This window comes from Ruegeria marisflavi (assembly GCF_025673445.1).
In the GTDB taxonomy this organism is placed as follows: Bacteria; Pseudomonadota; Alphaproteobacteria; order Rhodobacterales; family Rhodobacteraceae; genus Ruegeria_B; species Ruegeria_B marisflavi.
The window spans coordinates 1-214,472 of the sequence record NZ_JAOVQN010000005.1 but is presented as its reverse complement, the minus strand read 5'-3'; the positions used below and the strand labels follow the sequence as shown (position 1 = coordinate 214,472).

Genomic DNA, 214,472 nt, shown 5'->3' with positions numbered 1-214,472 from the left:
GGTTGTAGCTCAGTCGGTTAGAGTACCGGCCTGTCACGCCGGGGGTCGCGGGTTCGAGCCCCGTCAACCGCGCCACTGCCTGACCTTTCCAGGGGAACTGGACCGGCCCGGAGGGCGACATAGATGCGCGGTTGTAGCTCAGTCGGTTAGAGTACCGGCCTGTCACGCCGGGGGTCGCGGGTTCGAGCCCCGTCAACCGCGCCACTTCTCCCAAAGTTCGATGTAATTTCCGGGTGATACCCGCTCTGCGCCCAGCCGCCTCTTGCCGGTGCGGCGCGCTTTCCTGTATTCGCATGGAAAACGGGCAGGGGTATTTCAGGTGAAGGTGGATGCGAATACGGCGGTTTTGACGATCTGTCGGGACGATGCCTATTTCCTAACGCGGTTCGTGCAGTATTACGGCGGGCTTTTCGGCCGCAACAACCTGTATATCATCAGTCACGGGGACGAGCCGCTGGTGCGCGAACTGGCGCAGGGCTGCAATATCTTTCCGGTGCCCGCGATCGAGACCAGCCAGTTCACCATGCTGCACTGGCGCACCAAGAATTACCTGAAGAACGCGCTGCGCCAGTGGTACAAGCATGTGCTGATCTGCGATGTGGACGAATTTGTCGTGGTCGATCCCGCCACCGGCATGAACCTGCGCACCTGGCTGGACAAGGCGCCGGGGCGGACGGTCTATACCGCGATGGGGCTGGAGATCGTTCATCTGCGCGACCGGGAAAAGGAGGATATCGGCGGCGGTATCCTGGGGCCGCGCCTGCATGCGCAGGTGGCGCTCCATTATGCCAAGCCTTGTATCGTCTCGCGCCCCGGCAAGATCGGGCGTGGCGGGCATTATGCCGAATATGAAAAGCTGAACATGCCCGAGTTCCTGTACATGTTCCACATGAAGTATTGCGACTATGGGCTTTATGTAGAAACACTAAATCGCCGGAACGCCTTTATCGAGAAGCAGAAGGAGGTGGCCGCCGGAGGCGCCGTGCGCACCAACCCGAAATGGTTCGCCGAGGGGCGCAACGATGACGAAGTGTTTTCGGCCTTCGAGGCGCGACCGGTGGATGAGAGTTTCGATCTGGAGCATGTGCGCCAGGTGATGCACGCCACCTGGGAACAGCGCGGCGATGGCTTATGGCATTTCCATCGCCCGGAATACGAGGAGCTCTACAAGCTGCCCGACCGGTTTGACGGGGCCGACCGGGCCTGAGGCCCGGCCGGCGGTCGGTTACTTCGCCGTCAGCGCATCGAGGATGCGTGCCCAGGAGCGGATGCCCTTGTGGAAGCTCTGGACGTCGTATTTCTCGTTCGGGGAGTGGATTGCGTCGTCTTCGTTGGCGTAGCCCACCAGCATCGAATCGAGGCCCAGGATCGACTTGAAGAAGCCGACCACCGGGATCGAGCCGCCCATGCCGGTGAACACCGCCTCGCGGCCCCATTCGTCGGAGAGCGCGGCGCGGGCTGCCTCCATCTCGGGGCGGGCGATGTTCATCACCGAGGCTTTGGAGCCTTCAAGATCGTTGTCCCAGATCACCTTGGCGTCCGGGCTGAGGCGGGATTCGACGTGTTTGCGGATCGCGATACGCAGCTTGTCGGGGTCCTGATCGCCGACCAGGCGGCAGGTGATCTTGCAATGGGCCTGGCTGGGGATCACGGTCTTGGATCCGGCGCCGTTATAGCCGCCCCAGAGACCGTTGACCTCGAGCGTCGGGCGCGCCCATTGCTGTTCCAGGGTGGAATAGGCTTTTTCCCCGTGCGCCTGCGAATAGCCGACCGAGGTGAGGTAATCCTGTTCGTCAAAGCCGCAGTTCTGCCATTGGCGCAGCTGGTCGGCGGGGACCTCTTGCACGCCTTCGTAGAAGCCTTCGACCGCGACGCGGCCGGTGTCCTGGTCGTAGAACGAGGTGACGATGCGCGACAGCTCGCGTAGCGGGTTCAGGCCGGGGCCGCCGTAATGGCCGGAATGCAGGTCGATGCGGGGGCCGACGATGGTGAACTCGTCCTTGAGCATGCCGCGCAGCTGCGCCGCGATCGACGGCACGCCACGTGCCACCATCGAGGTGTCGCAGACCAGCGCGATGTCGGCCTTGAGCTCGTCAGCATGCGCCTTGAGGAAGGGCACCAGCGAGGGCGAGCCCGATTCCTCTTCACCTTCGAAGAAGAAGGTGATCCGGCAGGGCAGGGAACCATGCACCGCTTTCCAGGCGCGGCAGGCCTCGACAAAGGTCATCAACTGGCCCTTGTCATCCGACGAACCCCGGCCGCGGATCACCTTGCCGTTGGCGGTATCCTCGATCACAGGCTCGAATGGCGGGCTGGTCCACAGGTTCAGCGGATCGACCGGCTGTACGTCGTAGTGGCCGTAGAACAGCACATGCGGCGCATCCGGGCGGTCGGCCGAAATATGGCCCACCACCATCGGTCGGCCGGGGGTGACACGCTTTTCAGCGGTGATGCCGATGCTGGCCAGATCGGCGACCAGCCAGTCGGCGGCGCGGTCGCATTCAGCCGCATAGGCAGGATCGGTGGAGATCGAGGGGATGCGGATCAGCTCCATCAGCCGGTCGATGGCCGTGGGCAGGTCCGCGTCGATGCGGCCCAGAACGTCGTCGAGTGACATGGGGTTTCCTTTGCTAGGTCTTTTGCTCGCGCGAGAGCCTAGCAGCGCGCCCGGCACTGTCCAGAGGGCGCGGCGCGACGCCTATCGGAAACACCGGCATCCACCCCGCGCCGCATTGTGAAGCCGAAGCGGCGCAGGGCGGGTTGTGACAACCCGATTGCAGCGGTATATGACCCAGATCAAGGCTGCGACACTGATGCAGGATGTAGGCGGTTGAAAAAATGATGTGCCAAAGATATGCATTCAAGACCGTGAATGCGGCGCAGAACCCAGAATTGCCGGCATCGGGCCGGATGACCTATGGAGGACCCGGTGGACCATATCGCGCAACTCGACGCCGCCATCCAGAAACTGCATGACGAAGGCCGCTACCGGACCTTTATTGATATCGAGCGGGAAAAGGGCAACTTTCCCCATGCGGTCTGGACCCGCCCCGATGGCAGCAAGCGGCCGATCACGGTATGGTGCGGCAACGATTATCTGGGAATGGGTCAACACCCGGTCGTGTTGCAGGCGATGCACGAGGCCATCGACGCCACCGGCGCCGGGTCGGGCGGCACGCGCAACATCTCGGGCACAACGGTCTATCACAAGCGGCTGGAGGCGGAACTGGCCGACCTGCATGGCAAGGAAGCGGCGCTGCTGTTCACCTCGGCCTATATCGCCAATGACGCGACGCTGAGCACCCTGCCCAAGCTGTTCCCGGGGCTGATCATCTATTCGGATTCGCTCAACCACGCCTCGATGATCGAGGGTGTGCGCCGCAATGGCGGGGCCAAGCGTATCTTCCGCCACAACGACGTGGCGCATCTGCGCGAGTTGCTGGCGGCGGACGACCCGGCGGCGCCCAAGCTGATCGCGTTTGAATCGGTTTATTCGATGGATGGCGATTTCGGACCCATCGAAGAAATCTGCGACCTGGCCGACGAGTTCGGCGCGCTGACCTATATCGACGAGGTGCATGCGGTCGGCATGTACGGGCCGCGTGGCGGCGGCGTGACCGAGCGGGACCGGCTGGCGCACCGGATCGACATCATCAACGGCACCCTTGCCAAGGCCTATGGCGTGATGGGCGGATATATCGCCGCCAGCGCGAAAATGTGCGATGCGATAAGGTCTTATGCGCCGGGCTTTATCTTTACCACCTCGCTGCCGCCAGCGGTCGCGGCGGGGGCGGCGGCCTCGGTCGCGCATCTGAAGGTAGCGCAGGAGCTGCGCGACCAGCACCAGACCCAGGCGCGGATCCTGAAGCTGCGGCTCAAGGGGCTGGGCCTGCCGCTGATCGACCATGGCAGCCATATCGTGCCGGTGATCGTCGGCAATCCGGTGCATACCAAGAAGCTGAGCGACATGTTGCTGGAGGATTTCGGCATCTATGTGCAGCCCATCAACTTTCCCACCGTGCCGCGCGGCACCGAGCGGTTGCGCTTCACGCCCTCGCCGGTGCACGGGCCGGACGAGATGGACAAGCTGGTGCATGCGATGGACGCGCTCTGGGCGCATTGTGCGCTGAATCGTGCCGAATTGGCGGGCTGACTTCACGCTTCGGTGTCCAATTCCTTTGCCTCGTGTTACGGTTGAGGTAACAACAGGCGCGAGCGAATCGTTGCGGGAACGATTCCGGCGCTGCCGATAACACTCGGCAGATACGATGGGGCGACAGGCATGATCGGGCGCAGGTTTCAGCGCAAGTCGGAAGAAGCACAGGTTGAAAAACCTAAAGGCTTTGACGACTTTGAGTTGCGGCTTGGCGATACCATGCGGGGCGAGCGCGCCACCTTGGGCAAGTCGCTGCTGGACGTGCAGCGCGAACTGCGTATCAAGGCCAATTACATTGCCGCGATAGAGAATTGCGACCCCTCGGCCTTTGACACGCCGGGGTTCATCGCCGGATATGTCCGCTCGTACGCGCGCTATCTCGGCATGGATGCTGAGGAATGTTTCGCCAAGTTCTGTGCCGAAAGCGGTTTTGAAGTGGCGCATGGCATGTCGGCGCAGGCGTCGAGTGTCAAGAGGACGTCGGCGGCCGCCGCGCCGCGCCGCGCCGTTTCCAATGACCCCTTCATCACGCCGAACACACCCTTTGCCCCTGGCCGGGAATCGATGCTGTCGCAGATCGAGCCGCGTGCGATCGGGTCGGTTCTGGTGCTGGTCGCGCTGATCGGCGCCATCAGCTATGGCGGGTGGTCGGTTCTGAAGGAAGTGCAACAGGTTCAGGTGGCACCGGTCGATCAGGCGCCGCTGGTGCTGACGGATCTCGACCCGCTGAAGAGTGCCGGGCGCGAGGACGAAACACTGAGTGGCCCGACGGTGGAGGCCCTGGACCGGCTCTATCGGCCGCAGGCCCTGGATGTGCCGGTGCTGGTGGCGCGGGATGCGCCGATCGCATCGCTGGATCCAAACTCGGTCGGCTTGTTCGTGACGCCGCAATTGCCCGAGATCCAGCTGAGCGCGACTCAACGTGCGGTAGATGCACTGTTGCCGCAGGTGGTCGAGGAGCTGGAACCGACCCTGAAGATCGTCGCCGTCAGCCCGGCCTGGATGCGGGTCACCGCCGCCGATGGCAGCGTGATTTTCGAAGGCACCCTGGGCACGGTCGAGCAGGGCAGCACGTATGAAATCCCGCTGACCGAGGAGCCGCCGACCCTGCGGGTTGGCGAATCGGGCGCGGTCTACTTTGCCATGAATGGCGAACATTACGGTCCGGTAGGCGCGCGGGGCACCGTCACCAAGAATGTCCAGCTGTCGATGGATGCCGTCGGCGAGCGGTTCGAGGTAGCCGATCTGGAGGCCGAGCAGAACTTTGCGCTGCGTCAGCTTTTGGTGGCTGAGGCGCAGAACGCACAGCCGCAACAGGTCGCAAACGACTGATCCGCCATTGCCGCCGCTGGCGCAGGGGCCTATCTAGGGGCCAACGCGTCCAGATGCAGAAGGCTGGCCCCATGTCCCACAATCCCGTGCGCCCCTGGCGCAATGTCTATCGCCGCAAATCGCGCCAGATCATGGTGGGCAACGTGCCTGTGGGCGGCGATGCGCCGATCTCGGTCCAGACCATGACCAACACGCTGACCACCGATGTGGCCGCCACCGTGGCCCAGGTGCAGGCAGCGGCCGAGGCGGGGGCGGATATCGTGCGGGTCTCGGTCCCGGACGAAGCCAGCGCGCGGGCCCTGCGCGAGATCGTGCGCGAAAGCCCGGTGCCGATCGTGGCGGATATCCATTTCCACTATCGCCGGGGGATCGAGGCGGCCGAGGCGGGCGCGGCCTGTCTGCGCATCAACCCCGGCAATATCGGCAGCCCCGATCGGGTGCGCGAGGTGATCAAGGCCGCGCGCGATCACGGCTGTTCCATTCGGATCGGGGTGAATGCCGGAAGCCTGGAAAAGCACCTGCTGGAGAAATACGGCGAGCCGTGCCCCGAGGCGATGGTGGAAAGCGGGCTGGAGCATATCCGTATCCTGCAAGACAACGATTTCCACGAGTACAAGATCAGCGTGAAGGCCAGCGACGTGTTCCTGTCGGCTGCCGCCTATCAGGGCATTGCCGAGGCCACCGACGCGCCCATTCACCTCGGCATCACCGAGGCGGGCGGGCTGGTCAGCGGCACCATCAAATCGGCGATCGGGTTGGGGAACCTGCTGTGGATGGGGATCGGCGACACGATCCGCGTCAGCCTGAGCGCCGATCCGGTCGAAGAGGTGAAGGTCGGCTATGAGATCCTCAAGTCGCTGGGGCTGCGCCATCGCGGCGTCAACATCATCTCGTGCCCCAGTTGCGCGCGGCAGGGGTTTGATGTGATCCGGACGGTCGAGGCGCTGGAAAAGCGGCTGGAGCACATCAAGACACCAATGAGCCTCAGCATCATCGGTTGCGTGGTGAACGGGCCGGGCGAGGCGCTGATGACCGATGTGGGATTCACCGGCGGCGGCGCCGGATCGGGCATGGTGTACCTGGCGGGCAAGGCCAGCCACAAGATGTCGAACGAGCGCATGATCGACCATATCGTCGAGGAGGTCGAGAAAAAGGCCGCGGCGCTTGAGGCCGCCTCCGCCGCCGAGGCAGCGGAGTAACGCGACGCACCGGGCAGGGCGCCCCTGGGCGCGATCAGCCGGTGCGGGACAAGGGTTGGCGCAAGCCGCCGCGCGCCTGTACCAGGTCGCGTGTCAGATGGGCGATCCGCGCGTCCTTCATCGCCAGTTCGATATCCATGCTTTGCATCGACCGACGCAATTCCTGAATGCGCGTGGTTTGCTGGTCGAGGTGATGCAGCGACCCGCGCAGTTTGCGCGCAGTCATGTACCAGAGCAGAAAGAATCCTGCGGCGGGCGCGAGGCCCGCAAGGGGGGCAAGAGATGTCGGTTCCATGCCCTCAGAGATACAGCGAAAATGGTTAACAACTCGGTGACGAAGTCCACCGAAAGCAAGGTCATTTCGCGGCGGAAATGGGGCGCGGGATGCGCGCCCCCTTTGAGGTCAGCTGCGCTCGTCGCGCAGGGCGTCCACGACCTGTTGCATCTGTTCGGCGGGCAGGAAGCCGCGCAGCATCTCGGTTTCGAGAACGAAGGAGGGCGTGCCGGAAATGTTGAGCCGCTGCGCCAGCGCGCGTGTCTCGGCAATGCGGCGGGTGACCTCTGCGCTGTTCATCTCGGCCTTGATGGCCTCGACATCCAGCGCCAGACCCTCACCAATGCGTGCCAGTGTCACGTCGGTGATGTCTCCGGTGAATTCCATCAAGGCATCGTGGATCTGGCCATAGGCGTCGTCGCCCGCGACGATCAGGGTGGCGATGGCAAAGCGCGAGGCCAGCACGGATGCATCGCCCAGGATCGGGAATTCCTTGACGATAAAGCGGATGTTGCCGTCGTCCTGCAACAGTTTTGCAACCTCGGGGACGGCGCGGCGGCAATAGCCACAGCGGTAATCCATGAACTCGACCAGGGTGATGTCACCCTCGGGGTTGCCGCCGACCCAGGAGTAGCCGTCGTTGAAGATCTCGGCAGAATTGACCGCCACCAGTTGCACATCCTGCTGCGCCTCTGCCTGAGCCTGGCGCTGTTCGAGGATGTTGACCGCCTCGATGATCACCTCGGGGTTTTCCAGCAGGTATTCGCGGACCTGGGCGCCGAAGGCTGCGCGCTCTTCGGGCGACATGGCGCTGAGATCCAGCGCCTGGGAGGGGCCGGCAAGAAGCGTGGTGGCAAGCGCCGTTGTGGCGAGGGTGCGAAACATCATCTTTTCCTTTTTACAGATCGTTCCGAGGCCAGCAGGACATCCTGTGCCCGCTGCCAGCCGGGCGAGCCGGTGGGCAGCGCGCCGACGGCCCGCTTGGCGTGAATAAGGGCGTCTTCGGGGCGGCCCTGAAGCGCGTAGCGTTCGGCGGTTACGACCGATGCCATACCATCATTGCCGAGCTTGGAGTAGGCCACCGCCAGATCGCGCAACATGCGGATATCGCGATAGTCGCGGGCCCGGGCGCGTTCCAACGCGTCAAGCGCCGCCTTGTTCTGTCCGGCGCTGAGCAGTGCCCGGCCATAGCCGGCCAGAATCAGCGCATTGTTGGGCGCAAGGTCTACGGCCTGTTCATAGGTGGCAACAGCGGCCTGTGTCTGCCGGTGCTCCATCAGGATCTGGCCCTTGAGTTCGACGTAATAGGCATCGTCGGGCCGTTCGGCGATGGCGGCGTCAATCGCGCTGCGGGCGCGGGCCAGGTTGCGGTCACGGTGCCAGGCGATGGCCTCGCGCATCATGCGGATGTCGCGGTTCTGTTCTTCGGCGGCGCGGCCCAGGGTCCATTTCGAGCTGCGCGAAAAGGCAGAGATCTTGCCGCGCACGCGGGCGAACCAGTATTCCGCATTGGGATTGACAGGGGCCGCGTTGCCATAGGCTTCAAGAAAGGCCTCGGCGTTGCGGATGCGGTCGCGGGTCAGCGGGTGGGACTGCATATAGGGATCCTGCCGCTCGACGCTCAGCAGCTCTTGTCCGGCAAAGGTGCGGTGCAGGTCGACCAGCCCCTGAAGCGGGATGTCGGACCAGCGCAGATAGCTGGCGGCCGAGTTGTCGGCGGCCGATTCCTCGGCCCGCGTATGTTTCAGAAATCCGCGGAGGGCGGAGGTTTGGGTACCGGCGGCAATCCCCGCCGCGGCGTCGCCGCCACCGGCGGCGGCGGCCAGCAGCGACAGGGCAAAGCCCAGTTTGGACAGGGTTTGCGCGTTTTCCAGATTGCCGATGCGGCGGGCGATATGGCCGTTGGCAATGTGCGCGGCCTCATGCGCGATGACGGCCTGTAACACGTCGGCGCGCTGGACCTTTTCGATCAGGCCCGAGTGGATGAAGATCGCGTTGTGGTCGAACACGAAGGCGTTGAGCGAACTGTCATCGACAACCAGAAGCTTGACCCGGCGCGGGTTCAGCCCGGCTGCGCGCAGGATGGGAAAGGCAAGCTCCTCGAGTCCGTTTTCGATATCGGGGTCGCGCAGCAGGGTGATGGCCGAGGCGGAACTGGCCGCGAACAGATAGATCGCGGACAGCAGAAAAAGGGCCGGGATTGACGCCAGCCGGAATACGCGTTCAAAAGCCATGGCCGCACCATGGGAGAACGTCGTGAGAAACTCAAGCCGATCCGCTGTCGATCCCTTCATTGTGATGGATGTCATGGAGGCCGCCCGCAAGGCCGAGGAGGCCGGTCGCCGGATCATCCATATGGAGGTTGGTCAACCCGGTACGGGCGCACCCAAGGGTGCGATGGAAGCCCTTGAAAAGTCTCTGAAAGCGGATGCTTTGGGGTATACCGTTTCGCTTGGAATTCCAGCGCTACGGCGCCGCATCGCGCAGCTTTACGGTGACTGGTACGGGGTCGATCTGAACCCCGAGCGGGTGGTGGTGACGCCGGGGTCCTCCGGCGGATTTTTGCTTGCCTTTACCGCGCTCTTCGACAGCGGCGACCGGGTCGGGATCGGGGCGCCGGGCTATCCCTCGTACCGGCAGATCCTGCGGGCGCTTGGCCTGGTTCCGGTAGACCTGCCGACGGCACTGGAAAACCGGTTGCAACCGGTGCCCGCCGACTTTGCGGGCATGGATCTGGCCGGGTTGCTGGTCGCCTCGCCTGCAAATCCCAGCGGTACGATGCTGGACCGTGCGGCCATGGGCGCGCTGATCGACGCGGCGCAGGCACAGGGCGCGAGTTTCATCAGCGACGAGATCTATCATGGCCTGGAATACGAGGCCAAGGCGGTGACGGCGCTGGAGCTGACCGACGAATGTTATGTGATCAACTCGTTTTCGAAATACTTCTCGATGACCGGTTGGCGCGTGGGCTGGATGGTGGTGCCCGAGGATCAGGTGCGCGTGGTCGAACGCATCGCGCAGAACATGTTCATCTGCGCCCCGCATGCCAGCCAGGTCGCGGCCCTTGCGGCGTTGGAGTGTGAGCCGGAATTGCAAGCGAATCTGGAGGTTTACAAGACAAACCGAAAGTTGATGCTTGAGGGGCTGCCAAAGGCCGGGTTTACCCGGATCGCGCCGCCCGATGGGGCGTTCTATGTCTATGCCGATGTCTCGGACCTGACCGATGACAGCCGTGACTTTGCCGCCGAGATTCTGGACAAGGCAGGCGTTGCGGTGACGCCGGGCCTCGATTTCGACCCTGTGCGGGGGGGCGGCACGCTCAGGTTCTCTTATGCGCGGGCCACGGCGGATATCGAGGAAGGGCTGGCGCGGCTGGCGCAGTTCATGGCAGCGCGGGCACCGGCCGATTAGGCGTTTGCAGCGCCGGGATAGGCGGCTATTGTCAGCACCAACTCCGCAAAGACCGGGAACATGAGCAGGATCATCATTCTCATAATGGCGTTTTGGGCGCTGGCGGTTCCGTCGCTGGCCCAGGACTTCAGCGGTCTGGCCCGGCTTCGCCCGGAGGAAAGCCGTATTGCAGAGACGTCCCGGGGCGGACTGCGTCTGGACCTGGCGTTGAGCCAGGGGGTGCCGTTCCGCTTGTTCACGCTGGATGAACCCCGGCGCCTGGTGCTGGATTTTCAGGAGGTCGACTGGACCGGTCTGAGCACCGAGGCTCTTCTGGTCGAAGACCGGGTGGTCTCGGCGCAGTTCGGGACCTATGTGCCGGGATGGTCGCGGATGGTGCTGGAACTGGCGCGGCCGTATTCCGTGGCCGAGGCAGCGATGAGCGTCGATGCGGTGACGGGTGGGGCGCGGCTGGGGGTTGTTCTGAAACCCGTGGACGAGGCCACCTATGCGGCCAGTGCCGGCGCGCCATATGATCCGCGCTGGGATCTGCCGGTGCCGGAGCAACTGCCGGCGTTGCCTGAACGCGGACCGGATGCGCCGGTGAGGGTAGTGCTGGATCCCGGACATGGTGGTATCGACCCGGGCGCCGAGGTGGAGGGCGTTGTCGAGAAGGAACTGATGCTGCGCTTTGCCCGTGAGGTGCAGGATCTGCTGCTGCGCACGGGCGGGTTCGAAGTGGTTCTGACCCGGGATGCGGATGTGTTCGTCTCGTTGGAACGGCGCATCGCGTTGGCGCATGAGGCCGGGGCGGATGTGTTCATCTCGCTGCATGCCGATTCGCTGAGCGAGGGGCTGGCGCATGGGGCAACCGTGCATGTTCTGGCCGAAGAGGCATCGGATATCGCCTCGGCCAAGCTGGCCGAGCGGCATGACCGAGACGATCTTTTAGCCGGTGTCGATCTGAGCGACGCCGACGACCGGGTGACGGATGTCTTACTGGATCTCGCCCGACAGGAGACCCGGCCGCGCACCGAGGCGCTGGCCCGGGCGCTGGTCGATGGCATGACCCAGCAGGGCGGACCGATGAACCGCCGGCCGTTACGCGGGGCGTCCTTTTCCGTTCTGAAAGCGGCCGATATCCCCTCGGTCCTGGTTGAAATCGGATTTCTGTCGAGCCCGCGAGACCTCAAGAACTTGCAGGATCCGGAATGGCGTGCCGCCATGGCGGCCGGTATCCGAAACGGTTTGGTCAACTGGCGCAAGATGGATATTGAGAACCGCGCATTGGTGCGGCAGTAATCTTTGTCACCTGTGGGGGCGCGCGTGCGAATTGCCGATCCGTGGGACGGGGCCTACGTCACGTCCTGTTTTGGCTGAATTCTGCTCTCCGGTTTTGACCCTTGCCGCGCGGGTGCTTATATAGGCGTCACCGCACTACAAGGGCAGCCACGTGATCCGTTTCATCCTCTCCTTCTTCGGGGCGATTTTCAGCCTCGTTACCCTGGGCGTCTTCATGGTGGCCCTGACCATCGGGGGTGTCTTCTGGATGTATGGCCGGGATCTGCCCAGCCATGAATCGCTGGCCGAATACAAGCCGCCGACGATCAGCCGGATCTATTCGGGTGAGGGGCATCTGATCGACGAATTTGCCAAGGAACGGCGGCTGTTCACACCAGCGGACGAGATCCCGGAATTGGTTAAGCAGGCCTTTATTTCGGCTGAAGACAAGAATTTCTACACACACAAGGGGTATGATCCGCGCGGTATCGCAGTCGCAGCATTTGAGGCAGTCCGCACCAAGGGGCAGACGGTGCGCGGCGCTTCGACCATCACGCAGCAGGTGATGAAAAACTTCCTTTTGTCAGGCGACCGTCAAGCCGAGCGCAAGATCAAGGAGATCATCCTGGCAGCAAAGCTGGAGCAGACCCTGAACAAGGAGCAGATCCTCGAGCTTTACATGAACGAGATCTTCCTGGGGCAAAACTCCTATGGGGTCACCGCCGCCGCGCAGACCTATTTCAACAAGACCCTGAGCGAGCTGGCCCCGCATGAGGCGGCCACACTGGCGGCCATGCCCAAGGCGCCGTCCGACTATCACCCGGTCCGTGAAAAACAGCGTCTGCTGGACCGGCGCAACTATGTCCTGCGCGAGATGCGCGAGAACGGCTATATCGATCAGGCGACCTATGAGCACGAGCGTGATCAGCCGCTGCGATCCGTGCAGAACGGTGATTTCGAGAGTTTCCGCACAGCGTTGCCGCCGCGCGACTACTTCACCGACGAGATCCGCCGCCAGCTGAGCGAGGATTTTGGCGAGGGTGAGTTCTTTACCGGCGGGTTTACCGTCCGGGCCTCGATTGACGAGGAAATGCAGGTTGAGGCCGCCAAGGCCCTGCGCAAGGCGCTGGAAGACTATGACCGGCAGCGCGGCAAGTGGCGGGGCACAGGCAAGGCGGTCGATGTTGCGTTTCTGGCCGACGAAGAGGCGTGGCGGAGCGCATTGTCTGCAACAGAGGTGCCGCGCGATGTCGATCTGGGCGGGCGCTGGCATCCCGCCGTGGTGCGGGACATTGGCGACCAGACACTGGTCGTCGGAATCGAGGATGGACCGGCCGACGGGCAAGTTCCACGATCCGACATCAAGTGGATGAAAGGCAGCTTTGCCGACAATCTGAAACTGGGCGATGTTGTTCTGGTCCGCGCCGGAGCCGAGGCGGATACTTGGTCGCTGCGCCAGGTGCCCGAAGTGCAGGGCGGCTTCATGGCGATGGACGTGAATACGGGCCGGGTGCTGGCGATGCAGGGCGGATTCAGTTATCAGGATTCGGTGTTCAACCGGGCGACGCAAGCCTTGCGGCAACCGGGGTCGAGCTTCAAGCCGTTTGTCTATGCCGCGGCCCTGGACAGTGGGTACAGCCCTGCGACGATCGTGGTTGACGCGCCCATCGAGGTGAACACACCCCAGGGCCTGTGGCGTCCCAAGAACTCGTCGAACAAGTTCTATGGCCCGACCCCTCTGCGGACCGGGATCGAACAGTCACGGAACCTGATGACCATCCGCCTGGCGCAGGAGGTTTCGATGCCGGTCGTTGCGGGCTATGCCGAACGGTTCGGGGTCTATGACCACATGGGACCGTTCCTTGCCAACTCGTTGGGGTCCGAGGAAACCACGCTCTACAAGATGGTGGCGGCCTATGCGATGTTCGCCAATGGCGGCGAGCGGGTGGAGCCGACGCTGGTCGACCGGATCCAGGACCGGTTCGGCAAAACCATCTATCGCCACGACCAGCGCGATTGCGTCGACTGCCTGTCCGACCGGCTGGGCGAGGGGCAGGCGCCCCGGATCGTGACCAATCGCGAGCGGGTCATGGACGCGATCACCGCCTATCAGCTGACTTCGATGATGAAAGGCGTCGTCGATCGTGGCACTGCCAGCGGCACGGTCAAGCTGCCGGTTCCGACGGCGGGCAAGACCGGTACCACAAACGATGCAAAGGATGTCTGGTTTATCGGCTTTACCTCGAACATCGTGGCGGGCTGTTACATCGGGTATGACAATCCCTCGCCGCTGGGCCGGGGCGCCTATGGCTCGTCGCTATGTGGTCCGGTGTTCCAGGACTTCATGGAAAAGGCCGTGGCCAAGTATGGCGGAGGGCCATTCGAAATCCCGCCGGGCGGGCATTTCATCAAGATCGACCGGTTCACCGGCGCCCGCCTGCCGGATGACGCCAGCGGCAATTATGTGGTTGCCGAGTATTTCCGCGATGGCGCAGAGCCGATCTTTGGCCTGGCCTATGACGGCGGTTTTGCGATGGGATCCAACCTGCCGCTCTTTGAAGAGGTGCAGCAGGCGGGCCAGCAGGTGCGGACCTCGACCGGAGAGGTTACCACCGTCGGACCCAAGGCGAACTTTGGCACCGTCAGTTCTGGCGGGTTGTATTGAGGACCGGGCGACAGGGTGTAGGTGGCAGGCTTGTGCGGCTCTGACAGGTTTGCCCGGCATGCGCGTGGTCGCAGGCCAGACCGGTTGACCGGCTAACGCCATTCGTGTGCTTGCCCGCGCCACGGCACTCGTTTATCAGGCGGTTTCACGAGAGAAAGAGAGCAGGACAGCCCATGCGCGCCGAGACCCAGAACATCGTGTCCGAGATCGAGAAATCGCTGCGCCTGTTGGCGCAGCGGATGGATTACGAGACCGCGCCGCACCGGCTGGAAGAGTTCAACGCCCGGGTCGAGGACCCCAATCTGTGGGACGATCCGGAGAAGGCGCAGAAACTGATGCGTGAGCGGCAGACGCTGGTCGATGCGATGGAGACCTATACGGCTATCAAGACCGATCTGGGCGACAACATCGAGCTGATCGAGCTGGGCGAGATGGAAGACGACCAGGATGTGGTCAAGGATGCCGAGGCGGCGCTGAAGGCGCTGCGCGCGCGCGCCGCCGAAAAGGAGCTGGAGGCGTTGCTCGATGGCGAAGCCGATGGCAACGACACGTTCCTCGAGATCAACGCGGGCGCAGGCGGGACCGAGAGCTGCGACTGGGCCTCGATGCTGGCGCGCATGTATGTCCGCTGGGCCGAGAAGAAGGGCTACAAGGTCGAGCTGCAATCGGAGAGCGCGGGCGACGAAGCGGGCATCAAGTCGGCGGCCTACAAGATTTCCGGGCACAACGCCTATGGCTGGCTGAAATCTGAAAGCGGCGTGCATCGTCTGGTGCGGATCTCTCCCTTTGATGCGGCGGCGAAACGGCATACCTCGTTCAGCTCGGTCTGGGTTTATCCGGTGGTGGACGACAATATCGAGATCGAGGTGAACCCCAGCGATATCCGCATCGACACCTACCGGTCATCCGGCGCCGGCGGTCAGCACGTGAACACCACCGACTCGGCGGTGCGGATCACCCACATTCCGACCGGCATCGTGGTGACGAGTTCCGAGAAATCGCAGCACCAGAACCGCGACATTGCCATGAAGGCGCTGAAATCGCGGCTCTACCAGCAGGAACTGGACCGCCGCAACGCCGAGATCAACGCGGCGCATGAGGCCAAGGGCGATGCGGGCTGGGGTAACCAGATCCGGTCTTACGTGTTGCAGCCCTATCAGATGGTCAAGGATCTGCGCACCGGGCATGAAACCAGTGACACCAAGGGCGTGCTGGACGGCGATCTGGACGGGTTCATGGCGGCGACGCTGGCGATGAAGGTCTCGGGCAAGAGCCGCGCCGACGCGCAGGCCGAGGACTGAGGCGGAAGGGGGCGCTGCCCCCGCCGCCTGACGGCGTCTCCCCCGGAGTATTTTGAGCGAAATGAAGGCAGGGGGCAGGGGTAACCGGCCCTCTGGTTCTATGCCTCTTCAAGTTCCAGCAGGTTGCCCTCGGGGTCACGCAGATAGACGGCGAGGCAGGGGCGATCCGGCGCACCGATATCGGTGATTTCACCTTGCAGCGCGCCACCGAAGCACAAGGTTCGGCGTACTGCGTCTTGGATATCCGGGGTTTGAAAGCAAAGATGCCCGTAGCCCGGTTCGTTGACCTGTGGCAGTCCCCGTTCGAGGGTCTGCCGATATTGGTGCAGCTCCAGAAACGGGTGTTCGACCCCGGGGAAGTTCAACCAGATGGATCTGATCGTGGCCTGTGGCAGGCCGCATCCGGCGGCTATACGCGTTCCGGTCAGCGTGACTGGTGCCCGGCGCGGCGTGCAGTCGAACACGGAAACATAGAAGGCGGCCAGCCGGTCCGCGTTTCTGGCGGTGATGCTGAAATGGGTAAGCTTCATCTATTTGCCTGGAGGGACTGAGTTGCCGGATATGTCGCCAGAGGGAACGTCTGCGGTTGAGGCAGGGTAAGGGAATACAGAGTGCCGGTGCAACCGGGCGAACCGCCTTGTGACGGCTTCTGTTGGCCGAGGGGTGGGACGAAACAGACCCGGAAAAGATATATTCAAACAGTGGGTTTAAATGCGAATGGCGCGCCGCTAGGCTGCTGGAAAACAGCTCTAGGGAGTCCCCGGATATGGATCTTGTTCGCTCGTCAGCCGCCGATCTTCTAACGGCCTTGGGTTCCCGGCAGTTGAGTGCCGAAAGCCTCATGGGCGCCACGCTCGACCGGATCACCGAGGTCAACCCGAAGGTCAATGCCATCGTGGCGCTGCGCGATGCGGAAACCTTGATGGAAGAGGCGAGGGCTTGCGATGCCGGGCCGGTGCGGGGGCCTCTGCATGGCCTGCCGATCGCGATCAAGGATCTGGAGAGTATCGCCGGTGTGCCCACCACCATGGGCTCGCCGCTGTTTGCGGATTTTGTCGCGGACAAGGACAGTCTCTTGCCGTCGCGTCTGCGGGCCGCCGGAGCGATCCTGATCGGCAAGACGAACGTGCCGGAGTTCGGGATCGGATCGCATACGTTCAACCCGGTCTATGGCGCGACGGGCAATCCCTATCAGCCGGCCCTGTCCTGTGGTGGATCGTCCGGCGGGGCGGCAGTGGCGCTGGCCACCGGTATGACGGCCTTGGCGGATGGATCCGACGAGATGGGGTCGCTGCGCAACCCGGCGGCCTGGAGCAACGTATACGGCTTCCGTCCGACCTGGGGCACCGTGCCGCTTGACCCGGAACGTGAACTGTTCCTGCATCAACTGGCAACGCTTGGCCCGATGGGGCGCAGCCCGGCGGATATCGGGATCATGCTGGATGTGATCGCCGGGGCGGATGCGCGCGTGCCTCTGTCGGTGAACAGCCCCAAGACCGCGCCGGTGTCCCCCGCGGATCTGAAGGGTGTCCGCATCGGCTGGCTGGGCGACTGGGGGGGCGCCTATGCGATGGAGCCGGGGATTCTGGAACTGTGCGAAAGCGGGTTGCGTGTGCTTGAGTCGCTTGGCGCGACTGTCGAGCCGGTTCCGGCCCCGATGGACGCGGCGGCGATCTGGGAGGCCTGGCTGGACCTGCGGTCCTGGGGCAAGGCTGGTTCCTTGGAGCCTTTGCTGCGCCAGAACCGATCGGCGCTGAAGGATACCGCGATCTGGGAGATCGAACGCGGGCTGGATCTGTCGGCAATGGATGTCCACCGCGCCAGTGTCAAACGCTCGAACTGGTACAAGCGGGCAGTCGAACTCTTCGGTGAATTCGATGCGCTGGTTTTACCCTCGGCGCAGGTCTGGCCGTTTGACGTGAACGTGCCTTATCCGAAGGAGATCGTAGGCCGCGCCATGGATACCTATCATCGCTGGATGGAGGTCACGATACCGATTGGCCTGATCGGCCTGCCTTCGCTGGCGGTTCCGGCGGGGTTCGGCCCGCAGGGTGTGCCCATGGGGTTTCAGATTTTTGGCCCGCGCGGCAGTGACGCCCGGATTTTGTCCATTGGCGAAGCCTATCACCAGGCGACGGAATGGCCGCAGAAGAAGCCGGCGATGTAACAGCGGGTCAGGGCAGGGAGGAGCAGTCATGGACAAGCCGTTTGGAGTACCGCCGATGCATCCGGCAACCTTTGCGATGCTGGTCGAGGCATTGCGGCAGGGGTTGCGGGATTATCTGAAGGCACCGATCTTTGGTCTCTTGTTTTCCGGCTTTTACGTGATGTCCGGGCTCTTGATCGCCTGGATCACGCTGTGGACCGGTACGACCTATTGGCTGGTTCTGGCGGCGATCGGGTTTCCCCTGCTCGGGCCCTTCGCGGCGGTGGGGCTTTATGAGGTCTCGCACAGGCTGGAGCAGCGCGAACCTCTGGATTTCGCCGAGATCTTCGGCGTGGTGATCCTGCAAAGCCGCCGCCAGTTGCCGTCGATCTGCGCCATCATGGTGCTGGTTTTCATGTTCTGGTTTTTTCTGGGGCACATGATCTTTGCCCTGTTCCTGGGCCTGTCCACCATGACCAACGTGTCCTCGTCGCTGGAGGTGTTTCTGACCCTGAACGGATTGACGATGCTGGCGGTGGGGACAGTGGTGGGCGCGGGGTTTGCGGCGCTGCTCTACATGATCACCGTGATGTCGATCCCGATGCTGCTGGATCGGGAACTGGACTTTGTCACCGCGATGATCTCGAGTTTCGGATACGTGACCTCGAACCCGGTCGTGATGCTGTCATGGGCCGCCATCGTGGCGGGCATGACGTTCCTTGCCATGTTGCCGGGTTTTCTGGGTCTTTTCCTGGTACTGCCCTGGCTGGGTCATGCATCGTGGCACCTGTACCGCCAGGTGACACGAGAACAGCGCTGACCTGAATTAGCGAAAAGGGTCGTCCGGGCGCAGCAACCGCCGGTGAAACGGCGGCAGGTCTTCCTTGTCCAGGAAACCCGCGTGGCGTGCGGTCTTGTAGACAGTGGCCTTGTCCCGCCCAAGGTGCTCGTAGGCCATCCGGGTGATCCGGTGGTCGGTATCGGGCTCGCGAACCGACCGCGAGACATACCCGACCCAGAAGTTGTTTTCGAACGAAGCGACGCGGGCCAGGTAATTGAACGAGAAGGTCATCGCGTTCCGGCGCGAGATCAGCAAGGCGACTCCGTCGTCCTCGCGCGTGACGTATCCGCGAAACTCCCGCGTGCGGGGGTCGTCGGGGAGGTCTTGCTGGCGCATCGCCTCTCGGGCTTCATAGCCTCGAATGAATGTCGCCCGGTCCTTGCGGAAGACATAGACCAGACCGAGGACGAACTTATTCTCGTTCACGAAACTCCGACGCGTGAACCGGTAAAAGCCGCTTGGAAACTCTTCTTCTTCCAGTGACGAGACATTAGGGCCAAAGAATTCGCCCAGAACCGGCCCGGACAGGATCTGATCCGAGACTGGGATATTGTCAACAGGATCCAACAGAATGCGTGCGTCAACGGAAAAGAACGAGCATATCCGATCAAGCACATCCGGGCGCGGAAAACTCTCGCCAGAGAGATACCTGTTGAATTGGGTCCTGTTGATTCCAAGTTGACGAGAAAGCTCCGAGATCGATGGATACCGGCGGCACAGTTGACGCAGATTTTCGCCAAACATGTTGCGGAGTTCTGCCGGTGTCCTAGTTGGTTTTGTCATTTCATTTCCGCAAAGGTTGGTCTGTTTCTTGCCGCAACATGAAGGACAATTGTGGCTTCCTTCGGCCGAAATCGAAAACTAGACGCTCTTTAGCGACAGGTGTGGTGCGAAAGAGTGTCGAGAAGCTATCGGAGCAGACACAAAATGCAATAGTCGGACACGCAATTTACCATGTTTGAGTCATCATAATTCGCTCAATCTATAAAAAACAAGAAGTTAGGACGGGATATGTTTGGCGTAGTTCTCTGGAGCGACAGTTCTGATCAGAAAGCGGTCATATGGTGCGAAGATCACGGTGATCTGGCATTCTATCGGCAAACTGGCAGCCAAAAAGGGCCAAGTCTGGATGTCGGGGATTGGGTCCAGTTCGACCTGGTCACGAACCGCAACCAGCGTATGGCAACAAATCCGAAGCTGGTAAAACACGGGATTTGTCCGGACCTGCCTGACGTGTTGCTTCATGCGGGGGATGCGAAACTGCGTCAGACGCAAGCGGATCCCGCGTCCTCGGCAAAAATTGTCCCATTCGCCCGTGCTACCGGCAGGAAAGAAGAGGCAGGGGTTCTGGTCAAGGCCTACCCCGCCTGATGGCTAACCGATCGGATCAGTCGCCGCGCAACAGCGCTGCGACACCGGTCCGTGCGATCTCGGCCAAGCCCAGCGGCCGCATCAGATCGGCGAAGGCGTCGATCTTTTCCGGTGCACCGGTGATTTCGAAGACAAAGCTCGACAGGGTGCTGTCGACCACATTGGCGCGAAAGATATCCGCCAGGCGCAGCGCCTCGACCCGCTTGTCGCCGCTGCCCACCACTTTGAGCATTGCAAGTTCGCGCTCGACCGCGCGCCCCTCGACCGTCAGGTCATGCACGTCGCGGACCGAGACGATGCGGCCCAACTGCGCCTTGATCTGTTCGATCACCTGAGGGGTGCCGGTGGTGACGATGGTGATGCGGCTCAGATGGCCGGTGTGATCCACCTCGGCGACGGTCAAGCTTTCGATGTTGTAGCCGCGTCCCGAGAAAAGGCCGATGACGCGGGCCAGGACACCCGGCTCGTTCTCTACCAAGAGCGCGATGGTGTGCCGTTCGGCCACGTCCGAGAAGGTCGGGCGCAGGTTATAGGCGGAGTGGCTCGAAGAGCCTTTCTTGATGTGTAGGGCAGACATGGGGGCCTCTTCCTGAAAGTTGCGGACATCGGCCGAGACAAGCGCGGCCGACAAAAATTCGTCGGGTTTTGTCAGACCAGAACCGCGCCGCCGGCCTGGATGACGCCTTGGGTCTCGGCGTCGCCCAGCAGCATCTCGTTATGCGCTTTGCCCGACGGGATCATCGGGAAGCAATTCTCGTGCTTTTCGACAAGACAATCGAAGATCACCGGCCCGTCATAGTTCAGCATCTCCATGATCGCGTCGTCCAGATCGGCGGGGTCCTTGCACAGGATGCCCTTGGCACCGAAGGCTTCGGCCAGTTTCACGAAATCGGGCAGCGCCTCGGACCAGGATTGTGAATAGCGCTCGCCATGCAGCAGCTCTTGCCACTGGCGCACCATGCCCAGGCGTTCGTTGTTGAGGATGAACTGTTTCACCGGCAGGCGGTACTGCACGGCGGTGCCCATCTCCTGCATGTTCATCAGCCAGGAGGCCTCTCCCGCCACATTGATGACCAATGCGTCGGGATGCGCCATCTGCACACCGATCGAGGCGGGGAAGCCATAGCCCATGGTGCCCAGCCCGCCGGAGGTCATCCAGCGGTTCGGATCCTCGAAGCCAAGGTATTGCGCCGCCCACATCTGGTGCTGGCCAACCTCGGTACAGACGTAACGGTCGCGCCCCTTGGTCAGAGCCTCCAGCCGCTCCAGCGCGTATTGCGGCTTGATGGTCTTTTCCGACGGCTTGTAGGTCAGACAGTTCACCTTGCGCCATTCCGTGATCTGCGCCTGCCATTTCTGCACCGCCTCGGCATTGGTCTTGCGGCCGCGCGATTTCCAGACCTTGAGGATGTCTTCGAGCACATGGCCCACATCGCCGACGATGGGGATGTCTACGCGGATCACCTTGTTGATCGAGCTGGGGTCGATGTCGATATGGGCCTTTTTCGATTTCGGGCTGAACGCGTCGATGCGGCCGGTGATCCGGTCGTCGAAGCGGGCGCCGATATTGATCATCAGGTCACAGCCATGCATGGCCATGTTCGCCTCGTAAAGCCCGTGCATGCCCAGCATGCCCAGCCAGTTCTTGCCCGAGGCCGGGTAGGCGCCCAGACCCATCAGGGTCGAGGTGATGGGAAAGCCGGTCGCATCCACCAGTTCGCGCAGCAGCTGGCTGGCCGCCGGACCCGAGTTGATCACGCCGCCGCCGGTGTAGAACACCGGGCGCTTGGCCTTTTCGATGGCGGCGACAAGCTCGTTGATCTCTTCCATGTCGCCCTTGACCCGGGGCTGGTAATGCGAGGTGATCGCCTTGGGTCCGGTATAGGTGCCGGTTGCGAACTGCACGTCCTTGGGGATGTCGATCAGCACCGGACCGGGGCGGCCCGAGGTGGCGACATGGAAACCTTCGTGGATGGTCTTGGCCAGTTTGTCGGTATCCTTGACCAGCCAGTTATGCTTGGTGCAGGGGCGGGTGATGCCGACGGTGTCGGCCTCCTGGAAGGCGTCCGAGCCGATCATGAAGGTGGGTACCTGGCCGGTCAGCACCACCAGCGGGATCGAGTCGAGCAGCGCGTCGGTCAGGCCGGTCACCGCATTGGTGGCGCCGGGGCCCGAGGTCACCAGCACAACGCCGGGCTTGCCGGTTGAGCGGGCATAGCCCTCGGCCGCGTGCACCGCGCCCTGTTCGTGCCGCACCAGGATGTGGCGAATGTCGTTTTGCAGAAAGATCTCGTCATAGATCGGCAGGACGGCGCCGCCCGGATAGCCGAATACCGTATCCACGCCCTGATCCTTGAGGGCCTGAACCACCATTTTTGCGCCGGTCATCTCACGTGTCATCTGCTTTGCTCCATTCGCGACATGCGTCTTTTCGATTCAGCATAAAAAAAGCCCCCGAATTTTCGGAGGCGCATGGGGACGATTATGGTCTACCGTTACCGGCCCATGCGCTTCGTTCCTACGATTACGACTAGCGAGGTCATTGCCATCGGCTCCTTTAGCTTGGCCGGGACATTATGGGCGAGGGGACGGAGCGTCAACAGGCAATTGGGCGAAAAACCTGTCTCGCAGGGCCTAAATCGCGACATTTTCTTGCGCAGAATGCCGCAGGTCGCGACATTTCTGCGATTTGTCCCCGATCAAGTGGTCTCTTGCGACCTGTTTTGCTGCCCTATGCGCCGCAAACAGGCCAGATACAGCCGAGTCACCCGTCCAGTCTGGGAGAAAGATGGACGGGAGAAACGCGATGGAACTGCACGATCTGATTGACCTGGGCCGCTATCCGATCGACCGGCCTGACAGTGCGGCCTATGCCACGTTGCTGGCCGATCTCCGACGCGAGATCGCCGAGGACGGCTGTGCCGTCCTGCCCGGGTTTGCCAGTGCGCGCGGGGTTGCGCATTTGACTGCCGAGGCGGACGCGGTTGCCCATCTGGGGCATCGGAGCTTTAGCCGAACAAACGTGTATTTTTCGCAGGACGATCCGTCCTTGCCCGCAGATCATCCGGTGCGGCAGTTCTATGACCGGTCCAACGCCTTTGTCCCGGCAGACAATTTTCCGCCCGAAGGCCCGCTGCGGATGATTTACGAGGCCGCCCCCTTCATGCCTTTCATTCGCGATGCGCTGAACGAGCCGGTGGACCGGTTCTTTCGCTATGACGATCCGCTGGCGGATGTCATCGTGAACGCGGTCGAGGCAGGGCAAGGGTTCCCCTGGCATTTCGACACGAACAATTTTACCGTCACGCTGGCCATCCAGAACGGCAGTTCGGGCGGTGCGTTCGAATATGTGCCCGGTCTGCGGACCGCGCAGGACGAGAACTTTGCGGGTGTAGGACAGGTCCTGGCCGGAGATCGCAGCAAGGTTCGGGTTCTTGAGCTGCGGCGGGGCGATTTGCAGATTTTCAAGGGCCGCTACGCGCTGCACCGGGTGGCCCCGGTCGAAGGGCCGCGGCGGCGCTATGTCGGCATCTTTTCCTTTGTCGAGACCGAGGGGATGTGTGGCGGGGTGGAGCGGACCCGACAGCTCTATGGCCGGGTCCTGCCGAGGCATTACGAACGGGCAGGGCTCAGATCCGATGCCTTGATGGATTGAGCCGGGTCAGCTCAGCCCCATCCACCCCAGATAACCGACATAACCGGCGAGCATTGCAGCGCCCGCAAGCCGCGAAATGCCGCCAGACCACAGAAGAAAGGTCAGCAGCAGTGCGGCGGTCAAGGCGATTGGCGTGTCGAGTGTCAGAAAGCGTGCGCCTGCCTGAACCGGGGCGATGACGGCGGTCACGCCCAGAATGCCCAGGATGTTGAACAGGTTCGATCCGATCACATTGCCCAGCGACATCGCCGAGTTGCGCCGGAACGCGGCGATGACCGAAGTTGCAAGCTCGGGCAGGGAGGTGCCTATCGCAACGATGGTCAGGCCGATCACCGCCTCGGAAATATGTGCCATACGCGCCAGTTCGGTGGCGCTGTCCACCAGCAGGCGCGCGCCAAAGACAAGAGCTACCAGGCCGCCGGCGATCTGAAGCACGGCCAAAGGGCGGAATCGGCGTTCGACAATTAGGTTGTCCTGTGGATCGGCATCGACCTGACGGATCGAGCTCCACAGGAACAGGGCCAGACCGGTGAGCATCAAGATACCATCCAACCGGGACAGGCGGCCGTCCGCAAGCAAGGCTGCAAGCGCCAGAGTGGCCAGGATGACAAGTATGAGGTCCTTGCGCACTTCGATGAAGCTGCTGACGATGGGAAACAATACGGCGGCGAGGCCGAGGATGAGCAGGATGTTTGCGGTATTTGATCCGATCACATTGCCAAGGGCGATGTCGGGGGCATGAGCCAGGGCTGCGTTGACCGAGACCAGCAGTTCGGGCAGCGAGGTTCCGAACCCGACGACGATCATGCCGATGACCAATGGAGGGATGCGCAAGGCGATAGCGGTAGAGGTTGCGCCGCGCACAAGAAAGTCGCCGCCGAGGATGAGGGCCGTCAGCCCGGCAGCGAAGGAGAGGAGGATCATGTCTGCCTCGAAAGGGGAGTTGCCAGCAGCAAATGATCAGGTGGCGTGACCTTTACAAGGGGGCGTGCGCGCTATTTTCGTGGCCTGGACGAAACCCGCCTACAGCCCGACTCCGGTACCTTGCAGAACCCCGTGTTCCAATGCGTAACGGGTCAGCCCGGCGGTCGATGAAATGCCCAGCTTGCGCTTGATGTTCTTGCGGTGGGTCTCGACCGTGCGGACGGAAATGTCCAGCGCGATGGCCACCTCCTTGTTGGACTTGCCCTGTGCCAGTTGCAGCAGGATCGTCTGTTCGCGCCCGGTAAGCGCCTCGCGCGCCTCTTCGCCCTCCTTGGGCTCCAGCGATCCCTTGGCTCCGGTGCAGAGATAACGTTCGCCGCGCATCACCGCGTCGATGGCCTGCTTGATCTCTTCGGTGGGCACGTCTTTGAGCACATAGCCCATTGCGCCATGGCTGAGCGCGGTTGAGATATACTCCGGGCTGTCATGCATCGACAGGATCAGGATACGGGTATCTGGCATCTGCTCCAGAATGATCTCGGTCGCGCTCAGCCCGCCAAGGCCCGGCATATTGAGATCCATCAGGATCACGTCGGGACAGAGTGCCAGCGTCCGCCCGACGGCCTCGCGCCCGTCATGCACGGTTCCGATCACCTGAAGCCCGTCATAGCTCTCAAGGATTGCCTGGATGCCTTCGGCCACCATCGGATGGTCGTCGACGATTAGGATGCGGACGGGATCGGCGGTCATGAGGATACCTTTCTTTTCTGCGTCGCGTCCTCTTGCGGGGGCAGAAGATGGCTGAGCGGCAGGCTGACTTCGATGACGGTTCCGGTCTGGGCGCCGCGGGACGACAGGATGCGAAGGGTTCCGTCAAGCTGCTCGATCCGCTCTTGCATGTTGCGCAAACCAAGCCCGGGTCCGGTTTTGCCGGGGCCGGAGCGGATACCGCGCCCGTTGTCGGCGATACGCATGGTTGCGCCTTTCTTGTGCCCGCGCAAGTCGATCGAGACGCGCGTCGCGCCCGAGTGCCGCTCGATATTGGTGAGCGCCTCTTGCGCGATCCGGTAAAGCGCGATCTTGCTGTTCTGGTCCAGCCGGTTGCGGAACACCACGGTGGTGAACTCCGTCTCGATCCCGGTGCGCTCGCGGAAATCATCGGTGAGCGATTTCAGTGCAGGGCCAAGGCCAAGGTCGTCGAGCACACCGGGGCGCAGATCGCGGCTGATCCGGCGGACCTCGGTGATTGCGGTGCCCAGATGATCGATTCCCTTGTCGAGTGGCGGTTCGGCTCCTTCCTTGTCGCCGCGTGCCAGTTTGCGCCGGGCGTTGTCGAGGGCGTAGCGGACGCCGACCAGGATCTGGCTGATTCCGTCGTGCAATTCGCGGGCGACCCGGCCGCGCTCCTCCTCCTGCGCGTCGAACACGCGTTGGGTCAGTTCCTTGAGCTTGGCGTCGGCCAGGCGGCGTTCGCGGATATTGATCACCATCCCGGAGCCGAAAACGACCAGTAGCGCCGCGAGTGCGATTGCGCCGATATAGAGAAAGGTCCGGCGCACGCGCAGCTGGGTTTCGGCCCGCGATGCCGCGACCGATGCGAGGACATCGTCGATGAATACCCCAGTTCCAACCGCCCAACGCCAGTCCTGAAGTCCGACCACATAGGCGACCATCTGTGCTTCTTCCCCGGTCGACGGTTTTTCCCACATGAAAGAGTGCCACCCGGCGCCTTGCCGGGCCAGCCGGATGAATTCGTCAACAACGGGGATACCTTGGCTGTCGGTCAGTCCTTCCCAGTTGCGGTTGATAAATTCCGTCTGGCGCGGGCTGACAAGGTTGTTGCCGTCGTAGTCGTAGACAAAGAAGAAGCCGTCTTGGCCATAGATCATCGCGGCCAGAATCTGGGCTACCCGGGTTTTGGCCTCTTCGTCGTCGGGCGCGGCGGGGCCGTAGATATGGGCAAACCCGTTGCGAGCCTGGGTGACGTAATTGCGCAACTCGGCCTTCTTGGCGCTCAAGAGCTGCCGTTCCAACGCCTGGATCTCGCGTTCCGCCAGGGTCTGCGCCTGATAGGCAACCAGCGCGGCAATCGCGGTAACCGCCACGACAAGCGGTAGCGTCGCCAGAAGTGAAATCTTCTGAGCGTAGTTGGGCCGGATCAGGGTTCGCAGCCGTCGCATGGCGAATCGATACGAAAAACGGACGCGAAAGCAAAGCCTGAGATCGACCGCAGGTCCCGCACATCCGCCGAGCAGCGGAGCGAAGAGGACAAAAAAAGGTGACTTGACGGGCTGTTCGCCCGTTTTTCCACCCCTGCTACGTAGTACTAGGTATTCCCTTACGGGATGACCTCTCGCTACCTTTGCGCCACTGAAACGATCCACCCGAAGGGAATGAACCCTCGGGTGTGTACGACTTGCAAGGGGAGGAAATACTCTATGGATCGTCGTTCTTTTTTGAAAACCTCGGCAATGGGCGGTGCAGCCGCTGCGGCCACCACCGCTCTGGCCGCTCCGGCCTATGCGCAGGGCAAGCGGACGCTGACCATGGTCACCACCTGGGGCCGTGGTCTGGCGGGTGTGCATGACTCGGCTCAGCGGGTTGCCGACAACATCACCGCCATGTCCGATGGCAACCTGACCGTGGACCTGAAGGCCGCTGGCGAACTGGTGGGCGCGTTCGAAGTATTCGACGCCGTTACCTCGGGCCAGGCCGACATGTACCATGGTGCCGACTACTACTTCGTGGGTCAGCACCCGGGCTATGCCTTCTTTACCGCCGTGCCGTTCGGCATGACCGCTCAGGAACTGGTCAACTGGTACTATTTCGACGGCGGCATGGAGCTGCATGACGAGCTGGGTCAGATCTTTGGCCTGAAATCCTTCCTGGCCGGCAACACCGGCGCACAGGCCGGCGGCTGGTTCTCGAAAGAGATCAACGGCCCCGAAGATTTCAACGGCCTGAAGTTCCGTATGCCGGGTCTGGGCGGCAAGGCGCTGGGCAAGCTGGGCGCATCGGTGCAGAACATTCCGGGTTCGGAAGTGTACCAGGCCCTGTCCTCGGGCGCTATCGACGGGACCGAGTGGATCGGCCCCTGGGCGGACGAAAAGGCCGGCTTCCAGGAAATCACCAAGACCTACTACACCGCCGGCTTCCACGAGCCGGGCGCGGGTCTGTCGGTTGCCACCAACCGCGAAGTGTACGAAAGCCTGAGCCCCGCGCATCAGAAGATCATCGAGATCGCGGCTGGCGAATGCCACCAGTGGAACCTGGCACAGTTCCTGTCCAACAACGGTGCGGCGCTCCAGCGTCTGCAAGCGGGCGGCGTGAAGGTCATGGAATTCCCCGACAGCGTCTGGGATGCCTTCGGCAAGGCCAGCCAGGAAGTCATGGCAGAGAACATGGGCGACGAGCTGTTCAAGAAGATCTACGACAGCGCAATGGCGTCGATGAAGTCGTCGTCGGCCTGGTTGAACCTGTCGTCGGGTGTCTACACCGCGCAGCGCGACCGCGTACTGGGCTGATCCCGCGCACAGTGCAAAAACAGTACCCCCGCCATCAGGCGGGGGGCTTTCCCTTTGCCTGAGCCCGGACTGATGGGGTCTGCATAGGCGGCTCGGCAAGCGTCTCTCGGGGGCAACATGCAGGAAGATAACGGTATCTCCTTTTTCGGCGCCCTATGGAACGGTCTGATATGGCTGGTTCAGAACATCGCCGAGTCCTTCTACAACTTTGGCTACGCGGTCACGCATCCCCAGCTCTGGCTTGATTGGTCGGACAAGGAAGCGGTGATGCGTTTCGTCTACTATGGCGGCTCGGTCGAGTTCTTCTTTGTCGTCTTCACCTTCGTGCTGATCCTGACCGCCGTCGGCATGTTCTATCGTAATTTCATGTGGGGCATGGTCCGTGTTCTCGAAGGGTTCGCCAACACGGTTGGCCGGTTCTTTGCCTGGGCTGGCCTCTTGATGGTGCTGCAACAGATTATCATCGTGTTCATCCAGCGGGTCTTTGCACGTCCTGATCTGTCGTTCGGGTTGGGCATTCCGATCTCGTTCGACGTGAGCTGGTGGTCCGAGGAACTGAAGCTTTACAACGCGATGGTTGTCTGCCTCTGCGCGACATATACCTTTGTTCAGGGCGGTCACGTGCGCGTTGACCTGGTTTATTCCGGTATCAGCCACCGGGCGAAGCGGGTGGTCGACATGTTCGGCTCTCTGTTCTTCATGATGCCGATGGCCGTGGTGACCTGGCTTTACGGCTGGTATTTCCTGTGGCGTCACCTGATCGTGCCGAACCCGTCGGCCAGTGACCAGCTTGACCGGCTCTTGATGAAATCGCGCGCCATGCGCTGGAACGTGGAAACGATCGGTTTCAGCCCCAATGGATTCAACGGGTACTTCCTGTTCAAGATCCTGCTGGTGGCGTTTGCAGCGATGATCTTCATTCATGCGGTCGCGTTCTTCTATCGCTCCTGGCTGGAGTACGTGGAAGGCGAAGGCAGCGTCGGAAAATACCTCGACAAGGATACTCTTGGCGAGGGCGAAGAGGCCTATGAAGGCACGCATTAAGAATAGGAACTGGGGACATGCTATTCGGTCTTGATGGCGTCGAAATCGGCCTCATTATTGTCTTTCTCTGCCTCTTCGGGGGCATTCTCTCGGGCTTCCCGGTGGCCTTTGCCATCGGCGGTGCCGGGATCATCTCCTTCGGCATCATCGCGGCGCTCGACAGCGCGGGATTGCTGATCCATCAGGCCATCGACACTTCGTCGCAAGCCTATCACGATCTGGTCAATTCCGGCATAAGGCCGGATACGATATCGATCTTCCGATACCCGGATCTGCCACGCGCCGCCGAACATGTGTTCACCGGTGGCTGGCAAACCGCGATGGACCGCAACATCGCATTCATCGTGAACCGGATGAACGAGCGTGTGCTTGCCGGACAGTCGATTGAAACGCTGCTGGCCGTGCTGATGTTCGTTCTCATGGGCATCACGCTGGAACGGTCGAAGATCGCCAACGATCTTCTGACGACGATGGCACGGGTGTTTGGCCCGCTGCCGGGCGGTCTGGCTGTCTCCATCGTCGTCGTGGGGGCGTTCCTTGCTGCCTCGACCGGGATCGTCGGTGCAACGGTGGTCACCATGGGCCTGCTGGCCCTGCCGACCATGCTGCGCAACAACTACTCGCCGGAGCTGGCGACAGGCGTGATTGCCGCCTCTGGTACGCTGGGGCAGATCATTCCGCCGTCGATCGTGATCGTTCTTCTGGGAACGCTGGCCGGTGATCTTTACTCTACCGCGCAGGAAACCCGTGCCATCGAAGCCGGCTGTTCGGATGCCCTGACCTATCTGGGCGAACCGGCGGTGGTCTCTGTCGGGACGCTGTTTCAGGCGGCACTTTTGCCCGGCATCATGCTGGCCGTGCTCTATGCGGTCTACGCCTTCGGCTTTGCCCTTTTGAACCCGGACAAGGCGCCTGCCGTGGCGATGACCGGCCGCACCGGTGAGGTTGTCACCCGGTCCGAGGCCTTTACCTGGCTTCTGGGCGCGCCCATCGCGTTGATCGTCGGCACCATCCTGATGGCCAATGTTGGAATCGTGGGCAGTCAGGACCTGACGGTGTCTGGCTTCTCGGACAGCTCGAAATCCGCCAGCCTGCGCACCAATGTGTCCGAAGACTGTAAGGCGTCGATGATTGCGCTGCACGGGCAGGAGGCATGGGATGCCGCCGTCGTCGAGCAGGAGGCCATCGACAAGGCGGGCGGCGTGCAGGAAGCGCACAAGCTGACCGAAGAAGAGATTGCCGCCGCGCTGGAGGCCAAGATCGCCGCTGCTGCGCCGATCGGCACCGGTGTTGCGACGCTCTTCGTTCTGTTGGGGCTGACGCTGGTTGTTGGTCGCGGTGTGGCTCCGTCTCAGGACCCGCGTCCGCTGATGATCGGCGGGCTTGGTCTGGCGCTCACGCTGCTGGTCGACATCCTGCTGGTCGCGCCCACGACGTCGTCTGGGGTGACCGTGCTGTTGCTGGCGATCCCGACTGCCTTGGCTCTTTACGGGTGCAAGGCCGCCGCGGCGCGCTGTGCGACCAATGATCTGATCCGGGTGGTGTTCCCGCCGCTAGTTCTGATCATCGCGGTTCTGGGCTCGATCCTGGGCGGTGTAACCAACCCGACGCCGGCCGCGGCGCTGGGTGCGGGCGGGGCCATCATGCTGGCGGCCTACCGCCGGTTGAAGGACGAAGGACGCTCGGGCGCGATCATCATCTGGTCGACTTTCGCCATCATCGTCTGTCTACTGATCGGGGTGAACTTTGACCTGCGCATCAATCAGGGCAATGTTTCGTTTGAAAGCTGGGTCGCCTTCACCTTTGCCTATGCCACTTATGCCTATGCGCTGTTCGGGTTGTTGTTCGGGTGCTGGGTTCTGTTTGCTGGCGGCGTGCTGTCACCCATCGTGCGGGAAACTGCCAAGGTGACCTCGATGGTCTTTACCATCCTGATCGGCTCGCAGCTGTTGAACCTTGTGGTGATCTCCTTTGGTGGTGAGCACTACATCCAGGATTTCCTGAAGAGTTTCGACAATGAATTCACGGTCTTCCTGATCGTGATGCTGGTGCTCTTCATCCTTGGGTTCGTGCTCGACTTCCTCGAGATCATCTACATCGTGATTCCGATCGTCGGGCCGGTGATCTATGGCGGGTCCTTCGATCCGAAATGGGTGACGATCATGGTGGCGGTGAACCTGCAAACCTCATTCCTGACACCGCCGTTCGGTTTTGCGCTGTTCTACCTGCGCGGGGTTGCACCCAAGGAAGTGACCACCGGTCACATCTATAGGGGCATTATTCCCTTTGTGATCATCCAGGTGATCGGCATCGGCATCCTGTGGATGTTCCCGGCGATCGTGACCATAGTTCCGGCACTGATTCCGAACTGACGAAATAATGCGAGAAAAAGAAAAGGGGGCCTTCTGGCCCCCTTACTTTTTACTGAGAAACTGCCAAGCGACGCATTCCGCCACCACGTCAACTAGTGGTCGGCCAGCGATCGGGCAGTTGGATATTTGCGACCTGTTCGGCGATCGGATCCGTCGACAGGGGGTGGCGCGCAGCGTCATGCGACTCGGGATTGTCGAGTGGATGCCAGGCCCCACCGCGATAGATTTCGAGCCCTGAGAACCGGGACTTGTAGCCCATCTTTGGACTGCCGGGCACCCAGTAGCCGAGATAGACATAGGGCAGGCCGGTTTCGCGCGCGATCTCGATGTGATCGAGGATCATGTACGTGCCTAGAGAATTACGGTGCTGATCGGGATCGTAGAAGGAATAGACCATGCTGAGCCCGTCATCGAGAACGTCCGTCAGACTGACCGCGGTCAGGGTCCCATTTTCCTGATCGGCATATTCGATGACCCGGCTGCGGATCGGCGTTTCCTCGATCATCGCAGCGAATTCGAACACATCCATGTCAGCCATGCCGCCATCGGCGTGCCGACTGTCCAGATAGCTGCGGAACAGATCAAACTGCTCGTCCGTCGCCCAGGGAGAGGTGGCGCGCCGGGTCAGGTGGGCGTTGCGTTTCAGCGTGCGCCGTTGACCGCGTGACAGGGAAAAGGCCTTCACGTCAATGCGCGCAGACAGGCAGGCCGAGCAATCCGCGCACGAGGGCCGATAGAGCACGTTCTGGGAACGTCGGAAACCCTGTTGTGAAAGGGAGTTGTTCAGGCGTTCCGCGCCTTGGCCCTGAAGCGCCGTGAACAGTTTCCTTTCCATCCTGTCCGCCAGATAGGGGCAGGGTTGCGGTGCCGTCACATAGAATTGTGGCGCGATAGGCAGCGTATGGCGCATGGTTGTCCCGTGGTTGCTTGGCGGGATGATAGCAATCGATCCGAAACCCGCCAAGTGACCAAAGTCACATCATCAGGCATAGGCTCTGCGATTGATTGCGACAGTTCCCAGCACCGCGTCAGTCAACCCCTGAGCTCGGGACCCAAGCAGCATCATCAGGATCGAGATGATCTGAAGAACGGGGATTGCCATGCTGACGGTATAGCCTGCGGTATGGGCCAGCGCGAGGCCTCCATCCAGCCGCGAACCATAAGCGTCCCGCAGTTCTACGCCGACGAACCGCATGCCCCAGGTGGCAGACCCTCCGGCGATGGTGGCCACGCGATAGACAAAGCCCACCACCAGGTAGAGGATGGGCCAGACAAAGGCCCCGACAAAGGCGGTCAGCAAAACGACGATCAGGCTGAGAAACAGAATGACGCAGGTGTCGAATACCCAGGCGAAGAAGCGTTTGACCGCAACGCTCTGGTAGAATTCGGGCTGGTGGTCGGGATGGGGCAGGTGTGTCATTTGGTTGGTCCGTCGGTCAATGAATGGCAGCCCCTTGGCGGGGCTGCCGGAGTGGCTCAGATAGCGTCTTCGTCCCGGTCACCATCGCGGGCATTGCGCACGCGTTCGTCCATGAACTCGTCAAATTCCGCCTTGTCCTTGGCTTCGCGCAGGCGGTGGAGGAACGCTTCGAAATCTGCCTGTTCCTGTTCCAGGCGCGCCAGCGTGTCGGCCTTGTAGGCGTCAAAGGCGCTGTTGCCGGTTGTGGACATGGCCCGCATGCCTTGATGGCTCCAGGTTTTGCGGCGGGTGCAGGACTTGCTGAACATGCGTTTGCTCCAGATCATATAGGCTAGAAGGGCGAGGCCAATGGGCCAGAAGAAGACAAAGCCAAGGACCATTGCGGCGATCCAGGCGCCCTTGCCCTTGCTGTCCAGCCAGGCTTCGCTTCGATGCAGCCAACCCGGATGAGACGGGGTGGCGACGGGGTCGGTCATCATGGTCATTGTCGGTCTCCAGATCAGGTTTGAATGTGAATGCCTTTCACATTGTGAATGTGGGATAGGAAAAGAGTTGTTGCAAGGGGTAATGTGAAAAAGATTTACATTAACCTAGAAGTGGTACGAGAGCCGTCTGTGCCTCAAATGTAGCGATTTGATAGCGGATCTCAGCGGACACGGACTCTTGCAATCTTTGACAGAGTTATTTGCAGCAACCAGTTTTCGTGATCCCTGGCCTTGTTGGCTGCTTTTGGTGCACCTTGATTTGTAGATACCTAGCACCCTAACTTTAAGGCCAGGATGCCGAAGTGGGGACGAGCAGTTTCAGCGACGAGTTTAAGCGCGACCCGATCCACCAGATGCAGGGACTGATCAACTAGGTCAGCGGCCGAGAACCAGGGGTACTTTCATACACTGTGTCCCTCGGCGGGAAATTGCCAGCCGTTCCTGTGCAAGCGCGTTCAAGCCATTCCGATTTCGAAATGTGCCAAAGTCTTGCCATATTCGCCGACTAGTCTGCCTATGAAACGAAGAAAGCGGGAGCTTTGCCATGCAGATGTTGAATCATTCCTACCGCGGTTTGGGTTTGCTCATGCAGTTAAACTGGGATCGTATGCTGTTTGTCGGAGCAATCGTCGCAGCTCTGTTCTTGGGTGCGTTTCTGGGCAGCTTCTGACCTTTGTCTTCCGGTTCCGAGACAAGACGCGGCTATTGAGCCGCGTCTTTCGTTTTTGGGCTTTTGACAACCCGGCTCAATCCCGGTACTGACTGACCGAGGTCTGCTGAAAATCTGGGTTGATAACAAAGATGAAAAACGGGAGTGGTACAGGTAGATACTGTGGCGGTCGAATTTCTGGCAGCCATATGTTGATGAATTCTGTCTCAGCGATTTTTCTTTTGACGGCAACGAGTTTGGTCGGGTTGCCGCAAACGGCATTCGCACAATCCTATACCTTTACGTCGGTTCAGGTTGAAGGGAACCAGCGTATCGAAAGCTCGACAATCGTGGCGAGAACCGGAATCGAACGGGGTAAGGAAGTCAGCGCCGGGCAACTCAACGATGCCTATCAACGCGTGCTTGAAAGTGGCGTCTTCGAGACAGTTGAGATGATTCCGCGCGGCAACACCCTGGTGATCAAGGTCACCGAGTTCCCGACTATCAACAAAATCAACTTCGAAGGCAATAAACGGATTAAGGACGAAACCCTCCAGGGGGCTATCACCTCGGAATCTCGGCGCGTGTTTACCGCAGAGCAGGCAGAACGCGATGCGGCGACGATCGCCGAAATCTATTCGACGCAGGGACGTGTGGCGGCAACGGTTGTTCCGAGGATAATCCGCCGCAGCGACAACAGGGTCGACCTGGTTTTCGAGATTGCCGAAGGCGATACGATCGAGATCGAGCGCGTTAGCTTTGTGGGCAACCGAGCGTTTTCGGACCGGCGCCTGCGCCGCATTCTCGAGACAAAGCAGGCGGGTCTTCTCCGGACCTTCATTCGGTCTGATACCTTCATTGCCGACCGGATCGAGTTCGACAAGCAGGTTCTTCGCGATTTCTACCTGTCGCGGGGGTATGTCGATTTCCGCGTAAACAGTGCCAATGTCGAGTTTACCAGGGAAAGAGATGCCTTCTATCTGGTTATGGATGTAACTGAAGGCCAGCAGTTTTCCTTTGGCAATATCACCACGGTCAGCGAAATCCCGGGTGTAGACGCCGCCGAGTTCCAGGCTGCGCTCAAGGTCAAACCGGGCGTGGTCTATTCCCCAAGCCTGGTGGAGAACTCGATCGCCCGGCAAGAGCGCCTTGGACTCAAGAAGGGCGTCGATTTTCTGCGGGTTGAACCGCGGATTAAGCGAAACGACCGGGATCTGACGCTGGATATCGAGTTCGCTCTGGTGAAAGGGCCCCGTATTTTCGTCGAGCGGATCGACATCGAAGGCAATACCACCACCTTGGACCGGGTGATCCGTCGTCAATTCCGCACGGTTGAAGGTGATCCGTTCAATCCGCGAGAAATCCGAGAAAGTGCCGAACGCATCAGAGCATTGGGGTTCTTTGCCGATGCGAACGTGGAAACCCGCGAAGGTTCGACCCCGAGCCAAGTCATCGTCGATGTGGATGTCGAGGAACAACCGACCGGCTCGCTGAGTTTTGGCGGTAGCTACTCGGTGTCCGACGGTTTTGGCGTTGCCATCGGGCTTAGCGAAAGCAACTTCCTTGGCCGGGGCCAGCGTCTGGGCTTAACCCTGTCGACCGCACAGGATGCCGAACAGTACATCCTGTCCTTTACCGAACCGCAGTTGCTGGGCCGCGATCTGAAGTTCGATATCGATCTGGGGGTTTCGGCGACCAATTCGAGTTTTGCCAGCTACGACACAGATCGGCGCTTCTTTGCTCCTGGGCTGACCTTCCGATTGGGCGAATTGTCCAGTCTGCAACTTAGATACCGTTGGGATGCCAGCGAGATGATCAAGCGCAGCGCCACATCTGTCAGTGGCGCGGTCATCGCAAGCGAAATCGCCCAAGGGCGCTTGACGACCAGTTCAATGGGGCTGACCTATTCCTATGACAGCCGGATCGGTGGGCTTAACCCGAATGCCGGGGTCCTGTTCGAGGTCGGTGTCGATGCGGCTGGTCTCGGCGGCGACAACGAGTATTTCAAGACTAACGCGCGCGCTATCGCCCAGACACGGGTCTGGCACGAGGAAATCACGTTGCGCGCCTCGCTGGATGTCGGTGCCTTCAGTTGGCAGGGAAGCGGATTTAGCCGAGCGATCGACCGGTTTGTCATCGGGCCGAATACGTTCCGCGGCTTTGAGCCGGCGGGTGTGGGGCCGCGTGACTTGTCCAATGGGGTGAACGACGCGCTTGGCGGAAACTATTACGCTGTGGCGCGGTTCGAAGCAGAGTTTCCTCTGGGCCTTCCCGAGGAACTGGGCCTGCGAGGCGGTTTGTTCTATGACGTCGGTAACGTCTGGGACCTGAGCGATGTGAACACGGCCGGAGGAACGATCGTGGGTGCAGATGGGTCTTTCCGTCATGTGATCGGTTTCTCGCTGCTGTGGACGACGGCCTTCGGACCGCTTCGGTTCAACTTCTCCAAGGCGCTCAAGAAAGAGACCTTTGACAAGGAACAAAGTTTCGACCTGACAATTCAGGCGCGGTTCTGATCGCCAATGTCACGTAACAGCACAGGGCGGTGGCGGCTGGGTCAGACGGTCGCACTCGCCCTGGCCCTTGCAGCTCCCGGCTCTGCGTCGGCTCAGCAGTTGGGATTGCCGCGGCACGAAGTGCTGACGATTTCGGGCGAGATCCTATTTGCAAAGTCGGCTTACGGGCGGCGGGTCATCGACGAAATCGAGGCCGAAGGTGCACTATTGGCGGCCGAGAACGAGCGTATCATCGCTGAGCTCAGCCGAGAGGAACTGGACTTGACCGAAAGGCGCGCCAAGATGGAGCCTGATGCGTTCCGCGTTCTTGCCGAAGCCTTTGACCGAAAGGTGCAATCTCACCGGGAGAATCAGGAAGCCAAGCGGGAGACACTGGCCCGGCGCGGCGACGCCGCGCGCACCGCCTTTGTGGAACTGACCCGACCCATCCTAGGCGCCTTGATGAGGGATACTGGTGCCAGCGTCATTCTGGACCGGTCGACAGTGTTCTTCAGCCTCGATTCAACCGATGTCACGGCCTTGGCGATCAGTCGGATCGACGAAGCGATTGGTGACGGCAGTGCGTTGCGCAAGAACGGCAACAACTGACTGGTTCGGCTTTGCTTGCTGTTGTCTGTCAGTATTGTTAATTCCTGATGAACAAATCGAATACAGGACCTGCACCGCATGACCACTGAAACCAAGAGTGCCGACATCCAGTTGATCCAGCGGATTCTCCCGCATCGCTATCCGTTTCTTCTCGTGGACAAGGTGATCGAGATCAACGGCTACTCTTCGTCCGTGGGCATCAAGAATGTCACAATGAACGAACCGCATTTCCAGGGCCATTTCCCTGGAACGCCAATCATGCCCGGCGTGACAATCGTCGAAGCTATGGCGCAAACAGCCGGCGTGATGCTGGGTGTCGGCATGGATATCATCGACAGCGAGCTGCTGATCTATTTTATGAACATTGATAACTGCAAGTTCCGCCGCAAGGTGGTGCCAGGTGATGTCATGAAAATGCACGTCGAGACGTTGCGCGGCAAGATGGGCGGCAAGATCTTCAAGTTCAAAGGTGTCGCGACGGTCGACGGTGAAGTGGCGGCAGAAGCCGAGTTTTCGGCCTATGTCGACCTTACCGGAGAAAAAAGTAAATGAGCCGCATTCACCCTAGCGCTGTCATTGAAGAGGGCGCGAAGATCGGTCAGGATTGCGTCATCGGCCCGTTCTGCGTGGTCGGTCCAAATGTGGTTCTGGCGGATCGGGTCGAACTAAAAAGCCACGTGGTGGTCACCGGCAATACCTCGGTTGGCGAGGATACCGTGATTTTCAACTTCGCCGTTATCGGCGAAATCCCCCAGGACAAGAAGTTCGGGGGCGAGGAGACACGGCTGGAAATCGGAGCACGTAACCGGATCCGCGAACATGTAACGATCAATGTTGGTACCGCTGGCGGCGGCGGCGTCACACGGATCGGAAATGATGGGCTGTTCATGGCTGGTTGCCACGTCGCGCATGATGCCCAGATCGGTGACAGAGTCATCGTGGTCAACAGTGTCGCCATCGCCGGTCATGTGGTGCTGGAAGACGACGTGATCGTTGGCGGCCTGGCCGGGGTGCATCAATGGGTGCGCATCGGCCGGGGCGCGATCATCGGTGGCCTCGCCAAGGTCACGCATGATGTCATCCCCTATGGCCTGGTCAACTCTGACAGCGGGGTTCTTGCCGGGCTCAACCTAGTGGGGCTCAAGCGTGCGGGATTGCCGCGCACCGAAATCTCGGCCTTGCGGGCCGCCTTCAAGGAACTGTCCGAGGGGCAAGGCACCTTTCTTGAGCGGATCGAGCGTCTGGCCGAAAGCGCCGAAAGCGCCCAAGTGCAGGAGATCGTCGAGTTTGTGCGGGCCCATAGCGACCGTTCCTTTCTGACGCCCGGAGCCTGAGCCATGATCGCGTTGCTTTGCGGGCAGGGGGCCTTGCCAGGTGCAATTTCTGTGGCACTGGACGAACCACCATTGGTCTGCGCACTTGAAGGGTTCGAGCCGGACGATCTGGCCGTGGATCTGTCCTTCAGACTGGAAACGATGGGCTCGCTGATTTCCGAGTTGAAACAGCGGGGGATTGACGAGGTCTGTCTGGCGGGAAGCATCCGCCGCCCGCAAATCGACCCGTCCAAGATCGACGCGGCAACCCTGCCTTTGATCCCAGTGTTTCAAAAAGCGATGATGGCGGGCGACGATGGCGCCTTGCGCGCGGTGATCGGCGTTCTGGAGCACGCGGGCCTTACGGTGCGCGCGGCGCATGAGATCGCGCCTGCGCTGTTGCCCAATCCGGGGTGCGCCACCACCATGCACCCCTCGGCAGCCGATCTGGAGGATGCCGTGCGCGCCGCTGGCATCATGGAGGCCCTTGCGCCGGTCGATGTCGGGCAGGCCTGCGTTGTCTATCAGCGGCAGGCATTGGCCATTGAAACCGTCTATGGCACCGACTGGATGCTGCAAAGCCTGACCCAACGCCCCGACGCGGGCGGTGGCGTTCTGTTCAAGGCACCGAAAGCGGGGCAAGACCGGCGGGTCGATCTGCCTACGATCGGAATTGGCACCGTGACGGCGGCCACGGCCGCCGGGCTGTCCGGGATCGTGATCGAAGCGGCGGGTGTCATCGTGCTGGACCACCCTCGGGTTATTGCCGAGTGTGACCGGCTGGGTCTGTTCCTGATGGTGCGGGAGCGTAGCTCCTGATGCGTGTCTTCATCCTGGCTGGCGAACCTTCGGGCGACCGGTTGGGGGGTGCCCTGATGGACGGGCTCCGGACATTGCGCCCAGACGTGGTGTTCGAGGGCGTTGGTGGCCCTGCGATGGAAGCGCAGGGTTTGTGCAGCCGGTTTCCGATGGCCGAACTCAGCATCATGGGACTTGTGGAGGTGCTTCCTAAGTACTTTCACCTGAAACGCCGGATCGAGGAGACTGCAAAGGCCGTTCTGGACATGCGGCCGGATGTGATGATCACCATCGACAGCCCAGATTTCAGCCTGCGTGTGGCGCGGCTGGTCAAAGAGGCCAGCGACATCCGCACCGTGCATTATGTGGCGCCCAGCGTCTGGGCTTGGCGGCCCGGACGCGCCGACAAAATGGCCAAGGTGATCGACCACGTGCTGGCGCTGTTGCCATTTGAGCCGCCCTATATGGAGCGCGCCGGGATGGAATGCGATTTCGTCGGCCACCCTGTGGTGGGAGAGCCCGAGGCGAGCGGCGCCGAGATCGCGGCGCTGCGCGAGGAACTGGGGCTTGGCGACGCGCCGCTGCTCTTGGCGCTGCCCGGATCGCGACGGGGCGAGGTGGAGCGGCTGGCGCCAGTCTTTGGCGCGGCGCTCCGACAGTTCCTGCCGGATCATCCAGAGATGCGGGTGCTGGTTCCGGTGGTGCCGCATGTCGCCGATCAGGTGGCGCAACACGTAGCCGATTGGCCCGGCTCGCCTGTGCTGGTCGATCCACGCGGTCTGGCGCCTGCGCAGGCCGCTATGCGTAAGCGCGCGGCCTTTGCCGCCGCCGATCTGGCACTGGCGGCCTCGGGCACCGTGTCGCTGGAACTGGCGGCGGCGGGCACGCCCATGGTGATCGCCTACAAGGTGAACTGGCTGACCCAGAAGATCGCCGAGCGGATGGTGAGTATCGACACGGTGACGCTGGTCAATCTGGTCAGCGAGACACGGGTGGTGCCGGAATGCCTGGGCCCGGCCTGCACGCCTGAGAACATCGCCGCACGGCTGGCGGCGGTGCATGCCGACCCTGCCGCGCAGGATGCGGCGATGCGCCTGACGATGGAGCGTCTGGGCCGGGGCGGCCCTCCGCCCGGGTTGCGCGCGGCGCAGGCGGTGCTGGACCGGTTGCCGGGGTGAGCGCGCTCTTGGGCTTTGCCGCCTCGGCGGCGCTGGCGCAGATCCTGACCAATCTGGACAATCTGGCGCTGCTGCTGGCGCTTGTGGTGGCCACGGGACCGCGCATCGCCGTGGGCGGCTATCTGCTGGCACAGGCCGTGGTTCTGAGCGCGGCGCTTGCCGTGGCGCTGGGGCTGGGTGGTCTGCCGCTCTATTGGATCGGCTATCTGGGGCTTGTGCCGCTGGCTCTGGGCCTGCGCGGCATCGCCGCGCAGTGGCGCGGGCAGGGGGAGGCAGAACAGCAGGTTCCAATGCGGCGCGGCCTTATGGCCACCGCTGTCCTGTTCCTGAGCCTGTCACTCGACAGTTTCGCGGTGCTGACGCCGCTCTTGGCCGACTCGGCCCCCGCCTATCGTTGGGCCGGGCTGACGGGGGCCTCGGGCGCTGCGCTGGCCCTCGGCATGGGCGGCTTCGCCGCTGGCAGCCTGCGCCAGGGGCTGGGCCGCTGGGCCGCCCGGCTGGAGGCACTGGCGCCCTGGGTCATGCTGGGCGCGGGCCTTTATGTCCTGTCCAACACCGGCACCGATCTGGTCTGACCCGGGCGGGAAAGCCTGAGATAGACGCTGTCGGCCCACTCCCCGCCGATCTGGATCGTGCGGCTGGCGCGATGGGTTTCGACAAATCCAAGGTGGTGCAACAACCCCAGCGAGGCGGCGTTGCGCGGGTCGACATCGGCCCGGATATGGTCGAGGGGCATGGTGTCGAAAAGATGCGGCAGCAGGGCGGTCAGCGCCTCGCGCATCAGCCCCTGGCCCCAGCGGTCCCGGCGTAGAAAGAAACCGAGCTCGGGCACGGCCCACAGCCCGGCCTTGCCGATCGCCACGCCGTCCTGAAGCAGCACGTATTCGCGGCACCGCTCGGGCGGCTCGGCCAGCGTTCCGGCAACCCAACGCTCGGTCTGTGCCGGATCTGTATGGGTTTCGCCAAAGAACCGCATCGCCTGCGGGTCGCCAAAGAAGGCATGCAGGGCAGGGGCATGCTCTGCCTGCATCGGGCAGAGCGTCAGGCGCGAGGTTTGAAGCGTCTCAATACCCACGCCAGATCCAGCCGCCGCCAAAGATGCGGCTGCCGTCGCTTTCGTAGAACACGCAGGCCTGTCCGGGCGACACCCCTTCCTCTGGCGTCAGCAGCTCTACCTCGGCCTCGGTCTCGCTGATCGGGCGCACGATGGCTTCGCGCGGCGGGCGGGTCGAGCGGACCTTGACCGACAGGTGCCATTCGGGGTGCGAGGTGAAGGGGGCGTCGCCCAGCCAGTTGATCTCGCGCACCGGGATGGTGCGGGTGGCCAGCATCTCCTTGGGGCCGACCACCACCTGTTTCCTGTCCACGTCCAGACGCACCACATAGAGCGGATCGCTGAGGCCGCCGATGCCCAGGCCGCGGCGCTGGCCGATCGTATAGTGGATGACGCCCTCGTGACTGCCCAGCACGCGGCCATCGGCATGCACGATCTCGCCCGGCTCAGCGGCGCCGGGGCGCAGTTTCTCGATCACGCTGGCATAGTTGCCGTTGGGCACGAAACAGATGTCCTGGCTGTCGGGCTTGTCGGCCACGGCTAGGCCATATTGCGCCGCCATTTCGCGGGTTGCATCCTTGGAGGGCAGATGGCCCAGCGGAAAACGCAGATAGTCGAGCTGTTCCGGCGTGGTCGAGAACAGGAAATAGGACTGGTCGCGGTTGGCATCCTCGGCGCAATGCAGCTCGGGCCCGTTCGGGCCGATCTTGCGCTGGATGTAATGGCCGGTGGCCATGCAGTCGGCTTCGAGATCGCGGGCGGTTTCCAGCAGGTCCTTGAACTTCACCCGTTCGTTGCAGCGGATGCAGGGGACCGGGGTGGCACCGGCCAGATAGCTGTCGGCGAACTCGTCTATCACCGCATCCTTGAAGATGTTTTCGTAATCCAGCACGTAATGCGGAAAGCCGCGTTCCTCAGCAACGCGGCGGGCGTCATGGATGTCGATCCCGGCGCAACAGGCGCCTTTCTTGGCCAGGGCCGCGCCGTGATCGTAGAGCTGCAAGGTGACGCCAACCACGTCATAGCCCTGGTCCGCCAGATAGGCGGCCACGACCGAGCTGTCGACGCCACCCGACATGGCAACCACCACCCGCGTTTCCGAGGGCGGTTTGGCAAAGCCAAGCGAGTTCAGCGGCATTTCGGTGTCCAGCGCCATAGGGGCAGCTCCTGACGATTAAGGAAGACCGGCAGAATATAGGAAAATCCGAACTACTCTCAAGGGGCGGTTTCACCCTGCATTAAGTAGGCTGTCGCTAAGGTTACCCTGACACAAGAAGGGATAGGTAATGTTCTTGCGAAAGGTTGAAGGCCCTCGATCAGTCACTTTACCAGACGGCACCAAAATGACGCGTTCGGATCTTCCACCGGCGACCACTAGGCGATGGGTTGCCTCTCGAAAGATCGCTGTGGTTCGTGGGGTGTTGTACGGATTGATTCCTCTGACTGATGCGAAGAAAATCTACGGGTTGAGTGATGAAGAGTTCAACAGTTGGGTTTCAGCCTTTGCGGAGCACGGAAAAGAAGGGTTGAAGGCAACATCTTTAAAAAAACATCGACAACTTTAGATTGATTTTGCATAATAATATTATTGATAACGTCGAGTTATTACGTTACGTCAAAAAAGCCCTTAAAATATGAGATTTTTGGAACCGTGTCAGTCTCCTGTCAGTCTGCGCTGTTCAGGCACTGAAGCCAGCGTGCGCGCCGTAACAGTCAAACCAACGGTGCGGGCATCACGGTCGCGGGGGGGAGCGGTGTGGGACGGAAAGAACCCGGCCCATTCCCGCTCGAACACCTTCCAATCGATCAGGGCGGCGAGTTTCACCAGCTCGTGGCGCATGTCGTCAGGCGGGCGCGCAGGAGATCGTCTTGTTCCGGAGGCGGCCTTCGCGGCCTCATATCATGGCTCGAAATTGCAGGGTTCCCGCTGAGACAATACGAAATCCTGCACATAGCGCCCAACGGAATCGCGCCGTTTCCTAATAAAATCAGCTAAATAAGAGTTGTTCGGATCGGAGCAAATAGATTCCGGGCCCGTTCCGAACATCCGTACAAGCCGCGAGATCATCCGACCGGCTGTAATGCTGTACGTCAGATTTACCCTAGCCTCTCGGAATGACGAGGATCTGCTGCACGGGGGAAGTATCGTTGATAGCGAAGAAGCCGTTCGTATTGCCCGAACGAAATGTCTCAGTCCGGCGAAGGTGCATCTACCTCGCTACCGAAAGTAACCTTGCAACGATGCCCGGCCGGAATGGAAAGGTCCGGATTGTCCAGCCGAAGATGTAGGCCGAATGTGCCGCTGGCTACGTCGAAGACCCGGTCGATCCGAAGAATTTCTGCCTGATAGACTCCATCTATGGGCGGGGCCGGGTGCACTTGCGCCATGTCACCCTCCTGGACCGTGCCGTATTCCGCGACTGGCAAGAAGGTGATCACATCCAGCGGGTCCAGTCGGACGATCGTTGCAAAGCGGCCTTCCTGGGGCAGGTATTCGCCTTCGTCGAAGTACCGCTCCAGCGCGATCCCTTCGATCGGGCTGCGGATTTCAAGTAGAGATAGCACCGCCTCTGCGCGCTTCAATTCTTCCATCGCCACGCGCCGGGCGAGTTCCACCCGGACAAGGACCGACCGGGCGGCTTCGACGGCTGTCTGGATTTCTTCCAGAACCTCTCGGCTGACGACGCCCCGTGTCGAAAGTTCCTGAGTCCGCCCCAGCCGCGCCTCCAGGAAGGCAAGTTGTGTTTTTTGCGCCTCTATCTCCGACGTATCGTCGGCACGCAGGCGCAGCATCTCGACCGTGGCACGCTGGATGGTCGTGTCCAGATTGGCGAGGAGTTGTCCCTTCTCAACCTGTTCGCCAGGCTCGACGTGCACCCGCGCGACGACACCGCCAGAGGCGCCGGCGACATCGACGGTCTCGGATGGGTCGATCACGCAGTCGTAGATCTGCGCGCCACAAGGCGCTGCGGTCAAAGCCGCCACAAAGTAGACCGCAGCCCGCATGGTCGGCGTCAGGTCTCTGCCATCGGCTCAGCCGCGTCTTCGGTTTCAGACGCGGTCTCTGACTCAAAAGCTTCGGTGTTGGCGCGCTCCAGCATTTGGCGGAAATGGCGCATCGAAGACAGGTGCAAATAGATGCATTCCAGCTCGTCCTTGCGGCACAGATCGGCCAGCGTGTCGCCTGACAGTGCCTTCAATTTTTCCCGATCAACAACCTGAAAGCCACCCAGAGTACGCTTTTGCCCTGCGCCCAGCGAGAATTCCGCCTGCATCGGTACCAGCAGGTCCAGTTCCTTCAGGCGTTTGCAGAATGCCTGTGTACGGGCAAACCCGGCCTGATAGTCCTGGAGGAACTTCAAAACGGATTTCAGGTAGCCGGTTTGTTCGCCATCCGAGTCGAACAACCGCTCGCCGCGACCATCGCGGTTTGCCCCCTCGAACTCTTCGTCCACCAGCAGGGTGAATTGGTTCTTGTCCTTGTCCAAAGAGAAGATGAACGGATAGCGCCGCGCGAATGCGGGTATATAAGTGCCGTGCCAATTTCCATCGGCGTCGACGGCTAGGTTCTCGTCGTCACGGGTTCCGACGATGATGGCGGGAACCACGTCGTCGCCGGTTCCGGCGAACACGATCGGATGAGTGCCTGCGGCAGGGCCGAATTCAAGCGCTGTAAGCGGGATGGAATTGGTGTGACGTGCGAACGCGTACGTCTTTCCACTGCTGATCGATAGATCGCCATGCCGTTTGGCGCTGACCGGGACGGCCGTTTTGTAGAAAAGTTGCTGCACGGGCATAGTCAATCAACCCCTTCAAATGTCATTGTTTCTTCTCCTTAAACTATCGGGCCCCTAAAGTAATTGGTAGCCAAAAGCTCCGGTTTTGTCTAAGCTTTTTAGCATTATTGAAAATGATGCCACACGATACTTTGCCAAACGCTAACGAAAAGAATGGTGTCGCGGCCAGGGGGGATTCTATCCATGTCATTCCCATTCATTCGGGGCTTGAAAAGATCAGATTCCAGACGTGACAGTCGTTCACTTTTTGCACGCAAATCAGGTATTAGCGGACGAAAAGTACATCTGGAGCAACTAGAGCCCAGGCTCTTGCTTGCAGCTGATTTCGCGGTCTCGATGGCTGATGCGATGCAGGCCGATACGGCAGCCCTGAGACTCGAAGGATTCCAGGCAGAATCAGGGGCTGCCCTTAGGGCTCTCAATTCAAGCGGAGCGCAGATTGCACAGGCGTTCAGCGGTGCGGATGTCGCCCCGCTTTCTTCTCAGATCCGGGTAATCTCGACGGATAAAGAAGATCGAATTGAGATAGACGCCCTTTCATTGTTTGATATTTCGAAACAATCATCAGATCTTCCGCTTTTTGAAGTCGAAGGCGGCGATGGCGACGACACTTTGCGGGTCGTAGGGGGCGAACTGGAATTCGGAATGCGCACATACGCCGACTGGCGTATTGACGATGTCACCGAAGAGGGTGCCTCTGGTGTGGTGTCCGTCACGCTGCGCAATGCAAATTTCGTTGAGGAGGCTTCTTTCGAGATCGAATTTAGTGGCATTGAGGTGCTATCCGGCACCCAGGGCGACGACACGTTCTATCTCGCGACCAGCGAGATGCGCAAAGGCATCACTATCGATGGCGGGGACGGCGACTTCGACAGCCTCGTTCTGGATGGCAGCTATTCCAGCGTGTCTTATCAGGCCGCGACGGCCAACGATGGTCAGATCCTGCTGGACGGCACCGCGCTGGTCTATCAGGGGCTGGAACCGATCACACAGAATTCCGCCTCGGACGATCTGGTGATCCACCTGACGGATTCTGACGATGATGCAGTGCTGACCTCCTTAAATGCGGGCTCTATGTACATCGGCACAACCGGCGGTCTCATCCCGACATTCGAGAATATCACCTTCGTCAACCCGACCAATTCGCTGACCATCAACCTGAAATCCGGGTCCGATACACTGACAGTCGAGAGTCTTTCGGCCAACTGGGACGCGTCGTTGTACATCTACGGCGAAGACGAGGGGGCAGAGACCTTTCTGGGCGACGGCGGCGAAGATGACGTGACTTTTTCGGGCAGTATTGACCTTGGTAGCAGCGGGTCGATGCAGGTCATTGCCGAGACGATCACGGTGAACGACAACGTCTCGATCACCGGTGACACCTCCGAAGATGGCTTTATCGAATTCCGCAGCCGCCGTCTGGGCACGGCCGAGCTGGAAAACCTGTCGCCGATCTTTCCGGGTATCCCCAAATACGCTTCCGTCGATATCGGAGAGAACGCCAGCATCGAGGCGGGCGGCGTCTACCTGATCGCCCAGGCCGAAGAACGCGGCTATGCCGAACAGCTGGAGATCTCGACAGAGTTGGACACTAATCTGGTCGGCCCGCTGCTGGATCAGGTCACTTCGGTTTTGGGCCTGCCGTTTCAGGTTCTCGTCAAAAAGACCGATGCCAAGGTAACAGTCGCTGACGGCGCCAATATAGTCGGCCATTCCGCGGTGGGCATCTATGCCAACTCGGTCACCAACGCCTCCGGCTCGGCGGGCTTCGCGATTGCCAGTCTCGGCTGGGCGGATTCAACGGCCAATGCCGAGGTCGATATCGGCGACGCCAACATCTATTCCGACGGCTTCGTCGTCGTCACCTCCGACGCCTCTTCGACCGCCAACATGTCGGTCGAGACGAATACAAGCCTTGGCACCGTTCCGACGTCTTCCAGCAGCCAGGTCTCGCTGTCGCTGGCGGTGGCGCGGTCCACCCTGTCGTCGACGCTGACGGTTGCTGACGGTGCGACGATCGAGGCGGGTCTGACGGCCAATCTGTTGGCGGGCGGTTCGGTGGATTCGCAGGCCTCGGCCTCCTCAGGCCTGTTCGCTTCCGGCGCGGCCGGGGCGGCGCTGTCAATCGAGCTGTCGGATGCCGATGTTCACACCAACATCCATGGCACGGTCATCAGCCGTAACGAACCGGGCGCGGTGGTCAAGCTGGAGTTCGATCCGCTCGCAGCACCGGGCGAGCGCGGCTATGTCGATCTGGAAAATGACAAGATCTTTGTCGGTCCGAACGCGCTGGCGACCGAGGATACGGTCGTCTACACCTCCAGCCGCGGGCAGAACATCGGCGGCCTGATCGACGGTGCGACCTATTACGTGCTCAAGGATTCGTCCGATCCCAACTATATCCAGCTGGCCAAGTTCGAGGACAGCGTGTTCCGGGGCGATGCGATCGACCTGGTCGAGTTCAACGGCACGGCGAGCAGCCCGCTATATCCGGCGACCAACAACAAGTCGTTCACCGGCGCCGACGTCAATTCCGAGAAAGGTGAGATCAATCTGCCGAACGGCGCCTTTACCGGAACCGGAACCGATTTCACCACCGTCGACCAGACCTATCCGCTGGGGCAGGCGGTGATCTACGAGGCGGCAGCGGGCTCTGAAATCGAGGGGCTGGTCAGCGGCAATACCTACTATGTCATCACCGGCACCAACCAGTTCAACCTGGACGGTGGCGCCCGCTCTTTTGTCGGCGCCGACGGCCAGACCATCCAGCTTGCCGAGACCGAGAATGAGGCTTATGCGGGCGTCGCGATCGAACTTGGAAACGTGACCGGCGACGACTTCACGCTTCGGGCCGCGCATATCCTGGATGCGGGTTTCGCCACCGGCGTCGGTATCGGCGCCAAACTGGAGGTGGAGACTACGACAGAGGCCGGCGCGGGCCTCAGTTCAGCGGATTCAGACGGCTCGAATTCTCCCGACGGCTACAATCTCAACGACTCGGCACTGGGCAATATCTTTTCTGGCCTGATGGGGCGCATCTCGTCCGAGTCTTCGACCAACACGGCCATGAACAGCGCCGGCGCCAGCCCCAATAGCCTGAGCGCAGCGGTGGCTTTGGCCTTTGCCTACAACGATCACGATGTGTCTGCTGACGTGCATTCGACGGCAACGATCACGTCGGGCGAAGACCTGGAAGTCAAGGCCGAGATAGAGCACCTGAACAAAGCGTTCGCGCAGTCCAGTACTGAGCCGCAGGAGGAGAACGAGACCGGAGAGCAGAGCGCTCCGAACACGATCAGCGCGGCGGTCATTCTGACGATTACCGACAATGATGCGCAGGCGACGATTCACGGCGGCGCCGAAATGAACGCCAAGCGTGCGACCCGCGTGATTGCCGGTGTGACCTATCCTTTTGCTCAGACGCTTGATCAGTTCCTGCCGACCACGGCGGGCGAGGTTGTCGACCTGTTCAAGACCGAGGGCTACGGCGCCATCACACAATATGTCGATGACACTTTCGGACTTTCGAGTTTTCTCAACACTTGGTCGTCCTCGACCTCTAAGGGCGATAACGTTTCGGTTGCCGGTTCGATTAACTTCCAGGTTCAGGACACGACGGCGCTCGCGACCGTGAAGGACGGCGCGCTGATCAACCAGGACCAAACCTTCAACGCGGATGAGACCGATCCCTATTTTGGGCAGGAAGTCGTCTCGGTCGAGGCAACATCCTACATGCAGCAGATTGACATGGCCGGGATCTTCGGCTGGTCGCTCGGTTCGCTCGGGCTGAACGATCTGTATGTATCCAGCGGAGGCGCGTCGTTCGACGGCGGGACACCGTTCGACACGAACTCGCCTAGCGTCGCTGGCAATAGTGGTGGCAAGGGTGGCATCGGTGCCACGCTTTACGTCAAGTTGGTCGACAATACGACGCAGGCAGTCGTCGAGGACAACGCACGGATTTTCACGGGCCGCTCGGGCGGCTTCAACATGAAGGCTGAAGAGGCGCTCTTCAACTTGGGTTTTGCCCAATCTGGCGCAGCCTCGGATTCGGGATTTGCGGTTGGCGGCACAATCTCAGTCATCAAGCAGGACAGCGACACGCTGGTCCAGTTGGGCAACCGCGCCTATGTGACGGGCGAGGACGCGCGTTTGTACGCTGGTTCTCTGGACACCCATATAGGCATCACCGGCGGCCTTTTCTTGGGGGAATCCGTCGGTGTGGGGGTGTCGGTCGCGGTCAACGACGTAACCCGAAACACCCGCGCTGTGATCGGCCCCGAGGCTCCGAACGCAGAAGCATCCTATACGGCGCGTAACGCCAGTTACCTAGACCTGGACGGCCAGTTGTCGGTTCGGGCGATCAACGACGGTGCGATTTGGGGCTTCTCGATTGCGGGCGCCATCCAGTCCAATGAACAACACCCCGACAAGTCCGACGATCCGCTAGACGGCGAGTCTCTTGGCATATTGTTCGGCGACAAGCCGGTGGAAAACCCAGTCACTACCGGGGTGGGGGTCTCTGGCTCTGTCGCGTTGAACTTCGTTGACGATACCACCCGCGCCGCGATCACCGATGCTGGAACGGTGAATGCCGGCTCTCTGGAAGTCACATCTAACAACGAAACGCAGGTGGTTTCGGTTTCTGGTTCCTTCGCTATTGCGGTCTCACGCGGTCAGACCGGAAATTCCGGCACCCAGACCGGCGTCGGCGTCGCAGGCGCTGTCAGTGTCAACACTTTGGACGGCAATACTGAGGCGCTGGTGCTTGGCACTGATTTTTCGATCGCCGAGGATCCGGACCCCAGCGATAGCAGCGTCGAGGCGACCGGTGACGGTGGAATGATCGTCGACGCCTACCGCGTCGGCGACATTTTCTCGCTTGCCGGCAGCCTAGGCGGCGCTGTCACCACCTCGCAAAGCAACAGTACGATCTCGGCTGGCGTCGCTATTTCGGTCGGCGTTAACCTGTTGTCAGGCAAAGTGCGGTCGTACATGTCGGATTCCGACGCCACGGTCTACAAGGGCTCCACCCAGGTTCTGGCCACAGCCGCACCCGACATCCTGTCGATTTCCGGCGCGCTGGCGTTTTCGTATTCTGGTGGGGTCAGCGGCAGCAGCACTTCCGCCGCGGTCGGAATCGCGATTAGCGTCAACGAAATCGGCACTGAAGATGATCCGTTCGAGGTTATCGCCCGCGTACACGACTCTGATATCGAGGTAATGGACGGAGACATCACCGTTAAGGCCGACGATCTCTCCGAGATTGAGAACTACACCTACGGCGTCGCGCTGGCGATCTCGAACAGCTCTGGCGGTAGTTCCTATGCTTTCAGCGGCGTCGGGTCGGTATCTGTCAACAACCTGCATACGGTCGTTTATGCCGAGGTGACCGAGGACAATGACGAAACCAAACTGAAGGCGACCAAAGGCGCCGTGTCCATCATTGCCAAAGAACATGCCGAGATCGACGCCGATGCCGGCGGCTTTGGCCTGGCTTTGGCTCTTGCAGGGAGTAGCGGCGGTGGATTTGCGGGTGGGCTGGGCCTCTCGCTTGCGATCAACAACCTCAGCTCGGACACTATGGCAGTAGTGGAAGGAGCGGAGATTACCGCGGGTACCGTGTCCAACGACGGTGACGACGACGTCGTCATCCAGGCCGACCTGACGCCCAAGATCACCGCGCTGACAATCGCCGGGGCGGGTACCGCCTCGCAGGGGGATGCCGCGCTTGCCCTGGCCGGAACCGGGTCGGGCAACCGGCTGCGCATCCGTGCGCTGGCAGATGTGGACGGCGCCACGATCACTGGCGGTGATAAGGGCATCCGCATCGAGGGCGGTTTGGGAGATGACTCGAAGATCAAGGCCGACGCGGGCGGCGTCGGGATTGCACTGGGTCTCAGTTCAACCGCATCGGTATCGCTCGGCATTGCCGTGGCGGTCAACGATATTGAAGGGCTAGAGAACGTCGCCACCCCCGCAATCGGTGCGACGATCAACGATTCCACAATTGTGACGGATGAAGGTGACCTGTCGATTGGCGCGATTTCCGGCGCCGATATCGATACATTCGTGCTGGGCGTATCGGTGTCCGCCAATATTGGCCTCACCGACAGTACCGCCATCGGTTTCTCTGGCGCGGGCAGCATTGCGATCAGCCGGATCGGTTACGACACCGAGGCATCCTTGACGAATTCCTCCTTCACCAGCAACGTTGGCGGCAACGCGACAGTTCTGGCGCAGGATGGCTCGACCATCGACACTTTCGCATTGGCCGGGTCCTTTACCCTGGCCGTGGCCAGTGGCGGAACAGCGGTTGCGGCAAGCATCGCCGCTTCGGTTTCGGTCAATGAGATAGAGAATGGCATCCTGGCCCGGGTGTCGGGGTCGGACATCCTGACCAGCGGCGACGTGACAGTCAGCGCCAGCACGGTACCGACCTCATCGCAGAACGCGCAGGACCAGCTCGCCGGCATTGCCGAGTTTGACTATGACGCGACCGAGGATGCAACGATCAACGCCATCGCCATCGGCGTGGCGGGTGCGGTCGCCATCAGCCCTGGCGACGCCTCGATCTCGGCGAGCCTTGCAGGCGGTTTTGCCTTCAATGACATCGACAACACGATCACCGCCGAGATCACCGCAGACAGCACCGTTGCAGGGGTGAACGACGGCGACAAGGTCGGCAAGGTCGATGTTCTGGCCTATGACCAGGCCAACATCTTTGCCAGCGCCGACGGCGGCGCGATCAGCCTGTCCTTCGGCGATCCGGCGATCTCGATCGCGCTGGCCGCCTTCGTGTCGGTCAACGATATCGACAATCTGGTGACCGCGCGGATCTCGGATTCCACGGTTCAGGCGACCGAGACGATCAGCGTGCACGCCAGGACCACCTCGTCCATCGAGTCGATTTCGGTCGGCGCTGCGGCCTCGATTTCAATTGGGCAACAAACCGCCATCGCGATCAGCGGCGCGGGCGGTTATGTCGCCAATACAATCGGCAACACGATCACGGCCGAGATCGTCGATTCCACCGACAACTCTGGCACGCCGCGCGTCTCCGGCGGCGCAGTCGACGTCTATGCAGAAGACACCTCCAGCATGGATGGCATTGGGGTCGCTGCTTCGATAGCGTTCAGCGTCGCACTGAATCTGAAGGACGGTGTGTCCGTGTCCGTGTCGGGCGCCGGGGCGGGGGTCTACAACACGCTCAGTTCGACGCTGGATGCGAACATCACCAATTCAACCGTTTCGGCGACCGGCATCGACGAAGATACCGCAAGCATCGACAATCTTTCCGGGGATGTCCGGATTCAGGCAGACTCCAACGTCACTTTCGACGACACCACCGTCGCCGTGTCCATTTCTGGCGCTATCTCGTTGATCTCGATCACTTTGAACGCCGCCGTAGTGATTGTGCAGAACCACGCGCTGGGTTCTGTCACCGCATCGATCGATGGAAGCACTATCAGCGCCACCGGTGATGTGACGGTGGATGCATCGGATTCCACCTCGCTCGACAGCGAAGCCGTGGGCGTCACCGTTTCGATCAGCATGGCGGGTCTTGCCGGGGCCGGTGTTGCAATCGAGAACAAGATTGATCGCGATGTCACGGCCGAGATTGTCGCAGCCAGCACTGTCACCGCTGCTGACAACGTCACAGTCGATGCCTATGCTTCGCAGAACGTGCTGAAGTCCACGGGCACCGCGGCATCCATTGCTGTGGTCCCGCTGTCGATTTCCGGCGCAGGTGTATCCGCCGAGGCGTTGGTGAACAGCAATGTGACCGCTGTTATCGACGGATCCACTGTCACCGCGACCGACGGCGATGTTGTGGTCGACGCACAGATCCATTCGCTGGCCTATGCCACTGCCCAGGGCGGCGCGTTCGGTGCCGTGTCGATCTCCGTCATGCTCGCCAGTGCCGAAGTCACCGGCCTTGTGCGGGGTGCGATCACGGGTACGTCCACCGTCACTGGCCGCAACGTTCGGGTCAACTCGGCAAGTACCGCCACTGCGGACGGCGAGCTGATTTCGGTGGGTGTCGGCCTGCTCACAGGCGCCGGTATCGGTGCGGCTCCGGATGCGGAAGAGGGCGCCAGTGGCAACGTGATGGTCAGCCGCAGCGTCGAAGCACTGATCGGTATACCAGAGGCCAGTGCGCGCCAGACGGTCACCGCGACCGGCACCGAGGAAGGCTCTGGTGAAGTCGAGGTCGAGGCCGACGCCACGCATTATGCCAACGTCGATGCGACGGCCGTCACCGTCGGCGGCGGCGCGATCAGTGCCTCGCTATCAGGGGTCGACATTTCCGGTGACATCCTGGCCGTCGTGGACGAAGGCGCGATTGTCAACGCCCGTGCTCTGATTGTGGATGCCGACAGCTATCTGGACGCCTATGTCGAGATCACGGGTGCCGCTGTAGGCTTGCTGGCTGGCGCCGGTTCGAACGCCGTGGCATCGATCTCCGGCACCACGCGCGCTACCGTCGGGTCCGACCGCGACCGGGCGTCGTCGACTGTCCCCACCGCTCTGACAATCGGGGCCGGCGGTACCACTGTGCGGGCCGAGTCCGAGGCCATCGCCGAGTCCCTGTCAGACGGCGGTTCGGGCGGCGGCTTGTCGATCACAGCGCTGCTGGCCAGCACGACCATAGACACCGACGTCATCGCCAACGTCGGTCAAAGCACCCAGATCAACGGCGGCGACTTGACCGTCACTGCCGACGCTTTCCGCGATGCCGACAGCGAAGTACTTGCTGCGGGCGTCGCCGCGATTACCGGCAGCGGCGGTTCCGCCGACAGCGCCATTATGGGTGAGACCTCCGCCAGCTTCGGCCCCGGGGATGGCACGCCTCTTGGAATCAACGCGGCCGCCACCACGATGATGAATGGCGGCGACGTCACGATTACGGCGACCGAGGACAGCGACAGTTATGCCTACACCCATGGTGGATCGGGTGGGGCGATTGCCATCGCCGCGCTTATTCCCACCGCCTACGTCACCACGACATTGGAAGCCTATGTCGGCGCGGGTACGGACATCGGGGCCGACAACCTCACGGTCACTGCCGATGCTGAGCAAAGAAAGGCCTCCGTTGATCTTCTTGTCGTGGCCGTCAGTATCGCCGGTGGCGCGGGCAGCACGGGGACTGCCTATGTCGGATCTGCGGACAACTCGACATACGCAACCTCCAAGGCCTGGGTCGGCGACGGGGCGGTGATCGATCTGACCGGCGACCTTACGGTAAAAAGCATCACCTCGTATGACTACGCCTCTGTCGATGGCGATGTGGGATCAGGCGGCGGGCTGGCCATTTCGGTCCTATTGTCGGATTCCGACCTGAGCGCCAGCTCGTTCGCCTGGCTTGGCGACAACGTCGATGTGACCGGTCGCAATGTCACGGTCGAGGCTACCAGCCAGGCTGGCACTTTCTCTGACGTGATGGTCGGTACCGGTGCCTTGTTGGCCGGGGGGGGCGCGCAAACCAGCGCCTACACATACACTCAGACTGCCGCATATACAGGCGATGGCGCCTCGCTGGATCTGACTGGCGATGTGAATGTCACCGCGTCGAACATAGTTGGCGAAGCCAAGGGCAAGGCCAGCGCCTATGGTGGTGGTGCGATCCTTGTCGGGGCCTCCGTGTCAGATGCCTACGCGAGGAACGACGTCGAGGCTTTCCTGGGCGACAACGGCGTGATCATCGCCGACGACGTTACCGTCGGCGCGGTGGCCGATGATGGGGATTCCAACCCGCCGTCCGATGTGCTGACGATGCGTGGTGGAGACGACACCATCAACTTCGAACGCCATGGGTTGCAAGAGGGCGATTCCATCGTGCTGACTGGTGCGGGATCAGCCAACGGCACTTATACGGTGATGGAGGTCGCCGGAAACTCTCCCGATCCCACCGACAACTTCCGCTTCGGCGCGGCCTTGACCGTCGACGCCTCGGAAAGCTTCCTGGCTACTGCGGCCGACTTGCCAGTGGTCGGCGTCACGGCAGCGATTTCCGCGATCGACACAGGATCCGATCAGATCACCTTTACCTCACCGCATGGGCTTGCGACCGGGGATACCGTTTCCAGCGATGCGGCCACTGGCGGCACGGCCTATGTACGCGCGATCAACGACTTTGTGATCGAGCTATACGGGACTGAGGCACAAGCCCTCGACACCTCGTCGCAGAACGGCCTTCTTGATGTCGACGCGCCGGTGGGCGTCGATGCCGCCGCTGACCGCATCTACCTTGGTGCTTCGTCTGATCTCTACACCGGGCAACTTGTCGGTTACGATCCGGGCAGCGCAGACGCCGTGGCGCCCGTCGGGCAGTTGTATTATGTCCGCGTGGTTGATGCGAACCTGAACGCAATCGAGCTTTACACAGACCAATCCGACGCTGAAAACGGCACTGGCACGCCAGTTGACCTTACCGCTTCGACCGGAACTCACCTGATTTACCAGGCGGCGCCCGAGGGTGCGGCGCAGGTGGATGCGCTCAGCGACACCATTCGTTTTGCCTACGCGCATAATTTCGTTGACGACATGGAGATCGTCTATAAACCCAGCGGCGCGCCGATCAGCGGGTTGATTGCCGACGCGACCTACCAGGTGCGCGTGGTGGATGAGTTTACCATCCGTCTGGCCACCTCGGATTTCAACGCCAGCACCGACCGGCTGACGTTCTCGGGTAGTAACATCACATCCGGCGTCATCGATCCGGCCACTATGCCCTTTGCGGCAAATGATCTGGTGACCTACTCGAACATCGGGTCGACCAAGAGCTTCGAGGCTTCGTTTGTCGACCTTCAGGGCAGCGGCGAGACGCCCGACACGAATAGCAGCAACGAACTTGTCACCGAAGACAACAACACGATCTACATGGGTACCGATGCCGACCGCAACGGTGTGTACGAGGGGCACGGTTTTGCTAACGGCGATTTGGTCGTGTACGAGGTCGAGGATGGCGGAACGCCCGTCGGCGGGCTGATCTCTGGCCGTGGATACTATGTCATAGTGGTTGACGCCTATCGTGTTCAGTTGGCGGAAACATTCTATGAATCCGTAGGTTACACAGATCCCAGCGACTCTTCGAACAACATCGCGATCACTCCGATCGCGCTGACCCGCTCGGCCAGCAACGACGCGGTGCAGTCGCTGACCAAGGCTACTGACCTGCCGATCATCGGGCTGGATGAAGGGACGACCTACACTGTGGCCAGCAATGGCGGCGCATTGGCCGACGGTTTTGTCCTGAGCGACGCGTCGGGCAATATGATGTCCTTTGCGGGTACGGTGAACGTCACTCTGGCTGACGGCACTGTGGTTGTTCAGACCCTGTCCAACGCCAACCGGCTGGAACGGGTCGAGGTGAACCTGGGCGCGCCCGTCGAAGGTCGGCACGAATTCCGCGTCAATCTGGATGCGCTTCCGAGTGATCCGACGGATGCCACTGGCATGGGCCTGGAAACGACCGAGGGACGCGACATCCGCGAGGCCGTTTTCGTCTCGTTCGACGGTCAGACCAAGGCCGAGGCGCGCGGTGGTGGCGGTGGCTTCGGCGCGTTCACGTTCCCTACTGCCGATTCCGGCGCGGATGTGATGGCGCAGGCCTACATCAATGCTGACCTCGTCCGTGCAGGCGGCGATGTGACCCTCTACTCGCTGACTGACACCAACCTCGACCTTGTGGTCAGCAACATCGCGGGCGGTCTCCTAAGCGTTCAGAATTCGGATGGCGATCAGATCGCCAGCAGCTATTCGACCACCGCAGTAGGCAAATTGGCCAGCATTACAGGGATCACAACGGGTGGGACGTCAGCCACGATCCTGAGCAGCGACAGCGCCGTCACAGAACTGACCGAAGTGCAGGCGCAGGATGTCACGATCGAGGCGGCAGGCAATTTCCGCCAGTACTCACAGCTTGATTTTAACCATACGGCCGAAGTAATCGCAGATGGTGGCGGGCTGATCGCCGGCGCTGGTGCCTATGTTGAGAATGATCTGACTGCCCGTTCCAATTCGGTCATTGGTGATGGAGCCACGATCGATGCCGAAACCGTTGATGTCAGTGCCAACATGGGCATCCTCGCCAGCCCGACTTCCAGTTCGCTGTCTGGCGATCTGACTATGGACAGTTTTGCCCGGGCCGAGGCCGGGGGCCTGTTCGGCGGCACACGTGCCGAGTCTGACAGTAACTTCGACTATGATTCCGCGGTCTTGATCGAAGGTAGCCTTGTCGCAGGCAAGGACCAATTGACCGATGGAACCCTGATTCAGGGGCGTCGTGGTGTCGATTTTGAAGTCAATCGGGCGAGCTATAGCTACGAGAGCGACTATCGGGCGGTGTTCTGGGGGATTGGCGCCGGGACCGGGGACACTTATGGTTCTGCAAGCACGCGTACCGTTATCGATGGCGATGCCGGTGCGACCATTTTTGCTGCGCCGCGTCTGATCGGCGGTGAGAATGTCCATGTCAAAAACGTCCCGCCAAGCGCGTTGAACACCTATTCGGGTTACAATGACCTAGCTGTCTACGTGAGCGTCACCGGCAACTTGATCGAATGGGATTCCGATATCGAAATCAGCGCGGGTCCGTCACCGGAACTGGTGGTTGACGCCAGCGGTGAGGTGGTCCGTGCCTATAACGTCAGACTGATGAACGACAGCGGCGAATTCGTATTGCCCGAGGTCGGTTCGGATGCGTTCAACGACTTCAACGGTAGCGACCAGATCGTCGTTGATGACATCATTGCCGCGAACCTTGGGTCGGTTGTCTTCAATGCGCCGTTTGGCATCATCAGGCAGGAAAACGGAAATTTCGATGGCAAACACTGGGCCGAACTGCGCGTGTTGCGCGGGTTTGGCGAAGTGCGGCTGACCAACCTGTCTGATTACGATCTGGTGGTGAACCGGATCGACATGATCGCTGAGGCCGGTCAAGCCCGCGTGCTGCTGGTCGATCCGGATCTTGAAGAGAGCGCCATGCAGTTCTCGATCAAGGAAAGCTATGGCGACGCCCTGATCGACATCCGCAATCTTGGGGCAGGGAACATCGTTCTCGCCGGGAGCAACGTCAACGGCGCCTCGCTTGAGAACCCGTTGGGCGAGACCCGCATCCTGAACAGGGGTGGCGACATCCTGACCGAGGGTGCTGTCATCCGTACCAATACAATGGGCGATGCCGGTCTGGCGCGCAGCTTCCGCGATACAGAGTTCATGTCCCACGCGGTGGACAAACTGGAAGTCACCGCGCAGACCGGGGCCTCGGGCGCTGTGGAACTGGTGCGGACCGACGGCGGGAACTGGGCCGACATGGGGATCGCGGAACGTGGCCTGATCCGCGTCGGCGACGAGGTGCACCAGGTGGCCGAGGTGAACGGCGATACACTGACACTGACCCGTGCCTCCTCTGTTGCCGCCGGGACCGCGACCCGCATCGTGTCGCTGTTCCACGGGATAGAAGCGACATCGGGCGACATCGGGAGCCAAAACTCAGCATTCATGGTGGATCTGACCCGCGTCGTTAGTGAAAACGAAGCTCTTTATGCTACTTCGGGCGACAGCATCTGGATGGACCTGGGTCTGCGCATCCGCACGGGCGACACCACCCAGACCTCGGCCACCGTGGCGATTGGCGTCGTGGCGGCTGCGACTGAGGCAACGCTTGCTCTGCGGTCTGCCGTTCGCGAGGACGTGGATGGCCAGAGCCAGGGCGTCCTTGTCTCAGGCGATTCCGGCGACAACGGCACATACTACCAGTTCTTCTATGACGACCCGACCCCGGTGAGCCGCGATCTTGGTCCCGGTGCTGGCTATTCTGCCAGCGCGACCGAGTTGGCTGTCACCACGTGGGACTTTGACCTGATCGAGGCGGGCAGCCGGATCACGGCCAACGGCACCGATCCCGATGGCTCGACTGTGCGCGCGCCAGGCGACAACACTGTCCGGATCGTCGCGAACACCAACATCCGGCAGGGCGATGCCGATGGAAATGGTGTGCACTACATCGACGCCGCCACCAATGGTGATATCGTTCTGACCGAGATTGACGCCGTCCTGAGCGGCGACCTCGACGATCTGCGCGTCGGAAGGATCGACTCGTCCACTGGTGACGTGACGCTAGAGGCACCGCGCCACATCCTCGATTCCGATCCCACCGACGGCACCCCTGATCCTTGGGATGTCGGCGGCGTCAACATAACCATGACCGCCCGTACCGGCGGCATCGGCACCGACGCGGAGTTCCTGGAAATCGATCTGGTCGACAGCGTTCTGAACGTGTCGCAGACCGGTGTCCTGACCGCGGATGCCCAGCGCACCATCCGGGTCACCGAAACCGCCGGCGATATGCGCGTGAACACGGTGGATTCCGAACTAGGCGATGTCACGCTGACGACCCGAGCTGGGTCCATCCTTGACTCGAATTCCGGTGCCGATGAAGACAACAACGTCACCGGTCGCAACGTCGATCTGTTGGCCGACGGCGGCTCCATCGGTCTGTCCTCGGACGATTTCGATATCGATTCCGGCATTCTGGGCGACTGGTCCGGTGTGGTGACGGCCGATGGCGACAGTGGCGTCTACCTGACCGAGACGGCGAACGAGTTGAACATGCTTTACGCTCTGTCCACAGGCGGCGCCGTTCGGTTGACTATCCCCGATACGCCTGCCACGCCGACCCTACCGGCTTCGCCTTACGGTCATGCACAAGTGCCGCGCATCCTGCCGCGCGACGTTTCATCCCCGGCAGAGGATCTGTATCTGCTGGAAAACGGCACTCGCCTGGTCGTGCAGAACGCGGTGCAAAGCTTTGATAGCGCCCGAGTGGATGCCTTCAACACTGTGGACCTCTGGGTCGGCGACAACCTCTCGATGGAGGCCAACAGCCTGGTGATCGCTGGTCAGACGGTAACGATGCAGCTCGACACCACCCGCACCGGCGCGTCCCGGTCGGGCACCGATGCCGACAACGGTTATGGAAGCAACGCCGAGCTGACCGGAACCATCCAGACCCGCGGTAATCAGAACAGCGACCAGTTCCTGCTGCAATCCGGCAGCGACGTGGACATCATCACGGTGAATTCGCTGAAGCTGACTACTCAAGGCTACATTCGCACGGCCGGCGACGAGGATGAGATCACCGTCAACACGCTGATGACGATGGACACCTATCGCAACAACGGCTATCGCGACACGCTTGACCTTGACGGGGCCGAAGGCACCGACGTCTATGTCATCAACACCACCGGCACCTACGGCGAAGAGCGCGACTATGTGATCAACGTGCTCGACACCGGCGCGCCGGACGATGGCGCTGACACGCTGGCGATCACCGGTTCGGACGGCGCCGACGTGTTCCTGCTGCGCGAGATCACGGCAATCGAGAACCGAACCACTGACCGGCCGGGCTTCGTTACGCTGCTGCATGCCGATCCGAATGGCACGGACACATCGCTGGACAACGCCATCGACCAAGCGCAGACCTCCACAGATCGCCCGATCAGCGTGCAACGGGTCAACTACGACCGCGCCGTGAACGGTCGGCTGACCGTCTATGGCCTTGGTGGCGACGACATGTTTGCCGTTGATGGCAACAGCACAATCACCACGTTGGATGCCGGGACAGGGGCCGACCGTTTCCAGATCGGCCAGTTCCACGGTGTCCTGGACGCCGACAATCCCGAAGGCGCGGCCTTCCACCTGAATGCGGCCCCTGGCGATGAGCCGGCAGTAATAATCCGCACCACGCGTGGCTACATTTCCGCGGGACCGTCCCAGCCATTGGTTGCCAAAGGGGGCGATGGCGGCGACACCTTCACCGTCTATTCGAACAAGGCAGAGATTCGACTGGAAGGCGACGCGGGCAACGATATCTTCGTGGTACGCGCCTTTGCGTTGGCCGATGAGAACTTTGACCCGATCCTCGACCAGTACTCTGTCGAGGGCCGCAACATCATCAACACTGGCACCGGCGAAGACCAAGTAACCTACAACCTCAATGCGCCGGTCTCTATTGATGGCGGCACCGGTTATGACAAGGTTATCGTCCTCGGTACTGAGTTTGGAGACGCATTCGTGATCCGCGAAGATGGCGTCTTTGGCGGCGGCTTGAACGTCAGCTTTGAGAATATTGAAGTGCTCGAAGTCGATGGTCTGGAAGGTGACGACGACTTCTTCGTCCTGTCCACCCCCATCGGCGTGGCGGTGCGGATCATCGGCAACCTCGGCAGCGATGTGATCAACATCGCCGGCGACGTGACCGAGCAGATCAGCAGTGCGGGGCTGGAGGGACAGAGTTCCGTCATCAACCACGATGTTCTCAGTGGGGGCCGCTACCAGGGCCTGTCCATCGAAGGCGTCGAGATGACCGTGGCGGGAGACGGTAGTGGTCCGGTCAGAATCCGCGAGGTCGATGAAAACGGCGTCGAAGACGGGTATACCGTCGTTCGCGAAGACGATTTCGGCGACCGCTATGAAATCTCACTGAACGAGGCAATTGCGGTAGGCACCCGGGTTTATATCACTGTTTCAGCAGCCCGCTCGTCGGACGACGAGGATGCATGGAACCCGACCGAGGCGCCGCGCATCCTGCTGGATCGCGATGGCGATGGCATTCCGGACGGCGGTGACTCGGTCCTGATCGGCACCACCGAAGGCGATTTCTTCGACACGGTTTCGGTCAACGGTACCGATGAAGAGGTTCCCACGCGCGACGTCGTTCTGGTTTTCGACTCGACCAACTGGTCCGATGCGCAGACCGTTTGGGTTGCCGCCTCGGACGACAGTCTGGAAGAGGGCGAACGAAAGATTGTCATCAGCCATAGCGTTCAGGCGATCAACCAGAACGGCGCCGATCAAGACGCCGTTGATCTGTACGACGGCCTTGCCGTGCGCAATGTCGAGGTTACGATTCTGGACAACGATCAGGCCGATGTGATCCTGATGCACGAGGGTACGGATACCCGCGTTCTCGAAGGCCCCGAAGGGTTCACCGACCGGGTCGGGATCTCGCTCAGCCGTGCACCGGACCTGGGCGAGACGGTAACAATCTCGCTGGCCGAATTGTTTGCACCGGGTACGGATGCGCAGCTGGCGTTCGACACGCCCACGATCACGTTCGACAGCTCGGATTGGGATAGCGTCAAATACGTCACGCTGACCGCCATTGACGATAGCACGCCCGAAGACCCACGTGGTCTTCAGATCCAGGCGACGGTCACCTCGACCGGCGGCGCGTTCGAGAATGCCGCCAGCCAGGTACTGGGTGTCAACGTTCTGGACAACGACACCCCCGGTGTGGTCATCACCGAAAGCGCGGGCGAAACTTTGGTGACGCCGCTTGCCAACGACGATTACACCATGCGGCTGACCTCTGCGCCCAATGCGGGCGAGGTCGTGACAATTCCACTGTTGACCGATGGTCAGGCATCCATCGTCAGCGCCATCGACACATCCGACAACAGCAACCGCCTGATCCAGAACATCGATGTGGGCACTTTCGAGGTCGCCCAGTTCTTCGACGGCCCCGTCACCTTCTCCGGCGACACGATCACTCGCACCGATCTGGGCTCTTTCGTGGATGCCAACATCTATGTCGGCACTCGCATCGCGATTTCCGGCAGCACAGCGAACGACACCGGCACCGAAGAATATTACGAGGTCATTGCTGTCACCGACACCACGATCACGCTTGCCGGCGCCAGTTTTGCCAGCGGGTCCGACGCGACCGTCTCGCTGGGCGAAGTGTCCATCGACATGCTTTTCAACGGGCAGGTGATTTTTGGCGACGATACCATCACCGAAAACGGCGTCACCGTCGATGGTGACACCATCACGCGCACCGACGGCGGCAGCTGGTACGCAGACGGGTTCCTGCCGGGCCACGAGATTCGAATTGGAAGCGGGTCGAATACGGGGTTGTACCAGATCGCGCTATTGGAAATCGACGTTTTGGGGCGCGAGTTCCTGCGCCTTACACCGTCCGCCTCTCTGACCGCCGGCACCGGTGATGTCCGCGTCGTCCGCGTGGCCGACGCTATCCAGTTCGACGACAGCAACTGGGCGACCGAGGTCCGGATCACCGTTGAGGCCAACGAAGACTACACCCTGCCGGTCTACTTGCAGAACAAGATGTCGTTCTCGTCTGTGCACCGGTTGACCAACATCCAGGGTCCGGTGTCGGTCGAGGGCGGTGTGACGGGCGCCGACCGCACCCTGATCCCTGCGATCATTCTGCCGGGCGAGTCGCCGGGCGAGGCTGTCGATATCGGCCCGCAGCCCGATGAGTACGCACAGATTGACGTCCTGAACATCTTCGACGACGCTTCGCAAGAGGACAAATCCGGCGTCTTGACCTCTACCGGTCTTACCGGCTTCGGGATGGCCACGGAGCTTAGCTTTGAGGAAACCGATTTCGGTGAACCCGCCACGGTGCCGGGCGGTATCTCATGGGGCACCCAGGTTGTCGACGCGAGTGGCAACTTCTCCACCGATCCGCTGCTGTCCAGCATCGAAATCTTAAACATTATGATGGGCAAGGGCGACGACGCTCTGCGTATTGACGGCACCTTGCAATCCACAACCGCAGGGCAGAGCGGCGAGACCGCGATCTTTGGCGGTTTGACCATGATCCACGGCGGCGGCAACCGAACCGAGGACGGCGGCGACCTGATCCTGGTCGACGGCGGCGGCGGGCCTGAATCGCTTCTGGTGATCTATGGCGACACATCGCAAGATGGCCTTTTCTATTCCGGCTCCGGCGACGACAGTGACGGGTACAACTTCGGCGAACGGCCTTTCCCGCCGTTCACTACCGAGGCGCTGGCTGACATCCGGTCCAGCTTCATCATGCCGTTGGCCGATCCGTTCCTGACCGCAGGCAAGGACCAAATCCTGGTCTTTGCCGAATTGGCCGGAGAGATGACTTTCGACTCCACCGCCCTGACCATTTCGGCCACGTCGAGTTGGTTGGATGCGGGCTTCCGCAAGGGGCGAGCGATCGAGGTCGAACTGGCCAATGGCGCGACCGCCAGCTATCGCATCGCCGATGTTTCGACCGACGGCCTGACCCTGACGCTCGAAAACGGTTCGATCCTGCCGGACGGACCGCGCCAGGCCCGGGTTACTGCGGGCAGCGATGCTGGCAAGGTGACCGCCTATGGCGGCGCCAACGACGATCTGATCATGGGCAGCCGCCAGGGCGACCATCTGGCTGGCGGTGGTGGGGACGATGTGATCTTCGGCCAGCGTGGCCTCGACCAGATCTGGGGTGACAGCGGCTTCAACGTCGACATCTTTGGCGATTTAACGGTCTACAACGACGATACGCTGACAATCGCTGAAAAGCGCGATCTGGCCGGGCCGGTTCTGACCATTCCAGTCGCAGGCGCGCTGGTCTCCGAGGCGGGTGATTCCATGATCGTAGGGGACGATTCCGTCTTTGCCGGCATGGGCGACGATATCGTCTTTGGCGACCACGGCCGCATCGACGTGACCGAACCGCCGTTGCGGATCCGGACCACAGCCTACGACTACATCGTCCAGATTGCGAGTGCCGAGATCGACAACGGCGGGGATGACTTGGTCTTTGGCGACACGGGACATGACATCCTGATTGGGGGCGCCAACCGGGTCGTGCAGGGCACGCCGAACGGCGACCGGATTGACGGCGGCTCCGAGCAGGACCTGATCTTCGGTGACAACGTCACACTGGTGCAGCGCGCGGTGGGTCAATACCAGGATCAGGATGCCCGTATCGTGCGCTTGACCGATCCCACGATCTACAACCGCGATGGCTCGGCCAACGTGGACACGGCAACATTGTTTATCGACCCGCGCCACGCGGGCTCGCCATGGACCGCCTTTGAGATTACCGAGTTGTATCACGACGTCACCTATGAGGCGCGCAATGATGGCCAGTTCGGCAATGACGACATCGCGGGCGGTGCCTCGCACGACAAGATCTTTGCGCAACTCGGGGACGATTCCGTCCAGGGAGACGGTGCGATCCTGGACGTCCCGGTTTCGGCGACGCGGGACGCGGACGGCACGCTTGTGCACGTGTCCTCATTTGAAGCGAACACCGACGGCGATGACTATGTCGAAGGCGGCGGCGGCAACGACCTGATCTTCGGAAGCCTGGGGCAGGACGACCTAATTGGCGGCAGCTCTTCGCTGTACACGCTTGTTATGCCCGAGCAGCGCCCGGACGGCTCTGATATTATCTTTGGCGGGGCAGGGACCCAGATCGCCATCGACATCCTTGGCACCGATGCTGACAGCACGCTGGGTGCACCCTCGGAGCATGGCCGTGATGCGGACGTGATTGTCAGCGACAACGGCAATATCTTCGACCTCGTCGACGTTGCCAACAACTGGCTGACTTACAACTATGACAGCACTCCGGACATCGGGAACGATATCATAGACCCGTCGCAGCCGCACCCGCGCGGTGACATCCGCCTGATCCCGCGTGCCGTGGTCCAATTGGACTACACGCCTGGTACGGACGTCGGCAGCCTCGGCGCCAGTGATCTTGTCTATGGCGAGGATGGAGATGACATCATCTACCTGATGACCGGCAACGATGTGGGTTACGGCAATGGTCACGATGACCAGATCATGGGCGGCACCGGCGACGACCGCATCTTTGGCGGAACCGGCGAAGACGGCTTGCTGGGCGACGACGGTGTGATCCGAGTCAGCCGCAATGGGTTGGACGAGCCGCTAAACGGCATCGTGGCAGAGTCGCAGCAGACGCTATCAATCCCCGGGCCGTGGATTGGCGCGGAGGTGGACCTGGAAGGTTATCTGAAAATCACAGTGGACGAGATCCTGCCTGAAGAAGGTGGAAACGACATCATTTACGGCGGTTTGGGCGATGATTTCATCCATGCCGGAGCTGGGGATGATGCGGCTTCCGGGGCAGAGGCGCTGCCGATCTTCCATAACGACACCCGGCCAATTGCCAATACGCCGATGTTGTACGATCCGGATACCGGCATCCTGACATCATTCTACGACCGGACGACGGGCAGCTACCAGATGTTCTATGATCCGAACGATCCACGTCCGATCATCGAGAATTACTTCCTGAACTTCCGGACATTCGATGACGACGGCAACTTGATCGAGGATGGAAAGGACGCGATTTTTGGCGGCTACGGCAACGATGTAGCGTTTGGCGGCACGGGCCACGACCGGATGTTCGGCGGGTGGGGAGACGACTATCTCCAGCTCGACGATAACCTAGGTACCAACGGCGGCCTGAACGACACCTCGGACAGTGCGCTGACGCCGCAAACCTCCGGTGGTGCGGCGGACTTTGCCTTTGGCGGAGGTGGCCGGGACGTGCTGATCGCCAACACCGGCACCGACCGGATGTTCGACTGGACCGGCGAATACAACAGTTTCATCGTTCCGTTCTCGCGTTTCGGTGCGCCCACAGTGAATCGGTTGCCGTCGCCGCACGTAGTTGAGTTCCTGTTGGATTTGGCCGAAGCCACGGGTGCGGCGACCAGCCGGGTCGAGGCCTATGACGTGATCGCCATGGTCACGCCGCAGGATCCCGAATGGGGCGACCAGCACGGCGCACCGCGCGATCCACAACCTGGAAATGGCCGTGGTGCCTATGACAGCGCCGGTGGGCCCGAGGACGATACCATTCGTGTGCCTTTGCAGACGGCTGCTGGTTCCACCCCGTCCGGCCCGGCCGAACCCGGTCGTGACCGACCCGGCTCCGACCCTGCGGCGATCCAGATCGAAAAGGCGATCAACGCCGCCGACCCTTGGTTCCCGAGCGATGCCGAGGACGCGGACACCTCAGCCGAAGCCGTCGAGCTGTCTATTGGGACCGATGTGGTTTGGACCTATCTCGTGTTTAATACGGGTGAAGAGTCACTTCGCCGCGTGTCGATTAGCGACACAGCATCGGATGGCAGTAGTTTCACCCCGATTTATGTCGAGGGCGATTACAACGATAACCAGCTTCTCGATTCGGGCGAGGTGTGGCTCTACACATCCGGAGGCGTTGGTGATCACACCGTCGTCGCTGGGGCCTATTCAAACGTTGCGACCGTTACGGCGCACGGATCGCGAGGCGCGACGGCCACCGACTCGGACGAAAACCATCACGTGGGCATCGTTGTTACCGATCCGCTGCCATCCGTCTCCGTCGAAAAGGCGATCAATGCGCTCGATCCGCTCAATCCCACCGCAGCCGAGGACGCCGACAACGGTTCCGGTCCGGTGCTGGAGTCGGGTTCTGCCGTATTGTGGACCTACCTGATTACCAATGACGGTGCCGTTTCGGTCTCGCTGGACAACATCGTGGATGACGCCGGCACGCCGAATGACACTTCGGATGACCACACACCGGTCTATGTCTCCGGCGACAACGGAAACGGCCTGCTTGATCCTGGCGAGACCTGGCTGGCGGCTCTGGGCGGCATCGCTGCAGATGGGGCCTACGTCAACGAGGTAACGGTGACGGTCAGCGATACCTACGGCCGAGTTGCGACAGCTTCGGACGTAAACTACCACACCGGAACCACTGTACCTGGCGGCTCGGCGGTGACACTTGTCAAGGCGGTCAACGCGGCCGATCCTTGGAATCCGACCATTGCCGAAGACGCCAATGCTCCGAGCGGTCCAGAACTGACGGCAGGGGATGCGGCCGTCTGGACTTACCTTGTCGGCAATGAGGGCGGCGGTGCGCTTGCCATTGCATCGCTGATTGACGACGCCGGCACGCCTATTGACACCAGCGATGACTTCGCACCGGTCTATGTCTCGGGCGATGCCAACAACAACGGACTGCTCGACACTGACGAGACCTGGCTCTACAGCGCCGTTGGCACCGTGGTGCTGGGTGATTACGTAAACGTCGCGACGGTCGCCGCGACCGATACAGCGGGTAGACCGGTTACTGACAGCGATCTGGCCCACTATCACGGCTCTCCGCCACCGGGCACGCCCGAAATCACGCTGGAAAAAGCGGTGAATGCAGTTGATCCGCTGAACCCGACCGAGGCAGAGGATGCTGACACGATCCCGGTCACGGTCCGTGCTGGGCAGAACGTGACCTGGACCTATCTTCTGTCTAATTCGGGCGATGTGGCCGTGTCGGTCGTGGCCCTCACCGACGACGCAGGTACGCCGGGCGATATGTCCGACGACTTCTCGGTGGTCTATGTGTCCGGCGACAATGGCAATGGCCTGCTCGACCCGGGCGAAACGTGGCTGTATTCTGCGACCGGCATCGCGCCGGAAGGGGATTACGAGAACGTCGCAACCGCATTTGTGGCGAGTGGCTCGAACCAACAGGTGTCGGCCACCGACAATGCGCGACTTACCGGCGTTGCGGACCGGGTGAAGCTGGTCAAGTCGGTCAATGCCGTCAATGTCTACGCACCCACCGATCTTGAGGATGCCAACGACGCTCCAGGCCCGCTGTTCGTTGAAGGAACACCACTAATTTGGACCTACCTTGTCACCAACGAAGGCGCGGGCGAGGTCGTTCTGGATAAGCTCACCGGCGTGATCGACGACGCCGGTACGCCCGACGATACCAGCGACGACTTTGCTGCGATCTACGTCGATGGCGACACCGACAACGACGGTATGCTGGATGTAGGCGAGACATGGCTGTTCACCTCCGAAGGTGCGTTCGAAGCCTCGGTCACGATTGGCAACTACGCCAACGCCGCCGCCGTCTTTGCCGGTGAGGACCGGTCGATCACGGACACGGATCTGGCGCATCACTATGGTATGGAACAAGGGAATGCCGCAGGTCTAACGCCTGGCTTCTGGAAGAACAACGCCACCCAACACGACGCATCCGCCTGGCCCGCAACCTCCAGCGGCACTCTAATCTACGATCCCGAACAGACGCTGGATACAGTTTTCGACATTCCTGCCAGCTACGCCAATCTGGCCGACGTGACCTTGGTCGATGCGCTTGGTCTGAAAGGGGGCGGCGAGAACGCTCTAATGCGCCACGCGGTTGCTGCCTTGTTGAACGCCACCAGCGCCCAGGTTGGTTATCCGGCCTCTGCGCCGCAGGTCATCGCCTGGACGAACGAGGCGCTCTTCAGCGGGTCCAAGACCACTCTGAACAGTCAAAAAGACGTGTTTGCCGGCTGGAACGAACTGGAAGCGGACCTGGATCAGCACGGTCGCAGTCAGAGCTATCTGGATATCGTCGCGCAGTCCGAGATCTACGTCCCATGGCTGTTGGATGATCCGTCGACGCCGGATGCCGCCGACTATCTGGTCTTTGACGATGAAACCAGTACGTTCGTTCGGCCTCCAAGTGGAGGGGCAGTGCACTTCGGGTTGTAAGAGCCGGTGTATATTCGTCCAACTGACCTGGGATCCGATCCCCCGCTTGATGCGGGGGGTCTTTTCGTCCCCATGGCCCCAAGTTTGCGACCTCGATTCCGTGTCCGACCCACGTTCTCAGGGGCGATGCGCGGGTCCGGCGTCGGGTTGCTGAGTATAGTAATAAATAGCTTGAAAACATTGACTTTGTGTAACAACAGCGGGATCGTTCCGGCAGGAGACAGCATTGGACGCGCGATCTAACTTGGAAACAACGGCCGGGTCGACGGAACGTGCGGATGAGTCTGCGCAGATGTCCCCGGCACTGGACGATGAACAGGCGTTCCTGGCCGCCTGGTCGGATCAGCTGTGCAAGCGCCTGAGCGCTGACCTTGTGGTTATAGCGCTTGGCCCGCGAGACACCGGGCCATTCCGCCTGGCAGCCCACGCACCGGAGGACTCGGAACCGGGCGAGGGGCTGGCTTCCGCTGTGGATCTGACTATCGCACAGCGCAAACCAATCGTGAAAAGCGGTTTTCAGGAACGCGGGGCGACCTGTTGTGCCATTGGCGTTCCGGTGCTGCGTGACGGTGCGCTTTACGGCGTGATTGCAGTCCAGCTTGCGGTCCGCGCCGACCTTGATCTTCGCAGAGTTGTAGACGAAGTGAAATGGGCGCTGCCGGCCATCCAGTTCAGGCTCGTGGCCCGCGACCTAAACGAAGGTGCACTCAGTCAGGCCAGGGCGCGTGCTGCGGTCGAACTGTTGGCCGGTGCCCTGGACGAACCACATTGGTCCGTTGCCGCCGCCACCGCTGTCACCGATTTCTGCGACCGTCTCGCCTGTGACCGTGTGGCGCTTGGCCGCCGTCATCGCCGCAGGTCCAAAGTGGTCTCGCTGTCCCACAGCGGCAATTTCCAGCGGTCCTCGGAGCTTGTACAGCGGATTGCCGACGCGATGGATGAGGCTATTGACCAAGGTGGACCGATCCGGATGCCGCAGGATGGCGAGAACACGCTGACCTTGACAGCCGCGCACCAGGAACTGATCCGCTCAGGCGTGCCGCGCGCCGTGCTCACTGTTCTGCTGCGCCGAGATGGCCGGGTGACTGGGGCGATGGTTCTTGAACGCGGCGGCAACAACCCGTTCCGCGACGAAGAGGTCGACCTTGTCGAGGCCGTTGCCGGTATTCTTGGGCCTGTCTTGGAAGAAAAGCGACTGAACGATCGCGCCCTGCCGGTCAAGGTAGCGGCAGAGGCAGGTCGCTTTGGCGTCGCTGTTCTTGGCCCCCGCAAGGCCGGGTTGAAAGCGACGATTCTGCTTGTGTGCGTTGCACTGTGGGTCGCCTGGACAACCGCTATGCCATTCCACATCACCGCGGATGCGCGGGTCGAAGGCGAGATCCGCCGCGTCGTCGCATCGCCGCTAGATGGCTACGTCTCCTCTGCTGCTGCGATCCCAGGCGACATTGTGGCCGAGGGCGATATCCTTGCCACGCTCGACGATCGCGACCTGCAGTTGGAGATTGCGCGCTGGAATACCGTCCGCGCCCAGCGTCAGCGCGAATACGAGACCGCGTTGGCCGAGCGCGACCGTGCCGCCATCGGTATCGCTGCGACCCAAATCAGCCAGGCTGAGGCCGAGATAGCGCTGCTTGAGGAACGTCTGGCCCGGACTCAGCTTCGCGCGCCGTTTGATGGGGTGGTCCTCTCAGGCGATCTGGACCAGTCCGTTGGTGCGCCAGTCTCGCGCGGACAGGTGCTATACGAGATAGCCCCTCTGGACGCTTACCGCATCGTGTTGTCGGTCGACGAACGCGACCTTGCGCTGGTGGGAGAGGGGTTGGCCGGCGAGGTCATTCTGACCGCGCTACCCGGACAGACCTTCGGCATGGAGACCGGCCGCGTTACATCTGTCGCGGGAGTTGAAGACGGCCGCAACGTGTTCCGTGTCGATGCACAACTGTCCGAACAGACCGATCTCTTGCGCCCCGGCATGGAAGGGATAGCCAAGATCACGGTGGACGAACGCCCGCTTTTGATGATCTGGACACACGGTCTACGGAACTGGGCGCGGATGGCGGTTTGGCGCTGGTTGCCATGAGCGGAACGTTGCACAGCCAGACCTGGTATCGCGTCGCCGAGCTGACGCCGCGCCTTCGAACGCATGCCGAGGTACATCGCGCCGTGTTCCGGGGCGAGGTTTGGTACGTTGTCGAGGATCACGCCAGCGGCGCCTATCTGCGCTTATCCGAAGCCGCATGGCGCCTGGTGGGCTTGATGAACGGCAGGCGCACAATGGACGAGATCTGGCGCGCGGCCGCCGAGGCACTCGGCGATGACTTGCCAACCCAGGACGAGGTCATCCAGCTGCTGATCCGATTGCACCGGTCCGACGTGCTGCACGCGGCAATACCTCCCGACATGGAGCAGGTGGTTCAGCGTGGCCGCTCCGACAGTCGCAAGAAACGTCTTGCCAGCCTTCGCAATCCGCTCGCCATCCGGGTTCCGTTGCTGGACCCCGACAATTTCGTTCGCGCGACTGGCTGGCTGGTACGGCCATTTTTTTCCTGGTTCGGCGTACTGGTGTGGCTGGCCGTGGTCTGTAGCGGCTTGTTCGCCGCGTTGCAGAACCTCGACGCACTTCAGTCCAACATCGCTGACCGCGCGTTGACGGCAGGCAACCTGCTGCTGATCCTGACGGTCTATCCACTGGTCAAGGCGGTGCATGAGTTGGGTCACGCCTATGCTGTCCGCCACTGGGGCGGTGAAGTACACGAAATCGGGATCATGTTCCTGGTCTTCATGCCTGTACCCTATGTGGACGCATCAGCTTCTTCAGCCTTCCGCTCAAAATGGCAGCGCGCGGGGGTCGCGTCTGCGGGGATCCTGGTGGAGTTATTCCTTGCCGGCGCCGCCGCCCTGCTTTGGGTGCAGATGGAACCGGGCCTGCTCAGGGCTGCCGTAATGAACGTGATGCTCCTGGCGGGGCTCTCGACAGTGTTCTTCAACGGCAACCCGTTGCTGCGGTTCGATGGCTATTACGTTCTCGCCGACCTGATCGAGATCCCCAACCTCGGCACCCGCTCCACACAGCACCTGCAATACCTGGCGCAGCGTTATCTCTTCGGCATGAAGAACGCCGTCTCGCCCGCGATGGCGCGCGGAGAGGCGACTTGGTTCACCGTCTACGGCCTGCTTTCGCTGGTCTATCGCTACATGATCATGCTGACGATCATGCTGCTGGTGGCAGGCATGTTTTTCGAGATCGGCCTGCTTCTGGCGTTCTGGGCAGGTGTCCTGTTGCTGATCGTTCCGGCAGTGCGCGGCATTCGCTTTGTTCTTGGTAATCCGCGGCTGGAGGGCCACCGCTTCCGCGCGCTTACAGTCACGGCGGCGCTGGCACTTGCGGTGCTCTGGGCGCTGTTCGTTCAGCCCGTGCCCTCCGCCACTATTGTCAGTGGCGTTATCCGTGCGCCAGAGAATGCGCGGGCGTTGAGCGGAGCAGAAGGTTTTGTCGAAGAATTGCTGGCGCGTCCGGGCGATACACTGGCGACGGGGGATCCGATATTGCGCGTCAGCGACCCGCTGCTGGACGCGCGCGTGCGGCAGATCGAGGCCCGGATCGAGGAATTGCGCTTGCGCCGTTTCAATGCGCTGATCAACGACCGGGTGCGTGCTGACATGATTGCGCAGGAACTGGCACTGGCTGAGGAAGAGCGCGCTTTGGCGGTCGAGCGGCGGGGTGAGCAGATCGTGACCGCGCCAGTGGCTGGTCGATTGCTGTTGCCAGCGGGAGATGACCTTGTTGGTCGCTATGTCCGGAAAGGTGAAGAACTGGCCTGGGTCATCGGGTCCGAGCCGGGTATCGTCCGGGTGGTCATTCCCGAGGCCAAGATCGATCTGGTTCGCCGCAACATTGCGGCGGTACAAATGCGACTGGCCAGCGCGCCGCTGGAAGCGGTGCCCGGGGTTCTGACCCGCGGCACGCCCGCCGCTGTCCCGGTCTTGCCAAGTGCCGCTTTGGCAACGGAGGCAGGCGGCCCGATCCCGGTCGATCCAACCGCCGACAAGCCTTTGACGCCCGTTCGAACGGTTTTTGTCATGGACGTCGAGCCAACAGACCAGCGCCCACTGGCCGCGCTCGGCGAACGGGTGTCCGTGCGCTTCGACCACGGATCCACACCACTGGGGACGCAGCTTTTGCGCGAAGTACGGCAGATTTTCTTGCGGGACCTCAATGTCTGATACCTTCCCCGGTCAGGCCCCAGGCGCTTTTTATCCCCGCGCACCTGCCGAACCGGCGAAGTCGAAGCTCGACCGCTGGATTGAGAAATACACTGCTCTTCCGCGTCTGCGCAGACGCGCCCGACCAAAAAGGTTCTTCGCTTGGCGCGTCTTGCGTTGTGGGAAAACGTTATCCGGAATGTCAGACAACCGGTTGCTCGCCGAGTTGCACGCCACCGCCCACGGCCTGCGCGCTGCTCGCGCTCACCCGGGCGAGGCGCTGTTGGTCCGCAGTTTCGCGCTGATCCGCGAATGCGCGGGGCGCGAACTTGATCAGCGTCACTACGCTACCCAAATACTAGGCGCTCGCGCGGTGCTGAACGGCGCCGTGGCAGAGATGCAAACCGGTGAGGGCAAGACGCTCGCTATCACTCTTGCTGCCGGAACAGCCGCACTGGCCGGTCGGCGCGTGCATGTCATCACCGCAAACGATTACCTCGCGGGTCGCGATGCCGATACGATGCGGGGTCTTTATGCCCGCCTGGGCCTAACCTGCGCCGCCGTTGAGCCTGGTTGTACGCTGGAGCAGCGCCGCGCTGCCTTTGCCGCCGACATCGTCTATGCTTCAGGTAAGGAAGTAGCCTTCACCTTTCTGCGCGATCGCGTTGCAATGGGTGGGCGGTCAGGGGACATCGGTCTGCGTACCCGCGCGTATTTCGACGGGTCGGGCCTGCTGTTGCCCGGTTTGCAGTTCGCCATAGTGGATGAGATCGATAGTGTGATGATCGATGAAGCGCGCACACCGTTGATCCTCTCGGTCCCCCCGGCAGATGCACGGATCGAAGCCGAGGCCGCCCGCGCCGCCCACGCCATTGCCAGCGAGATGAAGGAGGGACGTGACTATCGAATTGACCGGCTGCGTCATGCGGTCGAACTGAACCGTACGGGATGTGACCGTCTTGCAAATCTGGCCGAGCTGATGCCCGATGCATGGCGACCCGCACCAATCCGCGAGGACGCGGTGCGCACGGCGATCAGCGCCATTCACCTGCATCGGCGTGACGAGCACTACATCCTGCGCGAAGGAAAGGTCGAGATAGTTGACGAATTTACGGGGCGCACCATGCCCGACCGTTCGTGGTCGGCGGGTCTGCACCAGGCGGTCGAGGCTAAAGAGGGCGTGGAAATCACCACCCGCCGCGTCACGCTTGCTCAGATTACCTTCCAGCGTTTCTTCCGGCGCTACATCCACCTTGGAGGTATGACTGGCACGGCGACAGAGGCGGCGGACGAATTCTGGTCGGTCTATGATTTACCCGTTGTGCGCATCCCGACCCACAAGCGCTCGCGCCGCCGGACCTGGAAAACCCAGGTGTCGGCGCGTGCAGCAACCAAATGGGCGCGTGTTGCAAAGCGCGCCAAGGCGTTGTCGGACCGTGGCCGGCCTGTCCTGATAGGAACCCGAACCGTGGCCGCATCAGAGGCCGCCAGCGCTGCGTTGCACTCACTTGGAGTGGCACACCGGGTACTCAGCGCGGCGCAGGATGCTGACGAGGCAGCCGTCGTCGCTGAGGCGGGCCGGGCCGGCGCGGTGACAGTAGCGACCAACATGGCCGGGCGCGGTACCGACATTATTCTCGATGCCGAGGCCCGCAAGGCAGGCGGACTCCATGTCATCATGACCGAGATGCACAGTTCCCGCCGGATCGACCGTCAGCTTGCGGGCCGCGCTGGTCGGCAGGGCGATCCCGGCAGTGCGGAGGCGATCCTGTGCGCCGAGGACTCGCTGCTGCCTGAGTTCGGTCGCCGCTATAGCCGTTTGATTGCGCGTTTCGGAGGGCGCGTCGTTCTGTCGGCGCTGTCCGACGCACAGCGACGGGCGGAACGCACCCATGTTGCCGCCCGGCGCCGACTATTGGAACTGGACGAACAGATGGCCGAGAATCTCTCGTTTACCGGAACGCCGGAGTAGTTGTGCTCAAAAGGAACTCGATTGGGTCCAGTCGCTACTTCAAAACCGGCCCAAAAATCGTTCGCCTGGCACCGTCACTGTCCGATTTTCGGGGAGGCGCTCAGACGACATCTTCGATCTTTGGTGTAAGCGCGGATTACCTAAGCCGCCATTTTTCTAACAGCCCGACAGCACCCCGTCTGTCGGGCGCCGATTGGCGGTTGTGATCCGCGATGGTTCGGATCGCCCGTTGCATCCGGGCGTCAGTTTCGGCGTCACCATATCCGCCCATCATAAAGCAGGCGGTCGCGGCCTCGTGCCCGACGATCTGTTCGATCCGGTTCAACAGATAGCAGGCATAAAGCGCGTCGCCCAGTTCATCCCCCGGCCATTGCAGCGGCTGGCCATTGTTGGCAGCGATCATGACCGCTTGCGGGATGTCCGATGGAACGCCGGTCAATGGGGACTCGCTTCATCAACACTCGCAAGCCAATCGTTAAAGCTGGGGCCAGCCGTCGCATCCGCAGTCGGTCCGGGCAGGTGATTGGCGGGCCGTGGCGTCGGAACGTTCTTTTGATTGCCGTCCCGTAGACGAAGCCCCATGGCCCGCAACAGATCGGCGAAGTGCCGCTGTTGGCTGCGGATCGCTTCAAGCGCGGGATGAACGCGAACGGTTCCGGTCCGTGTCCTCAGCACTTCCGTTCCGGGCATGATCGACATCTTCAGCCGACGGATCGTTTGGGCCGCATAGGCCGCTTCACATGCCAGCAGGAGATCGCTCAACGGCCAGTCGGTACGGGCGCGGAACAAACCGTCGTAGACCGCCAGCCCGACGTGGTCGAGTGCTTCAACTCCGACGATGTCGCGTGGTCCGGTCGCGGCGGTTCGATCAGATTCCCGTGCAGCGGCCAGAGCGCCGGTCACGGTGTCGGATTTCGGTTTCTTCGCCATAATTTGAAAATATCCCGTTTTTATTCCGCATAATTTGAATGCCGCAAAATAAAAAATCAACGGAAATCGTCGTCGAGAACAGGACAAGCATTGAAGATTGTGACCCCAGCGCGGTGGCGACCCCCGAGCGATCCTTTCGACCCTCCGCCCCCCTAGCCAGAACATGCAGTTGTCAGACAGGAGCTGGACGCTATCGGCCTGCGTTTCTGGGGCCTTGCCGGAGACGGCGCACACCGGGCTGTTGGCCAGCACGCGCTTGCGTAGCCGTTTCCAGCGTTGCGTGCCATACCAACGTTTGCGTTGCAGGACGGCGGGTGTGCGGCTGCGGTCCGTCATGTCGGGGACCTGGGGCAGATGTGGTTGTTGTTGGGGCCGATGGTGGGCTGTGCCAAATGTGCCAAAATGAATCTTATCTACCGTATCGTGCGCATGCATACGTGCGCGCGCGTACAATAGAGAAAAGTTCCCTATACGGCTGATAAGATTCATTTTGGCACGTTTGGCACAGTTCAACTCAACACCCCATCAGCAGCGTCACAGACGACACCAAGACCGCCGTACTTTGCGATCTTCAGCCCAACACCGATAAAGGCCCAAGGTTGCGTGCCGTTCAGGCGGGTACGCTGGTAAGGAATGCCGTGGTCGGCCATGTCCTTGACGATCTGGGCCTTGGGAATGGGCCTCAGGCCCTCTTCACCCCGCCACGCGTTGTAGGCCTCCGCGAAATCCTTGGCCGCTGTGTTGCCTACACGGACGCAGCGCTCATCCAAGAACTGCCCGAGGAAATCCTCGCTGGTCACGTAATCGTCACTGGCGACGCGGACCTTGTCGGGCGGGTTCAAGCCCTGAGCCTGCCAAGCCAGACATCCATCAACCGCCCACCGCAGGATGGCGGGCCATTCGGCCTTCAGTTTCTCTGGCAGGTGCGGGTCGCGCTCTTCCGGTGGAATGTAGACATCGAATGGCACCAGCAGCAGTCGGTCCCTGATGGCTTGACTCGTATCCCGCAGGGCGGGCTTGGAGTTCGCGGCGATACACAGCAAGAATTGAGGCGCGAAGTCGAAATAGTCCGCGCGCATGAACCGGGCTGTCAGCATGTCGCCGCCGGTCAAATCCTTCAGCACGGTTTCGTTCCAGAACGCGCCTTTCGGGATTTCGCTACCGAACACGAACCGCTTGCCCCGCAGGCCCGCGATGGCGGTCGAATGCTCTTGGTTTCGGGTCTCTAAAAACAGGTTCGCCGGTGCTTTGCGCCCGTAGTCCTGCATGATGCTCAACACAGTGTTGAGAAAAACGCCTTTTCCGTTCCTCCCGCCACCCGTCATGAACAGGAATTTCTGTTCGGTCACCAAGCCAGTTAAGGCATAACCAATTGCCCGTTGCAGGAACCCAATCATCTTGGCATCGCCATCCATCACCCGATGCAGAAATGCCTCCCAGATCGGAGCGTGTGTCCCCGGTGCCGCAGGGACACATCCAGCGCATTGCGTTATCAGGTCGTCGCGCTCAGCGGGACGCAGGACGCCAGTGCGCAGATCCACGACACCGTCAGGCGTTCCCAGCAGCATGGGGTCCGCATCCAGATCAGCGCTTGTGACGGCCAGTCCATGCGTCCAGCAGAGCATCTGGTGCAAGGCCGCATTGGTTGCTGCCTGCCGGAGATTGTGGGCGGTCTGGCGGCCCCAGCGTTCGATGTGGCCGGCTGCCCTGTCGTCGGGCTGGGCCGCTGCTTCGCGCAGCGCCCAGTCGAGCACCTGCTCAGCCTTGCGACGCAAGAACCCGCGAACGATGTCCCAGACCTGCATGCGCTCGTCTATGAACCACCGGCGGCCATCCCAGAGCAGCCACTTGGTCGACTCGCCCCACAGGCGGGCGTTCCGGGAAAAGCCTCCGTCGCAGATCTCCAGCGCCAAAAAGTCGTGGCTCACGTCGGGCCGCTCACCACTGCCTGCATCCAGCGGCGGCAGGGGTGCTGGCAAGACCTCGTCCCACCAGTTTGCGCTGTCTGTGGGTGCGCTGTGGATCGGCCTGAGCACCTCGGGCATCAAGGGTACGAAACGGTACACAGTCCCCTTGTCCCCGCCTGCATGCGCGAAAGAGTGGACGCGCCCCCGCCTTCCTTCGGTGAAGATCTTGGCGACTGTCGGCCCGCTCGGATAATCGGGTTCGATAGGGTCGCAGCAGGTCACGCCATTCCAGCGCTGCGGATCACGCAGGATCTCGCCCACGGTGACGGTGCCGTCCTTCAGGTGCAGGACGAAGTCATGACCAAGAACCTGCCCATCCATGGCCTGCTCAATCGTATTCAACGCAGCCTCTTCAGTGAGGCCGGTCCGGGCTGCCAGATCAGCAGTGCGCCGGACCAGATAGGCATCACGGGCCGCATCCATCTCTGGGCGCAAGGCCGCTTCGGCCTCGGTCAGATGCTTGGTCAATTCGGCTGCCTCTTCAGTCGTCAGATCAGGGATGCAAGCCCTTGTGTCCAGCATCTCGACACCATCACGCATCTGGAACAGCTTCTGCTGCGTGACAGGCGGTGTCACGCTGGCCTTCAGATAGATCGGCTGAGACGGCACCTTCAGGGCTTGGTCCGCGAAAGACCGCGCAAGGAATGCGCCGCTTTCGCTCAGCTTGTGACGGGTGAAACCTGCCAGCATCATGCGTTGATGCAGGGCTGTCAGGGCGCGTGGAATGTCTTGGCCGTCCGTCACGTGAAAGAACGTGTGTATGCCTCGCAGTCCCGTCTGGGTCGCCCCCAGCGTCACGCAGGCGCTACTGCTGCTTGTCTGGATCGCGGCATGTCCTGCCACGGCTGGCGCGGATTGCGTGACTGCCTGCCAGACTTGGTCGAACGTGATCTCTTGCCCAGCGCTGTCGCTGTCGACGCACATCAGGGCGGGCCCGGCCGGGAACCGCAGATGCTCGTTTGACCGGGCAATGACAGGCAGTTCTCCAACCTGCGCCACGGACGACGCCGGTACGACGACGGCCTGCGCATGGTCCGCGATACCGGCTGTCAGGTGCTGTGACGCTGTTGCTGTGTCACGCATCCACTGCGCCAGCACGGCCAGCGTCTGCACGTCTCGGGTCTGGTAATCCGAACGGATCAGGCTGCCGTTCGTGACACGGGTCAGACTGCTGTCGGGTGCCGCGGTGAATGCTTTGCCGGGGGGCGGGGTTCGAAGGTCGGCGTGGGTGAAAACTCCGATCTTCATGCCTTCACCTCGCGCGTCTTCAGCAGCTTTGCGGGGTAACGAAGGCCGCGGGCGTGGTGGATCTTGCCGGGCAAACCGTTTGGCTCTACCGGGCCCTGCTTCGGGACGGCAGCCCGGATCAGGTCGTCTGCGGTTTTTCCTTGGCGCGTCATGGCGGCCATGAGTCGGCGCTGGCGGCGGTTCATTTTGGTCATTACTTCATCCTTGCCTGTTCGGGTCGGACGCGTAAGACTGTCTTTGTTCCATGTAGTCTTACGTGTCTCGCGGGGCGACTCTTGCGGTCGCCCTGCTTCACGCTGCGTGGCGGCCAGCCAGCCAAGCCAGCACGTCGCTGCGGCGGTAGCGCAGCCACTGCCCGCTCTGGGCTTTCGTAAAGCGCGGGCCGTCACCACGCTTGCGCCAGCGGCACAGCGTCTCGGGGCGGATGCCCAGCAGTTCGGCGGTTTCGTTTGATGTCAGCAGGTCGTCCTGCATGGGTGTCACCTCTCGGTTTGAGTTCCGGTGACACCCCAGAATGGGCAGATTTTGCCTCGGGTCAAAAGCGAATTCAGGACACACGTCGGCGTGTCCTGAAATAGTTGTCAGAGGCGGTCGGCGTCCCGTTCCAGCAGCTTGCGCAGCTTGCCGTTGTTGTGCCCGGCCTCGCGCTGGAAAGCCTGTGGGTCGTCCCAGCCATACACCTGCGCCAAGGCCGCCAGCGCATCCCCTGCCAGCTCGCGGGCCGCTTCCAGCAGGTCATCGGTCCCGCAGGCAGCCCGTGCCGCTTCGGCCCGCTGCTGGGCCTTGCTGGCCCGCTGGTGGTTTGCACGTTCGCGGCCTGCGTTCTGTGCCCGGTGGGCCTGCCGGGCCTCGGCACCCTCGGCCAGCGCTTGACGGACTGTGTCATCCTCGGGCAGCGCAGGCGGTGCGCCAAGCAGCCACTGACTGGCCGTCAGGGTCACCCTGTCCAGTGCGGCCCCGTGGTCGTCATGGTCCTGCCAGTATCGGAACGCCGCGGCGGCATCGGCACAAGCCAGCACGAATGCGAGAGCATCACTCGTGACACCCTGCGTCACCGACCAGCGCAGCCCGTCGCGGTCCTCCGGGTCGAGTCCCAGCGCCAGCACGTCGGGCCATGCCTCGCGAGCCATCGCGGCCAACACCGCGCCCACATCCTGCGCAGCGGCATCTGCGGCCAGATACAGGTGCTGGCTGGTTGCGGCCTCGCGGTCGGGATCGGACTGGCAGGCGTTCCATGCACGGGTCATGGTAGACAGGTGCTGTCGCAGGTCGTCGATGGCTTCGAGGATGCTCAAGCCACGAGCGCCTCAAGATGCCGTTGCCAGCCGCGAATGACTTCTGCGGCTTCGTCCTGATAGTCGTGCCTTTGATAGACCGACTCCAGTTCCGATTTATGCACGCTATGGCCCAATGCGGCCTCGCTGGCCTCGTGGCCGTGCCCTTGCCGTGCGGCCCATGTGCGTAGGCTGCGGCGCACGTCATGTGGACGCCAGTTCGTGACGCCTGCTGCGTTACGCCATTCGGTCAGCCGTGCGGGGCTGAAATATGCAGTGCGGGTGAACAGTCGCCCTTCGGGCCGCAGGGACGGGCGCAGATAGTCCCACGCCCATGCGATCAGCGGCACCCACGGCAGGCTTTGCTTGGCGTTCGGGCGGTTGATGAACCGCACCCCGTCCTGCTGCACTTGTTCCCGCGTTAGGCTGGCCACAGCGCCGCTGCGCTGGCCCGTCAACATGACAAGCTGGGCGGCGGCACTCCACGGCTGCCTGATGGCGTCAGACGCCCGCCACAGCCGCACCAGTTCCGCATCTGACAGCACCCGTTTGCGCTTGTCCACGCTCAGGTCGGCATCGGTGGAACTGGGCAGGGTAACTTGCGTGACGCCTCGCGTGTCACACCACTTGAGGAAAGACCCGAGTATCTTGAACAACAGGACGCCTGTCGCCTCGCTACGGGCCGCGACATCATCCACCACCCGCATCAGGCCCGCCCGTTCCACCCGTTCGATGCGTGACGCGGCTATGTCATGGTGCAGCACCTCGCGGGTGATGACCTTGCGATAGGTGCGGCGCGTAGTGTCGCCCCAGCGTTTGTGCGGCGCATCCAGCCAGACGTTCAACCAATGGCCCAGCGTGTCGCCGCTGGCTTTCTTCTGGGCGGGTGTTTCCACCTGCTGGGCTGGGTCGATACCGGCACGGATTTGCAGGCGCATTTCAGCGGCGCGCTTGCGCGCCGCATCAACCGTGGACTCACCCAGCTTGGCAATTGTCACGCGCTTGTATTTGCCCGTCTCGCGCTGCTGATAGTTAAGGAACATCGAGGGCTGGCCCTTGGCGTTTCCACGGGCACCAAAGCCTGCAACTTCTGTGTCCCATGCAATTTGCCCGGCAGGTAGGTCTGCAAGACCGCGGGCGCTCAGTTTCATCTTGCGGGCAGGCATTTTTGTCAGTCTCCAGTCAGTCCATGTCAGTAAATAGGACGCAATCACTGGCAATACAAGTCAATCAAATGGACAGGAAAGCCCAAATAAATATGGCATTTAGCTATGTTTTGTTGGATTTTGCGAGGCGGTGCGAAAGTAACGTCGAGTTAACTTTTGTTGGGCACGGTTGGTTTCAAATCGGAACAAGTTGAAGACGGAGAAATGCGATGCGCATACTATTGGTTGAGGATGATTCGGCGACATCGAAAAGCATCGAATTGATGCTGACGCATGCCAGTCTAAACGTCTATGCGACCGATCTGGGCGAGGAGGGGATCGACCTCGCCAAGTTGTATGACTACGATCTTATCCTTCTTGACTTGAACCTTCCCGACATGAACGGCCTAGAGGTGTTGCGCCAGCTTCGTTTGGCGCGGATTGAGACGCCAATCCTTATTCTTTCGGGGGTCGATGATACTGAAAGCAAGATAAAAGGCTTCGGGTTTGGTGCTGACGACTACCTCACGAAACCGTTTCATCGCGAAGAACTTGTGGCACGTATTCATGCCATTGTACGCAGATCGAAGGGGCATTCACAGTCGATTATCCGAACTGGATGTATTGCAATCAACCTTGACGCGAAAACAGTTGAGGCTGATGGGCTGGCTGTCCATTTGACGGGCAAAGAGTATCAGATGCTGGAACTTCTAAGTTTGCGAAAGGGAACTACGTTGACCAAAGAGATGTTTCTAAATCATCTCTATGGTGGTATGGATGAGCCTGAACTAAAAATTATTGATGTCTTCATTTGTAAGCTTCGGAAAAAACTCAGCAATGCAACCGGCGGAAAGAACTACATCGAAACGGTCTGGGGGCGCGGGTACGTTCTGCGGGATCCGAAATCTGATGAGGTGCCGCCTTCGCGCATCGCGGTCAACGCATAGGTCCCGCCAATAACACGGCTGCGATTCCAGCGCGGCTTCACCACTCACAGACAGTATCTGGACCTGAACATGGCCTCGCCCTATCACTGGTTGTAACGACTAAGGTCACAGGGCGAGGCCATGACAGCAGACCAGCCGATCCAGGACATGAGCGAAGAAGAGGCTGCGAAAGAGCTTTCGCGTCTGGCGGAAATTCTGACGCGCGCGAACCTAGCGTACCACTCGAAGGACGCACCAGAGATATCCGACGCAGAATACGATTCGCTCAAGCGGCGGAACGCCGCCATCGAAGACTGGTTTCCACACCTTAAACGCAGTGACAGCCCGACTGATCTGGTCGGTGGGAAGCCCAGCGAGAAATTTGCCAAAGTCGCGCATGCGGTTCGCATGATGTCGCTTGGAAATGCTTTCGAAGACGAAGATGTCTACGATTTTGATCGGTCTGTAAAAAAATACCTAGGCTTAGATGACAGAGCGTCGCTTGCCTATACTGCCGAACCGAAGATCGACGGTCTGTCTCTCTCGCTGCGCTATGAAAACGGCGAACTCGTTCAGGCGGCGACCAGAGGGGACGGTGAGACGGGGGAAAACGTTACAGCCAATGCACTGACGATTGCCGATGTTCCGACCCATTTGAACGGTGCGCCCACCATTCTTGAAGTGCGGGGTGAGGTCTATATGAGCCACGCGGACTTCAGCGCGCTCAACGAACGTCAGGCACAAGAGGGTGGAAAACTCTTTGCTAATCCGCGAAATGCCGCAGCCGGATCGCTGCGGCAACTGGATGCCAGGATCACTCGTGATCGCCCCTTGAAGTTCTTCGCTTACTCGTGGGGCGAAGTTTCCGAACCGCTCGCCACCACGCAAATGGCGTCCATCGAGAAGCTGAGGCAGCTTGGCTTTCGGACAAACCCGCTGACGAGGCTTTGCAATGACCTCGGTGAGCTGCTTGCGCACTATCGCGACATTGAAACACAGCGGGCGACTCTGGGCTATGACATTGACGGAGTGGTCTACAAAGTTGATGACGTCAGTTTGCAGGCGCGTCTTGGGTTTCGCTCGAACACGCCGCGTTGGGCCATCGCGCATAAGTTTCCGGCTGAACTGGCCTGGACACGGCTCGAGGCGATCGACATCCAGGTCGGCAGAACCGGCGCTTTGAGCCCAGTCGCGCGGCTGACGCCGGTGACGGTGGGTGGCGTTGTCGTGTCGAACGCCACATTGCATAACGAGGATTACATCGCCGGCCGGGATTCGCGCGGACAGACAATCCGGGATGGCAAGGACATCCGCATTGGTGACTGGGTCCAGGTCTATCGGGCCGGCGACGTGATTCCGAAAATCGCCGATGTCGATCTGTCCAAAAGGCCCGAAGTGGCAGTTCCCTATAGCTTTCCCTCGATTTGCCCTGACTGCGGCAGTCCCGCTGTTCGCGAAGATGGCGATGCTGTCCGGCGCTGTACTGGTGGTGTCATCTGTCCGGCCCAGGCCGTTGAGAAACTGAAACACTTTGTCAGCCGGTCCGCTTTTGACATTGAGGGGTTGGGGGCCAAGCAGGTCGAACAGTTTTACACTGATGGCTGGATCAAGGAACCCTCGGACATATTTGAACTGAGCGCACGTTATGGCGAGGGTTTGCAGCAACTCAAAAACCGTGAGGGCTGGGGTGAGAAATCCGCGTCCAATCTGTTCGAGGCTATCGAGGAGAAACGGACAATACCACTGACTCGTCTGATCTTTGCCTTAGGGATCCGGCATGTTGGTGAGGTTGGGGCCAAAGACTTGGCGCAGCACTATATGAGCTGGCCAGCCATGGCGGCCGCGATGGATATAGCGCGGCCCGCTGCATTGGCGCACCGTGCAGCCGATGCAGCAGAAGAATGCGAACGTGCCGACGCCGCTGAAGAAGGGCGACGCGCCCGTATTGCCGAGACGCGCGCAAGTGCCATCCAGGCATGCAACGTATCAGGGGAGGCTGCGGCGGCATGGGCGGACCTGACCGGGGTCGACGGAATCGGGTCGGCCCTTGGCCTTTCGCTGTCAGACGCGTTTTCCAACGATGAGGAACGGAAGGCGTTTGATCGCCTGACAGAGAAGCTGACGATTGTTCCGCCCGATGCACCCATTTCCGACAGCCCTGTTGCAGGAAAGACGGTTGTTTTCACCGGCACTTTGGAGCGTATGACCCGGGCAGAGGCCAAGGCGCGTGCCGAGGCGTTGGGAGCCAAGGTCGCGGGATCGGTCAGTGCGAAAACAGATATCCTGGTTGCGGGGCCGGGGGCCGGTTCCAAGGCCAAGAAAGCCGCTGATCTGGGAATCGAGACGCTGGATGAGGATGGCTGGCTGCGCCTGATCGGGGACCTATGACCGGACGGCCGGAACAGCTGTTCCCGCTCTTTGCGGGACTGGAAACGCTGGAAGGCGTGGGGCCCAAGACGGCGCAGCTTTATTCGCATCTGGATGTCGAAACGCCGCGCGATCTGCTGTTTCTTTTGCCCTATGCAGTGGTGGACCGACGCCGCCGGACAACGATTGCCGGGGCCGAACTGCCTGCGACGTTGACGGTTGAAATCACGGTCGGTGTGCATCGCCCGCCGCGCGGACGTGGCGGGGCCTACCGGATATTTGTTGAGGATGCGCAAACGGATTTCCAACTGGTCTTTTTCCATGCGCGGGGGGAGTACCTGAAAAAGGTGCTGCCAGAGGGTGCCCGGCGCGTCGTCTCTGGCAAGGTCGAATTGTTCGATGGTATGGCCAACATGGTGCATCCCGACCATATCCTGCCGGTGTCCGAAGCAGACGAGATACCCGAATTCGAGCCGGTCTATCCGCTAACGCAAGGAGTGACACAAAAGACGGCCTACAAGGCGGCCCAGAGCACTTTGGCGCGCTTACCGGATTTACCGGAATGGATAGATCCCGCGCTGGCGAGCCGCGAAAACTGGACGGATTGGCAAACCGCAATCCGCGCAGCGCACGCGCCGCACGGGTTGGAAGATGTCGCGCCGACCGCTCCGGCGCGCGTCCGTCTGGCCTATGATGAGCTCCTTGCGCATCAACTGACGTTGGCGCTTGCCCGCCGCCGGGAACGCAAGGCACGCGGTATTTCCAGCGTTGGTACCGGCAAGTTGCAGTCCAAGGTGCTGGGCAGCCTGCCGTATCGGCCCACCGACGCCCAGGCCCGCGCGATCGAGGAAATCGCCGCCGACATGGCGGGGCCTGAGAGAATGAACCGGCTGTTGCAGGGCGATGTCGGGTCGGGAAAGACGCTGGTCGCATTCATGGCCTTGCTGGTCGCGGTCGAGGCAGGCGGGCAGGGGGTAATGATGGCGCCAACCGAAATTCTGGCGCGCCAGCATCTTGAGGGGTTGCAGCCTCTGGCCGAAGAAGCCGGTGTGGTGCTTGAGCTGTTGACAGGGCGCGACAAAGGGAGTGAACGCCAGGCGAAACTGGACGCGCTCAGGCGCGGCGATATTCAGATCCTGGTCGGGACCCACGCGGTGTTCCAGTCGGATGTAGAGTTCAAAGAACTGCGTCTGGCTATCGTCGACGAACAGCATCGCTTCGGTGTGCGCCAGCGCATGGAACTGGCAGAAAAAGGGGTGGGCGCGGACGTTCTGGTGATGACCGCTACTCCGATCCCGCGCAGCCTGGCGCTTGCCCAATATGGCGATATGGATGTGTCGGTGCTGGATGAAAAGCCGCCCGGCCGGAAACCGATTCGGACAGCCATTGTCAGCACCGACAGGCTGGACGAGGTGATCGACCATCTAAGAAAAGCGATTTCCGAGGGGCGGCAGTGTTACTGGGTGTGCCCGCTGGTCGACGAATCCGAGGTAAGCGACCTGATCGCAGCCGAAGAACGTTTCAAGCGCTTGCGTGCCGTTCTAGGTGAAGGGGGCGTGGGACTGGTCCACGGACAAATGCCGCCAGCGGACAAGGACGCGGCCATGTCCGATTTCCAATCCGGCAAGACCAAGGTTCTGGTCGCCACGACGGTGATCGAGGTGGGGGTGAACGTTCCCAATGCCACGATCATGGTGATCGAACGCGCCGAGATTTTTGGACTGGCACAATTGCATCAGTTGCGCGGCCGGGTTGGGCGGGGTGATGCGGATTCCACTTGTCTTTTGTTGTATCAGGCGCCGCTGACCGAAGGCGGGCGGCGCAGGCTGGAGGTCTTGCGCGAGACAGAGGATGGGTTTCGTATCGCGGAAACCGATTTGCAGATGCGGGGCGCGGGGGACCTTATCGGCACGGCCCAATCGGGACTGCCCAAGTTCCGGATTGCTGATCTTGAACGGCAATCCGCCTTGATGGCGCTTGCCCAGTCAGACGCGCGGGCGCTGCTTGCCGCTGATCCCGATCTGGCTGGCGCGCGCGGCAAGGCCGCGCGACTGCTGTTGTGGCTGATGAAGCAGGATCAGGCAATCCGTTTGATTTCAGTTGGATAGAAGCAAATTCCAAAAAAGTTCACAAATGTTCTCATAAAGTTCTTGATCGACTCGCGAAGAAATGAGAACAAAGGGTCAACAAATGATTAACTGATGGCGAGGAGGAAAGCCAATGGTGACCCAGATCAAGAACGTTCTGTCCCGTTCTCAGGGCACGTTGTTGCAGGATGCAATTGGTGCTGCCTCGCTGATGGTCATGCTGATGGTCGCACTCCACCTGCCCGGAGTTCTTTAACCGTTTCTGCCTGCGATCTCGTTCCGGCGCGGTACGCATCCTGTCCCATTCGATGCAAGGGTGACCTGCCTATCCCGATACCCTTCCTTGGGCCCCGCCTCGGCCCATGGCGAACCGACACCGGACCCCGTACGAGAGACGCATTACCTGCCGCCGCCCTTCCTGATCGAAGGTGCGGCGGTTTTTTCAGGCAAGATATCGTGCCTGGAGGCATCAGGAGGCGGGAAACGATCTGCCAAGGATACGGTGGCCACAGCAGGCTCAGGCGCAGTTTGCCTGCTCTGCTTTTGCCATCGCTTCTGCCGTCGCTTCGAGGGTCAGCAGGATAGACGCATGACGGTTCTTGTAGTCGCGCGCTGGCATCAAGACTTCGAGCCCATCAAAAGGCGCATCCGGCACAGGTCCGTTGTCCTTCAGCATCGTTTTGAGCTGATCCCGCCCGGTTTCGACCTGGGCCCGCGTTGCACCTATGATTGCGCCACCGACAACAGCCGCCGAAGCTTGCCCCAATGCACAGGCTTTGACATCCTGGCCAAATTCCGCGATCCGGCCATCCTTGAGTTTGACGTCAACGGTGACGGTCGATCCACAAAGCGGCGAACGTTTCTTGACCGTGGCGTCCGGATTATCGAGCCGGTCCAGATGCGGAATATCAGCGGCCAGCGCAAGGATGCGACCGGAATAAAGCTTGATAAGATCGGTTTCCGTGGACATGGCTTTCCCTCTAGGCCGGTTCCCAATACATAGTGGGCGAAATTCCGGATGCAAAAGGTTTTTGGCCATGTCCTTCGACGCTTCGACACTAAAGTATGATACCAATGGGCTGGTCCCCGCCATTGCGCAGGATGCGGCTACGGGTGAGGTTCTGATGATGGCCTGGATGAATCAGCAGGCGGTGGAACGGACGCTGGCCAGCGGCCGCGTCACCTATTGGTCCCGCTCCCGTCAGAGTTTCTGGATCAAGGGGGAAAGCTCGGGACATGTGCAGGAATTGGTGGACCTGCGCGTCGATTGCGACCGAGATTGCCTGCTGGTCACGGTGCGCCAGACCGGGCCGGCCTGCCACACCAACCGGCGCAGCTGTTTTTACACGGCGGTGCGGGACGGGGCCGAAGTGGAACTGATGCAGCCCGAGGTGTGAGTTCAGAGACCGACCATTCGGCGGATATCCTGTGGGGTCGCGCCTTCGCTCCGATACTTGGCGATGGCGCGCGCATCGTCGCGCTTGGCCAGACGTTTGCCTCGATCGTCGCGGATCAGGCCATGGTGATGGTAGACGGGTGTTGGCAAGCCTAGCAGCGACTGCAAAAGCACATGGATCCGGGTCGCCTCGTACAGGTCCTCGCCGCGGATGACATGGGTCACACCACTGGCGGCGTCGTCGACTACAACAGACAGGTGATAAGAGGCGGCCATGTTGCGGCGAGACAGGACGACATCGCCCACTGTTTGCGTCAGGCTGTCCGCCGACAGGTGCTGCTGCCCCGCGTGCCGGGGGCCAGTTTCGGTAAATTGAGCAGGCAATCCCATGGCGCAGGCACGGGCCATGTTTAGCCGACAGCACGTTTCGCCCGATTGGCGCAAGCCAAGATCACGGCAGGTGCCCGGATAGATCCGACCATCGGGACCGAATTCGGGCACTCCTTCTTGTGGCGCGTTCGCGGCAGCCTCTATGTCCCGGCGGCTGCACTGGCATTCAAAGGTAAGGTCCGCCGCGCGCAACCGGTCTAGCGCATCGCCATACTCCCTCAGGTGGTCGGTTTGCCGACGCGGGGGCGCGTCCCAGGTTACGCCCAGCCAGGCCAGATCGTCCATCAACTGTGCTTCCCAATGCGGCCGGGCCCGGGACTGATCGATGTCGTCGATCCTGAGGAGAAAACGCCCCCCCTCGGCCCGCGCGCGATCATGCGCAAATAGTACCGAGTAGGCATGGCCAAGATGCAGCGGTCCGGTCGGAGACGGTGCGAAACGTGTAATGAAAGTCACGTTTTTTCAACGATAAAGATGTCAGAGTTCAAGTTTATTCCGGGGAGATGCGGACCGGATTTGCGTATCAGCAGGCGCGCGGCGCCCATGTCCAGCCACTCGCTCAGGCGCGCCAGATAGGCGCGCTCGGCCAAGGCAATGTCGTTGAGCGAAAACCCCAGGATGCCTCCCTTTGGTAACGCACGCAGCAACAAGTCGATGGTTTCGGGCGGTGCGGCGCCCTGGCCGATGACTCCAATTGCCGTGATCGTGCGATATGTACCTTGCGGGATCGGCGGTGGTTCAGTGATCGCGAACCCTGTCAGATTGCGATAGATTCCTTTTGCCCCTGCAGCTTCTAACATTCCGGGTGTCGGGTCCATGCCGTCTATCACCTGAAATCCCGCCCGTTGCAGGGCCAGACCCGACAAGCCGGTGCCACAACCGAAGTCGAGAACCGGCATCTGGCCATCGGGGCGTTTCTCCCACAAGGCGCGCGCCAACCGATCGGGGGTCGCGTACCCGTTCTCGGTCAGTTCCTCGTCATAGCTGCCGGCCCATTTGTCGTAATGGGCCTGAGTGTCCTTTGGCGAGGATAGTGTGTAGGTCGATTTGAGGAACCGCAGGATCATGTCAGATGTTAGACACAGGCCGCGATTTCCGTCCAGTCAGGACTGAGCCAGCCAGTCGCTCCATGCCGCCTTGGCCCGGTCGGTATAGGCCTTGTAGCGGTCCTTGCGCCCCCTGCGGCCGCCTTTCAGCCCGTCGACCGGGCGAAACAGGCCAAAGTTCACGTTCATCGGTTGAAAGGTCTTGGCATCCGCGCCGCCAGTGATGTGATGGATCAGCGCGCCCATGGCGCTGTCCTGCGGAACTTCGGGCAGGCTGTGCCCCAGTATCCCGGCGGCGGCAAATCGTCCGGCCAGTAGCCCCATCGCAGCGCTTTCGACGTATCCCTCAACCCCGGTGATCTGACCGGCAAACCGAATATTGGGCCGGGATCTGAGCCGCATCTGTTCATCCAGGAGCGTTGGAGAGTTGATGAACGTGTTGCGATGGATACCGCCAAGACGCGCGAAACCGGCTTCTTCCAGGCCAGGTATCATTCGGAAAACAGAAGTTTGCGCGCCATACTTCATCTTGGTCTGAAAGCCCACGATGTTATAGAGCGTGCCCAGCGCATTGTCGCGGCGTAGCTGCACGACGGCATAGGGTTTCACCTCGGGCTGGTGAGGGTTTGTCAAGCCCACAGGCTTCATCGGGCCGTGGCGTAGGGTTTCGCGGCCGCGTTCGGCCATGACCTCGATCGGCAGGCATCCGTCGAAGTATGTGGCCGTTTCGCCTTCGTGAAACTCGGTCTTGTCCGCCGCCAATAGCGCGTCGATGAAGGCCTCGTACTGATCTCGGTTCATCGGGCAATTAATGTAGGCGGTTCTTTCTTCTTCCGTCTCGCCTTTGTCATACCGCGATTGCAGCCAGGCTCGGCTCATGTCGATGGTGTCGGCATATACGATGGGCGCGATCGCATCGAAGAAGGCCAGCGCATCCGATCCGGTCTGTTGCCGGATCGCCTCTCCCAGGGCCGGAGAGGTGAGCGGGCCGGTGGCAAAGATCCATTGGCCCTCCTGCGGCAGGTCCGTGACCTCTTCCTCGGTGACCGAGATTCGAGGGTGGCGGCGCAAACGATTGGTCACCGTCTCGGCAAAAGGGTCCCGGTCCACTGCCAGCGCGCCACCAGCTGGCAGGCGGTGGGTATCGGCCGATGCCATGATCAATCCACCTGCGGCGCGCATTTCCCAATGCAGAAGGCCCACGGCATTCTGTTCGTCATCGTCTGAGCGGAAAGAGTTCGAGCAGACCATCTCAGCCAGGTTGCCGGTTTGATGGGCAAATGTGCCGACCTTTGGTCGCATTTCGTGGATTACCACATCTACGCCCATTTCCGCCGCCTGCCAGGCCGCCTCGGACCCGGCCATGCCGCCGCCCACGATATGCAATCTGTCTGTCATGAGTGGCCACATAAGGCAGGGCGCAACGCGGCGCAACGGGGCATGCGGGGTCCGGGTGAAATAGAACAGCCAACCCTGCGCTTGCGGGTTGCCCGAAACTCCTTAATTTGGGGATTTTGGGGTCGCCGCTGCGGGAATGTCAGCGCCGGTGAGAGAGACCGGCAGGAGGGACCTTCCGCCCACGGCGACCCAAAAGTCAGCAAGGCTTGCGCCTTGCCCTACCTTTGCCATGTTGTTGCCTAATTTGAAAGGCTTTGTTTGGAAACAATCCTTAATGATTGATCACGTTTGTGATCTATTGGCTCCAATCAGGGTCGCGCTTCTCAATAAAGGCCGCGATGCCTTCTTTTGTATCGCGATAGAGCATGTTCTCGACCATCACGTCGCCAGTATAGGCATACGCCTGATCCAACGGCAGCATCTGCTGGCGATAGAAAGCTTCTTTGCCGATGCGTACCGCAGCGCCTAGCTTGCCCGCGACGGTTTCGGCCAGGGCTTGGGTTTCGGTGGCCAGATCGGTGCCAGGCACTACGCGGTTGACCAGTCCCAGTTCTGCGGCACGGGTGGCCTCGATGAATTGGCCGGTGGTCAGCATTTCAAAGGCCAGCTTGCGTGGGATATTGCGGCTGAGCGCCACCATAGGAGTTGAGCAGAACAGGCCGATGTTGACACCATTGACCCCGAACCGGGTGCCCTCTGCGGCAACGGCCATGTCGCAGGTGGCCACCAGCTGGCAGCCTGCAGCAGTGGCGATTCCATGAACCCGGGCGATCACCGGCTGGGGCAAAGACTGAACACTCATCATCATCCGGGCGCAACGGTCGAACAGGTCCTTGAAATAGGCCTTGCCGCCGTCCTCGGCCTGTCGTCCGGCGGTCATCTGTTTCAGATCGTGGCCCGCGCAAAATGCCTTGCCCGCACCCGACAGGATCACGGCCCGGATCGAACGGTCATCGCGCAGCGCGTCGAACTCTGCTTGAAGCGCGGCCAGCATCTCGTCGCTGAGCGCGTTCAGCCGCTCTGGCGCATTCATTTCGAGATGCGCCACCGCACCGGTGTCGTGACGTTCCAGAATTGCCATCTTGCCCTCCCTGCCAAAGTCGGGGCAACTCTAGGCTCAGAAGCCGGGGAGGGAAAGAATGGCGTTGGCATTGAACAAGGAGGAATTGTCGCAATACCTGGTCGAGGTCTTTCCCCAAGTGCGGGACGACTTCGCCATCGAGGCCTTGACCGAGGACAGCGTAATCATGCGCCTTCTGACGGCAGAACGGCACTTGCGACCCGGCGGGACCATCTCGGGGCCTTCGATGTTCGCACTGGCCGATGTGAGCGTCTATGCGATGGTACTTGCCCGGGTGGGCCGCCAGGCCCTTGCGGTGACCACCAACTGTTCGATGGATTTTATTCGCAAGCCTGACGGCGATGCCCAGATGATTGCAGAGTGCCGTCTTTTGAAACTGGGCAGGACACTTGCCGTGGGCGATGTGCTGATGTTTTCGGAAGGGTCAGGCAAGCCGGTGGCGCGGGCAACGCTGACCTATTCCATTCCGCCTGCTGGCAGTGCCGCGGCCTCGTTCTGATGAAAAAAAGGCCGGGGCGAACCCCGGCCAGTGAAGAGGTCCCAATGAAGGGACTGGGGATCTTGTTCAGCCCTGCCAGAATCGGCGGGCGGTTTCATGGCGCATCTGGCTGCGGGTAATGCCTACGTCCTGCAAGAGGCGGTCGTCCAGCTGCCCGAGGTTCAGGCGGGTTCGCCGGCGTTGTTCCCATTTGGTCACGGTCGCGGCAAAGCCCACGGCCAGTGCGGCGATCAGCGGCAGCCGGGGGCTGGCGTTCAGCAGCATGAGGGCGGAGGAGGGCATTGCGCGTGTCATGACGGAGTTCCTTTCGAATTGTATTGACACAATATGAATGTACTTGGTACACTATATTGGTACATTTAAGAATGTACGGAGATCAAAGGAAAGATTGTAATGGGTACAATTTGGCCGGACACTCTCCCTGCCGCCAAGGGGGCCAAGTACACCCTGGTTGCCGACGCCATCAGGAAAGCCATAGAAAACAAGTCCCTGGAGGTCGGAACGAAGCTGCCGCCGGTGCGGGAGCTTGCCTACAAATTGAGCATTACACCGGGAACGGTGGCACGTGCCTATTCCATCCTTACAGACGAGGGGCTTCTGTCGGCGGAAGTCGGGCGTGGTACATTCGTGGCGCCGCCGAAAAAACCGGTGCTGGACGATGTCTGGTCGCGGCAATTGTACAAGCTCGAAGAGCAGGACGACCAGCATGTCAGCCTGTTCAGCCCGCGCCTGCCGGATGTTGGACAGGTTTCGTTGATTCGCGAATGCCTGGCCAAGATCGCGCAGGGTGATCCCGCCATGTTTCTGAACTACCCGACGCGCGACGCTTATGTCGGGGTGCGCAAAGCGGTTGTCGAATGGCTATCGCCACTGCCGCTCGGGCAGCTGGGCGCAGACGATATCGTGTTGACCCATGGCGGACAGAATGGATTGTGCGTGGTTTTCCAAAGCATTCTGAGTGGCCCCAAACCGGTGGTCTTTGTTGAGGACCTGTCTTATGCCGGGTTTCGTCGCGCGGCAGAGCTGATGCGGGCCGAGGTGGTGGGCATCCGCATGGACAAGTGGGGTATCGACCCCATGTCGCTCGACCTGGCGGCACGTCAGGTTCCGGCGCAGGCGGTGTGTGTCTCACCCGAGGTTCAGAACCCGACTGGCAGCTTCTCGCCTCTGGAAAGGCGCAAGGAAGTGATCGAGGTTGCGCGCAAGCATGACCTTCAGATTATCGAGGATGACTGCTACAGGATCGGAGAACCACGGGCGCCAAGTTATCGCGCTCTGGCACCTGAGCGGGGCTGGCATGTATCGTCGATCTCGAAATCGCTGACCCCGGCGCTGCGTGTCGGCTTTGCCATCGCTCCGTTGGAGCAGGCCGCGCGGCTGCGTCGATCGGCCGAGTACGGGTATTTTGGTCTGGCACAGCCGCTGGCCGAACTGACCCGGTTGCTTTTGTCCGATCCCAGGGCGCGACAGTTGGCGCTCGACGTGCGCAGGCGCATGTCCGAATATGTCCGGGTTGCCGTCAATACGTTAGGCGCATTCGATCTGGTTTGGGATCCCGACGTTCCCTTTTTGTGGTTGCGGCTGCCATCGGGCTGGCGTTCGGCCGCCTTTACCCGGGCGGCAGAGCGTACCGGCGTACAGGTCCGGTCCGCTGACGAATTCGCGCTACGCGATGGGCGCGCACCCAATGCTGTGCGGATCGCGGTCAATGCCCATGTCTCGCTGGCGCGCTTCGAGGACGCGATGCAGCGCCTCAGAGGGTTGCTGGACAATCCTCCGGAGCAAATAAGTGTCTAAGTTTTTGGGGTATAATAATACCTATTTTTTAATCTATTGATAAGTATGGGAAAATACAGCGGACGCGTGCTTGACGAGGGTGTTGGCAGTCTCTAGAAACCGCCCATCAGATCAGGGCCGGTCGCTTGCGGCCGGTCTGTCACATCAAACAGGACCATCCTGCCATGAAAACCTTTTCTGCAACACCTGCAGACATCGACAAGAAGTGGATCCTGATCGACGCCGAGGGCGTTGTTCTGGGCCGTCTTGCGTCGATCGTTGCCATGCGCCTGCGTGGCAAGCACAAGCCGTCGTTCACCCCGCACATGGATATGGGCGACAACGTCATCGTCATCAATGCCGACAAAGTGCAGATGACCGGCAAGAAGCGCGAAGAGCACTTCTACTGGCACACCGGCCACCCGGGCGGCATCAAGTCGCGCACCAAGCAGCAGATCCTCGAGGGTGCCCACCCCGAGCGCGTGGTCTTCCAGGCCGTCAAGCGCATGCTGCCGGGCAACCGCCTATCGCGTCAGCAGATGACCAACCTGCGCATCTATGCCGGGACCGAGCACCCGCATGAAGCCCAGGCCCCCGAAGTTCTGGACGTCAAGTCCATGAACAAGAAAAACACCCGGAGCTGAAACCGATGGCTGATCAGATCAATACTCTCGAAGAGCTGGGCGCCGTCGCAGGCCTCGAAACCTTGGCCGCTGATGAACCGCGCGAACCCGTTCGTGACGAGCTGGGCCGTTCCTATGCCACCGGCAAGCGGAAGGACGCGGTCGCCCGCGTCTGGATCAAGCCGGGCTCGGGCAAGGTCATCGTCAACGGCAAGGATCAGGATGTGTACTTCGCACGCCCTGTGCTGCAACTGATCCTGCGCCAGCCGTTCCAGGTGGCCGGTGTCGAAGGCCAGTTCGACGTGATGGCAACCGTCAAGGGCGGTGGCCTGACCGGTCAGGCCGGCGCGGTCAAGCACGGCATCTCGAAGGCGCTGCAACTCTACGATCCCTCGCTGCGTGGCGCGCTGAAGGCCGCTGGCTTCCTGACCCGCGACAGCCGTGTGGTCGAGCGTAAGAAATACGGCAAGCGCAAAGCCCGCCGTTCGTTCCAGTTCTCGAAGCGCTAAGTTTCGGGCGAAGAACAAAGAAAAGGCCGCGCAGTGCGCGGCCTTATTCGTTTAGCTAGATGGGCGCGGACAGACTTACCCGTTGCCCTGCACATACCAGTCGTCAAATCGTGAAACGTCCTCCAGCACCCGGCGATACCCTTTGTCCGTCAGCAGGGCGTGGATATCCTCGCGCTGGGGGGCGTGATTGTGTTCCACTGTCATCACCCCAAAGGTCCAGCGGTCGAAGTCGAAGGCGTTCAGGATGTCGAACTCGCTGCCCTCGGTGTCGATCGAGATATAGTCGATATGCGCGGGGGCCTTGTGGGTTTCCAGCAGGTCGACCAGCGAGATCGTCTCGACCTTGTAATTCTGGCCCCGCAACCGGCGTGACGATTTGACGAAAGTCGAAATGCCCGAATTCTCTCCGCGCGGTGCCTCGGTGAAGGCCAGTGTCTCGCCTGTGGTGTGCCAGACACAGCGGGTTTCAATTGTACATTTCCGGTTGGCCTTGAGCGCATCGTGCCAGCCACGGGCCGGTTCGGCCAGGATCCCGGTCCAGCCGAAATGTGTTTCCATCAGATAGGTGTTGTTCAACTCGATGCCGTCGGTTGCGCCGAATTCGACGAAAAATCCACCGGTCTTGAACCCGCATTGCGTCAGGGCAAACAGATCCTGGCGAAGCTGCGATCTGGAATCCTTCAATAAATCAATGCAGCGGCTTCTGTCGTCCGGAGCGGTTGCCTTGAGGAACTCCAGATCGAACCATGACTTTTCACGCTGTTGCAGTTGCTTCAGGCGATCGCGGCGGACAAGTGTTGTGTTCGATATCAGGTGGCTCACGAGGACGTTACTCCAAAGTTACCGCTTCTGGGTACCTATCCCGTCAGGGTCACGCAAGAGACATTGTCAGTCTGGGTCGATCAGTCCCAATCCGCGAAGATAGATCCCGACCCCGGTTTCGAGCAGGTCCTCCGGTGGAAAAGGTGAAGCAGTTCCAGTGTTTCGAGCGTAAAGTTCAACCACCCCGTGACTCATGGCCCAGATATGAGCGGACACCATTGAAGCTGGCGGTCGACGGTCCAGCGGGATATGCTGACTAAGGTCGGCGGCGGCCTGTTCCAATACTGCCTTTGCCCGGTTTGCTGCGGCGGCTAGTTCCGGATCGCGGTTCAGCGATACGCCGCTTTCAAACATCGCGATGTAGTGGCCGGGATGCTTGCGCGCGAAAGCGAGATAAGCACGCCCTGTTGCCTCGAATGCGGCCAGGGCCGAGGGTTGCCCCTTGTCATAGGCGTATTGCATGAGGTCAGCGAACATTTCGAACCCCTGTCTTGCGGCCTCGGCAATGAGATCCTCGCGCCCGTCGAAATGACGATAGACGGCAGCCGGGGTCACGCCGGCCGTTTTCGCCGCCTCGGACAGGGTGAACCCGGTTGGTCCCTTTTCCCGGATGAGTTCCAGCGCCGCCTCGATCAGGGCCTGCCGCAGGTTGCCGTGATGGTATCCCTGTTTACGCATCCCAGATTTCCGGGCCTCCGCAGATCTTGGTGTCGGGTTTGCCTATCGCCTTGTCATCTTTGTCGTCATAGTCGATTGCCGATAAGACGGTCTGGATCGCCGACAAGCGTGCGCGTTTCTTGTCATCTGACCGGACGATCTTCCATGGTGAACGGTCCGAATGGCTGCGGGTCAGGGTCTCGCCGATGGCCGCCGTATAATCATCCCATTTGTCCAGCCCCTGCACATCCACGGGGCTAAGCTTCCACTGTTTCAGGGGATCCTTCTCGCGGGCCAGAAACCGGCGCAATTGTTCGGCGCGACCGACATTCAGCCAGAACTTGAAGAGATGTATCCCGTCTTCCATTATCGCATGTTCAAACGGCAGGGCCTGTCGGAAGAAGTATTCCCGCGCCTCTGGAGAGCACCAGCCAAACACATGTTCGACTACCCCCCGATTGTACCAGCTGCGGTCGAAAAAGACGATTTCCCCCGCAGACGGCAAGTGCTGGATGTACCTTTGGAAATACCACTGGGTTTGTTCGGTGTCTGTCGGCTTGGAGAGGGCTACAACCCGCGCGCCGCGGGGGTTCAGATTTCCGCGAAACCGCGAAATCGTGCCACCCTTGCCAGCGGCGTCTCTCCCTTCAAAGATAATCGCTATGCGGGCACCGGTTTCCTTGACCCAGGCCTGCAACTTGACCAGTTCGATTTGCAGAGCATGCATGGCCCGGTCATAGTCTTTCGAAGACATTTCTTCGTCATAAGGGTAGGTTTTGCTGAGAATGTCGTCCTTGCCTGCCTCACGGATGGTCTGACGGATGGTGTCGGGAGCGCGGTCTTTGTAATAGCGCGAGATTTCACCGATATATGTGTGAGTCATCCGCAGGCATCCTTCATCGGGTGTGTCTTTTCCAATATGGAAGCTGCCGCGACTTAACGCAAACCCGCTCGATGCGCCGCACGCAGGACTGCGGCGACAACAGCGTCCACGGCGACATGATGCGGCATATGGCCGACCCCGTCGAGAGCCGTCAGATTTGCACCCTTGATCTGGTTGGACAGGTTCACGGCATGAAGTTCGAAATTCACGGTGTCGTCGGCGGTACCGTGAACGATCTCGGTGGGTATGGTGATTTCACCATAACGCAGGTGCAGGCTGCGGATTTGATCCAGCAGCAGGGCGCGGTGCATTGCATTCGCCCGCAGCGATCCCCGGCGTAGCGATAGGCCCGGGCCAAAATGGTTTGCGTAATCTCCGGGTTCGCTTTGGGGGGCAAACACATCCTCCAGAGACTTGGTCACATACCAATCCGGAACATAAGCCGCGATCAGCGGCACAGCCACGGCCGCGCCAATGGGGTTGGAGGTGACCCGGTACAAAAGATCCAGCGGAGTGGTCCACGGGTTGGAGGCGGCGGACACCGGGATCAGTGCCGACAGGGAGTCGGGGTGATTGACCGCCCAGGCGAGCGCCACTGCGCCGCCATAGCTGTGTCCCAGTACCATCGGGCGATCCGATCCCATCGCCCGCGCCGCCCGCGCCAAAATCGCGGCTTGCTGATCAATCCCGGCCGCGTCGGTGGGTAGGGCATCGGAAAACCCCAGCCCCGGCCTGTCGAACAAGATCACCCGGAAATGTCGGGCCAGAACCGGGGCTAGCGCATAGGTCATGTCGCGGGTGTTGCCGTTTGATCCGTGAATCATTACCAGGTCCGGACCTTCGCCCAGCACCTCGGCATGAATGCGCGTGCCGTCAACCTCGACAAACTGTCCGCGCGGTGGGTGCGAGGCCTCGGCGCGAGCTTCGTGACGGGCAGCGCGCCACAGGGTCAGGGCCCAGAACCCACAGGCAATCAGCGCCAGGACGAGGATCAGGCGCATCTCGGCTCAGCCTCTCAGATCTGTGGATTCCAGGCCGATCTTGTCAAGGTCATATGGCGTCGTCTCGTAGATCTCGCTGATCCAGTTGCCGTAAAGCAGATGCGCATGGCTGCGCCAGCGGTTCAGCGGTTTACGGGACGGGTCGTCATCGGGGTAATAGTTCAGCGGCACATTGATCGCCGTTCCGCTGGCCACGTCGCGATCGTATTCCTGCTTCAGCGTATCGCTGTCGTATTCAAAATGATTGAAGATGTAGATCGCGCGGTGTCCGGTATCCTCGACCAGGCACGGACCGACCTCGTCGCTGCCCAGAAGGGTGCGCAGACCCGAGGCCGCATCAATCTCGGCCTGTTTCATCTCGGTCCAGCGGCTGACGGGAATGACGAAGTCGTCCGAGAATCCGCGCAGATAGGGTGAGGCGGGCGCAAGGTTCTTGTGCCGGAAACAGCCGAACGCCTTGTGCTCGAGCATATGTTTCTTGACACCATGGAAATGATTGATCATCGCCATGCCACCCCAGCAGACGCCAAAGGTGGAATGCACGTTGGTTTGTGTCCAGTCAAAGACCTCACGCATTTCGTCCCAGTAGGTGACCTTGTCGAATTCGAGATGCTCGATGGGTGCGCCGGTGATGATCAGCCCGTCGAACTTCTCGGACCTTACCTCCTGAAAGGGACGATAGAACTCCTCCATGTGCTCGGCGGCGGTGTTTTTGGTCTGATGCTCGGTCATCCGGATCAGGCTCAGCTCGATCTGGAGCGGCGTGGCACCGATCAGGCGGGCAAACTGGTTCTCTGTCTGGATCTTTTTCGGCATCAGGTTCAGCAATCCGATGCGCAAAGGGCGGATGTCCTGTCGGGCAGCCTGATCCTCGGACATGACCATGACGCCCTCTCGGCTGAGGACGTCATAGGCGGGCAGATGTGCGGGGATCTTGATGGGCATTTTGGGGCCGTCTTTGTGATCAGGAAAGGAAAAGCTAGGTCTGAGCCGCGTGCGCCTCAAGGGCGCTGGCGATCAAATCATCGAAATCGGCTGCATTTCTAACCGCGCCGATCTGGTCGGTGGTCACGGTGATGCCCCATCTTTCGGCCATTGCGGCATAGCGCGGCTGGCGGTGCGCCAGGGCCTGGGCATAGGTCCAGCGCAGAAAGGCGGGCGGGTCGACACGGTCGGGCGACAGATCGTTGAGCGACAGGTACTTGTCCCAAACCCGGGTCAGGAACTCGAGCTGATAGGCCATTGGCTTGGGGTCGCGGTCGAACCGGCGGATCAGCTTTTCGGTATGCGCCTCGTCGCCCTTGATCCAGATCATCAGCGTGTGCTGGCTGAGATTTTTCAGAATCGGATCTTCGGGATTATCCGGATCGACCCATTCACAGATCGAACCGCCGGTGTCACAGATGAAATGCGGATAGCCATAAAGCCGTTCGGCCCGGTCGATGAAATACTCGGTATCGAGCAACGCATAGATCTCGGCATGGCGGAACTGGTCCTGCCGGCGGCGGTACTCAGCGATATCGATACCGCCCATCGCCGGGTCGCCGGGTGTGCCCAGGTAAGAGGCCACCGGTTTGAGGTTCTCGAAACTGATGTTCGAGCCGATATAGATCGAATCCGTCATCAGAAGATCACGCAGAAACGGCACCTTCATCGCCTCGGCCTTGGCGTTGTCGGCGATGAACTCGCCCATGTAGCGGGTGCCGATCCGATAGTCGATCGAGTAATGGAACCAATTTCCGGCATCCCGCAGAATATTCGAGACATAGGTCTTGCCCAGCCCCGACATGCCAAAAAACAGCACCTTCTTGCGCGCCGCATCGCGCCATTCCTGAGCCGAGCCGTAGATCATTCTGCACCGCTATCCCTTGTCAGGGCCGTTGTTAATGGGCGTCACGCCCATGGTCAATCGCGGCGGCGCGGGCCGTTGAGTACAATCAGCCCCAGCGCAAGCAGGGCAAAACCCGCATAGGTGTTGGCCGACAGTGCCTCATGCCGCACCCAGGCGCCCAGGATGATGGCCACCGGCGGGATAACCAGCGTCACCAGCATCAGGTTCGATGCCCCCGCCATCGCCAGGACGCGGTAATACAACAGATAGGCACCGGCGGTGGCGACCAGCGAATAATACCCGACCGCGGCCCAGGTGCGCGGTTGCAGGTCGAATTGCGGTGGGCCATCGACCAGCAGGGTCAGTGGCAGCATCAACAGGGTGGAGCCGGTCAACATGCCGGCAGCCGCCAGTTGCGGTGGCAAATGGCCAAGCCGGAGCCGGGCCCATGCTCCCGCCAGCGCATAGGACAGGGTCCCGGCAAGAACCGCCAGTTGCGCTGTCGAGCGCAGGCTGAACTGGGCCAGATGCCCAAGGCCAATGGTCGTCGCGACGCCCAGAAACCCAAGCGTGACACCCGCGAGCCGCCGTTTGGTCAACCGCTCGTCGGTAAAGACCAGCGTGGCGACCAGCACCCCGAAAATGGCCGTCGTCCCGTTCAGGATCGAGGTCAGCCCGCTTTCGATATGCTGTTGCGCCCAGGCCATCAGGGCAAAGGGTACCACGTTGTTGAGCGCCCCCATCACCAGAAAAGCCACCCAGATCCGGGGATCACGCGGCAGCGGGATGCGCCCGATCAACACCACCCCCCACAAGAGCAGGGCTGCCCAGAATGTCCGGTGCAGTACGGTGGTCAGAACCGGCAATTCATCCAGTGCGATGCGGATCGACAGGAACGAGGCGCCCCAAACCAGGCCGAGCAGCAACAGTTCGGCCCAGGCGCGCGGGGAAAGGGTTTTCTGATCACTCATACGCCCTTGTGCCCGACCCTGCGCCCCGGTGCGACCCGTTTCCTGCGCTTGCTCAGTTCAGCGCATAGGTGATCTGGAACCCGACGCTCCAGGCGCTGTTGCCGGTGAAGCGGGCGCCATTGTTGGTAGTAGCATCGCCCAGATCGGTATAGCGCACGCCGCCCGAAATCTTGGCCTTGTCCAGCGAATAGGTGCCGCCCAGGCCGACGCTCCAGAACCCGTCAGTGGGACCAAGATCGGACAGGCTGTCGCCCGAGCGCCGCTCGTACCCCAGCGTCACCGCGCCCGAAAAGGCCTCGGAGAACTTGCGCCCGATGCCCAGCGAATAGGTCACCGTATCGCTGTCGTAATCGACCAGATTGGTAAGCGGCGGATAGTTTGGCGGGTTATAGACCAACGCGGTCCAGTCGACCCAGCGCACGCTGCCAAACAGCAGCGTGTCGGCGGCGATACCGGTCTGGAAATCCAGGTTCACCGATTGCGGCGTGCTGATCGTACTGGATGAGGGCAGGGTGGCCACGAAGCCCGGCGGCGCGGGCGGCGGCGGGTTCAGGCTCTCGCTTTGTTCCAGGGTATGGTTGATGGCCGAATTGTAGGTCAGCGCCACCCTTGCAGCGATATCGGGCCGCTCCCACGCGACGCCGACCACATAGCCAAAATCGACCGGGCTGTCGGTGGTCACACTGTATCCGGCGGCGGCGGGAACGGTCACGCTGGCCTCGGCCCGCTGGGCGCGCAGGCCGCCGATCACGCTCAGCCCGCGGTCAAAGCGATAGCGGAACACGGCGGTCAGCGCGTCGGTATCGGCCTTGGCCCTGAGCACATCGCGGCGCTCGCCCGGCACCGGGTTCTGCGACAGCGGATAGGCGGCGTCATAGCTGATGTCGGCGCCAAAGGGCTGGTCATAGATTAGCGCGAAGTCCAGCCGATCGGTGAGCGCTTTCTTGTAGGCGAAATGCGGGGTGACAAAGCTGTTGGACACATTGCCCGAAGGCACGCCGCCCAGGCTGCCGCTGACGCGGGGATCGGTCCAGCCCAGGCGGAACTGGATCACTTCGCCGTCCTCGAACAGTATGTTGACGCCCTGGCCCGATCGGTCAAGGCCGCCGGCCTGTGCCGCCACCGTCAGGGCGCACAAAACCAGCGCACTCGAAAGCGCGTATCTCAATGATCTCTCACAGATATCTTCGTCCCGTGCAGGTGAGGGGCTGCGGGGAATTCGCGTTACTGTGAGATCAAGTTATGAAGGTGTACAGATCGGTCAATGATTGACCGAGGGGAAGCTCGCACCGGGTTGAGCGCGCGTTACCGGGTCGTGTTCCGGGTCTCGGTCAGGATGTTGAGGTAGTTGCCACCAAAGATCACCGCTGCACCGACCAGAACCCAGATATCGAGCGGTTCGCCATAAAGCAGCATGCCGACAACCGCGATCGTGGGCAGGCGGGCAAAGTCGATGGGCACGACCACGGTGGCGGGCGCGATGGCCAGCGCGTTGGTGATGCAGAAATGCGCCAACAGCCCGGCAAGCCCTACCAGCACAAGAAACGGCGCGGTGCCAAGCGTTGGCAGCGCGATCTGATCGTCATAGCCCGAGGCCACCATGCCCAGAATGGCTTGCATCACCGTGAGCCAGAACATGATGCAGCCGATGCTGGCGATCCGGGTGAGCTTCTTCGTGGAAATCGTTGTCAGGGCAAAGAAAAATGCCGACATTGCCGCCGTCAGGATGCCGATGCTCAGGCTGCTGGCGCCGGGTCGGGCGACGATCAGGATGCCGATGAAGCCGATCACCGCCGCGGCCACGCGCACTCGCGTCATCCGCTCTCCCAACAAGAGCGGTGACAGCAGGATGACCCAGAGCGGCTGGGTGAATTCCAGCGCAAAGACCTGCGCCAGCGGGATCACGGTGACGGCAAAGAACCACAGGTTCTGGCCGGTGAAATGCACCGTGTTGCGCAGCGCGTGCAGGCCCAGGGCGCGGGTGCTGACCTGATGCCATTTACCGGTCAAAGTCAGGGCCAGAGAGACCACCAGCACGCCTACAAAACTGCGGTACATCATGATTTCGAACGTGTCGTGCACGGCGCTCAACTCGCGCCCGGCCACCGCCATGGCCGAGAAGGAGGCGATTGCGCCGGTCATCCAGAGCGCGGCTTTCGAGGTGCTGTTCATGAAATCTCCGTCACTCTGGCGCCGCCATCAAGACCGCCGTAGCGGGGGGCGTCAAGCCGGGAATTGACCGTTTGTACTTGGTCCGAAAGGCGAATGTTCCGTTTTGTACAAGAGCGAACGCAGAGCAGAACCGGGCGCGGCTAACGAATTCGAAAGGTTTTGGATCTAACTTGATCGTGAGTTGGCCCGGGATGTGCAGGCAAGCGAAAGTCGGGTTTCGCGTGATGGGCTTGGTTGAATAGGGCCGGGGTCCGATGCGGTCGGTCTGGTGGAACGGTCGGCCCGGGGTTGGTCGCCGGGTGGCTTGGCCCTGCTTGGCGGATGCGGTCAGTCACCGCCGGGTGGCGAGGCGGTTTGGTTCCGCCTGGCGGCGTGGCTGGTCAAGGCCCGGCGCCTGATCGGTCGTACTTCGGGCGCCGGATACGGACGGGTCTGGTCGAGTGTATTGGGTCCAGCTCTGGGGATTGGGTCGGGTCGGGCGCCGGGGTTCCTTGGGCACGAGACGCAGGTATGGCCGCGCACGACAGACACCTGATGGGCGTGACTCCGTCCCGCGACTATGATCGGACAAGGCCGCGTGGCCGAGTTGCGTGATCCCACTCGGCGGTCAGGGTCTGTCGCGCCCGGGTGTCGGTGTGGATTATTCCCACTCGATGGTTCCCGGCGGTTTCGAGGTGATGTCATAGGTGCAGCGGTTGATGCCCTTGACCTCGTTGATGATTCGGGTCGCGGTTTCGCCCAGGAATTCGTGGGTGAACGGGTAATAATCGGCGGTCATGCCGTCGACCGAGGTCACCGCGCGCAGCGCGCAGGCGTAGTCATAGGTGCGCCCGTCGCCCATCACGCCGACGGTGCGGACGGGGAGGATCGCGACAAAGGCCTGCCAGATCTCGTCATAGAGCCCGTGCTTGCGGATCTGGTCGATATAGATCGCATCGGCCTCGCGCAGGATTTCGAGCTTTTCGCGGGTGATCTCGCCGGGGCAGCGGATGGCCAGGCCCGGTCCGGGGAAGGGGTGGCGGCCGATGAAGCTTTGCGGCAGGCCCAGTTCGCGGCCCAGCGCGCGGACTTCGTCCTTGAACAGCTCGCGCAGCGGCTCGACCAGTTTCAGGCCCATCTTTTCCGGCAGGCCGCCCACATTGTGGTGCGATTTGATCGTCACCGACGGGCCGCCCGAGAAAGAGACCGATTCGATCACGTCCGGGTACAGCGTGCCCTGGGCCAGGAATTCGGCGCCCTCGATGGTGTCGGCATGTTTCTGGAACACGTCGATGAAGAGTTTGCCGATGATCTTGCGCTTGGTCTCGGGGTCGGACTGGCCGTCAAGCTCGCCCAGGAACAGGTCCGATTCGTCGGCATGGATAAGCTGGATGTTGTAATTGTCGCGGAACATGCCGACGACTTCGGCGGCCTCGTTCTTGCGCAAGAGCCCGTGGTCGACAAAGACGCAGGTGAGCTGGTCGCCGATCGCCTCGTGAATGAGGATAGCGGCGACGGAACTGTCGACGCCGCCCGAAAGGCCGCAGATGACTTTCTTATCGCCCACCTGCTCGCGGATCTTGCGGATCATTTCCTCGCGATAGGCGCCCATGGTCCAGTCGCCCTTGAACCCCGCCAGACGCACGAAATTCTCGTAGAGCTTTGCGCCGTTGGGCGTGTGGTGCACCTCGGGGTGGAACTGAACCGCGTAGAAATGCCTGTTGGTGTCGGCGGTGATGGCAAAGGGCGCCCCAGGCGAGGTGCCGTAGACCTCGAAGCCGGGGGCGATTTCGGCCACGTGGTCGCCGTGGCTCATCCAGACCTGTTCGCGGCCATCCGTGAACCAGCCGTCGAGAATGTCGAGCTTGCCCTTGGGAGTGACATAGGCGCGGCCGAATTCGGCGGTGCCGTGGCCGGATTCGACGTGGCCGCCCAGCTGGGTCATCATCGTCTGCTGGCCATAGCAGATCCCCAGGATCGGCACGCCATAATCGAAGATTTCCTGCGGCGCGCGGGGGCTGCCCTCGCGCGTGACGCTGTCGGGCCCGCCCGAGAAGATCACGGCCCGTGGCGCCATTTCGCGCACGAAGTCCATCGTGACATTCTGATAGGGGTGGATTTCGCAATAGACGTTCAGCTCGCGCAGGCGGCGGGCAATCAGCTGCGTTACCTGGCTGCCGAAGTCGATGATCAGAAGGCGGTCGTGGGATGTCTGGCTCATGTCAGGCTCTTAGGCCGCGCATGGGTGTTAGGCAAGGGGCCAGATGGGGGCATGCTGTCGCCTTTGTGCGCGAAACATGTCGCTTTTCCCCCGATAGCGCCGCAATCCACATTCGGGTTGGCCGCAGTCCTGATAAAAGGCGGGCAATGCTAACCAATCAGCCAGGGGATCAACCATGGAAGAGGTCAAAACTCGGCGCGCTCGCGGGGGCGGCGGTGCGGCCCGTCGGGCCGAACGCACTGCGGTGAACATCGAAACCGCCAAGTATATCGAACGCAATATCCCCAACTTCGAAGTGCTGAACGAAGAGGCACTGGAGATCATCGAGGCGAATGCCGAGACCATCCTGGCGGAGATCGGCGTCAACTTCGTCAATAACCCGGCGGCGCTGGAGCGCTGGCGGGCGGCGGGGGCCGAGGTCGAGGACGAGCGGGTGCGGATCCCGCGCGGACTGGCGCGCAAACTGTGTTCCACCGCGCCGAGCCAATTCACCCAGCATGCACGCAACTCCGAGAAATCGGTGGTCATCGGTGGCCGCAACATGGTTCTGGCACCGGTCTATGGCCCGCCTTTCGTGCGCGATGCCCAGGGCGGCCGCCGCTATGCCACCATGGCCGATTTCGAGAAGTTCGTGAAACTGGCTTATATGTCGAAATGGCTGCACCATTCCGGCGGTACGGTCTGCGAGCCCACCGACATTCCGGTGAACAAGCGGCATCTGGACATGCTGATGGCGCATATGACGCTGAGCGACAAGCCCTTCATGGGCTCGGTCACGGCACCCGAACGGGCGCAGGATTCGGTCGAGATGTGCGAGATCCTGTTCGGCAAGGAGTTCGTGCGTGACAACACGGTGATGACCTCGCTGGTCAACATCAACTCGCCCATGACGTTCGACGACATCATGATGGGCGCGCTGGAGGTCTATGCGGCCAACAACCAGGCCGCGATCATCTCGCCGTTCATCGTGGGTGGCGCCATGGCGCCGGTGTCGGTGGCGGGTACGTTGACCCAGGTTCTGGCAGAGGTTCTGGCCGGTGTCGCCTATAGCCAGCTGGTTCGCCCGGGCGCGCCGGTGATCTTTGGTGCGTTTGTGTCGTCGATCGACATGAATTCGGGCGCGCCGACATTCGGCACGCCAGAGGCGTCGCTGATCACCTATGGTGCGGGGCAACTGGCGCGGCGGCTGAACCTGCCGTACCGTTCGGCGGGATCGTTCTGCGGCTCGAAACTGCCCGATGCGCAGGCGGCTTACGAGACCGCGAATTCGCTGAACATGGGGCTTTTGGCGGGCGTGAACTTCATGCTGCATTCCTGTGGCTGGCTCGAAGGCGGGCTGGTCGCGGATTTCGAAAAATTCGTGATGGACGCCGATCAGCTGGGCGTGCTGCACGGGTTGGCCAAGGGGATCGCCGTCGACACCAACGCACAGGCGATGGACGCCATCCGCGAGGTCGGGCCGGGCGGTCACTATCTGGGCTGCGCCCATACCCAGGCAAACTTCAAATCCGCTTTCTGGAAGTCGGAACTGCTGGATTACAAGCCGTTTGAAACCTGGGAAGAGGAAGGGGCACGCGATACCTATGCCCTGGCCTCGAACCGCGTTGAAAAGCTGCTGGCGACGTATCGCCAGCCGGAGCTTTCGCAGGATGTCGCCGAGGCGCTGGCCGCCTATGTGGCCGAGAAGAAGGCCTCGATGCCGGACTCGTTCATGTAACTAGAGAAGGTGCGAGGCGCGGCTTGCCTGAAGCAGCTCCGCCTCGCCCATCATTGCGATCAAAAGATCTACGTGACGGGTCAGCGTGTATCCGGCATCGTCGGCGCGGCGCTGTTCGTCCACCTCGCGTTCCAGTTCGATCAGGCGCAGCAGCGCGGCGGCGGGACGCGGCAGGCTGCCATATCCCAGAATTCTTTGCAGATGGCGTTCGCGATTATAGGTGGACTGCCCAAACCGTGCCGCGCGGATCAACAGCCGCGGCCGGCTCAGCGTCGTCAACATGGTCAACAGATCTTGCATGGCGAAACCTCATTGGCGTTTGAAATCGTTTCCGCCTTCTTTTTGACACAACCATTAAGGGTGTTGCGCCGCATTGGAAACTACCGAACGGTGAAGTCACTGCTGTTTATGATTTAGAAACAATCATGGTCCTCACAAGGCGTTTCTTAACCAACAGGTAACGAAAACAACCATAGGGTGTGTGAATAACCTGGGGGATAACGCTGTATAAGAAGGTCAGTTCTATTGTCGTTGAGGGCGGATACAACGGTGAGCCAAGTGGTAACCCAGGTTCCGGAGTGGGTTCCGGAGAATGCGCAACGCTACCTCGCGCATACCGAGGCCGGCTATTCGATTCGTGATCTGGCGCGGGGGGCGGGGTGTCATGCATCGACGGTGATGCGGCAGATTCGCAAGGTCGAGCTGCGCCGGGACGATCCGCTGGTGGATGCGGCCCTGCATGCCCTGGCCGCCGCGCATTTCCCGCCTTTGCGCACAAGAACGGACGCCAACCCTGCCAGCGGATTCAACCCAGAGGATCATGCCCCGATGCCTTCCTTGGCCATGCCGTCCAAAGACACGCCGAACGATACGACCTTTGATCAGGAGGCGATCCGGATCCTGCGTCGCATGTGCGAGAGCGGGGCGGTTCTGGCCGTGGCCGAGGACATGGACAAGGCCGTGGTTGTGCGCGACGACGGGCAGGGCGGCAGCACCCGCACCGCTGTGGTGGATTGCACGATTGCACAGGCGCTGGCGCTGAAGGACTGGATCGCCTGTGACCAGCCGGGCCGGATCAGCCGTTATTATGTTACCTCGGCGGGCCGCAGCGCGCTGGGGCAGTTGTTGGCCGAGGCCGAGAACCGGGCGCGGGTGCAGAAGGATGGCTTTGCAGAAGCGCAAAGCGCGTTTTCTGGCCCGGCGCGCCGGGTGGCGGAACCGGCCACAGGTGACGACATGGCCGAGCGGCCCCGGCGCGTGCGATACAACGCGGTGGAAAGCCCGCTGATCGCGCTGGCCCGGCGCAAGGATCGCGATGGCAGCCCGTTTCTGAGCGACAGGCTGGTGCGGGCGGGCGAGCGGCTGCGCGAGGATTTCGAACTAGCGCAGATGGGGCCTAATGTCACCCAGGACTGGGGGCGGTTCCTGACCGCGGGCGTGCGTTCAGAGTATTCCCCAGCTCAGCGGGGCGGGCATGGGCCCGAGGCGGCCCGCGACCGGGTTGACCGGGCGCTGGCGGAACTGGGGCCGGGGCTGAGCGATGTGGCGTTGCGGTGCTGCTGTTATCTGGAAGGGCTGGAACTGGCGGAAAAGCGCATGGGCTGGTCGGCGCGATCGGGCAAGATCGTCTTGCGGATCGCCTTGCAGCGCCTGCGCCGCCATTACGACGAGCAGCACGAGAAGGATCAGTACATCGGCTGATCCCTTGGTCCTGGTGGCGGCCCGGTGTTGTGAAATCGCCGGGGTGGTGCCACATAGTGGGCCATGAATTTCACCCTTCGCCAGCTGCGCTATTTCATCGCCCTTGCCGAACAGCGCAACTTTGGCCGCGCGGCCGAGGTTTGCCATGTGTCGCAGCCGGCCCTGTCGGTGCAGATCCGGGCGCTGGAGGATTGTGTCGGCGGGCGTCTGGTAGAGCGTCGCGCCCGCGATGTGGTGCTGACGCCGTTTGGCCGCACCGTGTTGCCGCTGGTGCAACAGGTGCTGGCCAATGCCGAACGGCTGGATCGGTTTGCCCAGGCACAGGCGGGTGAGGGGACCTTGTCGCTTGGGCTTATTCCGACGATGGCCCCCTATCTGCTGCCTGGGGTTCTGGCCGAGCTGAGGGCGCGGAACCTGTCGCTGAAAATCCACGTGCGCGAGGCGCGGACCGAGCAGTTGCTGGCGGCGCTGAACAAGGGCGAGCTGGATGCCGCGGTGCTGGCCCTGCCGGTGGCGCAGGCCGGGTTGACGGCGGTCGAACTCTTCGAGGACCGGTTTCTGCTAGCAGGATCGGCGGCGCGGCTGGAGCGGCTGCAACAGGAGACCGCGCGCATCCGGCCGACCGATCTGCAACCCGCGCAGCTGATGTTGCTGGAGGACGGGCATTGTCTGACCGATCAGGCGCTGGAGGTCTGCGGCCATGACCGGAACGCGGCCGGGATCAATATGGGGGCGTCATCGCTGGGGACGCTGTCGCGTCTGGTCGCTGCCGGGTTCGGGATGACCCTGATGCCGGAACTGGCCGCCCGGGCCGAGGCGGCGGCGGTGCCCGATCTGTGCCTGCACCGGTTTCCGATGCCCGAACCGCGTCGAATCGTCGGGCTGGCCCGGCGCATCTCGACCTATCGCGAAAGCTGGTTCGATGATCTGGTTGCGGTGATCCGGCAGGTGGGTACGGGGATCGTTTCGGAGGCTCGCGGCGGCGAGGCGAATCCGCCCTCAGTGGAAGATCAGACGCGGGCGTAACCGCCCGCGCCAGTGGGACGGGGCGGCAATCTGTGATGGCCGCCAGAGCCGTCAAGATCAGGCCGCGACCTCGGCATTTGCGGCGACCAGCCAGTTCAGCACGGTCTCGGGCGACGAGACGCCATAGGGGTCCTCGGGGCAGTTGTCCATCAGGCCGGGCTCTTCGAACCAGGCCTCGATCTTGCCGTCGTTGACAATGGCTGCATAGCGCCACGAGCGCATGCCGAAACCCAGATTGTCCTTGTCGACGAGCATGCCCATCTTGCGGGTAAACTCGCCCGAGCCATCGGGGATCACGGTGACGTTCTTGAGCCCCTGCGCCTCGGCCCATTTGTTCATGACAAAGCTGTCATTCACCGACATGCAATAGATCGCGTCGATGCCCTGGGCCTGGAAATCGGCAAAGCCGTTTTCGAAACCGGGCAGTTGATAGGTCGAGCAGGTGGGGGTAAAGGCGCCGGGCAGCGAAAAGAGCACCACGCGCTTGCCTGCGAAATAGTCGGCGGTGGTCATGTCCTGCCAGCGATAGGGGTTCGGACCACCAACGGACTCGTCTCGTACACGAGTGCGGAAGGTGACATTGGGAAGGGATGCTCCGGTCTTCATCAGACGAACTCCTTGCAATTTCAATTGATCGGGCGAGGGTTAGAGCGATTCCGGATCGGCTTCAACCGGGGAAATGCTGCATGTGCAGCATCGTGCCGCATGGCAAATGCATGGCGGCCATGCAGCAGTGGCCTTACCTGTGACGCCGCGTTATGTTAGAGGGTGCCGCAACCGTTTCAGCCAAGGGAAACCCGCCCGTGCGTGACCTGAAGATCCCCGAGCAGCGCCACCCCGAAAAGGCGCATCGCCCCGATCAGTCGCAACCCAAGAAACCGGACTGGATCCGGGTCAAGGCGCCGGGGGGCAAGGGCTATGCCGATACCCGCCGGATCATGCGCGACAACAATCTGGTCACCGTGTGTGAAGAGGCCGGATGCCCGAACGTCGGCGAATGCTGGAGCCAGGGCCACGCCACCATGATGATCATGGGCGAGATTTGTACCCGCGGCTGCACCTTCTGCAACATTGCCACCGGACGGCCCGACGCGCTGGATGCCTTCGAGCCGGGCCGGGTGGCCCATGCGGTCGAGAAACTGGGGCTGAACCATGTGGTGATCACCAGCGTCGACCGCGATGATCTGGACGATGGCGGGGCCGAGCACTTTGCCCAGACCATCCGCGCCATCCGGCATCGCAGCCCCTCGACCACGATCGAGATCCTGACGCCCGATTTCCTGAAATGCGCGCCCGAGGTGCTGGAGGTTGTGGTTGCGGCGAAACCGGATGTGTTCAACCACAACCTGGAAACCGTGCCGGGTCTCTACCCCGAGGTGCGCCCCGGCGCACGCTATTTCCATTCGCTGCGCCTGCTTCAACGGGTCAAGGAACTGGATCCGTCGATCTTTACCAAATCCGGTATCATGGTCGGCCTCGGCGAGACCGAACAGCAGGTGCGCCAGGTGATGGACGACATGCGCGCTGCCGATATCGATTTCCTGACCATCGGCCAGTATCTGCAACCGACGCCAAAACACCACCGGGTTGACCGTTTTGTGACGCCCGAGGAGTTCGCGTCTTATGAGAAAGCCGCCTATGGCAAGGGCTTCCTGATGGTCTCGGCAACGCCGCTGACGCGGTCGTCCTACCACGCGGGCGACGATTTTGCGCGGTTGCGGGACGCAAGGCAGAAGAAGCTTGGCCTGGCATGACGCCCGACGATCTGGCGCGGCTGACGGCGCTGCGCCATACGCTGCACCGCGTGCCCGAGATTTCGGGCGCTGAGGCGCGCACTGCCGCGACGGTGGCAGATCTGTTGTGCGAGATGGGCGCCGACCGGGTGCTGACCGGCCTGGGCGGGCACGGGGTGGTTGCGGTCTTTGACAGCGGCGTCGCGGGGCCCAGTGTTGGTATCCGTTGCGAGCTGGACGCGCTGCCCATTCCCGAAGAGACCGGTTTGCCTCATGCCAGCGAAACGCATGGTTTCGGGCATCTTTGCGGGCATGACGGCCATATGGTCATCGTGCTGGCATTGGCCGAGGCACTGGCGGCGCGGCGCCCGGCACGGGGCCGGGCGATCCTGATCTTTCAACCGGCGGAAGAGACCGGCAAGGGCGCCATGGCGCTGCGGGCCGATCCGCGCTTTGCCGAGGTGGCGCCCGACACGGTGCTGTCGCTGCACAACCTGCCGGGATTACCGCTGGGCACGGTCGAGCTTTGCGTGCGCGCGGCGAACTGCGCCTCGCGCGGGATGGCGATCCGGCTTTTGGGCAAAACCTCGCATGCCGCGGCGCCGCAGGATGGGCTGTCGCCCGCTGCGGTGATGGCCGCGTTGATGCCACGGCTGGCGGCGCTGGGTTCGGGTGGCGCGCTGGACGATGGCTTTGCCTTGACCACGCTGACCCATGCCCGGCTGGGCGAGCCGACATTCGGCGTGGCACCGGGCGAGGGCGTGCTCTGGGTCACGCTGCGCACCGTCACCGATGCCCGCATGGCGGCGCTGGTGGGTGAGGCCGAGGCGCTGGTGCGTGCCCATGCGGAACCGGCCGGGCTACGGGTCGAGATCGCCTATGACGATGTGTTCGAGGCCTGCACCAACCATCCCGCCGCTGTCGATCTGCTGGCCGAGGCCTGCCGTGCGGGGAATGTGCCGTTGCATTTGACGGAGCAGCCGCAGAAATTCTCGGAGGATTTCGGGCAGTTCGGCAAGGGGGCCGAGGCCGCGATGCTGTGGCTGGGGGCGGGGAGCAACCATCCGCAATTGCACAACCCCGATTACGACTTTCCCGATGCGCTGATCCCGGTGGGCGCCGGTATCTTTGAACGCGCGCTGCGTGCGGTGCTGGGGACCGGCCCGGTCAATTCACAGGCAGCGCCTTGAGATAGGCGGCAATGGCCGCGCGATCTTCGGGCGGCAATTGCGCGGTGTTCTGGATCACCTCGGCCATGGCGCCGCCCGCGCTGTCGAAATCGGGGGTGAACCCGGTTTCCAGGTAATAGGCGATATCGTCGGCGCTCCACGTCAGGGCCTTGGGCGTCAGGTCGGGAAAGCGGCCCTTGCTGCCAGGGATCGGTCCGCCGGTCAGCCACTTGTCACGCTGCAACCCGCCCAACGCGTCACGCGGGGTGTGACACTCGCCGCAATGGCCCAGTGCCTCGACCAGGTAACGCCCGCGTGCGATCTGATCATCGGCGGGGTCGGTCATCACCCAGCCCTTGCCGGTGTTGAGCTGTTTCCACATCCCCAGGCCCCGCCGGATGTTGAAGGGGAAGCCCACGTCATGCGCGCGGCTGGGCGTGTCCGAGACGGGCAGGGTGATCAGGTAGGCGTGCAGATCGGCGATATCGCCCAATTCCGCATTGGCATAAGAAACATAGGGAAAGGCGGGGTAATAGTGCTGCCCCTCGGGCGAGGTGCCGTGTTGCATCGCGTTGGCCAGATCCAGAGCGCTCCAGCCGCCGATCCCGTGTTCAGGAGAAGGAGAGATATTGGGCGCGTAGAAGGTGCCGAAGGGGCTGGCAAAGCCCTCGCCCCCGGCCAGGACCAGCCGCGCTTCGCCCTCGGCCCCCGGCGCGGCGTGGCACGAGGCGCAACCGGCGGCGGCAAAGACCAGCGCGCCGCGCGTGGCATCGCCTGTGGTGCCGTTCAGGGCGTCCTGGGCAAGCCGTTCGGGCCGGGTGAGCAGCCAGAAAACCGCCAGTCCGGCGAGCGCCAGAATGGCGCCTATCCGCAGAAGCCGCATCCGCCCCTCCGTTTAGAAAAATACCGATCCCAGTCTAGCCGGGACCGGAGTGCGCGTCATTCTGCGGCGCGATAGGATTTGTGGCAAGCAGTGCATGCAGCACCGACCTTCCCGAGGGCGTCCCGTATTGCGTCGATATCCGTGCCAGCAGCAGTCTGCATCTCCGCTAGCGCCTGTTTGACGCCCTGGGCCTTTGCACCAACGTCTGGAAAGTTGTCCCAAATCGCAGGCAGGGCACGCGTGCCGTCAGCCGATGCGTTGTCGGAACCTTTTGGCCATGCACTTGGCATCCAGATCGAATTTGCCGCCACAAGGTTGTTGGCCGCAAGTGTCGCTGCTTCAACGTCGTAAGGGGCATCGCCCTTAGCCATGGCGCCCAGAACGAGCAAGTTGAACTCGTAAATTTTCATCTGAGATTGCCTAGCCGCGATCTCGCGGGCGAATTCGCTCTGCGCGTGGCTTGCTGCAAAACCGACGCCGGTCATGGCGACCAGCGCGGCGGCTGCAACGGAAATTCTGGCTTTCGAAAACATGTACCGTCTCCACTGTTGGATTGAAAATTGACGACAGGGATTAGTTTATCTGTGATGGTAACTCGGAGTAGTCAGAGTTTTTGTCTAAAGGGTGCGTATTCTTGCACAGATTGAACTGGGATGATCTTCAATATGTTCTGGCCGTTGCCGATGCCCAAAGCGTGGCCGGGGCCGCGCGTGAGCTGGGGGTGAACCACGCCACGGTTCTGAGGCGAATCGCGGCGTTTGAGGAAAGCGTCGGAACGGTGGTGTTCGACCGGACGCCGCGCGGATATGCGTTGCGTCCTGATCGGCTCCGGCTGATCGCGGCGGCGCGGGAGGTTGGGCAGGCGGTCACCTCGGTCTGTAATCTTGCCGATGGGCTCGATGCGCCGCTGGGCGGGCATGCGCGGGTGACGTCCACCGACACGCTGTGCCAGACGGTGTTGCCCGAGATTCTGGCGGAGCTGTGCGGCAAGACGGCCGAGTTGCAATTGTCGCTGATTTCCACGAACAGTCACCTGAACCTGTCCCGGCTCGAAGCTGAGCTGACGGTGCGGCCTGCCAAGGCCTTGCCCGAGGGGCTGGTCGGAGAGTCGCCGGTTTCCATGCAATTCGCGGCCTATGCCTTGCCCGGTTGCGCCGATCTGGGCTGGCTCGGGTTCGATGGGCCGATGCGGCGATCCACCGCCTGGGCCTGGCTGGAGCCGCAGCTGGACAAGGGCAAGATCGTCGCGTCGGGGGACAGTTTCCTGGTGCTGCGGGAACTGGTCGCCCGGGGGTTGGGCAAGGCGCTGCTGCCGGTCTTCGTGGGGCGCAGGGATCCGAGGCTGGAACAGATCGACATCGACCTGCCGGGCAACCTGGCCACGCCGATCTGGGTCGCGTGTCACGAGGATCTGGCCGATGTTCCGCGCCTGATGCGGATTCGCAGACTGTTGAGCGAGGCGCTTGAGGCGCGGGCGTATTGTTTCGTGGCCTGAGTCTACTTCAAAAGATCGGAGACGATGCCGACGGCGTCGATCACGGTGCGGGAATCTTCGTAGATCGACACGATATCGTCATCAATCCGGATGTAGCGCTGACCGGGCGGCAGCGGCTTGAGCTTCCATTTGCTCAGATCGTCGATGTAATCAAACTTGAGATCGCCGGGGAGTTTTGCACCTCGTGTGTAGCGCTTGATCTGGCCGGGTGGGATCACCTTTGGGCCGTTCGACTTGTCAATCTTGACCTTGTCGGCCCCCTTGGCCTTGCCTTTGCCCTTGTCATCCTTGGCCTCGGCAAGACCTGCCGAAAATGCCAGAGACAGCATGCATAGAAATGCGGTCATACCTTTTGCCATGGCCAGAGCCTCCTTCTGTCGGGAAGCCAAGCCTAGCCCCGACCGCGTTTGAATCAAGGGTTTTCATGGCGGGCGGGCCGCAGTCCGTGACTGCGGCTCCTTACCCCTCGACGAAGCGGACCTTGCCGATGAAGGGCAGGTTGCGGTTGCGTTGGGCAAAGTCGATGCCATAGCCCACGACGAATTCATCAGGGATCTCGAAGCCGATCCAGTCGGAGCGGAAATCGACCTCGCGCCGGCTGGGCTTGTCCAGCAGCGCGATGGATTTCAGCCGCTTGGGCATCCGGCTGAGCAACAGATGGGTGACATGGTTCAGCGTGTGGCCGGTATCGACGATATCCTCGACCACCAGCACGTCGCGCCCCTCGATCGGGCTGCGCAGGTCCTTGAGGATGCGCACCTCGCGGCTGGATTCCATCGCGTCGCCATAAGAGGAGGCTTCGAGGAAATCGACCTCGATCGGCAGATCGAGCTCGCGCACCAGATCGGCGATGAACACGAAGCTGCCGCGAAGGAGGCCCACAACGACCAGCTTGTCGGTATCGGCGAACTCGGTCTGGATCTCGCGGCACAGCGCCTCGATCCGGGCCGCGATGGCCTTGGCCGAGATCATCTCGTCAATCACATAAGCGCGGTCCGTCATCGCAGCCCCCTTGATCTTTGGCGCGCAACATACGACATGACGCGCCATTGTCATCAACAAATGCCCAAGGATCGATGCCCACACATTCGGAAACCCGACACCTGCCGTATAGTGCCCAGCAGATGTATGACCTGGTTGCCGATGTGGCCAAGTACCCCGAGTTCCTGCCCTGGTGCGCGGCGGCCCGCATCCGCCGGACCACGCCAGCGGGCGAGGCGGTGGTGATGGAGGCGGATCTGGTGATCTCGTTCAAGGTGTTCCGCGAGCGGTTCGGCAGCCGGGTGACCCTGTTTCCCGCGCAGATGCGGATCGACACCGAGTATCTGGACGGGCCGTTCAAGTACATGAAATCGGACTGGGCCTTTGCGGATGCGCCCGGGGGCGGCTGCGAAGTGTCGTTTCATGTGGATTTCGAATTCAAGAACGCCCTGCTGCAAGGGGTGATCGGAATCGTGTTCAACGAGGCGATGCACCGGATCGTGCGCGCGTTCGAGGAACGGGCACGGGCGCTTTACGCCTGAGCGATGACCTCTTTACGCGGGTCCGTCCGACGCTAGACTGCGCGTCATGCCAGAGTTGACACGCACCCTTTCCGAATTCGCCACCGGTTCCATTACCACGACACCTGCCGCCCGGCTGGTCACGTCATTGTCCGCCCTTGACTGGGTCGCGGTCGGCCGCGCTGGCGCCGACGAGCCGGTCTCGCGGATTGTGCGCGACATGGTGCTGGAAGAGAGTGGCGCGGGCCAGGCGCGGCTGTTTGGGAAGGGCGCGGCGCCGCTGCGCTGCGCGGCGCTGGTCAATGGCACGGTGTCGCATGCGCTCGACTATGACGACACGCATTTCGCGCATATCGGCCACCCTTCGGTGGCGGTGTTTCCGGCCGCGCTGGCCATGGCCGAGGCACGCGACGCGGCACTGGTCGAGCTGCTGGAGGCCGCGCTGGTGGGCATGGAGCTGTCGGTGCGCGTGGGGCTGTGGCTGGGGCGCGGGCATTACCAGGCTGGGTTTCACCAGACTGCCACGGCGGGCGCCTTTGGTGCGGCGGCGGCGGCGGGGCGTTTGGCCGGGTTCACCGCCGCACAGATGGCACAGGCGCTGGGACTGACGGCGACCCGGGCCGCGGGGCTGAAAGCGCAGTTCGGCACCATGGGCAAGCCCTATAACGCGGGGATCGCGGCGGCGGCCGGGATCGAGTCGGTGCAACTGGTGCGGCGCGGATTTGTCGCCAATCCCGACGCAATGGAGGGTGCTTTCGGGTTTGGGGCGACCCATCACGGGGCCGGGGACCTATCGGCGCTGGAGGGGCTGGGCGAGACTTGGCTGTTTGAACAGGTCAGCCACAAGTTCCATGCCTGCTGCCACGGATTGCATGCGGTGCTGGAGGCGGCGCGTAGATTGGATGTCGCGGAACCCGAGGTGGCGGCGCTGACAGTGCGCACCCATCCGCGCTGGATGAGCGTGTGCAACCAGCCAGCGCCCACCACCGGGCTGGGGGCCAAGTTCTCTTACACCACGGTGCTGGCGATGCGGGCGCTTGGGCACGATACGGCGCGGCTGGACAGTTATTCGGACGCGGTCTGTGCCGATCCGCGGCTGGTCGCATTGCGCGAGAAGATCGAGGTGCGGGCCGATGACTGCCTGAGCGAGACCCAGGCGCATCTGGAGCTGCTCCGGCGCGATGGGGTGCGGCAGGAGGCGGAGCACGATCTTATGGCACCGATGACCCTGTCCGCGCGCGAGGAGCGGGTGCGGGTCAAGGCCGTCAAGCTGATCGGCGGGCGGGTGGCCGACGAGATCTGGGCCATGCTGCGCACCGGCGGGCGGGCCGCTGACTTGGCAGCGCGCCTGGCGGTGGGGTGACGCGGGTATCGCGCGGGACGCGCGATGCCTCCGGCGGGGATTTTTATCGGCAAGAGGAAGGAGGGCCTGCGCGACCGGTTTGAATGGTCGCGGCCCATGAAAAAAGCGGACCCGGGAAGGGTCCGCTTCTTGCCCGTTCGGGCGAGCGAGCGCGCCGAGGTGGGCTCAGCTGCTCATGTCATAGGCCCGCTCGCCATGGACGGAGAGGTCGAGCCCGTTTGTTTCAGTCTCGGCATCTACGCGAAGCGGGGTGATGAGCGCAACCACCTTGATCAACACGATGGTGACAACGGCCGTGAAGACACCCACGATTACCAGTCCGCCTAGCTGCGCGGCCCAGCTGCCGGCACCGAGCACGGCGATCATGAGCGTGCCAAAGATACCGCCGACCCCGTGCACGGCAAAGACGTCGAGTGTGTCGTCGATCTTGAGCCAGTTGCGCACCAGGTTCACCGCCTCCTGACACAGGATCCCGGCGACAGCGCCAATGAGCAGCGCGGCGGTGGGGCCGACGAAGCCGCTGGCAGGTGTGATCGAGGCGAGACCTGCGATGGTGCCGGTGACCAGACCCACAAGCGAGGCCTTGCCGTATTTGATCCGTTCCCACAGCGCCCAGCTGAGTGAGGCGGTGGCGGCGGAGATATGGGTGACGGTCAGCGCCATGGCGGCGCCACCATCGGCGGCCAGTTGCGAACCGCCGTTGAAGCCGAACCAGCCCACCCACAGCATCGCCGCGCCGATCATCACGAAACCGGGATTGTGCGGCGGGGTGGTGCGGTTGCGGCGCGGCCCAAGGAAGACGGCGATGATAAGGGCCGCCAGACCGGCGGTTTCATGCACGACGATGCCGCCGGCGAAATCCTTGACACCCGTCTCGCCAAAGATGCCGCCATCGGCCAGCATGCCGCCGCCCCAGATCCAATGCACCACCGGCGCATAGCAGAGCAGCATCCAGAGGCCCGAGAAGGTGAGGACAAAGCCGAAACCCACCCGCTCGACATAAGCGCCGACGATCAGGGCGGGGGTGATGATGGCGAAAGTCATCTGGAAGGCAAAGAAGAGGATCTCGGGCAAGGTGCCGCTGAGGCTGTCGGCGGTCACGCCCGCCAGCATCACCTTGTCCAATCCGCCCCAGAGACCTGATGTGCCGCCGCCAAAGGCGATCGAGTAACCCGCCACCAGCCACAGAATGCTCATCAGGCAGGCGATGGCGAAACAGTGCATGAACACGCTGAGCACGTTGCGGGCACGCACGAGGCCGCCGTAGAACAGGGCAAGGCCGGGCAGGGTCATGAAGAGGACCAGGGCCGTGGCCACGATGATCCAGGCGGTATCGGCTCCGTTCATGGGCCGCTCTCCTTTGCTGCGAAAACGAGTGGTGAGAGCGGTTGAGCGGAAATCAGGCGCGGGAAAAAGAGGCAGGCGGGTGCCGGGGCGCCCAAAAATGACGCTTTTGTCAAAGTGATTAATTTTTGCGCGGCTGTTCCGGCTATTTGCCTGTTTTGGGGTCGATCAGGGAAAGTCCCCGGTCCAGCAGGGCCAGTGCATGGTCGCGGGCGGCTCGGCGCACCGCGTCGCGGCCCAGGGCGCCGAACTCGACGGTTTCGGTTTCGGTGGCGAAGCCTTCGCCCGACAGTCCGAAACAGACCCGGCCTTCGGGTTTGAACTCGGACCCGCCGGGCCCGGCGATGCCGGTTATTGCGACAGCCAGGGTGGCGCGCGAGAAATCGAGCGCACCTTCGGCCATTTCGCGGGCCACTTCCTCGGACACGGCGCCATGGGCGTCGAGCGTCGTCTGGCGCACGCCCAGCATGTCGCGTTTGGCGGCATTGGTATAGGTGACAAAGCCGCGATCGACCACGGCGGAACTGCCGGGAATGTCGGTGAGCGCCGCCATGACCATGCCGCCCGTGCAGCTTTCCGCTGTTGCGATGGTGACGTTTTGCGCCTTGGCGCGGTCCAGAAGAGCGGCAACGGTCACAGGCCCAGCACTCCGTGAGAGAGCCCTGCGAGCAGGGCGGTGCCGAGGGCGGCAAAAGCCCCGGCGATGATATCGTCGAGCATCACGCCCATAGGATCGCCGCGCCGGTCGGCGCGGCCCACCCAGCCCGGCTTGTTGATGTCGAAGAGGCGAAAGAGGACAAAGGCCGAGACCCAGCCGGGCCAGAGCACCGAGATGTCGAGCCCATGCAGCCAGGCGGGCAGCGAGATAGCCCAGAGCGCCAGGAACTGACCGGCGACCTCGTCGATCACGATCTCGGAGGGGTCATGGTCGTCCCGTCCGGCGGTCATCACGCCGGTGGCCCAAAGGCCGCCGAGAAACGCGGCGAGTGTCGCCAGGGCCAGGGCGGGGAAGCCGCCCGCCTGATGGATGAGCCAGGCCAGCGGCAGCGCCGCCAGCGAACCCCAGGTGCCGGGTGCGGGGCGCAGGTAGCCGACGCCGCCGACGGTGGCGATCAGTTGGGCCGCGTTCATGTGCGCACCAGACAGGCGGTGGCCAGCGCCGCGATGCCTTCGCCGCGACCTGTGAAGCCCAGCCGCTCGGACGTGGTGGCCTTGACCGATATCCGGGTCGGATCCAGCCCCATGATGCGGGCCATTTCTGCTTGCATTGCAAGGGCATGCGGGTCGATCTTTGGGTATTCGCAGACCAGCGTGCAGTCGATGTTGGACACAGTAAAACCACGCGCACGCACCAGATCGACGGCGTGACGCAGAAAGATCTCGCTGGCCGCGCCTTTCCATTGCGGGTCCGACGGCGGGAAGTGGCGGCCGATGTCGCCCTCGGCCAGCGCGCCATAAAGCGCGTCGGTCACGGCATGCAGTCCGACATCGGCATCGGAATGCCCTTGCAGGCCGCGCTCGTGCGGTACCCGCACCCCGCAGAGCATCACGTGATCGCCGGGGCCGAACCGGTGCACGTCATATCCATTGCCCAGTCTTACATCCATGTCCTGCCTCAATATCCTTTCGGCGCGGGCGAAATCCTCGGGCCGGGTTATTTTCAGATTATCCGGTTCGCCCGGCACGATGGCAATGTCCAGCCCGGCGGCGCGGGCGACCTCGACATCGTCGGCGGCACCGCCCGGATGGGCGGCATGAGCGGTACGGATCGCGTCATATCGAAACCCCTGTGGCGTCTGCGCGGCATAGAGGCCGTCGCGGCTGCGGGTGCCGGTGACCAGGTTGTTTGCGCCGGTCCAGAGCGCATCGGTCACCGCGAGGCCTGGGGCCGCCGCAGGATGGGTGTCGAGCGCATTCAGAACGGCGCGGATCAGGTCGGGCGAGACACAGGGGCGGGCGACATCATGGATCAGCACCTTGGTAATGCCCAGGCCGTCCAGCGCCGCCAGCCCGTTGCGCACCGATCTCGCGCGGTCGGCGCCACCTTGGGCGAGCATCAGCGGGCGTTGCGAAAACTCGGCCCAGCCGTCGTGATCCTCGGGGTTCAGGACCAGTACGATATGGCCGATCTGGGGGATTGCGAAACGGTCGAGTGTCCAGTCGACCACTCGGCGGCCCGCCAGCATACGCCACTGTTTCGGCAGGTCGCCCCCGGCGCGGGTTCCGCGCCCGGCGGCGACGATGATGGCGGCAGTCGTCATGGAAATCCTCGGGGTTATTCCGGCCGATGTTTATGAGGTGACGTGTTCGGTGGCAATCATCTGATCTTGAGTGATTAAAAATTGTGCATTTGCGTATTTCTTCCGCCTTGAGCCCGGCGGTTTCATTGTGCAAAGGGCGTGACCTCATTACCTCTGGTTCAACTGCGCAAGGATTAGGCAGACGTGACCCTGCATCTTGGAGAGAAAACACTGACCCCGCCGGTCCTGCTGGCGCCGATGGCCGGAATCACCGACCGGCCGTTTCGCGACCTGGTCATGGAGTTCGGGGCCGGGCTGGTTGTCAGCGAAATGGTGGCAAGCCAGGAGATGGTTCAGGCCAAACCGGGTGTGCGAGAGCGTGCGGAACTGTCGGCGGACGTGGAGAACACCGCCGTGCAACTGGCCGGGCGCGAGGTGAACTGGATCGCCGAGGCCGCGCGCCAGGTGGCCGACCGGGGTGCCCGGATCATCGACATCAACATGGGGTGCCCGGCCAAGAAGGTGACGAACGGCTATTCCGGTTCGGCCCTGCTGAAGACGCCCGACCATGCGCTGCGTCTGATCGAAGCGGTGGTCGAGGCGGTTTCTGTGCCGGTGACGCTAAAGACCCGCCTGGGGTGGGACGAGCACCTGATGAATGCCGCCGACGTGGCGCGCCGGGCGCAAGAGGCCGGGGTGCAAATGGTAACAATCCACGGGCGCACCCGCTGCCAGTTCTATAAAGGCCAGGCGGATTGGGCGGCGATCCGCCCCGTGCGCGAGGCCGTGAGCGTGCCGCTGATCGCCAATGGTGACATAGTCGATGCCGCTACCGCTCGGGACGCCTTGGCGCAGTCGGGCGCGGATGGGGTGATGGTGGGGCGGGGTGCCCAGGGCAGGCCTTGGGCGCTGGCCGAGATATCGCATGCGCTTTATGGCACACCGGCGCCCGAGATCCCGCGTGGCCTGGCGCTGGTCGACATGGTGATCCGGCATTACGAGGCAATGCTGTCCTTCTACGGAACGGACCTGGGGTTGCGCGTCGCGCGCAAGCACCTGGGTTGGTACATGGATGAGGCGGGCACGCCCGGTACCCTGCGCAAGGCGGTTCTGACCAGCCGCGATCCGGCCACGGTGATCCGCCTGTTGGCGGATGCGCTGATGCCGGGAGCGGAGGCTGCGGCATGATCCAGGACAGCGCTATCTGGACCTCGCTGCCGGTTCCGGCCTTTCTGATCGACGAGAATGACCGGATCGCCGATGTGAACTCGGCAGCCGAAGGGTTTCTGAACGCCTCGCGCAAATCGGTGCTGGGCTACCCGATCTGGGACCAGCTGGCCATCGACGCGCCGATCGAGCAGGCGTTCGAGCGCGCGCGCAAGCAGGGCACGCCTCTATTCGTCAATGACATCGACGTGGGGTCGGGCAGCCGCGCGCCGCTGCAATGCGGGTTGCAGATCGCGCCTGTCGTGGGCCGCCCCGGCACCATGCTGATGCTGGTCAGCCCGCGCGAGCTGGCCGGTCGCATGACCCAGAGCCATTCGGTGAAATCGGCGGCGCAATCGGCCATCGGCATGGCCGAGATGCTGGCGCATGAGATCAAGAACCCGCTGGCGGGGATCACCGGGGCAGCGCAGCTTCTCAGCATGAACCTGGCGGCCGAGGATCTGGAGCTGACCGATCTGATCGTCGAGGAAAGCCGCCGGATCGTGAAGCTCCTGGAGCAGGTAGAGCAGTTCGGCAACCTGAGTACGCCCGATTTCAAGCCGGTGAACATACATGACGTGCTGGACCGGGCGCGGCGGTCGGCGCTCTTGGGGTTCGGGGCGCATATGACCATCGTGGAGGACTACGATCCCTCGCTGCCGCTGGCCTACGGCGACCCCGATCAGTTGTTGCAGGTGATCCTGAACTTGCTCAAGAATGCGTCCGAGGCGGCGCCGAGTGGCGGCACTATCCGCTTGCGGACCTATTTCGAGCATTCGTTCCGCCTGCGCCGCAGTGACGGATCCGGCCATTCGCTGCCGCTTCAAATCGAGGTGGCCGATGACGGGCCGGGTCTGCCGGACGACATTCGCGCCGATATCTTCGACCCGTTCGTGTCCGGGCGCGAGAATGGCACCGGGCTGGGCCTGGCGCTGGTGAGCAAGATCATTTCCGACCACGACGGCTGGATTTCCGTCGACTCGGTGCCGGGCCGCACGGTGTTCCGGCTGTCGTTGCAGCGCGTTCCGAAAGGGCGCCAGGAAAAGGAGAACAACTGATGGATGGTACGGTTCTTGTTGCCGATGACGACAGGACGATCCGGACGGTTCTGACTCAGGCGCTGACGCGCGCCGGGTGCAAGGTGCATGCGACCTCCAGCCTGACCACGCTGATGCGGTGGGTTGCCGAGGGCAAAGGCGATGTCGTGATTTCGGACGTGATCATGCCGGATGGCAACGGGCTGGAGATGCTGCCGAAGATCTCTCAGGACCGGCCCGGGTTGCCGGTGATCGTGATCTCGGCGCAAAACACGATCATGACCGCCATTCAGGCGACCGAGGCCGAGGCCTATGACTATCTGCCGAAACCCTTCGATCTGCCGGACCTGATGAAGCGGACGGCGCGGGCGCTGGAGCACAAGAGGCGCGCTTCGCCCGGGCGGCAGGTCGAAGAGGTCAGCGAAAGACCCGATGAGCTGCCGCTGGTTGGGCGGACCCCGATGATGCAGGCGCTGTATCGACTGGTGGCCAAGGTGATGAACACCGATCTGCCGGTGATGATCTCGGGAGAGAGCGGTACCGGAAAGTCGCTGATCGCACGCACTATCCACGATTTCTCCGACCGCAGAACCTTACCCTTTGTCACCGTGACGGCCTCGGACCTACAGGAGTTGGAGGGGCCGGTCCGGGTTCTGGCGAGGGTCAAGGGCGGGACGCTGCTGTTCGACGAGATTGCCGACATCGGTGAGGAGATTCAGGCGCGGATCGTCCGGATGATGGATGCGCCCGGCGACTATGTGCCGCGTTTCATGGCGACCAGCCAGACGGACATGGCCGCGGCGATGGAGCAGGGTAAGGTCCGGCAGGACCTCTATTATCGGTTGTGCGGGGCGCCGATCCACGTGCCCTCGCTGCGGGAACGTGTCGACGACATTCCGCTGTTGACCGATTATTTCCTGGCCAAGGCTGAACGCGAAGGTGGGCCGAAACGCTGGTTCAGCAAGGACGCGGCCGAATTTTTCCGTGTCTATTCCTGGCCGGGCAACGTCCGGCAGTTGGAAAATGCGGTGCGGCGCCTGTCTCTGATAAGCCGGGCCGAGGAAATCACCCGGGCCGAGGCGCAGCAGGTTTTAGGCAATCAGCCGGATCTTGAACCGGCCCTCGGCGGGCGGGGTGATTCCGAGAAACTCTCGGCCTCGGTGGCGCGTCACGTGCAGCGTTATTTCGACCTGCATGGCAATATGCTGCCTCCGCCGGGCCTGTATCAACGTATTTTACGCGAAGTCGAAGGCCCATTGATAGAGATTGCGTTGGAGGCTTCGGGCGGAAATCAGGCGAAATGCGCAGATCTGCTGGGTATCAATCGCAATACGCTGCGTAAGAAGATCACCGATCTCGATATACAGGTGACACGCCGTCGCAAACTGATGTAATATCGCCACACAAAGCGTGGCATCCGGGTCGCATCCCGGCAAGGACCACGAAATATGGCGGTTCGTCGCGTAAGCGACACATCAGGATGAGGGCAGCAGGTGGCATCCCGGTCACAGAGCGGATCGATTTTGTCGCTCACCGAATGGCGAAAGACCCGAAAAGCCCGCAATATCGGGGCCTTGGGGCTGGTCGTTCTTGGGCCGGCGCTGACGCTTGCGACCTATCTGGTGACGGGGCCGTTTGACCTGGGCGCCAGTTCGACGACCTTGCGCCTGATCCTGCTGGCGGACCTTGTGTACATCCTGGCGCTCGCGGCGCTGGTGATCTCGCAAGTGGGGCGGCTGGTGGCCGCGCGGCGCGAGAAATCGGCGGGATCCCGCCTGCACCTCAGGCTGATCGGGGTGTTCACGCTGCTGGCGCTGATTCCAACGATCACGGTGGCGGTCTTTGCCGGTCTGACGCTGAACATCGGGCTCGAGGGTTGGTTCTCGGACCGGGTCCGAAATGTGGTGGGGGCGTCGCTGTCGGCGGCTGAGGCTTATGAGCAGGAGCACCGGGAAGGGTTGGAACAGGACGCCCGGGCGCTTGGCCGCTATCTGGATCAGGCCCGTTCGCTGAATTTCTTTGTCACCGACGCCGAGTTGCGTGGCGTTCTGGCCCAGGGGCAGGCGCAGATTCAGCGGGGCCTGCGCGAGGCCTATGTCATCGACGGAACCGGGCAGATCAAGGCGCGGGGCGACCGGTCTTATCAGTTCGATTTCGAAGCGCCCAAGGCCGAGGATTTCGAGACAGCGCAGGCCAACGGCATGGCCGTCATTCAGGATTGGGACAATAACGAGTTTCGTGCGCTGGTCCCCCTACAGGCCTATCTCGATCGGTATCTTTACGTCAGCCGGGTGGTAGACGGCAGCATTCTGAACCTGCTCGACGACACCAAAGAGACGGTGCATCTGTATCAGCAGCTGGAAAACGAACGCGGACGGGTGCTGTTCGAGTTTGGTCTGCTCTACCTTGGGTTCGCGGTTATCCTGATTCTGGCGGCGGTCTGGCTGGGGCTGTGGTTTGCCGAACGCCTGTCGCGTCCGGTGGGCCAGTTGACCACCGCCGCGCAGCGCGTCGGGGGCGGCGATCTGGGCGTGCAGGTGCCCGAGGACAATGGCGATGACGAGATCGCCATGCTGGGCCGATATTTCAACCAGATGACGCGCCAGTTGAAGGCGCAGCGCGACGCGCTGCTGGAGAATACCCATCAGATCGAGCGCCGCAGGCGGCTGTTCGATTCGGTGCTCAGTTCTGTTACCTCGGGCGTTGTCGGACTTGACGCACAGGGCTGCGTGGCCTTTGTGAACCGTTCGGCCGCGCGGCTCTTGGATTGGTCGGGGGACGAGCAAAGCCTGGCGATCGGGATCGCGGTTCCCGAGTTTCTGCCGCTGTTCGAAGGGCTGGTGGGAAGCGCGCAGGAAACGGTTCAGGCCGAGATCAAGGTCACCCGCAAGGGCCAGTTGGAGAACCTGCTGGTGCGCATGTCGACACGGCGGGGCGAGGACGATGCGCTCGAAGGTTACGTGATTGCCTTTGACGATGTCACCGATCTGGTCAGCGCCCAGCGGATGGCGGCCTGGGGCGATGTGGCGCGGCGCATCGCGCATGAGATCAAGAACCCGCTGACACCAATCCAACTGAGCGCCGAGCGCATCAAGCGCAAGTTTTCCCGCAAGTTGGACGAAGAGGATTGCGACAGTCTTGTCTCGATGACCGACGTGATTGTTCGCCAAACCAATGACTTGCGCCGGATCGTTGATGAGTTTTCGAAGTTCGCCCGGATGCCCGAGCCTGACCGGCACGAAGAGGATCTGACCAAACTGGTGCGCGAGGCCACGCTGTTGCAACAGTCTGGCCAGCCGAACGTGCATTTTGTGGTCGATATTCCGGACGAGCCGGTGATGGGCAATGTCGATGCGACCATGCTGGGCCAGGCCCTGACGAACCTGATCAAGAATGCAGGGGAGGCCATTGAAACACTTCAGAAAAAAGGCGCACCCGATAACTTGAAACCGGAAATCCGGGTGCGACTTGACGGGGATGGCCCGGGTATCCTGGTGACCATCGCGGACAATGGGATCGGGCTGCCCGAGGACCGGGCGCGGCTGTTCGAGCCTTATGTAACGACACGCGACGAGGGCACCGGTCTTGGCCTGCCCATCGTCAAGAAGATTATCGAGGAACATGGCGGGACGCTTCAACTCGAAGACGCGCCCGTGTTTGAAGGGCAGGATCATTTTGGCGCGATGGCCGTGATCCGGCTGCCGGCCTATGAGCCGGCGCAAAAGTCCGCGACCCTAAGACAGGCGGCCAGGAGCAAAATGAAAGCAGGGACGATATGAGCGATATCCTGATTGTTGACGACGAGCGCGACATTCGTGAACTGGTGTCGGACATCCTTGAGGACGAAGGGTATGCGACCAGGCTGGCGGGTAACTCCGAAGAGTGTATGGCCGCCATCAACGCGGAACCACCGGGGCTCTTGATCCTGGATATCTGGCTCAAGGACAGCCGGATGGACGGGATCGACATCCTCAAGGCCGTGAAGCGGGACAACCCGGATGTGCCGGTGGTGATCATCTCGGGCCATGGCAATATCGAGATCGCCGTGGCGGCGATCAAGCAGGGCGCCTATGACTTCATCGAAAAGCCGTTTAACATCGACCAGCTCATGGTGGTGATCCGGCGGGCAATGGAGACCTCGCGCCTGCGCCGGGAGAATGCGCAGTTGAAGCGGCGCGAAGTCTCGACCGCCGAGATGATCGGCCAATCCGCCGCGTTCAGGGCGATGGTCAACCAGCTCGACAAGGTGACCAAGTCGAACGGCCGTGTCATGCTGCGCGGGCCAGCGGGGTCCGGCAAGGAGATCGCCGCGCGCTATATCCACGCCCATTCCAACCGGGCCAATGCGCCATTTGTGACGGTGAACTGCGCCGGTGTCGAACCCGAGCGGATGGAAGAGGTCCTGTTCGGCCGCGAGACGCCGGAGCGTGGCGTCGAACCGGGCCTGTTGGAACAGGCGCATGGCGGGGTAATTTTCTTCGACGAAGTGGCGGACATGCCGCTGGGCACCCAGTCAAAGATCCTGCGGGTTCTGGTCGATCAGCAGTTCCAGCGCGTCGGTGGTGCCGACAAGGTCCGGGTGGACCTGCGGGTGATCTCATCGACCAACCGGGATCTGGAAGCCGAGATCCAGGCGGAACGGTTCCGCCAGGAATTGTATCACCGCCTGAACGTGGTGCCGATCGCGGTCCCCTCGCTGGAGGATCGCCGCGAGGATATTCCGGTTCTGGCCGCGCATTTCATCGAAGCCTGTCACCAGAGCCAGGGCCTGCCGTTGCGGGAAATCAGCGAGGAGGCGATTGCCCTGATGCAGACAATGCCCTGGCCGGGCAATGTGCGCCAGTTGAAGAACCTGATCGAACGGGTTCTGATCTTGGGCGAAGGCACGGACCCGATCGAGGCCAAGGAATTGCCGAGCAACGAAGAAAAGGCCGAGGAAGGGCGGGTCGTTCTGTCCGGCGCGCTGGCCACGCTGCCGCTGCGCGAGGCACGCGAGGCGTTTGAGCGGGAATACCTGCTGACCCAGATCAACCGGTTCGGCGGCAATATCAGCCGCACCGCCAGCTTTGTCGGTATGGAGCGCAGCGCGCTGCACCGCAAGCTGAAGTCGCTGGGCGTGGTGACCTCGGGCAAGTCGGGCGCGCGGCTGGCCTTTGCCGATGACGAGGTTGAGGCGGCTGAATAGCCGCCCAACTAGCCAGAGACGGGTGTAACCACCTGGATGGACCCGTCTTCGAACTTTACGACACAGGATTTCGGCCCAAGCGCAGGCAACTTGGCCGATTTGACCGGCTGAACCTGGGCCGCGACGTTCTGGCTGCATGTGGGCAGTTGCACCGGGGCATAGCCCTTGTCCGCCATGCATTGCTGTTCCACGCGCCCGCGCAGGCCGGCATTGGGATCGACGGTATAGACGTTGCCGGGCTCCCACCAGCCGGGCGTGGTATAGCATTGACCGGCGGAGTTGCAGACCGTGCGGCCAGGAAAATAGATTGGCGGGCTTTGCCGGACCTGCGTGGCCACCGGCGCGTCACGCAGTGCCTTGACCTGGCAATCCGTCGTTTCGGATTGCATGCGCGAGACGCTGACGCCTTCGCGATAGTAGATCGACAACGGGCCGCAGCCGGACAGAATCAACGCGATAAGAGAGAGAACATAACCGGGTTTCATAACCGCAAGATTGGCACCAACACGCGGCCAAGACAATTGAATTGACCCCATCGCGGCCTTCTGTCATTCAAAAAACCTCAGGCAAAAGGGGCCAGAGCATGAAGGTCATCATCTGTGGTGCGGGGCAGGTTGGCTGGCAGATCGCGCGCCATTTGTCGGGCGAATTGAACGACGTCACCGTGGTGGACAACAACCCCGATCTGGTGCGGCGCGCCACCGAAACGCTGGATGTACAGGGGATCGCCGGTTTTGCCTCGTACCCCGATGTTCTGGAACGGGCGGGCGCGCGGGACGCGGACATGATCATCGCGGCGACCTATTCGGACGAGGTGAATATGGTCACCTGCCAGGTGGCCCATTCGGTGTTCGGCATCCAGCGCAAGATCGCGCGGCTGCGGTCGAAATCCTACCTGAACGCGATCTATTCCGATCTCTACCGGCGCGAGCATCTGCCCATCGACGTGGTGATCAGCCCCGAGCGCGAAGTTGCGGCGGCGGCGATGCGCCGCCTGTCGGCGCCTGCGGCCTTTGACACCGAGGTGTTCATGGGCGGCATGGCGCAGCTGGTGGGCCTGTCGGTTGACGAGGAAAGCCCGATCATCAACACGCCCTTGCGGCAGTTGACCGATCTCTTCTCGACCTTGCGGGCTATCGTGGTCGGTATCCGGCGCGAGGGGACCTTGTTTGCCCCGGAACCGGGCGACCAGATCTTTGCCGGGGACGAATGTTATGTCTTCTGCCATGTCGATGACGTGAGCAGAACGATTGAGGTATTTGGCAAGACGCAGAAAAAACAAGATCGGGTTGTCATCGTCGGCGGCGGAAACGTGGGGCTGGAAGTTGCCCGCGCGCTGGAAGAGCACAAGGGCCGCATTCACGCCAAGGTGGTCGAGCGGGACCGCCGGAATGCGGAACGGGCCGCCGAAGCGCTGGAGCGTACCATCGTGCTGCATGGCGACGGTCTGGATGCGGCCCTGCTGTCCGAGGCGGGGATCGACCGGGCGGATGCGATGCTGGCCGTCACCGACGACGACCGCACCAATCTGTTGGCGGCTGTGCGGGCCAAGGCCGCCGGGTGCCGCCTGGCCATTGCCCTGATCAACGATCCGACACTGGTGGCGCTTATGGGGCCGCTGGGCATCGACGCCTATATCAACCCGCGCGCGACAACGGTCAGTTCGATTCTGCGACACATCCGGCACGGCCGGGTGCGTCAGGTCTATTCGATCGGAGACGCCGAGGCCGAGGTGATCGAGGCCGAAGTGCTGTCGACCTCGCCGATGGCGGGCCAGCGGCTGCGCGACATCGATTTTCCCGAAGGGGTTCTGGTCGGGGCGGTCTGCAAGGATGGCAAGGTAGTTCGGCCGACCGGAGAGCTGCGCATCGAAGAGGGGGATGCAATCGCGCTCTTCGCCATGGCCGACGATGTGCCCGAGGTCGAGCGGCTGATGCAGGTCTCGATCGATTTCTTCTGATGGTTCAACGCAAGCAACAGGAGGAGCAGGGATTGTTGCGGCGGTTGCCGCTCTTCCTGCTGGTCTGGGGCGCGTTTTCGATCAGCATGTGGGTCCCGTCGATCTATGCGCTGGTGCTGAATGACCACGAGACCTCGCGCTCGTTCTTGTACTCCGGCCTGCTTGGCGTGATCGTGGTGACCATGGTGGCGCTGGCGCGGGCAGGGCGGCCATCGCGCCATGGGACGTTGGGGCAGTTGCTCGCGCTGTTGTCCACCTTTGCGGTCTTGCCGTTGTTTCTGTCCATCCCGTTTCACGATGCCCTCAAGACCACCAGTTTCCTGAACACCTACTTCGACATGGTCAGCGCGATCACCACCACCGGGGCCGAGATGTTTCCCGACCCCACCCGGCTGAGCCAACCGCTGCATCTGTGGCGGGCCCTGGTCGGCTGGTTGGGCGGGCTGGTGATGTGGATTGCCGCCTCGGCCATCCTGGCGCCACTGTCGCTGGGCGGGTTCGAGGTGACGGCTCAGGGCCAGCCGGGCCGAATTGTCGCCGGATCGGGGCAGGGCGGGAAGGTGGACAGCCGCGGCCGCCTGATCCGCATCGCCATTACGCTGGCGCCGGTCTATGCCGGGTTGACGGTGATCGTTGCCATCCTGTTGCTGGCGTCGGGAGAGGCGGAACTGACCGCTGTCTGCCATGCAATGTCGATCATGGCGACATCCGGGATATCGCCGGTCGGCGGCCTGTCGGGATCCACCGCCGGGTTGACGGGTGAGGCGATCCTGTTCCTGTTCATGTTCTTCTCGCTGTCGCGGCTGACGTTTTCGTCGGACACGGCGACACGCGGCTATACGCGGCTGGACCAGGATCCGGAGTTTCGCATCGGTGTGCTGATCGTGGTCAGCGTTCCCCTGCTGCTGTTCCTGCGGCACTGGTCCGGCGCGATCGAGATCAACTCGGCCGAAAACCTGGGGCTGGCGCTGCGGGCGTTGTGGGGCGGGGTCTTTACGGTCTTGTCGTTCCTGTCGACCACCGGGTTCGAATCCGCGGACTGGGAAGAGGCGCGGCAATGGTCCGGGCTTGGAACGCCGGGCATGATCCTGCTGGGCCTGTCCGTGATCGGCGGCGGTGTGGCCACGACCGCCGGAGGCGTCAAGCTGCTGCGGGTCTATGCGCTTTACCTTAACGGAACGCGCGAGTTGCAACGGTTGGTCTATCCCTCGTCGGTCAGTTCCGCCTCGGGCAAGAACCGCCGGATTCAGCGCGACGGGGCCTTTATCGCCTGGGTCTTCTTCATGCTGTTCGCGATTTCACTGGTTGCGGTCTGCGTCGCGCTGGCGGCGACCGGCTCAAGTTTTGAGCAGGCCATGGTGCTGAGCGTCGCCACGTTGAGCACTACCGGACCCCTGATCGAGATTGCATCGGAAGAGCCGATCCGCCTGATCGAGATGACGGTTGCGGCCAAGATGATCCTGAGCGCCGCGATGATAATTGGCCGACTGGAAACGCTGGCGATCATCGCGCTGATCACCCCGGCCTTGTGGCGGAATTGACCTATCCGAAGCACGGCCCGATATGTTTGCCTTTTTCGGCTGGCAAATCCGTAAACAGGACTTCATACTTAATCATTAGGTGCGTGCCGATGCGCGGCAAGTAGCAAGAACAAAGGCGAGATTGTAAAGAAATGGCTTCGGACAGACAGAATCTTCAGGATGCCTTCCTGAATCACGTGAGAAAAACCAAGGTCCCGGTCACGATATTCCTGATCAATGGTGTAAAATTGCAGGGGGTCATTACCTGGTTCGATAATTTCTGCGTGTTGCTGCGCCGCGACGGACAGTCGCAATTGGTGTACAAACACGCGATTTCGACGATCATGCCTGCGCAGCCCATCAGCCTGTACGAAGGTGAAGACTCCAATTGATGGAACAAGATCGTGCGGGCACCCGCGCGTGGGTTCTGCATCCCGAGTTGAAATCCGACCCTGACCGCCGGGATCCTGTTCCGGCGCTGGACGAGGCTGTAGCGCTGGCTGCGGCCTTGCCAGAGCTGGAGGTCGCGGGCTCGGGCATTGTACGCTTGCCCAAACCCCATCCCGGTCACCTGTTCGGGTCGGGCAAGGTCGAAGAGCTGGGCGCGCTCTTCAAGGCCAATGAGATCGAGCTGGTGCTGATCGACGGACCGCTGTCCCCGGTGCAGCAGCGCAATCTGGAAAAAGAATGGAAGGTGAAGATCCTTGATCGGACCGGTCTGATCCTGGAAATCTTCTCGGACAGGGCCCGGACCCGCGAGGGCGTCTTGCAGGTCGAGATGGCCGCGCTCAGCTATCAGCGGACGCGCCTTGTGCGGGCGTGGACTCACCTGGAGCGGCAACGCGGCGGGCTGGGGTTTGTCGGTGGTCCCGGCGAAACCCAGATCGAGGCGGACAGGCGGGCGATCGACGAACAGCTTGTGCGGCTGCGTCGGCAGCTCGACAAGGTGGTCAAGACGCGCGAATTGCATCGCAAGGCGCGCGCCAAGGTGCCTTATCCCATCGTCGCCCTTGTGGGCTATACAAACGCCGGGAAATCGACGCTGTTCAATCGGATGACCGGGGCCGAAGTGCTGGCCAAGGACATGCTGTTTGCCACGCTCGATCCGACCATGCGGCGGGTTCAGCTGCCGGACGGGCCCGAAGTGATCCTGAGCGACACGGTGGGTTTCATTTCGGATTTGCCGACGGAACTGGTTGCTGCGTTCCGCGCAACGCTGGAAGAGGTGCTTGCCGCCGATCTGATCCTGCATGTTCGCGACATCAGCCATGCCGCGACCGAAGAACAGGCGCGCGATGTCGAGAGCATTCTTGCCTCGCTTGGGGTGGCCGAAGGAAGCCCCAGGCTGGAGGTCTGGAACAAGATCGACCTGCTCGATGCTGACCGCCACGCCTCGGCACGGATACGGGCAGAGCGGAACCCGGGCCTCTATGCGGTGTCGGCGATCACCGGTGAGGGGCTGGACGACCTGCTAACGGCCATTTCCCGGCAGCTGGAAGAGGTGCGGCACGAGACCACGCTGCACCTGTCCTTCTCCGATGGGCGCCGCCGGGCCTGGCTGTTCGATCAGGACGTGGTGCAGAGCGAGGAACAGACCGAGGCCGGATTCGAGATCAAGGTGCTGTGGACGTCGCGGCAAGAGGCGCGGTTCAGCGCGCTCTAACCCGCCTTGCGTAGGGCGAAAGACGCCAGGATCGGCCCGATCAGTTCAAACGTAACGGTGGCAGCGATGGCAAGCGCCGTGATCATGTCCCCATGTTCGGGGAAATACTCGGCCGCCATAAGTGCCATGCCGATGGCCACCCCGGCCTGCGGCAACAGGGCCGGTCCATACCAGCTGCGTTGGCGGCGCGGCGTGCGGGCCAGCATACCGCCCAGCCACCCGCCCGCGATGCGCCCCAGGATCCGCAGAACGCAATAGGCGAGGCCGACAGGCCCAATGGCCCACAAGGCCGCGGGCTCTAACGTTGCGCCCGCAAGGATGAAGAAGATGATCATGAACGGCCATTCGAGGTTTTCGATCTCGCGAAATGCCATCGTGTGGTGGCGGGCAAGGTTGACGATGACGGCGCCGGCGGTCATGCCCGCGATCAAATAGGACAGATCGAGCCAGAGTGCGCAACCGGCGGTCAGGAAAACGACTCCCAGCGCTTCGATCCTCAGCGGTTCGCCGTCCGACAACCGGCCGGTCAGATAGGCGGCAGGCACGCCGATAACGCAGCCCAGCAGCATCGAACCAAAGATCTCGACCAGGGCGTCGGTCAGCAGGTGCAGCCCCGGATCGGCCCCGTTGACAGCTCGGGCAACTACAATCAGCAGCGCGAACACCATCACGCCCCAGGCATCGTCGATGGCAACGATCCCTTTCAGTGTTCGGGAGAACTCGGTTTCGGTTCCCGATTGGTGGATCACATCCAGCGTTGCCGCCGGATCGGTGGCGGTTGCCAGCGCCCCGATCATCAAGGCCGCGGCCAAGGGAACGCCGATTGCGGCCAAACCGGTGGAGACAGCGATCAACGTGAAGAACACGACCGCCAGCGAAATGGTCACGATGGCCCGGCCTTGGCATCGGAGCGTTCTGAATGACAATTCGCCGCCCAGCAGAAACGCCACCATGCTGAGCGCGATGACCGAGACAATCGGATAGACATCGCGCAGGCCATCCGGGATCAGGTTGAACCCGGCTTTACCGCCGAGCAGACCACAGGCCAAGAGCAACGTCACCCGGGGCAGATTGGTGCGCCGACCCAGACCGTCGGCCGCCAGCCCGACAAGAAACAGCACCCCAAGCGCGATCAGAGCTGGAGCGTATCCCTGCATCTAGGGTCTCGGGACCAGTTGCGTGATGCCGACGGCGGCCGCCCGAGCCAGCTCAGAATCCAGCGACATCGGGATGTATTCGCCCCGGCGCCAGAGCTGGGCCTGATCGTCATAGTAGCGTGACAGGAAATGGCCCGATTGGCCGGTCGAGATCACGAATACGGAACTGTCCGGGTCGGCAAAGTCATAGACCCCGCGATAGGCCGCGCCATGCACGTTCTGGAACGGGTCCGGATCCTCGCCCGAGGTGCGGCCCCGTTGCAGCGTGTTGTCGCCGCCGCTGGTGGATTGGCGGATGTTCACGAAATAGCGCAGCACCGGCACCTCGCCTAGTACAGGATGGTCGTGGGTTGCCTGATGCGCGTCGCCCCAGCGCAGCGATTCCAGGGCGGTGCCATAGCGCTCGGCAATCCAGACCAGGGCATCGTCCAGCGCAAGCCGGGCAATTTCGGTGCAGTCTTCCTGTGGTGCGCTTTGCTGGATATCGCACCAGGCCGAGGCGCCGTCGACATCCTTGAACACCCGTTCGATGAACAAGGGTTCGACGTGTTTGAATTCGCTGGCGAGCGGTCCCAACTCGTCGGTGATCAGGCGTTTTTGCAATGCTCGTACCCAGGCGGCATAGATCAGCGGCTCAGGAAGATGTTCGTTCATCTCGCCGTTCCATTCCGCCAGAAGGGCCAGCGCGATCTGGCGCTGGCGTTCGGGTGTGCCCTCGGGGGCGGCCTCTCCGGTGAACCACAGATCTGCGCCGATCAGCGGCAACAGGGTACGGGCGGTCGGGCTGACCGGGTCGAGCTGCGCTTCGATGAAGCTGTCGCGGGTGTGTACTTCGCGCGATTGCATCAGTCTCTGCCAGCGGGTCACGCGCTGGGTGTCACCCCAGACAAAGGAGATGTGGTTGGGAAACGGCCGTTCCAGCAGCTTGTTGTTGGTATTTCCGAGCAGGCCGCCGACCGGCGAGAGAAACTCGGGGTTGGAGGCATAGGGCATCCGGCCCTGCCAGCGGTTCTCGATGCGCCAGCCTTGTGAGGGTAGGCGCCCCTGACTTTGATGCGCGGCATCCCGGCGCGGCACGGCGCCGACCATCTTCATCGCAACTGTTTCGCGGTCGGCCAGGGTCAGGTTCTGCGACGGGCCAACATAGTGTTCAGTGGCCCTGATCGCCTCGTCCACCGATCCAGAGCCAAGTAGAGCCATCGCCGCCGACATCGAGCGGTCCTGAGGATCGAGGACGGTCCATCCGATCGACACCACATGTCCCGGCGGCGTGATGGTTTCCAAGTCATACACCGTCCCGGGCAGGACAGGCCCATTCTCGGTCCAGCGCAGGGTCAGGGTGATCGGGGCGGCATCCTTGATCTCGATTATGGAGGGCCGCGACTCAAAGGACTTGTACCCGTCCGGCGTCAGGTATTCCTCGGGGTTGTCGGGGTTCAGTTTTTCGATGAACAGGTCCTGATCGTCCATGTAGGACGAGGTCAGCCCCCAGCCCAGACGTTCACTGCGGCCAAGAAGAACCGTTGGCATTCCGGGGATCGAGCCACCGATCACACCTCCTTTGGCCAGTTCCATCCGCGCCAGATACCAACTGGAGGGGGTGGAGAACCCTAGATGCGGATCATTGGCAAGCAAGGTGCCGCCGCTGGCAGAACGCGACGGGGCCGCAGCCCAGGCATTGGACGCTCCGGCCAGACCGCGTTTTGGCAGCGGTGACAGCGGGTTATCAGCCTCTTTTCGTTGCGTGGCATAGCGTGGCAGGCCGGGAAACATCGATGCATATTCCGGCAGCGCCGCTACGCCCGGGCCGGGCGCATCCGGCAGGATATCGAGCAAGCGGGCCTGATCGTTCAGCATGAGAGAGGTCCGCGCGCGCAATACTTCCTCTTCGAGATGTCCAGATAGTTGCAGACCCATCAGCTTGAGGATCGCGATACTGTCCGCTGGCTGCCAGGGGGCGACGGGAGCGTTGAAAATGAACATCTCGGGCGCGCCGCGGCCAAGCGCCTTGTCGTTGATTTCCGTAAGTCGCGTGTTCACACCAGCGGCATAGGCCCTCAGCGCGGCGGCGGTGTACGAATCCTGCGCCCCGACCGATTGTTGTGCCAGGCGATAGAGGTCGAGCCGCCGCATCAGCCGGTCGATCGACACAGTTCTTTGGCCGAAAACCTCAGACAGCCGCCCTTGAACCGTCCGGCGCAACATGGTCATCTGCCACAGTCTGTCCTGGGCGTGCACGTAACCAAGGCCAAAGAAGACGTCTGGGTCAGACGCGGCAAAGATATGGGGAACGTTGTTGTTGTCACGCACGATCTCGACGGGCGCGGTGACGCCATCGACCTGCAGGGTCTGGTTATACTCTGGCAGCGACTGGCTGGCGAGGTAGTAGACCAGGGCAATGGCCGCGACCACCAGAAAAACAAGACCTGCGGCAAGTCGCAGAAGCCAGCGAAAGATCAGTCCCATGCGTGACCCGAAAGGTTATTGTTTGCGGATGATGGTTTGACACTAAGACATTGAGTGCCGGAACAAAAGAGCACATCCGGTTCGGATCCGCGATCCCAGGCAGCGCCGATCACAGGTCGTGGCCGGCGCTGTCTCGGTCAGGGAATGATACGGGTATACTTGGTGCCTTCCAGTGTTGCCCCCACCCGCAGACCGGCGCGGCCAAAGACCGCCGCCAGCACCGGAGAGCGCAGGGTGTTCGTGTCGGCCGCCAGAGAGTCGCCCTGATCGCTGACCACATATTCCAGATCGGCACCTGCGGCCCAGCCGCTGGACCGGCGGAATTCGCTGAGCGCGTCCTGGGTCATAAAGAAGAGCACATGCGCGTATTGTTGCGCGCCCACCTGGAAACCCGCGCTGCCTTTCACCGCCGAATAGTAGTCGACGGTCACACCGTCGATGCGCAGCGCGCCGCGTCCATAGCCGCCGCCAAAGACAAAGCCGGCCTCGGTCAAGAGCGGCATCACCAGCATGCCGGCCGCCTTTTGCGAGATTTCCACCGTGTTCGGAAACTCGCTGTACATTTCGTTCAGTGTCGCGATGACGCGGGCGTCGATTTGCGCCGCGTTGGAATTTCCGACGCCATTGCCGCAAGCGGCGGTCATTGTCAGACCGGCGATACCAAGAAGAATGCCTCGACGGGTCGGCCGGGGAGTAAGGATGCTGCTCATCTCTCTCGTCTTTCGTAGAGTTGCCTGAAAAAGCCGGGTTTTCCCGGTCTTGCCGGAGACAATACGCCGATCACGAGGCCCTGTCACGACCGAACTGACCTGGTTCGGCAGGTTCTCGCCCGAAAACAAAGCTCAATCGTTCAGAATACGGGCAACCTCTGGCGCAAAGTAGCTCAGGATACCGTCGCATCCGGCGCGCTTGAAAGCCAGCAGGCTTTCCAGCATCACCTTTTCCCCGTCGATCCATCCGTTCTGGGCGGCGGCCTGGATCATCGCGTATTCGCCGGACACCTGATAGGCATAGGTCGGGGCGCCGAACATGTCCTTGACCCGTCGGCAGATGTCGAGATAGGGCATGCCCGGCTTGATCATCACCATGTCGGCGCCTTCGGTGAGGTCCCGTTCGATTAGTCGAAGCGCCTCGTTCGAGTTACCCGGGTCCATCTGATAGGTCTTCTTGTCGCCGGTCAGGGCGCCCGATGCGCCGACGGCATCGCGGAACGGCCCGTAAAACGCGCTGGCATATTTCGCAGCGTAACTCAGGATCATCACGTTGCGGTGGCCCGCCGCCTCGAGCGCCCGGCGCATGGCGCCGATGCGCCCGTCCATCATGTCACTGGGGCCGATGATGTCGGCGCCTGCCTCGGCCTGCGCCAGCGTCATCTTGACCAAAGCCTCGACCGTTTCGTCATTGATGATCTGGCCGTCCACAACATAGCCGTCATGGCCGTTGATGTTATAGGGATCGAGCGCCACGTCGGTCATCACGGCGATATCGGGTGCGGCGTTTTTGATAGCACGGATGGCGCGGTTCGACAGGTTGTCGGGGCTCCAGGCTTCGGCACAGTCTTCGGTTTTCAGCGCGGCGTCGGTATAGGGGAACAGGCAGATCGCCGGAATGCCCAGCGCCTGCGCCTCAACCGCAGCCTTGGCAATCAGGTCGACCGACCGGCGCACCACGCCCGGCATCGAGGTGACGGGTTCCTCGATCCCCTCGCCATCGCGCACGAAAACCGGCCAGATCAGGTCATCCGCTGTCAGCGTGTGTTCCCGCACCAGCGCGCGCACTGCCAATGAACTACGTGCACGGCGAAACCGCGTGGCGGGAAACGGGGCGATAGTAGGCTTCATGCTGCGCTCTCCTTGCACATTCGGGCATTGGGTGGCATGGATTTGGTCCGGTCACAAGGGTACCAAAGGCCGCGTATTGAGGATAGAAGGCCGCGAAAGCGGCGAGCAAAGGGGCAGCACGGTTGGATTGGTATGCGTCTATCTTCGAACTTATCGACATGCGAAGCTTCTCCAACCTGTGGTTCTGGATCGCGCTTGCGGTTGTCTGGTCCTCGGCCAGCCATTGGGTTTTGGGTGTGCCATATGACATGGTGACCCGCGCCCGGCGGGTCGGTGGGCAAGCGGAACAGGATCTGAACGACATCGCGCGCGTTAACGTGAACAGGATGCTCTATATCGTTGATGTTTCAGGGATTTGGCTCTTTGCCTTTTCGTGTTTCATCCTGTCGGGGCTGGCCACGGCCGGATTTGCCTATGGTATCGAATTTGCCCAGGCTGTGTTTCTGCTGGCGTTTCCATTGACCTGGGTGGGGTTGCTGAACCTGGTGACGGCGCGGCGTATCCGGGCCGAGACGCTAAAGGGCGAAATGCTGGCGCGGGCGCTTGGACGCTGTCGGCTCTACACCCAGATCATCGGCATGCTGGCGATCTTTTTTACCTCGCTCTGGGGCATGTATCAGAATCTGTCCATCGGCGTTCTGGGCTGAGCGCGGCAGGCGGAGACGGCAATGAAATCACCCAACCACGTCCTTGTCGGGGGAGCACCCGAAGGGTTTGACGCACAATTGATCCTCAAGGAAGTCGCGCGCGCCGACGGTCCGGTGCTGCATGTGGCACGCGATGACAAGCGGCTGGAGGCGATGCGGGCGGGGCTGGCCTTCTACGCTCCGGACTTGCCGGTCTTTGTGTTCCCGGCCTGGGATTGCCTGCCTTACGACCGTGTCTCGCCGAACCCCGATGTCTCGGCTGCCCGGATGGCGACTCTGGCGGCATTGGTTCACCAGATGCCGGCGCGTTTTGTGCTGTTGACGACCCTCAACGCGGCCACGCAGCGGGTGCCGGCGCGCGCGGTGCTGCGCGAGGCGGCGTTCTCTGCGCAGGTCGGCCGCAGGGTAGACGAGGACGGGTTGCGCCAGTTCTTGGTCCGCATGGGGTTCAGCCAGAGCCCGACGGTGATGGAACCAGGTGACTATGCTATTCGGGGCGGGATCATCGACATCTATCCACCCGGCGACAGCGGGCCGGTGCGGCTCGATTTCTTTGGCGACGTGCTGGATGGCGCCCGCCGGTTCGACCCGGCGACGCAGCGGACCACCGAGAAATTGGATCTGGTCGAACTGGCCCCGGTCAGCGAGGTCATACTGGACGAGGCCGCAATCACCCGGTTCCGCCAGAACTATCGCATCGAGTTCGGGGCGGCGGGCAATGACGATCCGCTTTACGAGGCGGTCAGCGCCGGGCGCAAGCATCAGGGGATGGAGCATTGGCTGCCGTTCTTCCACGAAGATCTGGAAACCCTGTTCGACTATCTGCCCAAGGCCACGTTGACACTGGATGACCAGCTGACCGCCGCACGCCTGTCGCGGTGGGAGGGCATTCAGGATCAATACGAAACCCGCCGTCTTGCCATGGCTGACAGGGCGCGGATGGACAGTGTCTATAAACCCTTGCCACCGGGCCTGCTGTTTCTGGACGATGCCGATTGGGAGGCACTGTTGCAGGATCGGCGGGTGATGCAGTTCAACCCGCTGCCACAGGCCAGCGGGCCGGGTGTGATCGACGCGGGCGGTCGCATCGGGCGCAATTTCTCGCCCGAGCGCGCCCTGGAAAATGTCAGTCTTTTTGGTGCCTTGGCAGATCACATCAAAGCAAAACTGGCGAAAGGCCCGGTTCTGATCGCGTCTTATTCCGAAGGCGCGCGCGAAAGGTTGAGTGGCCTGATCGAGGATGAGGGCCTGGCCGAGACGATCCCCGTTGCAAACGGCACAAGGATCGGTAAGCGCGGTCTGCATCTGGCAGTCTGGGCGCTGGAACACGGCTATGAAACACCCGAGATTACGGTGATCTCGGAGCAGGATGTTCTGGGCGACCGGTTGATCCGGCAGCCCAGGAAGAAGCGCAAGGCCGAGAACTTTCTGACCGAGACGCAATCCCTGTCCCCCGGCGATCTGGTGGTGCATGTCGATCATGGGATTGGGTGCTACAGGGGCATGGAGGTGATCACCGCAGCCGGTGCCGCGCATGAATGCCTGTTGCTGGAATATGCCGAGGACGCCAAGCTCTATCTGCCGGTCGAGAATATCGAACTGTTGTCGAAATACGGCCATGAAGAGGGGCTGCTCGACCGACTTGGCGGCGGCGCATGGCAGGCCAAGAAGGCCAAGCTGAAAGAGCGCATTCGCGAGATGGCCGACCGGCTGATCCGCATCGCCGCCGAACGCGCCCTGCGCAAGGCGCCGGTGATGGACCCGCCGCCGCATGCCTGGGAGGATTTCAGCGCCCGCTTTCCCTATCAGGAGACCGACGACCAGTTGCGCGCCATTGGTGACGTGATGGACGACCTGCATTCGGGCATGCCGATGGACAGGCTGATCTGTGGCGATGTCGGCTTTGGCAAGACCGAAGTGGCCATGCGCGCGGCTTTTGTTGCGGCCATGTCGGGGTTGCAGGTGGCGGTGATTGCTCCGACCACGCTCTTGGCCCGTCAGCATGCGGGCAGTTTCCGCGAGCGGTTCCGGGGCTTTCCGCTGGAGGTGCGGCAGTTGAGCCGTTTCATCTCGGCCAAGGAGGCGCAACAGACGCGCGAGGGGCTGGCGCGCGGCACGGTGGACATCGTGATCGGTACCCATGCGCTTTTGGCCAAGGGGATCCGGTTCCAGAACCTCGGCCTGTTGATCATCGATGAAGAGCAGCATTTCGGCGTGGCGCACAAGGAGCGGCTGAAACAGCTGCGATCGGATGTGCATGTGCTGACGCTGACCGCAACGCCGATCCCGCGTACCCTGCAATTGAGCCTGACCGGCGTGCGCGATCTGTCGATCATCGGTACGCCGCCAGTGGACCGGCTGGCGATCCGCACCTATGTCAGCGAGTTCGACACGGTCACCATCCGCGAGGCGCTGTTGCGCGAGCATTACCGGGGCGGACAGAGTTTCTATGTGGTGCCCCGCATCACCGACCTGCCGGATATCGAGAATTTCCTGAAGGAACAGCTGCCGGAACTGACCTATGTGGTGGCACATGGCCAGATGGCGGCGGGCGAGCTCGATGACCGCATGAACGCCTTTTACGACGGCAAATACGATGTGCTGCTGGCCACGACCATTGTCGAAAGCGGGCTGGACATCCCCACCGCCAATACGATGGTGGTGCACCGGGCCGACATGTTCGGACTGGCGCAGCTCTATCAGATCCGGGGCCGCGTGGGCCGGTCCAAGGCGCGTGCCTATGCCTATCTGACCACCAAGCCGCGCATGCGCCTGACGCCTGCCGCCGAAAAGCGGCTGCGAGTACTGGCCTCGCTCGACACGTTGGGGGCGGGCTTCTCGCTGGCCAGCCAGGATCTGGACATTCGCGGAGCTGGCAATCTGTTAGGCGAGGAACAGTCGGGCCAGATGCCCGATGTGGGCTATGAACTTTACCAATCGATGCTGGAAGAGGCGATCGCCAAGATCCGCAGCGGCCAGATGGAGGGGCTGAGCGAGGCCGACGACCAATGGGCGCCGCAGATCAACCTGGGCGTGCCGGTGCTGATCCCAGAAGACTATGTGCCCGATCTGGATGTCCGGCTGGGTCTCTACCGGCGGCTTTCGTCGCTTAGTACCAAAGTGGAGCTGGAAGGCTTTGCTGCCGAGTTGATCGACCGGTTCGGCAAATTGCCCAAGGAAGTGAACACGCTGCTTTTGGTGGTGCGGATCAAGGCCATGTGCAAACGCGCGGGCATCGCGAAACTGGACGGCGGGCCAAAAGGCGCCACGATTCAGTTTCACAACGACAAGTTCGCGTCACCGGCAGGGCTGGTTGAATTCATTCAGGGCGAAAACGGGCTGGCCAAAATCAAGGACAACAAGATCGTCGTGCGTCGCGACTGGCGCTCGGATGCCGACAAGATCAAGGGTGCCTTTGCCGTGGCACGCGATCTGGCGGAAAAGGCCTCTGTCGGTGGGAAGGACGGTCGCGCGTAGCGCGCAGATTTTTTGAAAAAATCTGTAGGCAAGATCTTGATAAAATTTTGCGCGCTGCGCTTATCGCCCCGAGGTGAAGGAGCAGAGTTGCCAGGTACCGTCTGGCGAGACCGCAAAGGCGGCGCGATATCCGGACATCTGCACCAGGTAGTCACGATGCAGATAACCTTGGGTTCCGTCCGTCAGGATGACGGCGCGATAGTCGTTTTCCGATGTGGGTTCTGCGGCCAGCACCACCTCGAAACTCACGCGCGTCACCACGGGCGCCTCCCGGTTCGGAGCCGCGCGCAGGTTCACGTTCTCGCCATTGGTGAAATAGGACCATGCCGGTTCGATCCGCGCCGGAAGGTGAATGCGCCAGTGAAAGGGCATCCAGAACTCGCCGTCGTCGTCGAAATAGCCCGGCGCGGCGAGCGTTCGGGCCAGCGCCTGCCAGCGCGCTTCGACATCAGCGGCGGGCTCGCCTTGTTCCGAGGTCAGAAACTGGCGTAACTCTTCCGGCCCGCCGATTCCGTCGTCGCTCAGCATCAGGTCGGGGCAGGCGGCAGCGGTCAGCGCCTCGGTATCACGACGCGCCACAGCTGCCCGCATCGCGTCGCGAAAAGCGACGAGAGACGGGTCGCGCAGCGCTTCATCCCGGGGCGGAAAGGACTGGCGTCCGGCAAGGGCCGGTGTGGCGCCGAGCAGCAAAGCGCAGATCAGGCCGAGCTTCATTTTGCCGCCCGCATTGCCGCCTGAGCACAGAAACAGGACGCTCCCACCGCGCGGTCGGCCCGGGCAAGGGCGAGTTTCAGTCTTTGCCGGATCTGAACGATTTCAATTGTTTCACCGCGTGCTTTGAGACAATCGTGCAAGCCCTTGAGGCTCCAGACATTGTCCGGGTGAACCGCCGCCCGGCTTAATTGACCGCCAAGGCCCAGGTCGGCGCGATAAACCTCTTCGGCTTCGGCGCGGTGGCCTTGCTCGTACAGCAGGGCACCGAGCGCGTGACGGGTCGGCTGCATCCATCCCCAGGGCTCGTCATACGGCAGGTTGTCGTCCAGTTCGACCGAGCGGCGCAGGTGGGCATAGGCGCTGTCGTAGTTTGCTTTCCTGTACTCGATCTCACCGCGCAGCATTTCCTTGGCGATTTCAAGGAGATCCACGACGCGGTTGTTATGCAGCAGGCGGCTGTCGGGCACCCGTTCGGCGGCGGCAAGGAACACCTGTTCCTCGGCTTCTGCCTCGGTCACGCGGCCGGTGGCCGCAAAGGCCACGGCGCGGGCGTAATGCACCGTCGCGGTCAGGGTGCGGAAAAGGTCGGGGTCGGCAGGCGGTTCCAGCGCGATGGCCTCGTGCCAGCGCCCGAACCGGACCAGGATATGCGGCCCCATCGCCATGTAGCTTTCGAAATAATCCGCCATCGGCGGGCTTTCGATGCGCAGCATCTCCTCGGGTGTGGTGTCCCACAGGCCCTGGTTCGCATCGAGCGCCGGTTGCAATTGTCCCAGGAACAACGCGCCGTAAATCACGAAGTGATAGTCGTGGATGCGGTAGCCCGAATAGATGTTGAACGCGCCTTCGCGGTGGAAGTACTTCAGATCGGCCTCGACGGCCTTTTGGTTCCAGTAGACGACATTGTGGTAATGCCCGCACAAGACGTCGATATGCGTGGGCATATGCACCAGGTGACCGGAATCGGGCACCAGCGTGCGCAGCGCGTCACCGGCCTTGAGGGCCTTTTCCGGGAAAGGCGACATTTCCATCAGGTGCACGTAGAGGTGCAGCAGGCCTGGGTGTGACATGGCGGCCGGATCGTCGCGCAGCGCGGTTTCCAGCACTTCCTGCGCCTCCAGCGTGGCAGCACCCTCGGCGGGACGGCCCGACTTGAGGTCCCACATCTGCCAGGGCGTCAGGTTCAGCAGGCTTTCGGCATAGACGGTTCGCAGGTCGAGATGCGCGGTGTCGGTGGCAAAGGCCGCACGCATCGCGTCGGCGAAATCATAGTCCCAGCGGTGCATGTCGTCATCAAGATCGCGCTGCGGGTAACGCGCGGGCAGGGCGCGGATCAGCGCCTGTTCGACGGCTGTGCAGCCATCCACACGCGCCAGCGCCGCCTGTGTCGCGTCATAGGCGGTTTGCAATGCCTTGGCGCGCCCATCTGTATCGAACAGATCCCAGGGCATGTTGTAATTGGGGCCGGTGGCATAGGCCACGCCCCAATGGGCCATGGCGCAATCTGCGTCGTGCTCCAACGCGCGGCTGAAGCAGACGGCGGCCTCCTCGTGATTATAGCCATAGGTCCAGATGAGGCCTCGGTCGAACCACAGTTGCGCCAGCGACGATGTGGTCGTTATCGGGCAGGTATGGCTGCCCAGGTCATAGCCATAGTCGTCCATTCCAGATACTCCCCCTCTATGTCGGGAAGAGTACGCGAAAGCGAGGTGCGAGGAAACCTCAGGCAAGCATCCGGTCTTCGATGCGGCCCATGCGAAGCATCAGAAGGAAGCCGAGAATGCACATGATCAGGATACCGGTGTTGAGGGGGGCCATGGACCCGTCAAACAGCAGCCCGACCGGGGCCGCGATGGCGGCTGCCAGAACGGTTGCTACCGCTCCGATCACCGAGGCGGCCATGCCGGCGATATGGCCCATGGGTTCCATCGCGATGGCGTTCAGGTTGCCCAAGGTGGTGCCTGCCATGAAGAATACGGCCGTCTGCCAGGCCACGAACAGGCCAAAAGACACGTCGGGCGACAGGGGTACGGCGCTCAGGCCGATCATGCCGAGCGTGATGAAGATCTGCACGCCCAGCGACCAAGTCACCATGCGGCGCATGCCGACTCGCACCACCAGAGCGGCGTTCAACAGGCTGGCCGAGCCCGAAAGCAGCGCCACCATGGCAAACCAGAACGGGAAACTGTCGCCGCGATCATGGATCACGTCATAGACCGGCTGCACCATGGTGAGCATGGTGAAAAGCGTGCCCATGCACAGGGTCTGCACCATGATCGACAGGCGCACCGTGGGGTGGCCGAACATCTGCCGCACCGCATCGACCAGCAGGGGCAAGCGAAAGGGACGCCGGTTTTCCACCGCGAGCGATTCCGGCAGGCGAAAGCCCATCCAGAGAACGGAAATGGTGGAAAACAGGACAAAGGCCGCGAAGATCCCGCGCCAGCCGGTCAGCGCGATGATGCCCGCGCCCATCAGCGGTGCAAAGGCCGGGAACAAGGTAAAGATCATCATGGCGATGGAAACGATCCGCGCCATCTGGCGACCGGAATAGAGGTCGCGGACAACGGCCATCGCCACCACGCGCGGCCCGGCGGCCCCCAGACCTTGTGCCACCCGCGCGGCCAGCACCAGTTCCAGCGACGGGCTGGCCCAGGCGACTGCGCTGGCCAGGATATACACCACGGCACCGCCATAAATCACCGGCTTGCGCCCAAACGCGTCGGAGAGCGGCCCGGTGAAAAACGTGCCGATCCCCATGCCCAGCACAAAGGAGGTGAGGATCAGTTGCGCCCGGTTGGGCTCATTGGGGCTCAGCTCCAGCCCGATTTCCGGCAGGGCGGGCAACATAGAATCGATCGAGAATGCAATCGTGGCGAACATCATCGCGATCAGCGCGATGAATTCGGCCTTGGACATCCGGTCTGCCATGGGGCTCTCCTTACCCGTCACGCGCTAACACGGTCGAGGCATGGGGGCCAGTTGCACCAATGCACAGAACCCTGTGGGTTTATGCAGAGGTAGTCTCAAGCTGAGACATGATCTCGCGGATCACCTGTTCCCAAAGTTCGGGCGGCTGCGCGCCTGGAACAGCATGCTTGTTTGCCACGATAAAGGTCGGAACCGAGTTCACCCCCATCTCGCGCGAATGGGTGTCTCGTTTGGCGATGTCCTCGCGGTCGGCGTCGGTCTTGAGCAGTTTCTGTACCACCGCCGCGTCCATGCCGATACTGTCGGCGATGTCACCCAGAACCTCGTGGTTGCCGATGTCGCGACCGTCGACGAAATAGGCGCGGAACAAGGCATCGACCGCCTCGGTTTGCTTGCCTTCGATCCCGGCCCAATGGATCAGGCGATGGGCGTCAAGGGTGTTGGGCGTGCGCCTCATCGCTTCGAAATTGATGTTCAGCCCGGCGTTTTGCGCGTGCTCGACCACCGGCGCATAGGCGCGGACCGCGCCCTCCTTGCCGCCGAACTTGGTTTCGAGGTATTCGCGACGGTCCATACCGGCGTCCGGCATGTCTGGATTCAGCTGGAACGGATGCCATTCGATCACAAAGGGGTGGTCGGGTATGGCCGCCAGCGCCTTTTCCAGATGCGTTTTGCCGATATAGCACCACGGGCAGATCGGGTCGGACAGGATATCGAGCTTGACGGTATGGCTCATCGGGACGGCCCCTTGAAATAGGCCGGCAGCGCCCGGCGCAGGAGTTTGCCGTTGCCGCCCGTGGGCAGCGCGGGAAGGTAAACGAAGGCGCGCGGCTGTTTATAACGCGCGAGGTTCGCCTCGACATAGGTCCTGAGCGCGGTTTCGTCCAGTTCCCGGGGGCCAGAGTAGAAGGCTGCAATCACGAATGTGTCAGGTTTGACCTCGACCGAGGCCGCGCCGACCTGCTCGATTCCGGGGTAGCGCGCCAGTACCGCTTCGACCTCGACCGGGGAGACTCGGTAGCCACCGGCGTTCATCATGTCGTCGTCACGGCCCAGATAGGTGATCTGCCCGTCGATGGCCATGGCACCCTGATCTCCGGTCAGGAACCAGTCACCCTGCATGCGCGCGGCGGCTTCCTCGGGGGCGTTGAGATAACCCAGCATCAGGCCGGGGTCGTCTCGATGTACCGCGATGGTGCCGGGCTGGCCCTGCGGCACCGGACCGTCCGGCCCAAGGATGGCGATGCGCCGCCCCGGTTGGGGCTGACCCAGCGCCTCGCCACGGGCCGGATGGGCCGGGCTGGACGAAATGAAGGTCGAGCATTCGGACATGCCGAATGCCTCGTAGAGTTCGGTGCCCGAGGACCGGTTCCACTGCTCGTGCAAGGCGCGGGCCAGTTTTTCACCTGCGCACAGGCCATGGCGCAAAGCGGGCAGGTCCAGTCGGTCACGCCCTTGCAGCAATTTGCGGAATACGCCGGGTGCTGCGGCAAAGATTGTGGCCCTGTGTCTGGCCAGGAGATCCGGCAGCCGGTCGATATCGGTGCCGGGCGCGGGGATCAGCGCGGTTGCGCCGATGGTCCAGGGGTCCATCAGCCCGGTGCCCAGCGTATAGGTCCAGTTGAACGCACCCGCGTGGCATAGCCGGTCCTCCTCGGTCAGGCCGTACCAGCCATCGACCATCATCTGCCGCGCCCAGATTGCCCGGTGCGCATGCGCCACCGCGCGTGGTTTGCCCGAGGTGCCCGAGGTATAGACCGCATAGGCCAGCCTGTCGGGATCGCCCATGGCAAATTCGACGGGCGGCAGACCGTGCATGGCATTGAGTGCCTCGGTCCCGATCTGGTTCGGATGCGGTGCACAGGCGACACCGGCGTCGCGCAGAATGGCGACGGGGCTCAACTCGGCGATCATCCGGGCGGTTTCCGGCTCGGTCAGTTGCGACGAGGTCGGAACCGGCACGATCCCGGCCGCAATGGCGCCAAGATAGGCAACCGGAAACTCGACCGTATTGCCCAGCCGCATCAGGATCAGGTCACCGGGTTTCAAGCCGGCCGCCAACAACCCTGTCGCCGTGCCCAGAATGGCCTGACGCAGGCGGGCATAACTCCAGTCGTCGGTGCGGTTCTCGTACAGAACAGACAGGGCGGTTTTATCCGCCAGACGTTCCGCATGGCGCAGGACATGCGCGGCAAGGTTGAACGGTGTGGGGCAGGGCGGCGGCGGCCCTTGATCATAGATCGACAGCATGCGCATTGGCTAGCCTGCCGCAGCGCCCGTTGCAAGCGGGCGACGCGGGTTCTATAGACTGAGACCATGACCAGCCGCGATCCTAAATCCCTGATCCGCATTGCCCGTTCCAACGGCGCCCAGGCCGAGGCCGAGCCTCTGGATCTGGGGGCGCGTGTACGCGAATTGCGCAAGGCGCGCGACTGGACACTGCAACAGGCCGCGAACAAGGCCGGGCTGGCCCGCTCGACGCTCAGCAAGATCGAGAACGGCCAGATGTCGCCAACATACGATGCGTTGAAAAAGCTGGCGGTCGGTTTGCAGATCTCGGTGCCGCAGCTGTTCACGCCGCCGCAAAAAGACCAGATCAACGGACGGATGACATTGACCAAGTCCGGTGACGGCTCTGCCCATGCGACCGCGACCTATGAACATGAACTGTTGGCCGACTCGCTTACCAAGAAACAGATGCTGCCCTATCGTGCCCGCGTGCGCGCCCGGTCGATGGACGAGTTCGACGGATGGGTCCGGCACGACGGCGAAGAGTTTCTGTACGTGCTGACCGGGGTTATCCGCCTGTTCACCGAGTTCTATGAGCCCGTCGAGATGCGCAGGGGCGACAGCGCCTATTACGACGCCTCGATGGGGCACAACGTGATTTCAGTCAGTGACGAGGATGCGACGATCCTTTGGGTTACTTCGCTGTCCTGAATTGCTTCAGCCTTCGCATTCACGGTTCAGCGCCTCGACATGAAGGAAATCGGCGAATTCCTCGCGCGCTTCTTCCATCGTCAGGTTGTGGCGGTCGGCCAGATAGGCTTCGAACCGGGCGCGGTCTAGTTTCAAAAACGGCATGTCCCGTTCATCCAGTTCGGGAAACCGAGACTTCACGAGGGCAAATCCACTGGCCCAGTCGTGAGTAAGCTCTGTCCAGGTCATCATAGCGAGCATTCCTTTGCGAGCATCGACGCGAAATGCTCCCCCCTGTCGGCACAGTAATGATGTGAGTGTTGATCACGCACCCGACAAAATGCCGCAGTGCAGAAGTTAGGGGCACCTGCCCGGTCGTGACTCGCTACTCCTCGTACCACCAGACATCGGGCATGTATTGCGGGCCATCTCCGTAGATCGGCGGGTTGTCGGGATACCGCAACTGCCGGATATGGGCGATCCGGCCGACCTCGAAGCTCCAGATCGGGATCACGTAACGTCCGGCGGTCAATATACGGTCCAGCGCGCGCACGGCGGAGGTCAACTCGTCCTGCGTTCTGGCCGACAGCATCGCGTCGATCATCGCGTCGATCGCGGGCAGATCGGCGCCCATGATGTTGCGCGTGCCGGGCTGGTTGGCGGATGCGGAGCCCCAGTAGAGCCTTTGTTCGTTGCCGGGAGACAGGGACAGGTCACGGCGGAAAGGCGTAAGATCGAAGTCTAGATCGGCAATCCGTGCCGTGTATTGTGCATTGTCGACTTTCTCGGTCGTGGCCTGAATGCCCAGGCGTTCCAGCGCCCGGGCGTAGATGTCGATCACCGTTTGCATGTCCGTGTCCCCCTGCCGGATCAGGAAGCGGAACGTAAAGCGGTCGCCGTCCGGCCCCATCAGCACCCCGTCTTCGACGTTGAACCCGGCATCGGCCAGCAGGGTTGCGGCCTTGCGCAGGTTCTTTCGGTTGCGTGCGGTGCCATCGCCAACCGGCAGGACGTAACCCTCGAGCGTGCCGGGCGGCAGGTCAGCGGCATGGGGCGCCAGCAGATCGGCCACCGCGCCGGTGGCCGGACCCGGGCGAAACGCCAGATCGGTGCCGGAAAAATACGATGTGATGCGGGGCATCGCGCCGCCGGTGACGGTATCGTTGATGTACTCGAAATTGAACGCTTGCAGCAGTGCCTCGCGCACGCGCCAGTCGTCGAACGGCACGCGCCGGGTGTTGATGACAAAACCGGTCATGCCCGAAGGCTTGCCATGGGTGATCTCGGTCTTGATCACCTCGCCGCGCTGGACGGCGGGAAAGTCATAGACACTGTCCCATTTCTGGGCGTTGAATTCCCGGATCGCGCTGATCTCACCGGCCTTGAATGCCTCGAACAGGACAGATTGGTCGCCGAAGAAATCAACCCGCATCTCGTCAAAGTTCATCGTGCCGCGCCGAAAGCCGATGTTCTGGCCCCAATAGTCCGGGTTACGCGAGAACGACACGTAGCGGCCCGGCTCGTAGGCCGAGACGACATAAGGTCCGGTACCGACTGGAATGTCGTGGATGCCAGCGTCGGACAGGTTGCGCCCCTCCCATTGTGCTTTTTGCAGGATCGGGCGCAGACCGGCCAGCATAGCCAGCTCCCGGTCATCGTCGGCAAAGGTCATCCGCACGCTGCGCGGGCCGGTTGCCTCGATGGAGGCGATACGCGACCAGAACCCGCGATAGCGCAGATGCCCCTCGGTGCCCAGGGTCCGGTAGGACCAGATCACATCCTCGACCGTGACCGGGCTGCCGTCCGAGAATCGGGCCTCGGGGCGCAGGGTGAATTCCACCCACGAGCGGTCCGGCGGCGTCTCGACCGATTCGGCCAAAAGACCGTAGAGCGTGAACGGTTCGTCCCAACTGCGGCCCATCAGGCTCTCGTAAGACCAGAACTGCATCTGCCAGGGAACCGTGCCCTTCTGCGCAAAAGGATTGAGGCTGTCAAAGCCGCCGGTATTGCCAAAGACAACCCGCCCGCCCTTGGGGGCGTCCGGGTTGGCATAGGGCAAAGACACAAAATCCGGTGGTAGATCCGGGTCCCCATACATAGCTATGGCGTGCCGTGATTCTGCCGTGGCGAAATTCGCACTCAGAACAAGGGCGATTCCCGCCGCCAGCTGACGGAGAGAGGGGAAAAAATCTGGTCGCACTTGCGAAACAATCCTGCTCGGGCCTTATTTTCTTGGGCCTCACCCTAACGAGGGATTCACGTCTTTTCAAACTTTTAGCTTGGATGCGAGCGTGGAATTGCTTATAAAGGGGTCACTGCTCGATAGGTTTCTTGCCTGTATGAAACCTGCCTCAATAACTTAACGCCCGCCTTGCGCGGGCGTTTTTTTCTGAGCGGATCTACATCGTTTTTGTCCGCACGGGCACCGTTCACTTCCCCTCGGGCCAGTCGTTTTGCCGTTTTCTTTGCAGGTGCAGCATGGCAGGGTATCGCGCGATGGACATTCTCAGAGAGGGCAAGACATGTCGCTGAACGGAAAGACCGCAATCGTCACCGGATCCAATTCGGGTATCGGTCTGGGCATCGCACGTGAACTGGCGCGGGCCGGAGCGGATGTGGTGCTGAACTCGTTTACAGATCGGGGAGAAGATCATGCGCTGGCGCGTGCGCTGGCCGACGAATTCGGGGTTAAGGCGCGCTATATCAAGGCCGACATGTCCAAGGGTGAGGAATGCCGCAACCTGATCGAACAGGCGGGTGCCTGCGACATCCTGGTGAACAACGCGGGTATTCAGCATGTCTCGCCGATTGATGAGTTCCCGGTCGAGAAATGGGATGCGATCATCGCCATCAACCTGAACTCGGCCTTTCACACCACCGCGGCTGCCTTGCCGATGATGCGGGCGGCGGGATGGGGCCGGATCGTCAATATCGCCTCGGCCCACGGGCTGACCGCCTCGCCGTTCAAGGCGGCCTATGTCGCGGCCAAGCATGGCATCGTCGGGATGACCAAGACCGTGGCGCTGGAAACCGCGCAGGAACCGATCACCTGCAACGCCATCTGCCCTGGCTATGTGCTGACACCGCTGGTCGAGGCGCAGATCCCCGACACGATGGAGAAATACGGCATGGGCCGGGAAGAGGTGATCAAGAAGGTGATGCTGGAACGTCAGCCGTCCAAGGAATTCGCGACCGTCGAGCAACTGGGCGGCACGGCCGTCTTTTTGTGTTCGGATGCGGCGGCGCAGATCACCGGGACCACGATCAGCGTCGATGGGGGCTGGACGGCGCTCTGAAGCCAGGGGGAGTAGAGGGCTCTGCCCCCGTCGCCTGATGGGCGCCTTCCCCGGAGTATTTTTGAAAAGGTGAAGAGGCTGGCAATGCGGCGGATCAATCTGGCCTTGCAGGGGGGAGGCGCGCATGGCGCGTTTACCTGGGGTGTACTGGACAGGCTGCTGGATGAGCCGGATGTTGAGGTCGCCGCGATCACCGGCACCTCGGCCGGGGCGCTGAATGGCGCAGCGTTCAAGGCGGGCATGGTGGCAGGCGGGCGCGAAGGCGCGCGCACCATGCTGGACAGTCTGTGGCGGCGCATGGGCGCGCAGGCGGATGCGCGCCTGACAGCCTGGATGCGGGCGCTGGATCCCTTTCATCTGGCGCGGGTGCTGGAGCATTCCCCGATGTTCGCCGCAGCCGATTGGGCGACGCGGCTGGTGTCTCCTTATGCCTATGGACCGTTCTACTCCAATCCGTTGCGCCCGATTGTCGAGGCGTTCGATTTCGACTGCGTTCACGCAGGCTCGGGGCCCGCGTTGTTCGTTTGCGCGACCTGTGTTCGCAGCGGCAAGATAAGGGTGTTTGAGGGGGCCGAAATTACTACGGATGCGATCCTGGCCTCTGCCTGTTTGCCGACGCTGTTCCAGGCGGTTCGTATCCACGATCCGAAATCGGGCCAGGAGGAGGCGTATTGGGATGGCGGCTATACCGGTAACCCGGCGCTGTTCCCGCTGTTCAATCTCGACCTGCCGGACGATGTGGTGATCGTCAACATCAACCCTCTGGAACGTGACGATCTGCCGGTCACGCCGCAGCAGATCCAGAACCGGATCAACGAGATCAGCTTCAACTCATCTCTGTTGCGCGAGCTGCGTGCGGTCAGTTTCGTGCAGCGACTGCTTGAGGACGGCACACTGGAGCGCGGGCGGATGAGCCGGGTACTGGTGCACATGATCGCCGATGATGCGCTGATGAACAGCCTGTCGGTGGCAACCAAGCTGGTGCCTGTTCCGCAGGTTCTGCTGCGTCTCAAAGAGGCGGGCAGGGAGGCCGCAGGCCGGTTCCTGGAGGCGCACAAGCAGGATCTGGGCACGCGATCGACCGTCGATCTGGCCGAGATGTTCGGGTAGTGCCGACTCAGTCCTTTTCAGGCGGGCGGCTGGGGTCTTTTTCGTTGGGATAGACCAGCCCGGCGGAAATTACCAGTTTCGCCGCGTCCTCGACCGTCATGTCCAGGATCGTCACATCCTCTTCGGGGAAATAGAGCAGAAAACCCGATGTCGGGTTGGGTGTCGTGGGGACAAAGACACTCATCAGCCGACCCGAAGTTTCGGCCTTGTCGGCGATCTCCCCCTTGGCGGTTGTGGACACGAACCCGATGGCCCAGATACCCCGGCGCGGGTACTGGATCAGGCAGGCCTGTTCAAAGCTGCGCTCGGTCTGGGCAAAGACCGTTTCAGATATTTGCTTGATGCCGCTATAGACCGATCGCACAACCGGCATCCGGTTCACCAGTCGTTCCGCGTAATGGATCAGTGAACGTCCGATGATCCCCTTGGCAATCCAGCCGACCAGAACGGTGAATACGAAAAAGAAGATGACACCGACACCACGCAGGTTGATGCCGATGTACTGCTCAGGCCGAAACTGATGCGGCACCAGAGGCAAAACAAAGCTGTCCACCCAGCCAACAAGCGACCAGAACAGCCAGATCGTCAGCCCGACAGGCGCAATAACCACGATACCCGTCAGAAAGGAGGCGCGCAGACCGGCAAACCGGCTACGTTTCGCAGGGTGGGGTGTTTCGTCGAATGGTGTGTTCATGATGGTCCCGGCTGGTGTTGGCACGGAAGGTAGTCATTCCAAACCCCACCTGCAATGGTCCGCGACCGGGGAGTGGATGCTAGCGTCCGAGGGCCCCAAGTTCCTGGGCGATTGCCGCCGCCAGGCGCGCATTGTTGCGCACAAGCGCGATGTTTGCTGTCAATGACCGGCCTGCGGTTGCTTCGAAGATGGCTTGCAGCAGGAATGGGGTAACGGCCTTGCCGGAAACATCTTGCGCGTCGGCTTGGGCCTGCGCATGGGCGATGATCGGAGCCAGTTCCTCGGCGGCGATCTGGTCGGCCGCAGGAATGGGGTTTGCGACAAGTTGGCCACCCGGCAACCCCAGAGCCCGCCGCATGGCATGGGCCAGCGCAATGGAGGCCGCGTCATCCATCCGCAGGGGCGCGGGCAGATCCGAGGTCGACGACCAGAAGGCGGGAAAACTGTCCTGCCCATATGCAATGACCGGTACGCCGAGGGTTTCGAGAACCTCGAGCGTCTTGGGCAGATCAAGGATGGCCTTGGCGCCCGCCGCGACAACGGTGACGGGGGTCTGGGCCAGTTCGTGCAGGTCGGCAGAGATGTCAAAGCTCTGCTCGGCACCCTTGTGGACGCCGCCGATGCCGCCGGTGGCAAAGACCTCTATCCCGGCATGGCGTGCGGCGATCATGGTGGCGGCAACCGTGGTTGCACCGGTGCCGCCGGTTGCCATGCAGGCCGCCATATCGGCGCGCGACAGTTTGGCGACGCCTTTGGCCTGACCCAGGGCGGTGAGGCGTTCGGGGTCGAGACCGACATGCAAGTGCCCCTCGATCACCGCGATCGTGGCAGGCACGGCGCCTGCGTCGCGAATGTCCTGTTCGACCAGGCGTGCTGTTTCGACGTTCTGGGGATAGGGCATCCCGTGGGTGATGATGGTACTTTCCAAAGCCACAACGGGTTTCCCTGCAACCCGGGCGGCATGAACTTCAGCGGAAAGGCGCAGGTCGATCACAGCGGGGTTTCTCCTGAAACATATGTGGCGGCGGCATGCAGCGCGCGGGCAAGGGCGGTCTCGCGGTCGGCGCCCTTGGCCTCGGCCGCGATATGGGCCGCCATGAAGGTGTCGCCCGCGCCGGTCACCCGGGTGACCAGAACGGCGGGCGGGGTCTGGGTGATCACCCGTTCAGCATCCCCTTCGGAGGCCGAGCGGCCACCATCGGTGACGAGAATCCGCTGCGCGCCACGCTCCAGCAGGGCATGCGTCGCGCTGGCGGAATCGGAAAACTCGGTCTGGCAGAGCAGGCCAGCCTCTTCGAGATTGACGTAAAGCGTCGCGCGGCCCTGCCGGACAAAGGGCAACAGGCGCTCGGCCTTGCCCGGCGAGGCGGGCGCCACCCGCAGATCGGCCCGGGCAAAGGCGGGCGATTGCGCGATCTGGTCCAGAAGCGCCAACGTCAGATTACCGTCGAGCGCCACGGGGCCGTCATAGGGTGACTGTTCGCTGCCAAGCTTGCCGTTGAACAGGGCGCGCAGGATCTTGGCGCCTGCGGCCTCTAGCGAGTGGGCGTCAGCGATTGCGGCGATCAAACCGTTGGCCCCCTCGACCGCCATATAGCGGTCGGTTGGCAGGTCCTCGGACCGATAGACATGTTCGGTCCGCATCCCCATCTGGGCGCAGGCGCGGATCAGCTCGTCGCCCTCGGCATCGCGGCCGATGGCGGTGAGCAGAGTCGGGGTCATTCCAAAGCGGGCCAGCGTCATGGCGATGTTCATCGCCACGCCGCCCGGCAGGCGCGTGATCCGGCCGGGTACGTCCGAACCCTGGCGCATGTGACTGGCCGAACGTCCGATCACGTCCCAAAGGACCGAACCGATGCAGAGGATATCCGAGTTTTGCGTCATTCCGCCCTCATGCCGCAGGGCACTGTCCAGTGCAAGCGGGGTTGTGCAATGAGCGCTTAGTTCGAAACAAGGCCAAGTGCCACGTCCGAGGCGGTTCCATCGTATTTCGCGCGTGGTGGCCAGGGGCGGGTTCGCCAATCCGGCTCGAACACGAAACTGGACACTTTGCGCCCATCGATCAGCGCGCCGTTGCCTGCACCAAGGGAGTAATCGTAGTAGAGTTTCACGATCTCTTCTTCGCTGACCTGATCGGTGGCGGGATGCGCCATGCAGGCCGCGCGCCAATGGCGCACACGATCATAGTCGGGGCCGGTGGGGAGTTCGAAATCCTCGTAATAGTCCAGAAACCAGAACCGTTTGAAGATCGGTGTATAAACCGCCTCGGCCAGACCAAACGCGTCAAATAGCCATGTTCCGTCCGGGTTGTGTTCGACCAGGAAATCGTTGAGGCCGCGATAGAGCGCAAGCAACCGGTCGCGATGCGCGTCGCGTTTGGAGAGGTCCTGGTTCAGGACAAACAGGTAACCGGCTGTGACAAAGGGGTCTTCCTTTGCGATCAGCATGGATTCGGTGGCGTGTTCCCCTGGGTCGCGACGCCGCAACGGTCCGTCGGGCAGAATCTCGTCGAGATATCGCAAGATGACCAGGCTTTCCTTTATGATCTTGCCATCCGGCGTTTCGAGCACCGGCAAGGCGGTTGTTCCACGGGTTTTGGCCAGCAGGTCTGGGTCGCGGGGGCGGGTGATGTCTACCACCCGGAACTCGACCGCGTCACCCTGACCGCGCAGGGCCAGAAGTATTTCGATACGCTGAGAGAATGGACAAACCGGGATGTGGTGGATGACGAATTTGCCGGGCAAGAAAAATCTCCTGTTCGCGATGATCTGTGTTCAATACGTGGTCCGAAACCATGGGCAGGGTGCAAAAAGTGAACGTCGATCACAAGGGCCAAGCCCGTGTCACTGACCCGGCACGGCAAAGGTCAATGCGGCCCAAAGGCTCTGCCAGACCGGCCGCCCGCCTTCGGGCGCGGGCCGCAGAACCACCGCGTCGAACAGATAGGTATGGCCCGGCAGAACCGGAATGAGGGCTTCGCCGAACGCATCCGTACGGTAAAGCGAAACCGTTACCGTCTTGTCCGGCGCCCGGTCGAACACTTCGACCTGCGCGTCAGCCCTGACGTTCCCCTGGTAAAGGAGTCGCACCCGCATTCCCTGTGACAGGTCATCGGAATAGGGGTTGGCAAGCGCCACGAACTCGGTCTCCATCCCGGTTTCCTGGTCTGCCCCCTCTGCGTCACCGACACCAACCAGCGCTTTTGCATGGCGGGTATAGCTTTCAAAGAAATCTTTGGGCGGCAGGCCACGTTCGGCATGGCGCGCCTCGATATCGGGGAAATCCTTGTGCGCGGCAAAGGCGGCGAAATCCTCCCATGCCTTGTATTTCAGCGTGGTTGCGCGGGTTTCATGCAACAGGACCAGCAATCCGTCCCCGGGCTCAGCCACCTGAATGGCGGGAACATCCCCCATCCGACCGTCATATGGAATGATCTGGCCATTCAGCATCAGTTCGGAGCGCGTGGCACGATCGGGGAAGAACACCTGCGGCGCCCCTTCGAACGTCTGCCCAACCAGCAGGTCCGCAACAAGGTCATTTCCGCTTTCCACTTGATATTCATGGGGTTCAATCCAAAACTCATGAGCAGCGCCGGGACAGGCGGTGACAAACATGCCGAATATCAAAGCGAGTGCGCGAAACATGGGCCGGACCTTGGCAAGACTGTTCATTAAGCTGACCCATCTGTTGGTGCTGTCAAGCTTTTGGGTCTGTTCGGCAACAGCGCATGAGGTGACGCCGACGGTTGGGGATTTGCGTCAGGAGAACGGGCAAGTCTTTCTCGAGCTGCGCATGAATGTCGAGGCATTCGTCGCCGAAATCGATCTGGACGATCTGGTTGATACCAACGAGTCGGCTGCATCGGACCGCTACGACCAGTTGCGCAACATGGATGCATCGCGGCTGGAGCCGCTGGTTCGTCAGTTTGTCCTGGGCTGGCTCGACACTGTGAAAATTGAGGCTGGCGCGCCGTTGAAGCTGAGCTACGAAGGTGCCCGCATTCCGGTGGTAAGCAACCCGGACCTGCCGCGCGCCTCGGTGATCCTGCTGGCGGGTGAGTTGCCAGAGCGCGCGGGCAGCCTGACAGTGACCTGGCCCGCTGGCGCCGGCGCGCTGGTCCTGCGGCAACAGGGGGTCGAAAAGCCCTATACCGGCTATCTCAGGGGCGGCGAAACGAGCCCGCCCATTCCGCTCAAGGGCGGTGCGGCGCTGGGTCCGATGGAAACCTTCGTGTCATACATTCCGGTCGGGTTCGATCACATCCTGCCCAAAGGGTTGGATCACATTCTCTTTGTGCTGGGCCTCTATTTTCTGTCGTCGCGCCTGCGTCCGCTGGTCTGGCAGATCAGCGCGTTTACCCTGGCCCATACGGTCACCCTTGCGCTGGGGGCCTCGGGTCTGGTGAGGGTTGACCCGGCGATCGTCGAGCCGCTGATCGCGGCCTCGATCACCTTTGTCGCCCTGGAAAACGTGTTCGTACGCAAACTGCACCCCTGGCGGCCGATCATCGTGTTCTGTTTCGGCTTGCTGCACGGACTTGGCTTTGCGAGCGTTCTTGGCGAGTTCGGGTTGCCAGCGGGGCAATTCCTTCCGGCGTTGTTGGGCTTCAACATCGGCGTGGAACTGGGTCAGCTTACCGTGATTGCCCTGGCTTTTCTGGCGGTGGGCGTTTGGTTCCGGAAAAAGCCGTGGTATCGGGGCCGGATCGCTATTCCGGCCTCGATCGTGATCGCGCTTGTGGGCGGATATTGGTTTGTGGAACGCGCTTTTCTGGCCTAGCGCAGCGCCGAGGTGAGCGCAGCAAGGGCTGAAACCGGATCTTCAGCCGACCAGATTTCTTCTCCGATGCCAAAGAAATCGGTCCGGGGGGCCAGGGCCGCGACCAGTTCCGCCGTCAGCCCGCCTTCGGCGACCACGGGAACCTCGATCATCTCGGACCACCACTGGAACAGGTCCTGATCGGCGATCTTGCCGTCTCCCAGCGCATGTGTGCCGACGGGGCCGAAGGCGACGTAATCCGCGCCCGCCTCGCCAGCGGAAATGCCGTCGTGACGCGAGGTTCCGCAAAAGCTGCCGACGATGGCATCGGGGCCAAGTTCCTTGCGGGCGGCGCGGACCGAACGGGCCGCGTCCGACAGATGCACGCCATCAAGGCCAAAGCGCTGCGCCATCAGAACATGATCCGAGATCACCAGCGCCACGTCGCGCGCATGGGCCACTTCGCGGCAGGCATCCGCCGCCCGGCCGATCATGTCCTCGTCGCGGGTGGCGAGCGCAAGGCGGATACAGGCGATTTCGGCGCTGTCGAGGACGCGCGCGAGTTGGTCGGGAAAACTCTCGAGATCGAGGCTCGGCGGTGTGATCAGGTAAAGCTGCGGCTGCTCGGGGGTGTCCATGGCGGTGCCTCTGGTCTGGGTTTCGGCCGGTTTAGCCGATCGGACGAGGAATGGGAATATCGGGAAAGGGAACGCTGCGCCGTTGCGGTAGGCCTGAGTATTTTTGGCGAAATGAAGAGGCGGGGCCTGCGGTCTTGCCCAGGCCGGCCTCGGGCGATAGAGCGGGGCGGAGTTTTGGAGGAAAGACATGCCAAGCGACAAGGCCCAACCCGAAATCGTGCTGGTACGGCCCCAGATGGGTGAGAATATCGGCGCGGCGGCGCGGGCGATGTGGAATTTCGGGCTGGACCGGATGCGGATCGTCGATCCGCGCGACGGCTGGCCCAACAGCCGGGCAGTGGCGATGTCGTCGGGGGCCGGACGGCTGTTGGACGAGGCGCAGCTGTACAGCGATTTGCCGGGGGCGCTGGCAGATAGAACTTACGTCTTTGCCACCACCGCGCGGACGCGCGAAATGACCAAGCCGGTGTTCAGCCCCGAGCGCGCGATGCAGCTTGCCGCCGAGAAGGTGGCCGCAGGGGAAAAGGTGGCCGTGCTGTTCGGGCCGGAGCGCGCGGGCTTGGAAAACGAGGATATCGCGCGCGCCAATGCGATCATCACGGTGCCGGTGAATCCTGAATATGCCTCTCTCAACCTTGGGCAATGTGTGCTGCTTGTGGCCTATGAGTGGATGCGACAGACCGGCGATGTCATGCATGTGTCTGACGACCCCGGGCCCAAGGGCGATTGGGCGACAGGGTTGGAGATCGAGAAACTTGCCGAACACTACGAGGAACGGCTGACCGAGGCCGGGTTCTTCTTTCCGGAAACCAAGGCCGAAGGCATGAAGCAGAACCTGCGTAACCTCTGGAGCCGGATGCGCATGACGCGCGCCGATGTCCAGATGCTGCATGGGATCATGCGGCAGATGGTCCGTTGGAAGGATCGCGGCTGAGCGGGGCGCTGGACCTTGTCGCGCGCGCACCCTAGCTTGCAGGCGGCAAGACGAGAAAATGAGGATGGCATGAGCGGCAAGCGCAGCATCTTTGAAGAGGTATCCGGCGACACCCGCAAGACGGCGGCGCAGCCCGGCATGATCGACCGGGGCCGGGGCGGCGCGCGCGGCGCCATCCGCGCCTGGCTGATGGTTCTCTTCGCGCTGGTGGTGGCGATGATCGTGGTGGGCGGGTTGACCCGGCTGACCGACAGCGGTCTGTCGATCACCGAATGGCGGCCTGTCACCGGGGCGCTGCCCCCGATGTCCGAGTCCGAATGGCAGGCGGAATTCGACAAGTACAAGCAGATCGATCAATGGCGCCTGCAAAACCAGTGGATGGAGCTGGGCGACTTCAAGTCGATTTATTGGTGGGAATGGGGGCATCGCCAGCTGGGCCGCGTGATCGGGCTGGTCTGGGCACTGGGATATGCGGGCTTCCTGATCGCCCGGAAAATACCGGCCGGATGGCACGGGCGCCTTTTGCTGCCGGGGGCTCTGGGCGGGATCCAGGGCGCGATTGGCTGGTGGATGGTCAGTTCCGGGGTCACACAGGGAGAGGAGATGACGTCCGTCGCCTCCTACAGGTTAGCAACACATCTGGGGCTGGCCTTTGTGATCCTGGGGCTTCTGGCCTGGTACATGATGGCCCTGGGGCGCAGCGAGCGGGATCTGATGCAGGCCCGCCGCGCCAAGGAAACAAGGCTGTTTGGCCTGGCGACTGGCTGGATGCATTTTGCGTTTCTGCAAATCCTGATCGGCGCGCTGGTGGCGGGCATCGACGCGGGTCGGAACTTTGTCGACTGGCCGCTGATGGCGGGGCAATTCTTTCCGCCGGACGCCACCGAGCTGACGCCACTTTGGCGCAACTTCTTCGAAAGCCCGGGTTTGGTGCAGTTCATTCACCGGATGGCGGGCTATCTGTTGCTGGCTTATGGCATCATGGCCTGGCTCCGGGGGCGCCGCAGCGCGCATGCGCAAACGCGGTTTGCCTTTAACGCGGCATTTGCGGCGCTGTTGTTGCAAGTGGTGCTGGGGATCGTGACAGTTCTGAATGCCGCGCCGCTTCATATCGCCATCGTGCACCAGCTAATGGCGGTTGCGGTATTTGTCCTGATCCTGCGGGCGCGGTTCCTCTGTGCCTATCCGATTGCCACCTCTGTCAGGGGATGACCAGAGCCATGACCGCATTTGACGATCTGATGACCTTTCAGCGCGAAACCTCGGCCCTGGGACAGGTGGCCGGGCGGCTGGGCTGGGATCAGGAAACCATGATGCCGAAAGGCGCGGCACTGCAACGGGGCGAGGAAAAGGCGGCCATGGCCGCGATCCTTCATGCCCGCCGCTGCGATCCGCGGGTGGCGGAATGGCTGGCGGCTGCCGAGGCCCCTGATCCCATCGGCGCGGCTCAGCTGCGCGAGATCCGGCGCGCCTATGACCGGGCGACCAAGGTGCCTGCCGATCTGGCCCGGGCGCTTGCCCGGACCACCACGCGCGCGCATGGCATCTGGGCGCAGGCCCGTGCAGATGAGGACGTGGCGGCCTTTCTGCCCGTGCTTGAGGAGGTGGTTGCGCTGCGTCGGCAAGAGGCCCAGGCGCTGGCCGACGACGGCGACCCCTATGACGCGCTGGTCGAGGATTACGAGCGCGCAACCACCGGGGCGCAAATTGCGGCGATTTTCGATGCGATGCGGCCGCGATTGGTGGACTTGCGCGCGGCGGTTCTGGACCGTCCGGCCCCAAAGGCGCTGGAGGGCAGTTTCGACGAGTCCGGGCAAATGAAGCTGAGCCGCCAACTTGCCCGGGCCTTTGGCTATGACATGCAGCACGGGCGCGTGGACAAGGCGGTGCATCCATTCAGTTCCGGTTCAGGAATGGACGTGCGCATCACAACGCGCACCAATCCGCTTGACCCGTTCAACTGCCTCTATTCCACCATTCACGAGGTCGGTCATGCCGCCTATGAGCAGAATATCAGCAGGGATTTCCTGCTGACCCCGCTGGGGCGGGGCGTCTCAATGGGGGTGCACGAAAGCCAGAGCCGGATCTACGAGAACCAGTTGGGTCGCAGCCGTGCCTTTACCGGCTGGATGTATGGCCAGATGCGCGAGGCCTTCGGCGATTTCGGCATCGAGGGGCCGGATGCCTTTTTTGCCACCGTAAACACCGTGCATCGGGGATACATCCGGACCGAGGCGGACGAGGTGCAATACAACCTGCATGTCATGCTGCGGTTCGAACTGGAGCGCGCGCTGATGTCGGGCGATCTGGCTGTGTGCGATCTGGAAGCCGCCTGGAATGACCGGTTCGAGGCCGATTTCGGCTATCCGATCGACAAGCCATCGAACGGGTGCCTTCAGGATGTGCACTGGTCCGAGGGGCTGTTCGGGTATTTCCCGACCTACAGCCTGGGCAATGTCTATGCCGGCTGCCTTTACCAGGCGCTGCGGCAAGCGGTGCCGGATTTGGAGGATCAACTGGCCCTGGGCGATACCTCGGGTGCCACCGGCTGGCTGGCGGAAAACGTCCAGCGCCATGGCGGTTTGTATGAGCCGCGCGAAGTCATCGCACGGGCCAGTGGAATGGAACCCGGTCCCGAGCCGCTGCTCGACTATCTCGAAGCGAAGTTCGGCGCGCTCTACGGGCTTTGACCCAACAAATCATCGGGCGGCCGCCGGGACGACGGTGGCCGTGTCATTTCGTGCTATGCTGTTCCGATCGGAGGGACACGCCCATGGACGGAATCAACCTGAGCAACCCGGTCTTTGTGACCTATGCCATCGCCTCGTCACTTTTGGTGCTCAAGCTCATGGGGCAGGGCTGGATGACCGTCTATCGCATGATGCGTGTGGATGGCGGATTTGTCAGCCCCGAGGACCTGCGCAAGACACCGCTGAACCCTAACCCGCGTCCGCAACAACTCGATACCGATGATTATGTCGACCGATCCCGGCGGATGCATCGGAACGATCTGGAAAACATTCCAGGGTTCTGGATGGCGGGTTTTCTCATGGTCATCGTTTCGCCGCCGCTCTGGCTGGCCCAATGCCTGATGTACGGTTTCGTTGCCGCAAGGGTTGCCCATGCACTGGCCTATGCCACAAAGCAGACCCACGATGTCCGGGCGACGTTCTACACGATCGGATCCCTGATCGTGATCTTCATGGCACTTTATGTTCTTTGGGCGGTGCTTTTCTAAAGCAGCGCCATGCGCTCGGCTCGCTCGGGATCGGGGAAGGGGCGGTAGAGGCCGAATTCAGATCGTGCGATCAAGGCGCTGACCGCGCCGTAAAGCCGCTCGACCTCTTCGTCATGCTCGCCCAGCACCCGAAAGGCGCGGTCCAGCTGAGTCATGTCGTCAAACTCGATCTCCAGCAGAAAATCGCGGCAGCTGTCGGCGGCCAGGTTCAGCTTGCGCCGCATCAGACGCCAGGAACGGATCACTCCGCGCGTCCGCAGATATCCCATCCAGTGATCGACGGCGGCGGCAAAGGCAAGTGCCTTTGCCTCGTGTTTCAGATCTATCGCGCAGTGATAAAGGTTCATGGCCGGACCGTCCCCTGTGACCGTTCGGGCCAGATTGCCGCAACAGCAATTGCCAACAGGTTAAGGGCAAAAGAAAAGGCGCGGTGTCCCGCGCCTTTTTCCGACTGTTCCGGCCTTGTCACTCGTCGCCGTCTTCGTCCTCGTCATTTTGTTCCGCAATCCGGGCGACGCTGACCACCTGTTCGCCCTGAGCGGTGTTGAACACCCGCACGCCGCCTGCGCTGCGCGAGCGGAACGAGATCCCGTCAACCGGAACCCGGATCGACTGGCCGCCCGAGGTGGCCAGCATGATCTGGTCGTCCATCAGGACCGGGAACGAGGCCGCCAGCGTGCCACCGCGCGGACCTGCCGAGATCGCCTTGACCCCCTGGCCACCGCGCCCACGCACCGGATAGTCATGCGAGGAAGACAGCTTGCCCAGACCGCTGACCGTGATGGTCAGGATCAGGTCCTGCGCGTCCAGCATCTCCTGATAGCGCTCGTCGGTCAGCACGCCTTCGCCTTCGACCGCATCCTCGTCGGACTCCGTTGTGTCGTCGTCCATTTCGGCGCCCAGTATGGTGCGGAACCGCTTGATGAACTCGGCGCGCTCCCAGGGTTCGGCGTCGAAATGACGGATAACAGACATCGACACCACCTTGTCGCCGCTCAGCAGGCGCACACCGCGCACCCCGGTGGAATCGCGGCCCTTGAACACCCGCACCTCGGTGGTCGGAAAGCGGATGGCGCGGCCGGCATCGGTTACCAGCATGACATCGTCATCTTCGGAACAGATGCGCGCGTTCACCAGTTCCACGCCCTCGGGCAGCTTCATGGCGATCTTGCCGTTCCGTTTCACATTTGTGAAGTCGCTCAAAGCGTTACGACGCACATCTCCAGCACTTGTGGCGAAGAAGATTTGCAGGTCGTCCCAATGTTCCTCGTCTACATCCACCGGCATGATCGCGGCAATCGAAACCCCGGTCGGGATCGGCAGGATGTTGACGATGGCCTTGCCCTTGCCGGTACGCCCCGACTGCGGCAGGCGCCAGGTCTTGAGCTTGTAGACCATGCCGTCGGTGGTAAAGAACAGAAGCTGGGTATGCGTGTTGGCCACAAAGAGGGTGGTGACCACGTCCTCTTCCTTGGTCTGCATGCCGCTCAGCCCCTTGCCGCCGCGTTTCTGGGCGCGGAAATCGGCCAGCGGGGTGCGCTTGATGTAGCCGCCCGAAGTCACGGTCACCACCATGTCCTCGCGCTCGATCAGGTCCTCGTCGTCCAGATCACCGGCCCAGTCGACGATCTCGGTGCGGCGGGGCACGGCAAAAGCGTCTTTCACTTCGCGCAGCTCATCGGCGATGATGCCCATGATACGCTCGCGGGACCCCAGAATCTCAAGGTATTCCTTGATCTTGCCGGCCAGAACTTCCAGCTCGTCGGTGACTTCCTTGACGCCCAGCTGGGTCAGGCGCTGCAAGCGCAGGTCAAGGATGGCGCGGGCCTGTACCTCGGTCAGGTTATAGGTGCCGTCCTCGTTCATCCGCGACAACGGATCGTCGATCAGCCGCAGGTAACCGGCGATCTCGGCGGCGGGCCAACGGCGGGTCATCAGTTTCTCGCGCGCGTCCGCAGCATCGGCCGAGGCGCGGATGGTTGCGACCACTTCGTCCACGTTGGAAACGGCTACCGCCAGGCCGCACAGGACATGGCTGCGCTCGCGCGCCTTGCGCAGGTCATAGGCGGTGCGACGCGCAACAACTTCTTCGCGGAAGTCTATGAAACTCGTGAGAAAACGCCTCAGCGTCAGCTGCTCGGGACGACCGCCGTTCAGCGCCAGCATGTTGCAGCCGAACGAGGTCTGCATCGGCGAAAAGCGATAAAGCTGGTTCAGCACCACCTCGGGAGTCGCGTCGCGTTTCAGTTCGACCACCACGCGCACGCCGTTGCGGTCGCTTTCATCCTGCACATGGGCGACGCCTTCGATGCGTTTCTCGCGCACCGCCTCGGCGATCTTTTCGATCATTGTGGCCTTGTTCACCTGATAGGGGATCTCGTCGACGATGATGGCGTAGCGGTCCTTGCGCAGTTCCTCGACGCGCGTCTTGGCGCGGATGATGACGCTGCCGCGCCCTTCCAGATAAGCCTTGCGTGCACCTGAGCGGCCCAGCATGACACCGCCGGTGGGGAAATCGGGGCCGGGCACATAGTCAATCAGCTGTTCGCTGGTCAGGTCCGGATCGTCGATTAGCGCCAGCGTGGCATTGATCACTTCGCCCAGGTTATGGGGTGGGATATTGGTCGCCATGCCAACGGCGATGCCGCCCGCGCCATTGACCAGCATGTTCGGAAACCGCGCCGGAAGAACCGTGGGCTCACGATCCTTGCCGTCGTAATTGTCTTGAAAATCAACGGTTTCTTTCTCGATATCCGCCAGCATGAAGGCGGCCGGCTTGTCCATCCGAACCTCGGTGTAGCGCATGGCGGCGGGGTTGTCGCCGTCCATCGAGCCGAAGTTGCCCTGGCCGTCGAGGAGCGGAAGGGACATCGAGAAATCCTGGGCCATTCGGACGAGGGCGTCGTAGATCGCGCTGTCGCCGTGGGGGTGGTACTTACCCATGACGTCGCCGACGGGACGGGCCGATTTGCGATAGGATTTGTCGTGGGTGTTGCCGGTTTCATGCATCGCATAGAGGATGCGCCGGTGCACCGGTTTCAACCCGTCGCGCAGATCGGGAATGGCACGGCTGACGATGACCGACATCGCATAATCGAGATACGATGTGCGCATCTCGGATTCGATGGAGACGGTCGGCCCCACATAGGCGCTGCGCGCTCGCGGTTTTTCGTCTTCGTTTTCAGGGGTTTCTGGCGTATCGCTCACGTAAACTGCCCGTTTCTTGTGCAGGTTCTATATATTGTGGGCGCATCTTAACAGACCCCGTACATAAGGTGCAATGCATGGAGCGAAATTAGGCTGGCAGCCACGGTATCAAAGTGCCAACATACTGTTTTTATGGATTTTTTATTAGAATCAGGCATCCTGAATGAACCGAGGGCAACTGGAGGTTCAAAATGGGCGCAACAGAAACCGAGCTGATGCTGAAGGGATATGGGCTGACGACGGCGGAATTCTTTTATCACATGCCGGACCATATCCATGTGCTGAATACCTTTGTCTGGCAGGATTACGACCTTGCACCAGATCATCCGAAACTGTTCGGTTTCATCGAATTCTGGCAGCGCGAGATCGACGGGCCGCTGCATTCGGTGCGGTTTACCCATCGAAAGATGATCTCTCCGGGGGAATGGCGCAACGTGGTGGGAGAGTTCCGGTTACACTGAATTGACCGTTTTGTACCGGGTCTAGAGTGGCAATTGACCGTTTTGTACACCGACAATCGACCCGGACGGGCCGTATCCGGGTGCCATTGCGGCGGGTGCGCTCAATGCGGGTCGCGTTCGATCAGCTCGTATTGCGCGGCCAGATGTTCGGGCGATGGACGCAGCGGGGGCAAGTCGCCGTCGAGCGTCGGGCTTTCGGTCGGGATCGTCTCGGCCTCGAACGCTCGCTCCAGCTCGTCGAGAAAGCGGGTGGCGTAGTCGGCGATCTCGTGGGCGCGGTCCAGCACGTTGACGGTGCGCCGCGCCTCGACAAAACCCTGGTGGGTCGCGTTGACGTAATGCGGCAGGCCGTGGCCGTGGCCATTGAAGTCGCCCGCCATCATGCCGCCGACCAGAACCCGGATCGCGACCTCGGCCCTGAGCGCGAGGTCGGGCTCTGCCACCAGAGGCACGCCGAGTTTCGCCTCTTGCCGTTCATAGTTGCGGTGCCATGTCAGCTGCACATAGCCGCGCCCGTAATAGGCATGGCCATGCGGCGGTACCGACTGGGCATAGGGTTTATGCGCCAGACGCGCGCGGGCCTGGGAATCGGAGTTGGCGAAGGTCTCGCGCACCGGGGCCATTTTCAGCCCCACCTCGGCGCGGACCGTGGCCAGGATATAGGCCAGTTGGCCCAACGGATTGCCGGCATGGACCTGATCCCAAAAGGCGAGAATGGCGTTGATGTTGTCCACCGCGCTTTGCGACAGGCTGCCGCCGAAGATCGAGCGGCGGATATTGGAGTAAAAGACTGCGTGGTCCATGAAAATCATCCCTGAAAACAGATGGATGACCGCGCAATACTGCAGTCGCAGGCCGGAAATGCGCGGCATGCGTGCGCAGTTTGCCACATTTTCGCGCAAAAATCGCGCGCCTGATCAGGCCGAGCAGCTTGCCCCGCCCAGCACGCAGAACTTGGCGCAATGGGGGTGATTGAGATGCACGTCCGCCTCGGCCTGTTCCAGCGTTTCGCCCATCTCGAACTCGGGCGCATAGGGCAAGAGGGTGCAGGCCAGGACAACAGGGCGCGCGGCGCCCTTGCGCTTGACCACCATGCGCGAGCTGGCGCACATCACCTGATCGGGATGCTTGCCCAGAATGTCCCAGCAGGCTGTGGTGATTTCGGGGACCTCGACGGTTTCATCCATTTCCGGGAAAAGAACGGTCTGACCAGGGTCTTGCGCGTCAATATTGAAGCTGTTTTCACGATAGAGCGCAGCATATCCGGCGCGCGCCTCGGCCTCGCTCTCGCTCCAGACGGTGCGCCCGGCGACCGTCATCCGGACCCCGGCATCGCGCAGGAAACGCATGCCTTGCAAGGTGCGTTCGAAACTGGTCGCGCCGCGTTCGGCATCGTGCAGGGCGGCGGTGTGATGGTCGACCGAGACCCGCAGGGTGAGTCGGTCGCCGTATTCGGCGGCAAGCGCGCGCACGCCTTCGCGCATCTTTTTGCGCATCATCGGGCGCATCGCATTGGTGAGGATCAGCACCTCGTAGCCGCGCTCCAAAGCGGCGCGGGCCATGTCGAGGATCTGGGAGTTCATGAAAGGCTCGCCGCCGGTGAAGCCGATCTCGCGCACCGGCCAGCCACGGTCGGTGATCTGGTCGAGATAGCCGCGTACCTCGTCGGCGGTGATATAGACCAGCGCGTCGTTCGTCGGGCTGGACAGGATATAGCAGTTGGCGCATTCGATATTGCACAGCGTTCCGGTATTGAACCACAGCGTTTCCGGGTGCGACAGGGCCACGCTGGCGCGGTTCTCGCCCTTGGCTGTCACGAATCTGTCCTGAAACTTGCCTATGTTGGCGGTCTGGTACGCCTGATCTTTCATCTTGCCTGCCTGCTTGCGGTGCCGCTTTTCATCTAGCCCAAGCCGCAGGAAAAGATAAAGTCGGTACAATGACTTTGACGGGTTTGTGATGCAGGGAGAGCAAGATAATGTTTGCGCTAACAGTAGACAGGGCGGCGGCGGGGCGGTAAGGACGGGCCATGGTATCGCGCGTCATTCCTGTCGACCCGTTCGACCTGGTGGTTTTTGGCGGCACGGGCGATCTTGCCCGGCGCAAGATCATGCCTGCGCTGTTCCGGCGCTGTGCGGCGGGGCAGATCCCCGACGGCGCGCGGATCATCGGGGTGGCGCGGCACGGGCACGACGCCGAATCTTACCGGGCACTGATCGCCGAGAGCCTGCGCGGCGAGGGGGCCGATCCCTGTCATTTGGAAGGGTTCTTGCGGCGGCTGGAATACCGGTCGCTGGACGCCACCCGGTCCGAGGGCTGGGACGGGCTGGGCATTGGCATGGGGCAGGGTGTGCGGGCGTTCTATTTCTCGGTCAGCCCCGACCTGTTCGGGGCGCTGGCGGAGCGATTGCACGCGCATGGGCTGGTGACACCCGAGGCGCGCATCGTGGTCGAGAAACCCTTTGGCCATGACCTGGAGAGTGCGCGGGCGCTGAACCGGGTGCTGGCGGCGCATTTCCGCGAGGACCAGATCTATCGCATCGACCATTACCTGGGCAAGGAAACGGTGCAGAACCTGATGGCGGTGCGGTTCGGCAACATGCTGTTCGAGCCGCTGTGGAACAGCCAGTACGTGGACCATATCCAGATCACCGTGGCCGAAAGCGTGGGCGTGGGGGCGCGGGGCGCCTATTACGATAATGCCGGCGCGATGCGGGACATGATGCAGAACCACCTGATGCAGCTCTTGTGCCTGATCGCGATGGAGCCGCCGGCGAAGTTCGACCCGGACGCGGTGCGCGACGAAAAGCTGAAGGTGATCCGGGCGCTGGACGCGGTCAAGCCGCACCATATCGTGCGCGGACAATATGCCGATGGCGAGGGCTGTGGCTATCGCGCCGAGGTGGGCGATCCGCGGACGACGACGGAAACCTATATGGCGCTGAGGGCGCATATCAGCAACTGGCGGTGGGCGGGCACGCCGTTTTACCTGCGCACCGGCAAGCGGCTGGTGGCGCGGTCCTCGGTCATCAACGTGATGTTCAAGGACGCGCCGCATTCGATCTTTGGCGAGGAGGCGGGTCGTCATGCCAATGTGCTGTCGATCCGGTTGCAGCCGAACGAGGGGATCACGCTGAAGGTGACGATCAAGGAGCCGGGGCCGGGCGGCATGCGGCTGGTCGATGTGCCGCTGGACATGAGCTTTGCCGAGGCGCTGGGGCCGGAGAACCAGAACCCGCCCGACGCCTATGAACGCTTGATCATGGATGTGATCAGGGGCAACCAGACCCTGTTCATGCGTGGTGACGAGGTCGAGGCCGCCTGGGCCTGGACCGATCCGATCATCGCCGGATGGCAGGCGCGGGGCGATGTGCCCAAACCCTATGAGTGTGGCAGTACCGGGCCGGGCGACGCCGAGCTGCTGATGAAACGTGACGGTCGCCGCTGGCAGGGGATAAATCCATGAACATACTCGACTATCCTGATCGCGAGATGCTGGCCATCGACCTTGCCAATCACCTGGCCGGTGAGCTGGAAGCGGCGCTGCTGACCCATGAGACGGTGACGATGGCGGTGCCGGGCGGCACCACGCCGGGGCCGGTATACGACAGCCTGTGCGCGGCGGATGTGGACTGGCACCGGGTGATCGTGCTGCCGACCGACGAACGCTGTGTGCCGCAGACGGACTTGCGTTCGAACGCGCGGCTGATCGGTGAGCGGTTGTTGGTGAACCGGGCCAGCGCGGCGCGGTTCCTGCCGCTCTATGTCGAAGGGGCCGAGCCCGAGGATTGCCTGGCCGAGATCGAGGCGACCCTGGTGCCGAACCTGCCGATCTCGGTTCTGGTGCTGGGCATGGGGGCGGATATGCACACCGCCTCGCTGTTCCCGGGCATGCCGGGGCTGGAGGCGGCGCTGGATGGCGATGCGCCCGCATTGGCGGTGGCGCGGCCCCAGACCCAGCCAGAGGCACGGATCACGCTGACCGGGCCGGTTCTGGACGGGGCCTTGTCGAAACATCTGATCATCTATGGCGAGGCCAAGCGCGCGGCGCTGGAGCGGGCGATTTCGATGCCACCCGAGGAGGCGCCGATTACGGCGGTTCTGGACGGAATAACAATACATTGGGCTGAATAGGTAATTTTCATGTTTGACGATTTGAACGCATTGCACGCCGGTCTGGGCGGGCGCCGGATTGTTGACCTTTTTGCAGGCGATCCTGACCGCGCGGCGGGGTTCTCGGTCCGCGCGGGCGAGATGCTGCTGGATTACTCCAAGACGCAAGTGGACGCGGAGGTGTGCGCTGCGCTGGTGGCGCTGTGCGACCGGGCCGGGCTGGCCGCGCGTCGCGACGCGATGTTTTCTGGCGCCCCGATCAACGAGACCGAGGGGCGCGCGGTGCTGCACACCGCGCTGCGCAACCTCGACGGTAAACCGGTGCGGGTGGACGGTGCCGATGTGATGCCCGAGGTGCGGGCGACGCTGGACCGGATGCGCGAGTTTGCGGGCGCGGTGCGGTCGGGCCGGATCGCGGGCGCGGGCGGCGGTTATACCGATGTGGTCAATATCGGCATCGGCGGCTCGGACCTGGGACCGGCGATGGCGGTGCTGGCGCTGGCGCCCTATCACGACGGGCCGCGCTGCCATTTCGTGTCGAACGTCGACGGGGCGCATGTTGCCGACACTTTGCGCGGGCTCGATCCGGCGCGAACGCTGGTGATTGTCGCCTCGAAGACATTCACGACCATCGAGACGATGACCAATGCGCGCACGGCGCGCGACTGGATGGTGGCGGGCGGTGGCGATCCGGCGCGGCAGTTTGCGGCCGTGTCGACGGCCGAGGACCGGACCGCCGAATTTGGCATACCGGCAGGCCATGTCTTTGGCTTCGCCGATTGGGTCGGCGGGCGCTACTCGATGTGGGGGCCGATCGGGCTGAGCCTGATGCTGGCGGTGGGGCCCGAGGATTTCGACGCCTTCCTGCGCGGCGGGCAGGAGATGGACCGGCATTTCCGGACCGCGCCCTGGACCCAGAACATGCCGGTGATGCTGGCGCTGGTGGGGATTTGGCATCATCAGGTCTGCGGTTATCCCAGCCGGGCGGTGTTGCCTTATGACCAACGACTGGCGCGGCTGCCGGCCTATTTCCAGCAGCTGGAAATGGAATCCAACGGCAAGTCAGTGGCGATGGATGGCACGCCATTGGCGCAAGCGGCGGGGCCTATTGTCTGGGGCGAGCCGGGCACCAATGGGCAGCACGCGTTTTACCAGCTGATCCATCAGGGCAAACAGGTTGTGCCCTGCGAATTCATGCTGGCGGCGCGCGGGCATGAGCCCGAGCTGGCGCATCATCACCGGCTGCTGGTGGCCAATTGCCTGGCGCAATCCGAGGCGCTGATGCGCGGCCGTCCACTGGAGGCGGCGCGCCGGATCGTGTCGGACAAGGGGTTTGAGGGTGCCGAACTGGAACGGCAGGCGCGGCACCGGGTGTTCGAGGGCAACCGCCCGTCCACCACGCTGGTCTATCCGAAACTGACGCCCGGAGTTCTGGGCGCGATCATCGCGCTTTACGAACACCGGGTCTTTGTCGAAGGGGTGATCATGGGCATCAACACGTTCGACCAGTGGGGGGTGGAACTGGGCAAGGAACTGGCCACCTCGCTGGGCCCCATCGTGGATGGGAGCGAAAGCTCCGAGGGCAAGGACGGCTCGACCGCGGCGCTGGTCGATTTTGTGCACAGGAACGCGGGCGGCTGACGCCCTCGCCCGCGTTCAGAGCGTCTCAGACCTCGATCGTCAGGCTATCGCGGCCCGAGGCATCGGACGGGAATTCGATGACGATGCGGTCGATCTGCTCGGCATTGGCGAATTCGACCCATTTTTGGCCCGGGGTAGCGCCGGGCCCGGCATATTCGACAGCCAGTTCGACCAGAACCCGGGTGCCGTCGCTGCCGGTGCGGTAGGTGGTGAGGATGTCGATGTCGTCGCGGCTGAACATCTCGCCGTCGAGGAGGAGGGCATCGCCTTCGTCCGCGTTGTAATCGTGCAGGACAGTTGTGCTGTGGCCGGGAGACGCTGCGAAGAAGCGGTCGGCGCCAGCACCGCCCAGACATTGTCGCGACCCCGGCCGCCATAGAGGAAATCGTTGCCCTCGCCGCCGAACAGGAAATCATCGTCCATGCCGCCCGAGATCACGTCATCGCCGGCGCCGCCAGCGACGGTATCACCGCCAAAGCCGCCGCTGAGCGTGTCATTGCCATCCATCCCGTGAATATAGTCGGCGAAGTTGATCTCTGGCCAATACGCTCCTTCGTGCGACACGACCTGGTCGTCTCCAGCGCCGCCAAACACCGTATCGGCAGCGTTGCCATGGCCGATCTGGTCATTGCCGTCGCCGCCGTTCAGGATGGCCCCGAGGGTCGCCGGAGCGGAACTGATGGCGCCATTCAAGACGTCATCGCCAGCAAGCCCCAGAAGGCGTCCGCCCTGGCTTTGCAGGGACAGATGGTCGTTCTCCTCGGTGCCCGTCTGGGTCACGCGCAACCGGTCGTCTTGGACCAGGGCACCGTCCACCAGACCGAATTGCCAGACGCCGTCGACCCCGGTGTTCCCGGGGCGGTCATCGAGTTGATCCTGCCCGTCTTGCGAGTCGCCGAACCAGACGAAATTGGAAAGGTCATCCGTGGAAATGAAGCCCATTTCGAATGATACGGTTAATAACGTGAGGGGATCCTGGATATTTTCGTATCGAAAGATGATCTCGGCATCGCCCGCGCCCCGGTCGATCAGTTCCAGCTGGAACACCTGCGGGAGGCATCGCGCTTTTCGGGACTGACCCCCCGCCAGGTCACCACAACCGAATCTCGCTCGGTGTTCAGGTCGAAAAAGACACCCAGATTGTCGAGGCCTGGGCCTTCCTCGAAGTCCAGCTTTTCGAAAAATGGCGTGATGGTCGGCGCGCCGTTGTCGAGAAATGCACTTGAGCCATCGAATGATACGCCGCCATCCTTGTGGGCGGCGATGAACGTTTCGGTCGAATTGCCAAAGCGAAACCCGTTTTCGAAGATCGGCGTGATATCGAAATATGCGCTGGTGCCGTAATAAGCCGGTAGCGGGTCCCGGTGCTGAATGATGCGTTCGCCCAGGGGCAGAAGAGAATTGTCGGAAACCGAAGAGAACTCGAAAGATGGCATTGGGGTGTCCCGGAGTTTGATATTAAACGGAAATACCCAATAATTTCCCGCAATGGTTACAGGGTCAATGATCGATGCTATTTTAGGCAGAATTTAATGAACGAGTTTCGGTTGGAGTTTTTCAGGCTATGGTGCACGCCTGTAACGCTCTGAGCGGTCGCTAACCCGGTTGCGCCCCGTCGCGGCGGATGAACTGTTCTGTCAGGCGGGCGGGCAGGGGGTATTTGCCCGAGCCGTCGGGCATCATCGCCACCATCACCGCCTCAAGCCGGGCGCGCAGGTCGCCGGACCAGAGCTGCTGCTCCATTGTGAAAGAGGACTGGCGAAAGCCGGTGACGCGGGCGGTGACGATGTAATCCTCGTCCTGCACCATTTCGCGGACGTAGTGCAGGTTGGCGTTGCGGATCACGATCCGGGGTTCCGGCCCGTCGAAGAACGGCCGACAGAAGTTGTTCACATAGGCAACGCGCAGGGTTTCGAACCACTCGACATAGGCCTTGTTGTTGACGTGGTTGAGGATGTCGAGCTCGGCGAACCGCACCCGGTCGGCCAGCGCCAGCGGTTGCGGGGCGGTCAGGCCGTGGGCCAGTTGTTCCTGCGCGGAAAGCGGTGTGTGATATCGAAGTTGCATGACATCGGGCTAACTGTCGTGGCGGCACATGACAAGCGGGATATTGTCATGGCTTGCAGGTCTTGGCAGGGTGCCAGCGAGGGACGGGTCGGGGCGGCGCATGCGCGTCGCGATCCTGTGAACAATGGGAGGCTCTGCCACCGGTGGCCGGTGCGCGGAGTAAAGAGAGGAGATGTCCATGTTCGGACAGATGATGACGCAGCCGCTGGTGATTTCGTCTTTGATCGACCATGCCGCATGCTATCACCGGGAGACACCGATCTGGTCGGTGAACACCGGCGGCGGGATCGAGGAGACGAGCTGGGCCGGGATCGCGGCCAATGCGCGGCGCATGGGCTCGGCCCTGACGCGGCTGGGGCTGGCGCCGCAGGCCCGGGTGGCGACGCTGGCCTGGAACAACCGGCGTCATCTGGAACTTTATTACGGGGTGTCGGGGGCAGGTTTCGTGCTGCACACGATCAACCCGCGCCTGTTCCCTGAGCAGCTGATCTATATCATCAACCATGCCGAGGATAAGGTCATCTTTTTCGATGCCACCTTTGTGCCGCTGATCGCGGGCATCCGCGAGCATCTGGTCGGGGTCGAGCATCTGGTGCTGATGGGGCCGCGCGATGATGCGGCCGCGGCGGCGATTCCAGGGCTGGAGTTCTTTGACGAACTGATCGAGACGGGCGATGCCGGGTTCGACTGGCCGGAGCTGGACGAGCGCACCGCGTCGAGCCTGTGCTATACCTCGGGCACCACCGGACATCCCAAGGGCGTGCTTTATTCGCATCGCTCCACCATGCTGCACAGTTTCGGCTCGAACACGCCCGACTGTATCGGCTTCTCGGCTGCTGACGTGGTGCTGCCGGTGGTGCCGATGTTCCATGTCAACGCCTGGGGCACGCCCTATGCCTGCGCTATGGTGGGCGCCAGTATGGTGCTGCCGGGGCCGGACCTGCATGGCGATGCGCTGGTGGGGCTGATCGACACCTATGACGTCACCATCGCGCTGGGGGTTCCCACGATCTGGCAGGGGCTGTTGACGGTGGCCAAGGCCAAGGGCAGCAGGCTGGAGAGCCTGACGCGCACAGTGATCGGCGGCTCGGCCTGCCCGCCGTCGATGATCGCCACCTTCCGCGACGTTTACGGCGTGGATACGATCCATGCCTGGGGCATGTCCGAGATGAGCCCGCTGGGCACCACCAACCGGCCATTGGCCAAACACCGGGCGCTGCCGGTCGAGGCGCAGCACAAGCTGCGCGAGAACCAGGGGCGGCCGCCCTATGGGGTCGAGCTGAAGATCGTCGATGACGATGGCAACACGCTGCCCAACGACGGCGTGACGCAGGGCGATCTGATGGTGCGCGGGCACTGGGTGCTGGACGGGTATTTCCAGATGCAGGACACTGCCGTCTTGCAGGACGGCTGGTTTGCCACCGGCGATGTGGCGACGCTGGACCCGGATGGATACATGACCATCCGCGACCGGTCCAAGGACATCATCAAGTCGGGTGGCGAATGGATCAGCTCGGTCGAGCTGGAGAATATCGCCGTGGCCCATCCCAAGCTGGCCACCGCTGCCGTGGTCGGTGTGCCGCATCCCAAATGGGACGAACGCCCGCTCTTGGTGGCGGTCAAGGCCGAAGGAGAAGACCCCAGCGAGCCGGAACTGCTGGAGTTTTTCGACGGGAAGATCGCCAAGTGGCAGGTGCCGGACAGGGCGGTGTTTGTCGATGCGCTGCCGCTGAACGCCACGGGCAAAGTGCTGAAGCGAACCCTGCGGGACCAATTCAAGGATGCGCTGACCGGGTGAGCCGGGCGGAATCGGAAATCGGGGATTTCCAGCACAGAAAACATATGTTTTCCGTGCTGGAAAACAGCTGCGTCAGATTCTTTGACGGAAATATTGGAGCGGGTAGCGTGTTTCCATCTGAGGGACGAATCTCGAAAAAACATATTAAATACAAATAGTTGATTTTAGATGCGCAAGCTTGTGTAGCAAAAATGTTACAGGATTTTGTTGCAGAGTCGAAGCATCTAAGTTTGGCATTCTGGCAATGCTCGAGTTCCGCGTTCAACCCTTTAAGCAAAGAACCACAAAATCCGCCAATGTCGCCCACAGCATTTTTAGGTGTTCTGGCTATACATTGAAATTCGGCGAGTGGACGTACCTGTTCAAGGTGTCCATTGAAACGATCACATCGCCTTGTTTCAATTTTTTAAGGAAACCCATGTACTTGTTGTCGATCTAGCCGGCATCATACAAGTGTTGGGCCGCTTTCGCGACTTGGATCGCCAACTTGTCGTTAGCGTGGATTGCAGCAACCTTTTGCTGCTGTACGTAGTGCTCCAAGCTTAGTTCTAGCAGGACTCGCAATAAAACAGAGATCGCGTTGGGGTGCTCGGTCAGTGTCAGCTTGAACTGAAGTTCTTCCCAGATATCGCGCACTCTGTGCTGACGGCCTGTCCACGTTACTCCGTATTCGATGTTTGGAATTAGGTGTGGCCAGGTCGTTGGTTTCGGTGGTTTAGGAGGCCTGAGCTTCGGAGGTAGCGGCGCGGGTGGCGGTGGGGTTGGCGATGGCGACGGATCACTAGCGGAAGGCAAAACTCCTTGCAATTCGAGGTTGTCGATGTAAAGTAGTTTGGCTTCCGCATCCCAAATGTCATCAAGGGTAATTACTCTAGTTGCGAGGTCGGAAGCTACTCGGCTCAGTGCCTGCAAAGACGCCTGCTCATTTCGGATGAATTCAAACTTACCCTTTTTCACAGAAAAGCCGAGACGGTTGCGAATACTTTCGGCGGAAAGCAGGCGGTTCAGATTTGAGCGTGGGATCTTCTTCCTTGGTAGGAGTTTGGCGTTTCTTAGGTACTCTTCGATTGCGTCGGCAATATTGAGCCCTCGGCCTTTCCCAGTTCTGAGAACGAAGTTGTTCTTCATCCGATCATCCCAGGTGCTTTGACCAATGCCGTTCTGCACGCCCGTGTGTCTGCGGAATAGGATGTCGTCTACTCGTTCCTTATTGTCTTCAACACGGCACTCAATTTTAGTTGGAAAGTCTCCCCCCCATTCTGAACGCAGTTTTCGGAAGAACTCTTGTAACTCCACCGTAGGCGCACGTTTCGGTTCGGCTAAGAGCTTCAGGCACGTTGTCCGCCGATTACCATCCGCGACAATGAACTTACCGTCCTTGCGATAAACCAAGGGTGGCTCGAAAACCTCTCCTTCTTCCACAAGGTCTTTCGCGAGGTTTCGCATGTGTTGTTCCCTAAGTGCGAACAATTGAGCAATCGCAGCGGTCTCGTTTTCCAACTCTCCATGCCTATCGTTTGCGGGATTAACCAAGAGTGAACTTAGCGGTAAATCGCGATAGGCCATCTTTAGAATCTCAAAAATTTCAACTTCAGTATGTCTAACAGTGGATGCTACTCGCCCGCAATTGGGCGGTTAGTCGCCCTGTCGAGCGATGATCCAAAGGGTCTGCTAGTCTGTTGCTGGAGGGCCGTGATGTTGCGGGACTTACCGAAAATAACCCAGCAATATCTATGGGTTGCAACTTAGAGCGCAAGCGATATGGAGCGGGTAGCGGGAATCGAACCCGCACTTCAGGCTTGGGAAGCCGGCGCGCTACCACTACACCATACCCGCGCTCACCGGGATCGAATACGCAAGTGTCGAAGCGGCGTCAAGCGGTTCCGGCGCGTCGGGCCTGGAACAGGTTGATGGTGGCGGGCAGGCGAACATGGTCCGAGATAGGGGGTCAGGGCTGTTGTGACGGCGCCCTGGATGGTGGTCTCGTCCTCCGATGTGCCGCCGAAATGGGCAAGTACCCGCGCCGCGGGCCCCAGGCGGGTGCAGAGTGCGGCGGCCCCCGTGAGCCCACCGGGCGGGGTCAGTTTCATTTCGACAGCTTGCGCTTCGATTTCTGTCAGTCCGGCCTTGGTCATCATGCCGATGACCCGGTCGATATCGTGAAACGCCAGCGGTCCGGGCGCGTTGCGGTCGACCTTGGGCGGCTGGCCCAGATGGTCGGTTGCGGCGCGGTGCGGGATGTAGAACCAGGGGTTCACAGCCAGCGGCCCCCAGGCGGCAAAGGTCATATGACCGCCAGGCTTCAACCCTTTAGCGATATTAGCAAATGCCGCCACGCTGTCGGAAAAGAACATCATGCCAAAGCGCGAGATCATCGCGTCGCGGTCGGCGGGGTAAAACGGCTCGGTCTGGGCATCGGCGACAGCAAAATCAACGTTGTCCAGCGCGCGGGTGCGTTGCCGGGCGCGGTCGAGAAAGGGGGCCGAGATATCGGCCCCAAGCACATGGCCGGTCGGTCCAACTGCCTGTGCGGCGGCAAGCGTGGTGTCACCGACGCCGCAGCCGATATCCAGCACACGCTGGCCCGGTTTCAGTTCCGCATGGTCAAGGATCAGATCCACCACAGGCGCGAAGACGCCGGCGATATGCTCCTCGAAAGTCAGCCATTTTTGGCCCGAAGCGGAGTTTCCCCAATATTCCGCCTGATCTTGATTCGTGGTCTGCATAGTTTCCCCCCTTCGGGGGGCATCATGCCCTGCGGCGGCGGCGGCGGCCAGACCCGTCGTCGTCCCCGCCGCCGGTGTTGAAGGACACCTTCGGCAGGGTGACGACCGAGTAGAGGTCCGGGAACGGGTCGGTCTTGTGCGGGATTGCGTTGGCGGCCACGAAATGATCCTGGAACTTGGGTTCGATCGCGGTTTCGACCTTGGTGATCTCGCGCACCACCCGCTCGATCTCGGCCCGGGCGCCGATGTTCGACAGGGCGATACGGGCACCGGTGCCGGCGGCATTGCCGGCGCTGGTGACCTTGTCGAGCGGAGCGTCGGGGATCATCCCCAGAACCATCGCATGCTTGGTGGAGATATGGGCGCCAAAGGCCCCGGCCAGCACGATACGGTCGACACGCTCGACCCCCATCTCGTCCATCAAGAGGCGCGCACCGGCATAAAGCGCCGATTTCGCCAGCTGGATGGCGCGGATGTCGCCCTGGGTCACGGTGATGCGCGGGCCGCCGGTTTCCGAGGCGTCGTGCAAGAGGTAGGAATGGGTGCGCCCCTCGGGCACGCAGCGGGGGGTGCCGGTCTGCTCGGCCGAGCCGATCAGGCCGCTTTCGTCCAGAAGGCCCGCCATGCGCATCTCGGCCACAGCCTCGATGATGCCGGAGCCGCAGATGCCGGTGATACCGGTGGTGGAGATATCGGTGTCAAAGCCCTCTTCGTCGGACCATTTGTCGGAGCCAATGACGCGGAAGCGCGGTTCCTTGGTGACGGGGTCGATTTCGATCCGCTCGATGGCGCCGGGGGCGGCGCGCTGGCCCGAGCTGATCTGCGCGCCCTCGAAGGCGGGGCCGGTGGGCGAGGAACAGGCCAGCACGCGGGTGGTGTTGCCCAGAAGGATCTCGGCATTGGTGCCGACATCGGCGATCAGTACCAGATCCTCGGACTTGCCCGGTTCCTCGGACAGCGCGACGGCGGCGCAGTCGGCGCCCACATGACCCGCGATGCAGGGCAGGATATAGACCTGCGCCCGCGGGTTCATCGCATCGAGCCCCATCTCGCGGGCGGGCAACGACAGGCTGTCAGAGGTGGTGAGCGCAAAGGGCGCCTGGCCGAGTTCGACCGGGTCTAGGCCCAAGAGCAGGTGGTGCATCACCGGGTTACAGACGAACACGGTTTCGACGATCTGGCGCGGCTCGATGCCGCCTTCGGCCGCGATGGAGCGGGTGAGGTCGTTGATCGCCTCGCGCACGGCCGTCGTCATCTCGCGGTCGCCGCCGGGGTTCATCATCGAATAGCTGACCCGGCTCATCAGGTCCTCGCCAAAGCGGATCTGGGGGTTCATCAGGCCGGAGGAGGCCTTGACCTCGCCATTGCGCAGGTCGCACAAGTGGGCTGCGATGGTGGTGGAGCCGAGGTCGATGGCAAGGCCATAGATCCGTTCCTCGGAATAGCCGGGCCAGATTTCAAGAATGCGGTGGCTGGTGTCGTTGTGTCCCTTGTGCAGGGCGACGGTGACCTTCCATTCGCCCTTGCGCAGGGCCGGTTGCAGCTTGGCCAGCAGCGATAGGTCGGCAGTCACCTCGCCAATGCCCCATTGCGCCTTGAGCGCGCGTTGCAGACGTTCGAGATCGCCGGTCGGCTCGTGCATGTCGGGTTCCTCGACCGCGACGAAATAGAGATGCGTGGCCGGGTCCATGGTGATGGTGCGGGCCGTGGCGGCCTTGCGCACCACCTGGCGGTGGACCTGGCTTTCCGGGGGTACGTCGATCACCACGTCGCCCTGAACGGTGGCCTGGCAGCCCAGGCGACGACCCTCTTTCAGGCCGCGCTTGTCCTGATAGCGCTGTTCGACCGCGTTCCATTCGCTGAGCGCGCCGTCGCGCACGGTGACGCCATGTTTGGGAAATTCGCCATATGACGGCGTGATCTGGCATTTCGAGCAGATGCCGCGCCCGCCGCAGACCGAATCGAGATCGACGCCTAACTGCCGTGCGGCCGTCAGGATCGGTGTGCCAACGGGGAAGTACCCGCGTTTGCCCGAGGGGGTGAATACGACGAGGGGATCGCTGCTCATGACTTTTGCCTTCCGGAGTACCGATTATGCGCGACCATATTGTGTTTTGCGCCAGCGGAAAGGCGGTGGGCGGCATTTTCCTGCCCGGGGGCGGCATTCAGGTGAAAAAGATGTGGTCTGGATGCGGGTTAAGCCGGGGTCAGGCCGGGGACATTGTCAGGAAGTGGCGAGCCTCGTCCAGCGTTATGCAGACCCGGGCACTGACACGGTCGCCAAAGCGGGACAGGGTATTGGCCTCCCAATCGGCAACCCAGGCATCGTTCTGGCCGGAGTCGGGCAGGGGCGGGATGAGCACGAACTTCCGCAATGGCGAATCGAGGATCGCGACGCGAAAAGCGTCGCTGCTGACCCATTCATAGTCACGTTCGGAAAGCGCATGTGGCGAGGTCGAGACATCGGCAACCCAGTGTTCGACCTTGTTGGTGCGCACCCAGGCCAGCGCCGCCAGAACCGCGTCTCTGACGCGGGTTCCTTCATCATATTCGCTGTACCATTTCAGATAGACTGCCTGAAGCTCGGGGTGCCAGGTGACCCGGACCAGACCCTCGGCATGGTGAACGACAAATTCCGCCATCGGGTTCGCTCCTTGTGTGGTGCCAGCCTGAGGGTCAGATTACCCGGTTTTGGCAGAAAACTCCATCGCGGGTGGTATGGCCCGTGGTTTCAGTCTTCTGGCGCCCGATCGAGCCACGCAAGGATCGCGGCGCGGTTTTCATCCAGCGCGGGCGCGGGCGCGCGCGTCTTGGGGTCGGGCAGGGCCGACATCTTGATCGGGTTGCCGGCAGCGATATATGCCGGGGCGCCGTCGCGGTCCAGAATGTCGACCACCATGTTGCGGGCACGGATCTGGGGGTCTTGCAAGACCTCGGCCACGTTCTGGATCGGTCCGGTGGGGACGCCCGCGCGGGTCAGCAGGTCGATCCAGTGCGCCTTGGGCCGGTCGAGCGTCACCGCTTCGATAAGGCGTTTCAAGAGGCGGGCGTTCTGACAGCGGGCCGGGTTGGTGGCAAAGCGCGGATCACCGGCGAGCGGCAGTTGAAGCGCGGTACACAGCTTGGCAAAGAGCGGGTCGTTTCCGGCCGCGATGACAAAGAGGCCGTCCTCGGCATGGAAGGTTTCGAACGGGGTGATCGAGGGGTGGCGCGCGCCCGAGGGGCGCGGCGGTTCGCCGGTTACGGTGGTGATGGCGATGGCATGTTCCAACAGTGCCAACTGGCTGTCGAGCATGGAGATGTCGATCTTCTGCCCCTTGCCGCCGCGCTCGACCTCAAGCCGGGCGGCCAGCACGCCCTGCACCAGAAACATCCCCGCCACGATATCGCCGATCGAAGCTCCGACGCGCACCGGTTCGCGGTCGCGCTCGCCGGTGATCGACATCACCCCGCCGCGCGCCTGGACAACCATGTCATATGCGGGGCGCTCGGCCTCGGGGCCGGTGTGGCCAAAGCCCGAGACCGCGCCATAGATCAGCTTGGGATGCCGCGCATGCAGCGCCTCCCAGCCATAGCCCAGACGCTCCATCACGCCGGGACGGTAGTTTTCCAGAAGGATGTCGGCGCGGGCCAGAAGCCGGTCGAAGATCGCGCGATCCTCCGGCGATTTCAGGTCCAGCGCGATGCTTTCCTTGCCGTGGTTGATGGCGGCGAAATAGGCGCTTTCGCCGTCCTTGAACGGCGGAAAGGCGCGGGTATCGTCGCCGCTGCCGGGGCGTTCCACCTTGATCACGCGCGCCCCCAGATCGGCCAGCGTCATGCTGGCATAGGGTCCGGCCAGCACATGGGTCAGGTCGAGAATGACGGTGCCATCGAGGGGGCCGGGCATGGGCTGTTCCTTTGTCTGTTTGCGCACACATAGCGATAGCGCGGCAGGGTGACAGTGCCTTGACACAGATCAGGTTCGGGGTGGGGCCGGGTTTTCTTGCCTCAGGCCCTTTTCCCTCTCGGGTAACTGTGCCATAGGGTCACCGCCAAACGGGATTATGCATGGGGACAGCATATGCAGATTCGTGAGGCTCTCACCTTTGACGACGTTCTTCTGGTTCCGGCGGCCTCGTCGGTGCTGCCCTCGACGGCCGATACCAGGACACGGGTGACGCGCGAGATCAAGCTGAACATTCCGCTCTTGAGCTCGGCCATGGACACGGTGACCGAGGCGCGCATGGCGATTGCCATGGCGCAGGCGGGCGGCATGGGCGTGATTCACAAGAACCTCGGGATCGAGGAACAGGCGCGCGAAGTCCGCCGGGTGAAGCGGTTTGAAAGCGGTATCGTCTATAACCCGGTCACCCTGAAGCCGAACCAGACCATCGCGGATGCGCGGGCGCTGGTGGAACGCTACAACTTCACCGGCTTTCCGGTGGTGGACGACAAGGGCCATATCGTCGGCATCGTCACCAACCGCGACATGCGCTTCGCCACCAGCGATGACATGCCGGTGAGCGCGGTGATGACCACCAACGACCTGGCAATGCTGGCCGAACCCGCGGATCTGGATCAGGCCAAGAGCCTGATGCGGGCGCGGCGGATCGAAAAGCTGCTGGTACATGATGGCAAGGGGCGGCTGACCGGCCTGTTGACGCTGAAGGACACCGAACAGGCGGTGTTGAACCCGACGGCCTGCAAGGACGAGCTGGGCCGGTTGCGGGTGGCGGCGGCCAGTTCGGTGGGCGACAGCGGATTTGCCCGGTCCGAGGCGCTGATCGATGCGGGCGTCGATATCGTGGTGGTCGATACCGCGCATGGCCATTCGGCAGGCGTGATCGAGGCGGTCAAGCGGATCAAGGCGCAGTCGAACGCGGTTCAGGTGATCGCGGGTAACGTGGCCACCGCCGAGGCTACAAAGGCGCTGATCGACGCGGGCGCCGATGCGGTCAAGGTCGGCATCGGGCCGGGCTCGATCTGTACCACGCGGATGGTGGCGGGCGTGGGCGTGCCGCAGCTGAGCGCAATCATGGATTGCGCGGGTGCGGCGGGCGACGTGCCGGTGATCGCCGATGGCGGCATCAAGTTCTCGGGCGATTTCGCCAAGGCGATTGCGGCGGGGGCGTCCTGTGCCATGGTCGGTTCGATGATCGCGGGCACCGATGAAAGCCCGGGAGAAGTCATTCTCTATCAAGGCCGTAGCTTCAAGAGTTACCGTGGTATGGGCAGCCTTGGGGCGATGGCGCGCGGCTCGGCCGACCGCTACTTCCAGAAGGACGCGGCCAGCGACAAGCTGGTGCCCGAAGGGATCGAGGGGCAGGTGCCTTACAAGGGCTCGGCCAGTGCGGTGATCCACCAGCTGGTGGGCGGCCTGCGCGCGGCGATGGGCTATACCGGCTGCGCCACCGTGGCCGAGATGCGCCAGAACTGCCAGTTCGTGAAGATCACCGGCGCGGGGTTGAAGGAAAGCCACGTCCATGACGTGCAGATCACCCGTGAAAGCCCCAACTACCGGATCGGCTGATGACGGACGATACTTTCAGAGCGGGTCCGTGGCGGATTACCTGCCTTGTCGATGGCGGGCTGACCTTTGGCACGGATGTCTTTCCCCAGGTTGCCGGTGAGCGGCAAGCCGAGTTGCTGGCCGCTGCCGGGCTGGGTGGGGCCGAGACCGAGTTCAACGCCTATGTGCTGCGGCATGACGACGGGCGGGTCTGGCTGGTCGATACCGGCTGTGGCGCGGCCTTTGGCGCGGCGGGCGGTCAGATGCCCGAGCAGCTGGCCGCGATGGGGATCGCGCCGTTGGATGTGAGCCGGGTGATCTTTACCCATCTGCATGGCGATCATTGCGGTGGCGCGCTGGTGGACGGGGCGCCGGTCTATGCCGTGGCCGAGGTGGTGGTGCATGCGCGCGAGGCCGCGCATTGGCGCGGCACCGAGGGCTTGGGCGCGCTGGTGCTGACGGCCTGTGGCGACGCCCTTTGCTGTGTCGAGGATGACGCGGATCTGGGAGATGGCATTGCGGTCTGGGCCCTGCCGGGTCACACGCCCGGTCATATGGGTCTGAAAATCGGCGAGGATCTGGTTCTGGCCGGGGACATCATCCATTCAGAGGCGCTGCAACTGCCCGATCCGGAGAATGCGACCAAGTATGACGTCGACGGACCGCTGGCACTGGCCAGCCGACGCGCGGCGCTGGCCGAGATCGCGGACAAGGGTCTGGTCTGGGCCGGCAGCCACATGATCGGCGCCAAGTTCGCGCGGCTGGAGCGCGACGGTTCGGGATACCGGAAAACCCCCTTATGAAACGGGCGCTGGTCACCGGGGCCGGGGCCGCTGATGGCATCGGATTCGCTTGCGCGCGTGCGCTTTGCCGGGCCGGATGCCGGGTGGCCATCTGTGCGACCACAGACCGTATTCACGAGCGGGCCGCCGCGCTGCGGGCGGAGGGGCTGGACGTGTCGGCGCATGTCGCCGATCTGACTGAGGTCGATCAGGTGGCGCGGCTGCGCGCGGCGGTCGGCGCGGTCGATATTCTGGTGAACAATGCCGGGATGGGCTCGGTCGGCGCACCGGCTTTGCAAGCCGGGTTTCTGGAGATGGCCATTGAAGAGTGGGATCATGCGATGGACGCCAGCCTGCGAACCACGGTGCTGACGACGCGCGCATTTCTGCCCGACATGGTCCGGGCCGGTTGGGGGCGGGTGGTGATGATGGCCTCGGTCACCGGCCCGATGGTGTCGAACCCGGGCGAAGCGGCCTATTCCGCCGCCAAGGCGGCGATGGTCGGCCTGACCCATGCGCTGGCGCTGGAACAGGCCGCGCATGGCGTGACGGTGAACGCGGTGGCGCCCGGCTGGATCGCCACGGGCGCCTCGACCGCCGAGGAGCTGGTCGCCGCCCGGGCAACGCCGCCGGGGCGGGCCGGAACCCCCGAGGAGGTGGCGGCAGTGGCCGCGTTTCTGGCCTCGGAGGCCGCGTCTTATGTCAATGGCGCGGTCATTGTGGTCGACGGCGGCAATATCCTTCAGGAGCGCAAGGCATGACGCCGGGGGCGCGGGTGCAGGCCGCCATCGAGATCCTGGACGAGATCCTGGAGGGCAGGCCCGCCGAACAGGCGCTGACCACCTGGGCGCGGCGTTCACGGTTTGCCGGGTCCAAGGATCGCGCCGCGATCCGCGACCATGTGTTCGACGCGCTGCGCGGGCGGCGGTCGCTGGCCGCGCTTGGGGGGGCTGCGACCGGGCGCGGGCTGATGATCGGGCTGGTGCGCGCGCAGGGCGGTGATGTGGATGGCTTGTTCTCGGGCGTGGGGCATGCGCCGGAGCCGGTGACAGAGGCGGAGCGCGCCAAGGCGCGCGATCCTGCCCCGGGGGCCGAGGCGGCGGATATTCCCGACTGGCTCTGGCCCCGGTTTCAGGCCGCTCTGGGTGCCCGCGCCGAAGAGGCGGGGCGGATCATGCAGACCCGCGCACCGCTGCATCTGCGGGCCAACCTGTTGCGCACGGACCGGGCCGGGGCGATTGCCGCCCTCGCCGCCGGCGGGATCAAGGCAGTGACCCATCCGGCTTGCGAAACCGCGCTTGAGGTGACGGAGGGAGCGCGCCAGGTGGCCCGGTCGCAGGCCTATCTGGATGGCTTGGTCGAGTTGCAGGATGCCGCCAGTCAGGCGATCGTGGCGCGGCTGCCTCTGCAACCGGGCGCGCGGGCTCTGGACTATTGCGCGGGCGGGGGCGGCAAGACCCTGGCGCTGGCCGCACGCACAGAGGGCGAGGTTCTGGCCCATGACGCCGCCCCGCAACGCATGCGCGACCTGCCGGAACGTGCGGCGCGTGCCGGTGCCAAGGTGCGGCTGCTTGCGACCGAGGGCCTGGACCGGGAGGCGCCCTTTGATCTGGTGCTGACCGATGTGCCCTGTTCGGGCAGTGGCTCGTGGCGGCGTGCGCCCGATGGCAAATGGGCCCTGACGCCAGAGCGGCTGGCGGAACTTGGGCACCTCCAGCAGGCGATTTTGCAGCGCGCGGCGGAGTTGGTCGCGGCGGATGGGGTGCTGGCCTATGCCACCTGTTCGATGTTGCATGACGAAAACGGTGACGTTGTTGCCGATTTCCTGGCGGCGCATCCGGATTGGCGTTTGAGCGAAGAGGCGCATTGGACCGTTCTGGATGGAACCGATGGATTCTTTCTAGCGGTATTGACGCGAGTGGGCGTCAAGTAATATCAACTTAAGGGAGAGTATCCGGCACAAAATAAGCGCGCGTTAAAGCGGGCTTAACCTTGGGTGCGCGACAAACACGAGTGATTCAGACGACGGAGCCGGAATTTGACCGATCTTACCGCCTCGATCCTGTCGACACCAAATGGTCAGCGCGGCGCCGGCGCGCGGATTGCGGTGCTGTTCATTCTGGCTGTGACGGCGTTGGGCCTGGCCTGGTTCTGGGAAATGCCTGATTTCGCCCGCAAGGCTTTGATCGCGGCGGGGGCATCCTCGATCCTGGTAACCGCTTGGCTGGCGCTGCGGCTGCGCGGACAGCGCGGGGTGAAAGGGCAGGTGCGGGATCTTCTCTCGGGCTTTATCGAAAAGGATGCGACGCCAAGTTTCGTCACCGATGACGACGGGTTGATCCAGGCGCGCAACCTGGCCGCATCCGAGCGGTTTTCGGGGACACAGGACCAGACGCTGGCGGCAACGCTGAGGGCGATCTTTGGCAATCCATCGGCGGTCCTCTACCGGTTGCAGGTGCGCTCGCGGCTGGAGGGAAATGCGCGCGAGGATATCGTGACCCGGCGCGGCCATATCCGCCTGTCTGTCCATACGCTTGGCAGTGATGCCTTTCTATGGCGGGTCGAGGATATTTCTGACCAGTCTGCCGCCGACAGCCGCGCCGACGCTTTGCCCTTGCCGATGCTGACGATCGGACGGGGCGGCGCGATCTTGTTCATGAACGAGGCGGCGCGGAGTTTTATCGGGTCGCGGGTCAAATCGCTCGACCGGCTGTTTGTGCAGATGCCCTACCGGGTCGACGAGATAAACCATGTCACGGTTGCCGATGGCGCCGCGCCCGCCATCGTCGTGGAACTTGCCAGCGGCCCCGGCCGGCAAGAGCTGTTCCTGATCCCGGTCAAGGGGGAGATCGAAAAGGTGCACAGTCCGGATTTCGCGACGCTGCCCGTGGCGATGATGCGGCTTTCCCCAACCGGACGGATTCTGGACACGAACCGGATGGCGCAGGATCTGATTGGCGGGCCGGTTGAGCCGGACACATCGCTGGAGCAGTTGATGCAGGGTCTTGGCCGTCCGATCCCGGACTGGCTGAGCCAGGCCCTGGACGAAACCGCGGCGCCGCGGTCCGAGTTTCTGCGGCTGTCGAGCCGGGATCGCGAGGTGTTTGTCCAGGTGACCCTGAGCCCGATTACCAACCATGGTGAAAAGGGGCTGATTGCGGTGTTGAACGATGCCACCGAGCTGAAGACGCTGGAGGCGCAGTTCGTGCAGAGCCAGAAGATGCAGGCCGTGGGACAGCTTGCTGGCGGCGTTGCGCATGATTTTAACAATCTTCTGACCGCCATTTCCGGCCATTGCGACCTGCTGCTGCTGCGGCATGATCATGGAGACCCGGATTACGGCGATCTGGTCCAAATCAACCAGAACGCCAACCGCGCGGCGGCGCTGGTCAGCCAGTTGCTGGCCTTTTCTCGCAAACAGACGCTACGGCCAGAGGTGTTGGACTTGCGCGACACCTTGGCGGACCTAATTCACCTGTTGAACCGGCTGGTGGGCGAAAAGGTCACCCTGACCCTCAGCCACGACCCGGCGCTGAAATCCGTACGGGCCGACAAGCGTCAGCTGGAGCAGGTTCTGATGAACCTTGTCGTAAACGCCCGCGACGCCATGCCGAAGGGCGGCGAAATCCGGATCGAGACAGAGGTGATTACTCTCAATGAACCGCTGGAGCGGGACCGGGCGACCTTGCCGAGCGGCGAGTATGTGAGCGTCAAGGTGCGTGACGAGGGCATCGGGATCGAACCCAACAAGCTGCAAAAGATCTTTGAGCCCTTTTACACAACCAAGCGCACCGGCGAGGGAACCGGCCTGGGATTGTCCACCGTCTATGGCATCGTGAAGCAGACCGGCGGCTACATCTTTGTCGACAGCGTGTTGGGCAAGGGCACTGAGTTCACCCTGTATTTTCCCGCTTTTCAGGCGCGTCAGCAGCCGCCCGTGCAGGAGATCGTGATTAAAGATAAATCCGCCAACCGTCACCATGGTGGCGTCGTGCTGCTGGTCGAGGATGAGGCGCCGGTGCGTGCTTTTGCCTCGCGCGCGCTGAGATTGCGGGGTTACACGGTGCTGGAAGCGGAATCGGCCGAGGATGCGCTACGTTTGCTAGAGGATCCCGACCTGACCGTGGATGTCTTTGTGACCGATGTGGTGATGCCGGGCCTCGATGGTCCGACCTGGGTGCGCCAGGCTCTGGCCGAGCGGCCACAGGTTCGGGTGGTCTTTGTCTCTGGATACTCCGAAGGCGCCTTTGGCGATTCCGACGCGGACATCCCGAATTCGGTGTTCCTGCCCAAGCCGTTCTCGTTGAACCAACTCACCGAAACGGTGCAGCAGCAATTGCACTGAAATCTTTCAAAACGCGCGCGCGTGCAGTTCGAACTCTTCGGCGAATTTCCGGCGGAAGCGCTCGGCAATTCCGGGGTCCAGCACCAGTTCGATCGCCGGAGAAACATTTTCACGCGGCAGGGTAATCGCGGTGGAGAGGCGGGTTTCGAGAAACGCGATGATGCCGGATTGATTCTCGTATTTGAACAGATGCGTCGCGCTACATCCACCCGGGCGAGGGGTGAGAAAGCGCAACTGGCTGCCGACATTGGCAAACGTCGGGCGCTTGCCCTGCATATATGCTGTCACGAAGTCGTCGAAGGGAATATCATGGGTCGAGTTCGGCTTGCCTACCATGAAGGGGCGCCGCCGGTAGCGATACCAGCTACCGAGCCAGTCAATAGGTTCACGCACAACTGCCATGATCTCCATTTCGACGCCGAACATCTTGGAGAAGATCGGGCGAAAGAACCGGTCATAGCGGTAGATCGGCGCATGTTTCAGCTCGGGCGGGTCGGACACCACAATGTCAGCCCGTGTCCGCAGTGCCGATTGGAACGCTGTGGTGCCGGTCTTGGGGACCGAAAGAAGAACCAGACGTTCCTTAAAGAAAACAAGCATTTAACACCCAATATCTCCTGTCCGGCAGGAAATTCTTCAGACATAAACCACTCTTTAACACAAATGGAAAAAGCTCGGATAGGAAAGATTTTGTTTGAAATGTTCTCTATTTGATCTCATAAGGAACAAGGGGTGAACAAAGCAGCGATTGCCGCCCGGGACGGCGTGTGACACAAGGAAGGGGACAGGATAATGGCGGATCTTCTGACAATGAGCAGCAAACAGAACGCGGACAAGCAAAAGGCGCTGGACAGCGCACTGGCCCAGATCGAACGGCAGTTCGGCAAAGGCTCGATCATGAAACTGGGCGGCGACAACGCTATCCAGGAAATCGAAGCAAGTTCGACCGGCTCGCTGGGGTTGGATATCGCGCTGGGGATCGGCGGCCTGCCGATGGGCCGGATTATCGAGATCTATGGACCGGAAAGCTCGGGCAAGACCACGCTGACCCTGCATTGCATCGCCGAGCAGCAGAAGCGCGGCGGTGTCTGTGCCTTTGTCGATGCCGAACATGCGCTCGACCCGCAATATGCCCGCAAGCTGGGTGTTGATCTGAACGAGCTGTTGATCAGCCAGCCCGACACCGGTGAACAGGCGCTGGAGATCACCGACACGCTGGTGCGCTCGGGCGCGGTTAACATGGTGGTGGTCGATTCGGTCGCCGCGCTGACCCCGAAATCTGAACTTGAAGGCGACATGGGCGATTCCAGCGTCGGCGTGCAGGCCCGCCTGATGAGCCAGGCGATGCGCAAGCTGACGGGCTCGATCAGCCGGTCGAAATGCATGGTGATCTTCATCAACCAGATCCGGATGAAGATTGGAGTGATGTTCGGCAGCCCGGAAACCACCACCGGTGGCAACGCGCTGAAATTCTACAGTTCGGTCCGCCTGGATATCCGCCGCATCGGTGCCATCAAGGACCGCGACGAGGTTGTGGGCAACGCCACCCGCGTCAAGGTGGTCAAGAACAAGGTAGCGCCACCCTTCAAGCAGGTAGAATTCGACATCATGTATGGCGAGGGTATCTCGAAGACCGGCGAATTGCTGGATCTGGGTGTAAAGGCGGGCGTTGTCGAAAAATCGGGCAGCTGGTTTTCGTATGGCGACGAACGGATTGGCCAGGGACGCGAGAATGCCAAGACCTTTCTAAAGGAAAACAGCAAGATAGCTCTTGAAATCGAAGACAAGATCCGTGCCTCGCACGGGTTGGAGTTCGACATGGGGTCGAGCGACGACGATATCCTTGAGGCCTGAAGCTGTCCAGGCTGATGCTTTCGAAGAAAAGAGAGGGCGGTCCAGTGGGGCCGCCTTTTCTCTTTGCGACGAAGGGGGCTGTGGACAGGGGGGCAGGCTGCCGCTAAACCAGCGCAGACCCTGCCGATTTCGCGCCGAGAGAGCCAGAATGCCCAGCCTGAACGACATCCGATCGACCTTTTTGAACTATTTCGCAAAACAGGGGCATACGATCGTCCCCTCCAGCCCATTGGTGCCGCGCAACGACCCGACGCTGATGTTCACCAATTCCGGCATGGTGCAGTTCAAGAACTGCTTCACCGGGGTGGACAAACGCGACTATGTCCGCGCCACCACCGCGCAGAAATGTGTTCGGGCAGGCGGCAAGCACAATGACCTGGACAATGTGGGCTATACCGCGCGGCATCACACGTTTTTCGAGATGCTGGGCAACTTCTCCTTTGGCGACTACTTCAAGTTCGAGGCGATCCCATTTGCCTGGGAACTGATTACCCGCGATTTCGACATCCCCAAGGACAAGCTTTACACCACCGTCTATCACACCGATGACGAGGCTTTCGAGATCTGGAAGAAGGTGGGCGTGCCCGAGAGCCGGATCATCCGCATCGCCACCTCGGACAATTTCTGGCAGATGGGCCCGACCGGCCCCTGCGGCCCCTGCACCGAGATTTTCTATGACCATGGCGACCATATCTGGGGCGGCCCTCCGGGCAGCCCGGAAGAGGATGGCGACCGGTTCATCGAGATCTGGAACATCGTTTTCATGCAGAACGAGAAGTTCGAGGACGGCTCGATGATCGATCTGGACATGCAGTCGATCGACACCGGCATGGGGCTGGAACGGATCGGCGCGCTGCTCCAGGGTAGCCATGACAATTATGACACCGACCTGTTCAAGGCGCTGATCGAGGCCTCGGCAGATGCCACCAGCATCGATCCCTATGGGGATCAGAACGTGCATCACCGGGTGATCGCGGATCACCTGCGCTCGACCTCTTTCCTGATTGCCGACGGGGTGATGCCCAGCAATGACGGGCGCGGTTATGTGCTGCGCCGGATCATGCGGCGGGCGATGCGGCACGCCCACCTGTTGGGCGCAAAGGATCCGGTGATGCACAGGCTGGTGCGCACGCTGGTCGGCCAGATGGGCGCGGCCTATCCCGAGCTGGGCCGGGCGCAGGCGCTGATCGAAGAGACGCTGTTGCTGGAGGAAACCCGGTTCAAGCAGACGCTGGACCGCGGTCTGAAGCTGCTCGATGACGAGTTGGGCGCGCTGCCCGAGGGCGCGCCGCTGCCGGGCGAGGCTGCGTTCAAGCTTTATGACACCTATGGCTTTCCGCTGGACCTGACGCAGGACGCGCTGCGCGAAAAGGGCCGCAAGGTGGATACCGACGGGTTCGACACGGCCATGGCCGAGCAGAAGGCAAAGGCGCGCGCCGCCTGGGCCGGCTCGGGCGAGGCGGCGGATAATGCCGTGTGGTTCGACGTGCTGGATGTTGCGGGTGCCACCGATTTCCTGGGTTATGACACCGAAAAGGCCGAAGGCCAGGTGCTGGCGCTGGTGGTTGATGGGGCCCGGGCGGACAAGATCGCCGAGGGCGGCAGCGGCTGGGTGGTGACCAACCAGACCCCGTTCTATGGCGAGGCGGGCGGCCAGGTGGGGGATACCGGCGTGATCCGTCGGCTGGAGAACCGCGATCACGTGGCCCTGGTCGAGGACACGCGCAAATTCGCCGATGGCAAGGTCTATGCCCACAAGGTGACGATGGAGCGCGGCACGCTGGCCAGGGGCGATGCGGTCGAGCTGGAGGTGGATCATGCCCGCCGCGGCGCCATCCGGGCCAACCACTCGGCCACGCACCTGCTGCATGAAGCGCTGCGCGAGGCCCTGGGCGATCATGTGGCGCAGCGCGGCTCGCTGAACGCGGCTGACCGGCTGCGCTTCGACTTCAGCCATGCCAAGGCGCTGAGCGAGGCGGAACTAGCGCAGGTCGGGGCCGAGGTGAACCGGTTCATCCGGCAGAATTCCAAGGTCGAGACCCGGATCATGACCCCCGACGATGCCCGCGCCATCGGAGCGCAGGCGCTCTTTGGCGAGAAATACGGCGACGAGGTGCGGGTGGTGTCGATGGGCCGGGCCGAAACCGGCAAGGGTGCCGATGGCAAGACCTGGTCGATCGAGCTGTGCGGCGGCACCCATGTGGCGCAGACCGGCGATATCGGCATGTTCGTGATCCTGGGCGACAGCGCGTCGAGCGCCGGGGTGCGCCGGATCGAGGCGCTGACCGGGCAGGCGGCCTTTGAGCACCTGTCGCAGGAGGTGTCGCGTCTGTCCGAAGTGACCGCGATGCTCAAGGCGCAACCGGCCGAGGTGGCCGAGCGGGTGCGGGCGCTGTTGGACGAGCGCAAGACCTTGCAGAACGAGGTGGCGCAGCTGCGCCGGGATCTGGCCATGGCCGGAGGGGCCGGGCAGGCCGGTGGCGCCGAGACGCGCGAGGTGGGCGGTGTGCCGTTCCTGACGCAGGTGCTGTCGGGGGTGTCGGGCAAGGATCTGCCGGCGCTGATCGACGAACACAAGAGCCGCATCGGCTCGGGCGCGGTGCTGCTGATTGCTGATACCGGGGGCAAGGCCGCTGTTGCGGCTGGGGTGACCGAGGATCTGACGGCCCGTGTTTCTGCTGTGGATCTGGTCAAGGCGGCGGTTGCGGCGCTTGGCGGCAAGGGTGGCGGTGGCCGCCCCGACATGGCGCAGGGCGGCGGTCAGGACGCGGGCAACGCGGATGCGGCGATCAAGGCCGCCGAACAGGTTCTGGGAGGATAAGACGATGGGCGCACTCTGGATTGCACATGTGACGGTGACCGATGCCGAGGCTTATGGCAAATATGCCGAGCTGGCCGGTCCCGCCATCGCCAAGCATGGTGGCACCTTCATCGCGCGCGGCGGTCGGTTCGTGCAGCTCGAAGGCAAGGAGCGGCCGCGCAACGTGGTGGCGCGCTTTCCATCGGTCGAAGCGGCGGTCGATTGTTACAACTCGCCCGAATACCAGGAGGCGCTGAGCCATGCGCGCGGCGCCTCGGAACGCGAGTTGATGGTGGTCGAGACCAGCGAATGACAGGCCGGGGATGACGCCCGCGCATCTGCTGCCGCTGGTTTTGTTGGCAGCCTCGAATGTCTTCATGACATTCGCGTGGTACGGGCATCTGAAATTCCCCGGCAAACCGCTGGCTGTGGTCATCCTGGTCAGCTGGGGCATTGCCCTGATCGAATACTGCCTTGCGGTGCCTGCCAACCGGATCGGGCACCGCGTCTATACGGCGGCGGAACTGAAGACGATGCAGGAGGTCATTACCCTGATCGTCTTTGCCGGGTTTTCCGTGCTTTTCCTGAAGGAAGCGCTGACCGTGAATCACGCCATCGGGTTCGGCTTCATCGCGTTGGGGGCGTGGTTCGTGTTTCGCGGGCCGTTCTGAACGAAAAAGGGCGCAACCGGGGCGCCCTTTTATTGGTTCAGCTTGCCGCCTTGGACTGGCGCTTGCGCTCGTGCGGGTCAAGGAAGCGCTTGCGCAGGCGGATCGAGTTCGGGGTAACCTCGACCAGTTCGTCATTGTCGATATAGGCAATCGCCTCTTCGAGACTGAACTGGATATGCGGGGTCAGGCGCACCGCCTCGTCCGTGCCCGAGGCGCGTACGTTGGTCAGTTTCTTGCCCTTGAGCGGGTTCACTTCGAGATCGTTGTCGCGGCTGTGCTCGCCGATGATCATGCCCTCATAGACATCCGCCTGCGGGCCGATGAACATGCGGCCACGCTCTTCGAGGTTCCACAGCGCGTATGCCACTGACTGGCCGTTCTCCATCGAGATCAGCACGCCCGCGCGACGGCCAGGGATCGGACCCTTGTGTGGGGCCCAAGCGTGAAACACGCGGTTCAGCACGCCAGTGCCGCGCGTGTCGGTCAGGAACTCACCGTGATAGCCGATCAGGCCGCGCGAGGGCACATGCGCGATGATCCGGGTCTTGCCGGTACCGGCGGGCTTCATCTCGACCAGCTCGCCCTTGCGGGCGCCGGTGACTTTCTCGATCACCGCGCCGGTGAATTCGTCATCCACGTCGATGGTGACTTCCTCGATCGGCTCAAGGCGCTGGCCGTCTTCTTCGCGGAACAGAACCTGCGGGCGCGAGATGCTGAGTTCGAACCCTTCGCGGCGCATGTTCTCGATCAGAACACCCATCTGAAGTTCGCCCCGGCCCGCGACCTCGAACGCTTCGCCGCCCGGCGTGTCGGTGACGCGGATGGCGACGTTCGATTCCGCCTCTTTCATCAGGCGGTCGCGAATGACGCGGCTTTGCACCTTTTTGCCGTCGCGGCCCGCCAGCGGGCTGTCGTTGATGCCGAAGGTAACGCTGATGGTCGGCGGGTCGATCGGCTGGGCGGGCAGTGCCTCGATCACTTGCGGGTTCACCAGGCTGTCGGCCACGGTGGCCTTGCTCATCCCGGCGATGGTGACGATGTCACCGGCCTCGGCCACATCGATCGGCTGTTGACCCAGACCCCGGAAGGCGAGGATTTTCGAGGCGCGGAAGCTTTCGATCTGGGTGCCGTCGCGGCTGAGCGCCTTGAGCGTCTCGCCGGTCTTGAGTGTGCCGCTTTCCACCCGGCCGGTCAGGATGCGGCCGATGAACGGATCGCTGCCCAGCGTGGTGGCCAGCATGCGGAACGGCTCGTCCTTGCGGGCGATCTGTGCCGGGGCGGGCACGTGGCGCACGACCAGGCTGAAAAGCGCGTTGAGATCCTTGCGCGGGCCTTCCAGCGTTTCGTCGGCCCAGCCAGAGCGGCCCGAGGCGTAAAGATGCGGAAAGTCGAGCTGCTCGTCCGTGGCGCCAAGGTTGGCGAAAAGATCGAAACACTCGTCCAGCGCGCGGTCGGGCTCGGCATCGGGTTTGTCGACCTTGTTCAGTACCACGATGGGGCGCAGGCCCAGGGCCAGCGCCTTGGAGGTCACGAACTTGGTTTGCGGCATCGGGCCTTCGGCGGCATCGACCAGCAGAACCACGCCGTCGACCATGCTGAGGATCCGCTCGACTTCGCCGCCGAAATCGGCGTGGCCGGGGGTGTCGACGATGTTGATGCGGGTGCCCTGCCATTCGACCGAGGTCGCCTTGGCCAGGATGGTGATGCCGCGTTCGCGTTCCAGATCGTTGCTGTCCATGGCGCGCTCGGCCACGGCCTGGTTCTCGCGAAAGGCGCCGGACTGTTTCAACAGCTCGTCCACCAGGGTGGTCTTGCCGTGGTCCACGTGAGCGATGATCGCAATATTGCGCAGGTCCATGAGGTCAGCCTTTGTAAGGGAGTTGGCCCGGCGCATAGCCCGACAGGCGGACAAAGGCCAGAGAAAATGCATCGAAACTGCGGAATATCGCCGCGTCGCGGCATCAATGGGTGGATGTGGCCGAGAAAAGATGGATCACAAGGATGCCGCCGACGATCATCGCGATGCCCAGAAGGGCGGGCAGATCGAGCTTTTGACCAAAGACCATATAGCCGATGGCGGCGATAAACACGATGCCGAGCCCCGACCAGATCGCGTAGACGATCCCAACGGGCATCACCCGCAGGGTCTGTGCCATAAGGTAGAAGGCCAGGCCATATCCGATGACAACCAGAACCGAAGGCACGAGGCGGGTGAACTGCTGGCTGGCCTGGAGCGCCGTGGTGCCGACCGTTTCCGCGGCGACGGCGAGAATGAGGTAGAAATAGTGGACAGGCATGGCCGACCTCCGCGCCGATGGATTCGCATTGTGTCTCTAGACGCCCTCGCCCTAACCGAAAAAACAGGCAAGCGACAGACCGACGTATTTGGCACAATTGCGAACAATCGAGCGTGCACGGATTCACTTTGCGGAAAATCCGGATCACTATAAGGAACGCATAGGAGTTTCCCGGGCGCCCAAGGACATGCGCCAGCATATTGGAGAGCGATCATGTGCCGTTGGGCCGCCTATCATGGAACGCCGATCTTCCTGGAAGATGTCATTTCGCGTCCCGGGCATTCGCTGATTGCCCAGAGCGCCCATGCAGAGCAGTGCAAGACCGCGACCAATGGCGATGGATTCGGGGTGGCGTGGTACGATGCCCGGCCCGAACCGGGGCTGTATCGCGATGTCTATCCGGCGTGGTCCGATCCGAACCTGCGCGCGGTGGCGCATCATGTGCGCTCGGGCCTGTTTCTGAGCCATGTGCGCGCCTCGACCGGGTCGTGTATCAGCCGCAACAACTGTCATCCGTTTTCGGCCCGGCAGTGGTGCTTCATGCATAACGGTCAAGTCGGCGGGTTCGAGCGGTTTCGCAAACATGCCGACATGCTGATCGCCGACGAATACTATGCCTATCGCAAGGGCAGCACGGATTCCGAAGTGCTGTTCCTGGTGGCGATGAGCGAAGGCATGGAGAGCGACCCGCATGGCGCGTTGGCGCGGTCGGTGGCGCGGCTCGAAGGGTTGAGCCAGGCGATGGGAACCACGCCGCACATGCGTCTGTCGGCGGCGTTCAGCGATGGTCAGACCCTCTATGCGGTGCGCTATTCCTCGGATCACATCGCGCCTTCGGTCTATTACCGGTATTCCAAGGCGCGGCAGGGATGGGCGGTGGTGTCGGAACCGCTGGATCAGGAAGAAGGTGACTGGACAGAACTGATGCCGGGCCGGATCCTGGAGATCAACGCCGACGGCGCGGTTGAGCGCGAGTTTGGTCCGGCGGATCTGGCCAACGCGGCCTGAGGTCAAGAATACCTGACTTGGTCAAGCAGTGTCGGCTGACTAGGCTGAAGCCATTGTTTGTTTTTTCGGATATTTGTCATGATCACGCCTTTTATCAAAGCCGTCTTGATTGCCTCGCTTTTGGTGGTTGCCGTTGGCCTGGGATTTGCTCCACAGGACCCGGCCCCGAATCCTGCTGCTCAGCTCGAACAGACTGTCACCTCGACAGGGGTCTGACCCGTCAGACCGGCAGTCCCAGTCGGGTGAAACAGTCGAGAAGCTGTGGCTGGAGCCAGGTCCAAAGATCGGGCGCGCCGCGGCTGACCGGCTGGCCGACCCGGGTTTCGAGCTGTGGCATGCTGACCCGGTAGCTGACCCAGGATCCGCCGCCGTTTTCCAGGTTTGCGATCGGTGTCTGTACCCGGTCGACGGCCTTGCCAAAGACCGCCTCGGGGCTTTGCGCGGCCTCGAACTCCTGCCAGAGCGACCGCAATGCGGCACCCTGATCCGGAGGTAAAAGTCCGAACAGACGGTCGGCGGCCGCCTGTTCCAGCGCCTCTTGCGCCGCATGATCCACATTGCCGTGGATCGGATTGTCTCCGGCGTCGATTTCGACCAGGTCATGCAGCAGGAGCATGCGCAGAACCCGATCGGTATCGACCGGCTGCACGGCGTATTCATCCAGTACCCAGGCGTAAAGCATGATATGCCAACTGTGTTCCGCCGAATTCTCGTATCGGCTGTCATCCAGAAGGCGCGAGGCCCGGTGTACGGTTTTCAACTTGTCGGCTTCGACCAGGAATGGCAGGCGCTCGGTGAAACGGTCCAGGCTGGCGGGGGTGCCATCCAGCAGGGCCATCGCATGGGCATATGCCTCGGGCAGGGCCGAGGCGAGATAGGCCGCGCGCCCGGTCCCGAGGTTGTCGCGCACCACATCCACATGATCAGGGCGCGGGGTATCGGCGCAAAGTACCTGGAACAATGGCTGGCACCGGTCCAGCATTTTTGCATAACGGGCGTCCGGCGTGGTGTCGGCTTCGAACTCGGTCCAGAGGTCGTGAAACGATGCGGCCTGATCGGGGGGCAACAGGCCGAAGAGACGGCGCGCGGCGGCACGCTCGGCCCGCTCGACGGCCTGCCAGTCGGTCTCCTCGTGGATTGGGTGATCGCCGGTCTCGATCTCGACGAGGTCGTGCAGCAGCAGCATCCGGATCGCGCGGTCGACCGAGACATCCGGCCCGGCAAAAGGTTCAAGCACCAGAGCCCACAGGGCAAGGTGCCAGCTGTGCTCGGCCGAGTTTTCGGGGCGTGACAGGTCCATCAGGACATTGGCACGTTCGACGGTTTTCAACCTGTCCGCGACCTTTAGAAAGTCGATTTGCGCCGACAGGCGGGCTGTCATTGGCTGCTCTTGGGGGCTTGCGCCGCCTTCAGCTCGTTCATCCGTTGTACCAGAAAGCGGCGCGCCTGCCGTTCCGAAAGACGCACACGTATCTCCGTCAGGTATGCCTCTTCCAGAGATTGTGACGAGGCGGCCAAAACCTTGCCCACCTCGACATAAAGCCGCTCTTCGCCAGTCTGGTCCATCACTTTCATCGTGTCCTCGGCCAGCTTTGCGGCGAGGGATTCGATGGTACCCGCCATCAGCGCGACGTCTCGGTCAGGCGGCGTTTCACATAATCGGCAACGTTGGTGATCATCGTGTCCATATGCTGGTTCTGGAAGAAATGATCGGCGCCCTCGACCTCGGTATGGGTGATGGTGATGCCTTTTTGTTCGTGCAGCTTGTTGACCAGTGAACGGGTATCGGCAGGTGGCGCGACTCGGTCCGAGGTGCCATTGATGATCAGGCCCGAAGACGGGCAGGGCGCCAGGAACGAGAAATCATACATGTTGGCTGGCGGCGCCACGCTGACGAAACCGGTGATCTCGGGGCGGCGCATCAAGAGTTGCATGCCGATCCAGGCGCCAAAGGAGAAGCCCGCGACCCAGCAGTGTTTAGAATTGTTATTCATCGACTGGAGGTAGTCGAGAGCCGAGGCCGCATCTGAAAGCTCGCCAATGCCCTGATCATATTCGCCCTGGCTGCGTCCGACGCCACGGAAATTGAACCGCAGCACGGTAAAGCCCAGATTGTAGAAGGCATAGTGCAGGTTATAGACCACCTTGTTGTTCATGGTGCCGCCGAATTGCGGATGCGGATGCAGCACGATGGCAATGGGTGCGTCTTTTTCCTTTTGCGGGTGGTAGCGGCCTTCCAGGCGGCCTTCGGGTCCGGGAAAAATCACCTCGGGCATGTGTGCTTTTGTCCTGTGTCATTTCCTGCGATGCCGGGGCAATCTTGACGAAATCCCTAAGGCATCTTAGAACGGTTCTAATCAAACTGCCGGGCTGCGGCAGCGCTGTCAGTGGGAGATACGCACTGAGGGCGATAAGGTCAATGATTTCGCGCGCCTGAGCGCCGAGCGGAGGGTCTGAGGTGAAACTGTCGACAAAAGGGCGTTATGCGATGGTGGCGCTGACGGATATCGCGCTGCAATCGCCCGATACACTGGTGACCCTTGGCGAGATCTCGGCGCGGCAGGATATCTCGCTGCCTTACCTCGAACAGCTTTTCGTCAAGTTGCGCCGCGCCAATCTGGTGGAAAGCGTACGCGGCCCCGGCGGAGGTTATCGGCTCGCCCGGCCAGCGTCGGAGATCCGGGTGGTCGATGTGCTGGCCGCCGTCGATGAATCGGTGAACGCGATGCACAAGGGGGCGGGTGCCTCGGGCGCGATGTCGGGCAGCCGCGCGCAATCCCTGACCAATCGCCTTTGGGAAGGGCTGAGCGCGCATGTCTATGTCTTTCTGCACCAGACCCGCCTGTCGGATGTGGTGCGCAATGATCTGGCACCATGTCCGGCGGTGCCGACCCTGTTTTCGGTTGTCGATGACTAGACCCGGAACGGGTCCGATTGCCAATCTCCTCCGGCCCGTCTATCTGGCCGTACCCGCCATGAAATGATGACTCTGTGATGCGTGTTTACCTCGACCATAATGCCACCACACCGCTGCGCGCCGAGGCGCGGGCGGCGATGATTGCGGCGATGGATGTCTGCGGCAACCCGTCCTCGGTCCATGCCGAAGGGCGCGCGGCCAAGGCGGTGGTGGAAAAGGCGCGGGCGCAGGTCGCCGCGGCCTTTGGCGCCGAGGGGGCGGATATCGTCTTTACCTCCAGCGCGACCGAGGCTGCCGCGCTGGCGCTCAAGGATCGCGGCCTGCATGGGTGTGAACTTGAACATGACGCTGTAAGGTCTTGGATCAAAGAGGATTTGCCCGTATCCGCCGATGGTATGGTGACGGTGGCAGATCCCGCGCGATCGACCCTGCAACTCGCCAATTCCGAGACGGGTATCCTTCAGGACTTGCCGCAGGGGCTGGCGGTGTCCGATGCGACGCAGGGTTTTGGAAAATTGCCGGTCGCCTTTAACTGGCTCGGGACCCAGATGGCGCTGGTCTCGGCGCACAAGCTGGGTGGCCCCAAGGGGATCGGAGCGCTGGTGATGCGGCGCGGCACCGATCTGGCGGCGCAGATCAAGGGTGGCGGACAGGAGATGGGGCGCCGCTCGGGCACCGAGAATGTCATCGGTATCGCCGGTTTTGGCGCCGCTGCCGAGGCCGCCGCGCGCGATCTGGTTGATGGTGTCTGGGAGCGGGTCGAGAAACTTAGAAATATTCTAGAAAATGCTCTTGAGGCCGGTGCAAAATCTACTATTTTTGTCGGGAAAGGTCGACCCCGCCTGCCGAACACCCTGTGTCTGGCGACGCCCGGCTGGAAGGGCGAGACCCAGGTGATGCAGATGGACCTGGCCGGATTCGCCATCAGCGCCGGCAGCGCCTGCTCCAGCGGCAAGGTCCGCGCCAGCGCGGTGCTGCAAGCGATGGGATATGACGAGGCCACGGCGATGAGCGCGATCCGCGTGTCGCTGGGGCCCGAGACGACCGAAACGGATGTGCTGCGCTTTGCCGAGGCGTGGCTGGACAAAGAAAAGAAACACCGCGCGCGCGCCGCGTGACACAGAACTAACAGCGCGCTCAGCGCGAAGGAGGGCTCTTATGGCCGCATTGGACCAGACCCAGGTAAAAGAAGGCGTCGATCAGGAGACGGTGGATGCCGTCCGCGAGGCGGGCACCTATAAATACGGCTGGGAGACCGAGATTGAGATGGAATACGCCCCCAAGGGCGTGAACCCGGATATCGTGCGGCTGATCTCGAGCAAGAACGAAGAGCCCGATTGGATGACCGAATGGCGGCTGGCCGCGTTCGAGCGCTGGACCGGCATGACCGAGCCGAAATGGGCGATGGTCAACTATCCCGAAATCGACTTTCAGGATCAGTACTACTATGCCCGCCCCAAGAGCATGAGCGAAAAGCCCAAATCGCTGGACGATGTCGACCCCAAGCTGCTGGCGACCTATGAGAAACTGGGCATTCCGCTCAAGGAACAGATGATCCTGGCCGGGGTCGAAGGCGCTGATGCGGCGCCTGTCGAGGGCCGCAAGGTGGCGGTCGATGCGGTATTCGATTCCGTCTCCGTCGGCACCACCTTTCAGGCCGAGCTGAAAAAGGCGGGCGTGATTTTCTGTTCGATTTCCGAGGCGATCCGCGAGCATCCCGAACTGGTCAAGAAATACCTCGGTTCGGTCGTGCCTGTCAGTGACAATTTCTATGCGACGCTGAACTCGGCCGTGTTCTCGGACGGCTCGTTCGTCTATGTGCCGCCCGGCGTGCGCTGCCCGATGGAGCTGTCGACCTATTTCCGCATCAACGCCGAAAATACCGGCCAGTTCGAGCGGACGCTGATCATCGCCGACAAGGGCAGCTATGTGTCCTATCTGGAGGGCTGCACCGCTCCGAAACGCGATGTGGCGCAGCTCCATGCTGCCGTGGTCGAGATCATCGTAGAGGAAGACGCCGAGGTGAAATACTCGACCGTTCAGAACTGGTATCCGGGTGACGAGAATGGCAAAGGCGGCATCTACAACTTTGTTACCAAGCGCGCCGATTGCCGGGGCGACCGGTCCAAGGTGATGTGGACGCAGGTGGAAACAGGCTCGGCCGTGACCTGGAAGTACCCGTCCTGCATCCTGCGCGGCGATGACAGCCAGGGCGAATTCTATTCCATCGCCATCGCCAACAACATGCAGCAGGCCGACACCGGCACCAAGATGATCCATCTGGGCAAGAACACAAAATCGCGCATCGTCTCCAAGGGGATCAGCGCGGGCAAGGCCCAGAACACCTATCGCGGGCTGGTGTCGATGCATCCCAAGGCCAAGAACAGCCGCAACTACACCCAGTGCGACAGTCTGTTGATCGGCGACAAATGTGGGGCGCACACGGTGCCCTATATCGAGGTCAAGAATAACTCGTCGCGCTGCGAGCACGAGGCGACCACGTCCAAGGTGGACGAGGATCAGCTGTTCTATTGCCGCTCGCGCGGGATCGACGAGGAAGCGGCGGTCGCGCTGGTCGTGAACGGGTTCTGCAAGGACGTGTTGCAGGCGCTGCCGATGGAGTTTGCCATGGAGGCACAACAACTGGTGGCGATCAGCCTCGAAGGGTCGGTGGGCTGATGCAACGGGTCGCGTTCGACGTTCTGCTGGCCACCGCTGTCTATGTGGCGGTGTCGCTTGTGTGGAGCGGGACAGAAACGCCGATTGGAACGCTGTTCAGCGCGCTGGTGTTTGCCATGGCCTATGGCGCGATACGCGTCGCCATGATCGTGTTCCGGGGGCAGGGAGAATGAGCATGTTGCTTCTCTCGCAGCCTCTGTCGAATTCTGACGGAATGTGAGGCCGGGAAATGCCCAAGGGTGACGATATCCTGACATTTCTGGCCTATGCGCTGCCGGTTGCGGGCGGTTTGGCTGGAATGATCTTTGTCAACCTGAACCGCGAGGATTTCGTCAACCCGGTGACGGCCGTGGCCCTGGGCGCGGTTATGGGATGGGGTCTGGCGCGGCTCTTGCGGGCGCTGACGGGGCGGAGATGACGATGCCTTGGGGTAGCGAAGGACAAAAACGCATGATCATCACAACCACACCCAGCATCGAAGGACGCCGTATCGTCGATTACAAGGGCATCGTGGTCGGCGAGGCGATCATGGGCGCCAATGTGGTGCGCGATTTCTTTGCTTCGGTCACTGATATCGTCGGCGGTCGCTCGGGCGCTTATGAAAGCAAGTTGCAGGATGCGCGCGAGACAGCCCTGGCCGAGCTTGAGCAACGCGCAAGGGCGCTGGGTGCGGATGCCGTCGTTGGTGTGGACCTTGACTACGAGGTTGTGGCGGATTCGATGCTGATGGTGTCGGCCTCTGGCACCGCTGTTGTGTTGGGCTGAACATGGAAGACGACGCAATGACACAGGACGGCCCAGAGGCAGGTCAACTTGACGATCAGCCGCGCGCGGCACGATTGCTGGCACAGCGCTATGCCTTTCTGCGCGACGCGCTTTCGCCGGAGCGGCCAATGCGGATCACCGATGTCGGCGCCAACCCGATCAACGTACCGGATTATGACCGCCTCTTGCAGGTAGGCGGGTGCGAGGTTTGGGGGTTCGAGCCGGACCAGGCGTCGTTTGACGCGCTTATGGCCGAGCCGCGACCCGGAACACATTACCTGCAACGCGCGGTGGGGCCGACAGGGCCCGGACGATTCTATCCCCATCGGTTGAGCGGGTTGGGGTCGTTGTTTCCGGTTCGGCGTGAATCTGTGACCTTTCTTGGCAAGCCGCAATGGACAGAGGCGCGGCGTGACCCGATCGACATGGAATTGATCGCGCTGGATGATCTGGGCGACGATGTGCTGCCGCGTCCGGACATGCTCAAGATCGACATTCAGGGCGGTGAACTGGATGTGATCCGCACCGGGCGGACCAAGCTGTCCGAGGCCGTGTGCATCGTGCCCGAAGTGCGGTTCTATCGGATCTACGAAGACGAGCCGCTGTTCGGACCGCTGGATGTGGAACTGCATGACCAGGGCTTCCGTTTTCACACGTTCCAGTTCACCAAGTCCCGGCAGATCATCAATTCTCAGAATGCGCGGCTGCCCTACAAGACCATTCGTAGCCAGATGATGGATGGTGATGCCATTTATATCCGCGATCCCGAAACAATTGCCGAGTGGAGCGATGAGCAGGTGCGCCAGCTGGCGGTAGCCTCTTCCTGTGTGTTCGGCAGTTTCGACTTGACGGTGTTCTGTCTGGACGAACTGGTCCGGCGCGGTCTGGCCGATGCGGATGTTCCCGCCCGGTTTGTCGATACGCTTCCCGCCTGGATGCTGAAGGACCGCTGAGATGTGCGCGATGCGATCCGAACCATTGCGGCTCTACTGGTGGAAGGGTGTGCCGAACTTCGGCGACACCCTGTCTGCGCTGGTGGTGAGCCATGTTTCGGGTCGCGAGGTGCGCCATGCCGGGCCCAAAGGCTGCGAGATGCTGGCCATCGGCTCGCTGATCCAGGTGATGCGCCGGAACTATGGCGAACCGGCGCCAGACGGGCGCCGTCCGGTGATCTGGGGCGCGGGGCTGCTGCATCCGGTGGGGTCGACCGGGTTTCTGGAAAACGTCGATGTGGCGCTGGTGCGGGGGCCACTGAGTGCCGATCTGCTTGGGCTGAGGATGAGGGCCTTTGGCGATCCCGGCCTGCTGGTGGCGGATCTGCTGGGCGATCTGCCCGCGCGGGCCGACCGGATCGCGCTGGTACCGCATCATTCGATGCTGGGCGACCCGGCGCTGGCCGCGCTGCTGGAGAAGGAACCGGCACTGGAACTGATCGACGTGTCGGGTGACGCGCTGGAGGTCTGCCGCCGCATCGCCGCGTGCCGGCATGTGATCTCGGCCAGCCTGCACGGGCTGATCGTGGCCGATGCCTGCGGCGTGCCGTCGAGCTGGCTGATGCCCGGCGGGCAGCAGCATCTGAAGTTTTACGATTATGCCGCCTCGGTGGGCCGTCCGCTGGACATACCACTGACGCTGGCCGAGGTGCCCGCGCATCTGCGCGGCCTCAAGGATGACGACAGGCTGGCCTGGGCCCAGGGCGTTGCCCGCGCCCGCGCCGATCTGTTGACCGCTTTCCCGGCGCATATGCGCGCCCAAACCCCTGCCTCCGCCATTTCGGTGGATTCGAATTGAGACGAGGAAATCATGCTTGAAATCAAAAACCTGCACGTCAAACTTGAAGAAGAGGACAAGCAAATCCTCAAAGGTGTGAACCTGACCGTCGAGGCGGGCAAGGTGCATGCGATCATGGGACCGAACGGATCGGGGAAATCCACCCTGTCCTATGTTCTGTCCGGTCGCGACGGTTATGAGGTGACCGAAGGGTCGGCCCAGCTCGAAGGTGTGGACCTGTTGGAGATGGAGCCGGAGGAACGCGCCGCGGCGGGCCTGTTTCTAGCGTTCCAATACCCGGTCGAGATTCCCGGCGTCGGCAACATGACCTTTCTGCGCACCGCGCTGAATGCGCAACGCAAGGCGCGCGGCGAAGAGGAGTTGAGCGCCGCCGACTTTCTGAAAGAAGTGCGTGCCAAGGCTAAGACCCTGAAAATCGACGCGGATATGCTGAAGCGTCCGGTCAACGTGGGCTTCTCGGGCGGTGAAAAGAAACGCAACGAGATCCTGCAAATGGCCATGCTGGAGCCCAAGATGTGTATCCTGGACGAGACCGACTCGGGCCTTGATGTGGATGCGATGAAGCTGGTGGCCGAGGGCGTGAATGCGCTGCGCGATGCCGGGCGCGGCTTCCTTGTGATCACCCATTACCAGCGCCTGCTGGATCACATCAAACCGGATGTGGTGCATATCATGGCCGATGGCCGCATCATTAAGACCGGCGGTCCCGAGCTGGCGCTGGAGGTCGAAAACAACGGCTATGCCGACATTCTGGCCGAGGTGAACTGATGGCGCTGCCTGCTCAGAAACAGACCGCGACCGAAGCTCTGTTGTCGTCGCTGCATCTGCCCGAGGCCGGCTGCACGCGCGCCGCGCGTGAGGCCGCTTTGGCCCGGTTACGAGAGATGGGTGTGCCCGGTCGGCGCGACGAATACTGGAAGTATACCCAGCCCGATTCTCTGATCACACCGGACGCACCGCGCGCCGCCACGTTCGAAGCGGGCGAACCGATGATGTTCGATGCGGTCGACCGGCTGAAGATCGTCTTTGTCGATGGTGTGTTCGATCCCGAGGCGTCGGATCCGCTTGAACTGGAAGGTGTCCAGATCGAGCGTATCGAGGATATCTGCTGCAAAGATATCCATTGGGCCAAGGACTTGTACGGCGTTCTTGAAGCGCGTGGTCATACGCCTGTTCCACGCCCGCTGGCGGCGCTGAACACGGCCTTTGCCGCCGATGGGGTGGCGATCCATGTCACCGGAACCCCGTCGAAGCCGATCAGCCTGATCTATCAGCATGCATCCGAGACCTCGGATGCGATTCTGCATCACGTGATCCGGGTGGAGAGCGGGGCTGTGGTCACCGTTCTGGAGAACGGACCGGCAGCATCGCGGTTCAACAAGTGCATGGAGATCGACATTGCCGATGGCGGAACGTTGCATCACGTGCGGGCCCAGGGGCGCGACCATGAACGCCGGGCGGTGACCCATATGTTTACACGGCTTGGCGAAGGATCGGTCTACAAATCCTTTACCCTGACAGTGAACGGGGTGCTGACCCGCAACGAACAGGTGGTCGAACTGACCGGCGACGATGCGGTGGCGCATGTGGCGGGGGCCTGTGTCGGCGACGGCGATTTCCTTCATGACGACACCGTGTTCATCACCCATGATGCGGTCGGCTGTGAAAGCCGTCAGGTGTTCAAGAAGGTGTTGCGCAATGGCGCGACCGGCGTGTTCCAGGGCAAGATCCTGGTGAAACCCGGTGCGCAGAAGACCGATGGCTACCAGATCAGCCAGTCGCTGCTCTTGGACGATGACAGCCAGTTCCTGGCCAAGCCCGAGCTGGAGATCTATGCCGATGACGTGGCCTGTTCGCATGGCTCGACCAGCGGTGCGATCGACGAGACGGCGCTGTTCTATCTGCGCTCGCGGGGGGTACCTCTGAAGGAGGCGACCGACCTGCTGACGTTGGCCTTCCTGGCCGAGGCGGTGGACGAGGTCGAGGACAAATCGCTGGCCGAAGACATCGTCTCGCGGCTCGAAGGCTGGCTGGCGCGGCGGTCCTGATGCCGGTCACTGCCGATATCGTCGCCACCTATCGGGGGCCGCGGCGCGTGATGCGCCGGCTGCTGGACATGGGGCAGCGCGAAGACCGCGCGCTGGCCTTGGTCATGGCGTTTTGCGTCATCGCCTTTGTGGCCCAGATGCCGGCGCTGGCACGCCGCGCCCATCTGGAGCAGCTGGAACTGGACATGCTGATGGGGGGCGCGCTGCTGGGCAGCGTGATCATCCTGCCGCTGGTTCTCTATACCCTTGCCTTGTTGTCGCATTGGGTTGCACGGGTGCTGGGGGGGCGTGGCACCGCCTATGCGGCGCGGTTGGCGCTGTTCTGGTCGCTGCTGGCCTCCACTCCGCTGCTTCTGCTCAATGGGCTGGTTGCGGGATTTATCGGCCCCGGACCGGCGTTGAGCATCGTTGGCCTCTTGTGGATGGTCGTGTTCCTGTGGTTCTGGTTGTCCAATCTCTACCAGGCGGAAAGGCCGGAATAATGACCCCCAGCGAAATCCGCCGCCTAGCCCTGTTGTCGATCACCAATCCGGCACAAGCGGCGCGGGACGTCATGGCGTTGAACCTGGGGCGCGAGACCCTGTGGCTGGGGCTGGCGCTGGCGGTTGTTCTGAATGCATTGCTGCATGGGTTGTCCAACCTTGCCTTTGGGCCGATGAGCATGCCTCTGCCGGGCATGCCGGTGTCGGTGGTTGGCTATGGCGCGCTAATGGCGGGCGGATTGGTGCTGACGATCCTCGCGGTTCATCGCGTGGGCCGGTGGCTGGGCGGGCAGGGATCGTTTGGCGATGTGATGGCGCTGATCGTCTGGATGCAGCTTTTGTTGGTGGTCGTACAGGCGGTCACGCTGGTACTGGCGCTGACCATCCCGATTCTGTCGGCGCTTTTGGCGCTGGCGGCCAATCTGGTGGCGCTTTACGTTTTTCTTCACTTCATCGACCAGGCCCATCGGCTGGGGTCGTTGATGCACGCGGCGGGTGTTCTGGTTCTGTCGATCCTGGCCATCGCGTTTTCACTTTTCGTTCTGCTGTCCCTTGCCGGGGGACCAATCCCGGGAGCTCCTCCGCATGTATGATGTCCAGAAAATTCGTTCCGATTTTCCCATTCTTGGGCGAGAGGTGAACGGCAAGCCTCTGACTTACCTGGATAATGGCGCCTCGGCCCAAAAGCCGCGGGCGGTCATCGACGCGATCACCCAGGCCTATGCGATGGAGTATTCCAACGTCCATCGTGGCCTGCACTTCCTGTCGAATCTCGCGACCGAGAAATACGAGGCCGTGCGCGGTATCATCGCGCGGTTCCTCAATGCCGGGTCCGAGGATGAAATCGTGCTGAACTCGGGTACCACCGAGGGGATCAACATGGTCGCCTATGGCTGGGCCATGCCGCACATGCAGGCAGGCGACGAGATCGTGCTGTCCACGATGGAGCATCACGCCAACATCGTGCCATGGCATTTCCTGCGGGAACGTCAGGGCGTGGTTCTGAAATGGGTCGATCCCGCGGCGGACGGGTCGCTGGACCCTCAGGCGGTTCTGGACGCTATCGGACCCAAGACTAAACTGGTGGCCGTTACCCAGTGTTCCAATGTGTTGGGAACCGTTGTTGATGTGAAATCCATCTGTGCCGGGGCCCGTGCCAGGGGTGTGCCGGTAGTGGTCGACGGCTCGCAAGGCGCGGTGCATATGCCGGTCGACGTTCAGGATATCGGCTGCGATTTCTATGCCATAACCGGGCACAAACTCTATGGCCCTTCGGGGTCGGGAGCGATCTATTGCCGGGCCGAACGTCTGGCGGAGATGCGCCCGTTCTTGGGCGGCGGCGACATGATCAAGGAGGTCACCAAGGACTCGGTGATCTACAACGATCCGCCGATGAAGTTCGAGGCGGGTACCCCGGGCATCGTGCAGACCATAGGGTTCGGCGTGGCGCTGGAGTATCTGATGGATCTCGGCATGGAGAATATTGCCGCGCACGAGGCGGGCCTGCGCGATTATGCGATCCAGCGATTTGCGGGGCTTAACTGGTTGAACGTGCAGGGTCATGCGCCGGGCAAGGCGGCAATCTTCTCTTTCACGCTCGAAGGTGCCGCGCACGCGCATGACATCTCGACCATCCTGGACAAGAAAGGTGTGGCCGTGCGGGCGGGCCACCATTGCGCAGGGCCGTTGATGGAGCATCTGGGCGTCACTGCGACCTGTAGGGCGAGTTTCGGGCTGTATAACACCCGCGAAGAGGTTGATACGCTGATCGACGCGCTGGAACTGGCACACGAGTTGTTCGCCTGACAGCGACTATTCCGCGGCAAAGGGGCGCTGCCCCCGTCGCGCCAGTGCGCGACTCCCCCGGAGTATTTTGGGCGAAATGAAGGAGCGGGTCCTAGGGTCTGTTGAGATTCAGGATTCCCATCTGGTCTAGGTTCTGATTCAAACTCCCAAAAGGGAGGTCTGAATGG

Annotated in this window: 180 protein-coding genes, 2 tRNA genes and 4 pseudogenes; 96 read left to right on the top strand and 90 right to left on the bottom strand. The window is 62.0% G+C overall.

The window, feature by feature from the left end; all coding sequences use genetic code 11:
* The first annotated feature begins 127 nt into the window (after positions 1–127).
* Positions 128–204: transfer RNA gene (locus tag OEZ49_RS07545), tRNA-Asp, on the top strand.
* 115 nt (positions 205–319) lie between these two features.
* A complete protein-coding gene (locus OEZ49_RS07540; RefSeq protein WP_263387727.1) occupies positions 320–1,207 on the top strand; it encodes a glycosyltransferase family 2 protein in 888 nt (295 codons plus the stop codon).
* 18 nt (positions 1,208–1,225) lie between these two features.
* Here OEZ49_RS07540 and OEZ49_RS07535 read toward each other — a convergent pair whose 3' ends face one another.
* Positions 1,226–2,617, bottom strand: a complete 1,392-nt coding sequence (locus OEZ49_RS07535; protein WP_263387726.1) for a M20/M25/M40 family metallo-hydrolase — start codon at positions 2,615–2,617, stop codon at positions 1,226–1,228.
* Positions 2,618–2,929: 312 nt separating this feature from the next.
* Here OEZ49_RS07535 and hemA point away from each other — a divergent pair, with 312 nt between their 5' ends.
* From hemA to ispG, 3 genes are all read left to right on the top strand, one after another.
* Positions 2,930–4,153 (top strand): 5-aminolevulinate synthase, encoded by a 1,224-nt coding sequence (gene hemA / locus OEZ49_RS07530; RefSeq protein WP_317853160.1) that lies wholly within the window; start codon positions 2,930–2,932, stop codon positions 4,151–4,153.
* Between the two features lie 129 nt (positions 4,154–4,282).
* Complete coding sequence (locus OEZ49_RS07525) at positions 4,283–5,488, top strand: helix-turn-helix domain-containing protein (RefSeq protein ID WP_263387723.1); 1,206 nt, start codon at positions 4,283–4,285, stop codon at positions 5,486–5,488.
* A 71-nt stretch (positions 5,489–5,559) separates the two neighbouring features.
* On the top strand, positions 5,560–6,687 hold the full coding sequence (ispG, locus tag OEZ49_RS07520) for a flavodoxin-dependent (E)-4-hydroxy-3-methylbut-2-enyl-diphosphate synthase (protein ID WP_164127125.1): 1,128 nt from the start codon (positions 5,560–5,562) through the stop codon (positions 6,685–6,687).
* A 34-nt stretch (positions 6,688–6,721) separates the two neighbouring features.
* Here ispG and OEZ49_RS07515 read toward each other — a convergent pair whose 3' ends face one another.
* The 3 genes from OEZ49_RS07515 to OEZ49_RS07505 all read right to left on the bottom strand — a co-directional run bounded on the left by OEZ49_RS07515 (position 6,722) and on the right by OEZ49_RS07505 (position 9,195).
* On the bottom strand, positions 6,722–6,982 hold the full coding sequence (locus tag OEZ49_RS07515) for a hypothetical protein (RefSeq protein ID WP_263387722.1): 261 nt from the start codon (positions 6,980–6,982) through the stop codon (positions 6,722–6,724).
* A gap of 108 nt (positions 6,983–7,090) precedes the next feature.
* On the bottom strand, positions 7,091–7,849 hold the full coding sequence (locus tag OEZ49_RS07510; protein ID WP_397545652.1) for a DsbA family protein: 759 nt from the start codon (positions 7,847–7,849) through the stop codon (positions 7,091–7,093).
* The gene (locus OEZ49_RS07505; protein ID WP_263387720.1) at positions 7,846–9,195 is read right to left on the bottom strand and encodes a M48 family metalloprotease; all 1,350 of its coding nucleotides are present in this window, start codon (positions 9,193–9,195) and stop codon (positions 7,846–7,848) included. The genes OEZ49_RS07510 and OEZ49_RS07505 overlap by 4 nt, the downstream gene beginning before the upstream one ends.
* Before the next feature lie 22 nt (positions 9,196–9,217).
* On the opposite strand from OEZ49_RS07505, the gene OEZ49_RS07500 reads away from it, so the two are divergent.
* From OEZ49_RS07500 to prfB, 4 genes are all read left to right on the top strand, one after another.
* Positions 9,218–10,372: a pyridoxal phosphate-dependent aminotransferase gene (locus OEZ49_RS07500; protein WP_263387719.1), complete on the top strand. Its 1,155-nt coding sequence runs from the start codon at positions 9,218–9,220 to the stop codon at positions 10,370–10,372.
* 60 nt (positions 10,373–10,432) lie between these two features.
* Entirely contained in the window at positions 10,433–11,653 is a 1,221-nt protein-coding gene (locus OEZ49_RS07495; protein WP_263387718.1) for an N-acetylmuramoyl-L-alanine amidase, read from the top strand.
* Between the two features lie 151 nt (positions 11,654–11,804).
* Complete coding sequence (locus OEZ49_RS07490) at positions 11,805–14,297, top strand: penicillin-binding protein 1A (RefSeq protein ID WP_263387717.1); 2,493 nt, start codon at positions 11,805–11,807, stop codon at positions 14,295–14,297.
* 173 nt (positions 14,298–14,470) lie between these two features.
* Complete coding sequence (prfB, locus tag OEZ49_RS07485) at positions 14,471–15,598, top strand: peptide chain release factor 2 (RefSeq protein ID WP_164127137.1); 1,128 nt, start codon at positions 14,471–14,473, stop codon at positions 15,596–15,598.
* A 98-nt stretch (positions 15,599–15,696) separates the two neighbouring features.
* On the opposite strand, the gene OEZ49_RS07480 is transcribed toward prfB, so the two are convergent.
* A complete protein-coding gene (locus tag OEZ49_RS07480) occupies positions 15,697–16,128 on the bottom strand; it encodes a VOC family protein (protein WP_263387716.1) in 432 nt (143 codons plus the stop codon).
* A gap of 236 nt (positions 16,129–16,364) precedes the next feature.
* On the opposite strand from OEZ49_RS07480, the gene OEZ49_RS07475 reads away from it, so the two are divergent.
* Both OEZ49_RS07475 and OEZ49_RS07470 read left to right on the top strand, forming a co-directional pair.
* The gene (locus OEZ49_RS07475; protein WP_263387715.1) at positions 16,365–17,765 is read left to right on the top strand and encodes an amidase; all 1,401 of its coding nucleotides are present in this window, start codon (positions 16,365–16,367) and stop codon (positions 17,763–17,765) included.
* 28 nt (positions 17,766–17,793) lie between these two features.
* A complete protein-coding gene (locus OEZ49_RS07470; RefSeq protein ID WP_263387714.1) occupies positions 17,794–18,564 on the top strand; it encodes a DUF2189 domain-containing protein in 771 nt (256 codons plus the stop codon).
* A gap of 6 nt (positions 18,565–18,570) precedes the next feature.
* Here OEZ49_RS07470 and OEZ49_RS07465 read toward each other — a convergent pair whose 3' ends face one another.
* Positions 18,571–19,368, bottom strand: a complete 798-nt coding sequence (locus tag OEZ49_RS07465) for a helix-turn-helix domain-containing protein (protein WP_263387713.1) — start codon at positions 19,366–19,368, stop codon at positions 18,571–18,573.
* Positions 19,369–19,596: 228 nt separating this feature from the next.
* Here OEZ49_RS07465 and OEZ49_RS07460 point away from each other — a divergent pair, with 228 nt between their 5' ends.
* Positions 19,597–19,956, top strand: a complete 360-nt coding sequence (locus tag OEZ49_RS07460; RefSeq protein ID WP_263387712.1) for a hypothetical protein — start codon at positions 19,597–19,599, stop codon at positions 19,954–19,956.
* Positions 19,957–19,972: 16 nt separating this feature from the next.
* Here OEZ49_RS07460 and ilvN read toward each other — a convergent pair whose 3' ends face one another.
* Both ilvN and OEZ49_RS07450 read right to left on the bottom strand, forming a co-directional pair.
* A complete protein-coding gene (gene ilvN / locus OEZ49_RS07455) occupies positions 19,973–20,533 on the bottom strand; it encodes an acetolactate synthase small subunit (RefSeq protein WP_234136269.1) in 561 nt (186 codons plus the stop codon).
* 71 nt (positions 20,534–20,604) lie between these two features.
* Positions 20,605–22,356, bottom strand: a complete 1,752-nt coding sequence (locus OEZ49_RS07450; protein ID WP_263387711.1) for an acetolactate synthase 3 large subunit — start codon at positions 22,354–22,356, stop codon at positions 20,605–20,607.
* Between the two features lie 406 nt (positions 22,357–22,762).
* Between OEZ49_RS07450 and OEZ49_RS07445 the strand changes: the two genes are divergently transcribed.
* Positions 22,763–23,611: a HalD/BesD family halogenase gene (locus tag OEZ49_RS07445; protein WP_263387710.1), complete on the top strand. Its 849-nt coding sequence runs from the start codon at positions 22,763–22,765 to the stop codon at positions 23,609–23,611.
* 6 nt (positions 23,612–23,617) lie between these two features.
* Here the strand turns inward: OEZ49_RS07445 and OEZ49_RS07440 are convergent, their stop codons facing one another.
* From OEZ49_RS07440 to OEZ49_RS07430, 3 genes are all read right to left on the bottom strand, one after another.
* Positions 23,618–24,535: a calcium/sodium antiporter gene (locus OEZ49_RS07440; protein ID WP_263387709.1), complete on the bottom strand. Its 918-nt coding sequence runs from the start codon at positions 24,533–24,535 to the stop codon at positions 23,618–23,620.
* Positions 24,536–24,634: 99 nt separating this feature from the next.
* Positions 24,635–25,285, bottom strand: a complete 651-nt coding sequence (locus tag OEZ49_RS07435) for a response regulator transcription factor (RefSeq protein ID WP_263387708.1) — start codon at positions 25,283–25,285, stop codon at positions 24,635–24,637.
* Entirely contained in the window at positions 25,282–26,715 is a 1,434-nt protein-coding gene (locus OEZ49_RS07430) for a cache domain-containing protein (protein WP_263387707.1), read from the bottom strand. Before OEZ49_RS07430 ends, OEZ49_RS07435 begins: the two co-directional genes overlap by 4 nt.
* Positions 26,716–26,973: 258 nt before the next feature.
* On the opposite strand from OEZ49_RS07430, the gene OEZ49_RS07425 reads away from it, so the two are divergent.
* The 3 genes from OEZ49_RS07425 to OEZ49_RS07415 all read left to right on the top strand — a co-directional run bounded on the left by OEZ49_RS07425 (position 26,974) and on the right by OEZ49_RS07415 (position 31,475).
* Positions 26,974–28,059: a TRAP transporter substrate-binding protein gene (locus tag OEZ49_RS07425; protein ID WP_263387706.1), complete on the top strand. Its 1,086-nt coding sequence runs from the start codon at positions 26,974–26,976 to the stop codon at positions 28,057–28,059.
* A 117-nt stretch (positions 28,060–28,176) separates the two neighbouring features.
* The gene (locus tag OEZ49_RS07420) at positions 28,177–29,103 is read left to right on the top strand and encodes a TRAP transporter small permease subunit (RefSeq protein WP_263387705.1); all 927 of its coding nucleotides are present in this window, start codon (positions 28,177–28,179) and stop codon (positions 29,101–29,103) included.
* A 17-nt stretch (positions 29,104–29,120) separates the two neighbouring features.
* Positions 29,121–31,475: a TRAP transporter large permease gene (locus tag OEZ49_RS07415; RefSeq protein WP_263387704.1), complete on the top strand. Its 2,355-nt coding sequence runs from the start codon at positions 29,121–29,123 to the stop codon at positions 31,473–31,475.
* An 88-nt stretch (positions 31,476–31,563) separates the two neighbouring features.
* Here the strand turns inward: OEZ49_RS07415 and OEZ49_RS07410 are convergent, their stop codons facing one another.
* The 3 genes from OEZ49_RS07410 to OEZ49_RS07400 all read right to left on the bottom strand — a co-directional run bounded on the left by OEZ49_RS07410 (position 31,564) and on the right by OEZ49_RS07400 (position 33,380).
* Complete coding sequence (locus tag OEZ49_RS07410; protein WP_263387703.1) at positions 31,564–32,385, bottom strand: arginyltransferase; 822 nt, start codon at positions 32,383–32,385, stop codon at positions 31,564–31,566.
* Positions 32,386–32,457: 72 nt separating this feature from the next.
* Entirely contained in the window at positions 32,458–32,895 is a 438-nt protein-coding gene (locus OEZ49_RS07405) for an RDD family protein (protein WP_164127162.1), read from the bottom strand.
* Between the two features lie 56 nt (positions 32,896–32,951).
* On the bottom strand, positions 32,952–33,380 hold the full coding sequence (locus OEZ49_RS07400) for a DUF2852 domain-containing protein (protein ID WP_263387702.1): 429 nt from the start codon (positions 33,378–33,380) through the stop codon (positions 32,952–32,954).
* A gap of 544 nt (positions 33,381–33,924) precedes the next feature.
* On the opposite strand from OEZ49_RS07400, the gene OEZ49_RS07395 reads away from it, so the two are divergent.
* The 8 genes from OEZ49_RS07395 to OEZ49_RS07360 all read left to right on the top strand — a co-directional run bounded on the left by OEZ49_RS07395 (position 33,925) and on the right by OEZ49_RS07360 (position 40,997).
* Entirely contained in the window at positions 33,925–34,050 is a 126-nt protein-coding gene (locus OEZ49_RS07395) for a hypothetical protein (RefSeq protein ID WP_263387701.1), read from the top strand.
* A gap of 131 nt (positions 34,051–34,181) precedes the next feature.
* Positions 34,182–36,545, top strand: a complete 2,364-nt coding sequence (gene bamA / locus OEZ49_RS07390; protein WP_263387700.1) for an outer membrane protein assembly factor BamA — start codon at positions 34,182–34,184, stop codon at positions 36,543–36,545.
* Positions 36,546–36,551: 6 nt separating this feature from the next.
* Positions 36,552–37,133 (top strand): OmpH family outer membrane protein, encoded by a 582-nt coding sequence (locus OEZ49_RS07385; protein ID WP_263387699.1) that lies wholly within the window; start codon positions 36,552–36,554, stop codon positions 37,131–37,133.
* 78 nt (positions 37,134–37,211) lie between these two features.
* Positions 37,212–37,685, top strand: coding sequence for a 3-hydroxyacyl-ACP dehydratase FabZ (gene fabZ / locus OEZ49_RS07380; RefSeq protein ID WP_164126800.1), 474 nt, complete (start codon positions 37,212–37,214; stop codon positions 37,683–37,685).
* The gene (gene lpxA, locus OEZ49_RS07375; RefSeq protein WP_263387698.1) at positions 37,682–38,467 is read left to right on the top strand and encodes an acyl-ACP--UDP-N-acetylglucosamine O-acyltransferase; all 786 of its coding nucleotides are present in this window, start codon (positions 37,682–37,684) and stop codon (positions 38,465–38,467) included. The genes fabZ and lpxA overlap by 4 nt, the downstream gene beginning before the upstream one ends.
* A 3-nt stretch (positions 38,468–38,470) precedes the next feature.
* Complete coding sequence (locus OEZ49_RS07370) at positions 38,471–39,265, top strand: LpxI family protein (protein WP_263387697.1); 795 nt, start codon at positions 38,471–38,473, stop codon at positions 39,263–39,265.
* Entirely contained in the window at positions 39,265–40,422 is a 1,158-nt protein-coding gene (gene lpxB, locus OEZ49_RS07365) for a lipid-A-disaccharide synthase (protein WP_263387696.1), read from the top strand. The genes OEZ49_RS07370 and lpxB overlap by 1 nt, the downstream gene beginning before the upstream one ends.
* Positions 40,419–40,997, top strand: coding sequence for a hypothetical protein (locus OEZ49_RS07360; RefSeq protein ID WP_263387695.1), 579 nt, complete (start codon positions 40,419–40,421; stop codon positions 40,995–40,997). Before lpxB ends, OEZ49_RS07360 begins: the two co-directional genes overlap by 4 nt.
* Here the strand turns inward: OEZ49_RS07360 and OEZ49_RS07355 are convergent.
* Together OEZ49_RS07355 and mnmA are read right to left on the bottom strand one after the other, a co-directional pair.
* The gene (locus OEZ49_RS07355) at positions 40,961–41,497 is read right to left on the bottom strand and encodes a GNAT family N-acetyltransferase (protein ID WP_263387694.1); all 537 of its coding nucleotides are present in this window, start codon (positions 41,495–41,497) and stop codon (positions 40,961–40,963) included. The genes OEZ49_RS07360 and OEZ49_RS07355 overlap by 37 nt on opposite strands.
* A complete protein-coding gene (gene mnmA / locus OEZ49_RS07350; protein WP_263387693.1) occupies positions 41,487–42,632 on the bottom strand; it encodes a tRNA 2-thiouridine(34) synthase MnmA in 1,146 nt (381 codons plus the stop codon). Before mnmA ends, OEZ49_RS07355 begins: the two co-directional genes overlap by 11 nt.
* Before the next feature lie 130 nt (positions 42,633–42,762).
* Between mnmA and sciP the strand changes: the two genes are divergently transcribed.
* On the top strand, positions 42,763–43,041 hold the full coding sequence (gene sciP / locus OEZ49_RS07345) for a CtrA inhibitor SciP (protein WP_263387692.1): 279 nt from the start codon (positions 42,763–42,765) through the stop codon (positions 43,039–43,041).
* Positions 43,042–43,190: 149 nt separating this feature from the next.
* On the opposite strand, the pseudogene OEZ49_RS07340 reads toward sciP, so the two are convergent.
* Positions 43,191–43,375, bottom strand: a pseudogene (locus tag OEZ49_RS07340) (IS5/IS1182 family transposase); the annotation flags it as partial.
* A gap of 122 nt (positions 43,376–43,497) precedes the next feature.
* Here OEZ49_RS07340 and OEZ49_RS23030 point away from each other — a divergent pair.
* Positions 43,498–43,647 (top strand): annotated as a pseudogene (locus tag OEZ49_RS23030) (IS6 family transposase); the annotation flags it as partial.
* A gap of 19 nt (positions 43,648–43,666) precedes the next feature.
* Here OEZ49_RS23030 and OEZ49_RS07335 read toward each other — a convergent pair.
* Positions 43,667–44,482, bottom strand: coding sequence for an efflux RND transporter periplasmic adaptor subunit (locus OEZ49_RS07335; RefSeq protein ID WP_263387691.1), 816 nt, complete (start codon positions 44,480–44,482; stop codon positions 43,667–43,669).
* Between the two features lie 8 nt (positions 44,483–44,490).
* Positions 44,491–45,273 (bottom strand): SapC family protein, encoded by a 783-nt coding sequence (locus OEZ49_RS07330; protein ID WP_263387733.1) that lies wholly within the window; start codon positions 45,271–45,273, stop codon positions 44,491–44,493.
* A gap of 153 nt (positions 45,274–45,426) precedes the next feature.
* On the opposite strand from OEZ49_RS07330, the pseudogene OEZ49_RS07325 reads away from it, so the two are divergent.
* The 5 genes and pseudogenes from OEZ49_RS07325 to OEZ49_RS07305 all read left to right on the top strand — a co-directional run.
* Positions 45,427–45,591 (top strand): annotated as a pseudogene (locus OEZ49_RS07325) (LEPR-XLL domain-containing protein); the annotation flags it as partial.
* 327 nt (positions 45,592–45,918) lie between these two features.
* On the top strand, positions 45,919–69,618 hold the full coding sequence (locus tag OEZ49_RS07320) for a calcium-binding protein (RefSeq protein WP_263387732.1): 23,700 nt from the start codon (positions 45,919–45,921) through the stop codon (positions 69,616–69,618).
* A gap of 292 nt (positions 69,619–69,910) precedes the next feature.
* A complete protein-coding gene (locus OEZ49_RS07315) occupies positions 69,911–71,698 on the top strand; it encodes an HlyD family efflux transporter periplasmic adaptor subunit (RefSeq protein WP_263387690.1) in 1,788 nt (595 codons plus the stop codon).
* A complete protein-coding gene (locus OEZ49_RS07310; RefSeq protein ID WP_263387689.1) occupies positions 71,695–73,842 on the top strand; it encodes an efflux RND transporter periplasmic adaptor subunit in 2,148 nt (715 codons plus the stop codon). The genes OEZ49_RS07315 and OEZ49_RS07310 overlap by 4 nt, the downstream gene beginning before the upstream one ends.
* Positions 73,835–75,793, top strand: a complete 1,959-nt coding sequence (locus OEZ49_RS07305) for a preprotein translocase subunit SecA (protein ID WP_263387688.1) — start codon at positions 73,835–73,837, stop codon at positions 75,791–75,793. Before OEZ49_RS07310 ends, OEZ49_RS07305 begins: the two co-directional genes overlap by 8 nt.
* A 136-nt stretch (positions 75,794–75,929) precedes the next feature.
* On the opposite strand, the gene OEZ49_RS07300 is transcribed toward OEZ49_RS07305, so the two are convergent.
* The 7 genes from OEZ49_RS07300 to OEZ49_RS07270 all read right to left on the bottom strand — a co-directional run bounded on the left by OEZ49_RS07300 (position 75,930) and on the right by OEZ49_RS07270 (position 82,378).
* Positions 75,930–76,196 carry a hypothetical protein gene (locus tag OEZ49_RS07300; RefSeq protein ID WP_263387687.1) on the bottom strand — a complete coding sequence of 89 codons (267 nt, stop codon included), beginning with the start codon at positions 76,194–76,196 and terminating at the stop codon, positions 75,930–75,932.
* A 32-nt stretch (positions 76,197–76,228) separates the two neighbouring features.
* Positions 76,229–77,059, bottom strand: a complete 831-nt coding sequence (locus tag OEZ49_RS07295; RefSeq protein ID WP_263387686.1) for a hypothetical protein — start codon at positions 77,057–77,059, stop codon at positions 76,229–76,231.
* 173 nt (positions 77,060–77,232) lie between these two features.
* Positions 77,233–79,938, bottom strand: a complete 2,706-nt coding sequence (locus OEZ49_RS07290) for a phage/plasmid primase, P4 family (RefSeq protein WP_263387685.1) — start codon at positions 79,936–79,938, stop codon at positions 77,233–77,235.
* Complete coding sequence (locus tag OEZ49_RS07285; protein WP_263387684.1) at positions 79,935–80,132, bottom strand: hypothetical protein; 198 nt, start codon at positions 80,130–80,132, stop codon at positions 79,935–79,937. The genes OEZ49_RS07290 and OEZ49_RS07285 overlap by 4 nt, the downstream gene beginning before the upstream one ends.
* A gap of 97 nt (positions 80,133–80,229) precedes the next feature.
* A complete protein-coding gene (locus tag OEZ49_RS07280) occupies positions 80,230–80,412 on the bottom strand; it encodes a helix-turn-helix transcriptional regulator (protein WP_263387683.1) in 183 nt (60 codons plus the stop codon).
* A 107-nt stretch (positions 80,413–80,519) separates the two neighbouring features.
* Positions 80,520–81,233 carry a hypothetical protein gene (locus OEZ49_RS07275; RefSeq protein WP_263387682.1) on the bottom strand — a complete coding sequence of 238 codons (714 nt, stop codon included), beginning with the start codon at positions 81,231–81,233 and terminating at the stop codon, positions 80,520–80,522.
* Positions 81,230–82,378: a tyrosine-type recombinase/integrase gene (locus tag OEZ49_RS07270; RefSeq protein ID WP_263387681.1), complete on the bottom strand. Its 1,149-nt coding sequence runs from the start codon at positions 82,376–82,378 to the stop codon at positions 81,230–81,232. The genes OEZ49_RS07275 and OEZ49_RS07270 overlap by 4 nt, the downstream gene beginning before the upstream one ends.
* A gap of 209 nt (positions 82,379–82,587) precedes the next feature.
* On the opposite strand from OEZ49_RS07270, the gene ctrA reads away from it, so the two are divergent.
* The 4 genes from ctrA to OEZ49_RS07250 all read left to right on the top strand — a co-directional run bounded on the left by ctrA (position 82,588) and on the right by OEZ49_RS07250 (position 87,993).
* Entirely contained in the window at positions 82,588–83,304 is a 717-nt protein-coding gene (gene ctrA / locus OEZ49_RS07265) for a response regulator transcription factor CtrA (protein ID WP_263387680.1), read from the top strand.
* Positions 83,305–83,451: 147 nt separating this feature from the next.
* A complete protein-coding gene (gene ligA / locus OEZ49_RS07260; protein ID WP_263387731.1) occupies positions 83,452–85,671 on the top strand; it encodes an NAD-dependent DNA ligase LigA in 2,220 nt (739 codons plus the stop codon).
* Complete coding sequence (gene recG / locus OEZ49_RS07255) at positions 85,668–87,758, top strand: ATP-dependent DNA helicase RecG (RefSeq protein ID WP_263387679.1); 2,091 nt, start codon at positions 85,668–85,670, stop codon at positions 87,756–87,758. The genes ligA and recG overlap by 4 nt, the downstream gene beginning before the upstream one ends.
* Before the next feature lie 112 nt (positions 87,759–87,870).
* Positions 87,871–87,993, top strand: coding sequence for a hypothetical protein (locus OEZ49_RS07250; RefSeq protein WP_255455737.1), 123 nt, complete (start codon positions 87,871–87,873; stop codon positions 87,991–87,993).
* 261 nt (positions 87,994–88,254) lie between these two features.
* On the opposite strand, the gene OEZ49_RS07245 is transcribed toward OEZ49_RS07250, so the two are convergent.
* Positions 88,255–88,707 (bottom strand): iron-sulfur cluster assembly scaffold protein, encoded by a 453-nt coding sequence (locus OEZ49_RS07245; protein ID WP_263387678.1) that lies wholly within the window; start codon positions 88,705–88,707, stop codon positions 88,255–88,257.
* 67 nt (positions 88,708–88,774) lie between these two features.
* Here OEZ49_RS07245 and hisI point away from each other — a divergent pair, with 67 nt between their 5' ends.
* Positions 88,775–89,134: a phosphoribosyl-AMP cyclohydrolase gene (gene hisI, locus OEZ49_RS07240; RefSeq protein ID WP_263387677.1), complete on the top strand. Its 360-nt coding sequence runs from the start codon at positions 88,775–88,777 to the stop codon at positions 89,132–89,134.
* A gap of 2 nt (positions 89,135–89,136) precedes the next feature.
* Here hisI and gluQRS read toward each other — a convergent pair whose 3' ends face one another.
* The 4 genes from gluQRS to OEZ49_RS07220 form a co-directional block, all read right to left on the bottom strand.
* Positions 89,137–89,979: a tRNA glutamyl-Q(34) synthetase GluQRS gene (gene gluQRS, locus OEZ49_RS07235; protein ID WP_263387676.1), complete on the bottom strand. Its 843-nt coding sequence runs from the start codon at positions 89,977–89,979 to the stop codon at positions 89,137–89,139.
* Positions 89,976–90,590 carry a class I SAM-dependent DNA methyltransferase gene (locus tag OEZ49_RS07230; RefSeq protein ID WP_263387675.1) on the bottom strand — a complete coding sequence of 205 codons (615 nt, stop codon included), beginning with the start codon at positions 90,588–90,590 and terminating at the stop codon, positions 89,976–89,978. Before OEZ49_RS07230 ends, gluQRS begins: the two co-directional genes overlap by 4 nt.
* Positions 90,591–90,626: 36 nt before the next feature.
* Positions 90,627–91,967, bottom strand: coding sequence for a methylenetetrahydrofolate--tRNA-(uracil(54)-C(5))-methyltransferase (FADH(2)-oxidizing) TrmFO (gene trmFO / locus OEZ49_RS07225; RefSeq protein WP_263387674.1), 1,341 nt, complete (start codon positions 91,965–91,967; stop codon positions 90,627–90,629).
* A 295-nt stretch (positions 91,968–92,262) separates the two neighbouring features.
* Complete coding sequence (locus tag OEZ49_RS07220; protein WP_263387673.1) at positions 92,263–93,048, bottom strand: enoyl-CoA hydratase; 786 nt, start codon at positions 93,046–93,048, stop codon at positions 92,263–92,265.
* 58 nt (positions 93,049–93,106) lie between these two features.
* Between OEZ49_RS07220 and OEZ49_RS07215 the strand changes: the two genes are divergently transcribed.
* Positions 93,107–93,547, top strand: a complete 441-nt coding sequence (locus OEZ49_RS07215) for a PaaI family thioesterase (protein WP_263387672.1) — start codon at positions 93,107–93,109, stop codon at positions 93,545–93,547.
* Positions 93,548–93,613: 66 nt separating this feature from the next.
* On the opposite strand, the gene OEZ49_RS07210 is transcribed toward OEZ49_RS07215, so the two are convergent.
* The gene (locus OEZ49_RS07210) at positions 93,614–93,841 is read right to left on the bottom strand and encodes a DUF1127 domain-containing protein (protein WP_164126770.1); all 228 of its coding nucleotides are present in this window, start codon (positions 93,839–93,841) and stop codon (positions 93,614–93,616) included.
* A 99-nt stretch (positions 93,842–93,940) separates the two neighbouring features.
* Here OEZ49_RS07210 and OEZ49_RS07205 point away from each other — a divergent pair, with 99 nt between their 5' ends.
* The 3 genes from OEZ49_RS07205 (at position 93,941) to rpsI (ending at position 96,455) form a co-directional block, all read left to right on the top strand.
* Entirely contained in the window at positions 93,941–95,344 is a 1,404-nt protein-coding gene (locus OEZ49_RS07205; protein ID WP_263387671.1) for an aminotransferase-like domain-containing protein, read from the top strand.
* Positions 95,345–95,508: 164 nt separating this feature from the next.
* Entirely contained in the window at positions 95,509–95,967 is a 459-nt protein-coding gene (rplM, locus tag OEZ49_RS07200) for a 50S ribosomal protein L13 (protein ID WP_263387670.1), read from the top strand.
* A gap of 5 nt (positions 95,968–95,972) precedes the next feature.
* The gene (gene rpsI / locus OEZ49_RS07195; RefSeq protein WP_263387669.1) at positions 95,973–96,455 is read left to right on the top strand and encodes a 30S ribosomal protein S9; all 483 of its coding nucleotides are present in this window, start codon (positions 95,973–95,975) and stop codon (positions 96,453–96,455) included.
* 75 nt (positions 96,456–96,530) lie between these two features.
* Here the strand turns inward: rpsI and OEZ49_RS07190 are convergent, their stop codons facing one another.
* The 10 genes from OEZ49_RS07190 to guaA all read right to left on the bottom strand — a co-directional run bounded on the left by OEZ49_RS07190 (position 96,531) and on the right by guaA (position 106,992).
* Positions 96,531–97,277, bottom strand: coding sequence for an FkbM family methyltransferase (locus OEZ49_RS07190; protein WP_263387668.1), 747 nt, complete (start codon positions 97,275–97,277; stop codon positions 96,531–96,533).
* A 66-nt stretch (positions 97,278–97,343) separates the two neighbouring features.
* On the bottom strand, positions 97,344–97,955 hold the full coding sequence (locus OEZ49_RS07185; protein ID WP_263387667.1) for a TetR/AcrR family transcriptional regulator: 612 nt from the start codon (positions 97,953–97,955) through the stop codon (positions 97,344–97,346).
* Positions 97,948–98,817 (bottom strand): polyphosphate kinase 2, encoded by an 870-nt coding sequence (gene ppk2, locus OEZ49_RS07180; protein ID WP_263387666.1) that lies wholly within the window; start codon positions 98,815–98,817, stop codon positions 97,948–97,950. The genes OEZ49_RS07185 and ppk2 overlap by 8 nt, the downstream gene beginning before the upstream one ends.
* 53 nt (positions 98,818–98,870) lie before the next feature.
* Complete coding sequence (locus OEZ49_RS07175; RefSeq protein WP_263387665.1) at positions 98,871–99,818, bottom strand: alpha/beta fold hydrolase; 948 nt, start codon at positions 99,816–99,818, stop codon at positions 98,871–98,873.
* 6 nt (positions 99,819–99,824) lie between these two features.
* Complete coding sequence (gene metA / locus OEZ49_RS07170) at positions 99,825–100,763, bottom strand: homoserine O-acetyltransferase MetA (RefSeq protein WP_263387664.1); 939 nt, start codon at positions 100,761–100,763, stop codon at positions 99,825–99,827.
* Between the two features lie 34 nt (positions 100,764–100,797).
* Positions 100,798–101,670, bottom strand: coding sequence for an ATPase (locus OEZ49_RS07165; protein ID WP_263387663.1), 873 nt, complete (start codon positions 101,668–101,670; stop codon positions 100,798–100,800).
* 53 nt (positions 101,671–101,723) lie between these two features.
* Positions 101,724–102,620, bottom strand: coding sequence for a DMT family transporter (locus OEZ49_RS07160; protein ID WP_263387662.1), 897 nt, complete (start codon positions 102,618–102,620; stop codon positions 101,724–101,726).
* A gap of 52 nt (positions 102,621–102,672) precedes the next feature.
* Positions 102,673–103,788, bottom strand: coding sequence for an OmpP1/FadL family transporter (locus tag OEZ49_RS07155; RefSeq protein ID WP_263387661.1), 1,116 nt, complete (start codon positions 103,786–103,788; stop codon positions 102,673–102,675).
* A gap of 137 nt (positions 103,789–103,925) precedes the next feature.
* Complete coding sequence (locus OEZ49_RS07150; protein ID WP_263387660.1) at positions 103,926–104,792, bottom strand: DMT family transporter; 867 nt, start codon at positions 104,790–104,792, stop codon at positions 103,926–103,928.
* 640 nt (positions 104,793–105,432) lie between these two features.
* On the bottom strand, positions 105,433–106,992 hold the full coding sequence (guaA, locus tag OEZ49_RS07145) for a glutamine-hydrolyzing GMP synthase (RefSeq protein WP_263387659.1): 1,560 nt from the start codon (positions 106,990–106,992) through the stop codon (positions 105,433–105,435).
* A gap of 175 nt (positions 106,993–107,167) precedes the next feature.
* On the opposite strand from guaA, the gene OEZ49_RS07140 reads away from it, so the two are divergent.
* On the top strand, positions 107,168–108,709 hold the full coding sequence (locus OEZ49_RS07140) for a trimethylamine methyltransferase family protein (protein WP_263387658.1): 1,542 nt from the start codon (positions 107,168–107,170) through the stop codon (positions 108,707–108,709).
* Here the strand turns inward: OEZ49_RS07140 and OEZ49_RS07135 are convergent, their stop codons facing one another.
* Entirely contained in the window at positions 108,710–109,009 is a 300-nt protein-coding gene (locus OEZ49_RS07135) for a DUF6477 family protein (protein WP_164126743.1), read from the bottom strand. It lies immediately after the preceding gene.
* Between the two features lie 249 nt (positions 109,010–109,258).
* On the opposite strand from OEZ49_RS07135, the gene OEZ49_RS07130 reads away from it, so the two are divergent.
* Together OEZ49_RS07130 and OEZ49_RS07125 are read left to right on the top strand one after the other, a co-directional pair.
* Positions 109,259–110,410, top strand: coding sequence for a helix-turn-helix domain-containing protein (locus OEZ49_RS07130; RefSeq protein WP_263387657.1), 1,152 nt, complete (start codon positions 109,259–109,261; stop codon positions 110,408–110,410).
* A 63-nt stretch (positions 110,411–110,473) separates the two neighbouring features.
* On the top strand, positions 110,474–111,436 hold the full coding sequence (locus tag OEZ49_RS07125) for a LysR substrate-binding domain-containing protein (protein ID WP_263387656.1): 963 nt from the start codon (positions 110,474–110,476) through the stop codon (positions 111,434–111,436).
* Positions 111,437–111,493: 57 nt separating this feature from the next.
* Here OEZ49_RS07125 and OEZ49_RS07120 read toward each other — a convergent pair whose 3' ends face one another.
* On the bottom strand, positions 111,494–112,042 hold the full coding sequence (locus OEZ49_RS07120; RefSeq protein ID WP_263387655.1) for a peroxiredoxin: 549 nt from the start codon (positions 112,040–112,042) through the stop codon (positions 111,494–111,496).
* Between the two features lie 197 nt (positions 112,043–112,239).
* On the opposite strand from OEZ49_RS07120, the gene lipA reads away from it, so the two are divergent.
* Entirely contained in the window at positions 112,240–113,190 is a 951-nt protein-coding gene (lipA, locus tag OEZ49_RS07115) for a lipoyl synthase (protein ID WP_234136888.1), read from the top strand.
* The gene (locus OEZ49_RS07110; RefSeq protein ID WP_263387654.1) at positions 113,187–114,359 is read left to right on the top strand and encodes an amidohydrolase; all 1,173 of its coding nucleotides are present in this window, start codon (positions 113,187–113,189) and stop codon (positions 114,357–114,359) included. The genes lipA and OEZ49_RS07110 overlap by 4 nt, the downstream gene beginning before the upstream one ends.
* On the opposite strand, the gene OEZ49_RS07105 is transcribed toward OEZ49_RS07110, so the two are convergent.
* Positions 114,337–115,221 (bottom strand): c-type cytochrome, encoded by an 885-nt coding sequence (locus OEZ49_RS07105; protein WP_263387653.1) that lies wholly within the window; start codon positions 115,219–115,221, stop codon positions 114,337–114,339. The genes OEZ49_RS07110 and OEZ49_RS07105 overlap by 23 nt on opposite strands.
* Before the next feature lie 56 nt (positions 115,222–115,277).
* On the bottom strand, positions 115,278–115,754 hold the full coding sequence (locus OEZ49_RS07100) for a c-type cytochrome (RefSeq protein WP_263387652.1): 477 nt from the start codon (positions 115,752–115,754) through the stop codon (positions 115,278–115,280).
* A gap of 101 nt (positions 115,755–115,855) precedes the next feature.
* On the opposite strand from OEZ49_RS07100, the gene OEZ49_RS07095 reads away from it, so the two are divergent.
* Positions 115,856–116,716, top strand: coding sequence for a LysR family transcriptional regulator (locus OEZ49_RS07095; protein ID WP_263387651.1), 861 nt, complete (start codon positions 115,856–115,858; stop codon positions 116,714–116,716).
* A gap of 2 nt (positions 116,717–116,718) precedes the next feature.
* Here OEZ49_RS07095 and OEZ49_RS07090 read toward each other — a convergent pair whose 3' ends face one another.
* Positions 116,719–117,075, bottom strand: a complete 357-nt coding sequence (locus OEZ49_RS07090) for a hypothetical protein (RefSeq protein WP_263387650.1) — start codon at positions 117,073–117,075, stop codon at positions 116,719–116,721.
* A gap of 100 nt (positions 117,076–117,175) precedes the next feature.
* Positions 117,176–117,718: a hypoxanthine phosphoribosyltransferase gene (gene hpt, locus OEZ49_RS07085; RefSeq protein ID WP_164126732.1), complete on the bottom strand. Its 543-nt coding sequence runs from the start codon at positions 117,716–117,718 to the stop codon at positions 117,176–117,178.
* Positions 117,719–117,792: 74 nt separating this feature from the next.
* Between hpt and OEZ49_RS07080 the strand changes: the two genes are divergently transcribed.
* On the top strand, positions 117,793–118,239 hold the full coding sequence (locus OEZ49_RS07080) for a type II toxin-antitoxin system RatA family toxin (protein WP_263387649.1): 447 nt from the start codon (positions 117,793–117,795) through the stop codon (positions 118,237–118,239).
* A gap of 46 nt (positions 118,240–118,285) precedes the next feature.
* Positions 118,286–119,581: an MmgE/PrpD family protein gene (locus OEZ49_RS07075; protein WP_263387648.1), complete on the top strand. Its 1,296-nt coding sequence runs from the start codon at positions 118,286–118,288 to the stop codon at positions 119,579–119,581.
* A 165-nt stretch (positions 119,582–119,746) separates the two neighbouring features.
* Here OEZ49_RS07075 and OEZ49_RS07070 read toward each other — a convergent pair whose 3' ends face one another.
* The 4 genes from OEZ49_RS07070 to OEZ49_RS07055 all read right to left on the bottom strand — a co-directional run bounded on the left by OEZ49_RS07070 (position 119,747) and on the right by OEZ49_RS07055 (position 123,186).
* Complete coding sequence (locus tag OEZ49_RS07070; RefSeq protein ID WP_263387647.1) at positions 119,747–120,928, bottom strand: ammonium transporter; 1,182 nt, start codon at positions 120,926–120,928, stop codon at positions 119,747–119,749.
* A 142-nt stretch (positions 120,929–121,070) separates the two neighbouring features.
* Positions 121,071–121,562, bottom strand: coding sequence for a CinA family protein (locus OEZ49_RS07065; RefSeq protein WP_263387646.1), 492 nt, complete (start codon positions 121,560–121,562; stop codon positions 121,071–121,073).
* Entirely contained in the window at positions 121,559–122,056 is a 498-nt protein-coding gene (locus tag OEZ49_RS07060) for a phosphatidylglycerophosphatase A family protein (RefSeq protein ID WP_263387645.1), read from the bottom strand. The genes OEZ49_RS07065 and OEZ49_RS07060 overlap by 4 nt, the downstream gene beginning before the upstream one ends.
* The gene (locus OEZ49_RS07055) at positions 122,053–123,186 is read right to left on the bottom strand and encodes a bifunctional 2-C-methyl-D-erythritol 4-phosphate cytidylyltransferase/2-C-methyl-D-erythritol 2,4-cyclodiphosphate synthase (RefSeq protein ID WP_263387644.1); all 1,134 of its coding nucleotides are present in this window, start codon (positions 123,184–123,186) and stop codon (positions 122,053–122,055) included. The genes OEZ49_RS07060 and OEZ49_RS07055 overlap by 4 nt, the downstream gene beginning before the upstream one ends.
* 183 nt (positions 123,187–123,369) lie before the next feature.
* Between OEZ49_RS07055 and dusB the strand changes: the two genes are divergently transcribed.
* From dusB to ntrX, 5 genes are all read left to right on the top strand, one after another.
* Positions 123,370–124,353 carry a tRNA dihydrouridine synthase DusB gene (dusB, locus tag OEZ49_RS07050; protein WP_263387643.1) on the top strand — a complete coding sequence of 328 codons (984 nt, stop codon included), beginning with the start codon at positions 123,370–123,372 and terminating at the stop codon, positions 124,351–124,353.
* On the top strand, positions 124,350–125,429 hold the full coding sequence (locus OEZ49_RS07045) for a two-component system sensor histidine kinase NtrB (protein ID WP_263387642.1): 1,080 nt from the start codon (positions 124,350–124,352) through the stop codon (positions 125,427–125,429). Before dusB ends, OEZ49_RS07045 begins: the two co-directional genes overlap by 4 nt.
* Positions 125,429–126,802 (top strand): response regulator, encoded by a 1,374-nt coding sequence (locus tag OEZ49_RS07040; RefSeq protein WP_263387641.1) that lies wholly within the window; start codon positions 125,429–125,431, stop codon positions 126,800–126,802. The genes OEZ49_RS07045 and OEZ49_RS07040 overlap by 1 nt, the downstream gene beginning before the upstream one ends.
* A gap of 99 nt (positions 126,803–126,901) precedes the next feature.
* Entirely contained in the window at positions 126,902–129,187 is a 2,286-nt protein-coding gene (locus OEZ49_RS07035) for a sensor histidine kinase NtrY-like (protein WP_263387640.1), read from the top strand.
* A complete protein-coding gene (ntrX, locus tag OEZ49_RS07030) occupies positions 129,184–130,593 on the top strand; it encodes a nitrogen assimilation response regulator NtrX (RefSeq protein ID WP_164126714.1) in 1,410 nt (469 codons plus the stop codon). The genes OEZ49_RS07035 and ntrX overlap by 4 nt, the downstream gene beginning before the upstream one ends.
* A gap of 8 nt (positions 130,594–130,601) precedes the next feature.
* Here ntrX and OEZ49_RS07025 read toward each other — a convergent pair whose 3' ends face one another.
* Entirely contained in the window at positions 130,602–131,078 is a 477-nt protein-coding gene (locus tag OEZ49_RS07025) for a hypothetical protein (RefSeq protein WP_263387639.1), read from the bottom strand.
* Positions 131,079–131,176: 98 nt separating this feature from the next.
* On the opposite strand from OEZ49_RS07025, the gene trkA reads away from it, so the two are divergent.
* The 4 genes from trkA (at position 131,177) to hflX (ending at position 135,736) form a co-directional block, all read left to right on the top strand.
* Complete coding sequence (trkA, locus tag OEZ49_RS07020; RefSeq protein WP_164126710.1) at positions 131,177–132,553, top strand: Trk system potassium transporter TrkA; 1,377 nt, start codon at positions 131,177–131,179, stop codon at positions 132,551–132,553.
* The gene (locus OEZ49_RS07015) at positions 132,553–134,094 is read left to right on the top strand and encodes a TrkH family potassium uptake protein (RefSeq protein ID WP_263387638.1); all 1,542 of its coding nucleotides are present in this window, start codon (positions 132,553–132,555) and stop codon (positions 134,092–134,094) included. Before trkA ends, OEZ49_RS07015 begins: the two co-directional genes overlap by 1 nt.
* 131 nt (positions 134,095–134,225) lie before the next feature.
* A complete protein-coding gene (hfq, locus tag OEZ49_RS07010; RefSeq protein WP_005611588.1) occupies positions 134,226–134,465 on the top strand; it encodes an RNA chaperone Hfq in 240 nt (79 codons plus the stop codon).
* Positions 134,465–135,736, top strand: a complete 1,272-nt coding sequence (hflX, locus tag OEZ49_RS07005; protein ID WP_263387637.1) for a GTPase HflX — start codon at positions 134,465–134,467, stop codon at positions 135,734–135,736. Before hfq ends, hflX begins: the two co-directional genes overlap by 1 nt.
* Here the strand turns inward: hflX and OEZ49_RS07000 are convergent.
* The 4 genes from OEZ49_RS07000 to hemB all read right to left on the bottom strand — a co-directional run bounded on the left by OEZ49_RS07000 (position 135,733) and on the right by hemB (position 141,200).
* Positions 135,733–136,893, bottom strand: coding sequence for a cation:proton antiporter (locus OEZ49_RS07000; RefSeq protein WP_263387636.1), 1,161 nt, complete (start codon positions 136,891–136,893; stop codon positions 135,733–135,735). The genes hflX and OEZ49_RS07000 overlap by 4 nt on opposite strands.
* On the bottom strand, positions 136,894–139,359 hold the full coding sequence (locus tag OEZ49_RS06995) for a penicillin acylase family protein (protein WP_263387635.1): 2,466 nt from the start codon (positions 139,357–139,359) through the stop codon (positions 136,894–136,896).
* 137 nt (positions 139,360–139,496) lie between these two features.
* On the bottom strand, positions 139,497–140,069 hold the full coding sequence (locus OEZ49_RS06990; RefSeq protein WP_263387634.1) for a lipid-binding SYLF domain-containing protein: 573 nt from the start codon (positions 140,067–140,069) through the stop codon (positions 139,497–139,499).
* Positions 140,070–140,201: 132 nt separating this feature from the next.
* Positions 140,202–141,200 (bottom strand): porphobilinogen synthase, encoded by a 999-nt coding sequence (gene hemB, locus OEZ49_RS06985; protein WP_263387633.1) that lies wholly within the window; start codon positions 141,198–141,200, stop codon positions 140,202–140,204.
* A gap of 122 nt (positions 141,201–141,322) precedes the next feature.
* On the opposite strand from hemB, the gene OEZ49_RS06980 reads away from it, so the two are divergent.
* Both OEZ49_RS06980 and mfd read left to right on the top strand, forming a co-directional pair.
* Positions 141,323–141,847: a component of SufBCD complex gene (locus OEZ49_RS06980; RefSeq protein ID WP_263387632.1), complete on the top strand. Its 525-nt coding sequence runs from the start codon at positions 141,323–141,325 to the stop codon at positions 141,845–141,847.
* A gap of 21 nt (positions 141,848–141,868) precedes the next feature.
* Entirely contained in the window at positions 141,869–145,324 is a 3,456-nt protein-coding gene (mfd, locus tag OEZ49_RS06975; RefSeq protein WP_263387631.1) for a transcription-repair coupling factor, read from the top strand.
* A gap of 60 nt (positions 145,325–145,384) precedes the next feature.
* Here mfd and OEZ49_RS06970 read toward each other — a convergent pair whose 3' ends face one another.
* The 5 genes from OEZ49_RS06970 to OEZ49_RS06950 all read right to left on the bottom strand — a co-directional run bounded on the left by OEZ49_RS06970 (position 145,385) and on the right by OEZ49_RS06950 (position 151,219).
* On the bottom strand, positions 145,385–146,038 hold the full coding sequence (locus tag OEZ49_RS06970) for an SH3 domain-containing protein (RefSeq protein ID WP_263387630.1): 654 nt from the start codon (positions 146,036–146,038) through the stop codon (positions 145,385–145,387).
* A complete protein-coding gene (locus OEZ49_RS06965) occupies positions 146,035–147,702 on the bottom strand; it encodes a tetratricopeptide repeat protein (RefSeq protein WP_263387629.1) in 1,668 nt (555 codons plus the stop codon). Before OEZ49_RS06965 ends, OEZ49_RS06970 begins: the two co-directional genes overlap by 4 nt.
* A gap of 58 nt (positions 147,703–147,760) precedes the next feature.
* A complete protein-coding gene (locus OEZ49_RS06960) occupies positions 147,761–148,969 on the bottom strand; it encodes a multidrug effflux MFS transporter (protein WP_263387628.1) in 1,209 nt (402 codons plus the stop codon).
* Positions 148,970–149,048: 79 nt separating this feature from the next.
* The gene (locus OEZ49_RS06955) at positions 149,049–149,705 is read right to left on the bottom strand and encodes a DsbA family oxidoreductase (protein ID WP_263387627.1); all 657 of its coding nucleotides are present in this window, start codon (positions 149,703–149,705) and stop codon (positions 149,049–149,051) included.
* Entirely contained in the window at positions 149,702–151,219 is a 1,518-nt protein-coding gene (locus OEZ49_RS06950; protein ID WP_263387730.1) for a class I adenylate-forming enzyme family protein, read from the bottom strand. The genes OEZ49_RS06955 and OEZ49_RS06950 overlap by 4 nt, the downstream gene beginning before the upstream one ends.
* Positions 151,220–151,285: 66 nt before the next feature.
* Between OEZ49_RS06950 and OEZ49_RS06945 the strand changes: the two genes are divergently transcribed.
* Positions 151,286–151,909: a helix-turn-helix domain-containing protein gene (locus OEZ49_RS06945; RefSeq protein ID WP_263387626.1), complete on the top strand. Its 624-nt coding sequence runs from the start codon at positions 151,286–151,288 to the stop codon at positions 151,907–151,909.
* Between the two features lie 6 nt (positions 151,910–151,915).
* On the opposite strand, the gene OEZ49_RS06940 is transcribed toward OEZ49_RS06945, so the two are convergent.
* Both OEZ49_RS06940 and OEZ49_RS06935 read right to left on the bottom strand, forming a co-directional pair.
* Positions 151,916–152,140 carry a hypothetical protein gene (locus OEZ49_RS06940; RefSeq protein WP_263387625.1) on the bottom strand — a complete coding sequence of 75 codons (225 nt, stop codon included), beginning with the start codon at positions 152,138–152,140 and terminating at the stop codon, positions 151,916–151,918.
* 133 nt (positions 152,141–152,273) lie between these two features.
* Positions 152,274–154,088, bottom strand: coding sequence for an extracellular solute-binding protein (locus tag OEZ49_RS06935; protein ID WP_263387624.1), 1,815 nt, complete (start codon positions 154,086–154,088; stop codon positions 152,274–152,276).
* A 322-nt stretch (positions 154,089–154,410) separates the two neighbouring features.
* Between OEZ49_RS06935 and OEZ49_RS06930 the strand changes: the two genes are divergently transcribed.
* Both OEZ49_RS06930 and OEZ49_RS06925 read left to right on the top strand, forming a co-directional pair.
* Complete coding sequence (locus tag OEZ49_RS06930; RefSeq protein WP_263387623.1) at positions 154,411–155,184, top strand: 3-hydroxybutyrate dehydrogenase; 774 nt, start codon at positions 154,411–154,413, stop codon at positions 155,182–155,184.
* A gap of 84 nt (positions 155,185–155,268) precedes the next feature.
* Entirely contained in the window at positions 155,269–156,294 is a 1,026-nt protein-coding gene (locus OEZ49_RS06925; protein WP_263387622.1) for a patatin-like phospholipase family protein, read from the top strand.
* Between the two features lie 7 nt (positions 156,295–156,301).
* Here the strand turns inward: OEZ49_RS06925 and OEZ49_RS06920 are convergent, their stop codons facing one another.
* The 5 genes from OEZ49_RS06920 to OEZ49_RS06900 form a co-directional block, all read right to left on the bottom strand.
* Entirely contained in the window at positions 156,302–156,988 is a 687-nt protein-coding gene (locus tag OEZ49_RS06920) for a DUF502 domain-containing protein (RefSeq protein ID WP_263387621.1), read from the bottom strand.
* A gap of 79 nt (positions 156,989–157,067) precedes the next feature.
* Positions 157,068–157,982 carry a pseudouridine-5'-phosphate glycosidase gene (locus tag OEZ49_RS06915; RefSeq protein WP_263387620.1) on the bottom strand — a complete coding sequence of 305 codons (915 nt, stop codon included), beginning with the start codon at positions 157,980–157,982 and terminating at the stop codon, positions 157,068–157,070.
* Positions 157,979–158,872, bottom strand: coding sequence for a PfkB family carbohydrate kinase (locus OEZ49_RS06910; RefSeq protein WP_263387619.1), 894 nt, complete (start codon positions 158,870–158,872; stop codon positions 157,979–157,981). The genes OEZ49_RS06915 and OEZ49_RS06910 overlap by 4 nt, the downstream gene beginning before the upstream one ends.
* Positions 158,873–158,928: 56 nt before the next feature.
* Positions 158,929–159,732 (bottom strand): glutathione S-transferase family protein, encoded by an 804-nt coding sequence (locus OEZ49_RS06905; protein ID WP_263387618.1) that lies wholly within the window; start codon positions 159,730–159,732, stop codon positions 158,929–158,931.
* Between the two features lie 99 nt (positions 159,733–159,831).
* Entirely contained in the window at positions 159,832–160,602 is a 771-nt protein-coding gene (locus tag OEZ49_RS06900) for a DUF4198 domain-containing protein (RefSeq protein ID WP_263387729.1), read from the bottom strand.
* On the opposite strand from OEZ49_RS06900, the gene OEZ49_RS06895 reads away from it, so the two are divergent.
* On the top strand, positions 160,601–161,767 hold the full coding sequence (locus OEZ49_RS06895; RefSeq protein ID WP_263387617.1) for a HupE/UreJ family protein: 1,167 nt from the start codon (positions 160,601–160,603) through the stop codon (positions 161,765–161,767). The genes OEZ49_RS06900 and OEZ49_RS06895 overlap by 2 nt on opposite strands.
* Here the strand turns inward: OEZ49_RS06895 and OEZ49_RS06890 are convergent.
* Entirely contained in the window at positions 161,764–162,384 is a 621-nt protein-coding gene (locus OEZ49_RS06890; protein WP_263387616.1) for a thiamine phosphate synthase, read from the bottom strand. The genes OEZ49_RS06895 and OEZ49_RS06890 overlap by 4 nt on opposite strands.
* A gap of 187 nt (positions 162,385–162,571) precedes the next feature.
* On the opposite strand from OEZ49_RS06890, the gene OEZ49_RS06885 reads away from it, so the two are divergent.
* The 4 genes from OEZ49_RS06885 (at position 162,572) to OEZ49_RS06870 (ending at position 166,556) form a co-directional block, all read left to right on the top strand.
* Positions 162,572–163,318: an RNA methyltransferase gene (locus OEZ49_RS06885; protein ID WP_263387615.1), complete on the top strand. Its 747-nt coding sequence runs from the start codon at positions 162,572–162,574 to the stop codon at positions 163,316–163,318.
* Positions 163,319–163,387: 69 nt separating this feature from the next.
* The gene (gene ctaA, locus OEZ49_RS06880; protein ID WP_263387614.1) at positions 163,388–164,530 is read left to right on the top strand and encodes a heme A synthase; all 1,143 of its coding nucleotides are present in this window, start codon (positions 163,388–163,390) and stop codon (positions 164,528–164,530) included.
* A gap of 8 nt (positions 164,531–164,538) precedes the next feature.
* Entirely contained in the window at positions 164,539–166,008 is a 1,470-nt protein-coding gene (locus OEZ49_RS06875; protein ID WP_263387613.1) for a carboxypeptidase M32, read from the top strand.
* Between the two features lie 83 nt (positions 166,009–166,091).
* Entirely contained in the window at positions 166,092–166,556 is a 465-nt protein-coding gene (locus OEZ49_RS06870; RefSeq protein ID WP_263387612.1) for an MAPEG family protein, read from the top strand.
* Here the strand turns inward: OEZ49_RS06870 and OEZ49_RS06865 are convergent.
* Both OEZ49_RS06865 and gyrA read right to left on the bottom strand, forming a co-directional pair.
* Complete coding sequence (locus OEZ49_RS06865; RefSeq protein WP_263387611.1) at positions 166,553–166,903, bottom strand: DUF6614 family protein; 351 nt, start codon at positions 166,901–166,903, stop codon at positions 166,553–166,555. The two genes, OEZ49_RS06870 and OEZ49_RS06865, sit on opposite strands and share 4 nt — an antisense overlap.
* A gap of 118 nt (positions 166,904–167,021) precedes the next feature.
* Positions 167,022–169,763, bottom strand: coding sequence for a DNA gyrase subunit A (gene gyrA / locus OEZ49_RS06860; protein WP_263387610.1), 2,742 nt, complete (start codon positions 169,761–169,763; stop codon positions 167,022–167,024).
* A gap of 191 nt (positions 169,764–169,954) precedes the next feature.
* On the opposite strand from gyrA, the gene OEZ49_RS06855 reads away from it, so the two are divergent.
* Positions 169,955–170,224, top strand: coding sequence for an usg protein (locus OEZ49_RS06855; RefSeq protein ID WP_164126653.1), 270 nt, complete (start codon positions 169,955–169,957; stop codon positions 170,222–170,224).
* A gap of 101 nt (positions 170,225–170,325) precedes the next feature.
* Here OEZ49_RS06855 and OEZ49_RS06850 read toward each other — a convergent pair whose 3' ends face one another.
* Complete coding sequence (locus tag OEZ49_RS06850; protein WP_263387609.1) at positions 170,326–171,027, bottom strand: glycoside hydrolase family 19 protein; 702 nt, start codon at positions 171,025–171,027, stop codon at positions 170,326–170,328.
* Positions 171,028–171,141: 114 nt separating this feature from the next.
* Complete coding sequence (locus OEZ49_RS06845) at positions 171,142–172,095, bottom strand: radical SAM protein (RefSeq protein WP_263387608.1); 954 nt, start codon at positions 172,093–172,095, stop codon at positions 171,142–171,144.
* Positions 172,096–172,253: 158 nt separating this feature from the next.
* Here OEZ49_RS06845 and zwf point away from each other — a divergent pair, with 158 nt between their 5' ends.
* The 3 genes from zwf to pgi are packed head-to-tail and all read left to right on the top strand — an operon-like array spanning position 172,254 to position 175,978.
* On the top strand, positions 172,254–173,690 hold the full coding sequence (gene zwf, locus OEZ49_RS06840; protein WP_263387607.1) for a glucose-6-phosphate dehydrogenase: 1,437 nt from the start codon (positions 172,254–172,256) through the stop codon (positions 173,688–173,690).
* Complete coding sequence (pgl, locus tag OEZ49_RS06835) at positions 173,687–174,358, top strand: 6-phosphogluconolactonase (RefSeq protein WP_263387606.1); 672 nt, start codon at positions 173,687–173,689, stop codon at positions 174,356–174,358. The genes zwf and pgl overlap by 4 nt, the downstream gene beginning before the upstream one ends.
* Positions 174,359–174,367: 9 nt before the next feature.
* Positions 174,368–175,978, top strand: coding sequence for a glucose-6-phosphate isomerase (pgi, locus tag OEZ49_RS06830; RefSeq protein WP_263387605.1), 1,611 nt, complete (start codon positions 174,368–174,370; stop codon positions 175,976–175,978).
* Between the two features lie 25 nt (positions 175,979–176,003).
* Here pgi and OEZ49_RS06825 read toward each other — a convergent pair whose 3' ends face one another.
* The 4 genes and pseudogenes from OEZ49_RS06825 to OEZ49_RS06810 form a co-directional block, all read right to left on the bottom strand.
* A complete protein-coding gene (locus tag OEZ49_RS06825; protein WP_263387604.1) occupies positions 176,004–176,219 on the bottom strand; it encodes a hypothetical protein in 216 nt (71 codons plus the stop codon).
* Positions 176,220–176,362: 143 nt separating this feature from the next.
* A pseudogene (locus tag OEZ49_RS23025) lies at positions 176,363–176,485 on the bottom strand (calcium-binding protein); the annotation flags it as partial.
* Between the two features lie 521 nt (positions 176,486–177,006).
* Positions 177,007–177,414, bottom strand: a complete 408-nt coding sequence (locus OEZ49_RS06815; protein ID WP_263387602.1) for a hypothetical protein — start codon at positions 177,412–177,414, stop codon at positions 177,007–177,009.
* 160 nt (positions 177,415–177,574) lie between these two features.
* Positions 177,575–178,045: an acyl-CoA thioesterase gene (locus tag OEZ49_RS06810; RefSeq protein WP_263387601.1), complete on the bottom strand. Its 471-nt coding sequence runs from the start codon at positions 178,043–178,045 to the stop codon at positions 177,575–177,577.
* 178 nt (positions 178,046–178,223) lie between these two features.
* On the opposite strand from OEZ49_RS06810, the gene OEZ49_RS06805 reads away from it, so the two are divergent.
* A complete protein-coding gene (locus tag OEZ49_RS06805; protein WP_263387600.1) occupies positions 178,224–179,843 on the top strand; it encodes a long-chain-fatty-acid--CoA ligase in 1,620 nt (539 codons plus the stop codon).
* 435 nt (positions 179,844–180,278) lie between these two features.
* Here OEZ49_RS06805 and OEZ49_RS06800 read toward each other — a convergent pair whose 3' ends face one another.
* The 6 genes from OEZ49_RS06800 to OEZ49_RS06775 form a co-directional block, all read right to left on the bottom strand.
* On the bottom strand, positions 180,279–181,409 hold the full coding sequence (locus tag OEZ49_RS06800; RefSeq protein ID WP_263387599.1) for a hypothetical protein: 1,131 nt from the start codon (positions 181,407–181,409) through the stop codon (positions 180,279–180,281).
* A gap of 196 nt (positions 181,410–181,605) precedes the next feature.
* Positions 181,606–181,679, bottom strand: a tRNA-Gly gene (locus OEZ49_RS06795).
* A 2-nt stretch (positions 181,680–181,681) separates the two neighbouring features.
* Entirely contained in the window at positions 181,682–182,569 is an 888-nt protein-coding gene (locus OEZ49_RS06790; protein WP_263387598.1) for a class I SAM-dependent methyltransferase, read from the bottom strand.
* 22 nt (positions 182,570–182,591) lie between these two features.
* Positions 182,592–184,637, bottom strand: a complete 2,046-nt coding sequence (locus OEZ49_RS06785; RefSeq protein WP_263387597.1) for an ASKHA domain-containing protein — start codon at positions 184,635–184,637, stop codon at positions 182,592–182,594.
* 139 nt (positions 184,638–184,776) lie between these two features.
* On the bottom strand, positions 184,777–185,211 hold the full coding sequence (locus OEZ49_RS06780; RefSeq protein WP_263387596.1) for a hypothetical protein: 435 nt from the start codon (positions 185,209–185,211) through the stop codon (positions 184,777–184,779).
* A gap of 89 nt (positions 185,212–185,300) precedes the next feature.
* Positions 185,301–186,458: a CaiB/BaiF CoA transferase family protein gene (locus OEZ49_RS06775; protein WP_263387595.1), complete on the bottom strand. Its 1,158-nt coding sequence runs from the start codon at positions 186,456–186,458 to the stop codon at positions 185,301–185,303.
* A gap of 174 nt (positions 186,459–186,632) precedes the next feature.
* On the opposite strand from OEZ49_RS06775, the gene guaB reads away from it, so the two are divergent.
* The 5 genes from guaB (at position 186,633) to OEZ49_RS06750 (ending at position 193,187) form a co-directional block, all read left to right on the top strand.
* Entirely contained in the window at positions 186,633–188,081 is a 1,449-nt protein-coding gene (gene guaB / locus OEZ49_RS06770; protein ID WP_164126623.1) for an IMP dehydrogenase, read from the top strand.
* Positions 188,081–188,863, top strand: coding sequence for an MBL fold metallo-hydrolase (locus OEZ49_RS06765; RefSeq protein WP_263387594.1), 783 nt, complete (start codon positions 188,081–188,083; stop codon positions 188,861–188,863). The genes guaB and OEZ49_RS06765 overlap by 1 nt, the downstream gene beginning before the upstream one ends.
* Positions 188,860–189,603: an SDR family NAD(P)-dependent oxidoreductase gene (locus tag OEZ49_RS06760; RefSeq protein WP_263387593.1), complete on the top strand. Its 744-nt coding sequence runs from the start codon at positions 188,860–188,862 to the stop codon at positions 189,601–189,603. Before OEZ49_RS06765 ends, OEZ49_RS06760 begins: the two co-directional genes overlap by 4 nt.
* Positions 189,600–190,775 carry an RsmB/NOP family class I SAM-dependent RNA methyltransferase gene (locus tag OEZ49_RS06755; RefSeq protein WP_263387592.1) on the top strand — a complete coding sequence of 392 codons (1,176 nt, stop codon included), beginning with the start codon at positions 189,600–189,602 and terminating at the stop codon, positions 190,773–190,775. The genes OEZ49_RS06760 and OEZ49_RS06755 overlap by 4 nt, the downstream gene beginning before the upstream one ends.
* Positions 190,776–190,880: 105 nt before the next feature.
* The gene (locus OEZ49_RS06750) at positions 190,881–193,187 is read left to right on the top strand and encodes an ATP-binding protein (RefSeq protein ID WP_397545651.1); all 2,307 of its coding nucleotides are present in this window, start codon (positions 190,881–190,883) and stop codon (positions 193,185–193,187) included.
* Positions 193,188–193,193: 6 nt separating this feature from the next.
* On the opposite strand, the gene OEZ49_RS06745 is transcribed toward OEZ49_RS06750, so the two are convergent.
* Positions 193,194–193,787: a gamma-glutamyl kinase gene (locus tag OEZ49_RS06745; protein ID WP_263387591.1), complete on the bottom strand. Its 594-nt coding sequence runs from the start codon at positions 193,785–193,787 to the stop codon at positions 193,194–193,196.
* A 192-nt stretch (positions 193,788–193,979) separates the two neighbouring features.
* On the opposite strand from OEZ49_RS06745, the gene recA reads away from it, so the two are divergent.
* From recA to OEZ49_RS06725, 4 genes are all read left to right on the top strand, one after another.
* Positions 193,980–195,041, top strand: a complete 1,062-nt coding sequence (recA, locus tag OEZ49_RS06740) for a recombinase RecA (protein WP_263387590.1) — start codon at positions 193,980–193,982, stop codon at positions 195,039–195,041.
* A gap of 148 nt (positions 195,042–195,189) precedes the next feature.
* Positions 195,190–197,862: an alanine--tRNA ligase gene (alaS, locus tag OEZ49_RS06735; RefSeq protein WP_263387589.1), complete on the top strand. Its 2,673-nt coding sequence runs from the start codon at positions 195,190–195,192 to the stop codon at positions 197,860–197,862.
* 4 nt (positions 197,863–197,866) lie between these two features.
* Entirely contained in the window at positions 197,867–198,154 is a 288-nt protein-coding gene (locus OEZ49_RS06730; protein WP_263387588.1) for a DUF1330 domain-containing protein, read from the top strand.
* A 10-nt stretch (positions 198,155–198,164) separates the two neighbouring features.
* A complete protein-coding gene (locus OEZ49_RS06725) occupies positions 198,165–198,512 on the top strand; it encodes a DMT family protein (protein WP_263387587.1) in 348 nt (115 codons plus the stop codon).
* A gap of 37 nt (positions 198,513–198,549) precedes the next feature.
* Here the strand turns inward: OEZ49_RS06725 and typA are convergent, their stop codons facing one another.
* The gene (typA, locus tag OEZ49_RS06720) at positions 198,550–200,370 is read right to left on the bottom strand and encodes a translational GTPase TypA (RefSeq protein WP_263387586.1); all 1,821 of its coding nucleotides are present in this window, start codon (positions 200,368–200,370) and stop codon (positions 198,550–198,552) included.
* 103 nt (positions 200,371–200,473) lie between these two features.
* Positions 200,474–200,809: a DMT family transporter gene (locus OEZ49_RS06715; protein ID WP_263387585.1), complete on the bottom strand. Its 336-nt coding sequence runs from the start codon at positions 200,807–200,809 to the stop codon at positions 200,474–200,476.
* A 213-nt stretch (positions 200,810–201,022) separates the two neighbouring features.
* On the opposite strand from OEZ49_RS06715, the gene OEZ49_RS06710 reads away from it, so the two are divergent.
* Entirely contained in the window at positions 201,023–201,817 is a 795-nt protein-coding gene (locus OEZ49_RS06710; protein WP_263387584.1) for a class II glutamine amidotransferase, read from the top strand.
* 78 nt (positions 201,818–201,895) lie between these two features.
* Positions 201,896–202,033, top strand: a complete 138-nt coding sequence (locus tag OEZ49_RS06705) for a hypothetical protein (RefSeq protein WP_263387583.1) — start codon at positions 201,896–201,898, stop codon at positions 202,031–202,033.
* A gap of 4 nt (positions 202,034–202,037) precedes the next feature.
* Here OEZ49_RS06705 and OEZ49_RS06700 read toward each other — a convergent pair whose 3' ends face one another.
* Genes OEZ49_RS06700 through OEZ49_RS06690 form a run of 3 tightly spaced genes read right to left on the bottom strand, consistent with a single transcriptional unit; the run spans position 202,038 to position 204,093 of the window.
* Positions 202,038–203,198 (bottom strand): HD domain-containing protein, encoded by a 1,161-nt coding sequence (locus tag OEZ49_RS06700; RefSeq protein WP_263387582.1) that lies wholly within the window; start codon positions 203,196–203,198, stop codon positions 202,038–202,040.
* Positions 203,195–203,440: a hypothetical protein gene (locus tag OEZ49_RS06695; protein ID WP_263387581.1), complete on the bottom strand. Its 246-nt coding sequence runs from the start codon at positions 203,438–203,440 to the stop codon at positions 203,195–203,197. The genes OEZ49_RS06700 and OEZ49_RS06695 overlap by 4 nt, the downstream gene beginning before the upstream one ends.
* Entirely contained in the window at positions 203,440–204,093 is a 654-nt protein-coding gene (locus OEZ49_RS06690; protein ID WP_164126586.1) for an alpha/beta hydrolase, read from the bottom strand. The genes OEZ49_RS06695 and OEZ49_RS06690 overlap by 1 nt, the downstream gene beginning before the upstream one ends.
* Before the next feature lie 182 nt (positions 204,094–204,275).
* Here OEZ49_RS06690 and OEZ49_RS06685 point away from each other — a divergent pair, with 182 nt between their 5' ends.
* From OEZ49_RS06685 to OEZ49_RS06625, 13 genes are all read left to right on the top strand, one after another.
* Positions 204,276–204,734 (top strand): Fe-S cluster assembly transcriptional regulator IscR, encoded by a 459-nt coding sequence (locus tag OEZ49_RS06685; RefSeq protein ID WP_263387580.1) that lies wholly within the window; start codon positions 204,276–204,278, stop codon positions 204,732–204,734.
* A 74-nt stretch (positions 204,735–204,808) separates the two neighbouring features.
* The gene (locus OEZ49_RS06680) at positions 204,809–205,852 is read left to right on the top strand and encodes a cysteine desulfurase family protein (protein ID WP_263387579.1); all 1,044 of its coding nucleotides are present in this window, start codon (positions 204,809–204,811) and stop codon (positions 205,850–205,852) included.
* Between the two features lie 40 nt (positions 205,853–205,892).
* Positions 205,893–207,413: a Fe-S cluster assembly protein SufB gene (gene sufB, locus OEZ49_RS06675; protein WP_164126581.1), complete on the top strand. Its 1,521-nt coding sequence runs from the start codon at positions 205,893–205,895 to the stop codon at positions 207,411–207,413.
* Complete coding sequence (locus tag OEZ49_RS06670; protein ID WP_263387578.1) at positions 207,413–207,586, top strand: hypothetical protein; 174 nt, start codon at positions 207,413–207,415, stop codon at positions 207,584–207,586. The genes sufB and OEZ49_RS06670 overlap by 1 nt, the downstream gene beginning before the upstream one ends.
* A gap of 56 nt (positions 207,587–207,642) precedes the next feature.
* A complete protein-coding gene (locus OEZ49_RS06665; protein WP_263387577.1) occupies positions 207,643–207,831 on the top strand; it encodes a hypothetical protein in 189 nt (62 codons plus the stop codon).
* A 32-nt stretch (positions 207,832–207,863) separates the two neighbouring features.
* Complete coding sequence (locus OEZ49_RS06660) at positions 207,864–208,178, top strand: heavy metal-binding domain-containing protein (protein ID WP_263387576.1); 315 nt, start codon at positions 207,864–207,866, stop codon at positions 208,176–208,178.
* 17 nt (positions 208,179–208,195) lie between these two features.
* Positions 208,196–209,131: an FkbM family methyltransferase gene (locus OEZ49_RS06655; protein WP_263387575.1), complete on the top strand. Its 936-nt coding sequence runs from the start codon at positions 208,196–208,198 to the stop codon at positions 209,129–209,131.
* Between the two features lie 10 nt (positions 209,132–209,141).
* Positions 209,142–209,969 (top strand): polysaccharide pyruvyl transferase family protein, encoded by an 828-nt coding sequence (locus OEZ49_RS06650; protein WP_263387574.1) that lies wholly within the window; start codon positions 209,142–209,144, stop codon positions 209,967–209,969.
* Positions 209,970–209,981: 12 nt separating this feature from the next.
* The gene (sufC, locus tag OEZ49_RS06645) at positions 209,982–210,737 is read left to right on the top strand and encodes a Fe-S cluster assembly ATPase SufC (protein WP_263387573.1); all 756 of its coding nucleotides are present in this window, start codon (positions 209,982–209,984) and stop codon (positions 210,735–210,737) included.
* Positions 210,737–212,017 (top strand): SufB/SufD family protein, encoded by a 1,281-nt coding sequence (locus tag OEZ49_RS06640; RefSeq protein ID WP_263387572.1) that lies wholly within the window; start codon positions 210,737–210,739, stop codon positions 212,015–212,017. Before sufC ends, OEZ49_RS06640 begins: the two co-directional genes overlap by 1 nt.
* Positions 212,017–212,499 (top strand): YIP1 family protein, encoded by a 483-nt coding sequence (locus tag OEZ49_RS06635; protein ID WP_263387571.1) that lies wholly within the window; start codon positions 212,017–212,019, stop codon positions 212,497–212,499. Before OEZ49_RS06640 ends, OEZ49_RS06635 begins: the two co-directional genes overlap by 1 nt.
* Positions 212,499–213,092, top strand: a complete 594-nt coding sequence (locus OEZ49_RS06630) for a YIP1 family protein (RefSeq protein WP_263387570.1) — start codon at positions 212,499–212,501, stop codon at positions 213,090–213,092. The genes OEZ49_RS06635 and OEZ49_RS06630 overlap by 1 nt, the downstream gene beginning before the upstream one ends.
* Positions 213,085–214,305, top strand: coding sequence for a cysteine desulfurase (locus tag OEZ49_RS06625; protein ID WP_263387569.1), 1,221 nt, complete (start codon positions 213,085–213,087; stop codon positions 214,303–214,305). Before OEZ49_RS06630 ends, OEZ49_RS06625 begins: the two co-directional genes overlap by 8 nt.
* The last annotated feature ends 167 nt before the right edge of the window (positions 214,306–214,472 follow it).

Excerpts from the sequence above, each read along its gene's own strand:
- OEZ49_RS07535 (WP_263387726.1), bottom strand. The coding sequence starts at position 2,617 with ATGTCACTCGACGACGTTCTGGGCCGCATCGACGCGGACCTGCCCACG.
- OEZ49_RS07525 (WP_263387723.1), top strand. The coding sequence starts at position 4,283 with ATGATCGGGCGCAGGTTTCAGCGCAAGTCGGAAGAAGCACAGGTTGAA.
- ispG (WP_164127125.1), top strand. The coding sequence starts at position 5,560 with ATGTCCCACAATCCCGTGCGCCCCTGGCGCAATGTCTATCGCCGCAAA.
- OEZ49_RS07515 (WP_263387722.1), bottom strand. The coding sequence starts at position 6,982 with ATGGAACCGACATCTCTTGCCCCCCTTGCGGGCCTCGCGCCCGCCGCA.
- OEZ49_RS07510 (WP_397545652.1), bottom strand. The coding sequence starts at position 7,849 with ATGATGTTTCGCACCCTCGCCACAACGGCGCTTGCCACCACGCTTCTT.
- OEZ49_RS07505 (WP_263387720.1), bottom strand. The coding sequence starts at position 9,195 with ATGGCTTTTGAACGCGTATTCCGGCTGGCGTCAATCCCGGCCCTTTTT.
- OEZ49_RS07495 (WP_263387718.1), top strand. The coding sequence starts at position 10,433 with ATGAGCAGGATCATCATTCTCATAATGGCGTTTTGGGCGCTGGCGGTT.
- prfB (WP_164127137.1), top strand. The coding sequence starts at position 14,471 with ATGCGCGCCGAGACCCAGAACATCGTGTCCGAGATCGAGAAATCGCTG.
- OEZ49_RS07480 (WP_263387716.1), bottom strand. The coding sequence starts at position 16,128 with ATGAAGCTTACCCATTTCAGCATCACCGCCAGAAACGCGGACCGGCTG.
- OEZ49_RS07475 (WP_263387715.1), top strand. The coding sequence starts at position 16,365 with ATGGATCTTGTTCGCTCGTCAGCCGCCGATCTTCTAACGGCCTTGGGT.
- OEZ49_RS07470 (WP_263387714.1), top strand. The coding sequence starts at position 17,794 with ATGGACAAGCCGTTTGGAGTACCGCCGATGCATCCGGCAACCTTTGCG.
- OEZ49_RS07465 (WP_263387713.1), bottom strand. The coding sequence starts at position 19,368 with ATGACAAAACCAACTAGGACACCGGCAGAACTCCGCAACATGTTTGGC.
- OEZ49_RS07460 (WP_263387712.1), top strand. The coding sequence starts at position 19,597 with ATGTTTGGCGTAGTTCTCTGGAGCGACAGTTCTGATCAGAAAGCGGTC.
- ilvN (WP_234136269.1), bottom strand. The coding sequence starts at position 20,533 with ATGTCTGCCCTACACATCAAGAAAGGCTCTTCGAGCCACTCCGCCTAT.
- OEZ49_RS07450 (WP_263387711.1), bottom strand. The coding sequence starts at position 22,356 with ATGACACGTGAGATGACCGGCGCAAAAATGGTGGTTCAGGCCCTCAAG.
- OEZ49_RS07445 (WP_263387710.1), top strand. The coding sequence starts at position 22,763 with ATGGAACTGCACGATCTGATTGACCTGGGCCGCTATCCGATCGACCGG.
- OEZ49_RS07440 (WP_263387709.1), bottom strand. The coding sequence starts at position 24,535 with ATGATCCTCCTCTCCTTCGCTGCCGGGCTGACGGCCCTCATCCTCGGC.
- OEZ49_RS07435 (WP_263387708.1), bottom strand. The coding sequence starts at position 25,285 with ATGACCGCCGATCCCGTCCGCATCCTAATCGTCGACGACCATCCGATG.
- OEZ49_RS07430 (WP_263387707.1), bottom strand. The coding sequence starts at position 26,715 with ATGCGACGGCTGCGAACCCTGATCCGGCCCAACTACGCTCAGAAGATT.
- OEZ49_RS07425 (WP_263387706.1), top strand. The coding sequence starts at position 26,974 with ATGGATCGTCGTTCTTTTTTGAAAACCTCGGCAATGGGCGGTGCAGCC.
- OEZ49_RS07420 (WP_263387705.1), top strand. The coding sequence starts at position 28,177 with ATGCAGGAAGATAACGGTATCTCCTTTTTCGGCGCCCTATGGAACGGT.
- OEZ49_RS07415 (WP_263387704.1), top strand. The coding sequence starts at position 29,121 with ATGCTATTCGGTCTTGATGGCGTCGAAATCGGCCTCATTATTGTCTTT.
- OEZ49_RS07410 (WP_263387703.1), bottom strand. The coding sequence starts at position 32,385 with ATGCGCCATACGCTGCCTATCGCGCCACAATTCTATGTGACGGCACCG.
- OEZ49_RS07405 (WP_164127162.1), bottom strand. The coding sequence starts at position 32,895 with ATGACACACCTGCCCCATCCCGACCACCAGCCCGAATTCTACCAGAGC.
- OEZ49_RS07400 (WP_263387702.1), bottom strand. The coding sequence starts at position 33,380 with ATGACCATGATGACCGACCCCGTCGCCACCCCGTCTCATCCGGGTTGG.
- OEZ49_RS07395 (WP_263387701.1), top strand. The coding sequence starts at position 33,925 with ATGCAGATGTTGAATCATTCCTACCGCGGTTTGGGTTTGCTCATGCAG.
- bamA (WP_263387700.1), top strand. The coding sequence starts at position 34,182 with ATGAAAAACGGGAGTGGTACAGGTAGATACTGTGGCGGTCGAATTTCT.
- OEZ49_RS07385 (WP_263387699.1), top strand. The coding sequence starts at position 36,552 with ATGTCACGTAACAGCACAGGGCGGTGGCGGCTGGGTCAGACGGTCGCA.
- fabZ (WP_164126800.1), top strand. The coding sequence starts at position 37,212 with ATGACCACTGAAACCAAGAGTGCCGACATCCAGTTGATCCAGCGGATT.
- lpxA (WP_263387698.1), top strand. The coding sequence starts at position 37,682 with ATGAGCCGCATTCACCCTAGCGCTGTCATTGAAGAGGGCGCGAAGATC.
- OEZ49_RS07370 (WP_263387697.1), top strand. The coding sequence starts at position 38,471 with ATGATCGCGTTGCTTTGCGGGCAGGGGGCCTTGCCAGGTGCAATTTCT.
- lpxB (WP_263387696.1), top strand. The coding sequence starts at position 39,265 with ATGCGTGTCTTCATCCTGGCTGGCGAACCTTCGGGCGACCGGTTGGGG.
- mnmA (WP_263387693.1), bottom strand. The coding sequence starts at position 42,632 with ATGGCGCTGGACACCGAAATGCCGCTGAACTCGCTTGGCTTTGCCAAA.
- sciP (WP_263387692.1), top strand. The coding sequence starts at position 42,763 with ATGTTCTTGCGAAAGGTTGAAGGCCCTCGATCAGTCACTTTACCAGAC.
- OEZ49_RS07335 (WP_263387691.1), bottom strand. The coding sequence starts at position 44,482 with ATGCGGGCTGCGGTCTACTTTGTGGCGGCTTTGACCGCAGCGCCTTGT.
- OEZ49_RS07330 (WP_263387733.1), bottom strand. The coding sequence starts at position 45,273 with ATGCCCGTGCAGCAACTTTTCTACAAAACGGCCGTCCCGGTCAGCGCC.
- OEZ49_RS07320 (WP_263387732.1), top strand. The coding sequence starts at position 45,919 with ATGCGCACATACGCCGACTGGCGTATTGACGATGTCACCGAAGAGGGT.
- OEZ49_RS07315 (WP_263387690.1), top strand. The coding sequence starts at position 69,911 with ATGTCCCCGGCACTGGACGATGAACAGGCGTTCCTGGCCGCCTGGTCG.
- OEZ49_RS07310 (WP_263387689.1), top strand. The coding sequence starts at position 71,695 with ATGAGCGGAACGTTGCACAGCCAGACCTGGTATCGCGTCGCCGAGCTG.
- OEZ49_RS07305 (WP_263387688.1), top strand. The coding sequence starts at position 73,835 with ATGTCTGATACCTTCCCCGGTCAGGCCCCAGGCGCTTTTTATCCCCGC.
- OEZ49_RS07300 (WP_263387687.1), bottom strand. The coding sequence starts at position 76,196 with ATGATCGCTGCCAACAATGGCCAGCCGCTGCAATGGCCGGGGGATGAA.
- OEZ49_RS07295 (WP_263387686.1), bottom strand. The coding sequence starts at position 77,059 with ATGACGGACCGCAGCCGCACACCCGCCGTCCTGCAACGCAAACGTTGG.
- OEZ49_RS07290 (WP_263387685.1), bottom strand. The coding sequence starts at position 79,938 with ATGAAGATCGGAGTTTTCACCCACGCCGACCTTCGAACCCCGCCCCCC.
- OEZ49_RS07285 (WP_263387684.1), bottom strand. The coding sequence starts at position 80,132 with ATGACCAAAATGAACCGCCGCCAGCGCCGACTCATGGCCGCCATGACG.
- OEZ49_RS07280 (WP_263387683.1), bottom strand. The coding sequence starts at position 80,412 with ATGCAGGACGACCTGCTGACATCAAACGAAACCGCCGAACTGCTGGGC.
- OEZ49_RS07270 (WP_263387681.1), bottom strand. The coding sequence starts at position 82,378 with ATGCCTGCCCGCAAGATGAAACTGAGCGCCCGCGGTCTTGCAGACCTA.
- ctrA (WP_263387680.1), top strand. The coding sequence starts at position 82,588 with ATGCGCATACTATTGGTTGAGGATGATTCGGCGACATCGAAAAGCATC.
- ligA (WP_263387731.1), top strand. The coding sequence starts at position 83,452 with ATGAGCGAAGAAGAGGCTGCGAAAGAGCTTTCGCGTCTGGCGGAAATT.
- recG (WP_263387679.1), top strand. The coding sequence starts at position 85,668 with ATGACCGGACGGCCGGAACAGCTGTTCCCGCTCTTTGCGGGACTGGAA.
- OEZ49_RS07250 (WP_255455737.1), top strand. The coding sequence starts at position 87,871 with ATGGTGACCCAGATCAAGAACGTTCTGTCCCGTTCTCAGGGCACGTTG.
- OEZ49_RS07245 (WP_263387678.1), bottom strand. The coding sequence starts at position 88,707 with ATGTCCACGGAAACCGATCTTATCAAGCTTTATTCCGGTCGCATCCTT.
- hisI (WP_263387677.1), top strand. The coding sequence starts at position 88,775 with ATGTCCTTCGACGCTTCGACACTAAAGTATGATACCAATGGGCTGGTC.
- OEZ49_RS07230 (WP_263387675.1), bottom strand. The coding sequence starts at position 90,590 with ATGATCCTGCGGTTCCTCAAATCGACCTACACACTATCCTCGCCAAAG.
- trmFO (WP_263387674.1), bottom strand. The coding sequence starts at position 91,967 with ATGACAGACAGATTGCATATCGTGGGCGGCGGCATGGCCGGGTCCGAG.
- OEZ49_RS07220 (WP_263387673.1), bottom strand. The coding sequence starts at position 93,048 with ATGGCAATTCTGGAACGTCACGACACCGGTGCGGTGGCGCATCTCGAA.
- OEZ49_RS07215 (WP_263387672.1), top strand. The coding sequence starts at position 93,107 with ATGGCGTTGGCATTGAACAAGGAGGAATTGTCGCAATACCTGGTCGAG.
- OEZ49_RS07210 (WP_164126770.1), bottom strand. The coding sequence starts at position 93,841 with ATGACACGCGCAATGCCCTCCTCCGCCCTCATGCTGCTGAACGCCAGC.
- OEZ49_RS07205 (WP_263387671.1), top strand. The coding sequence starts at position 93,941 with ATGGGTACAATTTGGCCGGACACTCTCCCTGCCGCCAAGGGGGCCAAG.
- rplM (WP_263387670.1), top strand. The coding sequence starts at position 95,509 with ATGAAAACCTTTTCTGCAACACCTGCAGACATCGACAAGAAGTGGATC.
- rpsI (WP_263387669.1), top strand. The coding sequence starts at position 95,973 with ATGGCTGATCAGATCAATACTCTCGAAGAGCTGGGCGCCGTCGCAGGC.
- OEZ49_RS07185 (WP_263387667.1), bottom strand. The coding sequence starts at position 97,955 with ATGCGTAAACAGGGATACCATCACGGCAACCTGCGGCAGGCCCTGATC.
- ppk2 (WP_263387666.1), bottom strand. The coding sequence starts at position 98,817 with ATGACTCACACATATATCGGTGAAATCTCGCGCTATTACAAAGACCGC.
- OEZ49_RS07175 (WP_263387665.1), bottom strand. The coding sequence starts at position 99,818 with ATGCGCCTGATCCTCGTCCTGGCGCTGATTGCCTGTGGGTTCTGGGCC.
- metA (WP_263387664.1), bottom strand. The coding sequence starts at position 100,763 with ATGCCCATCAAGATCCCCGCACATCTGCCCGCCTATGACGTCCTCAGC.
- OEZ49_RS07165 (WP_263387663.1), bottom strand. The coding sequence starts at position 101,670 with ATGATCTACGGCTCGGCTCAGGAATGGCGCGATGCGGCGCGCAAGAAG.
- OEZ49_RS07160 (WP_263387662.1), bottom strand. The coding sequence starts at position 102,620 with ATGAGTGATCAGAAAACCCTTTCCCCGCGCGCCTGGGCCGAACTGTTG.
- OEZ49_RS07150 (WP_263387660.1), bottom strand. The coding sequence starts at position 104,792 with ATGAACAGCACCTCGAAAGCCGCGCTCTGGATGACCGGCGCAATCGCC.
- guaA (WP_263387659.1), bottom strand. The coding sequence starts at position 106,992 with ATGAGCCAGACATCCCACGACCGCCTTCTGATCATCGACTTCGGCAGC.
- OEZ49_RS07140 (WP_263387658.1), top strand. The coding sequence starts at position 107,168 with ATGGAAGAGGTCAAAACTCGGCGCGCTCGCGGGGGCGGCGGTGCGGCC.
- OEZ49_RS07135 (WP_164126743.1), bottom strand. The coding sequence starts at position 109,009 with ATGCAAGATCTGTTGACCATGTTGACGACGCTGAGCCGGCCGCGGCTG.
- OEZ49_RS07125 (WP_263387656.1), top strand. The coding sequence starts at position 110,474 with ATGAATTTCACCCTTCGCCAGCTGCGCTATTTCATCGCCCTTGCCGAA.
- OEZ49_RS07120 (WP_263387655.1), bottom strand. The coding sequence starts at position 112,042 with ATGAAGACCGGAGCATCCCTTCCCAATGTCACCTTCCGCACTCGTGTA.
- OEZ49_RS07110 (WP_263387654.1), top strand. The coding sequence starts at position 113,187 with ATGACGCCCGACGATCTGGCGCGGCTGACGGCGCTGCGCCATACGCTG.
- OEZ49_RS07105 (WP_263387653.1), bottom strand. The coding sequence starts at position 115,221 with ATGCGGCTTCTGCGGATAGGCGCCATTCTGGCGCTCGCCGGACTGGCG.
- OEZ49_RS07100 (WP_263387652.1), bottom strand. The coding sequence starts at position 115,754 with ATGTTTTCGAAAGCCAGAATTTCCGTTGCAGCCGCCGCGCTGGTCGCC.
- OEZ49_RS07090 (WP_263387650.1), bottom strand. The coding sequence starts at position 117,075 with ATGGCAAAAGGTATGACCGCATTTCTATGCATGCTGTCTCTGGCATTT.
- hpt (WP_164126732.1), bottom strand. The coding sequence starts at position 117,718 with ATGACGGACCGCGCTTATGTGATTGACGAGATGATCTCGGCCAAGGCC.
- OEZ49_RS07080 (WP_263387649.1), top strand. The coding sequence starts at position 117,793 with ATGCCCACACATTCGGAAACCCGACACCTGCCGTATAGTGCCCAGCAG.
- OEZ49_RS07075 (WP_263387648.1), top strand. The coding sequence starts at position 118,286 with ATGCCAGAGTTGACACGCACCCTTTCCGAATTCGCCACCGGTTCCATT.
- OEZ49_RS07070 (WP_263387647.1), bottom strand. The coding sequence starts at position 120,928 with ATGAACGGAGCCGATACCGCCTGGATCATCGTGGCCACGGCCCTGGTC.
- OEZ49_RS07060 (WP_263387645.1), bottom strand. The coding sequence starts at position 122,056 with ATGAACGCGGCCCAACTGATCGCCACCGTCGGCGGCGTCGGCTACCTG.
- OEZ49_RS07055 (WP_263387644.1), bottom strand. The coding sequence starts at position 123,186 with ATGACGACTGCCGCCATCATCGTCGCCGCCGGGCGCGGAACCCGCGCC.
- OEZ49_RS07045 (WP_263387642.1), top strand. The coding sequence starts at position 124,350 with ATGATCCAGGACAGCGCTATCTGGACCTCGCTGCCGGTTCCGGCCTTT.
- OEZ49_RS07040 (WP_263387641.1), top strand. The coding sequence starts at position 125,429 with ATGGATGGTACGGTTCTTGTTGCCGATGACGACAGGACGATCCGGACG.
- ntrX (WP_164126714.1), top strand. The coding sequence starts at position 129,184 with ATGAGCGATATCCTGATTGTTGACGACGAGCGCGACATTCGTGAACTG.
- OEZ49_RS07025 (WP_263387639.1), bottom strand. The coding sequence starts at position 131,078 with ATGAAACCCGGTTATGTTCTCTCTCTTATCGCGTTGATTCTGTCCGGC.
- trkA (WP_164126710.1), top strand. The coding sequence starts at position 131,177 with ATGAAGGTCATCATCTGTGGTGCGGGGCAGGTTGGCTGGCAGATCGCG.
- OEZ49_RS07015 (WP_263387638.1), top strand. The coding sequence starts at position 132,553 with ATGGTTCAACGCAAGCAACAGGAGGAGCAGGGATTGTTGCGGCGGTTG.
- hfq (WP_005611588.1), top strand. The coding sequence starts at position 134,226 with ATGGCTTCGGACAGACAGAATCTTCAGGATGCCTTCCTGAATCACGTG.
- hflX (WP_263387637.1), top strand. The coding sequence starts at position 134,465 with ATGGAACAAGATCGTGCGGGCACCCGCGCGTGGGTTCTGCATCCCGAG.
- OEZ49_RS07000 (WP_263387636.1), bottom strand. The coding sequence starts at position 136,893 with ATGCAGGGATACGCTCCAGCTCTGATCGCGCTTGGGGTGCTGTTTCTT.
- OEZ49_RS06995 (WP_263387635.1), bottom strand. The coding sequence starts at position 139,359 with ATGGGACTGATCTTTCGCTGGCTTCTGCGACTTGCCGCAGGTCTTGTT.
- OEZ49_RS06990 (WP_263387634.1), bottom strand. The coding sequence starts at position 140,069 with ATGAGCAGCATCCTTACTCCCCGGCCGACCCGTCGAGGCATTCTTCTT.
- hemB (WP_263387633.1), bottom strand. The coding sequence starts at position 141,200 with ATGAAGCCTACTATCGCCCCGTTTCCCGCCACGCGGTTTCGCCGTGCA.
- mfd (WP_263387631.1), top strand. The coding sequence starts at position 141,869 with ATGAAATCACCCAACCACGTCCTTGTCGGGGGAGCACCCGAAGGGTTT.
- OEZ49_RS06970 (WP_263387630.1), bottom strand. The coding sequence starts at position 146,038 with ATGAAGCTCGGCCTGATCTGCGCTTTGCTGCTCGGCGCCACACCGGCC.
- OEZ49_RS06965 (WP_263387629.1), bottom strand. The coding sequence starts at position 147,702 with ATGGACGACTATGGCTATGACCTGGGCAGCCATACCTGCCCGATAACG.
- OEZ49_RS06960 (WP_263387628.1), bottom strand. The coding sequence starts at position 148,969 with ATGGCAGACCGGATGTCCAAGGCCGAATTCATCGCGCTGATCGCGATG.
- OEZ49_RS06955 (WP_263387627.1), bottom strand. The coding sequence starts at position 149,705 with ATGAGCCATACCGTCAAGCTCGATATCCTGTCCGACCCGATCTGCCCG.
- OEZ49_RS06950 (WP_263387730.1), bottom strand. The coding sequence starts at position 151,219 with ATGCTGTCGATCTATGATCAAGGGCCGCCGCCGCCCTGCCCCACACCG.
- OEZ49_RS06945 (WP_263387626.1), top strand. The coding sequence starts at position 151,286 with ATGACCAGCCGCGATCCTAAATCCCTGATCCGCATTGCCCGTTCCAAC.
- OEZ49_RS06940 (WP_263387625.1), bottom strand. The coding sequence starts at position 152,140 with ATGATGACCTGGACAGAGCTTACTCACGACTGGGCCAGTGGATTTGCC.
- OEZ49_RS06930 (WP_263387623.1), top strand. The coding sequence starts at position 154,411 with ATGTCGCTGAACGGAAAGACCGCAATCGTCACCGGATCCAATTCGGGT.
- OEZ49_RS06925 (WP_263387622.1), top strand. The coding sequence starts at position 155,269 with ATGCGGCGGATCAATCTGGCCTTGCAGGGGGGAGGCGCGCATGGCGCG.
- OEZ49_RS06920 (WP_263387621.1), bottom strand. The coding sequence starts at position 156,988 with ATGAACACACCATTCGACGAAACACCCCACCCTGCGAAACGTAGCCGG.
- OEZ49_RS06910 (WP_263387619.1), bottom strand. The coding sequence starts at position 158,872 with ATGACGCAAAACTCGGATATCCTCTGCATCGGTTCGGTCCTTTGGGAC.
- OEZ49_RS06895 (WP_263387617.1), top strand. The coding sequence starts at position 160,601 with ATGCCGAATATCAAAGCGAGTGCGCGAAACATGGGCCGGACCTTGGCA.
- OEZ49_RS06900 (WP_263387729.1), bottom strand. The coding sequence starts at position 160,602 with ATGTTTGTCACCGCCTGTCCCGGCGCTGCTCATGAGTTTTGGATTGAA.
- OEZ49_RS06890 (WP_263387616.1), bottom strand. The coding sequence starts at position 162,384 with ATGGACACCCCCGAGCAGCCGCAGCTTTACCTGATCACACCGCCGAGC.
- OEZ49_RS06885 (WP_263387615.1), top strand. The coding sequence starts at position 162,572 with ATGCCAAGCGACAAGGCCCAACCCGAAATCGTGCTGGTACGGCCCCAG.
- ctaA (WP_263387614.1), top strand. The coding sequence starts at position 163,388 with ATGAGCGGCAAGCGCAGCATCTTTGAAGAGGTATCCGGCGACACCCGC.
- OEZ49_RS06875 (WP_263387613.1), top strand. The coding sequence starts at position 164,539 with ATGACCGCATTTGACGATCTGATGACCTTTCAGCGCGAAACCTCGGCC.
- OEZ49_RS06870 (WP_263387612.1), top strand. The coding sequence starts at position 166,092 with ATGGACGGAATCAACCTGAGCAACCCGGTCTTTGTGACCTATGCCATC.
- OEZ49_RS06865 (WP_263387611.1), bottom strand. The coding sequence starts at position 166,903 with ATGAACCTTTATCACTGCGCGATAGATCTGAAACACGAGGCAAAGGCA.
- OEZ49_RS06855 (WP_164126653.1), top strand. The coding sequence starts at position 169,955 with ATGGGCGCAACAGAAACCGAGCTGATGCTGAAGGGATATGGGCTGACG.
- OEZ49_RS06850 (WP_263387609.1), bottom strand. The coding sequence starts at position 171,027 with ATGGACCACGCAGTCTTTTACTCCAATATCCGCCGCTCGATCTTCGGC.
- OEZ49_RS06845 (WP_263387608.1), bottom strand. The coding sequence starts at position 172,095 with ATGAAAGATCAGGCGTACCAGACCGCCAACATAGGCAAGTTTCAGGAC.
- zwf (WP_263387607.1), top strand. The coding sequence starts at position 172,254 with ATGGTATCGCGCGTCATTCCTGTCGACCCGTTCGACCTGGTGGTTTTT.
- pgl (WP_263387606.1), top strand. The coding sequence starts at position 173,687 with ATGAACATACTCGACTATCCTGATCGCGAGATGCTGGCCATCGACCTT.
- pgi (WP_263387605.1), top strand. The coding sequence starts at position 174,368 with ATGTTTGACGATTTGAACGCATTGCACGCCGGTCTGGGCGGGCGCCGG.
- OEZ49_RS06825 (WP_263387604.1), bottom strand. The coding sequence starts at position 176,219 with ATGTTCAGCCGCGACGACATCGACATCCTCACCACCTACCGCACCGGC.
- OEZ49_RS06815 (WP_263387602.1), bottom strand. The coding sequence starts at position 177,414 with ATGCCATCTTTCGAGTTCTCTTCGGTTTCCGACAATTCTCTTCTGCCC.
- OEZ49_RS06810 (WP_263387601.1), bottom strand. The coding sequence starts at position 178,045 with ATGCAACTTCGATATCACACACCGCTTTCCGCGCAGGAACAACTGGCC.
- OEZ49_RS06805 (WP_263387600.1), top strand. The coding sequence starts at position 178,224 with ATGTTCGGACAGATGATGACGCAGCCGCTGGTGATTTCGTCTTTGATC.
- OEZ49_RS06800 (WP_263387599.1), bottom strand. The coding sequence starts at position 181,409 with ATGGCCTATCGCGATTTACCGCTAAGTTCACTCTTGGTTAATCCCGCA.
- OEZ49_RS06790 (WP_263387598.1), bottom strand. The coding sequence starts at position 182,569 with ATGCAGACCACGAATCAAGATCAGGCGGAATATTGGGGAAACTCCGCT.
- OEZ49_RS06785 (WP_263387597.1), bottom strand. The coding sequence starts at position 184,637 with ATGAGCAGCGATCCCCTCGTCGTATTCACCCCCTCGGGCAAACGCGGG.
- OEZ49_RS06780 (WP_263387596.1), bottom strand. The coding sequence starts at position 185,211 with ATGGCGGAATTTGTCGTTCACCATGCCGAGGGTCTGGTCCGGGTCACC.
- OEZ49_RS06775 (WP_263387595.1), bottom strand. The coding sequence starts at position 186,458 with ATGCCCGGCCCCCTCGATGGCACCGTCATTCTCGACCTGACCCATGTG.
- guaB (WP_164126623.1), top strand. The coding sequence starts at position 186,633 with ATGCAGATTCGTGAGGCTCTCACCTTTGACGACGTTCTTCTGGTTCCG.
- OEZ49_RS06765 (WP_263387594.1), top strand. The coding sequence starts at position 188,081 with ATGACGGACGATACTTTCAGAGCGGGTCCGTGGCGGATTACCTGCCTT.
- OEZ49_RS06760 (WP_263387593.1), top strand. The coding sequence starts at position 188,860 with ATGAAACGGGCGCTGGTCACCGGGGCCGGGGCCGCTGATGGCATCGGA.
- OEZ49_RS06755 (WP_263387592.1), top strand. The coding sequence starts at position 189,600 with ATGACGCCGGGGGCGCGGGTGCAGGCCGCCATCGAGATCCTGGACGAG.
- OEZ49_RS06745 (WP_263387591.1), bottom strand. The coding sequence starts at position 193,787 with ATGCTTGTTTTCTTTAAGGAACGTCTGGTTCTTCTTTCGGTCCCCAAG.
- recA (WP_263387590.1), top strand. The coding sequence starts at position 193,980 with ATGGCGGATCTTCTGACAATGAGCAGCAAACAGAACGCGGACAAGCAA.
- alaS (WP_263387589.1), top strand. The coding sequence starts at position 195,190 with ATGCCCAGCCTGAACGACATCCGATCGACCTTTTTGAACTATTTCGCA.
- OEZ49_RS06730 (WP_263387588.1), top strand. The coding sequence starts at position 197,867 with ATGGGCGCACTCTGGATTGCACATGTGACGGTGACCGATGCCGAGGCT.
- OEZ49_RS06725 (WP_263387587.1), top strand. The coding sequence starts at position 198,165 with ATGACGCCCGCGCATCTGCTGCCGCTGGTTTTGTTGGCAGCCTCGAAT.
- typA (WP_263387586.1), bottom strand. The coding sequence starts at position 200,370 with ATGGACCTGCGCAATATTGCGATCATCGCTCACGTGGACCACGGCAAG.
- OEZ49_RS06715 (WP_263387585.1), bottom strand. The coding sequence starts at position 200,809 with ATGCCTGTCCACTATTTCTACCTCATTCTCGCCGTCGCCGCGGAAACG.
- OEZ49_RS06710 (WP_263387584.1), top strand. The coding sequence starts at position 201,023 with ATGTGCCGTTGGGCCGCCTATCATGGAACGCCGATCTTCCTGGAAGAT.
- OEZ49_RS06705 (WP_263387583.1), top strand. The coding sequence starts at position 201,896 with ATGATCACGCCTTTTATCAAAGCCGTCTTGATTGCCTCGCTTTTGGTG.
- OEZ49_RS06700 (WP_263387582.1), bottom strand. The coding sequence starts at position 203,198 with ATGACAGCCCGCCTGTCGGCGCAAATCGACTTTCTAAAGGTCGCGGAC.
- OEZ49_RS06695 (WP_263387581.1), bottom strand. The coding sequence starts at position 203,440 with ATGGCGGGTACCATCGAATCCCTCGCCGCAAAGCTGGCCGAGGACACG.
- OEZ49_RS06690 (WP_164126586.1), bottom strand. The coding sequence starts at position 204,093 with ATGCCCGAGGTGATTTTTCCCGGACCCGAAGGCCGCCTGGAAGGCCGC.
- sufB (WP_164126581.1), top strand. The coding sequence starts at position 205,893 with ATGGCCGCATTGGACCAGACCCAGGTAAAAGAAGGCGTCGATCAGGAG.
- OEZ49_RS06670 (WP_263387578.1), top strand. The coding sequence starts at position 207,413 with ATGCAACGGGTCGCGTTCGACGTTCTGCTGGCCACCGCTGTCTATGTG.
- OEZ49_RS06665 (WP_263387577.1), top strand. The coding sequence starts at position 207,643 with ATGCCCAAGGGTGACGATATCCTGACATTTCTGGCCTATGCGCTGCCG.
- OEZ49_RS06660 (WP_263387576.1), top strand. The coding sequence starts at position 207,864 with ATGATCATCACAACCACACCCAGCATCGAAGGACGCCGTATCGTCGAT.
- OEZ49_RS06655 (WP_263387575.1), top strand. The coding sequence starts at position 208,196 with ATGACACAGGACGGCCCAGAGGCAGGTCAACTTGACGATCAGCCGCGC.
- OEZ49_RS06650 (WP_263387574.1), top strand. The coding sequence starts at position 209,142 with ATGCGATCCGAACCATTGCGGCTCTACTGGTGGAAGGGTGTGCCGAAC.
- sufC (WP_263387573.1), top strand. The coding sequence starts at position 209,982 with ATGCTTGAAATCAAAAACCTGCACGTCAAACTTGAAGAAGAGGACAAG.
- OEZ49_RS06640 (WP_263387572.1), top strand. The coding sequence starts at position 210,737 with ATGGCGCTGCCTGCTCAGAAACAGACCGCGACCGAAGCTCTGTTGTCG.
- OEZ49_RS06635 (WP_263387571.1), top strand. The coding sequence starts at position 212,017 with ATGCCGGTCACTGCCGATATCGTCGCCACCTATCGGGGGCCGCGGCGC.
- OEZ49_RS06630 (WP_263387570.1), top strand. The coding sequence starts at position 212,499 with ATGACCCCCAGCGAAATCCGCCGCCTAGCCCTGTTGTCGATCACCAAT.
- OEZ49_RS06625 (WP_263387569.1), top strand. The coding sequence starts at position 213,085 with ATGTATGATGTCCAGAAAATTCGTTCCGATTTTCCCATTCTTGGGCGA.